This window comes from Pantoea sp. y20 (assembly GCF_054903455.1).
In genome coordinates this window covers 1-230,686 of the sequence record NZ_CM142816.1, presented here as the reverse complement: position 1 = coordinate 230,686, position 230,686 = coordinate 1, and the positions used below count along the sequence as shown (strand labels likewise).

Here is a 230,686-nt window from a genome sequence, read left to right as displayed (position 1 = left end):
GCACTGGCGAACGTGTTTGTATACCTGCTGCGTTACGGCATTCTCGACTGGTCGCCGACCTACCTGAAAGAGGTGAAGCACTTCACGCTGGATAAATCCTCGTGGGCCTACTTCTTTTACGAATATGCCGGTATTCCCGGCACGCTGCTGTGCGGCTGGATGTCGGACAAAGTGTTCCGCGGCAACCGTGGCGCAACCGGCGTGTTCTTTATGACACTGGTGACCATCGCCACCGTGGTGTACTGGCTGAATCCTCCAGGCAATCCAGGCATCGACATGCTGTGCATGATTGTGATCGGCTTCCTGATTTACGGTCCTGTGATGCTGATTGGCCTGCACGCGCTGGAACTGGCACCGAAAAAAGCGGCCGGAACGGCAGCGGGCTTTACCGGGCTGTTTGGCTATCTCGGCGGATCGGTCGCGGCGAGTGCGATTGTCGGTTACACCGTGGATTATTTCGGCTGGGACGGCGGATTCATTGTGATGATTGGCGGATCGGTGCTGGCAGTGATTCTGCTGCTGCTCACCATGGTCAGTGAGCACAAGCACAAGAAACAGCTGGCATAACGAAAAAGGGCCGGTGGTGACCGGCCCTTTTTTCTAGGCGAGGAACAGTTTACGCAGCGTGTGCGGCACGGCGTCATCCGCGTTGCTGCCAATCACTTCCAGCGTCGGCAAGGTATCTTTCAAACGCTGCTGCGCATTGCGCATGATGCAGCCTTTGCCCGACATGCTGAGCATCTCCACATCATTCATGCCGTCGCCGAAGGCGATGCACGCTTTCAGCGAGTGGCCGAGCTGTTTCGCTACCGCTTCCAGCGCGTGGCCTTTGGAAACGCCGCCCGCCATCACTTCCAGACACGTTGGCAGCGAGAAGCTGACATTCACGCGATCGCCCCAGCGCGCTTCAATCGCCTGCTCCATGGGAATTAAACGCTCCGGATCTTCGCAGGTGAAGAACACTTTGCTGATGCCATCAGTCGGCAGCATGCCCGGCTGGTAAACCTGATAGTTAAACACCGATTCACGGAAATAGTCCTGCTCATCCGGACGATGACGGCTCATGAACCACTCATCGTCGCGATAGACGTGCGTCAGGATATGCTCGTCATGATATTGCAGGCCATACAGATCGCTGGCGATGTCGGCGTCAAGATTGTGGCTGAACACCAGTTCACCTGCGGCGTTGTGCACGCGTGCGCCATTAGACGTGATCATGTAAGCCGGAATGCCGAGCTTATCGCGCATCTGTCCGACGTCGATATAGTGACGGCCGGTGGCAAAGACAAAGTGGATATCACGCGCCACCAGTTCCTGCAGCGTGGTGCGCGCGAACGGCGTCAGGCGATGGTCCGGAGAGAGCAGCGTGCCATCCAGGTCGGATGCGACGATGTGATACATGTAAACCTCGGGTGTTGATATCGGAAAGTAAAATTGATTAAGCGTGGCGTTCAAAGAAATCGACCACCGCGTTTAGCGCTTCGGCACGCATCGCGTCTGTTTCAAACAAGATCTCATGACGCGCTCCTTTGATCACATACGGCGCGTTGCCCGCGCAGGGATGTCCTGCTGCGGCCATCGCCGTACAAAATAGATTTTGTGAGCGGTTATCCACCACATCATCTTCACTGGCCTGCAGCAGCAAGGTCGGCGTGGTGATGTTCGCTACCTGATTGAAGATGTCCCGCCCGGCCTGCACGCCTTCGCGCACCCAGTGATAAGTGGGGCCACCGACGCGAATTGCCGGATCGTCGGCGTAAAAACGCAGGTTACGGCGATAGCGTTCGCGGCTATGCGTCAGGCGGTTGATGCCAAACGGATTGGCGCGCCAGCGCCCGGTGCCCAGCGCGTAACCTTCACGCAGCGCCGGCAGTTTCTCGGTCCAGTCCAGAATACGGTGCGCCATCCAGTCGGGCAGCGGCAGCACAATGCCAAACATCGGCGCGGAGAACACCGCAGCATGAAACGCCTGCGGCTGACGCGCGAGAAACAGCGCTAAAATCGCGCCGCCCATCGAGTGGGCCAGCACGTAGCGCTGCTGATAATGTGGACTCACGATCTCTTTCAGATACAGCGTTTCCAGGTCGTCAACGTAGTCGCCAAATTCCACCACATGGCCGCGATGCGAATCTTCCAGCAGACGTTCAGAGCGTCCCTGACCGCGATGGTCGAGAATCACCACATCGTAGCCGCACATGAACAGGTCGTAAGCCAGTTCGGGATACTTGATGTAGCTCTCAATGCGGCCAGGCACGACCAGAATGACACGGCGATGTTGCGGTGAGGTGAAACGGACGTAGCGAATCTTCAGGTTGCCGACGCCGGTAAATTCACACTCTTCACGGCGACGCCAGAAGTCGAGCAGCGGACCGGTGGCAAAGGCCGAAAAGCCTCGCTCACGTCCGAGCCAACTCTGTTTATGCTGCTGCATCCGTCCCCCTGAAAAAAACGTGATTTGCGCGCCTGTGCTGCGTAGCGTGCGGCGATTTTCTGTCGTATTGTGTCACACTTCGCTAACTTCAGGGAATGTCACACATGACCATTGAATGGTGGTTAACCTATCTGCTGACCACAACCATCCTCAGCCTTTCACCCGGCTCCGGCGCGATCAACACCATGAGCACCGGCATCAGTCACGGCTATCGCGGCGCAGCGGCATCGATTACCGGCTTGCAGCTGGGTCTGGCCATTCATATTGTGCTGGTCGGCGCCGGTTTAGGTGCGCTGTTTTCCCAATCGATTCTGGCGTTTGAAGTCCTGAAGTGGGCCGGTGCAGCCTATCTGGTATGGCTGGGCATTCAGCAGTGGCGCTCGGCGGGTGGCATCGACCTCGACGCCGTTGCCAAAGCCATGCCGCGTCGCCGCCTGTTTAAGCGTGCCGTGTTGGTAAACCTCACCAACCCGAAAAGCATCGTGTTTCTCGCTGCGCTGTTCCCGCAGTTTATTCAGCCGCACCAGCCGCAGCTCATGCAATATCTGGTGCTGGGCGTGACCACCATTGTGGTCGATATCATCGTAATGATTGGTTACGCCACGCTGGCAACGCGTATCGCCGGCTGGATTAAAGGCCCGAAGCAGATGAAGCTGCTGAACCGCACCTTTGGTGGATTGTTTATGGCAGTAGGCGCGCTGCTAGCCAGCGCACGCAGAATGGCGTAAAAGAAAATCGCACCCACTTCAAAGCCGTTGGTGGCGCAGCCAGTTCGGTGCCGGCCAGCGCGCAGCCCCCGGAGCGTACACGTCGTACGTGAGGAGGGCGAGCACTGCCCGGTACCGAAATGGCAAGTAAACCAGGCTTAACGTGAAATGATGAGGTGAATGCCAAAACCGGCGAACAACACGCCCGCCATACCATCCACCCACTTCGCCATTCGCTGATACTTATCACGCATCCACGGCATAGCGAAAATCGCCGCCACCAGCGTAAACCACGCGAACGTCTCTCCGATAATCAGCAGGAACAACCCCCAGCGCTCCATCGCGCCAACGTCGTTGCCAACAAACAATGAGAATACGCTACCGAAGTAGATGATCGCTTTTGGGTTCGACAGGTTAGTCAGGAAACCTTTCAGGAAGCTCATGCCCTTTTTCGGCAGCTCAACCACTGGCGCTTCCGATTGTGGCTGCTTATGACGTTGACGCGCTGAGCGCATCAGCTGCCAGCCCATCCACAGCAGATACAATCCGCCGCCGACCATAATGATTTCATGCAGCCAGGCCATTTTTTCCAGGATCAGATGCAGGCCCATCAGCGCCACACCGGCCCAGATCACAATGCCCAACGTAATGCCCAGAACGCCCATCATCGCCTCTTTGCGCGAGCGGCTTGCCGCCGTTTGCGACACAAAGAAGAAGTCCGGGCCGGGACTCATCAGCGCAACCAGATGCACCAGCGCGACAGTGGCGAATAACATCAGCATGAATTTTTTCCTTTAACCTTCATCAACATGTTCTTTGATCATCACCAGGAACGGCTTACCAAAACGCTCCAGTTTGCGATGACCGACGCCGTTCACGCTGAGCATTTCTGACGCGCTAATCGGCATTTGTTCTGCCATTTCAATCAGCGTGGCATCGTTAAACACCACGTACGGCGGAATATTCTCTTCATCGGCAATTGCTTTGCGCAGCTTACGCAGCTTGGCAAACAGCTGGCGATCATAATTGCCGCTGTGCACTTTCGGCGAACTGCTGCCGCGCGTTTTCACCGTCACGATACGCGGCACCGCCAGCATCAGCGGCACTTCCGCACGTAATACCGGACGCGCCGCTTCGGTGAGTTGCAGCGCCGAATGCATGGCGATGTTTTGCGTTACCATCCCGAGGTGAATCAGCTGACGCAGCACGCTGATCCAGTGTTCGTGGCTGTGCTCGCGGCCCAGGCCGTACACCGGCAGTTTGTCGTGGCCGTTGTCGCGAATGCGCTGATTGCTGGCGCCGCGCAAAACTTCAACAATATAGCCCATTCCAAAGCGTTGGCCGGTACGATAGATGCTCGACAGCGCCTTTTGCGCCTCCAGCAAACCGTCGTAGCGACGCGGCGGATCGAGGCAGATATCGCAGTTATCGCACTGCTGCTGGCGACCTTCGCCGAAATAGTTCAGCAACACCAGACGACGACAGGTTTGCGCTTCAGCAAACGCGCCCATCGCATTGAGTTTGTGGCGTTCTATATCCTGCAACGGGCCGGGCACTTTCTCTTCCAGACATTTACGCAGCCACGCCATGTCGGCCGGATCGTAAAGCATCATCGCTTCGGCAGGCAGGCCATCGCGCCCGGCGCGGCCGGTTTCCTGATAATAGGATTCGATGTTGCGCGGAATATCGAAGTGCACCACAAAGCGCACGTTGGGTTTGTTAATGCCCATCCCGAACGCCACGGTGGCGACCACGATTTGCAGATCGTCACGCTGAAAAGCTTCCTGCACGCTGGCACGCTGCGCGCTATCAATGCCGGCGTGATACGCGCCAACGCTCAAACCACGGCTCTGCAGGCGCGCGGCGGTGTCTTCCACTTTGGCGCGGCTGTTACAGTAAATGATGCCGCTTTTGCCGCGCTGATCCTGCACATAACGCAGAAGTTGCTCAGTGGGTTTGAATTTCTCCACCAGCGTGTAGCGAATATTGGGGCGGTCAAAGCTGCTGATTTGAATCAGCGGATCGTCCATCTGCAGCAGATGGACGATATCGTTACGCGTGGTTTCATCGGCGGTGGCGGTCAATGCCATGACCGGCAAATCAGGGAAGTGCTGACGCAGCTGGCCGATCGAGCCATATTCCGGACGGAAATCGTGGCCCCACTGCGAAATACAGTGCGCTTCATCCACCGCCAGCATCACCGGATTCCACTGGTGCAGGCTGTCGAGGAAATTGTCCATCATCAGACGTTCAGGCGCGATATACAGCAGCTTGAGCTTGCCGGTACGACAATCCGCAAACACCTGCTGCTGCTGCTCACGCGTCTGCGTCGAGTTGAGGCACGCTGCAGCCACGCCGTTGGCCAGCAGCTGATCGACCTGATCTTTCATCAGTGAAATCAGCGGTGAAACCACCAGCGTCAGCCCTTCGCGCACCAGCGCCGGGATTTGATAGCACAGCGATTTGCCGCCGCCAGTCGGCATCACCACCAGACAATCGCGTCCTGACAGGGCGGTTTCGATGATGTTTTGCTGACCTGGGCGGAACTGCTGATAGCCGAAGGTATCTTGTAATACCTGCTGCGCCAGCATTTCCTGATTAAGCACTGCCGATGTTGCCACGGTAATCCTGTCTTTGTTGCGGGTTAGAACAGATCGTTGAGCGTCACGCCCACGCCGAAGCGCGTCTGGCGATGGTTATAGTCGATCAATGATTCACCATAACCGCTGAAGACCTGCGTGTAAAAGCGCACGTGTTCAGAGATCGGGTAGCTCCAGGCGAAGGTTGCACCGCCAAAGCCGCTGTTCCAGTTGTAGTTACCTTCCACGCTGAAAATGTTCTCGCCCATCATGTAGCCGAGCTTGGCGCGGTAGTAACCCATGTATTTGGTGATGTCCGGGTTATCGTCATTGCTTTCACTTTCAGGCAGACGATACCAGGGTTTGATCTCTGCGAGCAGATTGCCGTTCTGCGCCATGAAGCGCGCGTAAACGCGGTTCCAGCTGCGTGAGGTCGGCTCGCTGCGGCCGTTCGACTGATGCACTAAGCCGGTTTCCACATCGCGTAAGGTCCAGCCTGCGAAAGTGTAATCGGTGGCCCAGCCGAGGAAAATTTGTGGCTCATAATCGGTTTCACGGAACGGTGATGACGCACCCCGGTTCGAGAGCTGCCACCACGAGCGCTGAGTATAAGACGCCGCCAGCACCGAGTTATCGCCTAAAATGCCGCGCCACAGCGGAAACGCCAGGCTGAGCTGGAATTTTACTTCATCATTTTTAGCTTTGTCTGCCCAGTTGTACGAAGAGATCGCCTCTTTGTTCATGTCAGTGGTGTAGGTGTAGAGCAGATAGTTGTTTTCATAAGGATAAAGCACGAACGGGTTATCGTGTTTCTCCAGCAGGTTAGCGATAATGCTGCCCTTCACTGCCGGTGCATCATGAACCTCTTTTATCGTGGCTTCTTCAGCCTGCGCCAGGCCAGGAAGGATCAGCGCCGCGGCCAGCAAGGCGTAATGCTTACGCATAGAATTCTCCAGAGAACTGCGTGTCGTAATCGTCAAGTGACGGTTCAAAAAGCAGGCCATTCTACACGCAAAACCTGCGGTTGATCAGCGCCGATTTCCGAAACTGGAAAGCGGCTCGAACGCGGCATAATATACACAACTCGTTAACATTTTAAGGCAGGCATTATGTCATCCCCGTTGCTGACACAGCAGGAAGCGCGTCGTCTGATTGGCGAAATCTTTGTTTATCACATGCCCTTCAATCAGGCGCTCGGATTAGAGCTGGATCGACTGGAAGCGGATTATGCCGAACTCGGCTTCGCCAATAAAACCATGCTGGTCGGCAACGCAGCGCAGCAGATTCTGCACGGCGGCGTGATCGCTTCAGTGCTCGATGTCGCGGCCGGGCTGGTGTGTGTCAGCTATGCGCTGACGCGTCAGGAGAGCATTACCGAGGAAGAGCTGCGTCAGCGCCTGTCGCGCATGGGCACCATCGATATGCGCGTGGATTATCTGCGCCCTGGCCGTGGCGAGCGCTTTGTCGCCACCAGCAGCCTGCTGCGCGGCGGCAACAAAGTTGCTGTGGCGCGCGTGGAGTTACATAACCAGCAAGGCGATTACATCGCCACCGCTACCGCCACCTACATGATTGGCTAATCAGTACTTTTGGAATGACATGATGGATTCGCAACAAACTCGCCAGGGTATTGGCTACGCGCTCGGCGCTTACTTCATTTGGGGCATCGCCCCCGCCTACTTCAAGCTGGTCAAAGAGGTACCCGCCACCGAGATCATGACGCATCGCGTGATTTGGTCCGCACTGTTTATGCTGCTGTTGATCACTTTGACGCGCAGCTGGGCGCAGGTACGTAGCGTACTGGCTCAGCCGAAAAAGGTGCTGCTGCTGGCGCTGACCGCCATCACCATTGGCGGCAACTGGCTGCTGTTTATCTGGGCAGTGAACAATCAGCACATGCTGGAAGCCAGCCTCGGCTACTTTATCAACCCGCTGATTAATGTGGTGTTTGGCATGCTGTTCCTGCGCGAACGCTTCCGCCGCTTGCAGTGGCTGGCGGTACTGCTGGCGACCACCGGCGTGCTGGTGCAGCTGTGGCAGTTTGGATCGCTGCCGATTATCGGGCTTGGCCTGGCGTTGAGTTTTGCTTTGTACGGATTGGTGCGCAAAAAAATTCAGGTCGATGCGCAAAGTGGCATGTTGATCGAAACGCTGTGGCTATTCCCGCTGGCGGCGATTTACCTGTTTGGTTTTGCCGATAGCGCCACCAGCCATCTCAGCGCCAACGCCATGAGCCTCAATCTCAAGCTGGTCGCGGCGGGCATTATCACCACCATTCCGCTGATGTTTTTTGCAGCCGCCTGCGCGCGTCTGCGCTTATCGACCGTCGGTTTCTTCCAGTATCTGGGTCCGACGCTGATGTTCCTGCTGGCGGTGCTGTTCTACGGCGAGCGCCTGACGCCGGATAAAATGGTGACCTTCGGCTTTATCTGGCTGGCGCTCGCCGTGTTCATTATTGATGCGGTTGCGTTCTCAGCTCGGGCGCGCATGCGCGTAGCGTGAGATAAAACGCGCCAGCGCCGGGCCGGTAAGCAAAATGGTGAACAGACGCAGCGTCTGCAGCGCCATGACAAAAGCCATATCGACCCGCGTGCCGGCCGCAATAATCGCCACGGTATCCAGCCCGCCCGGGCTGGTTGCCAGATAGGCGGTCATCAGATCAACGTGTAGCGCGCGCGTTAGCATCCAGGCTAATCCGCCACACAACAGCATTAAACCAAAAATCGACAGCAACATTTGCGGCAGCGTTCGCAGCGCAAGTTTGAAAATCGGCCGTGTGAAACGCAATCCCACGCTCCAGCCAATCAGTGCATAGGCTAGCGCCAGCAGCCATTCCGGAACCTGCAAAGTCGCCACATCGGTGCCGTGCAATATCGCACCGATCAGCGCGGGTAGCAGCAAGGCACCAGAGGGAATTCGCAGCCTCTGGCCGAGCCACGCACCAGCGACCATCACCAGCAGCGTCAGCAGAAAGCTGCTGTGCAGCGCAGGAAACCACACCAGTTCAGCTGCACCGCCGTGGGTGCCGAGGCCAATGCGCGCCACCACCGCCGCAGCGGTGGCGACAAACAGCACGCGCAGATACTGCATAAACGCCACCAGCCGCACATCCGCCCCGAAATCACCGGCCATCGCCACCATCGCCGAAGCGCCGCCAGGCGACGATCCCCATGCGCCGGTTGGGCCGGGCAAACTACTGAAGCGTACCAGGAGAAAACCGGACAAGCCGCTGGCCGCCAACGTCAGCACCAGCACCGCCAACACCACCGGCCAATCCTGAATCAGCGGTGTGAGAATGCCCGGCGATAAGCTCTGGCCAATCATGCAGCCAAGCACCGCTTGTGCCAGCACGAAGAAACGTTTATCGATGCGAACAGTCGCGCCGGACAAGCCCATAAAGGTGCCGACGATCATCGGGCCAAGCAGCAAGGCCGCAGGAAGATGGAACAGCTGGAGGATAATCCCCAGCACTAACGAAGCAATCAGCAGCAGTGTCCACTGAAGTCGCAATGAGAAGCGCGCCATAGGGTGGAAATCATTGATTTAAGAAGAGAGCCAACAGATTACGCTCCCCTCGTCATAATTCAAGTCGCAGCTACGTTGGCTGCCTTTATTCACCCCAGTCACTTACTTTAGTAAGCTCCTGGGATTCACAAACTTGCCGCCTTGCTGCAACTCGAATTGTTTAGAGGGGAGTAAGAAGGGTTAAAGCCAGTTCTTGCGTTTGAAATAGAGGTACGGCGCCAGGCCAGCGAGAATCATCAGGCTAATCGCGCCCGGATAACCAAAGCTCCATTTCAACTCCGGCATAAACTCGAAGTTCATGCCGTAGCTGGATGCCACCAGCGTGGGCGGCAGGAATACCACCGAAACCACCGAGAAGATCTTGATGATGCGGTTCTGCTCAATATTGATGAAGCCCATTGCCGCCTGCATCAGGAAGTTGACCTTCTGGAACAGCGATTCGTTATGCGGCAACAGCGATTCGATATCGCGCAGGATTTCACGCGCCTGCTCCAGCTGGTTGCCCGGCAGACGCGCTTTACGCACCAGGAAGTTGAGGGCACGCTGGGTATCCATCAGACATAACCGCACTTTCCAGCCGATATCTTCCAGCTCCGCCAGACGTGACAGCGCCTGATCGTACTCTTCGCCCTGCTGGCCTTCCATGATCACGCGGCTGAGTTTCTCCAGCGCGCTATAGATGTTCTCGATCTCATCCGCCAGCTGTTCGATTTTGGTCTCAAACAAATCCAGCAGCAGCTCATAGGCGTTGCCATCGGTCAGCATCTGATTGCGCGCACGCATGCGATAGAGACGGAAAGCTGGCAGTTCGCGTTCGCGCAGCGTATACAGGCGATCTTCGCGGATGGTGAATGCCACGGTGGAGTTGCCAGCGTGGTCTTCGGCATCTTCAAAGAAGAAGAAGGAGTGAATGTGCAGGCCGTCTTCGTCTTCGAAGAAACGCGCCGAGGCTTCGATGTCTTCCAGCTCCGGACGCGTCGCCAGGCTCTGGCCGAGCTCGCATTGCACGCGATCGCGTTCGCTGTCGTCAGGTTCGATCAGATCGACCCAAACAGACGTGTTGAGTTTGTCGTTATCTTCTTCCAGCTCGATGCGCGTCAGGCGATTACGATCGAGTTTAAATGCGCTCAGCATAGCAATAACTCCCCATTTTTTCGGAATGGGACAAGGCGGTGACCACTGTAAATTACGGGCACGGCGAAGCCTGAACACGGAAACTTTCGCTTCAAGGGTAAATCAGTGCTAACTCACGCGACGAGAGTAAAAAAGGGAGGTCGCTGTTAACCGCTAAGGCTACCAGCTAAAAGAGGTAACCTTAGGAGTTCCTGTTAAACAGGTGATTGAGCCAGCATCGACTGGGCGCGTCCAAGGCATTGTCCTCTCATGATAATAGTGCGCGCATGTTACGCTGAGACGAAAAAGTCGTCAAGGTAGCGCAACCGCGCTACACCGTTTCCAGACGGGCGTAAGCCGCCACCAGCCACTTGATGCCCTGGCCCTGAAACGCCACTTGCAAACGGCTGTGTTCACCGCTGCCTTCGAGGTTGATGATGGTGCCTTCACCGAACTTGGCATGACGCACGCGCTGGCCGAGCGTGAAGCCGCTGTCATTTTGCGCGATGGGCGTGCCCATGCGCTGATGGCTCACCGGACGGCTGACGCTGGCGCGCAAACGCACCTCTTCCACGCACTCTTCCGGCAGCTCACCGATGAAGCGTGATGGACGGTGATACACTTCCTTACCATAAAGACGACGGCTTTCAGCATAGGTGAGCGTCAGCTTGACCATGGCACGCGTCACGCCAACGTAAGCCAGACGGCGCTCCTCTTCCAGACGACCGCCTTCATCCAGCGACATCTGGCTCGGGAACATGCCCTCTTCCATGCCGACGATAAATACCTGGCTGAACTCCAGCCCTTTCGCCGAGTGCATGGTCATCAGCTGCACCGCGTCCTGCCATTTGTCGGCCTGGCCTTCGCCTGCCTCCAGCGCCGCATGCGACAAGAACGCCTGCAGCGGCATCAAATCTTCGTCTTCGTCCTGATAGCTGAACTGGCGCGTTGCCGTGACCAGTTCCTCAAGGTTTTCTATACGCGCCTGGCCTTTCTCACCCTTCTCCTGCTCGTACATCACCCATAAACCGGAGTCTTTAATTACGCGATCGGTTTGCACATGCAGCGGCATCTCGGCGGTTTCGCTGGCCAGTGAATCGACCAACTCGCAGAAGCGTTGTAACGCCGACGCGGCGCGTCCGGCTAAGGCTTTGTTCTGCAACAGCTCGCGCGTGGCCTGCCACAAGGTGAGTTGCTGATCGCGCGCGGTCTGGCGCACCACATCGAGGGTACGATCGCCGACGCCGCGCACCGGCGTGTTCACCACACGCTCAAAGGCTGCATCGTCGTTGCGATTGGCCATTAAACGCAGATAGGCCAGCGCATCTTTAATCTCCTGACGCTCGAAGAAGCGCATGCCGCCATAAATGCGATACGGCATGCTGCCTTGCAACAGCGCCTCTTCCAGCACGCGCGATTGGGCGTTGCTGCGGTAGAGAATGGCGCAATCCTGCAGCGCATTGCCGTTCTCGTGCCAGCTTTTGATGCGATTGACCACAAAGCGCGCTTCATCCAGCTCGTTGAATGCGCAGTAGAGTGAGATCTTTTCACCATCGCTGCCGTCGGTCCACAGCTCTTTACCGAGGCGGCCATTGTTGTTGGCGATCAGCGTGTTCGCCGCTTTCAGAATGTTGTTGGTCGAGCGATAGTTCTGCTCCAGGCGAATGGTTTCCGCGCCGGGAAAATCCTGCAGGAAGCGCTGGATGTTCTCCACCTGCGCACCGCGCCAGCCGTAAATCGACTGATCGTCATCGCCGACGATAATCACGCGGCCGCTATCACCCGCCAGCATGCGAATCCATGCGTACTGAATATTGTTGGTATCCTGGAATTCATCCACCAGCACGTTGCTGAAACGCTCGCGGTAATGATTCAGGATATGCGGCTTGTTCAGCCACAGTTCGTGGGCGCGCAGCAGCAGCTCGGCGAAATCCACTAATCCGGCGCGATCGCAGGCTTCCTGATACGCCTGATAGATGCGCAGCCAGGTTTGCTCAACCGGATTGCCGTAGCTTTCGATGTGTTTTGGCCTCAGGCCTTCATCTTTTTTGCCGTTGATGTACCACATGCCCTGACGCGCAGGCCACTGTTTCTCATCAAGGTTCATCGCTTTGATCAGGCGCTTCAGCAGACGCAGCTGATCGTCGCTGTCGAGGATCTGGAAATCCTGCGGCAAGCCGGCATCAAGGTGATGCGCGCGCAGTAAACGGTGCGCCAGGCCGTGGAAAGTGCCAATCCACATGCCGCCCTGGCTGGTGCCGATCAGCTGATCGATACGATGGCGCATTTCCGCCGCCGCTTTGTTGGTAAAGGTCACCGCCATAATTGAATACGGCGAGCAGTTCTCTACCGACAGCAGCCAGGCGATGCGATGCACCAGCACACGGGTTTTGCCACTGCCTGCTCCGGCCAGCACCAGCAGGTTGCTGCGCGGTGCGGCGACCGCCTCGCGCTGTTTGTCATTCAAGCCGTCAAGCAGATCAGAAACGTCCATAAGCACCGTTCGCGAAAGAAAATGAACTCAAATCCACACTGCTGCGGATAGAGCTGTATATATTTACATGTGTGGATTATAGCAGCGAGGTCAGAGATGCCAACCGATCAATTTCAACATGCGGCAGCAAACGCGCATCGTCAATCTTCATCAGATTGCCTTCACGTAGATTGATCCAGCAGGCTTGCATGCCGGCACGCAGCGAACCGGCCACATCGGTGGTGAGATCGTCGCCGACGTGCAGAATGTGCTGCGGTGCGATGTTCAAACGCTCAGCGGCCAGATGATACATATCCTGCCACGGCTTGGCGCGACCGTGCGGACCGGCACGCAGCGCGAACTGGAAGTGGTGATGGATGCCGAGCTTTTCCGGACAGGCATTGCCGTTAGTGATCGCCACCAGCGGCACGCGCTCGCTCAGCCACGTCAGCGTTTGATGCGTCTCTTCCGGCATATCGACTTCACTACGCCACTGATGGAAGACGCTCATCACGTCGCTGGCACCGGCGGTGGCTTCCGCTTTGGATAAGCCGACATTGAGCAGCGCCAGCTCCACCGAGCGACGACGCCATTCAGACACGTCGTGATAAATTTCCGGCTCGCGCGCCAGCAACTCATTGCGCAGCGCCTGATAATCCGCCGGGGTGAATTCTCGCAGCGCCGGATGATACGCCTGCAGCGCAGCGTGCGATTCGGCAGTGGTTTTGCGGATGACGGGATGGTTGTCATACAGCGTGTCGTCGAGATCAAAGGTGATTGCTTTGATTGGGCCGAGCGGACGATAAAACTTCATTAAGACTTTCCTCGTTTGGCACGCGGATGGGCCGCATCGTAAACCGTCGCCAGATGCTGGAAATCCAGATGGGTGTAGATTTGCGTGGTCGCCAGATTGGCGTGACCGAGCAGTTCCTGTACCGCGCGCAGATCGCCGCTCGATTCCAGCAAATGCGTGGCAAAAGAGTGGCGCAGTTTATGCGGATGAATATGGCTGGCAACGCCTTGCTTGATGCCCCATTCGGCAAAACGCTTCTGCACGTTGCGCGTCGAAATCCGGCTGCCGCGGCTGGAGACAAACACCGCATCATCCTGCGGCGCAAAGCTAGCACGCAGCGGTAACCAGTGCTGAATCCAGGTAACCGCCGTGCCGCCAATCGGTACGCGGCGCTCTTTGCTGCCTTTACCCAGCACCCGCACTTCACCCGCCTCCAAATCCATGTGGCGACAATCCATATTCACCAGCTCAGACAGACGCAAACCGCCGCCGTACATGGTTTCCAGCATCGCGCGGTCGCGTACCGCCAGCGGATCGTTGAGATCGATCTCCAGCAGTTGGTTAACTTCGTCGACATCCATGTTTTTCGGCAGATGGCGCGCATTACGCGGCGTGGAGATGCCTTTAGCGGGATTGGCGCTCAACATGCCCTGATGCACTTGCCAGTCGAGAAAACTGCGCAGCGCCGACATGCGCAGCGCCAGACTGCTGGCGCCTAAACCGCCCCGCCGGCTGCGTGCCGCCAGGCTGCGCACCTGCGCCGGTTCCAGCTGCGACCAGCTCGTCAGCTTCATCTCATCGGCCATTGCCATAATCGCCTGCAATTGCCGTTGGTAATTCTTTTGCGTCAGCGGACTCAGCTGGCGCTCGACCTTGAGATAACGCAGAAAGTCATCCACGGCCGGCAGCAGCGGACTGACGTGACTCATGCGCGTTCAATCCAGCGTGACAGCAGATCCGGCAACATTTGCGCCAGATGCTGCAGCAGCAGCGTGCCCATGCCCGCCTGATAATGCTGATTATCGCGGCTGGTGAACATTAATATGCCCAGCTCGCCGCGTTCGCCCATCAGCGACATCGCTACCGAGCCAATCGCTTTGGCCTGCGGCAACAGCAGTAGCAATTCCGGACCGTTCAGGCTGCCGAGATAGTGATGTTCATTGCCGAAGCGCTGAATGCGCAGCGGTTCGAATGCCTGACGTGACAAGCCGAGCTGGGTGAAATCAGAGGGTGCGCCGATGTGCCACTTGTCATTGAACACGCGTACGTGTGCGCCGGCCAGACCCAGTTCGCGCGCCCAGCGGTGCAGACGCGTTAGCATCTCTTGCAAGCTGTCGGCGGCGGCGAGATGACCTTGTAGCGCCAGCAGGCGATCAAACAGCTGATGGTTGGCGGTAGCCTGCTCCATCAGCAGCGTGATCTCCTCTTCTAACTGCTGGATGTGGTTGCGCTGCCGCGCCATATGCCACTCCACCAGCGAAACGCTGCCGCGTACCGGATGCGGCACCATCATCTGTTCAACCTGGCGCGCATTGCGAATAAAAAAATCGGGGTTTTGACGCAGAAATGCGCTTACCGATTGATCGTCCAGCAAAACCTCGCTTTCGGTTTGCTCTTCGACATTTTTCATAGATGAATAAACCCATCGTAGACGTGTGTGGCTGGACCGGTCATAAACAGCGGCTGCCCTTCCCCTTTCCAGGCAATGTGCAGCGTTCCGCCCGGCAAATCGACGCGGACATTTTCCGCCAGAATGCCCTGCTGAACGCCGCAGGCGACCGCCGCGCAGGCGCCGCTGCCGCATGCCTGGGTTTCGCCTGCACCACGTTCATACACGCGCAGACGGATGTGTTCACGATTGACCACTTCCATAAAGCCGACATTGACGCGCTCCGGGAATCGCTCGTGGCTTTCCAGCTCTGGGCCCAGCGTTTCCACCGGCGCGGTTTTCACGCTTTCTACCTGAATCACGCAGTGCGGATTACCCATCGATACCGCACCAAACATCACGGTTTGCTCGGCCACCCGCTGCAAATAAAGGTTCTCTGCTTTATTCGCGCGGAGCGGCACGCTTTGCGGTTCGAAGTTGGGTTGACCCATATTGACGCGCACCAGCTCATCATTGGTAACGCTGAGCACCATGCGGCCGGTTTGCGTGCTGACACGAATGTCGCTTTTATTGGTCAAACCTTTCAGACGCACAAAGCGGGCAAAGCAGCGTGCGCCGTTGCCGCACTGCGCGACTTCGCTGCCATCAGCGTTGAAAATGCGGTAATGGAAATCGAGATCCGGATCGTAAGGCGGTTCAACGATCAGTAGCTGATCAAAACCGATCCCCAGATTTCTGTCCGCCAGGCGGCGAATCAGTTCCGGCGAAAAAAAGACGTTTTGCGTCACAGCATCCACAACCATAAAGTCGTTGCCGAGACCGTGCATTTTTGAGAACTGCATTTTCTGCTCCGCCGGATTACTCATAGAGTTTAGTTGGCCTGCGAACCAGGCTTGCTGGTGACCAAACCACCGACATCAGCATCCTGAGCCGCTTTTTGCTGCTGCGCGGTGACCTGCTGTTTCGGCTTGTTTGGCTGATCTTTCGGCGGGAAATACAGCGGTCCTTTTAGGCCACAGCCTACCAGGCTGACCAGTGCCAGCGCCATACCCAGCTGACTCATCACTCGTATCATTCTGTCTGCTCTTCTGTCCTAAAGCCATGGTTGCTTATCATCGCAGTTGACGTTGTAAAAGCAACAGGAAATAGCCGCATTTCCTGCGGCAGGTCAGAGTAACAGCGCATCCCGCCGCGCGAACGCGGGCGGGATCAATGCATTTGATAGCGCGGCTGGAAGTCGCCGTTGTCGTTGTCAGGCTGGGTAGCGCAGAGCTGCGTCAGCGTTTGGCTGCGGAAAGGAATCACCTGGAAACGTTCGCCAGTGTTCACAATCTGGTAGAACTGCGGCAGGTTAAAGTTGATAAAGCTGGAGCCGTAAGTAAAACGGTCATGCGACGAGGAATAGAATCGACTCACGTCGCGCACCAGCTCCTCTTTACTGCCTTCGCAATGGTGATAAACCTCAACGCGATTGGTTTCGTCGAGGATATAGATGTTGAAGCCGCGATCGTCATTAGTATCTTCAAAGAAGAACTGAATGATGCCTTCGCTGGCGTAGCCGTTCACCACCGGCGGCAACGGCGTCTGGTTCGATTCCACTTTAATCGACAAACCATGCAGCTTGTTGTTAGAAATCGCGCCATAAAATTCCACGGCGTTTTCCAGCTTCTGCACCGACACGCTCATGCGTTCGAAGAATAAGCCCCAGGTTTGGCCCGCCATGCGTAACGCTTTAAAGCGGCCCGGTTCCTGACGCGTGCTCGACAGACGCAGCTCAATGCATTCCGAAACCAGCTGCTGCACGCGAGTACGAATTAAACCGCGCAGATGCTGGCTGTAGCAGAATACTTCCACCGTATCCGGCGGCGCAGCATCCTGATGCATTTTGCCGAGAATGGTTTTCAGCGCCTCAATCATCGCCTGCTCGCCATTGAAGTGCAGCGTACGCACTTCATTCCACGAGTTGCGATAGAGCAGATCGATGCTGCCAATCAAACATTGCTGCTGCTGACCGAAGCTGAACACATCCAGCTTACGGAAATCAAAATGCACCACCTGATTGCGGAATGCGGAGGTAGGATCGTGTTCCAGGTTAACGATAATCGCTAAGTGACGAATTTCGCACGGGCTGTAGAGCGCTTTCGGCGTCGGTGCTGGCACGCGCAGCGGGAAGTGGCTCGACACATCGTTAACCAGTTCCTGCAGACGCGGCAGATCGCACAGATCGTTGCCCTTCATATGCAGACGCGTTTTGCTGGTCAGCAAACCGTTAAACCACGCCCACGCCACCAGCTTGTTCAGATAGCGATTATATTCCAGCGGCTGATGGCTGATGATAGAACTCATGTCTGGCGATTGGTTATACAGATACCAACCGGCGCGATTAGCGCGGCCCGCCGGGACATGAATAAAGGTAAGATTCTCTTCCGAGAGATCGGGCGAAATCTGTGGGTTCACTAAAGTGACTTTACCCGGCAGCGCCTCGAACGCGGCATACAGTTTACGCGTCAGCACGCCGATATCCTGCGGGCTGGCGCTGACGCTTAAATTGTTGCGACGCGCAAAGCGAATCAGGTTGCGATAGCTCTGCATCATCGCATCCAGCAGCTCGTTGTGCGCTTCGCGTACCCGTTCGATTTTCCACTGCGCGCGGTTATCCAGTACCGCTAACTTCTCTTCATCCCAGCCCCACTCTTTAACCAGCTGCGATAAGATCTCGCGCCGCCAGCCGGTGCGCTGATGATGGTGATCTTCGCTCGAGAGCTTTTCACACACTTTTAAATAGAAACATCGACGCACTAAATCGAGGCGCGCCATGTCATCAACGCTGGTGAGATAGCGCGTCACGCGCTCCAGCATCATGCAGTAAGGATCGAGACCGAAGGAGACAATTTCGCCGTCGTGCAGGCGCTGCTTGATGTCCATCGACAAGAGCTGCGTGTCGGGATATTCCCAGCTGTAGGCTTCCAGCAGCAGGGTTTTCAGCACCGCTTTATACGGCGAGTCGATACTTTTATACAGCTGCCACAAGCTGGCACCGAAGTACTCTTCCGCCGACAGCGTGCCAAGGCCGCCGAGATCCAGCCACTCATTCGGCGTCAGTACGCCTTGTGAATAGAGCGACATGACGTAATCGTCGTAATGATGCTCCTCTTCGCCAGGCACCATATTCCACAGGATGCGTTTACCCGCCATACGCACGGCGGTACGGTAGAACTCATCCAGCAGCAAAATATGTTGGGTAGAACCGCAGTCTTCACCGCCGAGGCTACCGCTTTCGTTATGGCGGAAACGGTTCTCGTCAATCAGGAAGAAGCTGACTTCCACACCCATCGACACACACCATTTCTGCAACAGCGTACACTTACGCTGCAGATTAAGGCGCTCTTCATTATCCAGCCACGATTGGTGGCATACCCAGATGTCGAGGTCGGAAATGCTGTTTTGCCCAACCGACGAGGTGCTGCCCATTGAGTAAATGCCGGTAATTGGACGTTCGCCCGCGACGGCGGCGGTGAGATCGAGCGGTTGTCCGCCCGCTAGGTTCTGCAGCAGCTGGAATTGATTTTCATCGGGCGTGTAAAGGCAGACGCCATGCGGAACGCTACCTTCGAGGTAGCCCGGCATCAGCGGATGATGGTAATGCAATAATGTTGGCAGCAGACTGTAGACTTGCTGGAAAGCAGGCCCCATGGCAGCCAGTGCGCGATCTACACGCAGCTGGTTAATCGCATCCAGTCTCTGTTTCAGTGTCTCAATGTAGAGGTACAAGACGTTTCGCCTGATTGTCCCAGTGTTAAGCACCCTGTTTCCGCATTCTGCCGCTTAATAATAAAGATATCGGGCAAATAATTGCTGGAAACGTGATCAATCTAACACCCGGAGGATTGACCGTAAAGAAAGTTGCGCTACTTAACAGTTTAGCATGTTCCGACCGTAGCCCTGCTTTTTTCAGACTTCGACACAAAACTGCGACCCGCAAGATCCAGGCGCAGTCTGACATCGCGGCCTTTTCAATCCGTTGAAACTGACAGCATTCCCCTATCAATGATAGGATATTCGATGAACGATCAAAATGGTTAACAGCATGTTAAACAAAATTTTCAGAATTGCTACCAGACAAAGTCCCCTTGCTTTGTGGCAGGCACAATATGTCCAACAGCGTCTGATGGCGGCTCATCCGGGTCTGCAAGTTGAGTTGCTGCCGATGGTCACCAAAGGTGATGTCATCCTTGATACGCCATTGGCAAAGGTTGGCGGCAAAGGGCTATTCGTTAAAGAGCTTGAGCTGGCAATGCTGGAAGGCCGCGCCGATCTCGCCGTGCACTCAATGAAAGATGTGCCGATCGATTTTCCACAAGGCCTCGGTCTGGTGACCATTTGCGAGCGTGAAGATCCGCGCGATGCTTTCGTCTCCAATCGTTACAACAGTGTTGATGAGCTGCCACAAGGCGCGGTTGTTGGGACGTCCAGCCTGCGTCGCCAGTGCCAGCTTAGCGCCCGTCGTCCGGATTTAGTGATTCGCTCACTGCGCGGCAACGTCGGCACGCGTCTTGGCAAACTTGATGCCGGTGAATATGACGCCATCATTCTGGCGGCGGCCGGTTTGAAGCGTTTAGGTCTGGAAGATCGCATCCGTCAGGCAATGCCTGCCGAGATTTCCCTGCCCGCCGTGGGTCAGGGCGCCGTCGGCATTGAATGCCGCGCAGATGATGAGCAATTGATTACGCTGCTACAGGCGTTGAATCACGACGATACCGCCGTGTGCGTGCGCGCCGAACGCGCAATGAACACGCGGCTGGAAGGCGGTTGTCAGGTGCCTATCGGCAGCTTCGCGGTGCTGGAAGACGATCAGCTGTGGCTGCGCGGATTAGTTGGCTCACCGGACGGCAGTCAAATGGTGGTCGGCGAGCGTCGCGGTCCACGCGATCACGCCGAAAGAATGGGGGTTTCGCTGGCCGAAGAGCTGTTGGATGGCGGCGCGCGCGACATTCTGCGTGAAGTGTATCAAGGTCAACCGCCAGTATGACCATCCTCGTGACCCGCCCGGAACCGGCCGCCACTGAACTGGTCTCGCGTTTGCGCAGCCTGGGCAAGCTGGCATGGGGCTTCCCGCTGATTGAATTTACGCCGGGTCGCGATCTTATCCATTTGCCAAGCCAACTTGCGGCGTTACAGCCAGGCGATCTGGTGTTTTTACTGTCGCAGCAGGTCGTTACTTTCGCCGAGCCCGCTTTACAGCAAAGCGCGACAACATGGCCTGAAGCCCTCAACTATTATGCTATTGGTCGCAGCACCGCTTTAGCCCTGCATACCGTCAGTAATCTCAAAGTAGACTATCCTCATGCGCGGGAGACCAGCGAAGAGCTGGTGCGCCTGAACCGTCTGCAGCAGGTTAGTGGCAAACGCGCGCTGATTCTGCGCGGCAGTCCGGGGCGCGAGTTGCTGGCAGAAACGCTGATTGAACGCGGCGTTGAGGTGCAATACTGCGAGTGTTATCAGCGCTGTGAAAAGCACTACAACGGCGCGACTGAAGGCCGCCGCTGGCGCGATCGCGGCATTACAACGCTGGTGGTAACCAGCGGCGAAATGTTACAACAACTCTTTTCTCTGTTTCCGCCAATTGATCGTCGGGAATGGTTACTGCACTGTCGGCTTGTGGTCGTCAGTGAACGTTTGGCTACGCAAGCCGCTGAATTAGGCTGGCAGGACATTGATGTAGCCGATGGTGCCGATAACGATGCGCTGCTGCGCGCGTTACGCTGAACTTAACAATGGGATGAGCCATAATGACGGAACAAAAAGCCTCCTCCGCCATGGTTGAAGAAACCACCCCAGCGGACAATTCTCCCTCGCCAGCAACCAAACCACCTCGCGATAAAAAAGGCGATGGCAAGGTGCTGAGTGCCGTGGCGATTGTGATTGCGCTGGCGATTGGGGCGGGACTTTATCTTAATGGGAAACACCAGGCCGATTTACAGGCTCAAACTAACCAGAATCTCAGTGAGCAGCTGAGCGCCTTGCAGCAGCAACTGGGCAGCGACAAACAGCAGCTGACGCAACAGCTGGATAGCGCCAACAGCGCCTTGCAGCAGGCGCGCACGCAGCAGGATAACAGCGCAAAAGAGCTGGAAACCCTGCGCGATAAAGTCGCTAACATCTCTGGAAACGACACGCGTACCTGGCTACTGGCGCAAGCGGATTACCTCGTCAAACTGGCGGGCCGCAAACTGTGGAGCGATCAGGATGTCACCACCGCGGCAGCGTTATTGAAAAGTGCTGATTCCAGCCTGGCCGACATGAACGATCCGAGTGTGATGAACGTGCGTCGCGCCTTAACGCAGGACATCAGTTCACTCTCCGCCGTCAGCCAGGTTGATTATGACGGCACCATCCTCAAGCTTAATCAGCTGTCGAACGGCGTCGATAATCTACGCCTGGCCGACAACGACAGCGATGATTCGCCTATGGACGCTGATGGCGGTGAACTCTCCAGTTCGCTGCACGAGTGGCGTCAAAATCTGGTGAAAAGCTGGCATAACTTTATGGATGATTTCATCACCATCCGCCGCCGCGACAACACCGCACAGCCGCTGCTGGCACCGAATCAGGATGTTTACCTGCGCGAAAACATTCGTTCGCGCCTGCTGATTGCGGCTCAGGCCGTACCGCGTCATCAGGATGAGATCTACAAACAGTCTATCGATGCGGTATCAACCTGGGTTCGCGCCTGGTATGACACCAACGATGCCGCCACCAAAGCCTTCCTTGCACAGCTGGATGAATTGAGCCAGCAAAGCATTTCAATGGATGTGCCGGATACGCTGGAAAGCCAGCCGCTGCTGGAAAAACTGATGCAAACCCGCGTACGTAATTTGCTGGCTCAGCCATCGGTTGCTGCTGATCAACAAGGAGGCTAACCATGCTGAAAGTATTGGTGCTTTTCCTGCTGCTGATTGCGGGCATTGTGGTTGGACCGATGGTAGCCGGCCATCAGGGCTACGTGCTGATCCAAACCGACAACTGGAACATTGAAACCAGCGTAACCGGCCTGGCGATCATCTTGATCCTCAGCCTGCTGGTGATTTTATTGGTGGAATGGATTCTGCGTCGCCTGTTCCGTACCGGCGCACGCACACGCGGCTGGTTCACCGGCCGCAAGCGCCGTAGCGCGCAGCGCCACACGCAAAGCGCGCTGATGAAACTGGCTGAAGGTGACTTTAAACAGGCCGAAAAACTGCTGTCGAAAAATGCCGACCACGCCGATCAGCCAGTAGCAAACTACTTGCTGGCTGCCGAAGCGGCACAGCAACGCGGTGACGAAATCCGTGCTAATCAGCATCTGGAGCGCGCTTCTGAGTTATCGGTGAACGACACGATTCCGGTTGAAATCACACGCGTACGTCTGCAACTGGCGCGCAACGAAGATCATGCTGCACGCCATGGCGTTGATCGCCTGCTGGAAGTCGCACCGCGCCATCCGGAAGTGTTGCGTCTGGCAGAACAAGCCTATATTCGTACCGGCGCATGGGGCGCATTGCTCGACATTCTGCCTGCGATGCAGAAAGTGCAGATCAATGATGAAGCACAGCGCGATGCCTTGCAGCAGCAAGCCTGGCTGGGCCTGATGAACCAGGCGATGGCCGATCAAGGCAGCGACGGTTTGAAGAAATGGTGGCAAAACCAGAGCCGCAAAACGCGTCAGGAAACCGCCTTGCAGGTGGCTATGGCAGAACATTTGATTGAGTGTGACGATCCGGATACCGCACAGAGCATCGTGCTGGAAGGTCTGAAACGCCAATATGACGATCGTCTGGTATTGCTGATGCCGCGTATTAAAAGTGGCGATCCGCAATCTCTGGAAAAAGCGCTGCGTCAGCAGATTAAACAGCATGGCGCCACGCCGCTGCTGCACAGCACGCTGGGGCAGCTGCTGATGCGTCATGGGGAATGGCAGCAGGCAGCAGAAGCGTTCCAGCAAGCGCTGGCGCAGCGTCCGGATGCGTTTGATTATGCCTGGCTGGCCGATGTTTACGACCGCCTGCATCGTCCGGAAGACGCTGCCAAAATGCGTCGTGAAGGCCTGCTACTTACGCTGAAGACCAATACCAGCATCTGATTTTACGATTGTTACTTTTGTGCACGCCGGGCTTGTCCCGGCTTTTTTTTGCCTGCAATTTATCGCTAATCAATATCCTGATCTGTTTCGATCATTACCGTGTGGGTCTGATGAAATTTTACACAGCAACATTAATTTGTTATGATCGGGTCATAAGTATATGGATGATGAAGACTACGGATTAAATACGCTGATCGACATGGATGGATATCGATTTACTTATGAGAGCGGATATTGGTGGAAAATTGAGGTTCGTAAAGAAGCACCGTCGAAGTTCAGGCCGCATGGCATAAGGTACAATCTTACCTTCCATAACAATTACAACACCCGCATCTTCGGCATAGATAACGCTCATGCCATTAAGCCGCCGAAGAGAGGTTTTTCAGGTAAATGGACGGTTTATGACCATCTGCATAAAACCTCTGTTGATTCTGGGCAGCCCTATTTCTTTGTTTCGGCCAGCCAACTGCTCGAAGACTTTCTGGAAAATGTAGACAAAATCATTGGTGAAAAAGAGGGTAAATCATGAAAGCGCTCATCGGCATTATTTCTCCAGAGAATATGCGTAATCGAATAATGAGCATTGCGAGTGGGCAGTACAAACCTGAGGCTGATGAACCCAAAGTTTGGTTTGCGTCCGTTAACGCGATTGCGCAGGTGCTTAGCAATGAGAACATCCTACTTCTCAAGCTTATGCACGAGCGCAAACCTCAGACCGTTACAGAGCTGGCGGAGCTTTCGGGACGTCGAGTCAGTAATCTGTCTGCGACGCTGAAAACGTTGGAAGGTCACGGCTTTGTGAGCCTGAAAAAGATAGGCAAAAAAAAAATTCCTACCGCACTTTTCACTGAGTTCGATATACGCGTGACCAGTGAACTCATCGCAAAACCCGAAGCGGCTTAACTGAACCTTGCGTTCCGAAGCCGAATCTACCCTTCGCCATATTACAGACAAAAAAACACCTGCCATAAGCAGGTGTAAGATCAGGTCGTTAAGACAACTGATGGCATCCGACTCAACGTAATGTCCTTCTTACTGCAGTAAAGCGTGCGCAAATACTGCCAGGCTGGACAACGGATGCCGTAAGGGGCTCTGCATCATTCCCAGGTTTATGTAGCATCAGCAAACATAAGAGGTGGAATGAGCATCTACAGGTAGATTATTGCACAAGACGTGCCAAAGTTGCAGCACGTGCAATAAGCTAATTAATATCAACAGGATATAGTCCCTGCCACAATCCCGGTGTTAGCCACTGTCGGTAAAACGCGACGATCATTCAATAAGCTGTCTCCGCAGAACGACAAGCTATGCAAGGAATTGTCATGCCCATATAAATCAATGATTTATATGTATCTAAATAGCGACAATGTGCGGAATTACGCTCAAAGGAAATGATGGGAAAAGTTGAGAATATGAATGGCGGATACAAACGAAAAAAGCCTGCTTTTTCAAGCAGGCTTTTCGAATATGGTCGGCGAGAGAGGATTCGAACCTCCGACCCACTGGTCCCAAACCAGTTGCGCTACCAAGCTGCGCTACTCGCCGATTTTTTACTTCTTTAACGCTACAGCGTAATTTTGCCTGGTGCGAAGGGAGGGACTTGAACCCTCACGTCCGTAAGAACACTAACACCTGAAGCTAGCGCGTCTACCAATTCCGCCACCATCGCGTGACCGAGCAAAATCTGGGGTGGCTAATGGGACTCGAACCCACGACAACTGGAATCACAATCCAGGGCTCTACCAACTGAGCTATAGCCACCATAATTCTGGTGCGTAAGCGTGTTTCGCTTACTAATTCACTGCATAACGCGGTCTAACCAACCACCGAAGCTCTTGCGCACAAACTAAATGGCGCGCCCGACAGGATTCGAACCTGAGACCTCTGCCTCCGGAGGGCAGCGCTCTATCCAGCTGAGCTACGGGCGCGTAGCGCCGTTGCGGATGGGCATACTACGGGCTTGACCTCATACTGTCCAGCCCTTTTTTAGAAAAAAAACGCGTTTGATTACGCTTTGTGCATTCCATCGATAATTACAGCAGTTTGAGGCGCTTACCCTCTCATTTTCGCTGGAAAAACCAGCAATTTCAGAGGTCGCCCCGCCAGTGGTAGCGTAAGTATTTCAGCAGCTTTAATTGGCGACGCAGACGCGAAGGCTGACGAATAAGGCGATAAAGCCATTCCAGTCCGGACTTTTGCCACCAAACGGGCGCGCGCTTAACGTGCCCGGTAAACACATCGTAAGTGCCACCAACGCCCATATAGAGCGCATGCGGCCAATGGGCGCGGCAATCACGCATCAACAGCTCCTGGCGCGGAGAACCTTGCGCCACCGTGACAATCTGCGCACCACTCGCGGCGATGCGGGCAAACAGCGCGTCGCGCGCTTCAGGCGCAAAGTAACCATCCTGACTGCCAACGATATTCACATTCCACTGTCGTCGCAGCTTGTCGCAGGTTTCCTGCAGCACCGCCTGACGTCCACCAATCAGAAACACCGGAATGCCGCTACGCCCTGCACTCTCCATCAACGCTTCCCATAAATCCGCGCCTGCAATGCGGTTCGCCTGCAGCTGAGGATACTTCTTACGTAGCGAACGGACGATGCTGATGCCATCCGGATATTTGAACTCAGCCTCAGCGATCAGTGCGCGTAGCTGCGCATCTTCTTCCAGCGTGAGCATTTTCTCGGCATTCATCGCCACCAGCGTGCCGCAACGCGGTTTACCCTCGGGCAGCAGAAAGCGCAGAAAGCTCGCCATATCGTTGAAGGCGTGAAGATCGACTCCGCGCAGGCTATAGCGCGGCTTATCGGTTTCCATGGTATGAATTTCCCGTTGTGCCCAAAGGTTAAGAAGGGCTGTGTAAAACCGGCTCGCTGCGCGGACGAATCAACCCCGCGCGCGCCAACAGCCAGTAAAGCAATTTAGCCGCCCACATACAGGCCGCAAAAATCAGACAAAAGAACACCACGCGCGAGCCGAAAGCATCCAGCCCTTCACGCGCCAGCACGATCATATTAAACACCGCGCCGAAGCAGAAACTCTGCAAAATCGCCCCGCTGTAACGATTGCTGGTATCGCGGCCATAAAGATAAAGGTTATCAAAGCCTTTAATCAGCAGGCCGACAGCCACCGCACCGATTGGGATAAACCACACGCCGCCCATCACCACCAGCGAACCCAATAGCGTGGGCGAGATCGCCAAGCCGGAATGGTTGTTCAGCACTTCCCAGGTAAAGTAGTTAGCGCTGTTGAGAATGGCTGTTGGACGTCCCGGCCACATCCAGCTGGGAATGAACACGTAGAAATCGCGCCAAATCGGTGCCAGCCCCTGAAAATCGATCTTGTCGTAGTTTTGCAGTAACAGCGCCAGATTTTCCCACGGCGAGAAGGTGTCGCGTGTTAGATAAAGGAAGGTGTAAAACGCTTCATCGCCCACTACGTCGAGGTTATAGCGACGCAACGCCAGCCAGAACATACCGCCAATCGCCATCACACCGGCGCCAACCAGCATCCACAGCGTGATCCAGCCGCGCGTAATGCCAATAAACAAGAACAGCGCGAACGCGATAATGATATTGGCGCGCGTGCCGCCCACCAGCGCGTAGGTCAGCAAGCCAAATGCCACCGACACCAGCAAAAACCACAGCCACTGACGCTGGGTTGGCTTGAGGAAGTAGCGAATCAGCATCGCCGGAATAAAGAAGTAGAAGAAGCGTTTAAGCGCCACGCCGGACACTTCGCTGGAGAAGATCTGGTTGTAAGCCGAAAGCCGGAAAAGCAGCAGGCCGTTGTGCATAAAGAACACCGTCACGGTGCCAATCGCCACCAGCGCCAGCAGCAGACAGGTCAGATGGGTTTCAACCCGGTTCATCTGCAGCCAGGGTTTGCGCGCAGGCGCATTGGCCGGCCGCAGCCGCACCTTATAGCTAACGTAATAGATGGCATAAAAGCTGGTAGCGGCCAGCAGCGCCTGCAGCAGATATTCCGGCGGCACCACCGCCACGTTAAAGCGGAATACCAGCACGCTGGTCAGCGGGAAGCCGAAATAGAAGGTCAGTAAAAACAAAATGGTGAAGAACAGGTGGAAGTTGAAGCGCACCCGTTTAAATTCCCGCCAGGTTAGGGTCAGAATGAAACCCAGCGAACACAGATAAACCACCAGCAGACCACTAAACTGCATCAGGCTCATGTTCTCTCCCTTTCACTCAGGGTTAGCGCATCGCGCCAGCCTGCCAGATAGCCGGGGGCAAAAAAGGCGATCGAAGAGTGATCGCACTGCGCTAATTGCCGTTGCGCTTCGGCCACGCTGGCGCTATCCAGCGCATCTTCGCTAAACAGCACCGGCAAACCTTGCTCGCTGAGATCGCGCCAGAACGGATTTTTGCGGTTCAGCACAAACGGAATATTGGCCTGAATCAGTAAGCAAAGCGTACCAATGCCTTGCTGGCGCTCGAACATAAAATAGCCGAGCTGGCAGCGGCTAAGCAATGTCAGATAGGCATCAAAGTCGATCTTGTCGCGCAGCAGCGTCACCTGCCCCGCCGGGAACAAGCGCTGTGCGGCGGCGGCAATCTCATCGATGTAAGCGTGATTGTTCTGCGGGTAACCGAGCGGCACGACGATTTTCACCTGTTCACCAAACTGGGCTCGAATCGCCTCTAAACCGGCAATGTGACGATTACTGCGATCGCCGGAGTTACCGAGCAGAATAGTGAAATCGGGGCTTTCCATTGGCGCAGGCAGCGCCACATCCGGCATGCGCGTCGGGAAATAGAGCAGCGAGGCGGGAACGCGCGGATGACGCTGCTGGAAATGGTGCAAATCACCGCGCGTCGCAAACACGCGCGCCACGCGCCCTTGCGCCATTCTGCGCAGCAGATAAAACAGCTGATACTTAAGACCGCGCCCTTCTTCGTAGAGATCCGCGCCCCATACATGCCAGAACGCCTGCTGACGACGCAGTTTGCCGCTCAGCAAGGCCAACCAAATGCTGGGATTAAACTGGCCGTGAAAGAAGAAGCGCTGCGAGCGATCGGCAGCACGCGTCACCACCGCTTGCGCCAGCGCATGCTTGCTGGCAAAGGTTTCAATCTGCAATGAAGCATACGCTTGCAGCGTTTCGGGCGCGCTGGATACTACCATAAACTGACGCGGGGCAGCGCCTGGCAGCTCGGCGCTCATTACGTCATTAAAGAAGCGCAGCACCGTATGATTGTGATGCGGGATATCCGATCCCAATACGTGAAAAGTCGTCATTTTTTCCGGCAATAAATCATGAAGGCGCCACAACAAAGGGCGAAATAGAGAACGTAGGTTGCCATGTAAGCCTGCGCGGCCCCGGCGGTCCCGTGCAGCGGAATCAGCCAATGGGAAAAACCGGTCAGCAGGGCAAACTGGCTGATTTCCGTCAGAATATAGAAGCGCAGTGACGCTTTGGCGATCACCAGATATCCGAAAACATAGGCGCCGACTTTAAACACATCACCGCACAACTGCCAGACGAAAAGGTCACGCATCGCGCTGAACTGCGGCGAAAACAGCAGCCAGATAGCGACATCGCGCAGCAGCCATACGCAGAAACTGGCCGCTGCGACGGCAGGTAACACAAAGCGCAGCGCACGCCCAATCTCACGGGCGATTTGCGGTTTCTGCTCCAGCCGCGCCAGCGTGGGCAACAGCCAGACGCTAAAGGTGGCGGTGATAAACTGCAGGTAGGCATCGGAAATACTGGTCACGCCCTGCCATAAACCAACCTGCGCCCAGCCTTGCTGCTCGGCCAGCAGATTTCGCATCATCACCCACGCCACCGGCAAGGTGAATGAGGTGATCAGCGCCATCAGCGTAAACTTCGCCAGATTGCGCGCCAGGTCAGGATGCCAGCCTGGCATCAGCCAGCTCAGCGGCAGCCGATCGCGATGGCGACGTAGCATCAGCAACGCCGGAAACACCAGCAGCGCCGGCACCAGCGCCAATCCCACTAACGCACCAGCATAGCCGCCCAGCCACCAGCACAGCACATAACCCAGCACGCCGACGATACTTCCGGCAATTAGCGCCAGCGCATTGCCGCGCGCATCGCGGAAGCCCTTCAGCAACGCCAGCGTCAGATTGGCCCAGGCAATACCGAGCTGTAGAAAGGCAACAATGCGCACCACGTTGGCATATTCAGCATGACCAAACAGCGCCGTGCTGATGGGCGTTGCCGCCAGCAAAAACACCAGCGCCAGCAGCGTTGAAAAACCGAGCACAATCGCCGAAGCCGTGCCGGTCACCGCGCGCAGTTGTTGTGGCTGTTGCTGATGTTGCGCGACTAACGTAGTGACGCCGTTAAAGATGCCCGCGCCCGCCAATACGCCGAGTACAGTAATCAACTGGCGGAAGTTACCGGCTTGCCCGATCCCTTCGGGTCCGAAGCTTATCGCTAACAGTTTCACCACCAGCAGGCCAGCAACGATTTTTACCAGCGTGGAAGACGCGGTCCAGACTGATGCTTTTGCTAATGACATCAGGCAAAGAAACTCAGCAGCGAACTGATCACCGTACGCTGGTTGTTATCCGATAAGTTGTAGAACAGCGGCAGGCGCAGCAGGCGCTCGCTTTCACGCGTGGTAAAGGCATCATCACCGTGGAAGCGGCCAAAACGTTCACCCGCTGGCGACGAGTGCAGCGGGATGTAATGGAACACCGTGAGGATTTCCGCCTCTTTCATCCAGTTGATCAGCGCCTGACGATCGTCGCTGTCGCGCAGCTTGATGTAGAACATATGTGCATTGTGGCGGCAATTTTTCGGCACCACCGGCAGCTCAATACGGCCGGCAGCAGCTAGCGGCCGCAGCGCATCGTAGTAGCGTTGCCACAAACGCAAACGCTGCTGATTAATTTGCTCCGCCGCTTCCAGCTGCGCCCACAAATAGGCCGCCTGCAAATCCGCCATCAAATAGCTGGAGCCAATATCGCGCCAGGTATATTTATCTACCTGACCACGGAAAAACTGGCTGCGGTTGGTGCCTTTTTCACGAATGATCTCGGCACGATCCACCAGCTTCGCGTCATTGATCAGCGTTGCGCCACCTTCACCGCCGGCGGTGTAATTTTTAGTTTCGTGAAAGCTAAAGCAGCCAATGTGACCAATGGTGCCGAGCGCGCGTCCTTTGTACTGCGACATCACGCCTTGCGCGGCATCCTCGATAACATAGAGTTTATGCTTCGCCGCCAGCGCCATGATGCTGTCCATCTCGCAGGCCACGCCCGCGTAATGCACTGGCACGATGGCGCGGGTTTTCGGCGTGATCGCCGCTTCAATCAGCGTTTCATCGATATTTAGCGTATCGGGGCGCACATCGACAAACACAATGGTCGCGCCGCGCAGCACAAAGGCGTTGGCGGTGGAGACGAAGGTGTAGCTCGGCATGATCACCTCATCGCCAGGCTGCAGGTCAATCAGCAGCGCCGCCATCTCCAGCGATGCGGTGCAGGATGGCGTCAGCAGCACTTTTTTGCTGCCGAAATGCTGTTCCATCCACTGCTGGCAGCGGCGAGTAAAGCCGCCATCGCCGCACAGCTTGCCGCTGGCCATCGCCGACTGCATATATTCAACTTCGCTGCCGACAATCGGCGGCGCATTAAATGGGATCATGAGGCTTTCCTGTAGAACCAGTAAGCGGTGCTTTCCAGCCGCGCACCGCTGCGTAAATAGAGGCGCAACGCCGTGAGATTGCTGAGCTGGGTCGCCACGCGCAGATGCGTTAGCTGACGCACACGGCCCCAGTCGGCGGCGGCGAGCAGCAGGCGCTGGCCGACGCCGCAACCTTGTGCGGCGGGCAATACCGCCAGCAGACCGATGCGCATGTCGCCGTCCACTTCGCGCATCGAGACGAAACCTTGCAGCGCGCCCTGCTCATCGCAGGCCACCAGACATTGATTATCAAAGGTGCCGCGCACCGCATTTTCAATCCACTGCGCGTAGAAACGTCCGCTGTCTGCTGCAGCAAACCACGGCGCGCGGAAGCGACTTTGGCTAAACGCCTGCGCAGCCGCTTCACGCAGTGCCGGGATTTGTGCTTCCCGCGCAATGCGCACGCCAACTTGCCGCTCGGTATGTTTGATGCTGAGGGAAAGGTCAGCTTCGCCTTCCACTAACTGAAAACCATGCTGGCTCAGCGCATCGATGGCATCAACGCGTTCAGCGGGCACCTTCACTTGCCACAGCGCATACGGCTGCTGAAGGGCCTCGGCCAGCGTCAAATCGCCATCCAGCGATAAGCGCGCGCTGTTCTGACCGAAGAACTCATTTTCCCACGTAAGGGAATCAATATTGACGCGGACGGGCATTGTGAACATCCAGCAGATACTGGCCGTAGCCGGTTTTGGTTAGCGCCTGAGCCGCGGCTAAAAGCTGGGCATCGCTCAGCCAGCCGTTACGCCATGCAATCTCTTCCAGGCAGGCAATTTTAAAGCCCTGCCGTTTTTCCACCGTCTGCACAAACATACTCGCCTCAATCAGGCTGTCGTGCGTGCCGGTATCCAGCCAGGCAAATCCGCGCCCCAGCAACTCCACCGCAAGCTCGCCCTGATCGAGATACATCTGGTTGATGGCGGTGATTTCCAGCTCACCGCGCTCGGAAGGTTTCACCTGTTTGGCGAACTCCACCACGCGGTTGTCGTAAAAATAGAGGCCGGTGACCGCCCAGCGCGATTTCGGCTGCTGCGGTTTTTCCTCAATGGAGAGCGCGTTAAAGTCGTCATCAAACTCCACCACGCCAAAACGCTCCGGATCCATCACCTGATAAGCAAAGACGGTCGCGCCGCTGCTGCGCGCGGCCACTTTCTTCAGCTTGGGGCTGAAACCCTGGCCGAAATAGAGATTGTCGCCCAGCACCAGACAACAGTGATCGTCACCAATAAAACTTTCGCCAATAATAAATGCCTGCGCCAGCCCATCAGGACTGGGTTGTTCTGCATAGGTTAGCTGAATCCCAAATTCACTGCCGTCGCCCAGTAAGCGTTCAAAATGGGCGCGATCTTCTGGCGTGGTGATGATCAAAATTTCGCGAATCCCTGCCAGCATCAGTACCGACAGCGGATAGTAAATCATGGGTTTGTCATATACCGGCAACAGCTGTTTCGAGATGGCGCGGGTAATCGGATGCAAACGCGTGCCCGAACCTCCGGCTAAAATAATGCCTTTCATCGCTGCTCCTTCTGAAGTGCGTTTAACGCGGCGTGGCTAATCCCAGACGCTCACCGCGATAGCTGCCGTTAAGAATCGCCTGCCACCATTGCGGGTTTGCCAGATACCATTGCACGGTTTTACGAATGCCGCTCTCAAAGGTTTCCTGCGGCGTCCAACCCAGCTCACGCTCAATTTTACTGGCGTCGATGGCGTAGCGCTGGTCGTGGCCGGGACGATCGCTAACAAAGGTAATCAGGTCACGGTAGTGGCTCAGGTGCGGTGCACGCTGCTGCGGCGCCAACTCATCCAGCAGATCGCACAGCGTTTCCACCACTTCAAGATTACGTCGCTCGTTATGACCACCAATATTGTAGGTTTCCCCTACTTTGCCGCTGCTCACCACGCTATACAGCGCCCGCGCGTGATCCTCTACATATAGCCAGTCGCGTATCTGGCTGCCGTTGCCATACACTGGCAGCGGTTTGCCCGCCAGCGCATTAATGATGGTGAGTGGGATCAGCTTCTCCGGGAAATGATACGGTCCGTAATTGTTGGAGCAGTTAGTGATGATGACCGGCAAACCGTAGGTGCGCAGCCAGGCGCGCACCAGATGATCGCTGCTGGCTTTGGTCGCCGAATAGGGGCTGCTCGGCGCATACGGCGTGGTTTCGGTAAAGAAGTCGTCGCTACCGTGCAGGTCACCAAACACTTCATCAGTGGAGATATGGTGCAGAATGAAGCCTTTTTTACGTTCATCTGCCATGCCATTCCAGTAATGACGCGCCGCTTCCAGCAGCTGATAGGTGCCGACAATATTGGTTTCGACGAAGGCGATAGGTCCATCGATCGAGCGGTCAACATGACTTTCTGCCGCCAGATGCATAATGCAATCCGGTTGATAGTGCGCCATGACGCGATCCAGCTCAGCGCGATGGCAAATATCCACCTGTTCGAAGGCGAAACGTGCATTCTGTTGCACCGGCGCCAGCGACGCCAGATTGCCGGCATAGCTCAGCTTATCGACCACCACCACGCGGTGTTCGGTGTTTTCAAGCAGAAAACGTACCAGCGCAGAACCGATAAATCCTGCCCCGCCGGTCACCAAAAACTGTTTCATCGCCACACGCCTTTGGTATCAACAATCCACGGCTGGGCAAGCTGGGCCGCATCAATCGCGCGGAACTGTGCGTGATCAACCAGCATCACCAGAATATCCGCCTGCTGCAGCGCTACATCCGTAGCAACCAGCGTGGCTTCGTGCGCCAGACGTTGCGGAATGTCTTCCACATGCGGTTCAACCACCCAGGTTGCGCCGCTGTGCCACTCGGCAATACGATGGGCGACGCTCATCGCCGGACTTTCGCGCAAATCGTCAATATTCGGTTTGAAGGCCAGACCAAAGCAGGCAATGGTGACATCGCTGGCGCGTTTGCCGCTGGCGGTGAGGCACTCTGCTAACGCCTGCTTTACCTGATCCAGCACCCAGCCCGGTTTGGCATCATTCACTTCACGTGCGGTGCGAATCAGTCGCGCCTGTTCTGGATTCTGCGCCACGATAAACCACGGATCGACGGCGATACAGTGCCCGCCGACGCCCGGTCCGGGTTGCAGGATGTTGACGCGCGGATGGCGATTCGCGAGCGCAATCAGTTCCCACACGTTGATGCCCTGCTCGGCGCAAATCAGCGAAAGCTCATTGGCAAAGGCGATATTCACATCGCGGAAGCTGTTTTCTGTCAATTTGCACATCTCGGCGGTACGCGCATTGGTTTCCACACACGCGCCGCGCAGGAAAATGCGGTACAGCTCGCTGGCGCGTGCGGAACAGGCTGGCGTCATGCCACCAATGACGCGATCGTTTTCCAGCAGTTCAACCATCACTTTGCCGGGTAACACGCGCTCCGGGCAGTAAGCGATAAACACATCGCACGCATCACCGTGCTGCGGGAAACGCAAATCGGGACGCGCCGCCGCCAGCCATTCCGCCATTTGCTCGGTGGCGCCCACCGGCGACGTCGATTCGAGGATCACCAGATCGCCCGCTTTTAACACGGGTGCAATCGACAGCGCCGCGGCCTGCACATAGCTGAGATCCGGCTGATGGTCGCCGATAAACGGCGTGGGCACGGCGATCAGGAATGCATCGGCGGCTTCGGCCTGTGTAGTCGCACGTAGATGACCGGCACGCACCGCTTCGCGCACCACATCACCCAACTCGGGTTCCACGATATGGATATCGCCACGATTGATGGTTTCAACGGCGCGGACATTAATATCCACCCCAACGACTTTCTTTCCCTTTGAGGCAAAAACGGCTGCCGTTGGCAGCCCAATGTAGCCCAGTCCGATAACGGAAATGGTTTCAAAACGCATGGTTACACTCTGTGTTGTTTTAGGGCCTGCAAGATGCGCGCGCAGGCATGGCCATCGCCATACGGATTGTGCGCGCGACTCATTGCCTGCCAGGCTTCATCGTCCTGCAACAGCAGGCTGACTTCAGCGACAATTTTACTGATATCGGTGCCGACCAGTTTCACCGTGCCTGCGTCCACCGCTTCCGGACGCTCGGTGGTATCGCGCATCACCAGCACCGGTTTGCCTAATGACGGCGCTTCTTCCTGAATGCCACCGGAGTCGGTGAGAATCAGCCATGAGCGATTCATCAGCCAGACAAACGGCAGATACTCTTGCGGCTCAATCAGGATGATATTCTCGATGCCGCTGAGAATGCGGTTAACCGGCTCGCTGACGTTGGGATTGAGGTGCACGGGATAGACAATTTGCACCTGCGGATGCTGGCGCGCGATTTGCGCCAGCGCACTGCAAATGCGTTCAAAGCCGTCGCCAAAACTTTCGCGGCGATGACCCGTAACCAGAATGAGTTTTTTGTCAGCGTCGAGGAACGGATAGCGCGCGGCGAGGCGGGCATTGAGATCGGCATCGTCCAGCACGCGATCACGCACCCACAGCAGCGCATCAATCACCGTGTTGCCCGTCACGAAAATGCGCGCATCCGGCAGATTCTCGCGCAGCAGATTTTGTCGCGAATTTTGCGTGGGCGTGAAGTGATAACTGGCGAGATGGCCGGTGAGCGTGCGATTGGCCTCTTCCGGCCACGGCGACATCAGGTTGCCGGTACGCAATCCCGCTTCTACGTGACCCACCGGAATCTGGTGATAAAACGCCGCCAGGCTGGCCGCAAACGTGGTGGTGGTATCGCCGTGCACTAACACCACATCCGGCTGGAAATCAGCGAGTACGGTTTTCATGCCCTGCAGTATGCGGCTGGTGATCTCCGTCAGCCCTTGCTCCGGGCGCATGATATTCAGATCATAATCAGGCTGCAGCTGGAACAAACGCAGCACCTGGTCGAGCATTTCACGATGTTGTGCGGTGACGCATAGGCGTGACTCGAACGCAGCATCCTGCGCCAGCGCCTGCACCAGCGGAGCCATTTTGATCGCTTCAGGACGCGTGCCAAATACCGTCAGAACTTTCACGTGGCTTCTCTTAATGGCTCGTTGCTAACGTTGAACGCGGACGACGCACCAGCGCCACTCCCGCACCGACCAGCGCGCCAATCACGCCCCACATGATCATCATAAACAGGCGGCGCGGACTATCGCGCGACACCGGCTCTTCCGGGGTGCGCAAATAGCGGTAAGTCTGAAATTGTTTATCCAGACGCGGACCGGCCTGCAGCGTACTCAGCATCGCTTTGTTTTGATCATAGCTTAAATCGTAAGCAGGCCCGCTGGCTTGTAAAGTGTCGAGTTGCGCCTGCAGCATTTGCTGACCCAGCAGGAAACGATCGCTGTCTGGCAGCGCCTCGCCGGTTGCCGGCGCGCGATTCTCTTTAATCCCCTGCTCGCTCGCCACTTTCAGCGCCTGTTCGATGCGCTGACGTTGACGTTCAAATACCGTCTGCGCCACTTCCTGCTGGCGGTTAACCTGCGACGCCAGCTGCACGCTGCGCGCCTGCCAGGCGCCTTTCAGCTCCGCATTAAGATGACGCGCCGCACGCTCGCTGGCGTAGGCAATATATTGACGCAGCAGATTGTTAGCATCGCTGGCGGTTTCGGCCACCAGCTTAATGTTATCTAAGATATTGCGCGCCGGGTCGGCAGCGGTGAACTGAATGTTGGTGATCAGGTCGTCGAGCAGCGCCGCATCGTTGTGCGCGTTACCGCTTTTGCGGCTTTTGAAGTATTCGGTCTGCTGCCAGAAATCACGGCGCGTATCCCATGATGCCAGCTGCATGGTGAACTCCTGATAAACCTCATCCATCACGGTCGGCGCTGGCGAACTGAGATTGAGCGTATTGGTGCGCACATCCAGATTATTGAGGAATTGCTGCTGTACGAAGAAATCACCCAGCATATTGACCGTTGGACGATCGGTCACCGCCGTGGTGCTCCACGCCTGCTTCATTAACATCGATGCTAACCAGGCAACCAGCGCAAACAGCAGCGCCAGACCGATAATCCAGCGTTTACCACGCCAGAGTGTGCAGCCAAGGCCACGTATATCCAGTTCGTTCTCCACAACGACAGAGGTCATAACAAAATCCTTATCAGGGTACTTTCTGGGTAATTTATTTTTTATCTTCGCTGCTTTGCCAGCGACGTTTAATGCGACGGATTTTGCGCGCCACGCGCCATGCGTGTTTCAGGCAATAGCCATAAAGGAGGAATGCCATCATGAACAGCACCAGCATCACCCATTCCGGGATGAAAGCCAGATACTCGCCGAGCACACCAATACCCGCCAGAAGCGCGGCGGCGACGGTAATCAGCAGGAACGCCTGACGTGACGTGAATCCGGCGCGCATAATTAAATGGTGGATGTGCTGGCGGTCAGCGGAAAACGGGCTCATGCCTTTGCGCAAACGGCGATACATAATCGCCACCATATCCATCAGCGGAATCGCGATCAGCCACAGCGCGGTGACAGGCGTGATCGGATGGCTCAGGCCTTGGGTGGTTTCCAGCAGAATCCAGATGATGGTGAAACCGATCATGGTGCTACCGGCATCGCCCATAAACACTTTGTAGCGACGGCCAATCAAGCCGAGATTAAGCAGGATATAAGGAATGGTGGCGGCGATCATCGCGAAGCACCACATGGCGAGGCTGGTCTGGCCGTCGAAATAGAGAATGATGCCGATGGCGGCGAAAGTGACGCTGGAGAGGCCGCCAAGCAGGCCATCAATCCCATCCACCATATTGAACGCATTGATGGCGGCCCATACGGCGAATAGCGTCAATACGTAGCCAAAGGGACCGACAATTAATTCAACCGGCCCGATAATAAAGCCCAGACTGAGCAAATAGAGTTTGGCACCGACCATCATCACGATGGCAACCGCCGCCTGCACCAGCGCACGAATTTTAACGCTGATATCGAAGCGATCGTCCAGTGCGCCAACCAGCACCAATACGCCCGCGCAACTCAGATACAGCATCGCGTGCGGCAAATAATAATTTGAGATGGCAAAAGCGAAGCAGATCCCCGCGTACACGGAAATGCCGCCAACTAACGGAATGGCGCCATGGTGCCTTTTTCTGGAGTTTGGTGTGTCCACAAGCCCAATTTTTTTAGCTGCTTTGCGAGCAAAAAACAGGAACACTAAAGTAAAAAGAAAAACTAAACCAAGCTCAGTACTCATAGTGAGTAAATTCACGTTAATGCTCTCAGCTAAAATCGTGGACAACAATATGCAAAACACCCGCCATTGCCGTATATCCCTATTCCGAATTCTGCTACAGAAAAGTCTGATTGCTGAAAAAACAAACGAATCTCTGTCACAGTCAATATAAAAGCTTCCTGACTGCGCTAATCCTAATGCCCATAAATAAAAAACGCCACGTTAAGACGTGGCGTTAGCAATATTTCCTGGCAAATTGTGCGAATCACCGCTTGGCTTAGCGACTCGCCGATCGCAACTTAGGAACGCTTCATCATATCGAAGAATTCGTCGTTGGTTTTCGTCATGGCCAGTTTGTTGATGAGGAACTCCATCGCGTCGATTTCACCCATTGGATGGATGATTTTGCGCAGAATCCACATCTTCTGCAGCTCTTCCTGCGTAGTGAGCAGCTCTTCTTTACGGGTACCGGAACGATTGTAGTCAATCGCTGGGAATACACGCTTCTCGGCGATTTTGCGCGAGAGGTGCAATTCCATGTTACCTGTACCTTTAAACTCTTCGTAAATCACTTCGTCCATCTTCGAACCGGTATCAACCAGCGCGGTCGCGATGATGGTCAGGCTGCCGCCCTCTTCCACATTACGTGCCGCACCGAAGAAACGCTTCGGACGATGCAGGGCGTTAGCATCCACACCACCGGTCAGCACTTTACCTGATGCTGGAACCACGGTGTTGTAGGCACGCGCTAGACGCGTGATAGAGTCAAGCAGGATGATCACATCTTTCTTGTGCTCAACCAGGCGCTTGGCCTTCTCGATCACCATCTCAGCAACCTGCACGTGACGTGACGCTGGCTCATCAAAGGTCGAAGCGATCACTTCACCTTTAACCAGACGCTGCATCTCGGTCACTTCTTCCGGACGTTCGTCAATCAGCAGCACCATCAGCAGGCAATCTGGATAGTTGTAGGCGATGCTCTGCGCGATGTTCTGCAGCAGCATGGTTTTACCCGCTTTCGGCGGCGCCACAATCAGACCACGCTGACCACGACCAATCGGAGAAGCCAGATCCAGCACGCGTGCGGTCAGATCTTCAGTCGAGCCATTACCGCGTTCCATACGCATACGCTTGCTGGCGTGCAGCGGCGTAAGGTTTTCGAACAGAATCTTGTTACGCGCGTTTTCCGGCTTGTCATAGTTAACTTCATTAACTTTCAACAGCGCAAAGTAGCGTTCACCCTCTTTTGGCGGGCGAATCTTGCCAGAAATGGTGTCACCAGTGCGGAGGTTGAAGCGGCGGATTTGGCTGGGAGAGACGTAGATATCATCGGGACCGGCGAGGTAGGAGCTATCTCCAGAACGAAGGAAACCAAATCCATCCTGTAATATCTCCAGCACACCATCACCAAAGATGTCTTCGCCGCTTTTTGCGTGCTGTTTCAGGATAGAGAAAATAATATCCTGCTTGCGCATACGCGCCTGGTTTTCCAGCCCCATATTTTCGCCGAGGGTAATCAGCTCAGAAACCGGCGTATTCTTTAATTCGGTAAGATTCATAGTGATGGGTTCTTAAACTCGGGGTAATTCTCGAAATGATTGTCGTGAGTGGTATGGCAAAAATTCCATGCCTGTTAATGGCTCTTTTTCAACTCAGCTCGACGATTATCGTCAGATGTGGCGATAGGAAACGAGGAGACAGTCGAAAGATGATGCCGAATGTGCTAGTCATCAGATTGCCAAACCACGATAACGTTCATTGCGAGTAGGGTCTGACAAGGGAAAACTTAGATGCAAACTACAAGGTAAGAGCGTAATGCAGTGAAATTAACTTAACACGCTTAAAGTGAGACGTCCAGCAGTGGCGAAAAAATTCACCACTGCCGAACAAACACCGCGCCGGGCTTAGGCCAGGTTGGCGTTCAGGAACTCTTTCAACTGTCCTTTAGACAGTGCGCCAACCTTGGTTGCCGCCACTTCGCCGTTCTTGAACAGCAGCAGAGTTGGGATACCGCGGATGCCATATTTTGGCGCTGTACCCGGGTTGTCATCAATGTTCAACTTAGCGATGGTAAGTTTACCTTCGTACTCTTCTGCGACTTCGTCGAGAATTGGGGCGATCATTTTGCAAGGACCACACCATTCAGCCCAGAAATCTACCAGAGTGACACCGTCTGCTTTCAGTACGTCTGTGTCGAAACTGTCATCGGTCAAGTGAACGATCTTATCGCTGCTCATGTTTAACTCCAAAAGATTGCGCCTGGCGAATTGGCGGAAATGATACCAACGTAGGTTGACTTTATTTCATCGGATACGCTTTCGTAAAGCGCTAGTAAGCTGATATTCTACCACACTATGAGCAAAACACACTTAACTGAACAGAAGTTTTCCGACTTCGCCCTGCACCCTCAGGTGGTAGAAGCCCTTGATACCAAAGGCTTTTCTAACTGCACGCCTATCCAGGCGCTCGCATTGCCTTTTACGCTTTCAGGGCGTGATGTTGCGGGTCAGGCGCAAACCGGTACCGGCAAAACGATGGCGTTCCTGACGTCAACGTTTCATTATCTTCTTTCTCATCCTGCCGCAGAAGGTCGCCAGATCAATCAGCCACGTGCGCTGATCATGGCCCCGACGCGTGAGCTCGCCGTACAAATTCATGCCGATGCAGAACCGTTAGCCAAGGTCACTGGCTTAAAGCTGGGCCTGGCTTATGGTGGCGACGGCTACGATAAACAGCTGAAAGTGCTGGCTGATGGTGTCGATATTCTGGTGGGCACCACCGGACGTCTGATTGACTACGCCAAGCAGAACCATGTCAACCTGGGCGCGATTCAGGTTGTTGTGCTGGATGAAGCCGATCGCATGTTCGATCTCGGTTTTATTAAAGACATTCGTTGGCTGTTCCGCCGCATGCCGCCGGCCACCCAACGCCTGAGTATGCTGTTCTCTGCAACCTTGTCTTACCGCGTGCGTGAACTGGCGTTTGAGCACATGAACAACGCCGAATACGTGGAAGTTGAACCCGAGCAGAAAACCGGCCACCGTATTAAAGAAGAGCTTTTCTACCCTTCAAATGAAGAGAAAATGCGCTTGCTGCAGACGCTGGTAGAAGAAGAGTGGCCAGATCGCGCCATTATCTTTGCGAACACCAAGCACCGCTGTGAAGACATTTGGGGCCATCTGGCTGCCGATGGTCATCGCGTGGGTCTGCTGACCGGTGATGTAGCGCAGAAAAAACGTCTGCGTATCCTCGATGACTTCACCAAAGGCGATGTGGATATCCTGGTTGCCACCGACGTCGCGGCACGGGGTTTGCACATTCCTGCCGTCACGCATGTGTTCAACTACGATCTGCCTGACGATCGTGAAGACTACGTTCACCGTATTGGTCGTACTGGCCGCGCGGGTGCCAGCGGTCACTCCATCAGCCTGGCGTGCGAAGAGTACGCGCTGAACCTGCCGGCAATCGAAGAGTATATTGGTCACGGTATTCCGGTCAGCAAGTACAACAGCGATGCGCTGATGAGCGAACTGCCACCGCCGAAACGTCTGCAACGCAGCCGCTCGGGTAACGGCCCACGCCGTGGCGGAAACAACAGTAACCGTCGGAGCGGCGCGCCGCGCAATAGCAACCGTAAACGTTCGGGTTAAGCACACCATGCTAAGCGCATCGTCACTTTATGCAGCGATTGATTTAGGTTCTAACAGCTTTCATATGTTGGTGGTGCGCGAGGTGTCTGGCAGCATTCAGACCGTCGCGCGGATAAAGCGCAAAGTGCGTCTGGCGGCTGGCCTCGACAAAGCGAATCACCTCTCCGCTGAGGCGATGCAACGCGGCTGGCAGTGCCTGAAGTTGTTCTCCGAACAGCTGCAGGATATTCCTCCGGAACAAATCCGCGTGGTGGCAACCGCCACGCTGCGCCTTGCCGAAAATGCGCAGGATTTCCTCACAACGGCTGAACACATTCTTGGCTGCGCGGTGAATGTCATCAGCGGCGAAGAGGAAGCACGCCTGATTTATCAGGGCGTAGCGCATACCACCGGCGGTTCCGATCAGCGTTTAGTGGTCGATATCGGCGGTGGCAGCACCGAACTGGTGACTGGCGAAGGTTCACATGCCACCACGCTGTTCAGCTTGTCGATGGGTTGCGTAACCTGGCTTGAACGCTACTTCAGCGACCGTCATCTGGCCAAAGAGAATTTCGAGCAGGCCGAACTGGCCGCGCGCGAGATGATCCGTCCGGTGGCCGCTGCGCTGCGCGAAAAAGGCTGGCAAATCTGCGTCGGAGCGTCGGGCACCGTACAAGCGTTGCAGGAAATTATGATGGCGCAGGGCATGGATGAGCGCATCACCTTAAGCAAACTGCAACAGCTGAAACAGCGCGCGATTCAGTGCGGCAAGTTGGAAGAGCTGGAAATTGAAGGATTGACGCTGGAGCGCGCCTTAGTGTTCCCGAGCGGTTTATCGATTCTCATCGCTATCTTCCAGGAACTCAGCATTGAAGGTATGACGCTGGCCGGCGGCGCACTGCGCGAAGGTTTAGTGTATGGCATGCTGCATCTGCCGGTGGATCGTGATATCCGCAGCCGCACATTGCAGAACGTGCAGCGTCGTTTTGCCATTGATATTGACCAGGCCGGTCGCGTACGTCAGTTGGCGGAAAGTTTCTTCCGTCAGGTGAGCAGCCGTTGGAAGCTGGATAACCGATGTCGCGATCTACTCCTTAGCGCCTGTTCTATCCACGAAATTGGCCTGAGCGTCGATTTCCGCCAGGCACCGCAACACGCCGCTTACCTGATTCGTCATCTCGATCTTCCTGGCTTCACTCCCGCGCAGAAAAAAATGCTGGCTTGCCTGCTGCAGAACCAAAGCGGCAGCATCGATTTAGCCTTGCTGACCCAGCAAAACGCCGTACCGCCGCGCATGGCGGAGCGTTTAAGTCGTTTGCTACGCTTAGCGATTATCTTCTCAAGTCGTCGTCGCGATGACACTTTGCCTGCCGTGCGTTTACAGGCGGATGATGATGCACTGCATTTGACGTTGCCGGCCGGTTGGCGCGAAGCGCATCCGCTGCGTTCTGAGCTGTTAGAGCAGGAGAGTCATTATCAGTCCTACGTGCACTGGTTACTGACGATTTCCTGATTGGGATTGCGCTGGCTGTCCTCCATCCCGACCTTCCCCCGCCCGCGGGGGAAGGAGATGCTGCCACATGCATTTTCCGACTCACATATAGCAGCATCTTCCTCCCCCATTCATGGGGGAGGACCGAGGAGGGGGACTGCGAGCACGGACCGAGGAGGGGGACTGCGAGCACGGACCGGGAACTCAACCCTTCTTCGCATTCTCCAGCATCGCTCTCAATCCAGCGACGCGCGTCTGCCCGGTCTTCACGCGCTCTTCGGCGCTCACCACTTTTTTCTCGCGTTCCCACACCACATCGTCCTGCGGCAACTCCAGCAGGAAGCGACTCGGTTCCGGGCGCATCAGCTCGCCGTACTGGCGGCGTTCCCGGCACAACGTAAAGGTCAGCTCTTTCTGCGCTCGCGTAATCCCCACGTAAGCCAGACGCCGCTCTTCCTCGATGTTGTTCTCATCGATACTGCTCTGGTGCGGCAATAACCCCTCTTCCATGCCAACCAGATAGACATACGGGAACTCCAGACCTTTCGAGGCGTGCAACGTCATCAGCTGCACCTGATCGAGCTCTTCGTCGCTCTCACCGCGCTCCATCATGTCGCGCAGCGTAAAGCGCGTCACCACCTGCGCCAGCGTCATCGGCTCGTTCAGCTCATCGCCTTCCAGCATCTCGGTCATCCACTGGAACAGCAGGTTAACGTTCTTCATGCGCATCTCAGCGGCTTTCGGGCTGGGCGAGGTTTCAAACAGCCAGCTTTCGTAGTCGATGCCGCGAATCAGGTCGCGCACCGCATTCACTGGCTCGCGTTCGGTCAGTTGGACGATTTCACTCAGCCAGTGCGTAAAGCGCTGCAGATGCTCCAGCCCGCGCCCGCTCAGCGTTTGCTCCAGCCCCATATCGAAGCTGGCGTTATACAGGCTTTTATTGCGCAGGTTGGCCCATTCGCCCAGCTTCTGCAGCGTTGCCGGACCAATCTCCCGGCGCGGCGTATTCACGATACGCAGAAACGCGCTGTCATCTTCCTGATTGGTCAGCACGCGCAGATAAGCCAGCAAATCTTTGATTTCCGGACGAGAAAAGAACGACGTGCCGCCCGAGATACGATACGGAATACGGTTCTGCATCAGCTGCTTCTCGAACACGCGTGACTGATGATTGCCGCGATAAAGAATGGCGTAATCTTTATAGGCGGTTTTGTTGATGAAGTGATGCGCGATCAATTCGCCCGCCACGCGTTCCGCTTCGTGGTCTTCGTTATTCGCGCTCAGCACCTTCAGCTCGCTGCCCTGCCCCAACTCTGAGAACAGGCGCTTCTCAAATACGTGCGGATTGTTGGCGATAAGGATGTTGGCCGATTTCAGGATGCGCTGCGTCGAGCGATAATTTTGCTCCAGCTTCACCACTTCCAGCGCCGGGAAATCCTGCTGCAGCAGCACCAGGTTTTGCGGACGCGCGCCACGCCACGAGTAAATTGACTGATCGTCATCGCCCACCACGGTAAAGCGCGCGCGCGCACCCACCAGCAGCTTCACCAGCTCATATTGGCTGGTGTTGGTGTCCTGATACTCATCCACCAGCAGATAGCGAATGCGCTGCTGCCAGCGTTCGCGCACTTCCTGATTGCGCTGCAGCAGCAGCGTGGGCAGCGCGATTAAGTCGTCGAAATCCAGCACGTTGCAGGACTTCAGGTGTTGGTCATACAGCTGATAACAGTGAGCAAAAATCTGGTCACGCTGCGATTGCGCCAAACCCGCTGCGCCCTGCGGATCGACCAGATCGTTCTTCCAGTTGGAGATGGTGGAAATCAGCTGCTGTAACAGCGTCTTGTCCTCTTCCAACCACTGTTTGGTCAGGTCTTTAAGCAAGGCCAGCTGATCCTGATCGTCGAACAGCGAGAAGCTGGCTTTCATTCCCAGCGCCTTGTATTCGCGTTTAATGATCTCCAGTCCCAGCGTATGAAAGGTGGAAATCATTAGGCCGCGTGCCTCTTTACGCCCCAACGTCTGCGCCACGCGCTCTTTCATCTCGCGCGAGGCTTTATTGGTAAAGGTTACGGCGGCGATATGGCGCGCCTGATAGCCACATTCGCGGATCAGGTGGGCGATTTTGTTGGTGATCACGCGGGTTTTACCCGAGCCAGCACCGGCCAGCACCAGACAAGGACCGGTGACAAATTCGACAGCTCGTTGTTGGCCGGGGTTTAAACGCATAACGGAATTCGCTCAGTTGAATCAAAAGAAAGGAGGTTATAATGGCCGGATTATACACATTAGGACTTCATCATGGCGAAAACCGCGGCGGCTTTACATATCCTCGTGAAAGAGGAAGCGCAGGCCAAATCCCTGCTGGCGCAACTTGCGAAAGGGGCGAACTTCCAGCAGCTGGCAAAGAAACACTCTACCTGCCCATCCGGACGCAACGGCGGTGATTTGGGTGAGTTCCGTAAAGGACAAATGGTACCGGCATTTGATAAGGCGGTCTTCTCCTGTCCGCTGCTACAGCCTTACGGACCGGTGAAAACCGCCTTTGGTTACCACATCATCAAAGTGCTGTGGCGTAACTGATCACTTCTGATTCTTCATCTGCTGCAGCACATTACTGCACTGATTGTCGTCAGTATCGCTAGGCGAAATCAGTGCGATCAACGCAGCGGCGGGAGCAACCACCGCACCGAGCGCCACCGCTGCGGCACCGCGTGCAATCAGCGGTCCGGCTTTCACTCCGGCATCCGGATTTTTAAAGGTGCCGCGCACATACAGCGGCGAACGCAGCGTGATGATGCGAATCCCTTTACTCTCCGGATTGATCGACAGGTCCATGCGTTCATTCGCGAAATTAACGTTGCCGGTCACGTTGATCACCGCGTTCTCGGTATCCAGCAGGAACAGTTTCGGCGTCGCTAAGCCCTGACGAATATTCATATCGGTCGCCGCGCAGTTGATCTTCACTTCATCATCGCCGAACAGCTTACCCACCACATAGTTACCGACGTTCAGTCCGGCAATCTCCATCAGGCTGCGACTGATCAGGCCATCATTCATCAATAGCTTCAGTTCGCCATTGCTGGTGCCGAGCAGATCCGCCACCGAATTGCCGGTGCCGCTCAGCGAGGCATCGCCGTTGAGCTGGCCCAAACTGTTCTGCATCGCCGTGACATCCGGGAACAGCTGACGCAGACGCAGCTTACGCGCGTGCAAATCGGCGCGTCCGCGCATCGGGCTGCGATCGCCTTCCAGATGAATGGTGGAGTTGATGCTGCCGCCGGCCATACCGAAGCGCAACGGATCGAGCAGCAGGTCGCCGTTTTTTAGCTGCAGATGCGTATAGAGATCGCTGAGCGGCAGCTTGCTGCTGTGTTCGATGCGTTTGCCGCTGAACTTCACATCCGCATCCATCACGTCCCAGCTCTTGGTATCAAACTTGTCGTGTGGCAACACGCGGTCGGCGGGCTGCGATGAGGCTTCGCCGCGCTGCGCTTTGGCCTGCTGCGTTTTCTCGCTGCCTTTGCCGGAGTTGACGCCAATCAGCGGCCCCAAATCTTCCATCCGCAGCTGGTTCGAGGTCAATTCACCGGTCAGCGTTGGACGCGGTTTGCCCTGACGATAGGTGAGCGAGCCGTGAATATCGCTGTCGCCGATGTGGCCGTTAAACTTCTCGTAGCGGAATAGCGGCCCTTTCGCCTCATTGAAACGCGCAATCAAATGGCCGTCAGTTTCATAGGGCGGCGTATCGGGCAGCAGCACGCCGGTCAGGCCATACAGATTGGCCAGCGTATCGCCCGCGAAGCGCAGACGCACATCAAGTCCGCCAAGATTAAGCGGATCCTGCAAGGTACCGTCAATACGTACACGCGTGGTGCCATTACGCACATCCACCTGCAGCGGGAACGGCGTGGTTTTACTGCGCAGCGATAGCATGCCGCCAATTTTGCCGTCGCCATCCAGCTTCTGATTGTTGTAGGTGCCGTTCGCCTGCCAGCCAAAGACAAAATCACCCGCGCCTTTCTGCTGATCGTCACCGCCCGCCACTTGGGCGTACGGCACCGGTTTGCCCAGCGGATTGATGGTCACTGTGACATCGGCTTTATTGACGGCGTCGCGATAGCGCACTTGTCCCTGATCGAACAGGATGTTGTCGAGGCGGAAGGACCAGGCAGAAGGCGCGGCGTTAGCATCGCTGTTCTGGCTGCTGGCGAGATCAAAGGTCCAGTTATTCTTTTTGTCTGCGGTTTGCACCAGCCGCGCATCCGGCTTTTGCATCTTGATCCACGGCAGGTAGATCTGCTGATGCAGCATCGCCAGCGGCGCAATGGTGGCTTCAACCCGCTGCAGATGCACCATGGTGACATCAGGAATAGAGGGCGGATTGCCGAGCATCACATCATCGGCATGCACCTGCGGCCACGGCACCCAACTTCGCCAGCCAGGTTCTTCACGGTTGCGAACCCAGGCCACGCCGAGATCGCCGCGAATCGCGAAAGGTCGGTTCAGTTCGGCTGAAACTTTTTGATTAATCGTTGGTTTCAAGCGGTTCCAGTCAAAGGTGGCGATGAGCACCACAATCACTACAACCAATAACAAAAAAATCCCGAACACCCAGCTCAGGATCTTTCGAGTACGTGACATATTGCTTCCTCCTTGCCCTTCCACGTCTGACTAAGGATAGTCGAGACGCCGCGGAACGGGATCAGGGAAGCTCAAGTGCCATACGTTCCAGCTCGCTGAATGGCACCGGACGCGAGAAGAAGTAGCCCTGCGCCGCCATCGCTGGCGAGCTACGCACCTGTTGCCACTCCTCTTCGGTTTCCACGCCTTCAACGATGACGCCGTTGCAGTAACGGTTAATCAACGCCAGCAGCATCGAGAACATCGAGCGGCCTTCATCGCTGGCGCGCAGCAGCATAAACAGCTCGCGCGAGAGTTTGATGTAGTCGTAACGCAGCTCGGTCAGCGCGGAGAAGTTCGCCATGCCAGAGCCAAAATCATCCAGCCACAGCGGCCCGAGTTCCGGCATCTTCGCCACCATCTCTTCCTGCGGCAGCGCATGATGCTCCGTTAGCTCGAAGCGCACCCACGGCAGCTGCGCAATCAGCGTGCGAATCGACTCATGCTTCTCAATCTCCATCAGCGTTGGACCGTCGATATTAACCGACGCCACCAGCTGACGCTGATTGAAAAACGCTGACCATGTGATCAGCAGCTCGAGTTGTTCCTGGACGACACCAAGCCGCTGCGCGATAGTCAGTGCTTCAAAATAGTCTTCGGGCGACAGCCTTTTTTCTGGCGCGGAGGGATGGGTAACCGCCGTCAGTAATTCAATAGCCAGCATGCGGCCTGAGACCTGGTAAATCGGCTGGAAAGTATAGAATCGTTGGCACTGTTGCCAGAAGAGACGCGTTTCCTGTTGTTGCTCCAATTCATTTGAAACAGGCAGCCGATGACTCAAATTCTTCATCACCATGGTTTTTTCCTGGTTGGTGTTGAGTGCCTGCAAATAGCATCTCAGCGGCAAGTATCGGCGATCGCCGGGATAACTTTATCAATCTCGTTAGTCCCATGAAGAGTTGAGTGTAACAGCGTGCTTCGCACTTAATCGGCAAAACAAAACGCGCTTTGGCCGCTAAATCACCGTGGCGCAGGCGGTTTGCTGCCTTAAGCTAAATCAAAACATCGTTTTAAAAACCATTGACGACTGCCATACCAGACGCGAGACTAAGGCAGAATTCACTACAGGCTGAAGACCATGACGCAGAAGAAAATCGCCATTATTGGCGAATGCATGATTGAGCTGTCCGAGAAAGGTGAGAACATCAAACGCGGTTTTGGCGGCGATACGCTGAACACGGCGGTGTATCTGGCGCGTCAGTCAGATAAACAGCTGCGTGTCGATTATGTCACCGCACTCGGCACCGACAGTTTCAGTGACCAGATGATCGCCGCCTGGCAGCAGGAAAAGGTCGAAACCGCGCTGGTTCAGCGCCTCGACAATAAAATGCCGGGTTTGTACTTCATCGAAACCGACGACCACGGCGAGCGGACCTTCTGGTACTGGCGCAACGACGCCGCCGCCCGTTTCTGGCTGGACAGCGCGCAAGCGGACGCGATTTGCCAGCAGCTGGCGCACTATGATTATCTCTATTTGAGCGGCATCAGCCTGGCGATTCTGCCTGCGACCAGTCGCGAAAAACTGATGACGCTGCTTAGCGCCTGTCGTCAGAACGGTGGCAAGGTGATTTTCGATAACAACTATCGTCCGCGTCTGTGGGCCGATAAAGCCAGCGCTCAGCAGGCGTATGCCGAGATGCTGCGTCATACCGACATGGCATTTCTGACGCTCGACGACGAAGATTTGCTGTGGGGCGAGCAGCCGCTGGATGCGGTGATTGCTCGCACACGCGCTGCGGGCGTGCAGGAAATTGCCATCAAACGCGGTGCGGACTCCTGTCTGGTGGCGGTTGGCGATGAGCCGCTGCGCGAGGTCGCCGCCATCAAGCTGGCGAAAGAGAAAGTGATCGATACCACCGCGGCTGGCGACTCCTTCAGCGCTGGTTATCTGGCGGTGCGTTTAGCCGGAGGAAGCGCCGAAGATGCCGCCGCACGCGGTCATCTCACCGCCAGTACGGTGATCCAGTATCGCGGGGCGATTATCCCGCTCAGCGCGATGCCGAAATGACTTAACCACCTGCACCAACCGTAGCGGCGCAATTGATTGCGCGATGAATCGCGCCGCTACAAATCTCTGCGCCATTCATTACCTGTGCTAACCAACCCGCCCGCGCAGTTTGCCTTAACGCAGCATTTTTCCCTGCCAATTTCCGCTAACGACCTGACTCATCCACTTCTGTAACAAAAACGGTATTACTTCTTCACTCGCGCTAATCAGATCGATTTAAATTCAATGTGTTATGGCAGGAAATCTGGCCGCCAGGCATAGTCCGAAACTGGCGAAATCGGCGGTTTTCGGCTGGACGCCAGCAGCAAAAAAGACCATGTTTTAATCAACAACAGCAGGACGCTGTTACTCCGGCCGCGAAAAAAATAACGACAACATAACTCGCTCAGGACTGACTTATGCACACAGAAATCATCAATATCTGGCCACACGGTGATGCGCCAGGCGCGAGCGATTCGCGCGCTCAGCCGCAGATCGTCGATCTCGCCAAAGAGTATGAACCTTATGACCGCGCCGCCACCGGCGTGCGCTGCCCGGAGATTGCCATCTGGCATCCGGAAACCTCGAACGGCATCACGCTGCTGGTCGCACCGGGCGGCGGTTATCAGCGGGTGTTGATCGACCGCGAAGGCAGCGCGCTTGCCACTTTCTTCACGTCAATGGGCTACACGCTGGCGGTGATGACGTATCGCCTGCCGTATGACGGTCACCATGAAGGTCCAGACGCGCCGCTGGCCGATGCGCAGCGTGCGGTGCGCGTGCTGCGTGAACGTGCGCAGCGCGGGCTGAACGGCAAATATATCGTGATGATGGGCTTCTCGGCGGGTGGACACGTTGCCGCCAGCCTCGGCACCCGCTTTGGCGAGAAACTCTATCCGGTGCAGGATCAAGCCGACAGCTTCACACCGCGCCCGGATGCGATGGTGCTGCTCTATCCGGTGATCAGCATGCGTGAAGGTCTGGCGCATGAAGGTGCACGCACCCGCTTGCTCGGCGCATGGCCGGATCAGAAGATGGTTGATGCTTATTCGCTGGAGACGCGCGTGCACGCACACACGCCACCGACGCTGCTGATTCACGCGTCCGATGATGAATCGGTTTCGGTGAACAACAGCATGGTGTTCTTCAGCGCGCTGCGTGAGCACAAAGTGCCGGTGGAGATTCACTTCTACCAGAAAGGCGGCCACGGATTTGGTATCCGTGGCGTGGCAGATTTACCGCTCGCCAGTTGGCCGATGCTGGTAACCGAATGGCTACGTGCTAAGACCTAATGTTTAGGATGATGGCGCGGTCTGATCCGCCGCGCCTGCGCTGTTATCCGGTTTCACTTCTTCCGGACTCGCGGGTACCGCTGGCGGTTCGGGTAGCTTCATCACTTTATCCCAGCTTTCCTGCAGCATCTTCACGTTGGTCTCGGCTTCACCCTGCGGCTGAATCAGCACCATGGTCAGCTCCTGCGACAGTTGCTGGCGCAGTTCCTGATTTAGCTGATCGCGCGTCATCTCGCTGAGGAAGGTTTGACGCAGCTTCTGATACTGCTCAGGCGCAATGTCCACCACCGCGTTTTGCTGCGAGCGCAGACGCTGGCCCATCAGAATATCGGTGTCGGTGCGGGCGTATGTGGCAAACAACTTGTTGAGCTCCAGCAGCTTCTGCGCCATCAGCGCATCAAACTCCTCCTGCGGTAACCCTTTGTCGCGCACCGCCGCCAGCTCTTTTGCCACCTGATTCATATTCTGCGGCAAAGAGGCATTCGGGCTGTCCATGTTGATCGAGCACTGCGCACGTTGATAGAGCACGCGGCAATCGAAGCCAACCTGCACGCTTTGCGCTTTGCTGTCAGCCAGCGCGCGCTGCACATGCCAGAACAGCGCTTCACGCGCTAAATCGCTCTGCCAGTAGCGCTGCAAATTTTGCGAATCACGAATTGGCTGCCATGCGGTGTCCCACACCAGCGACAGGCGATCCTGATTCATGCCGCCATTCACCAGATTCACCGGCTGATGCGGCAGCGGTGACAGCGTCGGTAGCGCGGCAGGTGCGACACGCTTACCTTTCAGCGGCGCAAAAGCTTTGTTGATTTGCTCCGCCATGCTGCGGCTATCGACGTTACCTACCACATAGAGCGTCATGCCGTCGGGCGTGTACCACTGCTGATAGAAGCTGTTGAGCTGTGCGATATCCACCGGCGCGCGCGGTTGCTCGCCGGGATCGTGCGCCAGCATCGCCGAGCCTTTCAGGCGATAGCGCCACCACACATCCTGCGTATTGGCAGGCCAGGTGGCAATCGGATCGGTCGCCATTAATGCGGTAGAAACCACCTGCTCATTAATCGTCATTTTCCCGGCGGTCGCCGCCAGCCAGCTGAGCGCTTCTTTCAGCAAATCAGGGCGGTTGTTCGGCAAGCTCAGGTTGTATTGGGTGTAATCGTACGACGAAATAGCGGGTGGCAGCGGACGTTGCGGATCCATGGCTTGCTGCCACAGCGCACGTTGCTGATTGGTGTCCAGCGTGGCGTTATGCACCATCGCTAAACGCGGTAAAAGATGGCTATAGCCGGTTTGTTGCGCACTCTCCACCAGCGAACCGGTGTTAACAATCAGGCGCAGCTCAATACGATCGCTTGGACGTTGTGGTGTGGTTAGCAGCTGCCAGCTAAAACCATTGTCCAGTTTGCCTTCCTGCCAGGCGGGATCGGGTTGGAGCGTCTCGGCGTGCACGCCAAAACCGGACGCTGCCAGTAGCAATCCGCCAACCAAAAGCCGAATTCTGGTGCCCTGCATGTGAACCCCTACTCAAACAGATCAACGCTCGTTAGCGCGGCATGTTCGGTCACATCTGGGGTGACCGGCGCGGCATTGTGCCGCCACGTTTATTTAATAACAGACTCTTTGACCACGAGAAGGTCAGGATGTCGCGCAACGAGGCAAAAAATCGGGAAAAAAATCAATGGGGTTTATTATGCAAATGCCCGCTGTCAGGGCAAGCGACAGCGGGCATTTCTCGGCAAATTAACGCAAATAGCAGGTTATGCGGCGGTTTCTGGTGCGTTATTCACCTTTTTCCCGGCAGAAAGCGTCGCATTCAGTTGTTTCTCATCCAGCTGGCCGACCCACTTCGCCACCACGATGGTCGCCACGCCGTTGCCTACCAGATTGGTCAGCGCACGCGCTTCGGACATAAAGCGGTCGATACCGAGAATCAGCGCCAGACCCGCAACCGGTAAATGTCCCACCGCTGACAAGGTCGCCGCCAGCACGATAAAGCCACTGCCGGTTACACCCGCTGCGCCTTTTGAGGAGAGCAGCAGCACCACTAACAGCGTGATTTGGTGGAACACATCCATATGCGCGTTGGTCGCCTGAGCAATAAACACCGCCGCCATGGTGAGGTAAATCGAGGTGCCATCCAGGTTGAAGGAGTAGCCGGTTGGAATCACCAGCCCCACCACCGATTTCTTACAGCCCAGCTTCTCCATCTTATCCAGCATGCGCGGCAGCGCAGACTCGGAAGATGACGTGCCCAGCACAATCAGCAGCTCTTCTTTGATGTAGGCGACAAATTTAAAGATGTTGAAGCCAGCGAAGCGTGCAATCAGCCCCAACACCACCACCACGAACAGCACGCAGGTGATATAGAAGCAGATGATCAGCTGCCCCAACTGCACCAGCGAGCCGACGCCATATTTACCGATGGTGAAGGCCATCGCCCCGAAGGCACCGATTGGCGCGAGACGCATAATCATGTTGATCACGCCGAAGATCACTTTCGAGAAGCTCTCAATGACGTTGAACATCACGGTGCCGGCGCTGCCCAGGCGATGCAGAGCGAAGCCGAACAGGATAGCGAACAGCAGCACTTGCAGAATGTTGCCGCTGGCAAAGGCACCAATGACGCTATTCGGGATCACATCCAGCAGGAAGGCGACCACACCTTGCTGCTCCGCCTGCTGCGCGTATACCGCGACTGCTTTAGCATCCAGCGTGGCTGGATCAACGTTCATGCCCACTCCAGGCTGCACCACGTTAACCACCACCAAACCGATGATCAGCGCGATGGTGCTGACCACTTCAAAGTACAGCAGCGCCACTGCGCCCGTACGTCCAACGGCTTTCATGCTCTCCATGCCGGCAATACCGGTCACCACCGTACAGAAAATCACGGGGGCGATGATCATCTTGATCAACTTAACGAAACCATCGCCAAGCGGCTTCATTTGCGCGCCTAACTCAGGATAGAAGTGGCCCAACAGGACGCCGATGCCGATGGCAACCAGTACCTGAAAATAGAGGCTTTTTAAGATTTTCATAACAGGTGTCCAGTAAGACGGTTCGCACCGCCATTGTTGTGGAGAACGCATGCGGCAAGCCGCCAGAAGCGTAAAACCTTACCGATGGCGAGGAAAATAACACCCTGTTAACAAGATTAATATCCCCTACTATTCCTTACAAAAGTTACAAAACTCTAACTATGAACTGAAACGCTTCAGCACAGCGCTTCGCTACAATTTTGTAAGGAAAATCAATAACCAAGGTGATTATTCTGGGAGTTGCGAGCTATTGAGCCAGCGTTGGTTAAAGACGTGGAGCGGCAGCGCTTCAGCGTATAAGTAGCCTTGCCCTATAGTAATTCCGCGCGCCAGCAGCCAGTCGCGCTGCTCGGCGGTTTCCACACCTTCGGCGATGACGTCGAGGTGAATGATGTCGGCAATCGCCGCCACGATGCGCACCATGGTGTCGTCATCCGGCAGCGCGGCGACGAAGCTGCGATCCATTTTCAGCTTATTTACCGGCAGCGCTTTGAACTGATGAAGATAGTTGAGGTTGGAGTAGCCCATCCCGAAATCATCGAGCGCTACCGCCACGCCGGTTTGCTGCAGCAAGCGCAGCAGCGCAATCGCCTGTTCGGCATCGCCAATCTGCGCGGTTTCGGTGATTTCCAATACGAAGTTGCCCGGCGCGATGCGATGGCGCTCCAGCAAGCCCTGCAAATGGCTGACCATGCTGGCATCACGCAGCTGCACCGCCGAGATATTGACGCTGAGCGGGATGTTAATGCCCTGCTTCTGCCAGCCGGCCAGAATGCGGCAGGCTTCTTCAAACACCCAGCGGCCAATGGCCGAGATCACGCCAATCTCTTCGGCGCTGGCAATAAACTCTTCCGATAATCCGTAGCTGCCATCCGGCATGCGCATGCGCAGCAGCGCTTCGGCACCGGCCAGCTCGCCGGTTTCCATATTGATTTGCGGCTGGAGATAAAGAGCAAACTGCTCGTCCTGCAGACCTTGCAAGATGTCGTGTTCCTGCGTTAAACGCTTTTGCGCCCGCTCGGTGAGCGCCGGATCGAAGAACAGAATCTGGTTTTTGCCCTGATGCCGCGCCGACATCATCGCCGAGGTGGCGCGATCGAGCTGTTCGCTGGCCGAGATGCTGCTCTCTTCGTGCAGCGCCAGGCCAATGCTGGCGTTCGGACGCAGCTGCAGCTGTTGCAGGTTCACCGGCTGATTAATGCGAATCATCAGGTTGCGCGCCAGACGCATGGCGCGGAACGGATTGTGCGCGCGCTTCATCAGCAAGGCGAAGTCGCTGGGCCCGGTTTGCGCCAGCAGTGAGTGATCGTCAACGGTGCTGCGAATCTTCTCCACCAGCGTCAGCATCAGCGTATCGCGCTGCTCATCGCTCAGCACGCCGTTGGCTTCCTGCAACGTTTCAATGCGAATCACCATCAAGCCCCACGCCTGACGATTGTGGCGATGACTGATGTGCTGTTCGAGCAGCGCAAGGAACAGCGCGCGATTGGGCAGATCCGTAACGGCAAAATGCGTGGTCATGCGGCTCATTTCGTCGTGAATCGACTCCAGCACCTGCTGGTTGCGGTTGTAGCTGCGGATCAGCATGCCGATTTCATCATCGCGATGATTATTCGGCAGCTTCATTTTGTGGGTCAGAATCGCCTGCGGCGGCAGCTCCTGTAAATCACGCGAAATATCGCGCAGCGGATGCACAATCAAGCGGTTGATACACCAGCTAATGGCGATCGAGAGAATCAGCGCCAGCAGCAGATAGGTGGTGATCATGGTGGATAACGTGCTGAGCAGGAACTGATAGACGCGGGAGGAATCAGCCTGTAGCACCAGATAGGCAATCGGCTTCGGCAAACCGGAACGCTCCACAGAATAGAGCGGCAGCGTGATTTGTACCGGCAGCTCAAACAGGCGTGCGACCCAGCGCGGCACCGGTTTTTCCGGCGCAAAATCGGCGTGCAGCGCCTGGAAGGCATTTGGCAACACCACATCGGCGCGCGATAAAATACCGGCCGGTTTCAGGGTATTAAGGATGCGTTCGGCTTGCGGAATATCGGCTTTGAGCACCGCTTCGGAGAGTGGCTGACGCACGGTGTGCGCCACATTTTCCATTTGCTGGGCGTAGTCAATCCTGCGCTGCTGCACAAAGTGAAAGAGCTGGATGACAATAAAGATGCAGATGGTCACCATCGCCACGGCGGAAACCGTCGCCATCTGCTTTATCGTTAGAGAACGACTGACGCGCAACAAAACTTCTCCAGGCCACCAAAGGCGTGTAATGAGATGAAATTCGCAGCGAGTATATCCCAGGTCACGCGTTTTTTTCGCCGGGATAAAGGCGAAAAATAAGCAAGTTTGGTTATTTATGAAGTGATTCGGAATTATGCAGGTTTGAGTGCACATTCAAGCTCACCTGCAAGGTCACCATTTATGACGTAATGCCTGTCAAAAAAAACATTTTGCTATAAACCGGGTACGGGCGCTGACACGTCTGCTGCGTCACGGGCCGTCCTCGCGCCGCTAGCGCGGTGCCTTCGGCTTCCACGTCGTGCCGACGGACCGTTCGGGGATCGGCCGTCCTGGCCGCCCCGAACTGCCTCACGCATCCCTGCGTGAGGCTCCTGGCCCAACGTAAAAGCCTCAGCGCTGCGAATAGCCCTTTTGCCGCAGCAGACGCGCCAGCGCCTCCAGCCAATGAGCCCTTTTCAACAACATTCACTGAAGGTTCGGAGCAGGCCGGGGCCACTTTTGGGCAGGCAATCCGCAGCGCTGAACGAAGCGAGGAAGCCAGGAGAGCCCGCAGGACGCGGGCGAAAGGCGGAGCCGGGACAGGGAGGTCCCGTCTCCGCCGGTCCGACAGGCAGACGAGCGAAGTGAAGGTACCGCGTAAGCGGCGCGAGGACCGCCGGACCAAAAGTGGCTCCGGCCAGCGTACTCGTCGTAGTCTTAACAAACATTAGGCCATTAATTGCGACCTACTGCGGATATGGCACCCAATCGCCGCCGTTCAGGCGGATCCACGGTTTACCCTGATACATCATCACCACCGCGTTATCGTTCTCAGACACCACCGGCGTCTGCGGCAAATTATCGGTCAGCACCGACATATTAACGTTCGGCGCGTTAAATACCTGGCCATCCACCACGCGCGACACGATTTCCGAGATCGCCATCAGGCTGGTAGGCGTCTCCACGCTAAGCGGCTGGCCCTGATGCGGTGCTTTCATGCCAACAAACTTAATGCCGACCGGCACATGGGTAATATCCGGACTGGGGATATCACGCAATCCTGACATCTGCATCTTGTCGCCCTGCAGCGCCGCGCCGTGTTCCGGCACCACCAGCACCATCACGCGACGGCCCGACTTCTCCAGATTGGTCAGGAAGGCATCGAGCTGATCAAACAGCACTTTGGCGCGCGGCTGCCAGTCTGCGCTGCGCGTGCTGCCCAACTCGCGCGTACCGTCATGCAGCGGAATCAGGTTATAGAAGGTCGCGGAGCGCGCATCGCTGCTCTTGGTGCGATCGTCGAGCCAGCGCTGCATCAGCTGCGCGTCATTAAATACCGGCGAGCCATCAAATGACGTCACCTCCGGCGAGATGCCCGCCTGCGACATCAGCGGCGCCTGCAGATTGCCCTCTTCACGCAGTTCCTTGAGATAGTTACCAAACACGCCGGTGTGATCCATCATCAATTGCTGTTTAAAGCCCAGCTTCGCCAAATTATCAAATAGATAGCAACGCTGATCGGTGGCTTTGTACAGATCGCTGTGCGAGCTCTGGCCGCAGCTGGCGCGCAGCAGACGAATCCCCGCCGGGCCGCTGTAACCGGTGGCAGAGTTGTAGTTGTTAAGCAGAATATCGAAGTGCTGCCACAGCGGATGATTACGCAGCTGCGCGACGTTCAAATCAGACCACGACAGCGAACAGATGTTGATCACCAGAATATCGAACGGCTGCGAATCAGCTGGCAAGGCGTCCGGGAAATGGGTCGCACGCTGGCGCTCGGCGTCGTAAAAACGGTTGAGCCACGCGGTGAGGTTGGCGCTGGTTGGCGGCGCGGATTGATCGAGGCCATCTGGCGCTTTCGCCGCTGGCGTATCGCTGAGCTTCACCGTCGGCGTGGCGGCGCTGTTCGGCAGTAAATTCATTGCCGGTCCGGCGATCGTCAGCACGTTGAGCCAGATCAGCATCAGCGACACCAGCACGGTGACGCGAATCCACTGCGCGATAAACAGATACAGCACCAGCAGTACAAAGCCCGCGCCAATCATCTCCCAGTTGATAAAGCGATTAGCAAGATCGAGCAGATAGCTGGGCGAGAAGCCTGCAAGCTGGCTGCCCTGGCTCATAATCGAATGGATTCCCGGCAGCCAGGTATCGTGCCAGAACAGCGCCACGCCAATTGGCAGCGAAATCCACTGACGCAAGCGATGCAGCCGCGCGCCCGGCAGTGGGAACAGCAGCCACGCCAGAAACACCAGGTTACTTAGCGCGTGAAAATTAAGGTAGCCGTACCACAGCAGCGCAAATTTGATCAGGAAGTAAAAGTTCCAGCCACCGAGGCCGCGCCACCACGAGCCGTGCATCGTGAATCTGTTATTCATGTTTATCCGTTTTATGGGTTTTGCGTTGCCACTGTCCTTCTGATTTCAGTGCGCGCGTCGGTAACAAACGCAGCAGCGGATTAGAGCCGCTGCGCGCTCGTCCGCGCCCAAACAGTGATGTCAGGAACAGCAAAATCAATAACAGCAGGATCGCCACCTGCACCCAATCCATCAGCGTCATTGGTGGCTTACTCCATCGAGGTTGAGGGTAATCGGCTGCGGCGTTTGTGCCCCGCGCTCAGGCGCGGCGGTTTGCGTGCTGACTGGCGCAGCGGCCAGCGGCGTGGCCTGCCGGTCGCGCTGTGCCACCGGCGTCAGCTGACGAATTTTGTCCGCCTCCGACACGATCTGATTGTCTTCAAACCAGACGATACGATTGCTAAACAGCTCGTCGTGCGGCAGCGAGAAGATCGACTTCAGCGCGATATCCAAATCATTGAATCGGCATGAAGAGAGGAACAGATAAATGCGGTCGTTCACCAGCGTCACGAGATCGCCGAAGCGGCGCGGTTTACACAGCGTCAGAATCTGTTCGGGTTTCAGCTGCGGCACCGCGCGCAGCGCCACCATCAAGCCTTTGTCATTTTCCGGCAGCAGCGTATTGCTCATCAACTGCTGCACCGCCGCGCAAAAGGCATCCAGCGGTAAAAAGCCTTTCTGCTGTAGCGGCTGCAGCGCCTGCATCAGGGCATGGAGATTGGCAGGCACATGGCGCGAGAACTGCTGCCCCTGAATCCCTTCCAGCGTGGTAAGAAAGCGCGACAGGCTGGCCACGGTCGGTACAATGGCATTCACGCCGCAGGCCAGCAGCAAACGCTCATCACTGTAGCGCAGCGTGGTACTGATTTCGCGCACCACAATCTTAAGCGCACTACCGCGTGAACGACGCAAACTATGGACCATCGTTGCTAAAGAATTAATGTCTTGATTATGAACCAGACTAAAGATGACCGTGGCGGCGTTCGCCTGCTGCGCACGCGAGAACACGCTTTCGTTATCGCTAAACAATTGCCACTGCGCTGAAAGCGGCGGCGCGCCTTCCAGCACACCTTCCTGAGCCAGGAATTGGTTTTCATCATTGCGGCTTAAGGGAATATTTTGTCCCGCTTGATTAACGGCAATAAATTGATTATCGACATAACTCAAACGGATAGCGCGGTCGGCCAGTAATTTATCTGCCGCATACCACCAGTTAATTCGATAATGCCAACTGTCCTGCTGAAACTCCAAATGTGCGAGACCATCAAGCTGGCGAAAATAACCTTGCAGATGATTACGCAGGTGAATTATTGACGTACCGGAGGTGATCATTAACAACGTAATTTGTTTTTTAGATAACAAACGGCGCATGCGCTTAAGCCAGAAGGTTAACTCATCGGGCGATAATTTTCCCCACAGCGCGGCATTACTATAAAAAATCACCAGGCCACTGCGACTATTAAGCACACGGGAAAAATCACTTTCAAGCTGCTTTAGGCTGCGTTTATTAGCCGGCAGTGAAAATAACGGCATACGCGCTGGACCGCCGATGGGATCGGGCGTCAAAAGCGCCTGCGGTTTCTCATCCGCACTGATGAGCGTAGCCGCCTTTTGTTGGCTAACTACCTGACGCAGCAGCGTTCGCGCATCATCCTGACGCTGGCTGGTAATCCAGTAAAACCCAGGATTCTGCAGAGTATTTAATTCCTGCTGAATCTGCTGCAGGCCAAGCGCATAATGTTTTTTCATATTTGATTCGCGATCGATACAATCCAGGCTAGTTTAATCGAGACAGCCGCAATTGGAACGGGTGAAATAAAAAATAGCGTATTAGCGCAAATCATATTGATCTGTGGATAGCATTTGTCTTTACTTCAGGTTTAAACTTTACAAAAAATAAAACCACAATTCATCCGTTGTCGATTTTTTGGTGGCAAAAAAATAATGAAAACAGAGAATGCATTTTCGCTGAATGCGACTAGCAGCGAAGAGCACGATGACATTACTGCCTTAAGTGATGCCTTTTCCCTTAAGGCATTTCGCTACATTGATATTGCCCGCGAAGCGCGACTGAATACCATTATGACGCGCTGGCCATTGCTGCGTGAAATAAGCGCCGCACAGGAGTCAGAACGTTAATGCCTGTTATTGCATTACAAGGATTGCGTGGCGGTTGTGGCGCTACCTCGCTGAGCGCCGCACTCGGCTGGGCGTTTAACGCGCTGCAGCAATCGGTGCTGGTTATCGATTTTTCCCCGGTAAATCAGCTAGCTGTCCACTTTAATATGCCGCTCGACCGCGCTCAGGGCTGGGCGCCCGCGCTGCTCGAACAGCAAGCGTGGCAGCAGTGCGCTCAGCGCTATCAGGCAGGGCTGGATTTTCTGCCGTTTGGCGCACTCACGTCGCAACAGTACGCCAGCATCAGCGCTATCAACGCAGAATTTGCCGCACCGCTGCTACACGCGCTACCGGCCCTGAAATCGCACTACAACTGGATTATTTTCGACATGCCAGCGGATCTGTTGCCGTGGCAGCGATCCCTGGTTACCGCGGCCGATCGTCTGCTGCAGGTGCTAACGCTGGATGCCAACTGTCAGTTGCGTCTGCATCACGCGCGTTTTCCTGCGCACACGCTGTTTCTGATCAACCAGTTCAACGCCAACAGCCAGCTACAGCAGGATCTGCATCAGCTGTGGATCAACTCACTGAAAAACCTGATTCCCCAAGTGATTCACCGCGATGAAGCGCTGGCGGAAGCGCTGATGATGAAACAGCCGGTGGGCGAATATCGGCCGCATGCGCTGGCCAGCGAAGAGATCAACACCCTGGCTAACTGGCTGCTGCTGCATGTGCCGGGAGGCGCGGCGTGAATCCATTACGCTGGCTGCTGATGCCGCAAGCATGGCAGGCGCTGCAACGCCGCGCTCAGCTGGCGCATCAGCACGGCGCGGGCCGTTTCACCATCGCGCTGCATTTAATGTGGTGCATACTCGCGTGGTCGCTGTTGCGGCTGGAAACCCCCGGTTGGCAGCGCATCCTGCAACATCGTCAACGTTACTACCCGCAAATTTCGCCGCTGCGCCCACGTCCGCTTGACCCGCTGCGCTATGCACTGCAAAGCCTGTGGCTGATGCTGGTATTGCCGCTGGATAAACGCACGCGTAAAAGTTTCAGCGTCAAACCGCTGTTCCGCTGGCGCGAGCCGCTCTATCAGTGGCTCGGTGCGCTGCCGGCACGGCTGGAACGAAACCGGTTCGCCCAGCGCAGCGAACAACGTATTCAGGCGCTGCCCGCGTGGTTGCGGCAGCTGCTGTTTATCGTGGCAGCGATTGTCGCCAGCCTGCTGGCGCTGCTGTGCATCTCGCAGCCCTTCGGCATCACTACGCAGTTTGTCTTCGTGCTGCTGTTATGGGGATTGGCGATGCTGGTGCGTCGCGTGCCGGGCCGCTTGTCCACCATCATGCTGATCGTGTTATCGCTGACGATTTCCTGCCGTTATCTGTGGTGGCGCTACACCGAAACCCTCAACTGGGACGACCCGATCAGCCTGACATTTGGTCTGCTGCTGATAGGTGCAGAAACCTATGCGTGGGCCGTATTAGTGCTGGGTTATTTCCAGACGCTGTGGCCACTCAATCGTCAGCCGGTCTCGATGCCGCCGGAAATCACCTCGTGGCCGAGCGTCGATATTCTGGTGCCGACCTACAACGAACCGCTGAGCGTCGTGAAACCGACCCTCTACGCGGCGATGGGCATCGACTGGCCGCAGGACAAGCTCAATATATACCTGCTGGACGACGGCACGCGCGAAGAGTTCCGCGAGTTTGCCGCCAGCATCGGCGTCAATTACGTGGTGCGTCCCACCCACGAACACGCCAAAGCGGGCAACATCAACCATGCTTTGAAAGCCGTGTGCCGCAGCGAATATGTTGCCATTTTTGACTGCGACCATGTGCCGACGCGCTCGTTCCTGCAGCTGACGATGGGCTGGTTCCTGAAAGATCATCGGCTGGCGATGCTGCAAACGCCGCACCACTTCTTCTCACCCGATCCGTTTGAACGTAACCTCGGTCGCTTCCGCCAGACGCCTAACGAAGGCTCGCTGTTTTACGGTTTGGTGCAGGATGGCAACGATACCTGGGATGCGGCGTTCTTCTGCGGCTCTTGCGCCATATTGCGCCGAACTGCGCTGGATCAGATCGGCGGCATTGCGGTAGAAACCGTCACCGAAGATGCGCACACCTCGCTGCGTCTGCATCGCCAGGGTTACACCTCGGCATATATTCGTATTCCGCAGGCTGCGGGTCTGGCCACCGAGAGTTTGTCCGCGCATATCGGTCAGCGTATCCGCTGGGCGCGCGGTATGGTGCAGATTTTCCGCCTCGATAACCCGCTGTTCGGTAAAGGATTAAAGCTGGTGCAGCGCCTGTGTTACGCCAACGCCATGCTGCACTTTCTCGCCGGGATTCCGCGTCTGATCTTCCTGCTGGCACCGCTGGCGTTTCTGCTGTTCCACGCCTACATCATCTACGCGCCCGCGCTGGCGATCGCCATCTACGTGTTGCCGCACATGCTGCACACCAGTTTAACCAACTCGCGCATTCAGGGCCGCTGGCGACATTCGTTCTGGAGCGAAGTGTATGAAACTGTGCTGGCGTGGTACATCGCGCGGCCAACCACGGTGGCGCTGTTTAATCCGCACAAAGGCAAATTCAACGTTACCGCCAAAGGTGGTTTGGTGGCCGAACGTCATCTCGATTGGGTGATTACCAAGCCGTACATGATGCTGGTGCTGCTGAATATCGCCGGTATCGGCATGGCCTTCTGGCGCATGGCGTACGGTCCGGCCAACGAAATGCTCACCATTTGGGTCAGTTTGGTGTGGGTGATTTACAACATGATTATCCTCGGCGGCGCGGTGGCGGTATCGGTTGAAGCGCGTCAGATCCGCGAAGCGCATCGTGTGGAAATCGCCATGCCTGCCGCCATCGCACGTGAAGATGGACACATGGTGCCGTGCACCCTGCGTGACTATTCCGACGGCGGCGTGGGCGTTGAGCTGCGCGAAGCCGATGCGCTGAAAGAGGACGAAACCGTGTCGCTGCTGCTGCGCCGTGGTCAGCAAGAGTTCAGCTTCCCGTGTCAGGTGCAGCGCGTGTTTGGCCGTCGCGCCGGGATTCGCCTGCATCAACTCACGACGCGCCAACACATTGAATTTATTCAGTGCACCTTCGCTCGCGCCGATACCTGGGCGCTGTGGCAGGATGGCTTCCCGGAAGATAAACCGGTGCAAAGTCTGGCCGACATTATGGTGCTGGGTTTTAAAGGCTATCTGCGTCTGGCCGAGTATGGACCTGCGCCGCTGCGCCGCTTATTCCGTGGCCTCACCGCGTTGGTGAGTTGGCTGGCGACACTGCTACCGCAGCGTATTGACCGCCAGCCTGCGACGATCAAAACCGATTTTACTTAAGTTGATGATATGACCATGACGAAAAAACTGAGTTGGTTCACCGCCCTGCTGCTGGGCTGCGTCTCTGTGGTGCAGGCCGCGCCGCTGACTTCTGGCGCCATGACTGCGCCGCAGCCGTTACCGGAGGTGAATGCGCGGGTCGACGCCAACGCGCCGCTGCGTGACAGCCAGCTGGTGTTTAATCAGGTCGCTCCGCCGCCCGGCAGCATGACGCTGCGCGGTACCGAACCGAGCAGCCAGATTGAGTTCGGCGTGCGCAGCGATGAAGTGGTGACGCGCGCGCTGCTGAATCTGAGCTATCGTCCCTCGCCGGCGCTGATTCCGACGCTGTCGCAGCTCAAAGTCTATCTCAACGATGAACTGGTGGGATTGGTGACGGTCACCGCCGAGCAGCTCGGCAAAGAGAACCAAACGCAAATCCCTATCGATCCGCGCTTTATCAGCGACTTCAACCGCGTGCGGCTTGAGCTGGTAGGTCACTATGCCAACGTATGTGAAAACCCGGCCAACAGCACCATCTGGCTGGATATCGGCAAAGCCAGCAAACTCGATTTGACGCTGCAGAAGCTGCCGCTGAAGAACGATCTGTCGCATTTCCCGGAGCCGTTCTTAGATACGCGCGACAGCCGTCCGTTGCAGCTGCCGATGGTTTTCAACGCCCCGCCGAATCTGCTGCAACAGCGTGCGGCCGGGATTCTGGCTTCCTGGTTTGGCAGCAAAGCGCAGTGGCGCGGACAATCTTTCCCGGTGCTGTATAACCAGCTGCCCAAAGAGCAGCATGCGGTGGTGTTTGCCACCAACGATCATCGCCCCGACTTCCTGAAAGATCTGCCGCCGGTGGAGAAACCGACGGTGGAGATGGTGAATCAGCCGGACAATCCTTACGAGAAGATGCTGCTGATCCTCGGCCGTGACGATAATGACCTGCTGACCGCCGTCGAAGGCATTGCGCAAGGCGAGCTGCTGCTGCGCGGCGACAGCTCAACCATCGACAACGTAAAACGGCTGGCGCCGCGTCAGCCGTACGACGCGCCGAACTGGGTGCGCACCGATCGCCGCACCACCTTTGCCGAGCTGACGCAGTATCAAAACCAGCTACAGGGCAACGGTTTGCAGCCGAATCCGATCAGCCTGACGCTGAATCTGCCACCGGATCTGTTCCTGGTGCGCGCACGCGGCATCGATATGGATCTGCGCTACCGCTACACCTCGCCGATTCAGCAGGATGGCTCGCGTCTCGCGGTGCATCTCAACAATCAGTTCATGCAGGATTATCCGCTGACGCAGAAAGATACCGCCGGTCAGCAGCTGATGCGCATCCCGCTGATGCAGGGTTTGCAGGACAGCAATCGCCAGTTGACCATTCCGGCGCTGCGCCTCGGCGTGGTGAATCAGCTGCGTTTTAACTTTGATTACGCCAACACCTTTATTGGCGGTACCGCCGATGGCCGCTGCGAAACCGTCACCGCCGTCGGACATCACGTGGTGATTGACGATACCTCGAGCATCGATTTCTCCGGCTATCGTCACTACATCGAAATGCCGTCGCTGGGCGCCTTCGCCAACGCCGGTTTCCCGTACAGCCGCTACGCCGATCTGGCGCAAACGCTGGTGCTGGTGCCATCCAGGCCGAGCAATGACGAAGTCAGCACGCTGCTGAATGCGCTCGGCAGCATCGGCGCACAAACCGGTTATCCGGCGCTGCGCGTGCAGATGAGCGATGACTGGAGCAAAGCGAAATCGGCGGATGTGGATATGTTGATGATCGGCGGCATTCCGCAGGATCTGCAGGACGACACGAAGATCCCGCTGCTGGCCGATGCCGCCCGCAGCTGGATCAGCATGCCTGCACGCAGCAACGCAGCAGCTAACGTACCGATTTCTGACAGTGAACGCGCGGTAGAAAGCCAAACCACCATTAGCTCACGCGGGCCGATGGGCGCGATTGTCGGGTTCCAGTCACCGTTTAACGATCAACGCAGCGTCGTGGCATTGCTGGCCGACAGCCCACGCGGCTGGGAGCTGCTGAATAACGCGCTGCTCGACAGCGGCAAACGCGCGGCAGTGTTCGGTACCGCCACGGTGATCCGTGAATCGGGCGTTAACAGCATCCGCGTCGGCGATACTTATTACGTCGGTCACCTGCCGTGGTGGGAACGCCTGTGGAATCTGCTGGCCACCCATCCGGTGTGGCTGGCGATTTGCGCGGTGGTGGTCGTGGTTCTGTTTGCGCTGATGGCGTGGCGTTTAATGCGCATGGTCAGCCGTCGCCGTCTGGCCGAGCTGGATGACGATGAATAAGCTGCAGCTTGGATTGCTGATCAGTAGCACGCTCGGGGTGTTGGCCGGCGCGACTGCCGCCCCGATCGGTCCCCAGGTTTCGCCGGTTGAGTGGCTGCTGATGCAGATTCGTACCGGCGAATCGACCAACAAAATCGATCTGGTACAGCAATCGCTCTATCGACTGGAAAAAATCGATCCCGATAATCCGCAGGTGCTGGCGGCGCAAATCCGCATGGCGCTGCGCCAGGGCGACCAGGCCAAAGCGCAAAAACTGCTGGATGAACTGAAGCGCGTGGCACCGAATGCCGCCGCCACGCGTGAATCAGCAGCCGGCTTGCGTCTGGTGACTGCGGAAGGGCGTCAGCAGCTGCAGCAGGCGCGACTGCTGGCCACTGCCGGGCACGTCGTAGAAGCCAAAGCCGCGTGGGACGCGCTGTTCCACGGCGTGTTCCCTGATGTGAATACCGAGCTAGAGTATTGGCGGCTGGTGGTGCGTTTACCCGGCCAGCAGCCACAAGCGTATCAACAGCTGCAGGCGCTGGAGCAGCGCTATCCCGGCAACATCGGCGTAGAACTGCAGCTGGCGCGCATGGCGTTTGATAACAATCAGCCGGGCGAAGCCTTTACCCAGCTGCGTCGTCTCGCCAACCGCAACGGCGGACGCGATGCCGCTTCCGAGCTGTGGCTGCAGCAGATCCAGAATCAGCCGGTGAGCGAAAGCAGCGTCGCCAGCCTGCAGCAATATCTGCAAACCTTTACCGAGGGCGATGCCCAGCAGCGCGGTCAGCAAGAGCTGGCGCGTCAGCAACAACTGCTCGCCGATCCGGCGTATCGCCAGCGGATGCGTGGCTTAGCGCTGGTGGATGCCGGTGGCGGCGCCAATGCGATTGCCGCGCTCAATGCCGCGCTAACCGCCAATCCCAACGATGCTGAATTGATGGGCGCGATGGGCCAGGCGCAGGCGCGAGCCAACAATCGCGCCGCCGCCATTCGCTGGCTGGAGAAAGCGATACAGGCTGGTCAGGCCAGCACGCAGATCGGCAAATGGCAGTCGCTGCTGCAAACCAACCGTTACTGGTTGGCGATCAACAACGGTGATGCGGCGCTGAAAAAAGGCGATATCGCCGCGGCGGAAGGGTATTACCGCAGCGCGCAAGGGTTGGATAATCGCGATAGCTGGGCGCTGATTGGCTTGGGTGATGCCGCGCTGGCGGGTAAAAATTCTGCGCAGGCAGAGCGTTATTGGCAGCAGGCGCTGCGCTTAGATCGCAGCAATAGCACGGCGAAACGTCGTCTGCTACAGCTGCGCACCGATGTGCTGATGGCCGAAGCCGATGCGTTGGCGCAGCAAGGCCAATGGCATCAGGCGGCGGAGAAGTATCGCCAGGTAGCGCAGGCGAATCCTGATGATATCTGGCTGGTTTATCGACTGGCCGGCGCGCTGCGCAACGGCGGCGAAGAAACTCAGGGCGCGCAGGTGATGGACGCGATGGTGCGCCAGCATCCACAGGAACCCACAGCGCTGTATGCATCGGCGCTGTGGCTGGCTTCCGGCGACCGCGATGACGCGGCGCTGGCCACCTTGCATCGCCTGCCCGCTGCGCGCTGGGACAGCAACATGCATGAGCTGGCCGATCGTCTCGAGCAGGACAAAGTGTTTACCCGCGCCAGTGATTTACGCACGCGCGGCGATGAAACGGCGGCAATTGCGCTACTACAACAGCAACCCGCTTCTATCCGCCGCGATATCACGCTGGCCGATTGGGCGCTGGAGCGCGGCGACGCCCGCAGTGCGCTGGCGAGCTATCAACAGGTGCAACAGCAAGACCGTAAAAACGGCGATGCGGCGCTGGGTCGTATCGAAGCCTTGATCGCCTTAAAACGCCCTGCTGAAACGCAACGCGCGTTACAAGCCTTGCCGCCAGGCGTGGCGCAGCAAAGTGTGAACAGCGGTCGGCGCGTGGCGCTCGCCTGGCAGAACAGTGGCGATGCGGTTCGTGCTCAACAGATTTTTGCTGAGCTGAAAACCCGCGCGGCGCAACAGGCCGCGTCACAGGAAAAAGCGTTGGTGTTTCGCGATGCGGCGCGGCTGGAAACGCAACTGCAACAACCCGCACCAGCGCAGCAGGATTATCAACGGGCGATGGCCGCGAGCGGCATCAGCCCGGATGTGCCACAGGATAACGATCGTTATACGCAATTAACCCGCAATCAGGCGCAGGATGACTGGCTGAAACGCAGCATCCGCAGCGACGCCGCCGATCTTTATCGTCAGCAGGACACCACGTTCACGCTGGAGCAGGATTACTCGCGCAACAAAGGCAACGGTGGCACTTCCGATTTCACCGCCCATACCACCATGATGCAGGCGGAAACGCCGCTGGCCGATGGCCACAGCTTTGTGCGTGTCGATCATGTGCGGGTTTCAGCCGGCACTTTCTCCACCAGCAACGGCAGCCACAGCGAGCAGTTCGGCAGCTGTAACGATGACAATTCCGGCGGATGCAGCCGCGACTTTACTCAGCGCGATGAAGGTACCGCGCTAGGCGTGGGCTGGCATAACGATCGCTGGTCGGCAGACTTCGGCACCACGCCGCTCGGCTTCGAGACCCGCAACTGGGTCGGCGGCGTCAGTTGGAAAACCGACGTCAAAGACATTGGCCTGACGTTCACCGCATCACGCCGACCGATCTCCAGCTCGCTGCTGGCGTACGCAGGCGCGCGCGATCCCGCGGCAAACGGCGGCAAAACCTGGGGCGGCGTGGTGGCAACCGGCGGCTCGCTCGGACTGAGTTATGATCAGGGCGGCGCGCATGGCGTGTGGGGCGATATCAGTGCGCATCAACTCAGCGGTGATAACGTGGCGGATAACAGCCGCGAGCGCCTGATGGCGGGCTATTACTACAAGCTGATTAATGAAAATAATCGCCGCGCCACCGTGGGCCTGAACAGCATGCTGTGGCATTACCAGAAGGATCTCAGCGACTACACCTTCGGTCAGGGCGGCTATTACAGCCCGCAGCAATATTTCTCGCTGTCGCTGCCGGTGACCTATCGCCAGCGCACAGAGAACTGGTCGTTTGATCTCGGCGGCTCGGTTTCCTGGTCGCAATCGCATACCGACGGGCAGCAGCGCTATCCGGTCAATCCTGGCTTTACGCTGGCGTCGAATCCCACCTCAGACAGCAGTTCGGGTAGAGGTTTTGGCTACACGCTGCAGGCGCTGGTGGAGCGACGCATTACGCCGCATTGGTCGGTGGGCCTGGCGATGGATATACAGCAAGCGAAAGATTACACCCCAAGCCACGGTTTGATTTTCATGCGCTACTCAATGTCCGGCTGGAATGGCGATATGGATATGCCGCCACAACCGCTGACGCCGTATGCGGATTTTGAATAGCGGCGGCTTGTTAAGCCGCCCGGGCACTATTTGCTTTCTAATTCGCGCAGCATCGCCGCGCGCAAAATGGCGTTCAAACGCGTCTGGTACCCTTTACCCGGCGCTTTCAGCCACTCAAGCACATCCGCGTCAATTCTGACTGAAGCCTGTGTTTTAATCGGACGATAAAATCGCCCGCTGGAAGCACTGTTCCAGAAACGTTCATTTAACGGGGCGATTTCACCGCAATCAATCTCGCTATCCGGCTTTTGACTCAGCGCGTCCAGTTCAGATTGCAGGCTATCCGAAAGCGGCGGTAATTCGCTGCGTTTAAACCTAACCTTGCTCATAGCGTCTCCTCTCATTGCGCGTGGCAGGACGTGCACTAATGATGCGAATAATCTCAGTGCCCTGCTCGAAACGTACCGTGTGGGCCACCAAAATAATAATATGGCCCATAACATTACCTATTGATTGCCAGCGATATTCGCCATTCTCACAACGATCCTGGCTAGACAGATGAAAAGGATCATCAAACACGCGCACGGCAATTTCGAAGCGGATGCCATGCTTGCGGTGATTAGACTCTGCTTTGCTAAGGTCCCACTCAAATTCCAGTTCCGTTTGCATTTTACCATACACTTTTGTCTATACATTTTAGCATGACAAATTTGCATGTGTGTCAGTGCTGCCATTTTGATCGCGTTCAAGAAATCAAAGATAAGCAGCACAATGAAATGAGATTCAGACAAGGCTGGAAAATATGGCCTGGCCGCCATTTATGTCGACCAGGCCAAAAATGAGATTTAGCGCTTTTCCTGATATGCCAGCCAGGTCAGCAGCTGCAGGCTGGCGGAAAAGTAGTTTTGATCCGCTGCCAGCGTGTCATTGAGATACTGAGTTTGGCCCAGGGTTAAATCGCGCACCGCAATCAATCCCCCCTCCATGTTGTACGGCGCTGGCGTGTTGCCCAACACATCATACCAGGCGGGCGTGGTCATGCGCGCCGAACCTTGCCAGACACGCTGGAACGGCACCAGACGCAGGCTTTGCGGGTCGTACCACCAGATATTTAGCGGAATACGGATCGCGTCATAGCTGAAGCGATTGGAATAGCCGACCGCCGGTGCCACAGAACCATCAGCATTCAGCGCCACCCAATCGAGCGGCAGGCCGGTTTTGCCGAAGTGCATCTCACCCAGCAAATCCATGCCGTCATCAATCAGCTCATTCCAGATACGCAGATGGCTGTGTTCCGCGAATTCGCGCCAGGCCTCAAACAGGAAATAGGAGGGATTAAGCACCACGTAGCTGGTTTTGTTGAAGCCCTGCGCGCCCGGCAGCATCACTTTATGTCCGCCGTAGCTGATCACATTCAGCTTCACGATCGCACGCTGAATGCGCTCGGAGGCCTGCTGATAATCGCCGCCCCACTTCTGTGCCGCACGTTGCAGCGCCCAGGCAATCAGGACATCACCATCGGAAGCGTTATTTTTGTCGGCAATCGGATCGGCGGCGCCTGGCGTGTAGCGCCAGTAGAACAGATCGTTTTGCGGATTACGCAGATGGCTGCGCGTCCACTGCCACAGCAGATCGAAAGTGGCGCGATCGTCATGCGCCACCGCCAGCAACATGCCGTAGCCTTGCCCTTCGGTATGGCTAACGTTATTGTTGGCCGTATCGCTAATTCGGCCATCGCTGCCCATAAAACGGCTTTTATAGGTACTCCAGCCATCTGCGGCCGCCTGAGCGCTAAAAAACATCACCATGAAACACAGCATCCATTGACGCCAGAACCGCATCACTCTCATTACAGCATCCTATTGATATCGATAGTGCAGCGTGCCGCCGTCGTTGTTCTCCAGCATCACCGGCACCGCCGCGCTGCCGCCTTGTGCCTGCAGCCATTGTGCATACACGCCCGCCAGCACCGCGCTCAACGCCAGCTGCCAACGTTCAACACCGACGTTGCTGTCGCCCTGCGGCAGCGCGTGGTGCTGAATCAGAATGGCATTCTCCTGCGGCTGTAACTGCACAAAGCCCCAGTTAAATCGCGCCAGCTGCAAATTCATTTCACGCTCCAGATCCTGCACGGTGCGCGCATCGGGTAAAGGATAGCGTGTTGCCAGCGATACGCCGACGCCATTGAGAAAGCCTTCCGCTTCCTCGCCCGCGTTGTCCAGCATGCTCTCAATCATCGCGCTCACCAAATCAAACCAGCCCGGCTGATGCGGATGGCTGACGCGTGCGGTTACTTGCTCACTCATTAGTAATCTCCGAACATGTAACGGAAGTACAGATTGGCGGTGCTCTCGTTGTAATCGCCAAAGGTGTCGTAGCCGAGCTGACCGCCCACGGTGACATCTTTGTTGATCTTATAATCCGCACCGGCATGCAGGTTGTAGCCAATGCCGTTTTTGCTGTCGCCGCTGTAGAACGCATCCTTCACGTAGCCTTGATCGGCCAGACTTTGCAGCTGCGCCTGCAACGACGGATTATTCGGGAAGTAGGCGCTCTTATCCTGACTGTAGGATTGATAACCCACCGAACCGCCGACGTTCACTTTCAGATCGTCAAACTTGCGGCTGAATTCGATAGGGAACGACACCGACGCATAGTTCTGCGGGCTGAAGTAACCGCCCTGACCGTAGCTGAAGTAGCTGAGGTTTTTCGAGTAATCCATCCACGACAAGCTCATGCCGACTTTCAGCTCGCGATCGTCGAGGTGATACGGACGCACATACGCGCCTGCGGTCGCCTGCACGCTATTGTTGCTCGCCACGTTTTCGCCGATGTAGCTGTACGCGCCGCCGCCGACATAAAAACCGGCATCGCCGTTGTCGTAACTCAGCAAGGCGTTACCGCCGTTTTTAGTCACGCGGCCCCAGCGTTTACCGCTGGTTTTGTCTTCGACGCCGACATACGACAGCAAGCTGTCGGTCATCGCGCGGCGTTCACCGGTAAGGATCAGCGTCAGGAAGTCGGTCAGCTTCGGCGACCACTGCACGCCGCCAACCAGCGTACTCAAGTCCTGACCCAGCGGCGTGCTGCCGAGGTCAATCTTGTAGCTGTCGCCCTTCAGCGCCATGTTCAGCTCCACGCCGGTCGCGGATTGCGAATCGGTGGTGGAGTTGGGCGTATCATCAATTTTCGCCGCACCGGTGGCAACCACATTGCCCTGCACCAGCGCGTTGGTGCCGAATCGACGCCATGCGTCGCCACCGGCGCTGCCGGCGGTGAGGGAAACCGGCGTCATGGTGAAGTCGAAGCGCGACTCGCCAAACGGCACGGTGGAGAAGGTGAGCGGCGCTTTGGCTTCGGTGAGTTTGCTCAAACCTGATTCGCCATCACGACCGCGTACCTGCATTTCACCCTGCACCCAGGTGCCGGTTTTCTCTTGCAGGTCATCCATCATGTTGTCGATTTGGCGCAGCGTCTGGCTCTGCTGAACCGCCGGTGTGTTGCTCGCCAGCGTCACGCCTTCAGCGCTGCTGGTGGCCGCCGGTGCCGACTGCCACGGCATCACCGCGCCATAGCTGGAAGGCGTACGCCCCACCGGCGAGGTGCCGCGATTGATAAACGGATTGTCGGCCAGCGCCAGACCACCTACGCTTGGCACGCTGCCGGTTTCTGCGCCCTGCAGACCAATCAGCTGACCGCGCGCGGTGCGCAGGTAGCTCATCGCCTGGCTGTGTTCGCCGTTGGCTTCGGCCACGCGGGCTAACAGCAGCAAGCGATCCGGCGACTGCTCGTTGCGCAGGCCGCGCGTTAAGGTATTGGCTTTGTTGACGTCATTCTGCGCCAGCGCCACGTTGATGGCGCCGGTGCGCGCGTCTTGCGTTGGCGTATCCTGCGTCATCAGGTAGTCGTACACCACGCCCGCTTCTTTATTCATCTTGCCGGACTGGTAGAGTCGCGCCATGGCGAACATCAGATCGCGGTTCTGCGGATCGTGCTGCAGCGCGCCCACCAGCTTGTCGTAAGCGGCGGCGTACTGTTTCTGCTCGCGCAGACGATCCACTTCGTTGATCACGTAGCCGTTGCGGATGCCCGCCAGCTGGGTTGGCGTGCTGCGTGCCTGCAGTTCCGGGCTGCTGAGGAAGCTCTGCGCTTCGGTATTCAGCCCGGCCTGATTCAGCACCGCCACCTGCGCGGCGTAATCACCGGCATTGCCCTGAATGCCGCGCTGCATATTGCTGCGCACCACCGACACCGCGCTGGTGAGATCGCCGGCTTTCGCCAGCTTCTGCGCCAGGTTACCGGCATCCACCGGATTGGCGGGCGGCGTAGAGGCCAGCGCGCGCAGGGTGTTGGCCGCTGCCGCGTTCGAGCCCTGCGCCAGATACTGATCGGCGGTAGCCATCTGCAGGTTGAAGTTGACGCGCTGCGCCAGCTCGCGCATATCGCTGTTTTTGCTGCTGTTGGGAATGCGAGACAGCAACTGACTCGCCTGCTGCCACGCGCTGCTTTCGCTGGCGTTTAACGCACCTGCATAGAGTTCGGTGGTGCTGGCGCCGCTGCGCATAGTGGGCTGCATGATATTGGCCGCCATCATGTTATTGCCCTGCGCGCGATAGAGACGTGCCAGATCGAGACGCAGCCAGCCATCGTTGGGATAGCGCTGAATACCCGAGGTCAAGGTGGCGATGGCGGCGCTGTTATTGCCCGCCGCCACTTCACGTTTGGCCTGGGCACGAATTGGATCGGTGCTGCTGCCGCGCGGTGCCACGCTTTGACGCACGCTGTCGGGCAGTGATGCCAGCAGCGTGTTGGCTTCTGCGCCCCGGTTCTGCTGACGCAGCACATAAAACAAGCCTTCTTTGGCGTTGCGGTTATTGGCATCGCTTTGCAGGATGGCGCGATAGGTTTGCTCCGCTTGATCGAGCTGATTGCTGCGACGCTGCACATCGGCGCGGAACAGTTTGGCGGAGACGCCTTTCTCACCGTCGGCCTGCGCCAGCGGTTCGCTCAGCGCCAACGCCTGCACGCTGTCGCCATTTTTCAGCGCCTGCTGCGCGGAGGCCAGCTGCGCGTAGAAACGTGCATCGGCGGCCTGCTTCTGGCGCGTGTCGCTCTGATCGCCACCCATCTGCGCCGCGCGCGTCAGGTAATCCGCCGCTTCGGCATAACGTCCGGCGCGCTGAGCCACGTAGCCCATACCGGCCAGCGCATCCGCATCTTGCGGATTAGCTTGCAGTACTTTCTCAAAGTTGTTCTGCGCGTTGCTGACGTCGCCGCTGTTCAGCGCGGTAAAGCCCGCGCCCTTCTCCGCGCCGCCGACGTTTTTACGGTAGTAATCCAGCACCGCGTTGTCTTGCGGATGGCGCTGCTGCCAGGTTTGATACAGCGACGCATCGGACGCCTGCGGACCCAGCCACAACAGCGCCTGACGCAGCGAACGGTCCGCTTCTTTATTGCCGTCTGCCAGGCTGCCGAGCACATCGATACCCTGACGACGTGTTGCTTCCTGATAGGTCAGCGCTTTACCCAGCGCCAGCTTGGCACCGGTATCCTGCGGATGATCGGCGGAGAACTGACGCAGCGCTTCAACCGCCTGCGGCAGCAGCGAACGATCGCCCGCCATGGTCAGATAATATTCGGCTGCCACGCTCGGCGGCGGTTCGTTGCCGCTGAAGGTGTTACGCCAGGTTTGCAGCGACGCCGCGATGTTGCCGCTGCGTGCCTGCTGGCGCGCTAACTGCAGCTGCGCCTGCGGAATGGTTTGCAGCTGGCGGGCGTTATCCAGCTCGGTGAGATGCGGATCGTTCGGCGAGGCCGCGCTCAGGCGCGCACGCCACTGCGCCGCCTCCGCCGTGCCGCCGCTCTGCTGTGAATAGAGCGCCAGCAGATAGAGCGCTTGCGTGTTGTTGGGCTCAACCATCAGCACTTTCTGCAGCGAGGCTTTGGCCAAATCGTCATGCGCTTTCTGGTGCCAATAAGCCGCCTGATCGAACAGCGCCTGTAACGCAGGATTACTGCTCTTCGCCGCCAGCAGCGGCTGAGAGAGCGTCAGCGCGCCACCCAGAATCAAGGCATGGCGAATACCGGCACTCAACAGATGTTTTTTCATTGTTTTTATCCTTACTTCTTGCCGGACTTGCTATCAACTTTTGGGTTGAGACGACGCCACGCATGACGTTTCAGCATCACCCACGCACCGCCGCCGACCAACGCTGAAAGCAGCAGCGCCGCCAGCGCCATCAGCACCGAGTGCTGGTTGGCATACCACACCACCATCATGTACCACGGCATTTCGCCGCTCGGGAATTGCGGGCCGACGCGGAAGCTGCGAATGCCGTTCTCATCGGTGATGATGGCGGTATCGCCGCGAATCCCGGCGTTGATGCGTGCAGAATTCAGGTCTTCATGCAGGCGCAGCAGTTGCTGATCGCTGGTCGCCACCGTCATCACCACTAAGCGATCCGGGTTCCACGGCGAGCGATAGCTGACAAAGCCGCGCCACGCTTCGTTGGAGGAGAAGTAACGATCGGCATCCAGCGGCTGGCGATACCAGTCGCCGGTCAGCCAGCCACGCAGTTTGTCCCAGGTGGTGGGCTCTTTCACGCCCAGCGTGTTGCCGCTGGTATCGAACGGCGTGTTGGCCAGCATTGCCTGGTTGAAGTCGTTGTTCTGCGTGGTGCTCACCGCCAGCAGATCGCTCTGCTGCAGGCGCGTCATGTTGGTGCCGCCGTTTGGCAGGCCAAACAGCACCTGATTTTGCAGCAGCGGTACGCCGGTAGCGTTACCGGCGCGTGAGGCCATATCCAGCAGCGTGGCGATCTCCGCATCGCTTGGTTGTTCCGGCAACAGCAGCGTGGTCTGCGAGAAGTCCGCCAGACGCGAGAACGGGAACGAAGCGCCAACAAAGTAAGAGAGATTTGGCAGCATGGTGAAGTGGCGCGTATGGCTCAGATCGATCCACGAATCCTCTTCAATGCGGCTCTTAATGTTGTTGTTCAGCAGCACGCCGCACGGCGCATCCGCTTTCGGCTTGATGTTGAAGTAGAGCGCCAGCTGATTGTCACCGTAAATCAGGTACGGTTCGAGCTTCAGGGTGTAATGCTCCTGACGCGCGTCGCCGCCCAGCCGATGCCAGGCGCTCTCCAGCAAGCCGACTTTATTCACCGTAAGATTGCGCAGGAAGGTGCCATTAATCATGACGTTGAGGAACGAGTTGTCCTCATCAATCCAGCTTTCGGATGGGAAGCGATAGTGCAGCTCCACCGGAATGGTGTCGCCATCCCACAGGAACAGGTCTGGCGCCGCGCGGAAGTTGACGCTCAGCGCATCGTGCCAAATGCCGGTGGTGGTCAGGCTCTGATCTTTGCGCAGCAGTTCGCTCAGACGCACCGGGCGCGTGGTGTTGATCCAGCGCGGCGCATCGTACGGCTTACGTTCACCTATCGGCTGCGGCTGCACGTTAAGGCTGCTGGCATCGGTCGCCAACGGCTGAGTGGTTAAACGGTTAGCGGCCTGACGCAGCTGATCGTCATTTGCGCCCACCACCAGCAGCAGTTTGTAGACCGGATTGTTCGGATTATCGATCACCTGCAGCAGCGGACCACTGGTGGCTGGCAAGGTTACGGTACCAATTTTGTCGCCCGGATGGCCGACCAGAATGCCGTTGTGTTCAGGCAAATCGCCGCGCACCACCGGGAAACGGATGCCACGATAATCCGACTGAATGCCCATCCACGATGCCACCAGCGCAGCGGCGCTGATGCTGTCCGGCGCGACATTGGCGGCAAAGCCAAAGGTGACGCTGGCGGGCGTCATGCGCTGCGCATCAATAAACGGACGCGGGAAGTTACGCAGGCTGGTGCCGATGTTCAGCTGCTGGCCTTCGAGGCTCAGCGTGGTTTTCGGCAAAATCGATACCTGATACTGCTGCGCGCTCTCTTTCTCGCACAGCAGCTTGTCGGCATCGTTAATCTTGAAGCTAAGGTTGTTGCTGGAGACCACCATCGCCGCCGGAATATCCAGCTGGTAATCGCTGACATCGCTGTCGCTGGCGCCCAAAGGCAAGGTACCCAGCGGCTGACCGTTCAGCATCAGCTGCAGCGAGGTGTTACGCGCGGCCAGCGCCGCCGAGACGCGCAGCGACAGATTAAGACGCGCGTTGGTGATCACTTCATCGCTGGGCAGCGTGAACATGATACCGGATTGCAGCTGGCCGCCGGTCAACGTAATGCCGCGTGGCTGGCCCATTTGTGCCACCGAAACGGTGCTGCTGATTGGCTGGTTAAGCGTCACGGAAGACGTTTCTGGCATCATCGCCGGTGCGGTTGGCGCTACCGTTGGCAGCACCATTTCTGGTGCGGCAGCAGGTTCGCTGGGCGCAGGTTCAGCAGGCGCGTTGTTTTCCGTTGTCGATGCGGCTTCCGGTGCGGTTTCGGGAGCAGTTTGCTGTGCGGTTTCCGCTGGCGCATAAGGTGCGGCGCCCGCTGCCTGTTGCAGCTGCGGATCGGCAGCGCTTTCGATGCCTTGCGGCGGCGGCACGTCTGAAAGTGCAGCGCTATCCTGAGTGACTGGCGGGGTTTCGGCCCACGCTGGCGCGAGCAGCAGCGCCGTTGCCAGCGAGCTTGCCAGCAACGTTTGCGTCAAATTCTTCATGCAGCGCTGTCCTCTTTTACTGCGGGCTGGTTGCCACGCTTACGCTTCTCACGGCGATCTTTCCAGGTCAGCCAGAACAGCTCAAAGACGGTACGAATAATGGTGCCAAGCGAAACCAGTGGATTGTCTTGCTTATACTCTGGCTGAATCCACGCATCGGCACGCGCCAGTACCACGCGCACCAGCTCACGGCGGCGCGACAGCGGCATATCGCCAAAGCGCAGACGGATGCTCTCCTCATCGCCGGAGATTTTGTTCACCGGAATGGTGATGGTGCCCGACTTCAGCAGCAGATCGATCTCTTCAATTTCATCGTGCTCGTGACGATTGTCCGGCGCATCCAACTGCGCGCCGCCCATCGACAGATCGCTGGTTTTCGTGCGTGACGAGATGCCGCTGGCGTAGTGAATCACCGCCGGAATCTGCACTTCAATACGGATGGTTTTACGCACCTGCTTGGTTTCGCGCGCCACGGCAATCGCCGCCATCAGGATAACCAAACTGAAGACCGCCCAGCCGACGTTGAGCGCAATAACGTAAGGATCAACGCCAAAGTAGTCATGCGCGGTGGCGCGCACCACGCCCGCGATGATGCCGATCGACAGCAGCACCGCGACAATCACATGTGGACGCACGATGTGGAAGTCGAAGAAGCCCTGATCGAGCAGGCCGCCTTTATCCGTTACGTTAAACTTACCGCGCTTCGGTGCCAGCATGGTGAGCAGCGTTGGGATGACGAGGTGGAAGCACATCACGGTTTCGTAGATTTCGCCCCAGAAGGTGTAACGGAACTTGCCGTTCATTCGCGAGTTGACGTAGAGGGACATCACCAGATGCGGCAGGACGTAGGCGAAAATCAGTGAGGCTGACGAGTGAATGATATTCAGGTTGAACAGCAGGTAGGCCAGCGGTGCCGTCAGGAACGCCACGCGCGGCAAGCCAAACTGGAAGTGCAGCATGGCGTTGAGGTAGCACAGACGCTGCTGCCACTTCAATCCACGGCCAAACAGCGGATTATCAACGCGGAAGATCTGCGTCATGCCACGCGCCCAGCGGTTACGCTGCACGACGTGCAGGCCAAGACGCTCGGTCGCCAGACCGGCCGCCAGCGGAATCGCCAAAAAGGCCGATCCCCAACCGCGACGCTGCATTTTCAGCGCGGTATGCGCATCTTCGGTCACGGTTTCCACCGCAAAACCACCGATCTCTTCCAGCGCGCTACGGCGAATCACCGCACAAGAACCGCAGAAGAAGGTGGCGTTCCAGTTATCGTTACCCTGCTGCACCGGGCCGTAGAACAGTGAACCTTCGTTCGGGATGCTGCGCGCCGCGCGCAGGTTACGCTCGAACGGATCCGGTGAATAGAAGTAGTGCGGGGTTTGCAGCAGCGCCAGCTTTGGATCTTTCAGGAACGGACCGACCGTTGCCTGCAGGAAGGTGCGCGTGGCCACGTGATCGCAGTCGAAGATGCAAATCAGCTCACCTTTGGTGATCTTCATCGCGTGGTTGAGGTTACCGGCTTTAGCGTGATTATTGTCGTCACGGGTGATGTAACCCACGCCTACATCGGCGGCAAATACCGCAAACTCACTGCGCTTACCGTCATCCAGCAAATAGACCTTCAGCTTGTCGCGCGGGTAATCAATACACTGCGCCGCCAGCACGGTATCACGCACCACATCGAGGCTTTCGTTGTAGGTCGGAACATAGACATCCACCGTCGGCCACAGGCTGGTATCATCCGGCAAAGGTTCGATGGTGCGTTTTAATGGCCAGGTGGTTTGCAGGAAGCCGAGAATTAAGATCAGCCAGACATACAGTTCGGCCAGATATAAGCCGATACCGAGAATGGCTTCAATCTCAGAATTAAATTGCAGCGTCTCCGTAGTACGCCACCAGATATATCGGGTCGACATCAGCGCGGATAAGATAACCATAACGATGGTTATTTTGCGGCTTTTGCTGAAGCCCAGTAAAAACATCATCCCGATGCTGATTAAGCCAAATATATATTGCTTCTGGCTGTCCATAGGCGTGATGACGATTACCGCCGCCACCGGTGCAAGCACCAGCAGCAGCAGGTAAAACCCGAGTTTACTCATGATTCACCCTGAAGAAGCTGTGTTGTTATTATGTGGCCGGAGTCGGCCTCATTATTAATAGTGGCTGCGAAAAGGTGCCTGAACTTCGCCGTTACCCACGGTGATATCCAGTATATTGGCTACGCGTTTTGCCACTAATTCGATATCAAACGCAGCTGCAGACGCTGGGCTGAAATCATAAACCGATTGTTGCGAGGCATTGGCTTCCGCGACGCTTTCATCACGATGTACCACGCCTAATAAGTTCTCACCCAGGCGCTGCTGCATAAAAGCGGTGACTTCACGGCTAATATTGCGGCGGTTATCGCTCTGGTTAAGGACAAAATAGTGACCGCGTTTATTATTCAGCGGTCGACCGATCATGCGGTCATTTTCTATTTGCGGCAGCAACGAGACCGATGCGGTATCCGCTAACATCACCACTAAATGCATATCGGCAAGTGCCTGCATTGCTTTAAGCGCCGGACCCGGACCGGGGGGAAAATCGGCGATAATCACCAGCCCCGGATAATTCAGCACCGTATCCAGCCCGCGTTTAAGGAAATGGGGATCTTTTACCAGGTTTTCTTCAAAGCGTTCACGCTGCTCTTCGCTCACCTCGCCATACGGCATGACGAAAATATTGCCGCCGGTGGTCAGAATCGATTGGCTCCAGTCAGCCTGATCTTCAGAGCGTGCCACAAAGCCGCGACCATCATTCAGCGGTACACCGAAATGCAGGCGCAAGGCGTTCTGAACATCGAAATCGATTGCCAATACCTTGCTGCCAGCGCGAGCCAGACTCCACGCAAGGTTGGCCGCCATGGTGGTTTTCCCTACTCCCCCTTTTGGCGAGCACACACAAACTAACGGCATAGCGCAATCTTCTCCAGTAGCGGTTTTAACGGTGTTTCTTTTGACAGGTTAGCCGGCTCGGCTGGACGCGAGCGGAACAGCGCACCAAAGCGAGACGGGGCCGGCGCAGCCGGACGTGCCGGTTCAACCGCAGCGGCCAGGGTTGGCGCAGGCACTGGCGCGATTGGCGCGGGAGCTGCCGGTGCGGCAACAGCAGCAGGCTGAGCGACTGGCGCGACGGCAGGTTTTGCTGGTGGAAACAGTGAGGTTGTCGCCTGGCGCTCGACCAGCGTGGCTTTCGGCGCTAATGGCGTCGCAGAGGAGAGCGGCTTAACCGACGGCGCGGGCGGAAACAGTGATGAGCCGCTCTCCGGTTGCGCGGCGGCAGGTGCGTTCAGGCTATCGAGAATCGATGCGCGCGCCGGGCTGGCTGATGCAGCCTGAGCCGGTTCCGGCGGTGCGCTGAATTCATCCCCGCGAATCGGCTGTGGTTGCGGCATATCGATGCGCTGACCGCTGCCTAATTCAGGCTCTTGTTCGGTGGTCAATTGACGCAGTAACGCCCACTGACTTTGATCGGCTTCCTGCGATTGACCGGACATATCCTTAAAAGCGATGTCAAGCGTCTGCGTTTTCTCTCTAAAACGCTGCAGATCGTCGTAATTCTTCATGATCAGAGCCTGTAAAAGCGGGAGGGAATTTTCCGCGAATATATCACACACATTAAAAGACGGTGAGACAAATCTGATTACTAAAACAGCGCATTCAATAAAAGAATTCTATCTTTAAGATTGAAAAAGCGGAAATGCAAAAAGCATGCAGTTATTTATGGACGGAGATTAATTAGTATCAATTAACAGAAATAATCACGCAGGGGATTTTAACCTAAGCTACTGAAAAACCTCTACTGCGCTGCAAGTTATGGATTTTATTCTGCAGTGACATTGCTCACACAATGATGATGAAAATAGGAATTTGCCTTTACGCTATATATCTTAATCAGGACCAATTGTTCACAGATGCAGTGGCGTAATGCTTTTGTCAGGGCTTTAGCAGTAACCCTTTTTGTCGTTAATTTATCTCATGTATTAATCAGCAAAAAGAAAGGCTCCCGCAGGAGCCTTGATTCATTTATGGCAGTAATTTATGACACGCCTACCGGCTGATTTTCATCCTGATCAACCGCGAAGCAGGCGATTTGCTGATCGCCATATTGCTTCAGTTTTGGCTGCAGCTGAACGCAGGTGCCAAAACGACGACGGCAGCGCGCGTTAAACGCACAGCCCGGCGGCGGATTGAGCGGGCTTGGCAACTCGCCCGTCAGTTTGATGCGCTCGCGGCGATCGTCCGGGTTGAGGCGTGGTGTCGCCGACAGCAGTGCCTGCGTGTAAGGATGACGCGGATTGCTGAAGATCGCCTCTTTGCTGCCCTTCTCAACGCAGCGGCCGAGATACATCACCATCACCTCATCGGCGATGTGTTCCACCACGGAGAGATCGTGCGAGATGAAGACGTAGGACAAGCCTAAATCCTGCTGCAAATCCATCATCAGATTCAGCACCTGCGCTCGCACCGACACGTCGAGCGCGGAGACCGGCTCATCGGCGATCAGCACATCAGGATCGAGCATCAAACCACGCGCAATAGCGATACGCTGACGCTGGCCGCCCGAGAACATGTGCGGATAGCGATCGTAATGCTCGGTTTTCAGGCCAACCTTCGCCATCATCTCCAGCGTTTTTTCCTTGCGCTCCGCTTTGGTCAGCGAGGTGTTGATCACCAGCGGCTCTTCCAGAATCTGGCTGATTTTCTTACGCGGATTGAGCGAGCCATACGGGTTCTGGAACACGATCTGAATTTTCTGGCGACGCAGTTTCTGCGCTTGCGGATCGTGTTTCAACAGATCCTGACCGTGCCAGAACAGCTGGCCTTCGGTCGGGGTTTCAATCATCGTCAGCAAGCGGCCCAGCGTGGATTTACCACAGCCGGATTCACCGACCACCGCCAGCGTTTTGCCGCGTTCGAGGTTGAACGAGACGCCATCCAGCGCTTTGACCAGACGTTCCTGGCCAAACAGACCTTTCTTCACCGGGTAGTGTTTTTTCAGGTCAATCGCCTGCAGCAGGTAATCCTGCTTATCGTTATCAAGACTCATAAGTCGGTCTCCCGGCATCATCCAGTGGGAAGTGACATTTGGCCTGGCGGCCAGGAATGTCGCGCAGCTCCGGCTCTTCGCGGCGGCAGCGATCGGTCACATACGGGCAGCGCGGATTTAACAGGCAGCCGGTTGGGCGATCGTATTTACCCGGCACTACGCCAGGCAGCGAGGCCAGACGCGCTTTGTCCGCAGCAAACTCCGGCAGCGCGCGCAGTAAGGCTTGCGTGTAGGGATGACGCGGCGCTTTGAAGATATCCACCGCTTTACCGCTCTCCACCACTTGTCCGGCATACATCACGATAATGTGCTGAGCCGCTTCGGCCACCAGCGCCAGATCGTGGGTAATCAGGATCAGCGCCATGTTCTCCTGCTTCTGCAACTCCAGCAGCAGTTCGATGATTTGCGCCTGAATGGTCACGTCGAGCGCGGTGGTCGGCTCATCGGCGATCAGCAGCTTCGGTTTGCAGGCAATCGCCATCGCGATCATCACGCGCTGGCTCATCCCGCCCGACAGTTGATGCGGATAGACATCCAGGCGCGATGCCGGGTCGGGAATGCCCACCTGATCGAGCAGATCAATCGCACGCTGACGACGGGTACGTTTGCTGCCGCCCTGATGCACTTTCAGCGCTTCCATGATCTGGAAACCCACGGTGTAGCAAGGGTTGAGGCTGGTCATCGGGTCCTGGAAGATCATCGCTACTTCGGCGCCCACCAACTGGCGGCGCTCTTTTTCGGAGATTTTCTGCAGGTCGCGCTGATTGAATTCCAGTTTCTCGGCCATCACGCGGCCGGGATAATCGATCAGGCCCATAATCGCCAGCGAACTGACCGATTTACCGGAACCGGATTCCCCGACGATGCCGACTACCTGGCCTTGCTCGACCTGATAGCTGATGCGGTCAACCGCACGGAACGGTGTTTTTTCGTCGCCGAAATGCACCGATAATTTGTCTACATTTAATAACGCCATCTCGGTGCCTCTTTACTGCTTGAGTTTCGGGTCGAGTGCATCACGCAAACCATCGCCCATGAGGTTGAATGCCAGAACCGTTAGCAGAATGGTCACTCCAGGGAATGTCACCACCCACCAGGCACTTTGCGCATACTGCAACACGTCGGAGAGCATGGTGCCCCACTCCGGCGTTGGCGGCTGCGCCCCCATACCGAGAAAGCCCAACGCCGCCATATCGAGGATGGCGTTGGAGAAACCTAATGATGCCTGCACGATCAGCGGTGCCAGGCAGTTAGGCAGAATATTGATGAACATCTGGCGCAGCGTACCGGCACCCGCCACGCTTGAGGCGGTAACGTAGTCGCGGTTAACTTCAACCAGCACCGCAGCACGCGTCAGACGGATATAGTGCGGCAAGGCGACGAAGGTAATCGCCAGCGAGGCATTAACGATCGACGGACCGAAGATCGCCACCAGCACCAATGCCAGCAGCAGGCTTGGCAGCGCCAGCATGATATCGACCACACGCATAATGATGGCGTCAACCACGCCGCCAAGGTAGCCAGCCATCAGGCCAAATATCACGCCGAGAATCAGCGACAGCACGACGACCATGCAGCCAACCAGCAGCGACAGACGCGCGCCGTACATCAGGCGCGACAGCACATCGCGGCCCACGTCATCGGTACCGAGGATGTAGCTCCAGCTGCCGCCTTCCTGCCAAACCGGCGGATGCAGCAAGGCATCACGGAATTGCTCAGCCGGTGCGTGCGGTGCCAGCACATCAGCAAAGATAGCGATTAACAGCATCAGAACGATGTAAACCAGGCCGATAACCGCCCCTTTGTTACGCCTGAAGTAGTGCCAGAATTCCTGCAACGGGGTCATCGGCTTGGGTGCAGCAGTTACGCTTGCGGGATCAACAGCAGACATGATTCCCCCTTATTTCTTATGACGGATACGTGGATTGACCACGCCGTACAACAGATCAACCAGCAGGTTGACCACGATGATCAGAATCGCCACCAGCAACACGCCGCCCTGCACCACCGGATAATCACGGCGTTGCAGCGCTTCGATCAGCCAGCGACCGAGTCCCGGCCACGAGAAGATGGTTTCGGTCAGAATCGCACCGGCCAGCAGCGTACCAACCTGCAAACCAATCACGGTGACGACCGGCAGCATGGCGTTACGCAGCGCATGCACCACAATCACACGCATACGCGTCAGCCCTTTGGCGCGAGCGGTGCGGATGTAATCTTCACCCAGCACTTCCAGCATCGAGGAGCGCGTCATACGCACGATCACCGCCAGCGGAATGGTGCCGAGCACGATGGCCGGCAGAATCATGTGCATCACCGCATCTTTAAAATCGCCCTCTTCGCCCCACAGCAGCGTATCAATCAGCATAAAGCCGGTGAGCGGATGACTGTCGTCGAGGAAGATGATGTCGCTGACGCGCCCGGAGACCGGCGTGAGGTTCAACTGCACCGAGACCAGCATGATCAGCATGATGCCCCACCAGAAAATCGGCATCGAGTAACCGGTGAGCGAGATGCCCACGGCGGTGTGATCGAAGATCGAGCCGCGTTTTACCGCGGCCAGCACGCCAACAGGAATGCCGACAGCGACCGCGAACAACATGGCGCAGATGCCCAGTTCCAGCGTAGCTTTGAAGCGTGGTACGAATTCGTCCCAAACCGGGATACGGCTTTTCAGCGAGATGCCGAGGTCACCGTGTAAGACGCCGTTGATGTAGGTGATGTATTGCTTCCACATCGGCTGATCGAGGCCAAACTGCGCCATCAATTGCGCGTGACGTTCAGGAGAGATACCGCGTTCGCCGGCCATGATCAGTACCGGATCGCCGGGGATCAAGTGGACAAACGCGAAGGTCAATAACGTGATACCGATGAACGTTGGGATGACAAGGCCCAAACGTCGGAGTATGAATTGCAGCATAAGCCTGGTTCTCTGACATTTCCCACAGCGTTACCGCCGGGGACAACATTGCTCAACACTCGCAGCCAGCCGAAGGCGGACGCGACGCAAGAAGCGCTTCATTAGTAGAATTTGCCGGAAAAAAAGAGCGGAATACGGGCGGCGAAGGTGCCGCCCGAGGGCCAGCAATGCTGGCCCTGACCGCGATAATCCGAAAGGTTATTCCTGGATATCGACGTTTTCGAAGTGATGTTTACCTAATGGATCAACCACATAACCAGAGACTTTCTTACTCACTGGCTCGTAGACGGTTGAGTGAGCGATGATCAGCGCTGGAGCCTGGTCATGCATCACTACCTGAGCCTGTTTGTACAGTTCAATACGTTTGTTGTGATCGGCTTCAGCACGGGCTGGCTGAATCAGATCTTCAAACGGCTTGTAGCACCAACGTGAGTAGTTAGAACCGTCTTTCGCCGCTGCACAGCTGAACAGCGTGGCGAAGAAGTTATCCGGATCCCCATTATCACCGGTCCAGCCCATCATTACGGTCTGGTGTTCACCGGCTTTCGCGCGTTTCAGGTACTCGCCCCATTCGAAGGTGACGATTTTGGCTTTCACGCCAATTTTCGCCCAGTCAGCCTGAACCATTTCCGCCATGCGACGTGCGTTCGGGTTGTATGGACGCTGAACCGGCATTGCCCACAGGTCGATGGAGAAACCATCAGCCATACCTGCTTCTTTCAGCAGCGCTTTGGCTTTCTCAGGATCGTAAGCGTAATCTTTGATGTCGTCGTTGTAGCCCCACATGGTGGGTGGGATCAGGTTTTTCGCGGCCTGGCCAGCGCCCTGATAAACGGCATCAATGATGGCTTGTTTGTTCACCGCCATGGTCAGTGCCTGACGCACCTTCACGTTATCCAGCGGCTTTTTCTCGGTGTTGAACGACAGGTAACCGACGTTCAAACCAGGCTGTTCCATCAGGTTAATTTTGTCGTCTTTCTTCATGCTGGCGATGTCGGCCGGGTTCGGGTACGGCATGACCTGGCACTCGCCTTTCTGCAGTTTCGCATAACGCACAGAGGCGTCTGGCGTGATGGAGAACACTAAGCGATCAATCTTCGGCTTAGTGCCCCAGAAGTCTGGGTTAGCTTTATACAGAATGCGCGAGTCTTTCTGATACTGCTGCAGTACGAACGGACCGGTGCCCACTGGATTGAGGTCCAGCTTCTCAGGCGTGCCCGCTTTCAGCATGTTGTCGGCATATTCTTTAGAAATGATTGAGGCGAAGTCCATGCCGAGGTCAGCAATGAACGGCGCTTCTGGACGCGTCAGCGTGAAGCGTACGGTGTAATCGTCAACTTTTTCGATTTTGGCGATCAGCTTAGGCATGTCCATGCCTTCGAAGTATTCGTAGCTGCCGCCAGAAACACCGTGATATTTGTTGTTTTTGTCGAGCTGACGCTCGAAGGAGAACACGACGTCATCGGCATTGAAGGTGCGGGTTGGCTTGAAGTCTTTGGTGGTTTGCCACTTCACGCCCTGACGCAGGTGGAAGGTATAAGTTTTACCGTCCGCGCTGACATCCCATTTTTCTGCCAGACCTGGCTGCAGCTCGGTGGTACCGGTTTTGAACTCAACCAGACGGTTGTAGATCGGTACCGAGCTTGCGTCGTAGGTGGTGCCCGATGTGAAGAGCTGCGGGTTGAAGCCTTCCGGCGAACCTTCTGAACAATAAACGAGGGTTTTCGCCTGGACACCAGCGGCAACGGTCATAGCAATCAGGCTGAGACCGACCTTCAGCATCCTGGATTTAGCCAGGGAGTTGATCATGTTTTGCTCCATTGTGATGTGATGTTGTGTGCGTCGCCCGACCTCTGATTTTTTTATGCGGTTCGGGCAGGTCAATTAAGAGTAAGCAAAATGTGAGCGGTTATTTTTTTGTGCTGGCACCGTGGAATCTGTCAGACACGTCCTTCTCTACATTTTATTGACGCATCAATTTGTCAACAGTTGCAATGAACGTCAATACAGTGTGGGGTTATTTACATAGAGTGTGACTAAGTGCAAGCAACGATAAAAAACACCCTTCTCAGCCTAAGCCAAAATTAAAAAAGGTGATAAAGCGCTCAATGCCGCGTGATTATCTGGCTATGTAGTCAAATAGCAGTGATTATCACCGCTAAAAAACACACAAAACTTATTGGTAAATGTTGAATATCTGAACGATTCTGCGTGCGTTATGACGTTCAGGCAGCGGAATGTGCTAGGGAAATGGCATAAGAAATCAGCATGATGCATAAACCGGTCATAAGAAGAATGTTTCGCGAATTAAGCGCGCGGGTTCGATTTGGCGTGGGGTACGCGGGAGTTAGTGGAGATAATGGTGAGTATTGCTGGTTTAGGGGATGGAATGGGTATATTTAGGGGTTTTGCTATTCGCTCGGTGCGTTGCTCAGGAAAGGCGGCTCGAACGCAAAGTCGGCGTGAATACGTCCCTGTAGCCTCGACCGCCGCATCCCTGCGGCGGACGCTTTGCTAAACGAGCCGCCTTCCCATCGCCAGGTTGGCTTCTGTTTTGCTGTTAAAAAAATGCAGAGGAGTTTGAAGAAGGATGGAATACAGGGCCGCGGAGTAAAGCTTCCGGCGCAGGGATGCGCCGGCAGAGCCCACAGGGATGTGTCCACGGCGACTTTACGGAGCGGCCCTGTATTTCAGCCTGATCGGCACAAGACCCAACAAATTACAGACGAAAAAAAACCTGCTTATAAAAGCAGGTTTCTTCAAAGATGGTCGGCGAGAGAGGATTCGAACCTCCGACCCACTGGTCCCAAACCAGTTGCGCTACCAAGCTGCGCTACTCGCCGATGGGGGCGCATATTACTGCGCTGCTAAAAAAGCGTCAATGCCTTTTACTGAAAACCCAACTGATCGCCTGGAAAGCAAGCAGCGGTCAACAACCCCAAAAAAATCACAGCGCTTTAGCAGGCGCGGCCGCTGGTGCTGAACACCAATTATTTGCGTCTTTAATTCCGCCGTCCGGCGAGGTGTAGCCGAGGCAACCCATGATGGTGTCGAACAGCTCAACATGGCGATGGGTTTTACCCACGCGCTGCTGCGCCTGTAAACGTTCGAAGTTGCTGCGGTTGGTTGGATCTGCAAGATACTTATCAGAAGCCCACACCATCATCGGTACACGGAACTGCTCCGGTGGCGCCATCTCGCGCGGCGTACCGTGCAAGTGCATATTCTCGCTGATTGATTCACCGTGATCGGAGGCGTAGAACACAATCGCCTTCTTATCACGCAGCTGATCGAGCACGCTATCCAGCATGGTATCCACGTACAAAATCGAGTTGTCATAGGCGTTAATCAACTGCGCTTTACTGCACTTCTCATCAACGCCCATGCATTCCGGCTGATAGCGCGCGAAATCACGCGGGTAACGCTGAGAATAAAGGTAGTGCGAGCCTTTGGTGTGCAGAATCACCACGTGCTTGCCTTTCGGGAAGCGCTGTAACGATGCCTGTAACTCCGGCACTAACAGCATGTCATCGACCGCTTTGCCCTGATTACGCTTCTCTGAACCAATCTGCTCGCGGAACGAGAAGTTATTGGTGTCAGCGTTATCGTAGAACCACACTTCGCTCTGCATCGCGAACAGCTCAGACGTGAAGCCCAGCTCTTTCAACACGGCGAAAACATTTTGTTCTTTCAACGTGCGGCCCGGATTATCCATGGTGCCGCCTTCGCGCACGAACATGCAGCGCAGCGACAGCTTGGTGGCGGTATCACAAGATTCACCACGGAACGCGACCAGGTTCTTCTCTTTCGACAGCTTCGGCGTGGTATCACGATCGTAGCCGAGCATGCCCATGTGATCCCAGCGCGTGGTTTCGCCAATCACAAACACCATATAGGTATCGTCGATGCCCGCAGGCGCGACGTAAGTAAACTCTTTTGCCGGATCGAGTAACTTCTGGCCATCCCACTCTTCATCAACTTTGGTCCAGGCGAACAGGCCCAGCGCGGCAATCCAGTTGGATGGCAGATACGAGTGCGCCACCACGCCGCCATAGCTCGGCAAATCGATGTTGGTGATCTCTTCATTCACCTTCTGCAACTTGTCGAAATAGCGAATCGGCAGCCAGACCAGCGCCACGCTCAGCAGCATAACGGCTACCGGCTTAAGACGTTGGCCAGGCGTTTTAAGTTGTTCAATCAGTGTCTGGCTAAGCTTATTGCGCCAGATAAGCAGCAGCGGCAGCGCACTCACCAGCACCATCCACAGCACGAAATGCAGACCAATCACTTCTTTAGAGAGATCGATATCGGTGGTCATCACCGAGGCGATAATGCCGTAGCCAATCACCACGTTGAAGAACGCCATGTAATAGGCGGCGGCAACAGAGATGATCACGGTGAGTGTGGCGAGAATGCGGTAAACCCATTTGCCGCCCAGCGACAGCAAGCGCATCAGGAAGAAAGTCAGCAGTACCGCTGCCATAACTTCCGCCGCTGCAGAGAGCCAGTTAGAGATATTGGATTTCGATAAGAAGCCGTCAAAGCGGCGATAAAATATCGGTAAATTCAGTAAGATACCGAGATATAACGCAAGCAGCAGAGACAGCTTTTGCTGCGTTAAACTTTTAATATAATTCATGAAAATTTTCTATTCCCGACCTGGTGTCGTTGTATCAACCGTTATGTGACTGTTTAAAGACAGCAGAGTTCGCTAAACCGCAGTAAAAGCGTGACGCAAGATGCAGGATCGGGACGATTCCGACTGGCGAAAGGGCGATGGCGCGAAGCCGAGCAGTAGAACATTTAACCAATGGTAAGACCAGATAAATTTTCTAATCGAACCGGTTAGCGTTTTATTCAGATGTGAAAAAGGCTCCCGCAGGAGCCTGTTATCGTGAACAACATCAATTAGTTGATGATGTTCAGCGTCACGTCGATATTGCCACGCGTTGCGTTTGAGTATGGGCAAACGATGTGTGCCGCATCTACCAGCTTCTGCGCTTCAGCTGCATCCATCTCTGGCAGATGAATATTCAGTTTGGCTTCAATACCGAAACCGTTCGGGATTGGGCCAATGCCAACTTCGCCTTCAATCCACGCATCTTTCGGCATCGAAATCTTGTCGCGGCCAGCCACAAACTTCATCGCACCGAGGAAACACGCTGAATAACCTGCAGCAAACAGCTGCTCTGGGTTAGTCACTTCACCGCCTGCGCCGCCCATCTCTTTTGGCACGCCCAGTTTTACATCCAGTACGTTGTCGGAAGAAGTAGCACGACCATCACGACCGCCGGTAGCTTTAGCTTTTGCAGTGTAAACAACTTTTTCTAAAGACATAATAACCTCATTAATTCGCTATATAATCGCGCACTACTTATTATGCGCAAACCTGAACGTCATCTTTTGGGTTGTCGGACAGCGACTTCCCCTGTTTATTAATTGGCGCGGTAAAGGCTATCGCGCAACTCGTCTAACTGAGCTTTCAGAGATGCCATCACCTGATCATCGCAGGCTGTTGCGCACTGAATGGCTTCCGGAATACTTTCTGCTTTGTCACGCAACGCACGACCTTCATCGGTCAGCGTTACCACAACCTGACGCTCATCCTGACGGGAACGCTGGCGATGCAATAAACCCGCGCTCTCCAGACGTTTCAACAGCGGCGTCAGCGTGGCTGAATCAAGAAACAGCTGCTCGCCAATCTCAGAGACCGTCACATCGTCCTGACTCCACAGCACCAGCATCACCAGATATTGCGGATAGGTAATCTCCAGCTTTGATAGCAGCTGGCGATAGACTTTGTGCATCGCGAGATTCGCCGAATACAGTGCAAAGCAGAGCTGCTGATCTAACTGAAGTGGCGCCTGCTTCACTTTTTTGTCATCTTGATTACTGTTCATGGGTTTCAATATAAATAGCGCGCTAGATAATTGCAAGCGACTTTTCTCTGGGAGAGTGAAATATGCGAGATTCACTGGAAGAGCAAGCGCGCCGTTATGCCACTGAGGCGCATGCCGCTGCGGGTCAACGTCGCAAATACACTGACGAGCCTTACATTGTGCATCCGGCTGCCGTCGCCGAATTAGTGCGTAGCGTTACCGATGATGAACAGATGATTGCCGCCGCCTGGTTGCATGACACGGTAGAAGACACGCCCAGCACCATTGACGATATCGAACGCCATTTCGGCCCGCGCGTGGCGGAACTGGTGGACCAGCTCACCGACAGCGCGCAGCCTGCGGCAAAAAACCGCGCCGCGCGCAAGCTGGCGCATTTCCGTCATACCGCCGATGCCTCGCCCGAAGCGCAAACCATCAAGCTGGCCGACATCATCGACAACACACGCGCCATCGTGCAGTACGATGCCGACTTTGCGCGCGTCTATCTGGTGGAAAAGCAAATTCAGATTCAGCTGTTACGCCAGGGCGATAGCCATCTTTGGCGGCAGGCAGAGCAGACCATCAAACAAGGGCTTGCGCAGTTAGCGCAACCGCCGTACAGCGTGCCGGAGAGCTGGTTCGTTAAACAGGCAGCAAAGTATGGCGCCATAAATTAAAAAACCCGCCATCAAGGCGGGTTGGATCATCCCCAAAAAGGGATTACTCCAGCAGCTGGCGCCCTAAATAAGGGTTGGCCTGCAACAACTTCATCAATTTACGCGCCGTAGCGGAAGGACGTGTACGTTGCGCCTCCCAGCTTTTCACTGACGAAACGCTAACACCCATCACACGGGCAAATTCGTCAACCTGCATGCCGGTCATCTCGCGCAAACGCTGCGGCTCGGGAACTGTAGTCTGATTGATTGAAATTTCTGATACGGATGGCTTCGCGTCACGTGTCAAAACAATCTGCTCAAGGCTGCTGAGCAACTCGACCATGGGATCTTTTAATTCCATAGAGAACTCCTTAAAAACTCACTATGAAGCACGTGAAAGTAGAGAGGTAAGCGCCACCAGGCGCTGAAACCGGACGATCAGGCTGTATCCCGAAGCGGTTTCGCATAGTTATTATCAAACCGATGCGGGACACAGCCTGTTGAGCACTGCAAAAGATGTCAGGGCAATGCAACAATAGTTCGGGTTTCTAAGTATGGGACATATCCCCGACTTTGCTGCCAGATTCCTGATTATTTTTTATTCTTTCTTATGCCACTTTTGGGTCGATCACCATAAGCAATTGACCTGCCTGCACTTGCTGCCCAGACTGCCGCGTCAGACTATGGATTTTTCCACTGACGGGCGCGACGATCGGGATTTCCATCTTCATTGATTCGAGAATGCCGACCGTGGCCCCCGCACTGATTTCACTGCCTTCCTCCACCAGCCATTGCCACACGCTGCCCGCCACCTGGCTCTCAACGGGATGACAACCGGCTGGCACCACACTCTCTTCGCTGCTCTGCGCTTGCAGCTGGCTATCGAAGGTAAACTGCCCTTCCGCTCGCCAGCGCGCCAACTCCTCATCAAACGCCTGCTGGCGCTGCTGCTGGAAGGCATCAATCTCCTGCGCGTGCTGCGTCAGCATCGCCTGATACTCGGCGAGGCGGAATTCACCCTGTTCCACGCGTAGCGGATAATCGCCCCACGGGAAACGCTCACGAATCTGCAGCAACTCGTCGGCATCTACCGGATAAAAGCGAATTTGATCGAAGAAGCGCAGTAACCACGGCTGGGTAAACGCAGCTGTGGGTCGATCGCGGTTCCACATCTGCATAGTGCGTCCAACAAACTGATAGCCGCCCGGCCCTTCCATGCCATACACGCACATATAAGCGCCGCCGATACCGACCGAATTTTCCGCCGTCCAGGTGCGCGCCGGATTGTATTTGGTGGTCACCAGGCGATGGCGCGGATCGAGTGGCGTAGCCACCGGCGCACCGAGATAGACATCGCCCAATCCCATTACCAAATAAGAGGCGCTAAATACGATCTCTTTTACCGACTCAATGCTATCCAGCCCATTGATGCGGCGAATAAATTCAATATTGCTTGGGCACCACGGCGCATTCGGTCTGACGGATTGGTCGTAGCGCACAATCGCTTCACGACAGGCCGCATCATCCCAGCTAAGTGGCAGCCAGACGGTGCGCGTAGGCACGGCCGCATCGGCCAGGCTACCCAATGCTAAATCAGCGTGCAATATTTGCGCCACTCGCTCACTTCTGGCACACATTTGTGCGTCATAATGAATTTGTAGTGAGCGGATGCCAGGCGTCAATTCCAGTTGCCCCGGCAGCGGGTGCGCTTCCAACCATTGCATCAGCGCATGCACGCGAAAACGCAACGCGATATCCAGTTGTAAATCGCCATATTCCACCAGCAGAAAACGGTCGCCCGCCGCCCGAATACTGAGCGAAGGACGTTGCTCCGTTGCCGCATGATGGTGCAGCACCGGATCAATTAAGGGCAGCGCCGCGTTCACTGTAATCGGTTGAGATTGCAGTTTGATGATCTCGTCACGCTGCGCCTGCGCCAGTTGATCGGCGGTGGCAAGTTCGATCGGCTGGAACTGGACGCGATCGCCAGCTTTCAGCTGCCCCAGCTTCCACAGATCGGCTTCGATCACCGTTGCCGGACAAACAAATCCTCCCAGCGATGGGCCATCCGGGCCGAGGATCACCGGCATATCGCCGGTAAAATCCACGGTGCCGAAGGCGTACGCATTGTCGTGGATGTTCGAGGGATGCATGCCCGCTTCGCCGCCATCGCTGCGTGCCCAGGTCGGTTTGGGGCCGATCAGGCGAATGCCGGTGCGGCTGGAGTTGTAGTGCACTTGCCACTCAGCGGCAAAAAATTCCGCGATGTCATCATCGGTGAAGAAGGTTGGCGCGCCATGCGGACCGTAAATCACCCGCAGCTGCCAGCTGCCGTTCAATGACGGCAGCAAATTATCCGGCAAGCTGGCCGCTGTCAGCACCTGCGGCGCGGCGAGATGCAGCACATCACCGGCGCGCAGCGCGCGTCCGGCATGACCACCAAATTTGCCGAGGGTGAAAGTGCTGCGGCTACCCAGATAGCGCGGCGTATCGAGGCCACCGGCCAGCAGCAGATAGCTGCGGCTGCCATCTCGTACTTCGCCCAGCGTCAGCGTTTGCCCGGCCTGCGCCGTCAGCCGCTGATGCATCGGTATCGTTTGTTGATCAAGCTGCGCGGCAATCGGCGCGCCGGTCAGGACAAAACTGCAGGCCTGGTTGAAGCGCAGCGTCGGGCCACGCAAGGTGATCTCCAGCCCGGCGGCCTGCGCATCATTGTCTAACAGACGATTACCCAGCTGGAACGCGCGGCTGTCGAATGGACCGGAAGGCGGCACGCCAACATGCCAATAACCGATGCGGCCCGGCGCATCTTGCACTGTGGTTAAGGTGCCGCCGCTGAGAATATCCAGCGTTGGCGGCTGCCACTGCAGGGTGCCGAGCGTGGCGGTGATGATGCGTCCCTGCTGCACGTCCGGCAGCGTGCACAGCTGGCGCAGCCATAGCAAATTGGTTTCGATGCCGTACAGTTCGGTGGCGGATAGCGCCTGCGCCATGCTGCCTAGCGCGCTGGCACGGTCTGCGGCATGTACAATAAGTTTCGCCAGCATCGGATCGTAAAATGGCGAAACCTCCATGCCGCTCTCCACGCTGCTGTCGATGCGCAGCGTAGCGCCCTCAATCGTAGTCGGGAACTGCACATGGCTGAGCAATCCCGCGCTGGGCTGGAACTGCTTAGCCGGATCTTCGGCGTAAAGCCGTACCTGAATGGCGTGACCTTGCGCGACCGGCTGCAAATCGGCCAGCGGCGGCAATTTTTGCTGCGCCAGTTCTATCATCCAGCACACCAAATCAACGCCATACACCATTTCGGTGACGCCATGTTCCACCTGCAAGCGCGTGTTCACTTCGAGGAACCAGAACTGCTGGCTGGCATCGTCATAAACATATTCCACCGTGCCCGCGCTGCGATAGTTCACCGCCCGCGCCAGCCTTACGGCGGTGGCCTGCAACTGCGCGCGCACCGCAGCGCTCAAGCCCGGTGCGGGCGTCTCTTCCAGCACCTTTTGATTGCGGCGCTGGGCCGAGCAATCACGCTCGCCGAGCGCGATGACTTCACCTGCGCCGTCGCCAAAAATCTGCACTTCGATATGGCGTGCACGCGCAATAAACTTCTCTAAAAACACGCCATCGTCGGCGAAGTTGTTGCCTGCCAGGCGCTTCACGCGGGTGAATGCGGCGTCTAGCTGTTCGGCATCGTCACAGCGCTGCATGCCAATGCCGCCGCCGCCCGCGGTGCTTTTCAACATGACCGGATAGCCAATCTGCGCCGCCATCTGCTGCGCCTCGGCCAGCGAAGCCAGTAAGCCGCTGCCCGGCAGCAGCGGCACGTTATTCTGTTCAGCCAGCGCACGCGCGCTATGTTTCAGGCCAAAGGCCGCCATATGCTCGGCGCTCGGCCCAAGAAAATGCACGCCCGCCGCTTCGCAGCGCGTGACAAACTCCGGATTTTCACTGAGAAAACCGTAACCGGGATGCAGCGCCTGCGCGCCACTCTGCGCGGCTATCGCCAGTAATTTATCCTGATTGAGATAAGTGTCTCGCACCTGACCTTCACCGAGCGACCAGGCTTCATCCGCCAGACGCACATGGCGCGCATGACGGTCGGCTTCGGCGTATACGGCAATCGCCCGGATATTCATGGCTTGCAGGGTTCGAATAATGCGCACGGCAATCGCGCCACGGTTGGCAATTAATACGCGATCAATCATGACTGAATACTCTCGTTGCGGCAGGTCGTCCTGCGTAGCATTGACGGCAGAAAACGGGTCGTCCCGTTGCGTCAGAGAATCACCACACGCTGACTAAAATCGGCGTTGGGTTGTAACCGTTGCAGGGATTGTTGAGCTGCGGGCAATTGGAGATCAGCACCAGCACGTTGATGTGCACCAGCATCTCGACATATTTGCCCGGCGCAGAAATGCCGTCGGCAAAGGTCAATCCGCCATCCTGCGTCACCGGCACGTTCATGAAAAAGTTGATGTTGTGGGTGATGTCGCGGCGCGTCAGGCCAAACTCCGGCTGTTCCGCCACCGCCAGCATCCAGCTATCGCGGCACGAATGCATATGGCGCTTCTCCAGGTCATAGCGCACCGTGTTGCTCTCGCACGAACAAGCGCCGCCGAGCGTGTCGTGACGGCCGCAGGTATCGGCAGTGATGGTCAGCATTGGGCGATCAAAGTTCGAGCGCAGCACGCTGCCGGCCGTCAGAAACACATTGTTCTGCCCGCGCAGCGTGTCGCTCATGCTGTAGCGTTCGGCGGTGTCCTCAGCATTGAAAAACAGCGTATCGGCGGCTTGATTGCCTTCAAGATCGGTGATGCGTAGCGTTTGGCCCGCCTCGATGCGCTGCAGCCAGTAATCACCGGCATCAATTTGCTGCTGGAAGCGCGCTTCGACTGGATTGCGCTGACTTTCAATGATCATCACATTTCTCCTTGCAGTTGATACAGCGCGTTATTGCGCAGACCGCGCTGATTCTCGTCGCGCTCGAGACACATCGCCGGCAGCGGCGCGTGTTGCGCATCCAGTTCGATCTGCACCGGCTGGCGCGGATAATCCTGCGATGCGCTGAGCGGATGCGGGCAAGTGTGCAGCAGCACCAGCGTGTCCATCGCGAAACGTAAACGCACGCTGGCACCCGCCGCGCCCTGACGTTCCAGCTGCAAAGTGCCACTGTCGTCGGCGCGCACCTGCGCAAACAGATTGAGGCAGGACGCCATATCGCGCTGGCCGAGCCCATATTTGGCCAGCTCGACAAGAAAACTGTCGTAGCCATTTTGATGGCGCAGATTGCGCGCCTGCTGATAGGTGCTGGCACCAAAACGCGCGGCAGTTTGTGCGGCATTCAGCGTGCCGCACACGCTTTCGTGCCAGCCGAAGCTGTCGTGTTCGATGCCGCAGAAAATCCGTCCCATATCGGAATAGAGACAATGACCGGCGGTGAGGCGGAAAGTGTGCTGGCACTTCAGGGTGTCGGGCGCGTTATAGCGCTCCAGCAGGTTTTCCGGGTTGTAAAACAGCAGGCCGACGTTGGCGCCACCTTCGACATCGGTGAGGGTCAGCGCGCTGCCGCTGCGCATCACCAGCGACCAGTGTGCGCCGCTCGGCAACAAGGTTTGGTAAGGCTTCATGGTTTTCTCCTTTAGGCGACCTGCGGTTCGGATGGCTGTGCGCGATCCAGCGGCAGATCGTAAGTGATGGTCGCGCCCCAGGCTTCAGGCGCGTGCGGATCGTGGCGCAGCTTGTCGAACACCAGCAGACGCGATGCAAGGCTAAATCCCTCTTTCAAATCGTGGGTGATCATGAAAATGGTCAGGTTATGCTGCTGCCACAAACGGGTGATCAGTTGGTGCATCTCGCTACGGATGCCGGGATCGAGTGCGCCGAAGGGTTCATCGAGCAGCAAAATGCGCGGCTGCTTCATCAGCGCCTGCGCCAGCGCCAGACGCTGCTGCATGCCGCCCGACAGCTGATACGGATATTTATTCTGTGCCTGTTCAAGCCCGACCTGCGCCAGCATGGCCTGCGCGCGCTGGCGAATCGCCTGGCGTTTCTTTCCCCACACGCGGCCCAGCCATCGCGCACTGCTGAACTCGTCGCCCAGCATCACGTTGCCCAGCACCGTCAGATGCGGAAACACCGAATAACGCTGAAACACCACGCCGCGATGCGCATCCGGTTCGTCGGGGATAGGTTCGCCATCCAGCAACAGCTGGCCTTTGCTGGGCGCTTCAGTGCCGAGCAGCATATTCAGGAAGGTGGTTTTGCCGCAGCCGGACGCACCGACAATCGCCACAAACTCGCCCTCTTCAACCTCGATGTTGAGGCGCTCCAGCACCACTTGCTGGCCGTAATGTTTCTCAAGGTTTTTCAGTTGCAGTAACGGCATCGCTCGCCCCTTATTTCGCGTGATACCACGGCCAGCAGCGACGGCTAATCAGCCGCAGCAACAGGTCGAGCAGAAAGGCCAGCAGCGCGATCCACGCCACGTAGGGCAGAATCACATCCATTGCCAGATAACGCCGCATCAGGAAGATGCGATACCCCAGGCCTTCCGTGGCGGCGATGGCTTCGGCGGCAATCAGAAATAGCCACGCCGACGCCAGCGACAGCCGTACCGCATCCAACAGGCGCGGCATCAGCTGCGGCAGGATCACGCGCCATAAAATCTGTGCGCTGTGCGCGCCGAGCGTCTGCGCTTTCACCAGCTGCTCGCGTGGGATCTTCTGCACCTGCAGTTGCAAATCGCGGGCAATCAGCGGCGTAATGCCGATGACAATCAGCACCACTTTCGATACTTCGCCGAGACCAAAACAGATAAACAGAATCGGCAGAATCGCCAGCGGCGGCACCAACGCAAACAGCGTCACCAGCGGCGCCAGCACCGCACGCACCACCGGCAGCGCGCCGGTGAACAGACCCAGCGCCAGCGCCAATAGCGCGCTGATCGCCACACCACACAGCAAACGCAGCAAACTGGCGGCGGTATCGCTCCACAACAGATATTCGCCGGTGCGCGGGCTGGGCTGAAACGCCATGCGGCTGATGGCGTCGCCCATGGCGTTAAAGCCCGGCAACAGCTTGTCTGCCGCATTCAGACTGAGACGCGCATCCGACGCGAACAGATACACCAGCAGCAGCGCCAGCAGCGGCAGAATGCCCAGCAGCAAGCGCCCCAGCGGCAGCGGTTGGTAGTTGATCAACTTACGCATCGGCATCGCCTCGCTTACAGCTGCCCGGCGGCGGCCATTTTGGTGTACTCATCGGTGAAGCGCAGTTTGAGGTTACCCGCATCGCCCCAATTGCCCGCAGGCGTTGCCACGCCAACCACATCGGCGCTCGGCGCGCCCTCGCCCAGCAAACCGTGCTTAAACGAGAACTCGGCGACCATCTGCATGGTGGCTTTGAGCTGTGGGCTTTGGACGAAGTCGAGGGTGGTTTTGGCATCGCTAAACAGATGCGTGGCGGCCAGCTGCTGGTCAAAGCCCGCCAGATCGGTGCCGGAAGCCTGCGCCATTTGTGTACGTGCCGCTTTAGCGCTGTCGGTTGGGCCGGACATGGTTTTCAACGTTTCATACCATGCGCCGGTCAGCGCTTTGCCGAGCTGCGGATACTTCTGCAACGTGGCGCTGTTGACCACCAGCAGATCGAGTATTTCGCCCGGAATTTGCGCGGAAGAGAAAATCAGATGGCTGTTCGGCTGCTTCTCCGCTTCGGCGAGCAGCGGATTCCAGGTAACGATAGCGTTGACGTCGGCGGTGCCAAACGCCGCCACCAAATCGGCATCGGCGGTGTTCACCACTTTGACGTCTTTCTCGCTCATGCCGGATTTCTCCAGCGCCCGCGCCAGCAGGTAATGCGAAACCGAGAGTTCGACCAGATTGATTGGCTTGCCTTTCAGCGCTGAAAGGTTGCCCGCGCCTTTCAGCAGAATGCCGTCGTTACCGTTGGAGTAATCGCCAACGATCAGCGCCGTGCTATCCACGCCGCCGGTGGCCGGAATGGTCAGTGCATCCATGTTGGTCATGGTGCAACCAGCAAAACCCCCGGCGGTGTATTGATTCACCGACTCGATGTAGTCGTTAACCTGCACAAACTGGATATCGATGCCGTATTTGTCGGCCCATTTTTTGACGATACCGCTCTGCTGCGCGTAATCCCACGGCATCCAGCCCGCGTAGATCGACCAGCAAATCTTAAAGGAGGGTTTGTCGGCGGCCAGCGTGTTGACGCTGAACAGCGTGATGGTGCAAAGCAACAGCAGGCGAAGGCAGGCTTTGATCATGATGGTTCCTCTGGCGTTAACGGACGAAAAAAAAGCAGGAGGCGGCGAGCAACGTTCTCGCTTTCCTCCCGGGCTTTTTTCCCGCCGTGTAACCGTCAGAGGACGGTCGGTCACTCTCGGACCAGCATCTTTCGACCGGAACCCTAGTGACCCATTGCAAATTGTCTGGCGACCTCGGTTGCCCGCTATCGCTCCTGCATCTGCGTTAACACATACAAAATAGATGCCAAGGTTATATCCCGCTGAAAACCATCGGTTATTCACCCACCGCGCGTCGCCGCACTGCTGGCATTGCACAGATAAGCAGCGTGCGCGCACCACCGTGAAGCAGCATGCCGGTGAGGACGTTGACGCTTATCGCAATTCTCAACCGGCACTGAAAAAACTTTTACTTTGCGATCATGTGGTTATTACACATTGATGACACGCCAATCCGAACCAATTAAATATTGGTTCACTTCTTGCCTACGCTAAGAAAGCTGCCGAATTCGCCTTTCATCAGTAAAAGTGCTGGATACGCGGCGATTACCGATCTTTTTCTGATGCATAAGCAGGCGAACCAATTATGAATGACACGCCAGAAACCAGCCGTAACTCCAGCACCGCACTTGAGCAACTGCGCCAGCTGATTCAGCAGCAGGAGCACACGCCCGATCGCGCGCTGCCCACCGAACGTGAGTTAGCCGAGCGGTTTGGCATCGGTCGTCGTGAAATTCGCCGGGCATTAGATGTGCTGGAAGAAGAGGGCCGCATCTGGCGTAAACAGGGCAAAGGCACCTTTGTTGGGCCCTCCGCGCCAGTGCAACCGCTGGTGCTACAGGATCTGCCGCAACAATCGAATCTGCTTGAAGTGATGGAAGCGCGTTTGCAGCTGGAGCCGGGGCTGGCAAGTCTTGCCGCCCTGCGCGCCACCAAAGAACAAATCGCCTTAATGAAACGCCTGCTGGAGCGCATGCACGCCATCACGCCGCCTGAAGATGGCGATCAGCATGAACTGTGGGACAGCGCCTTCCATCGCGCCATCGCCGAAGCGGCGGGCAATCGCCTGATGCTCGGGCTGTTTGATGCCGTCGATGCGGTGCGCCGCGATCCCGGCTGGCAGCATTTGCGGGTGCAGGCGCGTACCCCGGCACGCCTGGATAACTATGACACCCATCATCAGCGGCTGGTGATGCACATCGCCCAGCGCCAGCCCCATGAAGCGGCAGCGGCGATGCGTGAGCATCTGCTTGCGCTGCAACAGGCGCTGATGGAAACGCTCTATTCCCGTCAGGAGGAAGCGCCATGACCGCACATCCCGTTTTATCGCTGCGCAATCTGCGCGTGCAGTTTCGCGGCTCGCCGGTCACGGTACTGGATGATATTTCTCTGGAGCTACAGGCGGGAGAAACGCTGGCGCTGGTCGGTGAATCGGGCTGCGGCAAAAGCATCACCTCACTCACGTTGATGGGTTTGCAGCCTGACAGTGCGCAAATCTTGCAGGGCGACATGCTGTTTGATGGCCGCGATCTGCGCCAACTCAGCAGCAGTGAATACGCCAGCCTGCGTGGCAACCAGTTGGCGATGATTTTTCAGGAACCGATGACCTCGCTTAATCCAGCCTTCACGCTTGGCGATCAGCTGAGCGAAGCGGTGATGCGCCATCGCAAAGTGAGTAAGCGCCAGGCAATGGACGCGGCGCTGGCGATTCTGCAAAAAGTGCAAATTCCAGCAGCGGAACAGCGGCTGAAAGCCTATCCGCATCAGCTCTCCGGCGGCATGCGCCAGCGCGTGATGATTGCCATGGCGCTGATCAACCAGCCAAAACTGTTGATTGCCGATGAACCCACTACCGCGCTCGACGTCACCATTCAGGCGCAAATTCTGGCGCTGTTGAACACCCTAAAACAGGACACTGGCACCGCAGTATTGATGATCACGCATGACCTCGGCGTGGTAGCGGAAGTGGCGCAGCGCGTGGCGGTGATGTATGCCGGTCAGGTGGTGGAGAGCGGCAGCGGGGAGCGTATTTTCAACGATCCGCAGCATCCGTACACCATTGGCCTGATGGGCTCAATTCCCAGCCTGAGCGCGCGTGAAGGTGCGCTGGCCACCATTCCCGGCCAGGTGCCGTTGCCGGAAAACATGCCGGCTGGCTGCCGCTTTGCCACGCGCTGCCCCTTCGCCGAAATACGCTGCCACCAGCATCGTCCGGCGTTGCGCGCACTGGCGAACGATCATCATGTGGCCTGTTTCCGCGCTCCGTTAGAGCAACACGTCACGCTGGGAGAAAGTGCATGAAGCCGATTTTAGAGTGCCGCGATTTAAGCAAAACCTTCTCCACCGGCAACCGGCTGTTTTCACGCAATCGCGGCGTGACGGCGGTCGATCGCGTTGCGCTACAGGTGATGCCGGGCGAAACGCTGGCGATTGTCGGCGAATCCGGTTCCGGTAAATCGACGCTGGGACGTTTGCTGCTGCGTTTATTAGCCGCCAGCGCCGGCGACGTGTTCTATCAGGGCGAAAGCATCACCGATGCCAGCGGCGCGCGACTCAATCAGCTGCGTCGCGAATTGCAGATTATCTTTCAGGATCCGTTTGCCTCGCTCAATCCGCGCATGACGGTGCAGCAGATTGTTGGCGAACCTTTGTGGCTGCATGAAAAGATGAGCCGCGATCAGCGCCACGCGCGCGTCGCCGAACTGCTGCGCACCGTTGGTCTGCCTGCGGCCTGGGCCGAACGTTACCCGCACGAGTTTTCAGGCGGCCAGCGCCAGCGCATTGGTATTGCCCGCGCGCTGGCCTCACAGCCGAAATTACTGCTCGGCGATGAGCCGGTTTCAGCGCTGGATGTGTCCGTGCAGGCGCAGGTGGTGAATCTGCTTGAGAGCCTGAAACAGCAGTTTGGCCTGACGATGCTGATCGTGGCGCACGGTTTGGCGGTAATCCGCCATATGAGCGATCGCGTGGCGGTGATGTATCTCGGTCAGATTGTCGAACTGGCCAGCGTCGATGAGATTTTTGATGCGCCGCTCCATCCTTATACGCAAGCGTTGATTGCCTCCGCGCCACAAATGCAGCCGGGCGTCAGTCGCACCATCCCAATGCTGCAGGGTGATTTGCCCAACCCTGCAGATCCCCCGAGCGGCTGCCGTTTTCATACCCGTTGTCCCTATGCCACAGCGGAATGTCGCCAGTTTGAACCGATTAATCAGGTGCTGAGCGGCGGCCGTCAAATTGCCTGTCACCGCTGGCAGGAGATTAATCGCGATCGCAGCGTCATCACCCTTGCGCCACCTTCCGCCGCTTTTTTACGTCGCCGCGCCCTGTTTGAGCAGGCGGTGAATCAGCAAGCCTAACCTCTGGAGATACACCGTGAAGCAAGCTCGTCATACGTTATTAACCGCCCTCAGCGGTCTGTTACTGCTCGGGGCTAGCGCCCACAGCCAGGCTGACAGCGTGATTCGCATCGGCCTGGGCGCCGATCCCGACATGCTCGATCCGCATCTGGCGCGCACCTATTACGGCCGTTTTGTGTTTGCGGCCATGTGCGATCGTTTGGTCGATGTTGACCAAAACCTCAAAGTGGTACCGGGTCTGGCGACCGATTGGGCGTGGAGCGAGGACGGCAAAACGCTGACCATGAATCTGCGCAGCGGCGTGACCTTCCACGATGGCGAAAAATTTGATGCGCAAGCGGTGAAATTCAACATCGAACGTGCGCAAACGCTACCGGGTTCGCTGCGTAAAAGTGAAATCTCCTCGATTGAAAGCGTGGAAGTGAGCGGCCCGATGCAGGTGAAGTTCCACCTGAAAAACCCGGATGCGGCGCTGCTGAGCCAACTGACCGACCGCGCCGGAGCCATGCTGGCACCGGAAGCGGCGAAAAAGCCCGATTTCGCCGCTCATCCGGTCTGCTCTGGCCCGTATCAGTTCGACAGCCGTGTTCAGCAGGATCGCATCGTGCTGAAGCGCTATGACAATTACTGGAATAAAGGCGCCTATCACTTCGATAAGGTGATTTTCCTGCCGATCCCGGATGCTTCAGTGCGCCTCGCGAACCTGCGTGCGGGCGATTTGGATCTCACCGAAGGCGTGGCCGCCAGCGATGTGAAAACCGTTGAAGCCGATAGCAAACTGGCGCTGGCAAAAGTCACAGGTCTTGGTTATCAGGGCATCACTTTCAATATCAAAAACGGCAAAGTCGATGCTAATAGTCCGCTGAAAGATGCGCGGGTGCGTGAAGCGTTCTCACTGGCGATTGACCGTGATGCGCTGAATCAGGTGGCGTTTGAAGGCTTATATACGCCAGCCAATCAGGCGTTTTCACCGGTCAGCGCGTATCACGTCAAAACACCGATCGCACCGCGCGATGTTGAGAAAGCCAAAGCACTGCTGAAGGCTGCGGGTGTTACCACACCGCTGAATCTGACGCTGCTGGTCAGCAATAACCCGACCGCGCAGCAGGTGGGCCAGGTGATTCAGGCGATGGTCGGTGAAGCCGGTTTCAACCTCAATCTGCAAATGAGTGAGTTCGCCACGCTGTTGGATCGCCAGCAGCGCGGGGATTATCAGCTTAGCCTGTCGGGTTGGTCTGGTCGTCCGGATCCGGACGGCAGCATCTATTCGTTTATTAACAGCAAAGGCACGCTCAATGACGGACGCTACAGCAATGCGCAGGTCGATGAGTGGCTGAATGCCGCGCGTCTCACCAACGACCAGGCACAGCGTCAGGCGCTCTACACCCAGGTGGTGAACCAACTGCAAAGCGATATGCCGATTGCTTACCTCTACTTTGAGCCACGCATTTTTGGCATGTCGAAAAAACTGCAGGGCTTCAAAGCCTGGCCGGACGGATTGGTACGTTTGGCTGGCGTAAGTCTGGCGCAGTAAACCGCTAAGGAGCGAGGATGCTGGAACTGATTGTAAAACGGCTATTGCTGGCCATTCCGACGCTGCTGCTGGTGAGCATTATGGTGTTCGCACTGCAAAAGCTGCTGCCGGGCGATCCGGTGCTGGCGATGGCGGGCGAAGAGCGCGATCCAGCGGTTATCGCCCAGCTGCGGGCGGAATATCATCTGGACGATCCGATTCCCGCGCAATATTTCGCCTGGATGGGTAATGCGCTAACCGGCGATTTGGGCATGTCGCTGCGCACCAAAGAGCCGGTGACGGCGCTGATCGCCAGCAAATTGCCGGTCACGCTGGAATTGTCATTGCTGGCGATGATTATCGCGCTGGTGATTGGCATCAGCATGGGCATCATCGCCGCGATGCGCAAAGACAGTTGGGTCGATCACACCACCAACTTTGTCGCGCTTTCCGGGATTTCAGTGCCTCACTTCTGGCTCGGTATTCTGCTGATTCTGCTGTTCTCAGTACACCTGCAATGGCTGCCGGCATCGGGTTTTGTGCCGGTTAGCGAAGATGTGGCGCAGAACCTGAAAACGCTGCTGCTGCCGGCGCTGGTGCTTGGCACCGGACTGGCCGCCACGTTAATGCGCCACACTCGCGCTTCAATGATCGCCGTGCTGAAAGCGGATTACATTCGCACCGCACGCGCCAAAGGGCTGCTGGCAAAGAAAGTGGTGCTCAAGCATGCGTTGCGTAATGCGCTGATGCCGATAGTTACTCTCACCACGCTGCTGTTTGGCGAGTTGCTGGGTGGCGCGGTGCTGACCGAGCAGGTCTTCACGCTGCCCGGCTTTGGCAAGATGATTGTCGATGCGGTATTCAACCGTGATTACGCCGTGGTGCAAGGCGTGGTGCTGGTGGTGGCGATTGGCTTCTTGCTGCTCAATCTGCTGGCTGATGTGCTCTATCTGATCATTAACCCGAAAATGCGAGGCTGACCATGAGCGAGGTATTAACCGCTGGCGCACTGCCTGCAGTGGCAAAGCCGAATCGTCGGGTGCTGAAAAAGTTCCTGCGTAATAAAAGTGCGCTGATTGGTGCGGTGATTGTGCTGCTGTTTGTCGCCGTGGCGCTGCTGGCACCGTGGCTGGCACCGTTTGATCCCATCAAAGCCAATTTCCTTGCGGTGCGTAAAGCACCTACGGTGCTGCACTGGTTTGGCACCGATGAGCTGGGGCGCGATATTTTGTCTCGCCTGGTGTGGGGCGCCCGTACTTCGCTGCTGGCGGGCTGCATTTCGGTGCTGATCGCCATTCTGATTGGTGTGCCGCTTGGGTTGATTGCCGGTTACTGGCAAGGCTGGTGCGACGGCATTATTTCGCGCTTTATCGAAGCGCTGCTGGCATGCCCGTTTCTGATTCTGGCAATCGCGCTGGGAGCGTTTCTCGGCCCGAGCTTATCAAATGCAATGATTGCCATCGGTTTATCTGCGATGCCGATTTTCGCGCGCTTGACGCGCGGCCAGGTGATCGCCATTCGCCACGAAGAGTACATTGACGGCGCGCGAGCGATTGGCCTGCCCGATCGCTGGATCATCCTGCGTTACGTGCTGCCCAATGTGCTATCGCCAATTCTGGTGCAGGCCACGCTGGCGATTGCTTCGGCGATTATTACCGAAGCCAGCCTCTCATTCCTTGGCCTCGGCCAGCAACCGCCCTCGCCTTCATGGGGTGCGATGCTGAATACCGCCAAAGGCTTTCTCGAACAGGCGCCGTGGATGTCGATTTTCCCCGGCCTGGCTATTTTTCTCACTGTGCAGGGCTTCAACCTGCTGGGCGACGGTTTGCGCGACGCGCTCGACCCACGTGATGACTCACACTAAGGAACGATCATGAGTGAACTGGATTTTAACGTCAGCTATGCCTCACACCGCGTACCGATGATGGGACGCAACGCGGTTGCCACTTCGCAGCCGCTGGCGGCGCAGGCCGGGATGCGTATGTTGCAACAGGGCGGCAATGCGGTAGATGCGGCGATTGCCAGTGCAATGGCGTTGACCGTGCTGGAGCCTAGCGGCAACGGACTCGGCAGTGACGCCTTTGCGATTATCTGGGATGGCAAACAGCTGCACGGTTTGAATGCCTCGGGCCGCTCGCCCGCCGCATGGAACCCGGAACGCTTTGCCGGGCGCGATGCCATGCCGGAAATTGGCTGGGAAGCGGTCACCGTGCCGGGCGCGGTTTCGGCGTGGGTGGAGCTGGCCGAACGCTTTGCCAAGCTACCACTCACCACGTTAGCGCAACCGGCCATTGAATACGCGCGCGATGGTTTCCCGGTTTCACCGCTGATTGGTCATCTGTGGCAGCGCGCCTACCACAAGCTGAAAGATCAGCCCGGCTTCGTCGAGTGCTTTGCGCCCGATGGACGACCGCCGCGTGCCGGCGAGCTGTTCCGTAATCCGGCGCAAGCCGAAACGCTGCAAAAAATCGCCGAAACGCGCGGTGAGGCCTTCTATCGTGGCGAGCTGGCTGAAAAGATAGTGGCGTTTGCTGAGCAGCATGGTGCGGCGCTGAGCCTTGATGATCTGAAAAATCATCGCGCCGACTGGGTAGAATTGTTATCGCGCCCGTTTGCGGGCGGATCGGTGCAGGAACTGCCGCCGAACGGTCAGGGCATTGCCACCCTGATTGCGCTGGGCATTCTTGAGCAGTGGGATATTGGTCGCTATGAACCGGATTCGGTGCCGTGGCTGCATCTGTCGATTGAAGCGATGAAGCTGGCGCTGGCCGATCTGGATCGCTATGTCAGCGATTACGATCACCTCGAGTTTCCGGCAGAATTGCTTCTCAGTGATGAGTATTTAAAACAGCGCGCGCAGTTGATTAATCCCGATCGGGCCGGAGATTTTACCTTTGGCTCCCCGCAGCAGAGCGGCACGGTTTATCTTTCTACCGCGGATGCCAGCGGCATGATGGTGTCCTTTATACAGTCAAACTACATGGGCTTCGGTTCTGGCGTAGTGGTGCCGGGCACCGGCATTAGCCTGCAAAATCGTGGCTGCGGTTTCTCACTCGATCCGCAGCATCCCAATGTGGTCGCCGGCGGCAAACGTCCGTTCCACACCATCATTCCGGCATTTGCCCTCGACGGTGACGGCCAGCCGCTGATGTCGTTTGGCGTGATGGGCGGCCCGATGCAGGCGCAAGGTCATTTGCAGATGGCGCTGCGTATCATGCAGCATAAGCAAAACCCGCAGGCAGCGATTGATGCACCGCGCTGGCGCGTTGAGCAAGGACGTGCGGTGGTGGTTGAACCCGGCATCGACCGTAACGTGCTGGCGAAGCTGCGCGAGATGGGGCACCAGATCACGCTGGAAGATCCTTTGCTTGGCTATAACTTCGGCGGTGCGCAGGCGATTGTGCGCGATCCGCAAGGCTTCTATATCGCCGCCACTGAAAGCCGTAAGGATGGGCAGGCGCTGGTGTTTTGATTTAACGTGTTAAAACGGTCACCATTATCGGTGACCCTGGAATTCCGCCATTTCCTTATCGGGTGCGCATTTATGCGCACCAGGCAAACGCCGCCCGTTGTACCCGTCAGGCCATTGCACTATTCTTTAGGACCATTCCCATCGAATCGAATTAGCCATAACAGGAGTTCATCATGGCGTCAGGAATTTCTCGCATCTGGATGCGTACCGGCATGCTGATGGTCAGCGCGTTAGTGGTGCTGCAACTCACAGCCTGCGGTGACAAAGAGGGCGATCAGCGTAAAGCGTTCAGTGACTTCCTTCAGAACACGGTGATGCGCAGTGGCGAACATCTGCCAAGCCTGAGTGAAAACCAAAAGCAAACCTTCGGCAACTACGCCAGCGACTACGCCATCCTTTATGGCTTCTCGCAGCAGACCAATCAGGCGATTGAGCAAGGCATGCGCCCGGTGGTTGATGAGTTAGCGGCGATTCGTGTACCGCAGGATTACCTCACGCGTCGCGATAGCTTGCGCCAGGCCAGCGGCAATCTGAGCGTGCTGACCCAGCAGATTCAGAGCGCCAAAATGCAGGCGGACAGCAGCAAAGCCACCCTGAAGCAGCCGGATGATCTGAAGAAAGTGTATGACGCGGCCTACGTCAAAGTCGTGACGCAGCCAGCGAGCACGCTGATTCCGCTGCTGCCACAGCTGCAGGCGCTGAGCCAGGCAGCCGTGCAAACCGGCGACTATCTGCAATCGCAAGGCACGCGCGTAACCTTCAACGATGGCGGTGTACAGTTCCCAACCCAGGATCAGGCAACGCAATACAACACGCTGATGAGCAATCTCTCCAGCAACGCGCAAGCGCTGACGCAAGCGCAAAATGCGGTGCAAGGCGGGTTGTAACAGCCGAACTATTTTAGTGGTCGCCATCAATGGCGACCCTGAAAGTCTGTTATCCCTTTTCAGAATTTCGTCACTTCCTTACAGCTCACTTATCTGCTGCAGCATATTGTGATCTGGCGCATTTTCGACCACAAATAGTTTGTGACATTGATCACACTTACACAATAAAGCGCCCACTTCAAAAGGTGACTTAAGTCACATTCATCGCCTTGTTTTGCTTAATTTTTCGGCACCGTTGCTTTCTTACAGCGCCTTTTTGTGATCGATGTCACCTTATTGCCCCCCAATCACCCCAGCTTAGCGTGATCTGCATCACACTTAGGTGCAGCTCTACGCAGCGTAATAAACTAGTGCTAGAGTCCGCGTGCATACAGTAATGCCACGGCCCCCGCCGTAACGTTCAAACAAAAACAAACGCGCTCTCTTATTGCAGCGCGTCTCAATAAGGGGTGGGTTTATGTCCTCATCAGTAAAGGTCAAGGTTCAGAGCTTTGGTCGCTTTCTGAGTAATATGGTGATGCCTAACATCGGTGCGTTTATCGCATGGGGTATCATCACTGCGCTGTTCATCCCAACCGGATGGATTCCAAACGAAACGCTGGCGAAACTCGTCGGCCCAATGATCACCTACCTGCTGCCACTGCTGATTGGTTTCACCGGTGGCCGTCTGGTTGGCGGCGATCGCGGTGGCGTGGTCGGTGCGATCACCACCATGGGCGTGATCGTCGGTGCCGATATGCCGATGTTCCTCGGCTCCATGATTGCCGGTCCGCTGGGCGGCTGGGCAATCAAATCCTTTGACCGCGTTGTTGATGGCAAGATCAAAAGCGGCTTCGAGATGCTGGTTAACAACTTCTCGGCCGGTATCATCGGTATGCTGCTGGCGCTGCTGGCGTTTGTCGCTATCGGTCCACTGGTTGAAGGCCTGTCACACATTCTCGCCGCGGGCGTGAATCTGATGGTGCAGAACAACCTGCTGCCGCTGACCTCAATCTTTGTTGAACCGGCGAAAATCCTGTTCCTCAATAACGCCATCAACCACGGTATCTTCTCTCCGCTGGGTATCCAGCAGGCGAGCGAGGCGGGCAAATCAATCTTCTTCCTGATTGAAGCCAACCCTGGTCCGGGTATGGGCGTGCTGGTTGCCTACATGGTATTTGGCCGCGGTAGCGCCAAACAATCTGCAGGCGGTGCAGCGATCATCCACTTCCTTGGTGGTATCCACGAAATTTACTTCCCATACGTGCTGATGGCGCCGCGTCTGTTGCTGGCGGTTATTCTCGGCGGTATGACTGGCGTATTCACCCTGACACTGCTGAACGGCGGCCTGGTCTCTCCGGCTTCTCCAGGTTCCATACTGGCGGTGCTGGCGATGACGCCAAAAGGCGCTTACTTCGCGAATATCGCTGCCATTATCGCTGCGTTTGCCGTCTCCTTTGTGGTCTCAGCTATCCTGCTGAAAACCAGCAAAGTGAAAGAAGATGACGATATCGAAGCGGCGACACAGCGCATGCAGGATATGAAAGCGCAGTCAAAAGGTCAGGCTGTTGCCGGTTCGCCAGTTGCTGGCGATGCGATGAGCGTTGACCTGAACCACGTGCGTAAAATCATCGTAGCCTGTGACGCCGGTATGGGTTCAAGTGCGATGGGTGCGGGCGTGCTGCGTAAGAAAGTGCAGGACGCAGGTCTGAGCAATATCTCCGTCACCAACACGGCGATTAACTCGCTGCCGGGCGACGTCGATCTGGTGATTACCCACCGCGATCTGACCGAACGTGCGATGCGTCAGGCACCGCAGGCGCAGCACATTTCGCTGAACAACTTCCTTGATAGCGCGCTGTACAGCAACCTGACCGAACGTCTGGTGGCCGCTAACCGCAGCGAAGCGCGTCGTGAAACCGTGCAGACCACGCTGGCTGACAGCTACGACGAAGGCAACGCGCACCTGTTCAAACTGGGTGCAGACAACGTGTTCCTCGGTTTGAGTGCCACCCATAAAGAGCAGGCGATTCGCTTTGCGGGTGAGCAGCTGGTGAAAGGCGGCTACGTGCAGCCGGAATATGTTGATGCGATGCTGGAACGCGAAAAGCTGACGCCAACTTACCTCGGTGAATCCATTGCTGTACCTCACGGAACCGTAGAAGCGAAAGACCGCGTGCTGAAAACCGGCGTGGTGTTCTGTCAGTATCCGGCGGGCGTACAGTTTGGTGATGAGCCAGAAGACGTGGCGCGTTTGGTGATTGGTATCGCCGCTCGCAATAACGAGCACATTCAGGTGATTACCAGCCTGACCAACGCGCTGGATGATGACAGCGTGATTGAGAAGCTGGCCAATACCACCAGCGTGCAGGACGTGTTGGATCTGCTCTCGGGCAGCACCGTCAAAGCGTAATACCCCGTTTTACCTTCCCTGGGGCGGGTAAGCCCGTCCCACATTTCCGGGGCGGACTTGCCCGCCCTTTCGTCATTTGATATGGGTCAAATTTATGAAAGCGTTACATTTTGGAGCAGGTAACATCGGTCGCGGTTTTATCGGTAAGTTACTGGCAGATGCCGGCATCGAGCTGGTGTTTGCTGACGTCAATCAGGTGGTACTTGATGCCCTTAACGCCCGTCATGAGTATCCGGTTCATGTGGTTGGCGAACAGGCAAAAGTCGAAATCGTAACAGGCGTGAGCGCCGTTAACAGCACCAGCGATGACATCGTTACGCTGATTGCTGAGGTTGATATCGTGACCACGGCGGTTGGTCCGCAGATTCTGGAGCGCATCGCCGGTGGCGTCGCGAAAGGTCTGGCCAAACGCAGCGACAGCGGTAATGTGCGTCCACTCAACATCATCGCCTGTGAAAACATGGTGCGCGGTACCAGCCAGCTGAAACAGCACGTGCTAAAAGCGCTGCCAGAGCAGTATCACGCATGGGTTGAAACGCATGTTGGCTTCGTGGATTCCGCGGTAGACCGCATCGTGCCGCCGTCCGAAGCGGGCACCACCGATCCGCTGGAAGTGACAGTTGAAACCTTCAGCGAGTGGATTGTTGATAAAACCCAGTTCAAAGGGGAATTGCCGAACATTCCTGGCATGGAATTGACCGACAACCTGATGGCATTCGTTGAGCGCAAGCTGTTCACTCTCAATACCGGTCACGCCATCACCGCGTATCTCGGCCAGCTGGCTGGTCACGCTACCATTCGTGACGCGATTCTCGATGAGAACGTGCGTGCGGTAGTGCAAGGCGCGATGCAGGAGAGCGGCGCCGTGCTGATCAAGCGTTATGGTTTTGAAGCCGATAAACATGCTGCCTATATCCAGAAAATCCTCACCCGCTTCGAAAACCCGTACCTGAAAGATGACGTTGAGCGCGTCGGTCGTCAGCCGCTGCGTAAACTCAGCGCGGGCGATCGCCTGATCAAGCCAACGCTGGGCACGCTGGAGTATCAGCTGCCGCACGATAATCTGGTTCAGGGCATTGCCGCCGCGATGCACTATCGCAGCGAAGCCGATCCGCAGGCGCAGGAACTGGTCGCGCTGCTGGCAGAAAAAGGCCCGCAAGCCGCGCTGGCGGAAATTTCTGGCCTGGATGCCAACAGCGAAGTGGTCACCTCAGTGGTGAGCGCTTACAACGCTATGGCATAATGCGCGCCCTTTAGTGGTTAACTCGGGCGCGCTTGCGTGCCCGCTGGCGGTAGCTGAACGATGCAGGCAATGATGGAAGAGAAGCAGGCTTTTGAAAACCGGGTGCTTGAGCGCCTGAACGCCGGTCGTTCGGTGAGAAGCTTCCTGATCGCCGCCGTTGAGCTGCTGACCGAAGCGGTTAACCTGCTGGTGCTGCAAGTGTTTCGCAAGGACGATTACGCGGTTAAATACGCGGTAGAACCGCTGCTGCTGGGTGATGGTCCGCTGGGCGAACTCTCGGTTCGCCTCAAGCTGATTTACGGCCTGGGCGTGATCAACCGGCATGAGTACGAAGATTGTGAACTGCTGCTGGCGCTGCGTGAGGAGCTGAATCACGACATCAGCGATTATCGTTTTACCGATGATGAGATCCTCGGCCCGTTTGGCGAACTGCACTGCGTGGCCGCCTGGCCATCGCAGCCAGACTTCAACCGTGACGACGACCAACTGCGCTCCATGCAGCAACAGCGCTATCTGCAGATGGTGCGTTCAACCATGGTGCTGTCGCTCACCGAGCTGATTTCACGGATTTCGCATAAGCAGGTGTTTAAAAAGCCTGCGCTGTAGTTTTTGTATGAACAAGCGCGCTGAAGCGTGCCGCTGCGGATAAATGCGCGTGAGGCATCTACGTCTTAAATCAGCACGCATTGTCGCAGCGCGATTTATCGCGCGAAGTCATGCGCTGCAAAGTTGCCTGAATTTGATGTATCCTTTGCCTGTTTTCCTTAACGAGTTTTCCCCCAATGAAAGAACAAGAAAAAGCCGAGATCAAACTTCTGAGCGATCAGCTCGATGCGCTCAACCGCAAAGAAGCCCCGCTGTTAGCCTCTGGCGATGCCGAAAAGCTCGGTGAACTGCTGCGTGAAAAAGAGAAGCTGGAGCTGGAAATTGAGCGCCTGCGCGGTGTGCGCACCGAGAAGCTGAGCAAAGAAGCGCAACAGCTGCAGAAGCTGGGCTTTAGCCGCGAAATCACCAAAAAAGAACAAGCCAACATGGGCGCATTCAAGAAAAGCGTGCGCGGCCTGGTGGTGGTACACCCAATGACCGCGCTCGGACGTGAGATGGGACTGAAAGTGATGACCGGCTACGCGAAGCAGCCGTTCTAATCTTGACTTACGCGGCGTGTGAAACGTCGCGTAGGATGCCCGCCGCCTGATGAACTTGTTCATTCAGACTGTCCAGCAAGGCATAACGACGGCGATACTCGGCGCGCTTCTTGCTGGCAATCTCTTCCAAATCTTTACGCTCCGCGCGTAACGGCAACGTAAATAGCTCATCGCCACGCGCCACGCCACCCAACGACAACCAAAACTCGCTGTAGCTGGCAAAGAACTTATCACCTTTACTGTGACGGTAGCGCAGGCTGCGAAACACGTGCGTGGTATCGCCAACGGCGGTGATCGCCTCAACGCCACACTGTTCCGCCAGATTAAATACTACTTCCATCAGCAGGCGTTTTGGGAATACGCCGTGCGCCGCTTTGGTGGCATCGCGAATCACATCGTTAGAAATATGCTTACGCGGCCCCTGCAATCCACCAATTAATAACGTGCGCTTCTGCTGTTCGCGAATAATTGAGAAAGAGAGCGACGCAATTAACTGCGTTTCATAGCGCAATTCCAAAGTAATTTCACCTTCACGGTCAAAGCGGCCCGGACAGCAGTGAATCACATACGTCTCATCATTTTTGCCGCTCAGGGTGGCCAGTAAATTATCACCCGGACTCTGCAACAGCTGACGCAGCGCCGCATTATCTAACTGATCCATCAACGTATAGTGATCGATGATCGCCTGTGCGCGCTGCGCCACGCTGAATCCCGCACGCAGATAAGGACGATGTGGCTTCGCCGGCAGCAAACCCTGCATGGTCAGCAGCTGTGGTAACGCAGATAATTGCGCCAACTGGTGCAGGTAATTAAAGGTAGTTACAGGAAAGACCAGCGATCTTAAGGCAAATTTCGCGCGAAATCTTCCGCTATTCCATAATTTATTTGGCCTGAACTTTCCGCTTATTAACGGCAAAAATAGCGGTGCTGACGAATCATTATTCGTCACAGAAGTTGTGATAGTAGACATGATTATTTAGGCTTGGCGAGACAAATTATCGCCACTATATGCCCCAAATTATCAACGGCAGGTTAATAGCTTTCGCAGCGGAATAGTCGTGTGCGGGAATATTCAGGTCGTTTAGCAAGGGTTTATAAAGGCGAAAAAAAACCGGTGAAGAGATCACCGGTTTAGTGCGTTGCGGCTATCGCCTGAACTTACTTCGCAGCAGCGAAACGTGCTGCAGCTTCATCCCAGTTCACTACGTTCCAGAATGCTTTGATGTAATCAGGACGTTTGTTCTGATACTTCAGGTAGTAAGCGTGTTCCCACACGTCCAGACCGATGATCGGCGTGCCTGAAACGCCAGCAACGGCTTCACCCATCAGCGGGCTATCCTGGTTTGCGGTTGAAACCACAGCCAGTTTGTCGCCTTTTTTCACCAGCCACGCCCAGCCTGAACCGAAGCGAGTAGTCGCAGCTTTCTCAAACTCAGCCTGGAAAGCTTCAACGCTACCGAAATCTTTTTCGATGGCGGCTTTCAGGTCGCCCTGCAGCGAGGTGCCCAGCTTCAGACCTTTCCAGAAGAAGCTGTGGTTAGCGTGGCCGCCTGCGTTGTTACGCAGTGGACCTTTTTTGTCTGCTGGCAGCTGATCCAGTTTGGTGATCAGCTCTTCTACCGGCAGGTCAGCGAATTCGGTACCTTCCAGCGCAGCGTTAGCGTTGTTAACGTAGGTCTGGTGGTGTTTAGTGTGATGGATTTCCATCGTCTGCTTGTCGAAGTGCGGTTCCAGTGCGTCGTACGCATACGGCAGGGATGGCAGTGAATAACTCATGTTCTTCCTCTCCATTTTAGTGTTTTGCAGCACCACCTCACTGGGTGTGCCGCGTAAGCAGTCGGATCATTATAGTTAAAAACATGATCCGTAAAAGGGTTATCAATGCCTTAGAATTGATAAGGATTTGATGAATCTGGGAAAAGGTGCGCACGCACGGCTACACCTTGTGGCTGCTGGCGCGCAGTTTAAGCTGCACCGGCAGTTCATTGATGGCTGGCGGCTCATCACCTTTGAGCGCCGCCAGCAGACGTTTACCCGCCATGCGCCCCATCTCTTCATACGGCAGCACAATGCTGGTGAGCGGCGGCGAACATACGGCCGCTAGCGGACCGCCGCCGATGCTGGCAATCGCCAACTGGCTGGGAATCGCAATCCCCGCCGCATGGCACGCCATGATAGCGCCGCAGGCCACTTCGTCGCTGGTGCAAATCAGCACATCCAGCTCCGGCCAGGTCAGGCGAATTTCCGCCAGCAAGCTGTGCCCGGCGGCAAAGGTCGGCATTTTCGGCGAGGTCACCACGCGATGCGGCGCCTGATTCATCGCCAGCATGCCGCTGTGCCAGCCATTCAGCAGCTGGCGGAAGATGGTGTTATTACTCTGCGTGCACAGCAAACCGAGATTGCGATAGCCGCGCTCGACCAGACTTTGCACCAGTTGGCGAATCGCTTTGGCGTAATCGACACCAATGCTGATCCCCGCCGAATCCTGATGCACGCCGCCAATATCCATGACCGGCAGCCCGGAATTGCTCAGCAGACGATGCGCTTCGGCGGCGTTATCGAAATTGAAATGCACCATCGCCGCCGGATTATAGGAGAGCAACATTTCGATCAGCTCGCTCTCTTCTGCCGCCGAATGGTTGGCTTCAGCCAGCATCATGTTATAGCCCTGCGGCCGCAGCACTTCCTGTAGCGCTTCGGACACAATTGCGCTGCCCGGCGTGGCAAACGATGGCACCACCATGGTGATCAGGCGTGATGTGGCCGATGCCAGATTGCTCGCCTGCACATTCGGCACATAGGAGAGCTCAATCACTGCCGCATCGATTTTGGCGCGAATTTCAGGCGACACTTTCTCCGGCATGCGTAGCGCGCGCGACGCTGTCATGGTGCTTACGCCCACCAAACGGGCAACATCGGCTAAAGTGCTTTTACCGGTACCGCGCCGTTTTTTTTCTGTCATGCGATCTCCTGCATTACTCGCTACTTTTTTGCCAGGACGCAGCTTAAAACCAAATCTGTTAACGCGCCATGTGAAAAACCACAGTTTCGGGCATGCCTCACCCAGCGATCTTTTCAGAATGATTGAGCATGTCAGGTGCTTGCAACCAAGACAAACGCACAGCAAGGAAATGTTAGCGATAACATGTTTTTTAACAATAACGGTGTTAGCGCTAACTTTTGCGACAATCATCACAGAAAACCGCTGAGAAAATAACCTACATTGCACTCCATCGACGAATAAACAGGAATGACTGATGCTCACTCAATGGCTAACGCCGCAACATATTCGGGTAGTCGAGCAGGTTAGCGACTGGCAGGAAGCAGTGCGATTATCTGCCGAACCGCTGCTGGCCGCTGGGGCGATCAGCCCGGCTTATCTCGATGCTATCTTCACTTCGCATGCCGAACTCGGCCCTTACTACGTGCTGGCTCCGGGCCTGGCGATGCCGCATGCCCGCCCGGAACAAGGCGCGCGCAAAAACGGCCTGTCGTTGCTGCATGTGAAAAATGGCGTGAATTTTCAGGCCGATGAAAACGATCCGGTTTATGTGGTCATCATGCTGTGCGCGGTATCTGGTGACGATCACATTCAGATGATCACCGCCTTAGCGGACGTGTTCAGCGACGAATCCCGCCTGCAGCAGTTGCTGTCGGCTTCTACCCTGTCAGCGATTGAAGCTGTCATTGAAAATAAATAACCAGAGAACCCTATGATGAAAAAAGTCCTGATTGTGTGTGGAAATGGTTTAGGTAGCAGCTTTATTGTTGAAATGAACGTGAAGAAGATTGTGGCGGAATTAGGCAAAGAGGCAGAAGTGGGCCACACCGATTTAACCTCTGCGAAATCTGAACAGGCTGATTTAATCATTGCCGCAAAAGATATTGCCGACCAATTAGCCGGGCACAGCGCGAAAGTCGTTGGTCTGACAAACCTGCTGGATAATGCAAAGATTAAAGAAATTCTGGCTGAAAATATCTAATAACAGTTTATCCCGAAAAACTTTACTCACTATGGAGTAAGTTATGCTGCAGTTTATAATTAAGGATGTTCTTGGAACACCCGCTATACTTGTCGGCCTTTTTTCCCTGTTTGGTTTATTACTGCAAAAGAAACCGGTTTCTGATGTTATTTCCGGTACGCTTAAAACCATCATGGGTTTTGTTATTCTCATCGCCGGGGCCAATTTAATTGCGGCCACGCTGACCATCTTCAGTCAGCTGTTTGAGCACTCTTTTAATATTCAGGGCGTAGTGCCAAATACGGATGCAATGGCCGCGCTGGCGCAGAAAAGTTACGGCACCGAAACCGCCATGATCATGGTGTTTGGTATGCTGGTGAACATCTTGCTGGCGCGCATTACCCCGTTGAAATACATATTCCTGACTGGTCACCACACGCTGTATATGTCGGCGATGCTGGCGGTAATTCTGTCGGTAGGCGGCATTCACGGCTTCTGGCTGGTGCTGATTGGTTCGTTGATTCTCGGCACCATGATGGTGGTTTGCCCGGCGATTCTGCAGCCGTTCACCCGCAAAATCACCAACTCGGACGATCTGGCGCTCGGCCACTTTGGCTCAACCGGCTATCTGCTCTCCGCGTTAGTGGGCAAAATGGTCGGTAAAGGCAGCCCGTCGATTGAAGAGCTGAAGGTGCCGAAAACCCTCAACTTCCTGCGCGACTCATCGGTAGCGATTTCGCTGACCATGATGATTCTGTTTATCGCGCTGGTTCTGGTTGCCGGTAAAGAATTCACCGAAAGCATCAGTGGCGGCCAGAACTACATTGTGTTCGCCATCATTCAGTCGATCACCTTTGCTGCGGGCGTCTATATCATCCTTGCCGGTGTGCGCATGGTGATTGCCGAAATCGTGCCGGCCTTTAAAGGTATCGCCGATAAGTTGGTACCCAACGCCAAACCGGCGCTGGATTGCCCAACCGTGTTCCCGTTCGCGCCGAACGCGGTGATCATCGGCTTCCTGTCGAGCTTCTCCGCCGGCTTGATCAGCATGTTCCTGTGTCCGCTGTTTGGTCTGAGCGTTATCGTTCCGGGTCTGGTACCGCATTTCTTCTGCGGTGCGACCGCTGGCGTCTACGGCAATATCACCGGCGGACGTCGCGGCGCTGTGATCGGCGCCTTTGTGCAAGGCTTGCTGATCTCCTTCCTGCCAGCGATTCTGCTGCCGCTGATGGGCGACCTCGGCTTCGCTTCCACCACCTTCGGTGATGCCGACTTCGGCATTGTTGGTATCGTGCTCGGCCACATTATTTCGTTCTTCCATTGATGTCATCAACAGCGCCTGCGGGCGCTGTTGTTGTAATGAGGAAATAAGTTATGCAAGCCAAATTCTCCCCCTCCTTAATGTGCATGGATCTCACGCGTTTTCGCGAGCAGGTTGAAGCGATGAATAGCACCGCTGCCTTTTATCATGTCGATATTATGGATGGCAGCTATGTGAAGAATATTACGCTGTCGCCGTTCTTTATTGAGAACCTGCGTAAAATTACTGATGTACCAATTGATGTGCATTTAATGGTAAATCATCCGGAAGATATTATCCCAATGTGCATTGAGGCCGGCGCCGATATTATTAGCTTCCACCCGGAAACCGCTAATAACAAAATTTTCCGCCTGCTGACGCAAATTAAAGACGCAGGCCGTCGCTGCGGCGTGGTGTTAAATCCGGCCACACCGGCAGAAACTATTCGTGAATATGCGCACCTGCTGGATAAAGTCACGGTGATGTCAGTGGATCCGGGTTTCGCCGGGCAGACATTTATCCCGCAAACGCTGAATAAGATTCGCCAGTTAATCGCCATGCGCGAAGAGCACGGTTATCACTATCTGACCGAAATTGATGGTTCATGCAATGCGCGCACCTTCCGGCAGATTGCTGCTTCAGGCGTGGATGTGTTTATTGTGGGCACGTCAGGTTTGTTTAATCTGGATGACGATGTCGCGCAGGCGTGGCAGAAGATGGAGAGCATTTTCGCCGAGGAAACCGCAGCTGCGTAAACCTGCACATATCGTAGCGGCGCAATTTATTGCGCGATAAATCGCGCCGCGACAAAATGTGCACAATCAATGATCTGTTAACGCCCCAGCTCACTCAGCGATTTATCCAGCGCGCCCACCAGCCAATCGATATCCGCTTCCTGGAACGCCAACGGCGGACGCAACTTCAGCACGTTGCCGTAAGGTCCCGCCACTGACGTCAACACGCGGTGTTCGCGCAGTTTCTCGATCAAATCCAGCGCCAGCGCTTTATCCGGCGTTTTACTGGCGCGATCCTGCACCAGTTCGAAACCAATAAACAGGCCCGCACCGCGCACGTCGCCGATCGACTCGTGACGATCCATTAGTTTCTGCAGTTCACTCAACAGCCTGGCGCCCACCACGCGGCTGTGCTCCTGCAAGCCCTCTTCTTTAATTACCGTCAGCACCGCTTGCGCGGCGGCCATCGCCACCGGATTACCGCCAAAGGTGTTGAAGTAAGGAATCTCGTCACTAAATGCCGCTAGCACATCGCTTTTCGCCAGCAAACCTGAAACCGGAATGCCGTTGCCCATTGGCTTGCCGGTGGTGATCACATCAGGCACCACGCCGTGACGCGCAAAGCCCCAGAACGCATCGCCGGTACGACCAAAGCCCGGCTGCACTTCATCGGCAATGAAAATCCCGCCGTTGGCATGCACCACATCGACCGCTTTTTGCAGGAAGCCGCGCGGGTTCGGCAATACGCCATCGGATGAGAAGATTGAGTCAGCGAGGAAGCCGGCAAACTTGATGCCGTGCGCTTTCATATCGTCAATCTGCTGCTGGATTTCATTGGCAAACCACTCGCCGAGATCGGGCGCATTCACGCGATAGGCATCCGGCGGTGAAACCAGACGCGTGGTTGCCGCCAACGGCTGTCCGCTGCCGAGGGCGGGCGACACACCTGACGTGAGATCGCTGGTGCCGTGATACGCCTCCTGCGACACGATAATGCCGGTGCCGCCGCTGAAAGCCCGCGCCACGCGGATCGCCAAATCGTTGGCTTCCGAACCGGTACACATGTACATGGCGCGATCGATGGCATCTGGCGTGGTCGCCAGCAACTCTTCGGTGTAATCGAGAATGCGTTCGTGCAGATAGCGCGTGTGGGTGTTCAGCATCTTCATCTGCTGATTCACCGCCTCAATCACCGCCGGATGGCAGTGACCAATGCTCGCCACGTTGTTATACACATCAAGATATTTATCACCGGCGGCATCCCACACATACTGCCCTTCGCCGCGCACTAAATGCACTGGCTTGCGGTAAAACAGGCGATACGACTCGCCCAACACTTTGCTGCGCTTGTCGGTTAGCTTGCGGGTTGCCGCATCCAGTCCGTCGGCGTGCTCAGCACGAAAACTGTTGGTATCCATGATGGTAGAACGTGTAGCCATGGTAACTCCCGTTGCGAAGGTGAGAGGGGTGCATGCGAAATCGCCGTTTGCCAATATCATGCCTGCTTTGGCGACAAATGCAACCAAATACACAAATACAACAAAATACACATGACGGCGCAATGACACTCAGGTAAGCTTAGGCCCAGGTTGAACACGCCACAGGGAAAAGTCATGCTGCAGGAAACCCGCTTACACCGCATTCGCGCGCTGCTGACCACGCAACATCAGCTCAGCACCGAACGCATCATCAATGAGCTTGGCATCTCGCGCGAAACCGCGCGGCGCGACATTATTGAGCTGGAAGCGCAGGGATTGGCGCGGCGGGTGCATGGCGGTTTGGTCGCCGTCGATAGCCAGCCAGAGCCGCCGCTGCAGGTGCGCCGTAACGCGCAGGCGAAAGAGAAACGCGCAATTGCGGTTGCTGCCGCGCAACATCTCCAGCCCGGCCAAACGCTGTTCCTTGATGCCGGCACCACCACCACCATGCTGGCCGAACAACTGCGCACCATGTCAGGTTTAACCATCATCACTAACAGCCTGCAGGCCGCGCTGGCGCTGAGCGCAGCGGAAGAGCATGAGACGCTGAATAATCAGGTGATTTTAATTGGCGGCATGATGATGGCAGGCGCGCAGCAAACGCGCGGGGAGATGACGATTGGGGAAATTTATCGTTATCGCGCCGATGTGGCGCTGCTTTCGCCGGTCGGCATCGACGCTAAAAACGGTGCCAGCAGTTTTCATCCCCACGAAGCGGCGATTGCCCGCGCCATGGTGCAGCAGGCGAACCGCACCATTTTACTGGCGGATCACAGCAAACTCGGCGTGATGAGCCGCACCGTTTATGCAGCGATTGCGGAAATCGATCTGCTGATCTGCGACAGCGGCGCGGTAAAACCCGGCGCGCTGACGGCGCTGCAACAGGCGCTGCCGCAGGTGCAGGTGGTTTAACCGATGAGAAAGTAGCGGTAAGCAAACTCATGTAACGATGTTTCATCGCCCATTGCATGCCAGACGCGAAACTGGCGTAAACGTTCTTTTTTGCGCACCGGTAAATTAAGTCCATAAATTTCAAGCGTAACTGCGGCGGCCTTTTGGAACTCAGCTGAACATTCCGGTGCTACCTCAATTTCACCATTGTCATAATTACAGATGAAGTAATCTTCAAATTGATAATCAGGACGATCAGGTTTAATTAAAACTTCATCAAATTTTTCACGCTTTTGGCTCTGACACATATCGCAGCATGGAAACAAATTTTCCCAATGAAATGCCAAAGCCGGATACTGGCTTTTCGGTCTGAAATGCTCCAGTGTTTCCCGGCTTTCACTACCAATGAAACCATCACAAAATGCACAATGGTGATGCGTCATTACTAATAACTCTCGACGCACTGCTTGATAACAAGTGATAGAAAACCAGCGGAATGTTGCTGCCGGATTCCCCTCACGCGCTGAAATATAGCGATCGGTCCACTCAGGATAATGCATTTTAAGACATGGCGGCCATGGTCCTCGATATGATTTGAACATTCCCTGTTCTCCTTACTTTTTTGAACGGCGTGCTATTTGTCGTAACTCCATCTCAATAATGGTTTCTAATTCTTCACCGCGCTCACGTATAGTTTGCGCCAAATCCATTAATTCACTGTCATCAGTAGGATTCTGCAAATAGCGATTACGAACCTTTTTGAATGATTTCAAGAGTTGTTCAGTTTCGACATCGAAACGTTCGTCGACATCAAAAATCTCTTCAAGAATAAGTTGAATACTTTTTCCTGCTCCGGATTCAGTAGGTACGATCTGATCCTGCATAGAAGCATCCCGCATCACATTGCGCTGTGGATCAGGCAGACGATAAACCCACGCATCCTCTACCGAACCAACGACAAAAGGCGAATGCGTTGATACAAAAACCTGGGAGTTGGGTAACAACTTTTGGATTGCGGGTAAAATGCGACGTTGCCATTTAGGGTGTAAATGAATATCTATTTCGTCGAGAAATAGTATTAGAGGCTGAGAGAATATGTCTTTTTTTTCTTCGAATTTAAGATATTCTAATCTTATAGCCAAATCACATACCCAACCAATAATTGATTTTAGTCCCTCAGGCAAAGAATCAAAAGCCATACATTTATCATCAATATTGAAAACAATCGACAATGGACTTCTACTTAGCTTAAAATCAATTTTAATGCCACTCAAGTTAAATATAAAAGCCTTTATCTTCCCAAGAGACTCTTGATATTTATTTGCCTCTTCATCTTCTTGTTCTATTTTAGCCAATGCATATTTAGTTAAGTTATTAGCAATCCATTGAGCAATAACATCCGAACGGATTGTTTTGTAAAATGATAAAGCATTTTCAAAAGGAGAATAATCAATTTCCTTAATTGAATCAAAAACGAATTCATCTTGATGGCTGGTATTTCCAGAGTAAGCAAATGCAGCAAATTGGAAATCTGTATCATTGAGCATTCTTTCTATATCAAAATAGTATGCATAGTTTTTTATTAAATCTCTAAAATTTTTGTCTCCATAATAATGTGTTTTCCCAACAGGATTAATTAAATAGTCTTGATCAATAAACAAACTTGTATCAATTTTGTTCACACAATAAAACCCATGACCGTTTCCAAATTTAAAATCTACTAAGCTGTAACCATTTAAAAACCTTTTAGATATGGGATGTTTATTGCTAAAGGGATCAAATATCGCAGCTAATGCATATAAAACCGTACTTTTCCCACAGCCATTCGGCCCGGTAAAAATGTGGATCTCGGCTTTTTCTCCGTCACGCAGTTCACTTTGAATCGGCGGAAAATCAAAATGCGTGTGCTCAAACACTCCGATGTCTTTGAGTGTGACACTTTCAATGCGATAAGGCTGGCGCATGATTACTTCCTTGTGCTGAAGGAAAAAATTAAAACAAACGCCGCGAGTGGCTGTAAACCGTGGCGCGTCCCGGCTTACTAAACCCGATTAGAGTTAAATTGCAACGTTCGGCTACCTCAACTGCGAGCTGTGTCGCAGCCGATACCGCGAACAGAATCTCCACGCCGCACATGGCGGATTTCTGCACCATCTCATAGCTGGCGCGACTGGAAACCAGCACCGCGCCCTGCTGCCACGGCTGCTGGCTGCGATTCCCCAGCAGTTTATCCAGCGCCACATGGCGACCGACATCTTCATACCCGCCCTGCAATTCGCCTTGCGGTGACATCCACGCCGCCGCGTGCGTGCAGCCGGTGAGGTTGCCGATCGGCTGGTAGTCGCGCAGCTGCGCCAGGCCTTTATCCAGATTGGCTAAATCAAAGGTTTGGCTGAACGGCAGCGGCTGTAATGGCTTACCGATTTGATCAAGTTGCTCCACGCCACACACGCCGCAGCCGGTGCGGCCAGCCATGGCGCGGCGCTGCTCTTTCAGCGCCATAAAGCGGCGGCTGGAGAGTTCAATCTGTACTTCAATGCCATTACAGCCCGAAACCACATCGATACCGTAGATTTCATCCGGGCGCGCAATAATGCCTTCCGAGAGCGAGAAACCTATCGCAAAAGCTTCCAAATCATTGGGTGTCGCCATCATCACAACGTGCGAAATGCCGTTATAGACCAGCGCTACCGGTACTTCCTGCGCCAGCCAGTCTGTTTCCGCAAGGCTGATATCACGCCGCTGATGCACCTGCGCCTGCACCGCACCTGAGATCTTATTCACATTAATGTGACTTTCCTGCTCATTCTCTGTCACTTTTTTCGCCTCACATAACAACCTTACTAAAGTAGTGGTAATATTAGGTCGCTATTGCCGCAATATTCGTCGGGTTATTGTGACGCCCGATTCACTGCACTGCAAAAGTAAAAAATCATTCATGTTGAAAGGATAATCCATGAACGTCAGCCGAAGAAAATTCTTCAAGGTCTGTGCTGGCGGTATGGCAGGGACAACGGCAGCACTGCTTGGCTTTGCGCCAGAGGTAGCGCTGGCGGAAACGCGACAGTATAAACTGCTGCGCGCACGCGAAACCCGTAACACCTGCACTTACTGCTCAGTTGGCTGTGGCTTGTTAATGTACAGCCTCGGTGACGGCGCGAAAAACGCCAAAGAGACCATTTTCCATATCGAAGGGGATCCGGATCATCCGGTGAGCCGCGGCGCATTGTGCCCGAAAGGCGCAGGCCTGCTCGACTTCATCCACAGTGAAAGTCGCCTGCAATACCCGGAATACCGCGCGCCAGGCTCCGATAAATGGCAGCGCATTAGCTGGGACGATGCCTTTGATCGCATCGCCAGGCTAATGAAAGCGGACCGCGACGCTAACTTCGTGGCGCAAAACGCTGCGGGCGTGACGGTAAACCGTTGGCTCTCCACCGGCATGCTGTGTGCTTCCGCATCCAGCAACGAAACCGGCTATTTAACCCAGAAATTTACCCGATCGCTCGGCATGTTAGCGGTCGACAACCAGGCACGCGTATGACACGGACCAACGGTAGCAAGTCTTGCTCCAACATTTGGTCGCGGTGCGATGACCAATCACTGGGTCGACATCCGTAATGCCAATCTGATCGTTGTGATGGGCGGGAACGCCGCTGAAGCGCATCCGGTGGGATTCCGCTGGGCGATGGAAGCCAAGATTCACAACAAAGCCAAACTGATTGTTATCGATCCGCGCTTCACGCGAACCGCATCGGTAGCCGATTTCTATACGCCGATTCGTTCGGGCACCGACATCACTTTCCTGTCGGGCGTACTGCTGTGGCTGCTGCAAAACGACAAAATCCAGCATGAATATGTGCAGGCGTACACCAATGCCAGCCTGATCGTGCGCGAGGATTATCATTTTGAAGATGGCCTGTTCAGCGGCTACGACGAAGAGAATCGCAAATACGACAAAACCAGCTGGAACTACGAACTGGACGCCGACGGCTTCGCCAAACGCGACGCCACGCTCACGCATCCGCGCTGCGTATGGAACCTGCTGAAGCAGCACGTTAGCCGTTACACGCCAGAAATTGTTGAACGCATCTGCGGCACGCCAAAAGCGGACTTCTTGCACGTGTGTGAACTGATTGGCGAAACCAGCGCGCGCGATCGCACCACTTCGTTCCTGTATGCGCTCGGCTGGACGCAGCACTCGGTCGGTGCGCAGAATATCCGCACCATGGCGATGATTCAGCTGCTGCTCGGCAACATGGGCATGATTGGCGGCGGCATCAATGCGCTGCGCGGCCACTCGAATATTCAGGGGCTGACCGATCTCGGTTTGCTGTCGCAAAGTTTGCCGGGTTACATGACTTTGCCGTCGGAAAAACACACCGATCTGCAGAGTTATCTTGCTGCCAACACGCCGAAAGCGCTGCTGCCGGGCCAGGTAAACTACTGGAGCAACTACCCGAAATTCTTTGTCAGCCAGATGAAAGCCTTCTTCGGCGACAAAGCCCAGGCGGAAAACAGCTGGGGCTTCGACTGGTTGCCGAAGTGGGATAAAGGTTACGACGTGCTGCAGTACTTCGAGATGATGTCGCAAGGCAAGGTCAACGGCTATCTGTGCCAGGGCTTCAACCCGGTGGCATCGTTCCCGAACAAGCGCAAAGTGATTGATTCACTGTCGAAGCTGAAGTTCCTTGTCACCATCGACCCGCTCAACACCGAAACTGCCACCTTCTGGGAGAATCACGACGAGTTTAACGATGTTGATCCATCAAAAATTCAGACCGAAGTGTTCCGTTTGCCCTCCACCTGTTTCGCCGAAGAGAACGGTTCAATCGTTAACTCCGGCCGCTGGCTGCAGTGGCACTGGAAAGGTCAGGATGCACCGGGCGAAGCGCTGAATGACGGCGAGATTCTTTCCGGCATCTATTCACGCCTGCGCAAAATGTACGCCAGTGAGGGCGGCGCATTGCCTGAGCAAGTGCTGAACATGAGCTGGAACTACCTGACGCCAGAAAATCCTGCGCCGGAAGAAGTGGCGATGGAGAACAACGGCAAAGCGCTGGCGGATGTATACGATGACAAAGGCACGCTGCTGGTGAAAAAAGGCCAACAGCTCAGTACCTTTGCCCATCTGAAAGATGACGGCAGCACCAGCAGCGGATGCTGGATTTTCGCCGGCAGCTGGACGCCGGACGGCAACCAGATGGCGCGCCGCGACAACACCGATCCTACCGGTTTGGGCAATACGCTGAACTGGAGCTGGGCGTGGCCGCTCAACCGCCGCATTCTCTACAACCGCGCCTCGGCTGATCCGCAAGGCAATCCGTGGGATCCGAAACGTCAGATCCTGAAGTGGGATGGCAGCAAATGGGGGGGCATGGATGTGCCGGACTACAGCGCCGCCGCACCCGGCAGCGATGTCGGGCCGTTCATCATGCAGCCGGAAGGCATGGGCCGCCTGTTTGCGCTCGATAAAATGGCCGAAGGTCCGTTCCCGGAACACTACGAGCCGTTTGAAACGCCAATCGGCACCAACCCGCTGCATCCGAACGTGGTATCCAACCCGGCGGCGCGCGTGTTCAAGGACGATTTGGCATCGATGGGCCAGGCGGAGCAGTTCCCGTATGTCGGCACCACTTATCGTCTCACCGAGCATTTCCATTACTGGACCAAACACGCGCGGCTCAATGCCATCGCGCAGCCGGAACAGTTCGTTGAAATCGGAGAGACACTGGCAGATGAGTTAGGGATTCGACAAGGCGACACGGTTGAAGTCACCTCAAACCGCGGCTACATCAAAGCTAAAGCCGTAGTCACTAAGCGTATTCGACGACTGAATGTTGACGGTAAATCTGTTGATACTATCGGTATTCCGATTCACTGGGGGTATCAGGGCGTGGCAAAAAAAGGCTTCATTGCCAATACATTGACGCCATTTGTCGGTGACGCCAATACGCAAACGCCGGAGTTCAAAGCATTCCTGGTCAACATCGTGAAAGTGTTCGATGAGGTGTAACGGAGAACGAATATGACTTATCAATCTCAAGACATTATCCGCCGCTCCGCCACCAATGGACTCACGCCTGCCCCGCAGGCGCGTAACCATCAGCAGGAAGTGGCGAAACTGATCGACGTGACCACCTGCATCGGCTGCAAAGCGTGTCAGGTGGCGTGCTCGGAGTGGAACGATATCCGCGATGAAGTGGGACATAACGTTGGGGTGTACGACAATCCCGCCGATTTGACCGCCAAATCCTGGACGGTGATGCGCTTCTCAGAAGTGGAGGAGAACGGCAAGTTAGAGTGGCTGATCCGCAAGGATGGCTGCATGCACTGCGCCGATCCCGGCTGCCTGAAAGCCTGCCCATCTGAAGGCGCGATTATTCAGTACGCTAACGGCATCGTCGATTTTCAGTCAGAACAGTGCATTGGCTGCGGCTACTGCATTGCGGGCTGTCCGTTCGATGTGCCGCGTCTGAATAAAGAGGACAACCGCGTGTACAAATGCACGCTGTGCGTCGATCGTGTCAATGTCGGTCAGGAACCGGCGTGCGTGAAAACCTGCCCGACCGGCGCGATTCACTTCGGCAGCAAAAGCGATATGCAGGCGCTGGCCGGTGAACGCGTGGCCGAGCTCAACACGCGCGGCTATGCCAACGCCGGCTTGTACGATCCGGAAGGCGTCGGCGGCACGCACGTGATGTATGTGCTGCACCACGCCAACAAACCGCAGCTCTATCACGGTTTGCCGGATAATCCGAGCATCAGTCCGGCGGTAACGTTCTGGAAAGGGATCTGGAAACCGCTGGCGGCGATCGGTTTTGCCGCCACCTTCGCCGCGTCGGTGTTCCACTACGTTGGCGTAGGGCCAAACCGCGTGGAAGAGGATGAGGACGAGAATCTGCACGAAAAAGAGGAGCGCGAATAATGAAAAAACGCGATCGTCTGGTGCGCTACAGCGCACCGGAACGCATCAATCACTGGATTGTGGCGTTCTGTTTTGTGCTCGCCGCGCTGAGCGGACTGGGTTTCTTTTTCCCGTCGTTTAACTGGCTGATGCACGTGCTCGGCACGCCGCAGTTGGCGCGTATCCTGCATCCGTTTGTTGGCACGGTGATGTTTGCCGCCTTTATCATCATGTTCTTACGCTATTGGAAACATAATCTGATCAATCGCGAAGACCTGGTTTGGGCGAAAAACATCCACAAAATCGTGCAAAACGAAGAGGTCGGCGATACCGGCAAATACAACTTCGGGCAGAAGTGTGTGTTCTGGGCTGCTATCATCAGCTTAGTCTTGCTGCTGGTGAGCGGAATTGTTATCTGGCGCCCGTACTTTGCCGGTGCCTTTACTATTCCGCTGATTCGCATCGCGCTAGTGGTGCATTCGGTCTCAGCTGTGGCGCTGATCGTGGTGATTATGGTGCACATTTACGCCGCGTTGTGGGTAAAAGGCACCATTACCGCCATGGTTGAGGGCTGGGTTCCGGCCGCGTGGGCGAAGAAACATCACCCACGCTGGTATCGCGAGCAGCGCCAACGCCAAACACAACAGGAAAAACGTCCCTGATGAGTATTCGCATCATCCCGCAGGACCAGCTGGAGAAAAGCGAAAAGCGCACGGCGGAGCACGTTCCGCCGTTACTTTTCCCCCGGCTGAAAAATCTGTATAGCCGCCGTGCGGCACGTTTGCGCGACCTGGCCGCGAAGAATCCGCTGGGTGATTACCTGCGCTTTGCTGCGGTGATCGCCGAGGCGCAGGAGATCGTGCTGTATGACCATCCGCTACAGCTTGATCTGCAGCAGCGGCTGACGCAGAGCGCCGAGCAGGGCAAACCGCCGCTCGATATCCACACCTATCCGCGCGATGCGCACTGGCAGCGTTTGCTGCATTCGCTGATCGCCGAGCTGAAGCCGGAGATGAGCGGCCAGGCGCTGGCGGTGCTGGAGAATCTGGAAAAATCCTCCACTAGCGAACTGGAAAATCTGGCGCATGCGCTGCTGGAAGGCGATTTCGCGCAGGTGAGCAGCGACAAATCGCCGTTCATCTGGGCGGCGTTGTCGATTTACTGGGCGCAGATGGCGGCATTAATTCCCGGTAAAGCGCGCGCCGAATACGGTGAGCATCGCCAGTTCTGCCCGGTATGCGCCAGCGTGCCGGTCACCAGCGTGGTGCACATGAGCGTAGGCCAGCAAGGTCTGCGCTATCTGCACTGCAATCTGTGTGAAAGCGAATGGTATGTGGTGCGCAGCAAGTGCTCCAACTGTGAACAAACCGGCGATCTGCATTACTGGTCGCTGGACAGCGAAAAAGCGGCGGTGAAAGCAGAGAGTTGCGGCGATTGCGGTACCTACCTGAAGATGTTGTATCAGGAGAAGGATCCCGCCGTAGAGCCGGTGGCCGATGATTTGGCCTCGCTGGTGCTGGATGCCCGCATGGAGCAGGAAGGATTCGCCCGCAGCAGTCTGAATCCGTTTATGTTCCCCGGCGATTAGCTTTTTCCATGTTTCTACGGTCCGTAGCGGCGCGATTTATCGCGCATTGTGCCAGCGCGCCGCCAGGGATATGTGCGGTTTGTTATCGCGTATTTTCATTCAACACGGAGGCGCACGATGAAACTGATTGGCAGCTACACCAGCCCTTTTGTCCGCAAAATATCAGTGATATTGCTGGAAAAAGGCCTGGTTTTCGAATTCGTTAATCACTCTCCGTGGATCGATGACAGCGATGTACCGCAGTACAATCCGCTGGGCAAAGTACCGGCGCTGATTGACGACAACCAGCTCACCTGGTTCGACTCTTCGATCATCGCGCAAGTCATTGAACTGCGCGGCGATGCGCCTGCGCTGCTGCCCGATGATGCGCTGCATGCGTTGCACATCCGTCAGCTGGAAAAACTGGCCGACGGCATCAACGATGCGGCGGTGATGATCGTGCGCGAGCAGATGCGTCCCGGCGATCAGCAATCTGAAGAGGTGCTGCTGCGCAACCGTGACAAAATCCAACGCGGCCTCGATGCGCTAGAAACCGCCGCCGCCCAAGGCGAATGGCTCAATAGCGGCACGCTCAATCTGGCCGATATCGCCACCGGCTGCATGATTGGATACCTCAACTTCCGCCGCGTGCTGCCAAACTGGTGCGTAAATCGCCCGGCGCTGGTGAAGCTGGCCGAAAACCTGTTTGCGCGCGAAAGCTTTGCCCGCACCGTTCCGCCCTCTCTGTAAGTCACCCGATGAAAACCCTGTACAGCCAATTACCTGCTATCGACAGCCTGCTGCGCGATCCCGCGCTGCAGCCGCTGCTTGCCGATCACGGAACCGCCTTCGCTACGCGCCAGCTGCGCAGCATGCAGCAGGAAGCGCGCGACCACATTCAGCAGCACCAAACCTTGCCAGAGTGGCACCTGAACTGGCCGGATGAAGCGCTGCGCCGTATCCAGCAACAGCAGCAAAGTGCGCTGCGTCCGGTGTTCAATCTCACCGGCACCGTGCTGCACACCAATCTTGGCCGCGCACAGCTGAGCGATCGCGCTATCGACGCGGTGGTGAATTGCCTGCGTCAGCCGGTCACGCTGGAATACGCGCTGGATGAAGCGGCGCGTGGCCACCGCGATCGTGCGGTTAGCGCGCTGCTGTGCGAGTTAACCGGCGCGGAAGCGGCCTGTATCGTTAACAACAATGCCGCCGCCGTGTTATTGATGTTGGCCGCGTTAGCGCCGGGGCGCGAAGTGATTGTCTCGCGCGGCGAGCTGGTGGAAATTGGCGGCGCCTTCCGCATTCCTGACGTGATGCGCCAGGCGGGCTGCAAACTGGTGGAAGTAGGCACCACCAACCGCACGCACCTGAAAGATTATCGCGCCGCCATCGCGGAAAACAGCGGCCTGCTGATGAAGGTGCACACCAGCAATTATCAGATTCAGGGCTTTACCCATGCGGTAACGGAAGCAGAGCTGGTTGCGCTGGGTGACGCTTATCAATTGCCGGTGATCACCGACCTTGGCAGCGGATCGCTGATCGATATGACCGAATTTGGTCTACCGGCTGAACCGATGCCGCAGCAGCTGATCGCCGCAGGCGTCAGTCTGGTAAGTTTCTCCGGCGACAAACTGCTCGGCGGTCCGCAGGCGGGGATTATCGTCGGCAAGCAGACGCTGATTGATCAGCTCCAGTCGCATCCGCTGAAACGCGCGCTGCGCGTCGACAAAATGACGCTCGCGGCGCTGGAAGCCACGCTACAGCTCTATCGTCAGCCGGAAACGCTGCGTGAAGCCCTGCCGACGCTGCGGCTGCTCACCCGTCCAGCGCAGGATATTCAGCAACAAGCTGAACGATTACTGCCCGCGTTACAACAGATTTATCGAGATGATTTTTCGCTAGCGATTGCGCCCTGTTCATCCCAAATCGGCAGCGGATCGCTACCAGTTGAACGTATTCCCAGTTTCGCTATCACCTTTGCGCCGAGCGATGGGCGCGGTAGCCAGCTCGTCAATTTGTCACAGCATTGGCGCAGCTTAGCGCGCCCGGTGATTGGCCGCATCCAGGAAGGCAAACTGTGGCTGGATCTGCGCTGCCTTGATGATGAAAGCGCGCTGATTCAGGCCTTAGCGTCATGATTATTGCCACCGCTGGACACGTCGATCACGGCAAAACCGCGCTGCTACAGGCATTGACCGGCGTGGATGCCGATCGCCTGCCGGAAGAGAAACGGCGCGGCATGACCATCGATCTCGGCTACGCGTACTGGCCGCAGCCGGATGGTCGCGTGCTCGGCTTTATTGATGTGCCAGGCCACGAGAAATTTCTCGCCAATATGCTGGCGGGCATTGGCGGCATTCATCATGCGCTGCTGGTGGTGGCCTGCGACGATGGCGTGATGCCGCAAACCCGCGAACATTTGCAATTGCTGAGCCTGGCCGGACAGCCGCCGCTCAGCGTGGCGCTGACCAAAGCCGATCGCGTGGATGAAACGCGCATCGCGGAAGTCCAGCGGCAGGTGGCGCAGCTCACGCAGCAACTCGGCTGGCCGGCGGTGCCGCAATTTGTTACCAGCAGCCACACCCAGCAAGGCATCGACGCGCTGCGCCAGCATCTCAGCACGCTGGCGGAACCGGCCTTCGACTCTCGTTACCGTTTCCGTCTCGCTATCGATCGCGCCTTCACGCTGAAAGGCAGCGGATTGGTGGTCACCGGCACCGCACTGTCGGGCGAAGTGAACGTCGGCGATACTCTTTGGCTTAGCAGCCTGAATCTGCCGCTGCGCGTGCGCGCGCTGCATGCGCAGAACCAATCGGTGACGCGCGCGCAAGCCGGTGAACGTATCGCATTGAATATCGTCGGCGATGTGGAAAAAGCGCAGATCGCGCGCGGCGACTGGCTGCTGTCACAGGCCAGAGCGGAAGGCACCACGCGCTTAACCGTGGCGCTGCGCTTGCTGCAGCCGCTGAAGAGCGCGTCGCAGCCGATTCATCTCCACCACGCCGCCAGCCACGTCACTGGACGCATTACGCTGCTGGCGGATGATGTCGCGGAACTGGTGCTGAACCAACCGCTGTGGCTGGCCGAGAACGATCGGCTGATTATCCGCGACAGCAACGCACAGCACACGCTGGGCGGCGCGCGCGTGCTGCTGCTCAACAGTAAAAAGCGCGGCAAACGTCAGGCGGAGTATCTTGCCTGGCTGCAGCAGCTGGCCGCCGCACAAGATGATGACGCCAGCCTGCAGGCGCATCTGGCCTATCAACCGACAGAACGGCGTGACCTGGCGTGGGCGCGCCAGCTTACCGAGCCCGCGCTGGATGCACTGATCGAGCATGCAGCACCGGTGCAGCTTGATAACGCGCTGATGAGTGCCGCGCAGGCAGCACAATGGCGGCAAAAGCTGCTGGAATCACTGGCGCATTTTCATCAGCAGCATCCCGAGATGCCGGGCATCGGCCACGATCGTTTGCGTCGTGTGGCAATGCCGCATCAGCCTGCGGAATGGGTGTTAGCGCTGATTGATCAACTGCTGGCGCAAGGTCAGCTACAACAGCGACAAGGCTGGCTGCATCTGCCCGACTTCGAACCGCGCTTTAATCCGCAGGAAGAAGCTCTTTGGCAGCAGGTCGGCCCGCTGTTTGGCGATCAGCCGCTGTGGGTGCGCGATATCGCGCTGGCGCTGCAGCAGGATGAACAGGCGATTCGCTCGCTGCTGCTCACTGCTGCGCGGCTCGGACATATCACCGCGATCGTACGCGATCGCTACTATCGCAGCGACCAGATCCAGATCTTCGCCGATCTGATTCGGAGCCGTGCCGCGCAAGAGGGCAGCACCAGCGCCGCCGACTTCCGCAACCAGCTTGGCACCGGGCGCAAAGTGGCGATACAGATTCTGGAATTCTTCGACCGCAGCGGCTTCACCCGCCGCCGTGGTAACGATCATCTGTTGCGCGACGACCGCCTGTTTCCCGTCTCATCTGCCTAAAATCTCTCGCGTTGCCTCGCAGTTCAGCCTGTAACTGCGCTGTAACGCGCATTCCCTGTTGCGCAAAAAAGTGCCAGAATGTAAGAAATACTCTTACACGGGATGACGATGATGGCACGTACCATGACGATCGATTTAGGCGATGAACTGCGCGAGTTTGTTGAATCTCTGGTTGAATCCGGCGACTACCGTACGCAAAGCGAAGTGGTGCGCGACTCGCTGCGCTTGCTGCGTGAGAAGCAGGCGGAATCAAAGCTGGAAAAGCTCAGAGAGTTGGTCAGAGAGGGCTTTGAAAGCGGCCCGGGAAAAGAGTGGGATCATGAAGATTTTCTAAGACGAGTAAAAGCCAGGGTAGGCATTTATGAAAAGGACCATCACGATAAAACCGGAAGCTGATGCAGATCTAATGAAGATCTGGATTTATGGCTACTGGAATTATGGAGAGCAGTTAGCTGATGACTATAGCGCCAGATTCGCTCAGCTCTTCGACAAACTCGCCATGTTTGATTTAGGTCGTAAACGACCGGATTTAGGTCAGCAGATCTATTCGCTGCCTTTCGAACAGCATATTGTGATCTACCGCGCTGAAGTGGATGAAATTTTCATCGGGCGTATCTTGCACCACTCGCAGGACGTTAGCGCCGAGTTTTGAAAACAAAAAAGGGACGATCTCTCGTCCCCTTTATTTTGTAGCATCGCCATTCATGGCGACCACGCCAATTACTGCAGCAGTGAAATATCCGCCACCTGCAGGAACAGCTGGCGCAGCTGTGCCAGCAGCGTCAGACGGTTAATACGCACCGCCTGATCGTCAGCGTTCACCATCACTTTATCGAAGAAGTTATCTACCGCTTCGCGCAGCTGCGCCAGTTCAACCAGCGCATCCTGATAGCGACCTTCTGCAAAGTACGGCTGCAGCTTGTCGCCCAGCGCGGTCACGAAGGTCGCCAGTTGGATCTCTTCGTTCTCTTTCAGCAGGGAAGCCTGCACGCTGTCGTTCAGGGTTTCGGTCGATTTCGCCAGGATGTTCGACACACGTTTGTTGGCAGCAGCCAGCGTGGCGGCCGCTTCCAGCGTACGGAAGTGCGAAACCGCCTTCATGCGCGCATCGAAATCAGCCGGACGGGTTGGACGACGCGCCAGCACCGCCTGAATGGTGTCAACGCTGTGGCCCTCTTCCTGATACCAGGTACGGAAACGGCCCAGCATAAAGTCGATCACCTCATCGACCACTTTGGCGTTGCTCAGCTTGCTGCCGTACAAACGCACCGCTTCTTCGGTCAGCGTTTGCAGATCGAGCGGCAGATTTTTCTCCACGATGATACGCAGCACGCCCAGCGCAGCACGGCGCAGTGCGAACGGATCTTTGTCGCCTTTCGGATGCTGACCGATACCGAAGATACCCGCGAGGGTGTCCATTTTGTCGGCAATCGCCACGGCGCAGGCCACAGGATTTGACGGCAGATCGTCACCGGCAAAGCGCGGCTGATACTGCTCATTCAGCGCAACCGCCACATCTTCCGCTTCGCCATCGTGGCGCGCGTAGTGCATGCCCATCACGCCCTGCGTGTCGGTGAACTCGAAGACCATGTTGGTCATCAGGTCACATTTCGACAGCAAGCCCGCGCGGGTAGCGTGATTCACATCAGCGCCAATCTGCGCGGCAATCCAGCCAGCCAGCGCCTGAATGCGATCGGTTTTATCACGCAGCGTACCCAGCTCTTTCTGGAACAGTACGGTTTCCAGACGCGGCAGATTATCTTCCAGACGCTTTTTGCGGTCGGTGTTGAAGAAGAACTCGGCATCCGCCAGACGCGGGCGCACCACCTTCTCGTTACCGGCGATGATCTGCTGTGGATCTTTGGATTCGATGTTGGTGACGAAGATGAAATTCGGCAGCAGCTTGCCCGCCGCGTCGTACACCGGGAAGTACTTCTGGTCACCTTTCATGGTGTAAACCAGCGCTTCAGCTGGCACCGCGAGGAACTTCTCTTCGAATTTCGCCGTCAGCACCACCGGCCACTCCACCAGCGAGGTTACTTCTTCCAGCAGGCTTTCGCTCAAATCGGCGATGCCGCCAATTTTCTGCGCTGCCGCTTCCGCATCCGCCTTGATTTTGGCTTTACGCGCGGCGTAATCCGCCACCACTTTACCGCGCTCCAGCAGCAGCTGCGGATACTGATCGGCGTTGTCGATGGTGAATTCTGGCTCGCCCATAAAGCGATGACCGCGAATCACGCGATCGGACTCAATACCGAGAATCTTCGCGGGAATCAGCTCATCGCCGAGCAGCAGCGTAACGGTGTGCACCGGACGCACAAACTGCACGTCGCTCGCGCCCCAGCGCATCAGCTTAGGAATTGGCAGCTTGCTCAGCGCGGTAGCCACCATAGCGGGCAGCAGCGCCTGCGCGCTTTCGCCGGTGATGGCTGCGCGATGCACCAGCCATTCACCTTTATCCGTGCTCAGACGTTCAGCCTGCGCCACGGTGATGCCGTTACCACGCGCCCAACCTTCGGCCGCTTTGGTGGCGTTGCCATCGGCATCAAACGCGGCGGCGATAGCCGGGCCACGTTTTTCAACTTCGCGATCCGGCTGCGCGGCAGCCAGCTGGGCCACTTTCAGCGCCAGACGGCGCGGAGCAGCAAACCAGCTCACTTCGCCGTGCGCCAGACCGGCGCTATCAAGTTCAGCAGTGAAATGCGCAGCAAAGGCTTCCGCCAGACTGCGCAGCGCTTTCGGAGGCAACTCTTCGGTGCCAATTTCCACCAGGAAAGTTTTATCGGTCATGGCTGCCTCTTACTTGTTTTTATTGCACATCGGGAAGCCAAGCGCCTCACGGGACGCATAATAGGCTTCCGCCACGGCTTTCGTCAGGGTGCGGATACGCAGGATATAACGCTGGCGTTCGGTAACCGAAATCGCTTTGCGGGCATCCAGCAGGTTAAAGCTGTGCGCCGCTTTCAGAATGCGCTCATAAGCCGGCAGCGGCAGCGGTTTTTCCAGCGCCAGCAGCTGCTGCGCTTCTTTCTCATACTGCTCGAAGCAGGTGAAAAGGAAGTCAACGTCAGCGTATTCGAAGTTATAGGTCGACTGCTCCACTTCGTTCTGATGGAACACTTCGCCGTAGGTGGTTTTACCGAACGGACCGTCGCTCCACACCAGATCGTAAACGCTGTCTACGCCCTGAATGTACATCGCCAGGCGCTCTAAGCCGTAGGTGATCTCGCCGGTTACTGGCTTACACTCGAGGCCGCCAACCTGCTGGAAGTAAGTGAACTGCGTCACTTCCATGCCGTTCAGCCACACTTCCCAACCGAGTCCCCACGCGCCCAGCGTTGGGTTTTCCCAGTTGTCTTCGACAAAGCGAATGTCGTGGATGGTGGGATCCATACCCAGCTCTTTCAGCGACCCAAGGTACAGCTCCTGAAGGTTGTCCGGGTTGGGCTTAATCACCACCTGGAACTGGTAATAGTGCTGTAAACGGTTCGGGTTTTCACCGTAACGTCCATCGGTCGGACGACGAGATGGCTGCACGTAAGCGGTCGCCATCGGCTCTGGGCCTAAGGCACGCAGACAGGTCATCGGGTGTGAGGTGCCGGCGCCCACTTCCATGTCCAACGGTTGGACAATGGTGCAGCCTTGACGCGCCCAGTAATCCTGCAAGGTCAGGATCAGGCCCTGAAAGGTCTTGGTATCAAACTTTTGCATGTTGAATTCGCACGCGATACGGATCGGTTAAAAAAAGAGTGCGCCAGTATACCCTTTGACCGCGGATTGTGCAGCCGGAAATCCAGGCCAGTGCGCAAGCGATTACGGCAAGGTTTAACGGGCAAAAACAGAACAATAAGAAAATCGTATACGATTCACACTCATCGCGAGCACTCAACATAAAATTTTCATTAAAATCTTACATATCATAATCTTGATCGATATATCAGCAAATCCTATTACGTGATGAATATCACCTTTTTGACCCAATGGTTAAAAATAGCGCGTTGACACTCGTATAATCGTATACGAAATTGCGGTGAAACAGTTTTGCTTGAGATTTCACCATGAAGATTGCGTTGAGTTATCCCGGCATGAACGCCAGCGACCGCCCAATGGGGCCTGCGCCGCTCTCCGCCGCCGTGCTACATGAACCGATGTTGTTCATTTCCGGCCAGGTGGCGATTGATCCCTACAGCGGCGAGATTATGGGCAACGACATCACCAGCCAGACGCGTCAGGTGTTGAAAAACGTCGGCGATCTGCTGAGCGAAGCGAACATGACCTTCGACAACGTGGTCCGCGTCACTGTTTACCTGACCGATCTCAGCACGTTCAGCGTGATGAATGCCGCTTACAGTGAATTCTTCCGGTTCCCCTTCCCGGCGCGCGCCACCGTGGGCATTCAACTCAACCATCCTGACCTGCTGGTCGAGATGGAAGTGACGGCGATGCGCTGATGCATATTCACATCGAGAACGACGCCAGCGCACCGCGCGCACTCCATCTCTCTGTTGAGCAGCTGCAACTGCAGCTCGACGTGCATCCGCCGTTGCGCAGCCACTTCACGCTGAGCGAAAACCGCGATCCGGCGCAGACCGCCGACTTTCTCGCCCGCTGCGACATTCTGTGGAGCGGACGTAAGCTGGCGCTCGATCAGTTCAGCACGCCGCGTCTGGGTTGGGTGCAGGTGATGTCCGCTGGCGTTGAGCAGTGGCTGGCGCACTGGCCGCAAGGCGTGACGCTCACCAATGCTTCTGGCGTACACGGCGATAAAGGTGCCGAGTTCATTTTGATGGCGGCGCTGATGTTCAACTTCGGCATTCCCGGTTTTCTGCAGGATCAGGCGCAGCGTGTGTGGCGTCCGACCTTTGGCGGCTGCGCACGCGGTAAAATCGTGCTGCTGCTGGGCGTGGGCGGCATTGGCGCCGCGGCGGCAACTCTGCTGACGGCACAAGGCTATCGCGTGATTGGCGTGACGCGCAGCGGCCAGTGCGATGCCAACGTGGCGCGCTGCATCCGCATTGATGCGCTAGACGAGGTGTTGCCGCAGGTGGATGTGGTGGTGTCGACGCTGCCGCTGACGCCACAAACCCGCAATCTGTTCGATCGCCGCCGTCTCGATCTGCTGCCCGCACGCGCTGGCATCGTGATTGTTGGCCGCGCTGATGTATTTGATTACAGCGCGATGCGCGAAAAACTCATCGCAGGCGAATTGGCCGGCGCGGTGCTGGATGTCTATCCGCAAGAGCCGCTACCGGCCGACGACCCGCTGTGGCACACGCCCGGCGTGGTGATGACACCGCACTGCAGCCTTGACGATCACAGCGCCTACCTCGCCGGTTGCCTTGACGTGTTTATCGATAACCTGGCGCGCTTCCGCCACGGACAACCGCTGCGTAATCAGGTTGATCCGGCACGAGGTTATTAACCCCCGATATTTCCGTAGGGCCGCCATTCATGGCGACCACCTAAAAAAGCACCAAAGACGTTCATAAATCACAAGGTCATCGCTTTCTCATTCACCAGCATCAGGGGAACCTTATTATGAAATTCGCACGCACTGCTTTATTAATCTCTGGTCTCAGCGGCAGCTTACTGGCGGGCCTCTCCAGCGCCCACGCAGCCAGCACCGATCCCATCACGCCTGCCGCCAGTGACTTCGCGGCGATGGCGCAGTGCAAAGCACTGCAAACCAAATATCCCTCGCTGAAAGGCAAAGATCTGGTCATCGGCCTCGGCGGCTACACCAAAGGCTTTGAAGCGCCATCGGAAAAAGATCCCAGCATCATTGAAGGTCTCGATCCTTCCCTGTTCGAACGCATCAGCAGCTGCCTCGGCGCGAAACACAGTTACCAAAGTGGCTCGTTCAACGTGCTGCTCACCTCGATCGCCAGCGGACGCGCGGATATCGGTCCGATGCTGTACGTCACCGAAGAACGCATGAAGCAGATCGCCTTCGTCGCCTCGATGCAGGTGCAGGATGGTTCGGTGCTGGCACAGGGCAACCCGAAGAAAATCAACAGCGTCGATGATCTGTGCGGCAAAACCGTCGCCGCCGCTGCGGGTTCGTACGAAGCCAACAAACTGGTGCCGGAACAAAGCGCCAAATGCAGCGCCGCCGGTAAGCCCGAAGTCAGCATGTTGATGGTGCAGAACACCGACAACAGCATTCAGGCGGTGAAAAGCGGTCGCGCGGACGTCTATCTGACCGAAGCCGGTTCCGCCGTTGCCATCGCCAAAGCGGACAAATCGCTGCAAAGCGGCTTCACCTTGGATCTGCCGATCATGGTGGGCTTCCCGATCGCCAAAGACAACGCCACGCTGCGCGCGGCGGTGCTGGACGCGATGAAGGTGATTCAGGCGAGCGGCGCACAGAAAAAACTGCTGGATTACTGGGGCCAGGGCAGCGCTGCCGAGCGTCCAGTGGTTGCGCGTGGTTAATGCATAAACTCAGCCGCCTCGGTGACTAATCCGAGGCGTTGAGGAGGATAACGCCTTGGATGATTTTCTTAAGTACCTGACTTTCCCCTACTTGTGGGAAGGCGCTGTTATCGCCGTGCAGCTGCTGATTGGCGCGCTGGCGGGCGGCATTGTGATTGGCTTTTTCCTGGCGTTAGCCAGCAGCTCAAAGCACGGGTTTATTCGCGTGCCGGTGAAAATCTACATCTATACGCTGCGCGGCACGCCGGTGCTGCTGCAGCTGATTTTGCTGTACAACGTGCTGCCGGAATTTGGTCTGCGTTTGAGCCCGTTCACCAGCGCGCTTATCGCCCTGATGATCAACGAAACCGCCTTCTGCGCCGAAATCATTCGCGGCGGCATTATGGCGACCGATCGCGATCAAAGCATGGCGGCGCAGGCGTTCGGTTATTCGCGCAGCAAAGAGATGATTCACGTGGTGATCCCGCAGGCGCTGCGCGCCATTCTGCCCACCATGGGCAATGAAACCGTCGGGCTGCTGAAATCCACCTCGCTGGCTTCGGTGGTGGGCGTCAATGAGCTGACGATGCGCGGCCAGGCGATTGTGTCGCAAAACTTCCTGTTTATTCCGGTGCTGGTCGCGTCGGGCGGCATCTACCTGATTCTTTCCACGCTGCTGGCGGGCGGTCAGTGGTGGTTGGAGAAGTTCTACAACCTTGATGAACGTGCGCGACGGGCACGCGCGCGCCTGGCGAAACTGCCGCCGGAAGCAGACGTGATGCCGATGCAGCTACCAAAACGGCGCTGGGATACGCAAACCGCTGCGCCGGTGCTGGAAGTGAATCAGCTGTGCGTCGACTACGCCGGTAAAGCGGTACTGAAATCGCTGTCGTTAACCGTCCGTCGCGGCGAAGTGGTGGTGCTGCTTGGTCGCTCCGGTTCGGGCAAAAGTACGCTGCTGAAATCGATTCTGGCACTGACGCCACGCAGCAGCGGCACCATTCAGACTGAAGGCCACTTCATGGGCAGCGACGAAAACGGTCGCGCGCTGGCGCAGCGACATCTGCCGGTGAACCGCGCTAAGTCGGGCATTGGCATCGTGTTCCAGCACTTCGCGTTGTTTGATCATCTTACCGCGCTGGAAAACGTGATGAGCATTCTGCTGCGCGTGCAGGGCGCACAGCCGGAAATCGCGCGCGGCAAAGCGATGCGCGCGTTGAAAATGGTAGGACTCGGTGATTTCGCCGCCTCGCTGCCGCACGAACTCTCTGGCGGACAGAAACAGCGCGTCGGCATTGCGCGCGCGCTGGCGGCAGAACCGCAAATCCTGCTGTTTGATGAACCGACTTCCGCGCTCGATCCCGAACTGGTGCGCGAAGTGAACCAAACCATGCGCAGTCTGGCGCAGACCGGCATCACCATGATCATCAGCACCCACGACATCGCGTTTGCGGCGGGCGTGGCCGATCGCGTGGTGTTCCTGCAGGATGGCGCGCTGATTGAAGAAGGTCCGCCGACGATTCTGCAAAATCCGCAAACGCCGGCTTTTGCCACCTTCCTTGAACATGAAAATGCTGCGGAGGCGCCACATGCCAACGCGCTTTGAACTCACGGCACGCGAGCGCCTCGGCGATGCGCTGTTCCGCTATATGCAGGGCCAACCGGCCGATGCGCTAGGTAATGAACCCGATGCCAATCAGCAGGCGCTACGCCGCTTTCGTCTGTTACCGCGCGTGCTGCAGGGCAATGAAAGCATCGACACGCAGATTTTCCTGCACCAGCAAAACTGGTCCGCGCCGATTGGCGTCGGCGCGTTTGCCGGTGACCGTATTTTCCATGAAGAAGGGGTGCTGCCGATTGCGCGCGCCTGCAAACGTCTGCAACTGCCGCTGGTGATCTCCGAAGAGAGCGTCACAACGCTGGAGCAGATTGGCGCCGAGTACGATCGCTGCTGGCTGCAACTGCGCGCGGCGGGCGATGTCGGCCGCATCAACGCCTTGATCGACCAGGCCGCGCAGGCCGGATTCAAAAATATCGTGCTCACGGTGCTGGCGCCGGTGCATCCGGTGGCCGGGTTACAGCCCGGCGGCTTCTCTATCGGCGACGCCCTGAAACAGCGCGGCTGGCACACCATCGGCGGCACGCAGCCGGGTGTTGCGCCGCTGCCGGCTTTTCCGGTGTGGCGCTGGCAGGAAATTGACGAGGTAGCGGCGCACTGCGCTAATCATCAACTGCCGCTGTGGCTGAAAGGCATTCTGCATCATGACGATGCGGCGCAGGCCGCGCAGCACGGCGTCAGCGGAGTGATTGCCTCAAACATCGGCCTGCGCCAGAGCGCGCGCTGGGCTACGCCGGTCGATCAGCTGCCCGATTTGCAGGCGGTGACGCGATTGCCGCTGCTGCTGGATGGCGGCGTACGCTGCGGCAGCGATGCGGTGGTGGCGCGCTGTCTTGGCGCGTCGCTGTCGCTCAGCGTGCGCCCGATCATCAGTGCTTTAGTCGCCGGTGGCGAGAGTGCGGTGTTCGATCTGCTTTCCGGCTGGATCAATGAAGTTACGGCCATTAGTCATTGGTGCGGCGTCAGCGATATGGCGGCACTCAACGGCAGCTTTATCACCGAGGAGCGCCACTGATGCAGACACTGATTTTCAACCAAGGCGATGCCAGCGAATCCCGCATCTATTACTGCGCGCACTATCTGGCGCACAGCCTCGGCCTGTTCGCCGCACAGCAGCTGCAGGTGATCTTCACCACCAGTGAATCAGGCGGGCATACGGTACAAGGCGGCCAGGTTCCCGCAGTGCTGAATCGCGACGCCGATCTCACGCTGGGCGGCCCGATGGTGGTGATGAAGCATTTTCAGCAGCACGGCGCAGAGTTGCAGTGTTTCTGCGCCTCGGTGGCGGCCAATCCGTGGTTTCTTGCGGCGGCGCAGGCGCAGCCCGATTTTCAGCTCAGCGATCTGCGCGGCAAACGTGTGCTGGATGTCGGCAATGTCGGCACCGCCACGCTGACGTTCCGCTGGCTGCTGGCGCGTCACGGTTTGCAGGATGACGTTGAGCTGATCGCTGGCAGCGGCGATCAGGCGCGGGATTTCACCGCCGTGGCCCAAGGTGCAGCCGATTATGCGCTGCACGCCATGCATATGCTGGCGCCCGCCATCGCCGCCGGACAACTCCACAACATCAGCAGCCTCGCCAGCGTGTGCGGCCACGTACCCTGGAGCGCCTACATCGCCCGCACCGATGTATTGCAGGAGAAAGCCACCGCTTTCGCCGCCTTCTCCCGCGCCATTGCCCAGGCGCTGACGTTGATCGCCAACCATGACGCCACTGCGCTGGCGCAACAGGTGCAGGCGTTTTACCCCGATTATCCGCGCGAGGCGCTGGTGCGCGGCCTCGCGGCTTATCAACAGGCCGGTGTCTTTGCGCCAGATGGCGTCATTCCGCGCGCCGAATTTGCGCATTTTAGCCAGCTGCTAAGTGCTATCGGCTGGCTCGATCCGTCACAGCCGGTGCCGTACGCGGCGCTGGTGACGCAGGCAGGAGCAGAATGATGAAACAGCTGATTATTAATGGTTTGGTGGTGACAGAAACCCGCGCTGAACTGGCCGGTCTGCTGATCGAAAACGGCAAGATCAGTGGCGTGTTATCGCCTAACGCCATCACGCACGGCGTTGACGAGGTGATCGATGCACGTGGCTTGATCATCGTGCCCGGCGCGATTGACGTGCATACCCATTTCACCGGCTCGCACGATTTTCCCGAACAGGAGCTGCGTGAAGGCACACGCGGTGCGGCGGCGCACGGCGTTACCACCATCGTCGAGATGCCGCATTCTCTGCCACCGGCCACATCGCTGGCTAACTTCAGCGCCAAAAAAAGCTGGCTGGCAGACAACTGCTCGGTGGATTACGCCCTGTGGGCTGGGTTAGATGGAAATAACGTGCATGAACTGGCGGCGCTGAATCAGGCCGGTGCGCTGGCCTTCAAAGCTTTCCTGTGCAGCGGCGCACCCAACGGCGACGCCACCGACGAGAAAGGTTTGCCGCGTCTCGACGATTACGGCCTGCTGCGCGCCATGCGCGAGCTGTCCACGTTCGACGGGCTGATTGGCGTGCACGCTGAGAATCACGAGATTTTGATCGGTGCCGGCAGCGAACAGCGCCGCGCCGGACGCAAAGATGCGCGCGCACATGCGCTGGCGGGGCCGGAAATCGCCGAGATCGAAGCGGTGGGACGCGTGTTAGCGATTGCCGAAGAGACCGGCGCGCGCTGCCATATCGTGCACGTCAGCTCGGCGCGCGCGGCGGAAACCATTGTCGCCGCTAAAACCCGCGTACGCGCCAGCTTCGAAACCTGTCCGCACTATTTACTGCTCGACGAAGACGATCTGGTGCGCATCGGCCCCAACGCGCGCTGCGGCCCGCCAATCCGCCCGCGTCCGGTGGTGGATGCGCTGTGGCAGGTGCTGCTGCGCGGCGATATCGACATGATCGCCTCTGACCATTGTCCGTACACGCCCGCACAAAAACAGGCGGGTGAAGCCAGCATCTGGGAGGCGGGCATGGGCCTGACCGGCGTGGAAACCCTCAGCCCGATGTTCTTCAGCGCGGCCCATATTGAACGTGGCGTGGCGCTCAGCGAGTTTGCGCGCATGACCGCCAGCAGCCCGGCCAAAGCCTTCCAGCTGTGGGGCAAAAAAGGGGCGATTGCGCCCGGCTTCGACGCCGATTTGGTGTTCTACGACGCCAGCCAAAGCTGGACGGTGCGCGGCGCCAATTTTCAGGGACTCGGCAAGTGGAGCGCATTTGAAGGGATGCGCTGTCAGGGTAGAGTGGTGCGCACATTGATTCGTGGCGTCACGGTATTCCAGGATGACCAGATGCAGGTTGAACCCGGCTTCGGTCAATTCGTGACCCGACAGGTCTAAACAGGATAAACAACATGGCAGGAAAACCCTCTACCGCTCGTCGTAAAAACAGCGCCCCGCTGGCGCAGGACGCGGCCACCGATAACAGCTGGAATAGCGCGCGTCCGCGCACGCTGGTCGATCACGCCGTGGATGCCATTCTCAGCGCCGCCTCGCGCGGCCTGATCCTGCCCGGCGACCGCATCGCAGAACCCGAGCTGGTGGCGAAACTCGGTATGAGCCGCGTGCCGATCCGCGAAGCGCTGCGCATTCTGGAGAGCCAGGGCATTGTCACCAGCGAGCCGTATAAAGGTATCCGCCTGATGGAGATTTCGCATCAGCGGCTGGAGCAGATTATTGATGTGCGCATCCCGCTGGAGACGCTGGCCTGTCGCCGGGCAATTGAGGCCGGACGCAACAGCGCTGAGCAGCTTAATCAGCTCTATCAGGGCGTGGCGCAGATGCAGGCGATGATGCAAAGCGATAACGTTTACGGTTTTGCCTCCGCCGATACCGATTTCCACCGCACGCTGTGCAGCTTCGCGCACAACCCGGTGCTGAGCAATTTGTGGGAGTCGATTGCCCGTCAGCTGACGGTGATTTTCGGTCTCTCCACCATGGGCAAATCGATGAGCGACATCATTGAGGAGCATCAGCGGCTGATTAATGTCTTTGCCGATGGCGACATCGCCAAAATGACCGACGAGGTTGAGAACCACATCCGCATTCAGGCGCTGGACGTGGATTACGAAACCCTGATAACACAGCGCCGACAGCACCGTTCCGCTCTCGGCTAATTTCGGCTTGCCTTTACACCAGGGAAAACACCATGAAAATCATTAACGTTGAGGCGTTTTACCTGCGCCTGCCAGTGATTGAGCAGCGCACCGACAGCTCTCAGGATGCGCTGCTGATCAAAATCACCACCGATGCCGGCATCACCGGCTGGGGCGAAGTGGATGGCAGTCCGTATGTCACCAAAGCCATCATCGAAGCGCCCTATTCGCACACCATGGTCACCGGCCTGAAGTCGCTGTTAATCGGCGAAAACCCGCTGGAAACCGGCCGTTTATGGAAGAAGATGCACAAAGCCACACTCTATTACGGCCGCAGCGGCGCGGTACTACAGGCGATGGCCGGCATCGACATCGCCTTGTGGGACATCAAAGGTAAAGCACTCGGCAAGCCGATTGTTGAACTGCTGGGCGGCGCCATGCGCGATAAAATGCGCGTTTACTCCTCCAACATGTTCCAGTTCAGCGTGGAAGAGACGGTCGCGCGCGCGCAGCATGCGATGGATACCGGCCATAGCGGCGTGAAGTTTGGCTGGGAGCCGTTTGGCACTGACGAAGTGCTGGATCTGCGCTATCTCGACGCCCTGCGTAAAGCGATGGGCGACGATGTGGATCTGATGCTGGATGTCGGCCACGTGTGGGATGCCAAAACCACCATCCGCCGCAGCCAGCGCTATGAACACCTCAATCTGTTCTGGATTGAAGAGCCGCTGCATCCCGATAACTACGCGGGTTACGGCCAGGTTTCCGCCGCCTGCCAGCAGCATATCGCCGCTGGTGAGCAAGAGTGTTCGGTAACGGGTTTCCAGCGTCTGATAGATGAAGGCGGCATCGATATCGTGCAGATCGACCTGACGCGCACCGGCTTTACGCAGGCAATGGAGATCGCCAGCTACGCGCACAGCCGTGGACGCAAAGTGTGCAACCACAACTTCACCACCGACATTAATACCGCCGCCTCGCTGCATTTCCTGTGCGCGATTGAGAATGCGCTGGTGATGGAGTATTGCGTCGAGCCGGGCGAAATCAGCCGCTCGCTGGCGAAGAATCCGGTGCGCATCGCCGACGGTTACGCGTGGCTGCCGAGCGAGCCGGGCCTCGGCGTTGAACCCGACGAAGCGGTGATCGAGACGTTTTTGGTGCGTGATTAACCAGGTCGCCATTTATGGCGACCTGGTAACAGAGTGATCTGAATTACAACGCAAAAGGTTGTTGGCGCGCGGCTCACTGGCTACCCTTCTTCGCAGCCAATGCAAGAGGGTGCCATGCAGCAAAAAATTTACTGGATCGACAACTTACGTGCGGTTGCCTGCCTGATGGTGATCGTCATTCACACCACAACCTGGTACATCACCGGACCGATGGCGGTGACAGGCCTGAGCTGGGATGTGGCGAACCTGCTTAACTCAGCGTCACGCGTCTGTGTGCCGCTGTTCTTTATGATTTCAGGCTATCTGTTTTTCGGCGAACGCAGTGCACAAGGGCGGCATCTGCTGCGCATCGTGCTGTGCCTGCTGTTCTACAGCGCGGTGGCGCTGGCCTATATCACCTGGCTGACGCCGATCAGCGAAGGTCGATCGCTGCTCAAACTGCTGCAAAGACCGGTGTTCTATCACCTGTGGTTCTTCTTCGCCATTATCGGCATTTACCTGTTATCCCCGCTGATTCAGGTGAAAAGCGTGGCACCGCGCTATGTCGCGATACTGGTGATCGTGCTGGCGGTGCTGGCGAATCCGAATACCGTGAGCCAATCGCTGGGACCGTTCCACTGGCTGCCGGTGAATCTGTATGTCAGCGGCGACAGCATTTACTACCTGCTGTATGCGCTGCTCGGGCGCGCGATTGGCTGTATGGAGACCGACAAGCGCAGCATCAGCTGGCTGGCGGGATTGGGCTTTGTGGCCTGCGTGATTGGCATTGCACTCGGCACTAAACAGATGCTGAAAATCAACGGCGCGTTCAACGATACCTGGTATCTCTATTGTGGGCCGCTGGTGTTTATTGCTGCCATCAGCCTGTTGATTCTGTTCAAAAACACCCTGAATCAGCGCGCGCTGCCGGGGCTCGCCACCCTCTCGCGCTATTCCCTGCCGATCTATGGTTTTCACGCGCTGTTTATCCACTTTCTGCGTACTCATCACTACGACGACATGTCGCGCCCGTGGCTCGATTTGCCGTGGGTGATGGGCACGACGCTGATCGGTAGCCTGCTGCTGGCGATGGGATTACAACGCGTGGATAAGCGTCATCTGGTGAGCTGATCGTCCCAGCGCTGGTGCGCGCGGCGCAGCTGGCGGGCCGAGGAGAATCCGGCGGCCAGCGCCGCTTTCTCCGCCGCTTCGCCCTGCTGCTGACGTTGCCGCGCAATCACCAAGCGCAGCTGTTCGTGGTACTCGCGCACGCTGATGCCAAGATGCTGGCGAAACAGTCGCGTAAGATGGCGCTCGCTGACGTGCGCCCGTTCGGCCAGCGCGGTAAGCGACCAATCATGTTCGGGATGGGCAATCATCACATCCTGCGCGCGATGAATCGCCGGATGCATGTGATTGCGATAGCGCAGCCACGGCGACAGTTGCGGATCGTCGCCGGAACGGCGGAACCACACCACCATTTCGCGCGCCACTTTCAATGCCTGCGGCGCGCCGCACAGCCGATTGATGAGATGCAGCGCCAGATCGATACCCGCAGTAATGCCCGCGCTGGTCCAGATGCCACCATCTTCGACGAAAACCCGGTTATCTTTTACTAACGCCGCCGGTGCTGCCACTTTCAGGCGCGGTAACACATCATGATGCGTGGTGCATTGGATGCCATCCAGCAATCCCGCCTGCGCCGAGAGCAATGCGCCGGAACAGATGCACACCAGCGTGATGCGCCGATCGGTAATCGCTGTCTGCTGCTGGCGCAGCCAGTCACGCGCCATCGCTGCAGGTGCGGTGTCGAAGCAGACGCGAGAATCGTGCACGCCAGGCACCACCAGCAGGCTGTTATCCGGCAGTTGTGCGGGCAAGGGCGCGATGTCGGCGAGGGTCATGCCGGTGGAGCACAGCACGCTCGGCTGCGGGCCGATGTAGTGCAGCGCGAAGTGGCCGTCGGCCAGCTGCAGGGTTTCAGCGGGGCCAGTGAGATCCAGCGCCATCACGCCGGGAAGCACGAGAAAGAAGACGGACTGCGGCATGGTGAGCTCCGGTTGGGTTTGGTGTGTTTTTCCCTCACCCCAACCCTCTCCCGTAAACGGGCGAGGGAGCTGATCGTGCGTATACTCTCGATCGATTCCCTCTCCTGCTTGCGGGAGAGGGCTAGGGTGAGGGCAAATCAGGCCACTACATTCAACACAAAACCCCAATCATACCCGATAAAAACTCCAACACCCTGCCAAATCCAGCCATCACTCTCCCACATCAAGACATCAACGGCTGCAACTGCTGATACAAGCGCGCAAACACCTCGCGCTGTGGCTGATACGCCTGATGCCGCGCCGCATCCGGTTGATGCCGCTGCGCCAGTTCCAGCGACGGCCATTCGCTCGCCGGATCAACCGCCAGCTGCGCCAGCCGCGCTGCGCCCAGCGCCGGACCGACTTCGCCGCCGTGACAATAATCCAGCGTTTGCCCGCTGATATCCGCCAGCATCTGACGCCAGTACGCACTTCGCGCGCCGCCGCCAATCAGCATCACGGTTTTCGGCTGCACGCCACACTCATGCACCGCATCCATGCCTTCGGCCAGCGCGAAGCCCACGCCCTCCAGCACCGCGCGCGCCAGTTCTGGCCGGCCATGCTGATGCGTTAAACCAAAGAATGCGCCCTGCGCCTGCGGATTGTTATGCGGCGTGCGCTCGCCAGAAAGATAGGGCAGGAACCACACTGGCGGCACATCGCTGCGCGCTTTTTCCGCCTCACTCAGCAGTTGCGGCACATCGGCGCAGCCGGTTAGCGCCGCCGCCCAATCGAGGCAGGAAGCCGCGCTGAGAATCACCGACATCAGATGCCAGCGCTGCGGCAGCGCGTGGCAAAAGCTGTGCACCGCACGCTGTGGATTGCTGAGATAGCCGTCGCTCACCAGGAAATAGACGCCCGACGTACCGAGCGACAGCATGCCTTGTCCCGGCTCAATCATGCCGACACCCACCGCGCCCGCCGCGTTATCGCCACCGCCCGCCACCAGCGGCACACTTTGCATGCCCCAACGCGCGGCGACATCTGGCAACAAGGTGCCGGTGATCTGATTGCCTTCAAACAGTTGCGGCATCTGGCTACGCTGCAAATCGCAGGCGTTGAGCATCTCATCGCTCCAGTCGCGCTGCGCCACATCCAGCCACATCGTTCCCGCCGCGTCCGACATGTCGCTGGCGAACTCACCGCTCATGCGCAAGCGCAGATAATCCTTTGGCAGCAGCACTTTAGCCACCTGAGCAAAAACCTGCGGCTCATGCTGTTTTACCCACAGCAGCTTAGGTGCGGTAAAGCCGGGCATCATCAGATTGCCTGTGATGCGACGCGAATCCGGCACGCGCTTCTCCAGTTCCTGACACTGCTCGCCGCTGCGCCCGTCATTCCACAAAATCGCCGGACGCAGCACCCGATTCTCGCTATCCAGCAAGGTGGCACCGTGCATCTGCCCGCTCAGGCCAATCGCCTTCACGCCACTAAGATCGTGCTGCTGCGCCAGCGCCTGCATGGCACGATCGGTCGCCCGCCACCAGCTTTCGGCATCTTGCTCGCTCCATAACGGCTGCGGCCGCGACACCTCCAGCGGCGCACTTTCCACTGCAATCACTTTGCCGTGCGCATCCAGCAATACCACTTTCACGCCGGAGGTGCCTAAATCGATGCCGATAACCATGCTGCGCTCCTGAAAAGTTAAAAATCAAACAAGTAGTGATTCACCAGATTCTCCAGCTGTTCCTGGCGTCCACTACGATGCTGTGGATTAAATTGCTGTTGCTGCGCCTGTTCCGCCAGCGCGGCAAGGGAAAATTCTCCCTTCAGGATCTGCTGTCCGAACTCGCCGTTCCAGCCGCTGTAGCGCTGCGCCACACGCTTATCCAGCTCGCCATCCGCCACCATGCGTGCCGCGACTTTCAACGCCAGCGCCATGGTATCCATTGCGCCAATATGGCCGTAGAACAGATCGTATTTATCAGTGCTCTGGCGGCGGACTTTGGCATCAAAGTTTAAGCCGCCGGTGGTGAATCCGCCCGCTTTGATGATTTCGTACAGCACCAGCGCATTCTCTTCCACGCTGACCGGGAACTGGTCGGTATCCCAGCCACACTGCATATCGCCACGGTTAGCATCCACCGAGCCAAAAATGCCCAGCGCAATGGCCGTTGCGATCTCATGATGGAATGAGTGCCCCGCCAGCGTCGCGTGGTTGGCTTCCACATTCACTTTGATCTCTTTCTCCAGCCCGAACTGCTTCAGGAAGCCATAAACTGTCGCGACATCATAGTCATACTGATGTTTCGTCGGCTCCTGTGGCTTGGGTTCAATCAGCAACATGCCGTGGAAACCGATCTTATGTTTGTGCTCCACCACCATCTGCATAAAGCGGCCAATCTGCTCGCGCTCCTGACGCAGGTCGGTATTCAGCAGGGTTTCATACCCTTCACGCCCGCCCCACAGCACATAGTTCTCGCCGCCCAGAGTTTGCGTGGCCTGCATGGCGCTGCACACCTGGCTGGCGGCCCAGGCAAAAATTTCCGGATCCGGATTGGTCGCCGCACCCGCACCGTAACGCGGATGGGTAAAGCAGTTGGCGGTTCCCCACAGCAGTTTCACGCCGGTTTCCTGCTGTTTTTCCAGTAATTTATCGGTCATCACCGCGAAGTTTTCACGATAGCTTTTCAGCGAATCGCCTTCCGGTGAGACATCCACATCGTGGAAGCAGTAATAAGGCACATTCAGTTTATGGAAGAACTCAAAGGCGACATCGGCCTTTTGCTTCGCCAGCTCAAGCGCATCACCCGGCTTCTGCCACGGACGATCAAACGCGCCAACGCCAAACATATCCGCGCCGTTCCAGCAGAAGGTATGCCAGTAACAGGCTGCAAAGCGCAGATGCTCCGCCATGGTTTTACCGAGAATCACCTCGTCCGGGTTGTAATGACGAAACGCCAGAGGATTGCGGGTATTACTCCCTTCATAACGAACGCGATCAAGCTGGTCGAAATAGGCGTGCATAGTTAGCTCCTTAGCATGAGGACCCGAATGGTCAGCTTTGAGCGGTTATTGTGATGATGTAATTTACTGCTGCTCAATTACGATATTTAACACTCAACGTAAGATAATTATTATTTGTGCGCCAGCTCGCAAAATAATGTCGTTATTTTCATTCAGCCTCTCTCACGTCATTTTTTCTGAAAGCGTTGAAATATCGATCGCGCTCATAAAATCGCAAATAAACCAAAAAACGTAATAGCCGGATAAAAATCAGTAATTGATGTCATCTGAAACTCAGGGCAACAATTCATCGGCCTGGTTATCAGCCTTACAACGACAACAGCCTCAACCTACAGGATTAATACCATGAACATGAAAAAATCACTGTTGGCCGCCTGCGCGGCTCTGGCCCTGTTTAGTCACGCGGGTAGCGCTAAAGAAGTCAAAATCGGTATGGCTATTGATGATTTACGTCTGGAACGCTGGCAAAAAGATCGCGATATCTTTGTTAAACAAGCCGAATCACTGGGCGCCAAAGTGTTTGTGCAATCGGCCAACGGCAACGAAGAAACGCAGATGTCGCAAATTGAAAATATGATCAATCGCGGCGTCGATGTATTGGTCATCATTCCTTATAACGGCCAGGTTTTAAGTAACGTGGTGGCGGAAGCGAAACGTGAAGGCATTAAAGTGCTGGCGTATGACCGCATGATAAATAACGCCGATATTGATTTTTATATCTCATTCGATAATGAGAAAGTGGGCGAATTACAGGCCGAAAGTATTGTGAAGCAAGTACCAAAAGGTAATTACTTCCTGATGGGTGGCTCGCCGGTGGATAATAACGCGCGCCTGTTCCGTGCCGGTCAGATGAAAGTGTTAAAACCTTATATTGATAATGGCAGCATTAAAGTGGTCGGCGATCAGTGGGTTGATGCGTGGCTGCCGGAAAATGCGCTGAAAATAATGGAGAACGCCTTAACCGCAAACAGCAACCACATTGATGCCGTTGTGGCGTCGAATGATGCCACCGCAGGCGGTGCGATTCAGGCATTAAGCGCGCAGGGACTTTCCGGCAAAGTCGCGATCTCCGGCCAGGATGCCGATCTCGCCGCCATCAAACGCATTATGAACGGCACGCAAACCATGACGGTTTACAAACCCATCACCGAACTGGCGACTGAAGCAGCCAAAATCGCGGTGGAACTCGGTGACGACAAACAACCCGCCAGCAACAGCAAGCTGAATAATGGCCTGAAAGATGTGCCATCGCGCCTGCTGAATCCTATTCCGGTGAACAAAGACAACATTGAAAGCACGGTAGTTAAAGACGGCTTCCACAAGCAGAGCGAACTCTGAGGCGCGAGCCCGTAAAGGAGAGAGGCCGATGTTGCTGGAAATGAACCATATCACCAAGCGTTTCGGCGCGGTGAAAGCCCTGGATGACGTGAGCCTGCAGCTGGAAGCCGGTGAAGTGATGTCGCTGTGCGGCGAAAACGGCTCGGGGAAATCGACCCTGATGAAGATCCTGTGCGGGCTGTATCCGCACGGTGACTTTGAAGGCAGTATCCATTTTGCGGGCGACGAGATTCAGGCGCAGACCATTCGTGATACCGAACGCAAAGGGATCGTGATCATCCATCAAGAGCTGGCGCTGGTGCGGCAGCTGACGGTGATGGAGAACATTTTCCTCGGCGCAGAGCTGGGACGTTTCGGCATGGTGGATGACGAAACCATGACGTTGCGTTGCCAGCAGCTGCTGGAGCGGGTCAAGCTGCAGGTATCGCCGGATACGCGCGTCGGCGAACTGGGATTAGGCCAGCAACAGCTGGTGGAGATTGCACGCGCCTTGAATAAACAGGTGCGCCTGCTGATCCTCGACGAACCGACCTCTTCGCTCACCGAACAGGAAACGGAGGTGCTGCTTAGCATCATCAAAAACCTGCGCGAACATGGCATCGCCTGCATCTACATTTCGCACAAACTCAACGAGGTAAAAGCGATTTCGGACACCGTCTGCGTGATCCGCGACGGTCAGCATATCGCGACCCGCGCGGCCGCCGGGCTGAGTGAGGATGACATCATCACCATGATGGTCGGGCGCGAGCTGACGGCGCTCTATCCGCATAGCCCACACGAGATTGGCGAAACCCTGTTGCAGGTAGAGAACCTCACGGCGTGGCATCCCATCAACCGCCATATCCGCCGGGTGGATAACGTCTCTTTTAGCCTGAAGCGCGGCGAAATTCTTGGCATTGCCGGGCTGGTTGGTGCCGGGCGAACCGAAACCGTGCAGTGTCTGTTTGGCGTTTGGCCGGGACGCTGGCAGGGCGATATTCATATCAACGGCAAGAAAGTCCGTATCAAGGACTGCCGCGCCGCCATCGCGCACGGCATCGCGATGGTGCCGGAAGATCGCAAAAAGGATGGCATCGTGCCGCTAATGGGCGTGGGCAAAAACATTACGCTGGCCGCGCTGGACCAATTTAGCCCCCGGCTTTCGCTGCTGGATGACGCGCAGGAACAACAGGCAATTAATCAGGCCATTACGCGATTGCGGGTGAAAACCTCGTCGGCGGAACTGCCGATTGGTCGCCTGAGCGGCGGCAATCAACAGAAAGCGATCCTCGCTAAATGCCTGCTGCTCAATCCAAAAATCTTAATTCTTGATGAGCCTACACGCGGCATTGATGTGGGCGCGCGCCAGGAAATCTATCTGCTGATCAATTCGCTAGTGCAGCAAGGGATTGCCGTGATTGTCATTTCGTCTGAGCTGCCCGAAGTGCTGGGCCTGAGCGATCGGGTTTTGGTGATGCATGAAGGCAAAATCAAAGCCGATCTGATTAACGATAACCTGACTCAGGAGCAGGTGATGGAAGCCGCCCTGCGGAGTGAACACTATGTTTAAGACCGAAAGTACGCAACGCGGCCTCACTACGCCGGGTAAAGGTGCGCCAGGTAAATTCTCGCTGCCAAATCTGCAGGTGCTGGTGATGCTGGGTGCGATTGTGCTAATCGCCCTGTTCTTCACCTGGACCACCGACGGTGCCTGGCTCAGCGCACGTAATGTTTCCAACCTGCTGCGCCAGACCGCCATCACCGGCATTCTTGCGGTCGGCATGGTGTTCGTCATTATCTCTGCGGAGATCGATCTCTCGGTGGGTTCGATGATGGGGTTGCTCGGCGGTGCTGCAGCTATCTTTGACGTCTGGCTCGGTTGGCCGCTGCCGCTCACCATCGTCGTGACTTTGGTGATGGGTTTGCTGCTCGGCACCTGGAACGGCTGGTGGGTGGCTTATCGCAAAGTTCCGTCGTTTATTGTCACGCTGGCGGGGATGCTGGCGTTTCGCGGCATTCTGGTCGGCATCACCGATGGCACCACGGTAGCGCCTACCAGCCCGGCGATGTCGCAGATTGGCCAAAGCTATCTGCCTGGCGGGATCGGATTTGGCTTCGGCTTTGCTGGCCTGGCGCTGTTTATCCTCTGGCAATGGCGCTTGCGTCTGCGTCGCCAACAGCTTGGTCTGGCGCAAACTTCCGTCAGCGGTGCGCTGGTGCGACAGGTTGTCACCGCTGTTCTGGTGTTAGGCGCGATCTGGCTGCTCAACGATTATCGCGGCGTGCCAACGCCGGTCTTGCTGCTGGCGCTGCTGCTGCTCGGCGGCATGTTTATGGCGACGCGCACGGCCTTTGGTCGCCGGATTTATGCCATCGGTGGCAACCTGGATGCCGCGCGCCTTTCCGGCATTAATGTGGCCCGCACCAAGCTGGCGGTTTTCGCCATCAATGGCGTGATGGTGGCGATTGCTGGCCTGATCCTGAGCTCACGCCTTGGCGCGGGTTCGCCTTCGGCAGGCAACATTGCCGAGCTGGATGCTATCGCCGCCTGTGTGATTGGCGGCACCAGCCTGGCGGGCGGCGTTGGCTCGGTGGCGGGCGCGGTCATCGGCGCATTTATCATGGCGTCGCTGGATAACGGCATGAGCATGATGGATGTCCCGACCTTTTGGCAGTACATCGTCAAGGGCGCCATTCTGCTACTGGCGGTGTGGATGGATACTGCGACGCGCCGACGGGTGTAATCGCGTGGGGGATCACAATGTGGTGCAAATTCTTTCTGCTGTCCGTCGTGCCATGCTATGCAAGGTGCTGTCGATTTAGGAGAGTGCGCCACGATGCATGAGAAACGCTTTCGCATTACGTTGCTGTTCAACGCCAATAAGGTCTATGACCGCCAGGTGGTTGAGGGCGTCGGTGAGTATTTACAGGCATCACAAACGGATTGGGACATTTTCATTGAAGAGGATTTTCGTTGCCGCATCGACAATATCCGTGAATGGCTGGGCGACGGGGTTATCGCCGATTACGACGATCCCTCGATTGAAAAACTGCTGGCAAACGTGTCGGTGCCGATTGTCGGCGTCGGCGGATCGTACCATCAGCCGCAGGACTATCCGCCGGTGCATTACATCGCCACCGACAACGCCGCGCTGGTCGAGAGCGCCTTTTTGCATTTGAAAGAGAAAGGCGTGAACCGCTTTGCATTCTATGGCTTGCCCGCAGCCAGCGGCAAACGCTGGGCGCAAGAGCGTGAACATGCGTTTCGCCAGCTGGTGGCGCGCGAGCGTTATCAGGGCGTGGTTTATCAGGGCATGGAAACGGCACCAGAAAACTGGCAGCACGCTCAGAACCGCCTGGCTGACTGGCTACAAACCCTGCCGCAGCAAACCGGCATCATCGCCGTCACCGATGCCCGCGCGCGCCATCTGCTGCAGGCCTGTGAATATCTCAAAATCCCGGTGCCGGAAAAGCTCACGGTAATCGGGATTGATAACGAGGAACTGACGCGTTATCTGTCGCGCGTGGCGCTCTCGTCCGTGGCGCAGGGTTCACGCCAGATGGGTTATCAGGCGGCAAAACTGCTGCATCGCCTGCTGGATAATCAGCCTCTGCAACTGCAACGAATTCTGGTTCCACCGGTAAAAGTGATTGCGCGCCGCTCCACCGATTTCCGCTCCTTGCACGATCCTGCGGTGATTCAGGCGATGCATTACATCCGCTTTAACGCCTGCAAAGGCATTAAAGTTGAACAAGTGCTGGATGCCATCGGCATCTCACGATCGAATCTGGAAAAACGCTTCCGTGATGAAACCGGCGACACCATTCACGCCATGATTCACCGCGAAAAACTGGAGAAAGCACGCGAGCTGCTGGCGTGTTCTTCGCTGAGCATCAATGAGATCTCACAAATGTGTGGTTACCCGTCGCTGCAATATTTCTATTCGGTGTTTAAAAAGAGTTACGCCAATACGCCGAAGGAGTATCGGCAACTTCACGGTGAAAACGTGCTGTGACGCACGGCTGAGATCAAGAATTCCGCCGCGATTGTCGCTATACTCCTGCGGCATCTTCAAAGGAAGATCGTCGTCTCCGGTGAGGCGGCCGGATTTCAAATCCGGTTGGGGCCGCCAGCGGTCCTGGGCAGGTTCGACTCCTGTGATCTTCCGCCACTCTCTTTCTTTTCACGTCAATACTCGTTAATCAAAACTATTAAAATCTGCAAGTTAGGTTGAAACCTTACTCTTCTGATGTCACTCTACGTCTACTCAAATCTACCCCCATTATGGGGTATTTAAGGGGGTTTAAAACTACCCCTAAGAATTGATACCCCCAAAAGGAGACGGGATGCCCCTAACCGACGTCAAGGTGCGCACAGCAAAGCCCCAGGATAAACCTTACAAGCTCGCGGACGGCGGCGGCCTGTATTTGCTGGTCAATCCCAACGGTTCCCGATACTGGCGAATGAAGTACCGAGTTTTAGGACGTGAGAAGTTACTATCTATCGGTGTTTATCCTGACGTGCCGCTTGCTTTAGCACGCCAGAAACGAGATGAAGCCAGACGCAGCCTTGCTGCCGGAGATGATCCTGGCGCGATTAAGAAGGCACAAAAACAAGCCAAAAAAATCGCTACCGCAAACACTTTCGAGGCAATTGCGCGAGAGTGGCACAAAGCTAAGGCTGACCGTTGGTCACTACGTTATCGCGAAGAGATTCTTGATACCTTTGAAAAGGATATTTTTCCCTACATAGGGATCAAGCCCATTGCTGAGATTAAGCCGCTAGAACTACTTGAAACACTCAAAAGAATGGAAAAACGCGGCGCTCTAGAGAAGATGCGCAAAGTGCGTCAGCGGTGTGGGGAAGTTTTCCGCTATGCGATCATTACGGGACGTGCTGAATATAATCCTGCGCCCGACTTAGCAAGCGCTTTAGCAGTACATAAAAAGCAGCATTTACCTTTTCTAAATGTACTGGAGCTGCCTGCATTTTTAAGAGATTTAGCAGGATATACGGGAAGCATAATCACCAAAACAGCGACTTATTTAATTATGTATACCGGCGTTAGAACTCAAGAACTACGCTTCGCCCGCTGGCAAGATATTGACCTCGAAAATGCAATTTGGGAGGTGCCAGCGGAACACATGAAAATGCGCCGCCCTCATAAAGTACCTCTCTCAAGACAAGCTGTATCGATTTTAAAACAATTGCAGCCAATAACGGGGCAATATCCGCTTGTATTCATCGGAAGAAATGACCAGAAGAAGCCAATTAGCAAAGAAAGCATCAATCAAGTAATTGAGCTTTTAGGGTACAAAGGTAGGCTTACTGGACATGGCTTTAGGCATACCATGAGTACGATTTTGCATGAGAAGGGGTTTAATTCTGCTTGGATTGAAATGCAACTGGCTCACGTTGACCGTAATGCAATTAGGGGCACTTACAATCACGCGCAATATTTAGATGGTCGCAGAGAGATGTTGCAATGGTATGCGGATTATTTAAACCAGATTGGAGAGGTTTGATATGGATTTCCTTAAAATAAAGAATACAGAATCTCTTTTACGCGACCAGTATCAATTATCAGAAGCAGCCAAAATTATTGGCTGTGACGTAAAAGATATACTCTGGTTTGCATTCAACAAAGGGATTGAACTTTGCATGGAGTTTCATGATGACGATCTTGATGTTTCATGCTCATTAACGGCACATGTTGAAAACGACTTACTAATTAAAAGTTTAGAATGCTTACCAAGAGACGAAAAAGGATATTATTGTTTATCTGAAAGTAGTTCTATACGCATCGATGATGTTGATAAAAAGTGTGATCAGAATGGATTTATAAAATGCTATATGAAAGGGCTTTTTTGTATAGATAATGACTACAAAGATGCTTTGGTTAAATATGAAGGGCAGCCAAATGAATGGCCATCTTATTTCACCCCATCGGAAGGAAGTAATTTTAAATTCCCAATAGTTATATATGTGAACTATGATGAGAGGAATAACTATTATTTATCAGATACTCTATGGATTACGAAAAATCAAATTTCAAAATTCTTAGATGCTATTCGAGATGAAAAAAAACCAAAGAAACCGTTGAATAATTACAAAGCGCAGTCTGATGCGCAAAAGCAAAAACATGCAATTCCCAGAGTTGAAGTTCTGATGGCTGTAGTTTCGCTCTATCACCGAGATATGAAACTCAGACGGGAAAGTCCAGCAGCCATTACTGAACACCTCTTCCATCATGCTAAAGAATTTTGGCCTGAAAATGGCGAGCCACCACTTAGCTTTGACACTATCGTCAGTCTACTCAGAAGCTGCATTAAGAAAGATGGATTAACATTCTGATAACAAAAATAGTGACTAATGCGATTGTATTTTCTTTGCTTTAGTCACATTTCCCTGCCCTAATTTCGATGCTTAAATTTTCCGTATTGAAGCGAGTAGACATGAACATACGGAGAATGAACTATGACCCCTTCCACCAATATCGTGACTGCACAGCGCCCTTCTATGGATGCTTTGATCGATATGAAATTTATCACCGCTGACTGCATGTTAAGTGACAAATGGATTTATCGCCTTATCTCACAAGACCGCTTTCCCCGTCCCATCAAAATTGGCCGTATGTCGCGCTGGCGTGCAGCCGATTATTACGGGTGGCGTGATCAGCATGAAACATGTTCCATCGAGAAATTCGAGGACATGAGAAGACAAGCTAAGAAACTGCAGCGGGCAAGTAATTAAGCGGCTTGAGAGAAAGCCGCGAAAGGAAAAATCTTTATCAAGATCGATTTTGCGCGTACTTGCGATCATTAACCATTAGGATCAATTCCGCGTGATTGCAGCTCTTTACGCAATACGCGTTTTATCCATGCAGCCAGAGCAGTATCACCATCTTTACGCATTTCTGTTTCGAGCTGCTGCCGAAATTCATCTGTTAAACGCATCTGAAATGGAGGAGAACGTTTTTCTTGTGGTGTTGACATGGTAATTACCCTAACTTATGATGACCTACATGGTAATTACCATTGTAGTTATCATAATCCTAAAAAACAATGCCCGCTTGTGCTGCAACACATAACGGGCATCTAACCAAACATGCTAGGAGCAATATTATGGCTAAACCAAAGTCTACCTGGATATTTGCGGCAATCAACCGTTCTCAGTTGTCCTGTCGCCCGGTAATGCTGCGTGTTACCGCCAGTGACGAATACAGCGCGCGACGCCGTCTGGCGGCTGACTACATCCTGCTCTTTGCGGGCCGTCTGCCCTGCCGTGGAGGCGTTCATGCGTGAATATCCGCAGCGCGGCGAAATCTGGCAGCACAGTCAGGGCTGGACGGTCACCATCATCCGCTTTACCTCCCTGCCCGTATCTGCCTTTACGGCCACGCCTGAATTCAGTCAGGAAGTGCTCTATCGCTATGACAGCGACGGTCAGGTGACGTCTGCTCCGCTGGCGTGGTTTGAAGAAAGCTACACGCGAGTCAGCGAACCGCCACGGCGCAATGCTGAAATTGCCGGTGGACAGGGCGGCTTCAGCCCGCTTGCCCTGCACCCGTCCGTGCAGTTTGAGCGCTGGCGCGAGCGGGTTGTACAGCAGCCCGCCGAACCGGACGCCAGCCACTACTCAAACTACCTCTGACACACAGCCAGCTTTAACGGAGTAAACCATGACAGTTTCATTCGGGCACAACGGTGCTCAGGGCATCCCCTTGCCTGAAAACGGTAATTTTTCCGCCTTTGTCTACGGCCTGCCGGAAGACGCATTTGAGAAGCTGACCCGCGCAAAGGAGGCCTGTGACCTGCTCCAGCTCCTGTTTTCCGAACATCCCTGCTCGGGTTCATTCACCACGCACAGCGTGCCCGGCGTTGCCGCGCTGATGGAGTACCTGCGCGCCGACCTGAACGACGTCACGCGCTGCTGCGCACTGATTGAGGAGGTCCGCGCATGAAGAAGCCACAGGTATCCGTGTTCCCGCCGGAGCTGACCACGGCGCTTTATCGTCGCGCCATCGCCTCCGCATGGCGGGCTAAGCATCTGGCCGACACCGGCAGCGAAATGCGCGGCCCGCACCGCATGACGGTGGAGCGCATCGAGATGGCCATCGCGCTGCACGTTGAGAGCGCGATGGTGAATGAGTACGGCGAAGCGCGCGGCGCGGCTGCGGCGCTGGCGCTCCTTACCGACATGGTGGAGCCGACACTGCTGACCGCGCCGCCGGCACTGACTAAGCGCGGTTGCGAGGTCATGACCGAACTGTACCGCACGCTTCCGGCGGCTTTTGAAAAGTTCTGCGACACCGGCGCGTCGCTTTACCGGCATTAAGGAGGGGTTATGACAGTACAGTCAGTATCAGACATTACTGCCGCCGCGCGCGGCCGCTGGCCGGTCATTCTTCAGATGCTCGGCGTGAGCGTGCCCGACGGCGGCAGACACGGCCCCTGCCCTAAGTGTGAAGGTAAAGACCGTTTCCGCCTGGATGACCTTGAAGGCCGGGGTACGTGGATTTGCAGCCACTGCGGCCACGGTGACGGCCTTGACCTGGTGAAGCTGGTGACGGGCAAGGGCGTAAAGCAGGCCGCGCAGGAGGTGGCGCAGGTGCTGGACGTGCGTGACGTGCAGGACATGCCGGTTAAGCCTGCCAGAGAAAAAGCCTCTAAACGCGATATGGCCGCCGCCGTCGGCGCGCTGGTGAAAGCCAGCCACAGCGGTGAAAGCGCCTACCTCGCGGCCAAAGGTTTTGCCGGTTATCCGGCCTGCCTCACCGGGAGCACGCAGCGCATCAGCGGCACGGCCTTCCCGCCGGGTTCGCTGCTGCTGCCGCTGACCACATCAGACGGTGCGGTGACCGGCGCACAACTGATTGCCCCCCCGGGTGAAAAGAGCCTGCTGCCCGGCAGCACCATGAAGGGTGCGTTTGTGGCGCTCAGCCCGTTGCCGCCTGAGCCGCCGGTGCAGCTGGTCATCACCGAAGGCTATGCCACCGCACTGACGGTGAGCCAGCTGACCGCCGGGTGCGTCGTGGCCGCAATCTCGGCGGGGAACCTGCCGAACGTGGCGCAGGCGCTGCGGGCGCGCTGGCCGGAGGTGAAAATTGTCATCGCCGGTGACAACGACTTTCAGGATGCGGGTGAGAACCCCGGCAAAGCGTTTGCGGAGAAGGCAGCAAAAGCCGTCAGTGGCTGGGTGAGCCTGCCGCCGGGCGAAATTAAAGCCGACTGGAACGACTTTCACCGGGAGCACGGCGTGACCCGCGCCCGTGAAGCGTTCCGTAACGGTCTGGTGTTGTGCGGTGAGGGACGCACGCAGCTGCCGCACGGGTTCCGGCTGACGCAGGAGTATCTCTGGTACGAAAAGCAGGTGCAGCGCAACGGCGAAACGGAAATCCAGAACGTCAAAATCTGCAACCCGCTGCGCGTCACGGCCATCACCTGCGACGCCGACGGCGGCAACTTTGGCCGCCTGCTGGAATGGGAGGACACCTGGGGAGAGCGCCGCCGGTGGGCCATGCCGATGGAGATGCTGAGCGGCAGTGGCGAGGAGCTGCGCCGCGTGCTTCTGGTCAACGGCCTGTCTTACATCAGCACCACCGGCGAGGCCCGCGCCCGCCTGATGGAATACATCTCGCTGTGCAAGCCGGAGCGCCGCGTGACCTGCGTAAGCCGCACCGGCTGGCACGGTCAGGTTTACGTCCTTCAGGACGAGGTGAGCGGAGAAGGTGCAGACGGCGTCATTCTCCAGACCACCTCCGTGCAGGGGCGGGACTTCCGCGTGTCAGGCTCCGTTGATGAGTGGCGCGAGCACGTTTCCCGCTTCTGCACCGGTAACTCACGCGTGGCGTTCGCGGTCAGCCTCGCCTTTGCCGCCCCGCTGCTGCGGCTGGTCGGCATGGACGGCGGCGGCTATCACCTCAAGGGAGAATCGACGGACGGCAAGACCACCACCATGAAGGCGGCCACCTCCGTGTGCGGCGGGCCGGACTACTGGCAGACGTGGCGCGCGACCGGCAACGCGCTCGAGGGCTGCGCCAGCCGCCGCAACGACGCGGCCATGATGCTCGACGAAATCCGCGAGGTGGACGGGCGCGAGGCGGGCAACATCGCCTACATGCTGGCAAACGGTCAGGGTAAGGGCCGCGCCGGTACGGATGGCGAGCTGCGCACCCGCAAGCAGTGGCGCCTGCTGTTCTTCTCCACCGGGGAGCTGTCCCTGACCGAGCACGCCGCAAAAGCCGGTGAGCGCACCTTTGCCGGGATGGAGGTGAGGATGATCCAGATACCCAGCGATTCCGGGAAGTTTGGCGTGTTTGAGGAGCTGCACGGCTTTGAGAGCGGAAAGGCGCTGGCCGAGCATCTGGAATGGGCCACGGCCAGCTACTACGGCGCGCCGTTCCGCGAGTGGCTGAAGGCGCTGACCGCAGACCTGAACGGGCTGACGGCGCAGGCTAAAACCCTGCTGAAGGAGTACACCGCCGCCCTGACCCCGCAGGACGCGGGCAATCAGGTGGGCCGCGCGGTTAACCGTTTTGCCCTGGTGGCAATGGCCGGAGAGCTGGCGACCCGCCTTGGCATCACCGGCTGGCAGGAAGGTGAAGCGCTGCGGGCAACCCGCGTTTGCCTGAATGCCTGGCTTAAAGACCGCGGGCATACCGCCAACCAGGAAGACATTGCCGCGCTGGAGCAGGTACGCAGCTTCTTTACCGCGAACCAGTACAGTCGCTTTGCCGACTGGCACGACGAGCGCAACCGTCCCGGCAACATGGTGGGCTGGCGCAGGGTGGATAAGGGCAACACCGCGCAGGGCACCGAGGCGGTGACGACGTTCTACGTCATGCCGTCCGGGTGGAAGGAAATATGCAGGGGGTTTGACCCGCGCAAGGTGGCGCGCCTCTGCGCGGACCGGGGTTATCTGCTGGCCTCTGCCGACGGCAAGCTACAGACCAGCATCCGCCCGCCAGAGATGAACGTGCGCAGGCTCTACGTTTTTAACAGCGAGGTGCCGGGCTGACGTGAAGGGCTTTGCGTGAGTCTTATTTTTAAAGGGTAACAGGTGTAACTGGTGTAACAGCGGCATCCGGTAAGGGCTGAGGCTGTTACACCTGACAAAAAGATGAGGTGTAACGGGTGTAACAGTACCCGTCCCCTGCTGTTACACCCTGTTACCCATCGTGTTACACCGCAGAATTTATGAAAAAGCTATTTAATTCAGTGATGTAACACCTGTTACCCGTGTTACACCGGAAAAAGAAGGACAGTGGCGTATAGCGACATAAAGCCTCTTTTTCTGGCAGGCCGGTTATCAGACGCAGCGATTTTGCCACCCGGCGTTGTACCAGCCACCACACACAGCCCGCAGATAGATGCACTGTGCCAGCCACGACACAATTGACTCAACTAAATGAACCCGTACGGAGCCAATATGAATGTACTGAATACTCCTTCACGAAAAACCGAAGAAGAAAACATCATCCAAACCGTTACCGCCGGGGCAGACATAAGCCTGAACGACAGCCCGAAGGAGCAACGGCAAGCCGTTGAGTCTGAGTTGAAGGACCTGCGCAGCAACCGTAAAAAATGGCAGGCGGCCCGCGAGGCGCAGGACAAAGCCGAAAAGATTATCCGCCCCATCCATCTGCGGCTTGAAGAAACGCAGGCGCAGGCCAAAGAGATGACGGAAAAATTTCACGCTCTGTTTGAAGAAACCAATGGGGAATTAACGGCAGCGCTGAAAAAGGTGCGCAGCGAAGGCATGCTCGCTAAAGACACTGTCATTGAGTACGACGCACTGCTGACACGGCGTGAGGATGAGTTTACCACTGTGCCATGGGCAACCGGTCGCGCCGCGCACGACTACATTCAGACTCACAAGGCTGTACTGAAAAAACACGCGCACCAGACGTTCCGCCGCTTTCTGGATAATCATGGCCCGGAGCTGTTTCAGGCGCTGGCCCTGGTCCGTCTCGCCTGCAGAAATGATGAGGCAGGTATGCCAGATAACAGCACCGGCGTGTACAGCGGTGTCAACGATGCTGAAAGCGAGTTTCGCCGCTTTCTTGATGCATCGATTATCGCGCCTGCAAAATCTGCACGTCCTGAAGTGGGTGATGATGAGGTGCTGAAGGAAACAGGTGTTTATCCTGAGGCTGAAGCTCAGGCAGATGCCCGCCTGCGACCGAGTCCAATGGATGCTCACAGCCACTACGTGCGCAAGCAGGAATATGCCCAAAAAGCAGCACAGCAGAAGGGAAGGAACTGATGGCAATGAAATGTCCTGAGTGTGGCATGACTGCACACACCCGAACCAGCGAGTATCAGACAGGCACGCTTAAAAAGACCTGGTATCAGTGCCGAAATATTGACTGCTCCTGCACGTTCACAACGATGGAGAGCCTGGACACAATAATTATGAAGCCGCAGAAAGTTGCAGAAGAACCTGAACCAGTGCAGGCAGTTCAGCAGCGTCTGCCGCAGACCCTGAATCGCTATGGCTCGGCCAGCAGGCTTTCGAACCGCCAGAAAGCCCCCGTCTGAGGTTCACAAGCGACATCTCCCCCGGCCATCGCGCCGGGTTTTTTGGATCTCTTTTTCCTTGTGAGTATTTAGATTCACTTGACTACCCGTTTGCATTTTACTTGACCTTCGCCAACAAAATGCAACTAGGTTGACAGGCAGCTTAGAGCGAAAAGCGGAAGTTGGCGATTGTTCTCAGAACTGATGCTGGCGATACATAAATCACGGTGTGTTAATCGATAGGGAGCAGGCATGAAGGACTTTCAAAAAAAAAGAGTATTATTAACTAAGCTTCCAGACTGAAAATAATGGTGTGTTTCTTTTTAAGCAGGAGAAAAACGAAGATACTATGGTATTTGTGGTAGAAGGGCGAATTATTTTATAAAAGTGGGTACAATGTCAGCGTGGTATTCTGGCAAATACTACCCATCTTGCTAATAGGGCTGTTACAATAATTTATAATAAAGGTCAATTAGTTCCAGTGTCACCACTCTTTACTTTTTCAATTATGTGCCTAACATCGCTAATACTTTTCATCTGCTCGGCTTTACCAAAAAAATGAAGGAGCTCAATCCATAAGTTCCTGTAAGGGATGGATTTAATTAACCAAACTATATTAAGCATTGTAATAATCCAGAACATTGCTTCCCATACAGATGCACTAAGGATAAAGGCCTTGAAATTTGTTGTGAGCATAGTTACTGCGAGCGTAACCAAGATACCAAGCGGAGTAGCCCATTGGTTTAATCTTGTTATATTTCCAAGGCAATTTGTCAGTATTACATGCAACTTATCGTCGCTAATAACTATAACTCCAACCTTGGTTTGTCTAACTATTTTATTAGTGAAATCTCCGTCCTCGTTAATAATAACTTGGGAGGGTGTTACTGCAGGGGATTTTTCACCTTGAGCCTTAGAATTAAAAGTGCTAGCCTCCATCTTCTTCAACCTTTGGTAATAGTTCAAGAATGCCCAAAGAATGAGAAGTTAAGGCTCCACAGTTTTCACAAAAAACGTGTAATAAAGGAAGGGAGGGCCCTCCAACCATTACACTACCAATCATATTTGAATCATTTACTAGTGAATAGGAGGTCACCCCATCAACAATTCCAAACGACTTGTGCCCGCATCTATGACACGGTAATAAAGCATTTTTTCTGTTAGTTTTCTTATGGCCTGCTGCTTGTCAAAAACTGACATTATTTCCACCATTCTTGATCGTGAACAGGGAGCCCCGGCTTGAGTCATTTACGCCGGAGTGCGGGAACCGGCAGACTGGACAATGGAAACCTGCGCCAGCTTTATTGCGGCGGTGGGCCGGATGAACGTGGATGAGCTTCAGCTTGGCACGGAGAGGGGTACCAGAAAATCGGCTCGCTCCGGCGAGCCCATGATGCCGCATTCAAGGGCGCATTTTATCTATTCACTGCGTCATTTTATGATTGATTATGAAAACTGGGGCTGGGGCCGGCTTCGCTTCAGCCCTTCCCGTCATTTTTCCACGTCCGCCCCCCCTGTTCCGCCGTGGGGTCAATCCACGGGTGATCGACGATCCGGTCTGGCTTAAACTCATCTGGGCAAGCCTCAATCTGCGTCAGGAAGACCTGCTCACTGAAATACTTTATCCGCTGGCCATGCTGCAGGCGATGGCCGTTATCTGGACCCATGCAGGGCTGCGGAAAAACGAGTTGCTCCGTCTGACGACAGGATGCATCACGCCGCAGGCGGATGAAATTGTGAAGGAGGACGGCAGCATTATCCCGGCCGGAACGCTGTGCTACCTGCATATCCCTGCCGGGAAAACCTCAAAAGCCTTTGTTAAGCCGGTAGCAGCCGTGGTGAAAAAATACGTCGTTCTCTGGCTGAATGAGCGCCCTGCAGAAAAGGCAATGCTGGCCGACGATCGGACCGGTGAGAAAGTCCGGCTTCTGTTTCAGTACCGCGGTAAACCTGCCGGCGGCACTATTCTCAATGACACGGTAATACCGATGTTGTGCGCACGAGCGGGCGTACCCTCAGAAGACAGCGGTGGAACCATAACCAGCCACCGGGGCCAGGCCTCCGCAGTGACCGCGCTGGCAAGCGTACCGCAGGGCATCTCGCTGTACGAACTTATGCAGTGGACCGGGCACTCAACGCCCCAGTCCACCTTGCATTATATCCGCATCCGCCCGACTCAGCTGGCCGCCTCGTTTGTAAAAGCAGACAGGATTGCTCACATGATAAGCGTGCTAATTGACCACGATCCGGAAGCCGCCAGCCTGACCGGCCCCGCGACGTACAATGATTTGGGTGACTCATACTGCACAAATCCCTTCTGGAGCAGCTGCCCGCACCGGATGGCCTGTATCGGCTGTGATTTTAATCTGCTTAAGGACAGCGCGCGCGGGCTGATACTGGAGAGTAAAGCATCCATCCGGCGTTACCTCGAAGAGGTTCCGCTCACTCCCGATGAGAGAGCCATACTGGAGCAGGATGCTGAAAAGGTTGAGCATGCTCTCCCAAGACTGGGTCCACAATCCTGACGGATTAGATGCCTACAATGTCCGGCCTGAGGGTATCGGTGCAGAATCAGTACAGACGACCGAACGTCGTATTGATATAAATCTGATTATAGTGGGCGTGATGCCGTAACTGATGGAGCAGCAGATGAGAAAACAGAAGCGATGTATGGGGTATGTGGCTGTCGTGGTCGATGACTACGATCGTGCAATTGAGTATTACACCGATAAGCTGGGCTTTACCCTGATTGAGGATACGCCGCAGCCGGGTAAGCGCTGGGTCGTGGTGACGCCGGACCCTGACAGCGACTGCGCTATTCTTCTTGCCCGCGCGTCGAACGATCGGCAGGAAGGCTTTATCGGCAATCAGTGCGGCGGACGGGTTTTTCTGTTCCTGCAGACCGACAACTTCTGGCGCGACTACAATGCTATGAAGGCAAAAGGCGTCCACTTCTGTCAGGAGCCGCGGGAGGAAGAATACGGAATGGTTGTCGTGTTTGAGGACATCTATGGCAATCGCTGGGACCTTTACCAGAACAGTCAGACCTGAAGCTCTGTCACGACAGTGCCCGGATTTACGGGAAGCATTACAGGCGTAAATCCTTTCGGGTCAGGCCCGCAGAGAGCGCTTCTGAACAATATACTGAACTGTCTGACCTCAGTGCAGCGGTCGCTGCACTGAGGTCTCCCCTGGATAGAGGCCGTGCGGTCCGGGTTAACCACACAGCGTCATGATATAAAATCCGGCCGCCGTCATGGCCAGCGAACCCAGCACGTGTATCAGCACCGAGGCGGCTGCCCAGGCATAGCTGCCTGACTGCAGCAAGGCAAAGACCTCAGCCGAGAACGTGGAGAATGTCGTCATTCCGCCACATAGCCCGGTGGTAATGAGCAGCCGCCAGGCCGGATCGAGGCCGGGATGGCGCAGAAAATACGCCAGCGCCGCCCCGATGATAAATCCACCCAGCAGGTTGACCAGCAGCGTCCCCGGCGGCAGGTCCGGAAAAAGCGCGTTCAGGCGCGCACCCAGCTGCCAGCGGATAACACACCCCATGGCACCGCCGGTGATGACGGCAAAAAGCTGATTCACATTCACTCCTTTTATTTTTTCACATTCAGAACATAACGCGACACGACCTGTGCGGCCGCATCCATTTCATATACGGCAGGCACGCCGGTCGGGATGTGCAGCTGTGCCACGCTGTCGTGGGGAATGCCGTCCAGAAAGGCGGTCAGGGCGCGCAGCGTGTTGCCGTGCGCCACGACCAGAACGGTACTTCCGCAGAGTATCTGCGGCATCAGGGCGTGCTGCCAGTAGGGCATGACGCGACGCAGCGTCATTTCCAGGCTTTCCGTCGCAGGCAGGTCGGCCAGCGCAACGCGGCGGTAGCGCGGGTCCCGACGCAGCTGCGCCGGAGCCTCTGCGTCCGCGGGTGGAATGCCGCTGAAGCTTTTGCGCCAGAGCCGGACGGTCTCTGCACCCATCATCCGGGCAGCCGCTTCCTTGTTCAGCCCCTGCAGCGCACCGTAGTGCCGCTCGTTCAGCCGCCAGTGTTTGTCCACGGGCGTCCAGCTGCGGTCAAGACGGTCCAGCACCCGCCAGACCGTGTGAACACAGCGCGTCATCACCGAGGTGAAGACCCGATCGGGCAGCAGCCCCGCTTCCCGCAGCACGTCACCGGCCCGGTCAGCCTCCTGCCGCCCCCGGTCCGTCAGCGGCACGTCTGTCCATCCGGTAAAACGGTTTTCCCGATTCCACTGGCTTTCGCCATGGCGCAGGAGGATCAGCGTTGCAGGGGCCACAGGCATTCCTTCTTTGCCGGACGGGGACCGTCCGGCGGATGTGTTAGGTGCGGCGCACAAACGCATGAAGCCCTGCATAGTGTGCGTCCTCACCCAGCGCCTGCTCAATGCGCATCAGCTGGTTGTACTTTTCCACGCGTTCGCCGCGGCACGGCGCACCGGTTTTCAGGTGTCCCGCGCGCAGGGCCACCGTCAGGTCGGCAAGGAACGTGTCCGTCGTTTCCCCGCTGCGGTGGGACATGAACGCGCCCCACCCGTGACGCTGGCAGAGCGCCACGGCGTCCAGCGTTTCGCTGAGCGAGCCTATCTGATTGAGTTTAATCAGTGCGGCGCTGGCGAGGTTTTCGTCAATGCCGCGCTGGATATACTTCACGTTGGTGACAAACAGGTCGTCACCTACCAGCTCGGCCCTGCCCGCAAGCTGCTGGTGCAGATGCTTCCAGCCCGCCCAGTCATCTTCTGCCAGGCCGTCTTCCAGCAGGATGACGGGAAACTGGTCCATCAGCTCGCCGTAGTACGCCGTCATTTCCGCCGCGCTCAGCGCACTGCCCTCCGTGCGCAGATGATATTTGCCGTCTGCGAAAAACTCACTTGAGGCGGGGTCCATGCAGATGCTGATGTCTTCTCCGGGCCGGTACCCCGCCTTCTCAATCGCCTGTACGATAAACGCCAGCGGGTCGCGGTTCGACGATACGGCGGGCGCAAAACCGCCTTCGTCGCCGACTGCCGCGGACAGGTTCTTGTCCAGAAGGATCTGGCGCAGCGCCTGGTAGACCTCGCTGCCCTGACGCACGGCCTCGCGCAGCGTGGGTGCCCCGTGTGGCGCTATCATGAACTCCTGAAAGTCCGCGCCCTGACCGCGGGCGTGCACGCCGCCATTGATAATGTTCATGCACGGTACGGGCAGCAGGTTCGCCTGCAGGCCCCCCAGGTAGCGCCAGAGCGGCTCATGCGAGGCCTGTGCCGCCAGCCGGGCAACCGCCAGCGACACGCCCAGAATGGCATTGGCACCCAGGCGACTCTTGCTCTCCGTACCGTCCAGCGCCAGCATGATGTTATCCAGCTGACGCTGCTCGCGCACGTCCCTGCCGCGCAAGGCTTCGCAGATTTCCGTATCAACCGCCCTGACGGCATCCAGTACGCCTTTGCCGCCAAAACGGTGTGCGTCACCGTCGCGGCGCTCTGCGGCCTCGCGCGAGCCGGTACTGGCCCCGGAAGGCACCGAGGCGCGCGCCATCATCCCGTCCGCGGTCCGGGCTTCAACTTCAACGGTGGGGTTGCCGCGCGAGTCAAGAATTTCACGGGCGGTCACGTTATCCAGTGTAAAACGCATGGTGTTTCTCCCGGTTCAGTCATTCAGGTGAGTGATAAGCACATCCACCGTGAGGTGGTTGATGTATTCCGCCGAGCGGGACGTCAGCATTCCCATAAAGCGATTGCGGTGCCCGGCAAGCACGAGGTCCACGCCCAGCTCCGCGATGCACTTCTCCACGTCCTCAAAGCGACGCATGGTCACCAGCTCCCGCGTATCGACCGCCTCAGGCACGGAGGCCGCCAGCTCGCTCATAAACGCTTTGGCTTTCAGCACCTCTTCCGACACGACGTCGTCCATCAGGCTGTCGGACACGTAGTTCATCTCCCGGTAGTCGTCGCTGATGTGCGCCAGGGTGATTTTCATGCCGAGCGGCTGCGCCAGCGCGACCGCGCGTTTCAGCAGGAGGGTGCCGTCGTGTTTATCGTTCACAAGAATCAGTGCGTGGGTGTAGCAGGTCATAATGAACTCCCGTTCTGGTTAAGGCGGGACTCAAGCCACGGCAGAAGCTGCTTTTTGCGGCTGAGCATGCCCGGTATTGAGCAGGAGGCGGCGTTAACGCTCTCCCGCCCGGCGAAGTAAAGCGTTGAAAACCCGGCGCGAATGTCGGTCAGCATCAGTACCGCCAGGCCAGCCCCCGACTGGTCTGCCAGATACGCCAGGGCTGCGAGCAGGTCGTCCATCACGGGGGCAACCTGTGTCGTTGAGCTGACCTCAATCTGGGCAATGCGTACGTCGGTACCGGCAATGACGAAGGCCTTGAGGTCCCTGTCCAGCAGCAGCTGTGCGCTGAGGCCGCTGACGTCTGTTTTTGCGGTGAGGAGGTCACGAGCGAAGGCTTTGCGGTTTACGCCGGACAGCACGCCGAGCTCGGTGGCCGAACGGATATCGTCCTCGGTGGTGGTCGGCGAGCGAAGGTTAACGGTGTCACTCAGGAGTGCGCCCAGCAGAAGCACGGCGAGCGTCGGGGGCAGCGTACGGCGCGCTTCAGCGTCCATCAGCAGCCAGAGCAGCGTGGCGCTGCTGCCAACCGGGCGGATATGCACCTCCGGCGGCAGTTGCGTTATCAGCCCGCCCAGCCGGTGGTGGTCAGTGATGCCCACGACGTTGCTCCGGAGCAGGTCGTCAGGCCCCTGCGCCGGCTCGGTGAAATCAACCAGCCAGACCCGTTCATCCTTTAGCGGAAAAGCGAGCAGCGGCGGCAGCGTGAGGCCGGCGGCGTCAAAGATAAAACGGGTTTCGCGGTTAGCCTCGCCAAGACGCCATGCGCAGGCGTCCATGCCGCGCCCGGTCAGCCAGTGCGCGGTGACGACGGCCGTACAGACAGCATCGCTGTCAGGATTGATGTGGCCAAAAACGTGTATCAAGGGTCTCTCCCCGTAAAGGGAAGTACGCAGGCCGGGCGGAAAGTAAGGACGGCCTGACGCACCTCCTGAAAATCAAGAGTCACATCAGGCGTCATCAGCTCCGGAACGGAGCGGTTGGGAAGGGTGGAACGCCATCACCCTGTAATCTGAGTATAGAGCCGGTTGCAAAACCTGTCAGTATTATTCCGACGGCGGTCTCAGCCCGTCAGCACAGCCCGTGCTTCGCGCAGTACCCGGCGGATGTTTTCCGGCACCGCCGGGCTTGTGCAGAGCGAAAGCGGACTGGGGTGCGGCATCACCAGCACCGTGACGCCGGGGCGCAGGTAACTGACCGTCCCGCGGGCCTGCGCCGCTACGGCACCGGCCAGCACCACCACGCGCAGCGCGGGCAGATGCGCCAGCACGTCCTCAAGCCAGGCGCAGCCGCTACGGATATCCGCCGCTGAGGGCCGTTTCTGCGGCCCGTCACTGACCCAGGGCACCATATTCCACAGCACGCTGTCCCGGCGCGCAATACCGGCTTCCGCCAGAAACCGCCCCAGATTCTGCTGGGCTGGCCCCGGGTTATCTCGCGACACGAACCGGGGTGACGGGCTGCTGCGCGCCGGCGACTGCAGCAGGACGAGCAGTCCGGCCCCGGTCCCACCGTCGGCCGGATCAAACCACGGCAGCTCCACGCCGGCCTGACGCTGCCCGCTGACCCAGCGATTCAGCGCGTCCACGTGCGGCGCGGTAACCGCCGCGAGGCGTTCCTCGCGTAAAAACGGGTCCAGCAGCGACGTGCCGGTTTTGTTCAAGGCTTCCGGTCCAGGCCTGCCAGGCAGGGGGAAACAAAGAGTTTCCCGCTCCATGCCCCGCGCACCGTCTTCACCGCGACCAGCAGCCACATGGCGGCCAGCATGACGACAAGAAGCGCACCGAAGCCTTTAAAGAACGCCAGGTCAATCAGGGTGGACAGCTTGAGCGTGGCGACGGTGTACACGCCCAGTGGGAAGGTAAAGCCCCACCATCCCAGGTTGAATGGGATGCCTTCACGGAAGTATCGCACGGTTATCAGCGTGGCCAGCAGCATCCACCACAGGCCGCAGCCCCAGAAGAGAATGCCGGCAACGAACCCCACGCCCTGCGCGATGTGACCGATTTCCGGCATGCCCGCCGCGGCAAACACCCCGGGCGCATCGCCACCGATGACCAGCATACCGAGCGAACCGGTGCCAATCGGCCCCAGGGCCAGCCAGCTTGAGGCCGCCATACTCTCGTGTGGCAGCTTGTGCAGGGCCATACGCAGCAGAAGGATGGCAAGGATGCTCAGCGCCACCGGCACGGAGTACGCCCACAACACGTAGCTGGTAATAATGATGCCGAGCTGCGCGTGGGTGTCGGCAATGTGCGGCGCCAGCAGGCCGCCGCTGACCGCCGCGACCTCGGCAGCTACAACCGGCAGTAACCAGACGGCCGTCATCTGGTCAATGCTGTGCTGCTGCCGGGTAAACATCATGTAAGGAATACACACGCCGCACAGCAGCGACATCGCCACGTCCAGCCACCACAGGGCGTGCGCCACCGGAATGACGTCTGCGCCCCAGCGCGGAAGACCGAACGCCAGCAGGCCGTTGATGATGGTCGCCATGCCCATCGGGATGGTGCCGAAGAACATGGACACGGTTGAATGGCCGAAGATGCGCTTTGCCTCACCGAAGTACATGACCCAGCGGGCCAGATACATCACGGCAAAGACGCTGAACAGCAGGATGTTAAACATCCAGAGCCCCTCGGCAACGAGGCGTAATCCCGGAACCGGCCAGGGGAACTGCGCCAGAGACAGCGACAGGATGCCGGTTCCCATGGTCGCGGCGAACCAGTTAGGCGTGAACTGACGTATGGCCTCTTTCGGGCTGCTCAGCGCGCTCAGCGGGCGCGCTCCATTATGCAGGGTAAATATTTTATCGTTCATGCCGGAATCTCCTGTGTAAACAGAGACAGTATAGGTATGCAGACGTAAATCTTTAAAACAGGTTATTCAGCTAAAATAAATCTGTAAAAGTGGTTTACCCTCCCCCACCCTGCGAAAGACTGTTACTGCACCGGAGTGAGGGAGGGACTGAATCAGGCCTTCGGTGGGCTTTTAATCGTGGCCGTGACGCGGTTCTGTTTCAGGTCAACCACCGAAATACTGAGGTCTTTATTCAGCACCCACGCGCGGGCACCGTCTTTACTGAAAACGATGGCCTGACGGGGCGCATCCAGTCCGGTGACGGTAGCGACCACCTTACCAGCGGCGATATCAATAACGGAGAGGCTGTTGTCACCCAGGTTGCCGCTGTAAACATAGCGGTTATCTGGTGTCAGGGCGGCACCGTAAGGGTCCTGCCCCACGGGAATGGTTGCCGTAATGGCGCGCTTCTGCGTGTCAACCACGGCGATGGTGTTGCTCCCGCTGTTAGCCGCGTAAAGCGTGCGGCCGTCGGCGCTGACAGAAATGGCGCGCAGCTTGCTGAAGCCGGTTATCTCGCCGCGAATCTCACCCGTTACGGCGTCAACGAGGGTGATTTTATCGCCCTTAAAGTTGGTGACGTAGACGGTTTTGCCGTCCGGGCTGATTTTGATGCCCTGACGGGGCTGAGCAAAACCCGTCACAACCGAAACGGGCCGGTTGTGGGTCAGGTCATACACCGAGAGTGTGCTGGCTGCTTCGTTATTCACATACAGGCGCTGACCGTCACGGCTGATAGCTGTACCGAATGCCCCGGGACCCAGCGGCAGCGAGGTCTCCACGTCAAGCGTCCCGGAGCTGATTTTTCTGACCACGCCCAGACTGCTGTCAGAAAGAAATATGGCCTTACCGTCCGGAGTAAAAAGCGCATTACGGGGGGTGACGTATCCCTTCAGCACCTTCTTGACCTTACCGATGGCAAGGTCGTAGACCACCACGTCAGGGCGCTCACTGTAGGACGCCACCGCCGTTTTTTCATCGGGACTGACAGCAAGAGAATTGTTGTGGATATCGCCGTCAAACGTCCATCGCGCCTCTGCGGCACCGGCGAGGGTGCTGATGAGAAGAAGCGCCACCGCGGTGAGTCCCGGGATCCTGTATTTTTTTATCATCATTTTTCCTGCATAGGGGTGGTAAGGGATAAGACTCATTGCCCGCTTAAGGGCTTCAGAAGAAGCGTGGCAGATAAACCCCGCTCAGGGAAATCGATTTTCCGGCTATGCCTTACCAGCCACCATAACCGTAAGAACGGCACAGTTTTTAATGAACATAAAAAGCCTGATGATTCAGGAGTCTGGTGCATAACTATCAGCTCCCTCCCCCCGACCCGCTTCATCAGACCTGTCCTGACGCCCACTTTTGCCGATACTTCCCCTGTCACTTAACACTCAGGGCTACCCAATGAAAATATCAACCCGTCTGGCCGCAGGTTTTGGCCTGCTTATTCTGCTGTTCATCTTCTGCACCGGACTTTCGTTAAAGGCGCTTTCCGGCGCCCGCGAAGGAATGGATGACGTGATTAATGTCAAAATGAAAAAATATCAGATCGTTCTGGACATGCGGGGCGCATTACGCGACATGGCCATTGCGGCCCGAAATCTGGCCCTGCTGTCCGATCCGAAAGCCATGCAGCCCGAGTGGGAGCGCCTTGAGGCACAGAAAACCTTATATATACGCAGCCGGGAAGCACTGGAGTCCATGCTGGCAGATGACGCCTCATCCGCGGGAAACGCTGCCTTCACCAGAGTCCGTGAAAATGAAGCCGCCGTTCTGTCAGGCCTGGAACAGGCCGGTCAGTTCGGACTGCAGAACCGTCCACAGGAAGCCACAGCGTATCTGATGAATACGGTCAGGCCGGTGCAACGTACTCTTCTGGATAATCTGAATGAAATGACAAATATCCAGATGCACAGCAGCCAGAACGCCGTTCGTGATAACAGTCGTAACGTGAGCCGGGCCTCTCTTACGCTGATCATTCTGGCCGTAATCTCGGTTATCGTTTCCATTTTTACGGGTGTCATTATCGTCCGCGTGCTGATGCGGCAGCTGGGTGGTGAACCTCAGCAGGCACAGGTACTGGCGGCCGCCATTGCAGCAGGCGACCTGACATCACCGGTGCCACTTCGCCGCAATGATAAAACAAGTCTGCTGGCATCGCTCGCCGGCATGCAGAGCCAGCTGCGCGATTTGGTATCAAAGATCAAAGAAACCGCATCCGGTGTGGCGCTGGCGGCAGACGAGATCGCTCAGGGAAATACAGAGCTTTCATCACGCACTGAGCAACAGGCGGCCGCATTGCAGGAAACGGCCGCCAGCATGGAACAACTCACGGCAACAGTGAAAAGTAATACGGCCGGCGCACAGCAGACGGCAGCTTCAGCGCGAGAAACGGCGGTGCTCGCGCGATCAGGAGAGACGGATGTCCGCCGCATGTCAGAAACCATGAATGACATATCCCTGAGTGCTAAAAAGATCCGCGACATTACCGGCGTCATCGAGGGCATTGCCTTTCAGACCAACATTCTTGCACTGAATGCAGCTGTTGAAGCCGCCCGGGCAGGCGAGGATGGCAGAGGATTTGCTGTTGTTGCCGGTGAGGTTCGTACACTTGCACAGCGAAGTGCAACTGCAGCAAAAGAAATAAAGTCGCTTATTGAGCAGGCTGTAGAACAGGTTGAAAGTGGTGTGAGCGTGGCATCAGGTACCGGACAGAGCATACTCAATATTGTGGGTATGGTCGGGGAACTGGCGGAATCAATGGACATTATTTCGCTGGCATCCTCTGAGCAGATGCAGGGTATCTCGCAGGTCAGCATTGCGGTCAGTCAGATGGACGGTGTCACGCAGAATAACGCTGCTCTCGTCGAGGAGTCGTCATCGGCCTCCCGATCGCTTTCTGAACAGGCGCACTCCCTTCGTGGCATGGTCGAGACGTTTCGGGTCTGACGTAAGAATCAACTGAACTAACTCTCCACTTACAAGCCCTTCAACTACAAAATGAAGGGCTTGCTCCGGTCACGAGGACTATAGTGCAATGATTGCATTCCAGGTTCTCTTCAGAGCGCCTGACGGGCGCGCTCAAAGTGGTCTTCCCACTTCCAGATGTATGCTGGACGGAAAACACAGTCTGTCATTCATTTAATCCATGAGCACATTTGCATTCCTTTCGACACACCCCATCAGGATAAACGCGAAACTCCAACGATAAGCGCCCCGCCATTAAACAGCCTTTCGTGCCACTTATCCGATTGATTGTCTCGTCCCGATATCAACTTTCGAGAATAACTTGCTAATTATTTGCACAAATTGCATTCCACATAAACTCAACAAATTCATAATTTGTAAATTATGATGAGCATAGTTAATAACACTTTTATCACTGCCGAGGGCCTCATTATACTCTTGTAGCACTGCAAATTGCATGTTGTAGCACTAATGCACTTTTAGCATGGTTGCAAGCACTGGCCAAACTCCGAGCGGCCCTCATGGATAGCACAGTATGCCGATTTAAGCGTTTCATCAAACAGGAACAGTTCCGGCCTAGACTCATGCGGCTAAGATTTCTTTATCATTCGCAGCGTTAGATCGGGATGTTGTGAGTTGCTCCCCATCGTGTAAGAAAATCTCAATTAGAACTTCCGCTTCTGGCACACAGCTGCCGGTCACGCAATGCCATGTCTACCCCCTCAGCATCAGTGACGATTTTTAGTTGGCGAAGGTCAATTAAAATGCAAACGGGTAGTAAAGTCGCATGCGATTACGCACCTGGCTGGCGCCCTCTGCATAAGTGCATGGCTATGCTGCATGAAAACGCATGAATAATTGCACCCTGAATTTACCCGGCCAACCCAGCAGCGGCGCGGCCTGAAGTCAGTCATGCAGCCGCATGAAAACCACTCGATTAAGCGGGCAGGCGTGGCGGGGGTACGAGCGCGCGCTACGAGCTGAAGTTTTAAGCCCGGCAACTACAGCGCGCTATTTGAAGCATGAATGGGACGGGTGTCCAAAAAGAAAGGTTAGGATTAAAAAATTTTGTTTTGGGCAGTCACATGCGTCACAAATTTTTGATACGACCCTAAAGATTTTCTAAATGGTGGCGAGTATAAATAAGTGTGTATGCATAGGTCGCATGGAATCACATGCACACTTTAGCAACCCGTGCCCCTTGTAGCAGCCAAACTGGCGCGGCCTGAGTACCACCCTGCACCTGCATGAAAAACGATGCACAAGGCTGCCTGGCAGGTGTGGCGGGGATAGCATTGCACTCTATGTCTTTAAAAAAGATACAATTACAGAATGAAATGATAATGTTCAAATCAGTGTAGAAGGCAAAAAATATACTTTTAATATGGAACTCATATGTTTGCAGAACGGTTATCTAAATGGTTATCTAAACCTATAGCTAGTAAAGGGCAAAATCAGCCTGATAATCTTAATGTGGTTTTAAGTACTGACATAGGACTTAGACGTAAAGAGAACCAAGATCGCGTTGTAGCGATGCGTGTCAACACTCCCTTTTCAAGTGGGCGCCATTTCTTTGTAATCGCCCTAGCTGATGGGATGGGGGGAATGAAGGATGGTGCACAATGTGCATCATTAACACTGTCTACATTCTTGTACTCATTGATTCGCTATAGAGCGTTACCACCGGAAGAGCGACTAATACAGTCAGCTTTAGATTCAAATAAATCTGTGCATGATTTTTCGCAAGGAAATGGTGGAGCAACCTTATCTGCAATTATTATTGAGCCTGGTTCAAACCCATGCACTCTTAATATAGGTGACAGCCGAATATACACCTATAAAAAGAAGATTAAAAAAAGCCTTAAAAGGTTAACCATTGATGATTCATTAGAAGAAGTTTTTGGCGGAGATGACAAATCTCTACTGCAATTTGTTGGAATGGGACAGGGCATAAAGCCTCACACACAATACTTGAATCATGAAGGTGACTATTATTGCCTCACCTCAGATGGCATTCATTTTATTGATGAATCTGTATTTGATGATATTTTATTTCACTCTCAAGAATTAAATCAGGCAGCAATCAGATTAGGCCAATATGTTAGATGGTGTGGCGCACATGATAACGCATCCATAGCTCTAGTTGACTGTGACAACATAATGCAATCCCTAAATAATTACAATGACATAGGGATTGAGGTATGGGACCCGTTCAGTCAATTACATATCTTATGGATGAAAAATGATTCTAATTCTGCCGGATACTTTGAACAAAACACCCTGGATAAAGAAAGCTTTAACAAAGAAGCGTCAGATTACGAGAATGAAAGAGAATATGAAAAACCAAGAAATTTAGATGCAAACCAATCTTATCAGGATGGAAATGTTTTAAGCCCAGAAAATAATAATGAACCTGACAACTCGAAAAGAAATATAAATACTAAATTAGTAAATGAGTCGTCATCACAACCTGAGCTTGCAAGCAAGCTAGAAAAGGCAGACAGAGAAAGCAAAGAATTATTACAGCCTGAGTTATTTGAACGCGATGGCACTCAGAATGAGAATATGAAAACTCACTCTGAAGACTCAAAAACAAACAAGAAAAAAACCATGTATTACAAAAAACAAAGAAAAACCAATAATAAAAAAGAATCGGACGAAAACCAAGCTAGCATAAGAGTTGTTGGAGATAATGATAATGAACAGAATTGAATTACCACCGCGCTACATTGCTATTAATTTTGGAATGGGTGGAGGGATGGGGGATGTCTTCAAATGTCAAGACACTCATCTCGACAGAATTGTTATATTAAAAGTTCTAAAAGAAGGCGGGGAAGAACGACGCCTGATAGATGAACAAATGGCATTGATAAAATTACGATCAAAGCATGTCGTACAATTATTCGACTTTACAGAAATAAAGGTAGATGGTACATCTAGAGATGCTTTGGTATTAGAATTTATCTCAGGTGAAGAAATTTGCCATGATGCGTCTTATACCTCTTCTTACATAATGAAGTTATTATGGCAAGTTGCTTGTGGCCTCGCTGACATACATAGCGCCTCAATAATTCATAGAGATATCAAACCTAACAATATATTAATTGATGAAAATGGGGTGGTTAAAATACTGGATTTTGGGCTTGCCAGAAACGAAGGTGATGATGCTTTAACAAAATCTATTATCGGTACACCTGGCTACATGGCCCCCGAGTTATTTAGAAGTGGACAAATAAGCTTTGACAATAAAATCGATGTTTATGCATTTGGAGTATTGGCAATTGATTTATTAGGGCTGAATCGTCCTGATGAATTGAACTATTTTCCTCCGAGTGAAGTTATGACATTCCCCGCATTATATGGTGCATTACCCAGAACGATTGCTGACATTATAATGGCATGTATATCTAGTGATAAAGACCAAAGACCATCAATGCACGATGTAAAAAAATCCTTAGAAAAAATATTACTACAGGATAAGCACAATGCCTTGGTCGTTATGCTAGGACAACAACACAAAATAAGTTCGAACTCGAGAAAGGCAAATATTACTTGGGGTGGAAGTTCATCAATGACTATAAATTATGATGGCTTCAATTTCCTTATCGAATCAATAAATGGCTTAGCAAAAGTCAACAATATTAGAATCGTACCTGGTAAGTTGCTGGAAGGGTGTAGCGTAATTACATTGGAAAGAACAGACTCAACAACAAGAACATTTGTAACTTTCGACATTTCAAATCCCGAGGTGATGTCATGATACGCGAAGGAACTGTTATTTCCGATAGATACCAAATTATTGGTCATGCAGGTAAAGGTGGCATGCAGGATGTTTACCTTGCCAAGGACTTAAAATTGGATATTCATATTGCACTTAAAACTCCTCTTCCTGGGTTAGAAACAAAAAGATTTTCATCTAGTGCCAAAATATCTGCAAAAGTTAACCACCATAATGTAGCTAAAACTTTAGATTACTTCGAATTTGATGACCAGATTTTTTTAGTTGAAGAATTTGTGCATGGTGAAACTCTTGAAGATAAACTAAATCATTTTGGTATATTAGATCCTCACTTTAGTGCATGTGTATTACACAACCTATCTAAAGGAATTATGGCATCACATCAAGCTGGCGTTGTTCATCGTGACTTGAAACCCAGCAATATAATGATTTCAAATGGGGTTGCATTTGAACAACTTAAAATTACTGATTTTGGAATCGCATCATTAACTAACGAGTTTTTCGCAGAAGCTGCTGAAAATGGAGATTTAACTCTCTCTACATCTGGAACGATTAGAGGAGCACTTCCGTTTATGGCTCCAGAGATGATGTTCAGAAAGAAGGGAGATATTATCAAGTCTTCGGCAGATATCTGGTCCCTAGGTGCAATGATGTTTAGACTGATGACCGGTATATATCCATTTGGAGTTTATTTAGAAGCTGCAGTGAATGTGAAAAGTAAAAATAGAGAGCCTTGGCCAGCATTCATGACAGCAAACAAACAGTTCAGTACATTATCGACGGAATTACAGAAAATCGTAGATAGCTGTTTAGAATATGAACCCGAGAAAAGGCCGAAGGCAAAGGATCTAGTTAACATATGTGAAGAGCTATGTTATTTATCTACACCACGTGAGCTAGGTAATGTGACAAACTTTATCCAGAATGGATTTAGCGGGTTCATTAATGGGGCTGGAGGAACAGCATTCTTCAGTATTGAAAGTGTTTATGGGCCAATAAAACCAGACACGTCACATAATTCAAGTGTGTGTTTCTCAAAATTTCCGGGCAGCCCGCGAGATAGAGCACATCCAGTTACACTTTGGAAAAATTAACTAGCAATAGCCTCAGAATCTGGAATGTGAAAACTCGGATTCTGAGGATTATCTCTTTTTTGTATGTATCAACTGTTGTCAGCGGAGTGAGTTTTAACCGTAATTGTAGCTCTTTCAGTAATCTGTACCGATTTTATGACATCAAACAACGTCAATTTGGATAGACGTTGACTAAAGGGGGTACTTATGGGGGTACTTACAATACACAAAATAAATTTATCCAAAATTATCATATAAATATGAAATTATCCCACTCCTGTGATCTTCCGCCACTCTCGTTGTATTCACGCCAACACTGGTTAATCAAAACCATCAAAATATGCAAGTTAGGTTGAATCCTCACTCTTCGGATGTCACTCTACATCTACTGAAATTTACCTCCATTAATGGGTATCTAAAGGATTTTAAAACTAACTTACAAAATCACACCTCCAATAGGAGACGGGATACCTATAAATGACGTCAAGGTGCGCGCAGCAACCCCACTGGATAAATGATACAAACTCGAAGATGGTGGTGGCATGTACTTACTGGTCAACTTCAACGGTTTCCTCTACTGGCGAATGAAGTACCTTATTTTGTGTCGTGAGAAATTTCGTTCTATAAGCGTTTATCCTTACGTCCCACTTGATGTAGCTCGTCAGAAAAGAGATGAGGCTAGCTATAAATTAAGTCTTAACCATTTCGAAAAAAAACGTAGCTATAAAATAGCCAATTATAATTTTTTCAATCCCATAAAAACATCAACCCTCTAATTATTAAGGATTCAATGATGATTAAATTTGATTTAGAAACTTCTTTTTTAGAAGCTGTAAATAATATTGCCAAAGAAAAGAAATTGAATGCAGAAGATGTAATTGGATTGATTGGAAATGAAAAAATAAACAAAACCTTAGATGAAGTTGCTAAAGTTATAGACAAAAAACTGGAGGAAGATAAGGATGAATATCTTAAAGAACATCTCTTAGATGTACGTAGCTTTGAGGAGAGACTTTATTTAACATGGTCTAAGCCACTTATCAGACTTGAAATGATCATTGTAATGTGCCGAGAATTGGGCAGTGAAATATACAAATGGCATATTGCGAATTCTTGTGAAAATATTAAATTAGATGTTATTGCAAAGTTACATGCACATTCCATACAAATTTCTTGTGAGATCTTACAACTGCTTAAATCTGGCTTTGCAGATGGAGCAATGGCACGCTGGAGGTCCTTACACGAATGCGCTGTAATTGCGCGAATACTTTCACATGGTGATGAAGAACTTGCAGAAAAATATGAGGAACACAAATACATTGACGACTACAAATTTTCAAAGAGTTATGCCGAGCACAGTGAGGTGCTTCTTTTTGAAAAGCTAGATGATTTGAGTATAACCTCAATTAAAAACAAATATGACTCTTTAATTAAAAAATATGGTGAATCGTTTAGCAAAGAAAATGGTTGGAGTTATAAATTATTTAATAAAAAGAAAATATCCTTTTATGATTTAGAGAGCTTTTCTGGACTTGATTTCTTAAGGCCGTTTTATAAATTTTCTAGCGTGAGGGTTCATGTGAACTCGAAAAGTGTGACCTATAAGCTAAGTCTTTCGCTATCTTATAAGCATCGCAATGAAGAAATCCTTCTTAGTGGGCCTTCAAATGAAGGGTTAGTGGATCCCTTACAATGTACTTCAATGTCGTTAATAGACACAACTAAATCACTACTATCATTAAATCCTAACATTGATTCTTTAGTAAGCAGCAAAATATTATCACTCTGGGATGATAAATTAAAATCAGAATTAATTGAAGCTAGTGAAAGCCTTGAAAGAAAAGGAAGTATTAAATAAACTATTTTTCGTAAGGACGTCCTCAATCGATATAAAATGATGCTAACTTACAATTAAATTAATACCCTTTTTAAAATTTTTCTTCGATACATTACATGGGGTTACTTTGTGGATTCATAGTATTATACCATTATAAAAAAAATCACATAAAAAATGGATTTCTGTAATCTCCCGCCACATCCACTATTATTCCCAGCTAACTTAACAACCCCGCCCCCACATTCACCGATAATCCCAAAATCGCCAGATTGAATATGAACGAAATCACCGACTGTAACAGAGCGATTTGCCGCATATCCGTGGTGCCCGTTGCCACATCGGCGGTTTGCGAAGCTACCGCGATAGTGAAAGAGAAGTAGAGAAAATCCCAGTATTCCGGCTGTTCGGGCTTTTCAGGAAAGATCATCGGCGTGACATCCTTGCTGCGCCGCAGATAGTGATGATGCGCGTAATGCATGGCGAATGACGTCGGAAGCAGCGCCCAGGAAACCACCAAGGTTGCCGCGGTCAGCAGCAGATGCAGCACGCGTGGCGTTCCCGTTAGGCTCTTCAGCGTGGTGAGTTCCATCAGAATCGCCAGAATGCTGACCAGGCAGGTGAGCGTCACCATACTCAACACCAGCGTCGCGCTTTCATCCTCGATTTTCGCAATATGCGGAATGTCTTTGGCCTCGGTGCCTAACATGCGCAGCCACAGAAATGCGAGATAGAGCCATGCCAGCACGTTCCAGCCAATCAGCAGACGCTGCAACATGCCCAGGTGCGCAGGCAGGAAGAAATAACAGGCCACGCCAGCCACAATCGAAATCAGCAAACGCAGACGCGCGCGAAGGTAATGCATCAGGGAAAGGCTCATGGTGTCAGAGGCTTAGTGAAGGGAGGTGGATAAGTTAACTGTAGACGCTGATAAAGAGGTTGTAATTGCGGAGCACCCCAACCGTTTACCAAATCTGCTGCGCTGCAGTTGATAAAATAATCGCCAATCGACTAATGAGCTTCATTGCGTCTCTCTGGCATACTGTGCACCAGATCCTAAAAGAGCGGAGGCGACATGTCAGAGGAGCAATCCACACCATCACCAGCAGGCGAATTTGTCATGTTTGCGAGCGGCGATGGGAAAGTGCGGGTTGAATGTCGCTTTGAAAACGAAACTCTGTGGCTTTCTCAGGCCATGATATGTGAGCTGTTTGATAAAGCGAAAGCGACCATCAGTGGGCATATCAAAAACATCTTCGAAGAGGGTGAATTGCTGGAAAATTCAGTTGTTCGGTTTTACCGAACAACTGCCAGCGATGGAAAAAATTATCAGGTTCAATACTTTAGCCTGCCAATGATTCTCGCCATAGGTTATCGCGTCCGCTCTGCACGCGGTACTCAGTTCCGCCAATGGGCAACGCAAACCCTGCAAGAATATTTGGTCAAGGGCTTCGTGATGGACGACGAGCGGCTGAGAAATCCGCCGGTTGGTTCATCCGCAGTACCTGACTATTTCGATGAGATGCTGGAGCGTATTCGCGACATTCGCGCCAGTGAGCGTCGGATGTATTTACGCGTTCGCGAGATTTTTGCCTTAGCGGCTGACTATCAACCTTCCCTCAAAGAGACCACGCAGTTTTTTCAAACCATTCAGAACAAATTGCACTTTGCCTGTACCGGTTATACCGCTGCCGAGCTGATTCATTTGCGCGCCAACGCCAGCCAACCTCATATGGGTTTGACCAGTTTCAAAGGTGAAGAGGTGCGCAGAAGCGATGTCTCCGTGGCTAAAAATTATCTGGTTAAGGACGAAGTGAGCGAGCTTAATCGCGTGGTCACGATGTGGCTGGATTTCGCAGAAGATCAAGCGCGCCGCCGCCAGCAGGTTTTTCTTCGCGATTGGCAGAGCAAACTCGATCAATTTTTGCAGTTTAACGATCGCGATGTGCTGCAAGGTGCAGGTTCAATCAGTAAGAAAATGGCCGATGAAAAAGCGCAGGCTGAATACGGTCAATTCGCCGAGCAACAGCGTCGTTTAAAAGAGGCAGAAGGTGAAAACAACATTGCCGGTCTGCTGCAGTGGCAGACAATCCCTAAGAAATCGAAATGATCGCCGCTGGGCCGCATCCCGCCCTTTCACTCCTCAACTTATACACACCCACGCTTTACTTCCCCACCTATCTCCGCCACTTTGCTCCTTCATCGCATTGTGGAGCCTGGCATGTTAATCCATCCAACCGATACTCTGACTTTTTCCGGCAATCCGCGTCAGGCTGAGCTGCGTCAGCGCCTGCTGCAGCCGGATGCGCCGAAAGTGATTGCCGCTGCGTTAGCGAAGCAGCTGGACCGTGAAACCTTCACCCATCGCCACGCTGCCGGGCAACTCTTCTGTTTGAAGCAGGGATTGATGACGGTAAAAACGCCGTCGGGTATTTTCGCCAATCCGCCGCGACTGGTTGGCTGGATTCCGCCCTACTTTGAACATGCAATCATCGGGCCGGGCCCGGTGCTTGGCTGGACGGTATTGGTGGACGATGCGCTGGCCGCGCCATTGCCGGATCATCCCGTCCTGCTTTCCTGCCCGTCGGTGCTGGAGCCGCTGGCGGAAAGACTGGCAATCTTGTCGCCCGATCACTGGGGCAGCGCGCGCTACCATCGCCTGTGCGAGGTGTTCCTGGATGAGTTATATGAATCGACCGAACATCCGCTGACGTTACCGCTGCCGGCGGAACCGCGCTTGCTGCAGATTGCACGCCTGTTAATGGACGACCCCGCCGATACGCGTACCGGGCCCGAACTGGCGCGCTGGGCGGGACTCAGCCCGCGCAGCCTGAGCCGTCATTGGGCCAGCGCGGTCGGCATGAGCTTGACGCGCTATCGCCAGGTTTCACGTTTACTCAAATCACTGGAAGGATTGGCGGCGGGCAAAAGTGTGCAGCAAGTGGCGTGGCAGGTCGGATTCGACAGCGTTAGCAGCTATATCAGCGCTTTTCGCAGCGCGTTTGGCTCAACACCCGGCAAATACTTTACGCCGCCAGTCGACTCTGCGGATGCAAAAACAGCAAACTAGCGGGCCCGTCAATGTCCGGCAAACTGTGCTGATATTTGCGACGGAACGCGCCTGGCGGCAGGTCGAACATGCGGCGGAAGGTGCGGCAGTAAGTTTGCTGCGAGTCGAAGCCATATTTGATGGCGATATCCATCAGCGGCATATTGCTGTTCAACAGCGCAATCACCGAAGCCGTTAACTTGCGCTCGCGAATGTAGGTGCCCAGCGCGACGCCGGTGTAACTGCGAAACAGCCGCTGCAGGTGCCACTGCGAATAGCCGGCGCGGCGCGCCACGGTTTCCAGAATGAGTTTCTGCTCAATGTTGTCCTCAATCCAGAGCATCAGTTGCTGCATAAAGGCGGCGTGCATATCCATCTTTCCTCCTGATGTCGAAATGAATACCGTGATACCGATAAATCGTCGCACATCCCGTAGCGGCGCGATTTATCGCGCAATAAATTGCGCCGCTACGATCAGTGCGCTCTGAAATTTCGGTGTCAGCGATTAACTGATAAGCATTATAAGAAGACGCTCACTGGCTATGTGATGGTCAAAAGCCAATAAATAACGATAACTCGCCAATTTATGGCTGTTCCTACAGCTAGGACTCTTCGGCATCTTGTAGCCAAATGCATCATGTAATATTGTTAGTTACATGAAATGATACTTTGAGATGAAAAGGAGAATGTATGAGCAGCTTAATAATATCGAACCTGTCAATATGTCTGGCGATCGCACTGGCATCGGCCAGTATTTCCATGACAATTACCCAAACTGAGCTATTCGCGGGATTACGCGCATGGACCGCTAAAAAGAACGCATTATTGGGTCACTTGTTTCATTGCTTCTATTGCATGAGCCACTGGGTGGTATTTTTCGGCATGGTGGTTTATCACCCTGATTTATTACATAGCGGAATGGCAATTGCTGACTGGCTGATGACAGCATTTATCACCCTCACGCTAACAACCTTTATTAATGGTTTGATGTTTAAGGTTTTCCAGGCGGCCATTACTACGCACGTCATGAAGCATGAAGCACAAATCACCTTACAAAAACAGGATTAACCGATGTGATGAATAACCGGGAAAAATCGGTTATTCACTGCATTTAGGGAAGGTATTGGACGGGAGGCCAAGTTTAGCCATTTTACTCAGATAATCGTCGCTAATATCGGCAACAGTAATTTGGCTAAAGCGCTTCAACAACAGCGCTTCCGCTTCGCTAAGGGTTTGATCGAGTTGCGCATCAACGGCATGCTCAACCAGACAAGGCGAGGGCTCCGCAGCCGGACCAATGCTAAACAGTGCTGGTGCGCCGATTGCCTGATAAACATCCAGCAGGGATATTTCCGTTAACGCCACACGCAGCTCCCATCCACCACCGTGCCCTTTTTCTGACACCACATACCCTTTATCACGCAGGCCGGACATCATCCTGCGCACCACCACCGCATTAGTGCCCAACATTTTAGCCATCGTTTCTGAAGTGGCGCGTTTAACGTGCCGATCCAGATGTATCAGTGCGTGCAACGAGCGGGACAAGCGATTATCGCGCGGCATAAATCATTCCTCTAAAATTCACCACACTCTAACAAAGGAGTGAAGTGGCAACAATTTATCGCGCTATCATCGAGTCAAAAGCTTAATCATCAGCGTTTACGGATATGACACGAAAATATCAAGGAGAACACCATGAAAGGAATTTACCCCGCTCAGAGGAGCGATTTCGAGGCGATAACCACGTTATGGGAAGCCTCGGTGCGGGCGACGCATCATTTCCTGCAAGATGCGGATATCCGCGCTCTGCGCCCGTTGGTGCGCGAGCAATATTTGCCGATGGTTGAGCTGCGTGTTTATCGCGATGAACAACAGAACATCGTCGGTTTTCTCGGCGTGGCGGATAATCGGCTGGAGATGCTGTTTGTCGCGCCGCAAGTGTTTGGTCTCGGCATAGGCAAACAGCTACTGCGCTTCGCCATCGAACAAATGAATGTCACCGAACTGGATGTGAACGAGCAGAATCCGCAGGCGCTAGGTTTCTATCAGCATCAGGGATTTGTTATCACCGGCCGCTCGCCGCTGGATGGTCAGGGAAATCCTTTTCCGCTGCTTCATCTGCGCTATGCGCCGTGATTTAAATGGTCGCGCCCATTGAAAGGCGATAATGCAGGTCGACCTGCTCGATGGTGGGCTGCTGGTTGACCTTTTTCAGGATGATCTCCGTCGCCACTTTTCCCATCTCAAAGCGCGGCGTGATCACGCTAGCTAAGCGTGGCGTGGTTGCCTGACCAATTTCCAGCCCGTGAAAACCGGCAATCGCCATCGCTTGTGGCACGGCAATGCGCGCCGCCTGACACTCCTGCAGTACGCCAACCGCCAGATCGTCATTGGTACAAAGAATCGCATCCATCTCCGGATAGAGCTGGCGCGCCAGCGTCATCATGCCGGTGCCAATCGATACCGAAGAGACCTTGTTCGGCACAATCCGGCCCGCAGGCAACCCGGCCGCTTCAACCGCATCGCGATAACCGGCGTAGCGTTGCTCATCACGGCGATCGGACATCGAACCAAAATAGATAACGCGCTGTTTGCCGCTGGCCAGCAGCATCGCCGTCATGTCGTAGCCGGCGCGATAGTTGTCGAAACCCACATTGATGCGTCCACGCGCCTCGGTCAGCCCCATCACTTCCGCCACCGGAATGTTGGCGGCGTTTAGGTATTTTTCTGCGCGCACAGTGTGCACAGATTCGGTCAGGATCAGCCCTTTGATGTTAAAGGCCAGCACCGTGGCGATCTGCTCCTCTTCACGCTGGGCGTTGTAGTCGTAATTGACCACCAGCGTTTGATAACCGTGCGCGCTGGTCACCGATTCAATACCCGCCAGCAAGTCGGCAAAGATTTGATTATTAAAAGAAGGAATTAACACGCCGATGCGCGGTGGGTTCTGTTTGGTCGCTGAGACATTTTCGCTATCCGCGACGTAGCCAATTTCGGCAATCACGCTGGCGATTTTCTCCGCCGTTTCCGTTTTGACCTTTTCCGGCGTGCGCAGATAGCGACTTACCGTCATTTTGGTGACGCCCGCCAGGGTAGCAATATCGTCCAGAGTGATGCGCTGCGTTTTCATTACGGCGTCCGCAAAGAGGGGCTGATAATCAACGTATTATGCCCGTTGCCTGTTAAAAAATGAAACGCACCCGTGCGCTCCGTCGGGTGAAATAAACCCGGCAAACCCACGTATTCAACAGAATGAAAATTCCAATAAAAAGCAAATTGTGCAATGCCCTTACTGAGTGAGTTGATGAAAAACCTATCATTTCATTGGGCTATAAGCATACTCCTGACGACTTATTCGGCAATTTTCGCCACCCCCTTCACACTTTTCGGAAAAAATGATCCAAATACCATCATTTAGAACATATATTCCAACACGAAGACCTCGCGTGAATAAAAGTTGAACATCGAAACCTACACCACCCTCTTTCTGGACAAGTAACGTTCAGGCCGTAGAGACAAGGGGCTATAACAATGGATACCAGGCAAAAACGCTACAACATGAAGTATGTCATTCTCTGCTGTACTGTCGCGGCATTCGGCGGTCTGCTGATGGGATATGACTCTTCCATTATCTCCGGTGCAATCGAACCCTTAAGTGAATATTTCCAGTTAACGCCCGCTGAAACCGGCTGGGCCGTTTCCAATATCCTGCTCGGCAGTTTGATCGGCTGCTTTATGGCACCGCGCCTCAGTGACAAGCTGGGACGTAAAAAATCCCTCGCCATCACCGCCCTGCTGTTTACCGTTTCGGTAATCGGCACGGCGCTGGCGCATAACTTCACCGTGTTCGTCATCTTCCGCATGATTGGCGGATTAGCGATTGGCCTGGCGTCGGTAATTTCGCCTATCTATCTGGCCGAGCTGTCGCCTTCGAAGTTTCGTGGCCGTACCACCGCGCTCTATGCGGTGTGCTGCGTCGGCGGACAATCGGTAGTGTTGCTGACCAACTACTTCATCACCAAATCCACCTTGCCGGATGTGATGATCAACATGGGCTGGCGCTACATCCTCGCCACCGCGCTGGTGCCGTGCGCGCTGTTTATTTTGTTCATCGCCTTTATCCCGGAATCACCGCGCTGGAACGTGCTGAAAGGCAAGTACGATGAAGCGCTGGATACGCTGACCAAAATCTCTAACCGCGAACATGCCGAGAGCGTGTTCAACGAAATCAAACATTCGTTTTCTGATAAAACCGCGCAGCAGCACAAATCGCGTCTGCGTCTGGATAAAACCACCATTCCATTGCTGATTGTCGGCATCGGTTTGGCGGTGGGTAACCAGATCAGCGGTATCAACGTCATTCAGTACTTTGGGCCAACCTTGCTGAAAAACGTCGCGGGCAGCACTGACTCAGCGCTGCTGCAAACCTTCTGGCTGTCGATTTGTCAGTTTATTGGCGTGCTGGCGGGGATGATGCTGATCGATAAAGTCGGTCGTCGTAAGCTGCTGCTGCTGGGCGCAATCACCTCTTGCGTGTGCCTGACCTACTCCTTCATCGCCTTCTATTACCACTTGCCGGGTATGCTGGCGGTTATTGGCCTGTTCGCTTACATGATTTTCTTCGGTATGACGTGGGGGCAGATCGTCTGGACGGTACTGGGCGAAGTGTTCCCAACCGAGATTCGTTCGATTTGCGTGGGGATTTCCATCTGCGCGATGTCGATGGCTAACTTTGTTATCAGCAGCACCTTCCCGATCATGAACAGCAGCCCGATGCTGCTGGATATGTTCCACGGTGGCTTCCCGCTGTTGCTGTTCGCAATCTTCTCGCTGGGTATGTACTTCTTCACCTTCCGCTATCTGCCAGAAACGGCCGGCGTGTCGCTTGAGAAGATTCATGCGCTGGTGCTGCGTAAATTTAACGTCGAAGCAGAGTTGCCGGAGACGACGTCCACCGTGAAGGCGAGCGAATCATTTGATATTCCACGGCATTAATCGGTAAGGATAGGGATCTGCAGGGCGCCCTTTATGGCGCCCTTGTTAACTCAGGCGTTCGTACTGCTCAATCACCGCCAGCGCTAAGCCGTTGGCCGGATCGATACGCAGCGGCAGGAAATGCAGCGCGGTATGGGCGAAGGTAAAGGCCAGCGCACCGGCCTGCGCCGCCTGCTGCACCGCCTGCACAAACGCTGGCTGCGCATTCCACGGCCCATCAATAATGATGCTGGCCGGATTCACCAGCTGCATCACCTGACTCAACGCGTTGCCCAAGTGGGTGCCCGCCTGCGTCATCACCTCTTTCAGGATTTCCGGTTCGCTCTCGCCATTCTGCCAGCGCAGGCCCGGTTTGCGTTTTGCCAGCTGCTGCTGAATGGCCGGTTTGCTCACCAGCGTTTCCAGACAACCTAAGCGACCGCAGCTACAGCGTTCGCCGTTGGGTTGCACGATAAGATGGCCGATCTCGCCCGCCGTCCAGCTGCTGCCGGTAAACACTTCGCCGTGTTCCACCAGCGCGCCGCCTAATCCTTCAGAAATTCGCAGATAGAAATGGCTTTGCGACTTATTCAGTTCGAGTTGCTGCACCGAAAGCAGCGCCGCCGCTTTGACGTTATTCATGATGCGCAGCGGCAGCGGCATCTCGTGGCTGAGGATGGTCATCACATCCACATCCTGCCAGCCCAGATGCGCGGAAAAATGCACCCAGCCGCGATGCGGATCGATGATGCCAGGGAAACCAATCGCCACGCCGAGCAGCTCGGGATGCGCCGCGTGCAAGGTCTGGCACACTTCCACCAGCTCATGCAGCAACTGCTCAGGATCGCTGGTTTCGGTGCGCCAGGTTTGCTCGGCAATCACCTGCGAGAAATAGTCGCATACGCGCCAGTGAATCGCCTGGCGCTCCACCATGATGCCCGCGCTTTTCAGCTTTTCGGCGCGCAGCGAGATTTCGATTTTCGGCCGGCCCGCTGACGCCACGCTAACCGGGCCGAGCTCATTGATCAGCCCGGCTTCCAGCAAATCATCGACAATCAGTGAAACGGTGTTTTTGCTCAGCTCGAGCGCTAAAGCCAGATCCTGGCGGGAGGTGATGCGGGTGGTGCGCAGTTGCATCATCACCCGCTTCAGGTTGTTCAGGCGAAGTAGTGCTGGACCTTTACCGGCTGCTTTCATAGCACTCCTCAATACTCATCACCGCGCACACGGCTGCGATAACTTTCCCAGTCAAAGCGCACCCACAAGCTGTTGCCGAGGCGCATACGGTCCATCACGCGTTCACCCAGCAGCGAATTCATGCCGGCGGGATCGAGGTTCGATAACATGCCCGTTGGGCGTTTCGACGATGAGCGGCGATCAACAATCTGATTGATGATCACTTTTTCATAGCGCGATTCACTCTGCATGCCGATCTCATCGATCACCAGCAGATCCACATGGCTGAGATCGTGCAGCAGGCGCTCTTCAGTTAAATCGCTGCCGCCGCTGAAAGTGCCTTTCATGCTCGACATCAAGTCGGCCACGGTCACAATCAGCACGCTTTTACCGCGAATAATCAGATCGTTACCAATCGCCGCGGCAAGGTGGTTTTTACCGGTGCCGGGACGACCGGAAAAAACAAAACTGGAGATGCTGTTTTCAAATCCGGCGGCGTATTCGCGCGCCATGGCCAGCGCTTTGCGCTGCCCATCATTTTCCACGCGATAGTTGTCGAACGAGCAGTTCATGTGCAGCTCGCGGATGCCCGAGCGCCCCATGATGCGCTGCATTTTCATCGCGCGGTTTTCTCGCACAATCGCTTCCGAGCGCAAGCGGCCCTGTTCCTGGTTCCAGGCCAGCAGCTCCGCGCCGCTTTTGAATTTCGGCTGCACTTCGGACGGCATCATCTTTTTCAGGCGACTAAAAAGATCGTTCGGCGTTTTCATTACTCACCTCGGAATCCATCGGGAATATCGTAATCAGTATTGCTGATTTGCGTGAGATCGCGCTTTGGCTGTCCGCCATTGGCGGCGCGATTCATCTGCACGCTGCGCGCTAGCTTCTGCTGCCACTGCACATGATGGAACAAACGGCCTTCCGCCTGCCAGTACGCCACAAACGTGGCCAGCTCGGCGGCGGTAACCGGTTCACTCAACGCCACGCCCCAGATGGCGGCCTGACGCTGAAAATCGCTATCGGGCTGCCAGCCTTCATACATTGCGAACTTGCCCACCGGCGTGGCGATGGGCGCGCTTTCGGTCTGAAACAGACTCTCATCCAGCGTGACATCATTGGGCTGCTGCGCGGCGGCTTCTAGCGCCAGCAGCTGCGCCAGACGCTGCGGCGTGAGCGCATAAAACGCCGGCGTATTGTTATGCAGCACCGCCAGCGTGCCGTTATCGGCCTGCTGCAGCACGGCGAGCGGGTCATGGCAGAAGCCATCCAGCCCCACCAACGTTGAAGATAAGATTTTGACTGACATGAAGAAACCTGACGTTAACCAGCATGGTGCGCCGGGCGGCAAATTCAGCCCGGCGTTATGCGGTAAGTGTACCTGTTTTAGGACAAGTGATCGTCAAAAAGGTCGCAGCGATTAGCGTGGCATCGTCAGCGGTTCGGCGCGATCCACATGGCGTGACGCGTGCGGCACCCGAGCCGCGACAGGCTGCGGCCGGGTTTGCCAAAGATAGCGAGCCGATGCGATCAGGCACAGGCTGTAGCCAAACATCTCGCTGCCCTCTTCCGCCATGTTTTTTACCACGCGGTTATAGCCATCGAGCATCAGATGTTCCCACAGCTGATGCATGCCAAACAGGCGCGAAAACACCAAAATAGCCAGTAAACCTGCGGCCATCATCTGCCAGCTGCGATGCTGAACCAGCGACGCCAGGCCGGGCAGGATCTGGCGCGGCTGGCGGAAGGCCATCGCCAGACAGGCCGCCGTCGTCGCCAGCGCAAACCACAGCCAGGCGCCGTGCCTGATGAAATCGAACAGGAAGTCCATCTCACGAATCAGCATGCAGCTGTAAAAACCGCCGACCAGGATCAGCACGCTGCGTTGTGATGGCCGCTGCCAGGCCGAGAGGAAATAGAAGGTGGCGATGAGCAAGAGCATCAGCTCCTGGGTGATTTCGGTGAAGGAGGTTTCGTGCAGGGCATCGTTCATCCAGTTGACGTCGATGTAGACCATCGCCATACATAAAACGAGCACCAATCCACTGATGAGAAAGGCCGTAACTTCACGGCTGATAAGAATAATATTGTTGCGCATATTGTGACCAAAGTAATGATTAGCGCGCTTAGTATATGGACCTCAGGTTTTGTCACTTCTCTTTTTATGCCGATTAGAAGCTGGCGCTAACGCCCAGGCTATAAATAAACTGCTCGCCGCTGGTCACTGCGCCGGTTTGCGCAAAAGAAGCAAAGGCCGCCATATTTTGCCCCAGCGGCATATTTGCGCCGACGCTGACATCCACCCAATTGCTTTCCCGTCCGTTGATATCCTCGGCTCGTTCGCGGGTGGGCGATGGCAACTCTTCATTTACCAGATGGCTGTAACTCACCTGCGCCCACGGCGATATCCCACTAAGGCTGGAATCCACGCGCCAGCCAACGGAGGCAATGTGCTCGGCGTTGTTGCTATCCACTCCTGCGCACTTCGGACAGCTCAAAGTCGAATCATCTACCGCAAACTGCGCCACCGGCCCGGTGCTCACCGCTTTACTCATCGGCATCGACCAGCCGGCAGAGTAGCGATTAACAAAAGGCGTAGCGCCGACGCTGGCGGTTTCACTGTGTATCACCAGCGCGTAGTCATTCGGCGAGTTAAGCGCGGCGTCAAACAGGTTGGCATTGGGGTTTTCTGTCAACATCAGGTGATTACTGGAAATTTTTTCAGCAAGTATGGCGTTGTAATCGGGTGCGCTATTCTGGCTCGATTGATCAAAGGCATAGGTATTCCCGGCCAGAAAAAATAGCCATACACTGCCAAAAGCCAGCGCGATTATATGCTGGCCTGTCCGCTGACTTTTCTGCAACATGAAGGACTCCTGACGAGCCGGGAAGAGATGGGCGTTTAGGTTTTATAAGATCTATATCGGCGCCCCTTGTATAACTATTAATCGCTTTTGCCATTCGTCAAGGGAACTATCGCTATTTCATAGGCTAAGGGAGTGATGCAATGCAACGTTGTGGCTGGGTAACTGAGGATCCGCTGTATTTGGCGTACCACGATAAAGAGTGGGGCGTGCCGCAAACCAATAAGCGAGTCTTATTTGAAATGGTCTGTCTTGAAGGCCAACAGGCAGGACTTTCATGGATTACGGTACTGAAAAAACGCGAAAACTACCGCCGCGCATTCCATGAATTTGATCCCGATGCCGTGGCGTTGATGGATGAAAGCGACATGGCACGGTTGATGCAAAATGCGGGACTGATTCGCCATCGCGGCAAGCTGGAAGCGATCATCAACAATGCGCGTGCCTTGCTGGCGCTGGAAGCTACCGGAGAGGAGTTTTCACGCTTTATCTGGTCTTTTGTCGACCATACGCCGATTTTGCACCGTTACGCGAATTACAAAGACGCGCCAACGACCTCCGAGCCCGCCATTGCGCTGTCGAAAGCACTTAAGAAGCGTGGTTTTAAATTCGTCGGGCCCACAACTTGCCACTCATTTTTACAGGCCTGCGGCTTAATTAACGATCATCAAACCAGCTGTTTCTGCCATCCTGATAATCTTTAAAGCAAAAGTTTACAAATTAAGACTGACCCTCACGCATTTCCCCATAATTGAACGGCATAATAGTGCCGTTTTGGGGCTTTTCCCCGTTTAAATCTGTGAGGGATTTTTCATGAATAAGCGTATTTTGGCGCTGACCTTGTTACTGAGCGGCAGCCTCGCGCTGTCGGGTTGTACCACCAATCCCTATACCGGCGAATCGCAGGCGGGCAAGTCGGGTATCGGCGCCGGTTTAGGCGCGGTGCTGGGTGCGGGCGTGGGCGTGCTGTCATCGTCGAAGAAAGATCGCGGTAAAGGTGCACTGATTGGTGCAGCATCCGGTGCCGCACTGGGCGGCGGCGCGGGTTATTACATGGATGTGCAGGAAGCGAAACTGCGCGACAAAATGCGCGGCACCGGCGTCAGCGTGACGCGTCAGGGCGACAACATCGTGCTCAACATGCCAAATAACGTCACCTTTGACTCCAACAGCAGCAACCTGAAACCGGCGGGCGCCAACACCCTGACCGGCGTGGCGATGGTGCTGAAAGAGTATCCAAAAACCGCCGTGAATGTGGTGGGCTACACCGACAGCACCGGCACGCGCGCGCTGAATATGCGCCTGTCACAGCAGCGCGCCGACAGCGTGGCCAGCGGTCTGATTCTGCAAGGTGTGGCACAAAATCGTCTGCGCACCCAGGGTTTAGGCCCGGATAATCCGGTTGCCAGCAACAGCACCGAAGACGGTAAAGCACAGAACCGTCGCGTTGAGATCACCCTCAGCCCACTGGGCTAAAAGTAAAGAGCCGATCTGCACGAACAGATCGGCTTTTGTCACATTTTTCCGCCTCTTTTGACGCCATCTTTGTTAGAAAAAGCTAAAAAATTCGTAACCGATAGAGCCGCCTTTTCCTTTATGCTAGCGTGATCAAAAATTGATCAGTGGGACGCTATCATGTCACTCAAAGCCATCGCCGCTACCCTTGGCCTCTCTGTTACTACCGTGAGCCGGGCGCTAAATGGCTATGACGATGTAGCGGCCGTCACGCGTAAACGCATTGAAGACGAAGCGAATGCGCGCGGCTATCGCCCCAACGACGCTGCCCGCCGCCTGAAAACCGGGCGCGCCAATGCGGTCGGTCTACTCTTTCCCATCAGCCACGCCTCGCTCAATGACAGCTATTACAGCCAAATGCTGCTGATGCTGGATCAACGCCTCGCCCAGCACGATATTGATTTGCTGTTGCTGCCTGACAAACCGCAAGGGCAACAGCGTAAGCTGATCCGCATGCTGCGCAGCGGCGCCATCGATGCGCTGATTTTAACCCACACCCTGCCGCAGGATGCGCGACTGCAACGCTTGCAGCAGAAGGGTTTCCGCTTCCTGACGCTCGGCCGCAGCGAGCTGCCGCTGCCATACGCATGGATTGATTACGATAATCACGCCGGTACCTTTCTGGCGGCAGAACACTGCCTGCAACAAGGGTGGCCGCGTCTGGCCTATCTCGGCAGTAACGAAACGGCAACGTACATCCTCGATCGCCGCCAGGGATTTATTGATGCGCTGATTCGGCATCAGGCGCCGGTCGATCAATCCCTGATGGCCGCACTACCCGCCACACGCCGCTCCGGCTATCAGCAAACCAATGCCTGGCTGGCGCAAGGCGACGCGCCGCAGGCGATCATCACCGATTGCAGCACGCTGGGTGAAGGTGCCGCGATTGCGCTGCAGCAGGCGGCCCGCCTGAAGGGCGCGCAGGCGATTCCGCTGTATGTGTATGATGGATTGCCGCCCGATTCGATTGTCGATCAGCCGGTGAACACCATTCTGCAATCATCGCAGCAGCACATTGGCGAGCGCATCGCCGAAATGGTGCTGCAACTGCTCGATGATGTGCCGCCAGGCGATCTGCAAACGCTCTGGCAGCCGGTGCTGCGACTCACTTCTGACGCGCAATGATTGCGCCTGGCGCGAGCTGTGTTAGTCTTCGCCTGTTTCTTTTCAGCAGGTGTAAGCAATGAAAACCAGGCCGCCACGAGCCACAATCAGTGACGTTGCCCGTACGGCAAAAACCGGTAAAACCAGCGTTTCCCGCTATCTGAATGGCGAAGTGAATCTGCTCTCGCCCGATCTCAAAGCCCGTATCGAACAGGCCATCGCCGAACTCAACTATCGTCCCAGCCAGATGGCGCGCGGACTGAAACGCGGCCGCACGCGTTTGATTGGCCTGATCATTGCCGACATCACCAATCCTTACTCGGTTGACGTGCTGAGCGGCATTGAAGCGGCGTGTCGTGCGCAGGGCTTTACCCTGCTGATGTGTAACACCAACAATGAAGTCGATCTCGAACAACATTACCTGCAACTGCTCAGCAGCTATCAGGTGGAAGGCATTGTGGTTAATGCCGTGGGCATGCATGAAGAAGTGCTCAATCGCCTGCAACAGTCGATGCTGCCGATGGTATTGATTGACCGGAAAATCCCTGATTTCGCCTGCGATATGGTGGGGCTCAACAACGTTGAAGCCTCCACGGTTGCGACCCAACATTTGCTGGATAACGGCTATCAAGCCCTGCTCTTCCTTAGTGAGCCGCTCGGCAGCGTTAATACGCGCCGTGAACGTCTGCGCGCCTTCTACGACACGGTAAAAAACGCGCCAGAGATTGCGGCAGAGAATGCCGAGGTAGCGCTGCATCAGCCCGACGCGCTGGAAAAACAGCTGCGGGAATTCCACCAGCGCCATCCCGACAAACGCTGTGCGGTGATCGCCGCCAACGGCGCGCTGACCTTGCAAGTGGCGCGCGCGCTGCAGCGCCTTGCGCTGCGCTGGGGCGAAGCGATTGGCCTGCTGGGCTTTGACGAACTGGAATGGGCGGCGCTGGCGGGCGTCGGCATCACCACCTTGAAACAGCCCACCTGGCAGATTGGTTACGCCGCGCTGGAGCAGGTTATCGCGCGCATTGAGGGCAGCGAGCAACCGGTCAGCGAACAGCTCTTCTCCGGCGAACTGATCGTACGCGGCTCCAGCCAGCCGCTGCGCTAAGCCGGCCTTTTATGGCTCACTTCGTGAGCATGATCATAATTTCACGGTCTGCGCCTTTCCTTTGGAACCGGTTCCATTTAGGTTTTTTATAACGAATGGGATGTGGTCATGCCCGGAGAAACGTGATGAAACCAGAAATTATTGTTGTAACTGCCGCATACGGCGCGCAGAAAGTAGCGGAGTTGGGTGGCCAGGCCGCGCTGTTGCCGCTTATCAAACAGGCTGGCGCAGATGGCGTCGAAATTCGTCGCGAGCTGTTCAACGAAAATGAACTCTGCCTGCTGCATGCGCTGGGCAATGCGATTTCCCAGCATCAGCTGAGCGCCAGCTATTCCGTGCCGGAAGCGTTGTGGCTGGATGATGGTGCGCTGAATCCGCGTCTGGCGCAGTTCCTGCAGGAAGCCGAACAAATCGGCGCTCAGCGCTTGAAAGTGGCGCTTGGCCATTTCGTTGAACTTGATGCGCGCGCGCTGCTCGATGTACTTAAAGCATCAACGGTGACGCTGGTGGTTGAGAACGATCAAACGCCAGACAGCAAACTGGCGCCGATGCTGCGCTTCTTCCATCAGGCTTGCGATGCCGCATTGCCGCTGGATATGACCTTCGATATGGGCAACTGGCAGTGGACCGGCGAAGACGGTTTGCAGGCCGCCGCGCAACTCAGTCGCTACGTTAGCTACATCCACGTTAAAGCGGCGGTGCCACACGGCGCTACTTTCCGCGCGATCGCGCTGGATCAGGCCGACGATAGCTGGCGCACGCTGCTGAACGCGCTGCCAACCGACGCACCGCGCGGCATCGAATTCCCGCTGGAAGGCGCGGATTTGCTGGCGGTCACGCGCCATTATGTTGATCTGCTGCGTGCAGCGTAAGGAGCCGATGATGACGCAAAAAACGCTGGATGTGGTGACGATTGGTGAAGCGATGGCGATGTTTATCGCCCAGCAAACCGGCGATCTCGCCGCAGCAGAAGGCTTCGTCAAACGCATTGCTGGGGCCGAACTCAACGTGGCGATTGGCCTGGCGCGCCTCGGTTTGCAGGTCGGTTGGGTGAGCCGCGTCGGCGACGACAGTTTTGGTCGCTTCACACTGCAACAGCTGGAAAAAGAGGGCGTCGATCACTGCTGCGTCACCACGGACGCGCGCTATCGCACCGGCTTCCAGCTCAAATCCCGCGTCGATGACGGCTCCGATCCGGAAGTCGAATATTTCCGCAAAGGCTCCGCCGCCAGCCATCTGTCGCCCGACGATTTCAACGACGACTACTTTGGCAGCGCGCGCCATCTGCATTTAAGCGGCGTGGCGGCGGCAATCTCTGACAGCTCGCTTGCCCTGGCGCAACACGCGGCAAAAGAGATGCGCGCGCGGGGCAAAACCATCTCCTTCGATCCCAATCTGCGTCCGGTGTTATGGCGCAGCGAAGAGGAGATGCGCAAGCAACTCAATCATCTGGCGGAATACGCTGATTGGGTGCTACCGGGCGAGAAAGAGGGTTTGATTCTCACCGGCTACCGCCAGCCGGAAGCCATCGCCGATTTCTACCTCGATAAAGGGGTGAAAGCGGTGGTGATCAAAACCGGTGGCGACGGCGCCTGGTACAAAACCGCCGACGGCCAGCAAGGCCAGGTCGCACCGATTCGCGTCGAGAATGTGGTCGATACCGTGGGTGCCGGCGACGGCTTTGCGGTTGGGCTGATCAGCGCTCTGCTGGAAGGAAAATCCCTGCCGCAGGCGATTCTGCGTGGCAACAAGATCGGTTCGCTGGCGATTCAGGTCGCTGGCGACAGCGAAGGCCTGCCGACGCGCGCGGCATTGGGCGATTACTGATAACAGCACAATCCCGTAGCGGCGCGATGCATCGCGCGCTTTTCGCAGCGGCTTCGCTGTCATAAATTGCGCCGCTACGGGTCCGTACGAAACCCAATAGCTGTACCCACTACAACAATATCGCGAGACGCATCCACTGAATGCGTCCACCTCAACCAGAGGAGTCACCCATGAAATCGCAGACAATCGCGCCAAAACGCTGGTGGTTTATCATGCCCATCGTGTTTATCACCTACAGTCTGGCGTATCTGGACCGGGCGAACTTTAGCTTCGCCTCTGCCGCAGGGATAAATGACGATCTCGGCATCACCAAAGGCATGTCATCGCTGCTGGGCGCCCTGTTCTTCCTCGGCTACTTCTTCTTCCAGATCCCCGGCGCGCTGTACGCCGAACGTCGCAGCGTGAAGAAGCTGATTTTCTGGTGCCTGATTTTATGGGGCGGCTGCGCCTCGCTGACCGGCGTGGTCAGCAACATTCCGATGCTGGCGGCGATCCGCTTTGTGCTCGGCGTGGTGGAAGCGGCGGTGATGCCGGCGATGCTGATCTATATCAGCAACTGGTTTACCAAATCCGAACGTTCGCGCGCCAATACCTTCCTGATCCTCGGTAATCCGGTGACGGTGCTGTGGATGTCGGTGGTTTCCGGCTATCTGATTGAGTCCTTTGGCTGGCGCGAGATGTTTATCATTGAAGGCATCCCGGCAGTGATCTGGGCGGTGGCCTGGTGGTTCCTGGTGCAGGACAAACCTGCCCAGGCCAAATGGATGAGCGAAAGCGAGAAAGCCGCGCTGCAGGCGCAGCTGCAAAAAGAGCAGGAAGGGATTAAAGCGGTACGTAACTACGGTGAAGCGTTCCGTAATCGCAACGTGATCCTGCTGTGCCTGCAATATTTTGCCTGGAGCATCGGCGTTTACGGTTTCGTGCTGTGGCTGCCGTCCATTCTGCGTAACGGTTCGCAGATGGGCATGGTGGAAGCCGGTTGGCTGTCTGCGGTGCCGTATCTGGTGGCGACCATTGCGATGATCGTGGTGTCGTGGGCGTCAGATAAAACCCAGAACCGTAAACTGTTTGTCTGGCCGCTGCTGCTGATTGGCGCGCTGGCGTTCCTCGGTTCGTATCTGGTGGGTTCCAGCAACTTCTGGCTGTCGTATACGCTGCTGGTAATTGCCGGTGGGGCGATGTATGCGCCTTATGGTCCGTTCTTCGCCATCATTCCGGAGATGTTGCCGCGCAACGTCGCCGGTGGTGCGATGGCATTAATCAACAGCATGGGCGCACTGGGTTCCTTCGTCGGATCGTGGATTGTAGGCTATCTTAATGGCGCGACCGGTTCGCCTGCCGCCTCCTACATTTTCATGGGTGCTGCGCTGCTGGCTTCGGTTTGGCTGACGTTGATCGTCAAACCAGCCCAGAACAAAACGCCGCCGCCCGTTCACGGGGCGAAGCACGCGTAATCGATTCGGGAGGCATTAAAGCCTCCCCTACATTTTAAAGGGAGCAAAAGATGAAACCTGCTGTGATTCTTTATAAGAGCCTGCCAGATGACCTGCGCACCAAACTGGATGCCCATTTCACCGTCACTGAAGTGCACGACATTTCCCCGGAAACTATCGAGAAACACGCGGCACAGTTCGAACAGGCGCAAGGTTTGCTCGGCTCTGGCGGCAAAGTGGATGGCGAGTTGCTGGCTAAAATGCCCGCACTGCGCGCCTGCTCCACCGTGTCGGTGGGTTACGATAATTTCAACGTTGATGCGCTGAATCAACGCAAAGTGCTGCTGATGCACACACCAACCGTGCTGACCGAAACCGTCGCCGACACCATGATGGCGCTGGTTCTGAGCACCGCGCGGCGCGTGACCGAGCTGGATAAGTGGGTCAAAAACGGCGAGTGGAAAAAGAGCATCGGACCGGATCATTTCGGCATTGATGTGCATCACAAAACCCTCGGCATTCTCGGCATGGGCCGCATCGGCCTCGCGCTGGCGCAGCGTGCGCACTTTGGCTTCGGCATGAACATTCTCTATAACGCGCGTCGTCAGCATGAAGAGGCGGAAACCCGCTTTGGTGCGCGTGCCTGCGATCTGGAAACCTTGCTGAAAGAGAGTGATTTTGTCTGCATCAGCCTGCCGCTGACCGAACAGACGCACCATATGATTGGCGCGGCGCAGCTCAAGTTGATGAAGCCAAGCGCAATTCTGATCAACGCCGGTCGCGGTCCGGTGGTGGATGAGCAGGCGCTGACGGCGGCGCTGAAAGACGGCACTATCCACGCCGCCGGTCTGGATGTGTTCGAAGTTGAACCGGTGCCTGCCGATGCCGAAATTTTGACGCTGCCGAACGTGGTCGCGCTGCCGCACATCGGTTCCGCCACCCATGAAACCCGTTACGGCATGGCGCGCGACGCGGTAGATAACCTGATCGCCGCCCTGAGCGGCAAAGTCGAGAAAAACTGCGTTAACCCGCAGATCCAAGGCTAAGCTTGCCTTTTACCCATTGCGCCTGCCAGCGGCGGGCGCTATGGTGGTTCCCCATTCGATTTCACAACGTTTTAACTTCCTATGTCCTTTTCTCAGTTCGGCGACAAATTTACTCAACACTCCGGCATCTCACGTCTGATGGAAGACATGGGTGAAGGCCTGCGCACGCCCGGCACCATCATGCTTGGTGGCGGTAATCCGGCGCAGATCCCGGCGATGAATGACTATTTCAACCAGTTGCTGATGCAGATGCATCAGGACGGCCAGCTGAGCGAAGCGCTGTGCAACTACGATGGTCCGCGCGGCAAAGCGCTGCTGCTGGATGCGCTGGCGAAGATGCTGCGTGAGGAACTTGGCTGGCCATTAACCGCGCAAAACATCGCGCTGACCAACGGCAGCCAGAGTGCGTTTTTCTATCTCTTCAACTTGTTCGCCGGACGTCGCGCCGACGGCAGCAAAAAGCGCGTGCTGTTCCCGCTGGCACCGGAATATCTCGGCTACGCCGATGCCGGCCTGGAAGAGGATCTGTTTGTCTCCGCCAAGCCAAACATTGAGCTGCTGCCGGAAGGCCAGTTCAAATATCACGTTGATTTCGACCATTTGCCGCTGAATGACGATGTCGGCCTAATCTGCGTTTCGCGCCCGACCAACCCAACCGGCAACGTGATCACTGATGATGAACTGCTGCAGCTGGATGCGCTGGCGCAGCAGCACGGCGTACCGCTGCTGATTGATAACGCGTACGGCGTGCCGTTCCCCGGCATCATTTTTAGCGAAGCGCGCCCGCTGTGGAATCCCAATACCATTCTGTGCATGAGCCTGTCGAAACTTGGCCTCCCCGGCGCACGTTGCGGCATTATCGTCGCCGATGAGAGCACTATCACCGCCATTGGCAACATGAACGGCATTATTAGCCTGGCGCCGGGCAGCATCGGCCCAGCGATTGCTAATGAGATGATCGTACGCGGGGATTTGCTGCGGCTGTCGCAAGAGGTGATTAAGCCGTTCTATCAGGCCAAAGTCAGCGAGACGATTGCGATTCTGCGCCGCTATTTGCCGGAAGATCGCTGCCTGATTCATAAACCCGAAGGCGCGATTTTCCTCTGGCTGTGGTTCCGCGATCTGCCGATCAGCACCGAAACGCTGTATCAGCGCCTGAAAGCGCGTGGCGTGCTGATGGTGCCCGGCCACTTCTTCTTCCCCGGTTTGGAGCACGAATGGCCGCACACCCATCAATGCATGCGCATGAACTATGTGCCGGATGCAGAGAAGATTGAGCGCGCGGTGCAGATATTGGCGGAAGAGCTGGAAGCCGCGTTTAGGGATTAAAACATCTCAATCGCGCCGCTACGATTGTGCACATTCCGTAGCGGCGCACTCTATTGCGCTATCCCTGCGTTATAGATAGCTGGCACCACTGCGCCAGCTGCTGAATCGCCTGCTCCACTTCGGCATTCCAGCCAAAACCGGCATTGAGTCGAAAACAGTGATCGTAGCGGTGATCGGTAGCGAAAATGTGGCCCGGCGCGATACCGATACCCGCGTTGCGCGCCTTGAGAAACAGCGCGCGCACATTCAGCGCACCGATCGGCATTTCCACCCATAACACATAGCCGCCTTCAGGATCAGACACCCGCGTGCCCGGCGGGAAGTAGCGCAGCACCGCCTGACGCATATGCTGGATTTGATTCTTCAACTCGCGCCGTAGCTTACGCAGATGCGCATCATAGCCGCCGCTGCGCAGCAGTTCGGCAATCGCTGCTTGCGACAACACCGACGTGCCCATGCTGGTGGTGTATTTCAGCGAGGCGATTTTGCGCATGTAGTTGCTGCTGTGCACCCAGCCAATGCGAATGCCCGGCGCAACCGTTTTCGAGAAGCCGCTGCACAAAATAGCGTTCGGGCTGAAGGCACGCATTGGAAACGGACGGCGCTCACCGAATGCGGTATCACCGAAGATATCATCCTCAATGATCACCACATCGTTCTCGTCGGCCTGACGTGCGATATAGGCTTTCTGCTCGTTGGGAATGCTTTTGCCGAGCGGATTATTGATGTTGTTGATGGTGAGATACGCCTGCACCGCTTTGCGCTGGAACAGTGAAGTAAGTTTCTCCACATTAACGTAACCTTCCGGCCCCGCTTCCACCTCAATCACCCGCAGATTGAGGTTATGCAGCATCTGCAGCAACACGAAATAGCACGGCGATTCCACCGCGACGATATCGCCTGGCCGCGTGGTGGCGCGTAGCGCCAGCGAAATCGCTTCGATGCAGCCGTTGGTGATCAGGATGTCATCCGCATTGATATTGCAGCCATAATCCACCGCGCGGCGTGCAATTTCATTTTTCAGCGGCGCGTAGCCGGTGCCTTTTACGGTATTCCCCAGCAGCGCCGGTTTGCTGTAACCCATCTGGCGCATCAGCAAACCAATCTTCTTCACCGGATAGAGTGAGAGGTCGCCGTTGGCCAGATCCAGCCGCACGCGGCAGTCTGAACCGAGCATCGCCAGATGCAGCTCGGTCTGCTCGTCGAGCGGCGCCACTTCGCGCGCTTGCTCGTTAATGAGCGTGGGAAAGGTTTTATTAACAGGCCGCGGTGCGACAAAAAAACCGGACTTGGGACGCGCCACTGCGTAGTGCTCATCCTCAAGCGTGCGTAATGTTTTCAGCGCGGTGGTCATGCTGACGCTGTACTGCGTCGCCAACGTGCGCACCGACGGTAAACGGCTGTCGGGCGGCAGCGAGCCGCTGTGAATGGCTTGTTTTATCTGCTCTGCGATTTGACGGTAACGACTGCCCTGTTCCGTTTCACCCGCCATCTGTTCCACCCTATTTCGTCCGGATCTGTGCGTTTTCACCAGATTACATTCAAAGTACTTTAGGCTGCATTAGTTAATTGATAACCCGCGCAATCGTCTTTAAGGCATTCATTCCGTAGCACCTTCGTGGCCCATTTCCCGTCTGATGCCGCCAGCACGGCAGCAGCGACTTTTTAGCCAAAGGATGAAGTGAAAATGAATAATCTGTCCACCCTGATGCGAGAGATTAGTGGATATCTCACCCCCACGATTATTGATTCCGCGCAACACTGTTCACGCCGTTTACTCGCCGCGCTCCCGGATGCCACTCACCCGGAGAATAACCGCGTGCTGCTGGCCTACGGCGGCGGCAAAGACAGCAGCTATATGGTGGCGTACGTGCGCTACATTCAGGGGCTGATCTGGCAGCAACATGGCAGCACCTTTCAGCTGCGCATTAGCACCAACCGCCATGCGGCAATGAACGACAGCGTAATGGACAATATCGATCGCGTGTATCGCGCGTTGCACATCCACGATGATGACTTTACCGAATGTCTGGTGACTGACGGCCTGCAAATCCGCCACTTCGATCGCCATTTACCGATGCCAGACAGCGTGCGCCAGCAGAATCGCAACGATGTGCTGATGAATGGCCATCGCTTCCGCGCCGATGCGCGCTCGACGTTTTGTAACGCCTGTAATCTCAGCATGGTGAACTCGTTTGGCCTGGCGGCGCATTACGACGGCGGCGTTGATGTGATCATCACCGGCGATTCGCCGCAGGAACAAACCGCTTATCTGGCGTGGGCGCGCCATCTTTCGCGGCTGTTTGCTGCGCCGGTGGCGGATAAGTCGCGCGGCTTTAGCGGCTTCCTGCAAACGCTGGATGGCGTGGCCGAGCGCTATTTCGCCGATATCTACGGTGCCGATCAGGTGACGCCCGCGCACCGCATTACCTGGCAGCTGGAACGCGATCCGCTGTTCTTCAATATCTATCAGGACACCGCCTATGAAGCGGGCGCGCACTGGGCGCTGCTGACTGAATTTATGCATTTCCGCTTTGATGAACTGATGTTCAGCTTTTCCGAATCGGACTGCGGTAACCCGACGTTAATGGCACATATTCGCGGTCTGCGTGCGGAGACGCTGTTGCAGCGCAGCTACGCCGAAGGCATTCGCGAATATGTGCGCTTTGCGCTCGGGCTGATGGTGAAAAAAGATTTCCCGCCGCAGCTGATTGATGAGATGGCGGCACGTTATCAGGACGATGAGGCGATTAAGCGCGCCCGCCAGCGCGCCGCGCAGTTCGCCGAACAGGCATTTGGCCTCAATGAAACCCAACTGGTTTGCATGATCTATTCGCCGTTTATCGCCGAAGGCAATCAGCTGAAAAGCTGGTTGCAGCAGTTGGTCGATGCGCCGGACGAAGCGGCGGTGCGCGCCTTGCTGCGCGGCGAAAGCGACGACCTGGTGCTGGCGCAGCAGCTGGAGCAACACTCTGGTTTGACCGTGGCGCAGATGCGTCACTGCTGGCGTAGCAAGCAGGTGAGTTCACTGCTGGACGAACAGCGCGGCGATGCGCTTTCGCGCGTGCTGCGTTTTGACCCGCACAAAGCAGTGATTCAGGTGAATAACGGGGTCATGCACGACGTCGTCACTGAAGTGATCTCCGGGCGTTAACCCGGTAAGGCAACGCGATGAGAAAGATTTTCCTGCAGATTGGTGCCACCCGCGACGGACAAAATCCTTACTGCGCGGTGGCCAAACGCGACGGCTACTTTACCGTGCTGGCGGAGATGGGCGATTTCGTCGATTACCAATCGCTGAGCATCCCGTTGCCGTTCGATCTGATTGTGCGGCTCGATCGCCCGGAAAATCCGTGGGATGTACTGCAAGCCTGTTTGCATGCCGGGTTGATGGAGCATCCTCACGTGGTGCTGGCGGGCTTTGAAGCTTACAACGCCAGCGCCGGTCGCGTACGCGAACTGCTGGCGGGGCCCGACGCCGGTGCCAGCTTTATTCCGCCGGATAAGTACGCGCAGCGTATGGCGTTGCGCAAAGCCTGGCAGCGCTTTCCGCAGCCGGAGTTTCGCTTTTTTGCCTCGCCGCTCAGCATTCGGGATGCGCGAGACGCGTTGCTCTATCCCTGCGTGATCAAGCCGGTTGACGGCGGCGGCGGTCTTGGCGTCTGGCTGGTGAAACAGGCCAGCCAGCTTGATGCGGTGATCGGCAAGCTGGTCGACACCATGAATTACGGCGGGCGCGGCTTCAGCGGTTTTATCGTGGAGAGCTGGCTGGCGGGCGATGAGTATTCGCTGCAAGGCGTGGTGGCGGACGGCCATGCGGTGGCGCTGACCTGCTGCCAAAAGGTGATCGAACACCATAGCGATGCAGACGGCTGCGTTAGTTTTTACGAATCCGGCCATGTGGCAGTCGCCGCGCAGCAGCTGCCCGCCAGCTTTAGCAGCCTGATGAGCTTCTGCTGCGAAACCTTCGGCTATCGTCAGGGCGCATTTCACATCGACTTCATTTTGGTCAACGGCGAACCGCATTTCCTTGAAATGGGCTTCCGCCTTTCCGGCATGGGCGTGGTGAATCTGGTGCAGGAAGTCACCGGCATCAACTGGGCGGAAGTGGCGTTCCACATCGAAGCCGGTCATGGCATGCCGCCGCTGCATTTTCCGGCGCAGCCGCAGGCGGTGGGCCGCGTGCGTTTGCGTCAGCGCCTGCAGTATGACGCGGCTGAGCGCTGGATCGCACAGCACCAGCGCGGTCAGCTGTTGCCGCCGCTCAATCTGCCCGCGCTGGCAGTTTCGCCACGCTCTTCGCTGTATGCCGATTTAACCCGCCACGCCGGCATTCTCGCCACCTTGCGTCTCGCAGCGACCAGCCGCGACGACATTCTGGCGGTGTTCCATCAGATCCTTGAGGCCTCATCGCTCACCACTCGGAGAGATTTACTATGTGCAGAATGATTGTGGCGCACGGCCAATTCGATGCCGCCGCAGTGCTGGACGCCGCGCGTGCCATGAGCTGCGGCGAAACCGCCACGCACGAAGGTCCGATTAAACAGCATCCCAACGGTTGGGGCTGTTTATGGCTGGAGCAAGGGCACATTCGCACGCTGCACGGCACCGGCACGTTCGCCGATGCGCTGCCGACCATTGATGTTGATCGCCTGCGCGGCCGCTTTCTGGCGGTGCATGTGCGCCACGCCACGCTGAGCAAAAATCACGGTATCGAATTTTCTCATCCGCTGTGGCGCACCAGCGGCGACACGCAGTGGTACATGATGCATAACGGTTTTTTGCCCACCGTTTATCAGCAATTGGGCATGGCGGAGTCGCGCTTTGATTCCGCGGAGTATCTCGAATATATGGTGGATCGCGCCACGCCCGCCGATTTCACCCGCGATTATCTGCGCGACAAGATGGCGCAGGTCGCGCCGGGCGGCAGTTCGGCCAACGCCATTTTTGTCACCCGCGATAAAGCCTGGGCGTGGCAATGGCATCCCGACGACACGCCCTATCCCAACTATTTCACGCTGCACCGCTTACAGAAAAACGACACCACTTTCATCTCTTCTGAACCTATTTCAGCACTGGGCACGGCGTCTGAATGGCGTCGTATGAACAACCATGAACTTCATGAATTTCCAATTGGGGAGTGATCAACATGGCGATTTTCAATCAGATCCGCGTTATTCATCCAAACATGTTTGTGGAGAGCACCTGGCTGGATGACATCGTGACGGCGCGCGTGCCGCTGCTGGTGTTACGTAACTTCCTCAAGCCGGACGTGCGCGCAGCGGTGGTGGAGGATTTGCAGCAGTGCCGCGAACAGGTGCGGGTATCGCACTATCCAAACGGCGCGCTGACCACGCTCGGCCCTTATCTGGCGAAGCACACCGCCGCGCCGGAAAACTACTTCACCGAGCTGCGCGATATTCAGGCGGCGCTGCCGTCGTCGCTGCACTGCCTGCGCGATCAGATCTACAACTGGGTGCAGCACGCGCTGCGCCTGGAAAGCCTGCAAACCGCTAATGAACCCGAGCTGGGCGATTACGCCGGTTCGATTGTGCGCTTCCACGCTGACGGCGTCGCCAATCCCCTGCATAACGACAACATCGTGCGCGATGCCGCCGGCAGCGGATTGGCGGTGACCCGCATCTTGCACCAGCTGAGTTGCGTGGTTTGTTTGCAGGAGTGCAACGCCGGCGGCGCGCTGCGCATCTTCAATAAGAAGTGGCAGCCGGTAGATGAATGGTACAAAACGCCGGGCGAACTGGGTTATCAAACCGGCGTCATCGAACACAGCGAGGTATGCGAGTTCTCACCGCGCAGTGGCGATATCTATCTGTTTAATCCGGCGTTTTATCACGAAATTGATCGCGTGGAAGGCGACACGCGCATCACCATGGGCTTCTTCTTTGGCCTGACCGACAAAAAAATGAAACACGCCATCGCCTGGAGTTAACGCCAGGTTTTCGACGAGGAGACGAACATGAATACCTATGAAAAAGTAGCGGCCCTGCTGGATCATCATCAGGCGCGTTATCGCGTGGTGGAGCATGAAGCCATCGGCCAGACTGACCTGATTAGCGAGATTCGCGGTAACGATCTCAATCAGGCGGCCAAAGCGATGGTGCTGGAAGTGACGATGCCGGATGGCGCGGATGCGCGCTATCTGCTGGCGATTGTGCCGGGCGACTGCAAGATCAACTTCAAAAGCGCCGCACGCGCCATTGGCGGCAAGAAGTCGAGCTTTGCGGCGCCAGAGAAAGCGCAGGAGTTAACCCAGTGCGTGATGGGCGCGGTGCCGCCGTTTAGTTTTGATGACCGGCTGGCGCTGCGCGTCGATGTGCGCCTGCGCGACGTCGGCACGCTGTGGTTTAACGCCGGGGCACTGGATCGCTCCGTGGCTTTACAGGTGGATGATTTCTTTAAGGTTGTCGGTGATGAATGTTGTGCCGAGATCGCAACACCGGTGACGGCAACCGCCTGATCGCGGCAGTAAGGACTGTGTATGTCAGTGAAAGATATGTTGTTAGCCCTGCTGGTTGTGGTGGCGTGGGGCGTGAATTTTGTGGTGATTAAGCTGGGCCTGCAGGATATGCCGCCTTTTTTACTGGCGGGATTGCGGTTTAGCCTGGTGGCGTTTCCGGCGATCTTGTTTGTGAAGCGTCCGGCGATTCCGCTGCGCTGGCTGATCGTCTACGGCATGACCATCAGCTTCGGCCAGTTCGCCTTTCTGTTCCTCGCGATCAAGCTGGGCATGCCGGCAGGATTGGCGTCGCTGGTGTTACAGGCGCAGGCCTTCTTCACGCTGCTGTTGGGGGCGCTGTTCCTGGCGGAGAAGTTACGCTGGAATCATATCGTCGGCATTTTGGTGGCGACACTCGGCATGTTTATGCTGGCAACCGCAGGCATGGCAGGCCAAACCACAGCGGGCATTACGCTCACTACCATGATGCTGACGCTGGCTGCGGCGCTGTCGTGGGGCCTCGGCAATATCACCAACAAAATCATTTTGCGTAACCGCAAAGTGCCGGTGATGTCGCTGGTGGTGTGGAGTGCGCTGGTACCGATCGTGCCGTTCTTTGCCTGCTCATGGCTGTTCGATGGCGAAGCGGCGATTATCACCAGCCTGCTGCACATTTCACTGCAAACGGTGTTGGCGCTGATCTATCTCGCCTTTATCGCCACCATTGTCGGCTACGCGATATGGGGTAATTTGCTGAGCCGCTATGAAACCTGGCGCGTGGCACCGCTGTCGCTGCTGGTGCCGGTGGTGGGGATTCTCAGCGCGGCGCTGATCCTCGGTGAAACCTTGTCGATTCAGCAGATGATCGGCGTTTCAGTGATCATCCTCGGCCTGCTGGTGAATGTGTTTGGCGGCATGGTGAGTCAGCGATTATTGGTGCGCACCTAAACAAAAACGCCGCTTTTCAGCGGCGTTTTTTTAACTCACATCCTGATTACAGAATTTCGATACGACGCGGTTTCGCCTCTTCCGGGACAATGCGAATCAGATCGATGCTCAGCAGACCATTTTCCAGACGCGCATCGCGCACCGTGATGTGATCGGCCAGCTGGAATTTGCGCTCGAAGTTGCGCTCGGCGATACCCTGATACAGGTATTTACGCTCCGGCTGCTCTTCAGGATGTGCGCCGCGCACCACCAGCACGTTGTCATGCGAGGTGATATCTAACTCGCTCTGGGCAAAGCCCGCCACGGCAATGGTGATACGGTAGAAATTCTCATCCACCAGCTCAACGTTATACGGAGGGTAGCCACCATTGGCCTGGTTTTGGTTGGACTCAAGCAGGTTAAACAGGCGATCGAAACCAATGGCAGAGCGATAAAGTGGGGTGAGATCAAAGTTACGCATAATAAGACTCCTGATATTCAGCAAGTTTAGGCAACCTTCCACCATGGACAGGTTGTGCAGTCCGTTGCTGTCCCTTCCGGCAACAGCAACAAGACCGTTCCTTAAAAGTGGGTGCAGCCTGGTCGCTTTCAAGGGCTGATGCGTATTTTTTTACAGCAAATCTGACGATATGACATACACTCAGGGGACCAATCGCCTGAGATCCAAGACGCAGCCACAGAGCTTTGCTTAACGTCAGGTGACACACTCCAGCCAGGGCCATGCCATGACTGAAGGGATGATGATGATGAATATGATGAAACGCTTTCCGCTCACAGCTGTGCTGGTTTGCAGTACCTTTATTACTTCAGGTTGCTCCAGCGTTATGTCTCACACTGGCGCCAGTCAGGGCTACTATCCCGGCACGCGCGCCAGCGCAGAGATGATCACTGACGACAACACCAGCTGGGCGATCAAGCCGCTGGCGCTGATCGATCTCCCGTTCTCAGCGGTGATGGACACCGTGCTGTTGCCGTGGGATTACTTCCGTTCTGGCGACGATAAAAGTAAGGATTCGATTCACGAGCGCGTGATGCAGAGCGAAAAAATGGCCGGCACGCAAGCCAGCCTGGCGACCGCCGCGTCTATGCCCGCGCAGCCGCACTGACGCAAAACAGCTGCCGCCAGCCGTCCACTTCCCGCATATAAGCGATCTTTTCTCCATCCGGCGACCAGACCACTGCATCACCGGATGGCGCATGATCGCTGCGTGGCGTTAAGCGCGTACAGGCTCCCGTCGCCATTTCACAGCGCATCACACTGTTATCACAGATAAAGCATATCGCGCCGCCTTGTGGATGCCAGCTAAAGGCCGACTGAATGCTACTCGCCAGCTGCGTCACCTGGCGTGGCTGGCCGCCATTCGGTGAAACCGTCCACAGTTGAATCACGCCCTGTTCGTCCGCCAGCAAAAAGGCGATGGCGCTGCCATCCGCGGAGGCGCGCAGCCAGTGGCGCGGTTGCAGTGCCAGGCCATGGGTGTGCGTGATGCGTCGCTGCTGCACGCCAGCTGGCGGCGCAGGCAATTTATCCGCCGTGCCCTGTAAGGGCGAAGCGCCCGCTTTGGCGTAATCGGCTAACGCGGCGGGCAGATCCACCACAAACACTTCCGGCACTTTGTCGCCGTTGGCGGCGCGCGTATCGCCGATAAAGGCGATAGCCCAGCGCTGCCAGCTGCCATCCGCTTTCTGATAGCCTTGATTCCCGATCCAGCACTCTTCATAGGCGCGGTCAATCTGATCGCTGCCCGGCTGAGGATCACGCTGCGTCTGGCTGACCAGCACGCAATAATGGCTGCCCTCATATTCACGCGGATGCTGTTTAGGCGGACACACCGGATGCAGCGGCACGGCCACGCCGACGTTACGCAGGTCTTCGCCGGCATCCTTTTCATGCATCACATGATCGTTGTAGGTAAAGCTCAGGCGCGAACCATCCGGGCTGAAGACGTGGACATGCGAGCCACCGCGCAGCGCGCCAGGCGTGTAAGGCGCGGTGATATCGCAGGCATCAAGGTTCTCGGCGATGCCTTGCTGCACGATCACGCCGCGTCGGTGATGAAAATCGTAGCGCCAGTGCGCATCCGGATGTTCCGGACCATGAATGCAAACGTAACGCGGCGGCAGATCCGGACTGACGGTGACCACGCCAACGTGCGCGCCATCGCGAGCCTGATACAACACTTCAACGGCACCGCTCGCCACGTTGACGCGCTCGATAGTCAGGCTGGTAAAAGAGGCGCCGGAAGGTCGCACATCAAATGCCAGCCACTGGCTGTCGCCGGTCCAGACGTTGATGTTGGTAAGTTGATGATGACGCGCGGCAAAGGTGATTTGTTTTTCTGACATGAGGCAACCTTCCATCTAACAGTTGCCGGATAAATTACGTGATTCTGCAGTGAGAAGCAGCAATTTCGCCGCGGTTGATTGCGCAATGAACGGCGCCGCTACGGATTGTGCCCGTATTTGTAGCGGCGCGATTCATCGCGCGAATTTATTCACCTACGCGTTTTACATCACCGACCAGCAGGATGTAGGAGAGCGCGCCAATCAGCGCCACCGCCGAGATATACACCAGCGCCGGTGCAAAGCCGTAGTCCTGCGCCAGATAACCCACCACCAGCGGCACGGTGATGCCACCCAGGCCGCCAACAAAGTTGAACATGCCGCCGGTCAAACCAATCAGGCGCACCGGTGCCAGCGAGGAGACCAGCGACCAGGTAATTGAGGCGAAACCGTTGCCGAAGAAGGCGATCGCCATCAGCGTCATAATCCATATTGGATCGTTGGTGTAGTTCGCGCCCATGATGCAGGTGGAGATCAGCAGACCGCAGATGATCGGCGTTTTGCGCGCAAAGCCCAGCGAACGGCCACTGCGCACCAGACGATCGGCGACGATACCCGAGAGAATCACGCCAACGAATGCCGCGAGGAAGGGCACGGTGGTCATGAAGCCCGCGGTGAGCGCCGCGATGTGTTTTTCCTGCGTCAGATAGTTCGGGAACCAGGTCAGGAAGAACCACAGCGTGGATGTGACGGCGAACTGGCCAAGATAGACGCCGCACAACTTGCGGTGGAACACCAGTTTCCAGTCGGCGGCGGTAAGTTTGGTGCGGGCTTTCTTTTCGCTCGGCGCATCACCATCCACCATCGCGCCACCTTCACGGATGTAATCCAGCTCGGCTTTATTGATGCCTTTGCTTTGGCTGGGTGCCTGATAGAACTTAATCCAGATGAACGACCAGATGATGCCGATGCCGCCGGTAATAATGAAGACCCAATGCCAGCTCAGCAGTTCCTGAATCCAGATCAGCAAGGGCGTGAGGAACGCCAGACCAACAAACTGACCGGACGTGTAGAAGCCGACGGCGGAAGCGCGCTCTTGCTCCGGGAACCAGCTGGTCACCAGCCGGTTATTGGTCGGGAAAGCCGGCGCTTCAAATATGCCGGTAATCGCACGCAGACCAATTAATGATAATAAGCCGGTGGCAAAACCCTGCAATAACGTCGCAACCGACCAGCCAAAGATGGCAATAAAATAGGTTAAGCGTGAACCCACGCGATCGAGGAACCAGCCGCCGGGAATCTGGCATAACGTATATAACCAGGCGAAGGCCGAAAATACATAACCCATTTGCGCTTTAGTAATACCGAACTCTTCCTGAATATGCGCGGAAGCGACGGCTAAATTAGCGCGATCGACATAACAAATGACCACCGTAATAAATATCATCAGCAGCGTGATATAACGACGGCGCGTCGGTTTGGCGTGAACAGCAGAGAGATCCATGGTGTTTCTCCGTAATCGGTTTTGCCGTTTGGGCGCGACAGAGCACGCCCCGGCAAATGTAGGGTAGCGATATCAAAGGTAAAACCGCGTCAGCGGTAAATAAGCTGTGCCGGGAAACAGGCTGAACGCAGCCCTATGCCTTATTTCACCGGCATATAATTATCGAGATTTAATAAAATTTAATACCCTAAAGAATTCGAGTTGCAGAAAGGCGGCAAGCGAATGAATCCCCCGGAGCTTACACTAGTAAGTGACTGGGGTGAATGAGCGCAGCCAACGCATCTGCAGCTTGAATTATGACGGGTATTTACCATTCAGCGACTGAACCGTCCGGGAATCGCCATAATGGATTACGCCAGTCAGGGGCATTTTTACTGCGATCGATCACCAGCTCTTCGTTAATTTCCACGCCGAGGCCCGGTTTATTTAACGGATAGAAATGACCATCATCCATTTTAAAATCGTCTTTATTGATCACGTAATCGAGCAGTTCGGCGCCCTGATTATAGTGAATCCCCATGCTTTGCTCCTGGAACACCGCATTGCGTGACACGAAGTCAACGTGCAGGCACGCAGCCAGCGCAATTGGGCCGAGCGGACAGTGAGGCGCCAGCGCCACATCGTAAGATTCGGCCATCGCGGCAATTTTGTAGCACTCGGTGATACCGCCCGCGTGTGACAAATCCGGTTGCAGAATCGCCAGTCCACCCGCTTCCAGCACGCGTTTGAACTCGAAGCGCGAGAACATGCGTTCGCCAGCGGCGATCGGAATATGAGTCTGCGCCGCCAGACGCGGATAATATTCCGCCTGCTCCGCCAGCACCGGCTCTTCGATAAACAGCGGGCGATACGGCTCCAGCTCTTTGATCAGCACTTTTGCCATTGGCGCGCTGACGCGGCCGTGGAAATCGAGGCCAAATTCAATCTCTTTACCGAAGGCTTCACGAATTTGCGCTACGGTATTCACCGCGTCATCGACTTTGCGCGCGTTATCGATAATGCCCATTTCTTCGCAGCCGTTGAGTTTGAAGGTATCAAAACCGATGGTGCGCAGTTTCTTGATGCCATCAATCACATCGGCTGGACGATCGCCGCCCACCCAGCTGTAGGCTTTGATGCTGTCACGCACTAATCCGCCAAGCAGTTGATAAACCGGCACGCCGAGCGCTTTGCCTTTGATATCCCACAACGCCTGATCGATACCGGCGATGGCGCTCATCAGAATCGGGCCGCCGCGATAGAAGCCGCCGCGATACATCACCTGCCATAAGTCGTTGATGCGCGCCGGATCCTGACCAATCAGGTATTCCGATAGCTCATGCACCGCCGCTTCCACGCTGCGCGCGCGGCCTTCAATCACCGGTTCGCCCCAGCCAACGATGCCTTCGTCAGTTTCGATTTTCAGGAACATCCAGCGCGGCGGCAGGCGATAAGTGGTCAGTTTGGTAATTTTCATCGTACAGCGTCCTTATATGCAGCAATAAATGCGCGAGCTTGTTCCACAGTGCGTGACAGCGGTTGACCGGCGCGATAGAGATCGCTGCCTAAGCCCACGCCAATGCAGCCTGCGGCCATAAATTCATGCAGGTTTTCCGGCGTCACGCCGCCCACGGCAAACACCGGCACCTCTGGCGGCAGCACCGCTTTCAGCGCTTTGATGTAGCCCGGGCCAAAGGCTGACGATGGGAAAATTTTCAGCGCCTGCGCACCGGCCTGTAAGGCGGTGAACGCTTCCGTCGCGGTAGCGCAACCGGCGGCAACGATCATCCCTTTGGCGACCGCCTGGCGGATCACCGCAGCATCGGTATTCGGCGTGACGACCAATTTGCTGTTCAGCGTCGCCAGCTCATCGACCTGCGCCGGATTCAGCACCGTACCGGCGCCAATCAGCGCTTTATCACCGAAGGTTTTCACCATCGCGCCGATGCTTTTCGCCCACTCCGGTGAGTTGAGCGGGATTTCAATCGCATCGAAACCCGCTTCAATCAGCGCACCAACGTGCGCTTCGGCTTCATCCGGCGTGATGCCGCGCAGAATGGCGATCAGCGGGACTTTAGTTTGCCAGGACATTCGCAATACTCCTTATTCCGTGCTGGAAAGCACGATCGCCTTCCAGCGTGACTGAATCCATGCCGATAAACTGCAGCGCCTGCTGATAACGTTGCGCCAGCGCGCTACCGGCAATAATGGTGATCGGTTGGCTTGCGGCGTCGGCCTGTTGCGTCATCAGCGCCACTTCGTGACCAATCAGCAAGCCTGAAAGAAAGTCGCTGATATGGCGGCGATCGCGCGCGCCGAGTACGTGTGAAGCACGCACTTCAAACAGGCGCGACAGAATCGAGGCATCGTTGCTACCGACTTGCACACCTGCGCGGAAAGCCGCCGCGTTCTCTTGCTGTTCGGGTAAACCTGCGCCAACCAGCGACTGTTTGAGCAGCAGATGATGCAGTTCGCCGGTCATCACGGTGCGGAAATCCAGCACGCGATCCTGTTCCATCTGCACCCATTTGGCGTGCGTGCCTGGCATCACATAGAGCGGCGCAGGCTGCAGTTCCAGCGCGCCAAGCAGCTGCGTCTCTTCACCGCGCATCACGTTGTAGTTGTCGGCACGTTCGACGCTCAATCCCGGCACGATCCACGCTTTATCCTCGACGCGCGTCAGGCGGCTAGCGATGTCGCCCAGCGCCACCGGACAGGAGAGATAGGGCACCGACAGCCAGCCAGCATTGCTGCCTACCATGCCCGCCATCACCACCGGCACGTCATTGACTGGCCAACCTGCGGTGACGCTGGCAAACACTTCGGCTGGCGTGCGATCGCCCAGGCGCGTGACGCCGGCTTCCGAACGACGCTCATCGATGCAAACGCCGGCTTGATAATGCCAGGCGCGCAGGTTGGTTGAGCCCCAATCAATCGCGATATAGTTGATCACATAATCTCCTTGAGTCGCGCCGTTGAGCTGGCAATCATCGCTTTCGCCGCCTGCTCGGCAGCATCGCCATCCTGATGACGAATGGCATCAAACAGCGCTTTATGTTCGGCGAGCGTACGCGGCATGTTGCCTTCGTCCGCCATGTAGGTTTGCGCGAACACCGCTTTTTGCAGCTGGCTGATCGCCACGTTGAGTTGCTGCAGCACCGGATTGTGTACCGAATTCAGCACCGCTTCGTGATAGCGGATATCCGCTTCATTAAAGGCATCACGATTGAGATGGTTGGCCACCATGTCGTTGTACGCCAGTTCAATCGCAGCCAGATCGCTTGAGGTGGCGCGCTCGGCAGACCAGCGTGCAATCTGCGGCTCGACCAGCACACGCACTTCGTTCATGGCGGCAATCAGACGCGGGTCCTGATCGTGCGCCAGCGCCCACTGCAATACGTCGCTATCCAGATAGTTCCAGTGATTGCGCGGCGTGACGAACGCGCCACGATAGCGTTTCATCTCCATCAAGCGTTTCGCCATCAGCGAGCGAAACACTTCGCGGATGATATTGCGCGAGGTGCCGAAGCGTTCACACAGCTCAGCTTCCGCGGGTAACGCCGCGCCCGGCACAAACTTGCCGGCCACAATCTCTTCACCCAGCGTCAGGATGATGCGCTCTGTTTTGCTTAGTTGTTCTTGCGTCATGATGTTCCATTCAGTGAAAGGCAGGTACGCATCAGATTACTGCTTTCGCCTGGCGAAGCCTAACGGCCGCCCTGACCTGCGTTGTCGATTGTAGTACCATTAATCCAAGTTGTACTACAATGTGGATCACAAAATAGACAAGTCATGTGTCATAACGCGATAAGGTCGCCATAAATGGCGACCTTATGAAGGCTTGGTGAGATTTGAAGTGTCGCCATGTATGGCGACCTAAAAACAGCGTGACGAGGAATAACGAGGGTTTACAGCACCAGCTCTTCAATGGCGTGCGCTACGCCGTGTTCCATGTTGGTTTTGGTAATGAACTGCGCGATTTTCTTCACGGAATCAATCGCATTGCCCATTGCTACGCCGGTTCCTGCATACTCAATCATCGCCAGATCGTTTTCCTGATCGCCAATCGCCATCACCTCTTCACGCGCCAGGCCGAGCTTCTCAGCCAGCATTTTCACGCCTTGCCCTTTATTCACGCGGGCATCGAGGATTTCGAGATAATAAGGTGCGCTTTTGAGGATGGTGTAGTTGTCACGCGCCTGCTGCGGCAAGCGCTGAATGGCAGAATCCAGCAGATCGGGCTTATCGATCATCATCAGCTTAGGGAAACGCGTAGCGCGATCCATCTCTTCCACAGAACGATAGCGCACCGGAATGCCGGTCAGGCTCGCTTCGTGGATGGTGAACTCACTGATGTCTTTGTTCGGCGTATAAAGGAAAGATTTATCGAAGGCCTGGAAGTGGACGCCAAGATCGCGCGCCAGCTGTTCGATATACAGATAGTCGTCGAAACCCAAGGTGATTTCCGCGACGCACTCGCCATCATTAGCGCGATGCACCAGCGCACCGTTATAGCTGATGCAATATTGGCCTTCATCAACCAGATTCAGCTCCATCAGATAGCGCTGAATACCGACAAACGGACGGCCGGTGGTGAGCACCACCATCACACCTTTTTTATGCGCGCGTTCAATGGCCGATTTAACGGCAGGCGTGATCTCGTGCTGCGGATTGAGCAGCGTGCCGTCCATATCGATTGCAACCAGTTTTATAGCCATAACGTCCTCATTGAGTCAGGGTTTTGATCAATGCTAGCGCGATTCAGCTCACATTGACCAGTTTCGCTCCCCATTCAGATTTTTTACCGCAGCGGGCTTTGCGCGTTTTGCCGGGCGGAAAACAAAAAACCCTTCCACCAGGGAAGGGTTTTTACGTGTTGCCGTGTCGATCAGATATCGATGTTGGCGGCTTTCAGCGCATTCTCTTCGATGAAGGCGCGGCGCGGTTCTACCGCATCGCCCATCAAGGTGGTGAACAGCTGATCGGCAGCAATCGCATCCTTGATGGTCACGCGCAACATGCGGCGGCTATCGGGATCCATGGTGGTTTCCCACAGCTGCTCTGGGTTCATCTCACCCAAACCTTTATAACGCTGGACTGACAGACCGCGACGCGACTCTTTCACCAGCCACTCAATCGCCTGCTCGAAGCTGGTGACCGGCTGACGACGTTCGCCACGTTCGATATAGGCATCTTCTTCGATCAGGCCGCGCAGCTGCTCGCCCAGCGCACAGATTTTGCGGTATTCCGGTCCATCGATAAATTCGCTATCCAGCGGATAATCGGTATCAACGCCGTGCGTGCGCACACGCAGCACCGGTTCAAACTTCTGCTCATGGTTGGCGCGGACATGGGCCAGATAGCTGCTGCCGTGCGCTTCACGCTCAGTCAGATACGCCACTAAACCGTCGATCCAGCCTTTCACAGCGGCTTCATCGCTGAGGTCGCTCAAGGTTGGATGGTAGATCAGGCCGCGCAGCAGAGCCGTAGGGAAACGGCGCTCCATACGTTTGATCATGCGCTGCGTGCCGTTGAAATCCGCCACCAGCGTTTCCAGCGGCTGGCCACCTAACGCCGGTGCGCTGGCGTTGGTGTGCAGCGTTGCGCCGTCGAGGGCGATGGAAATCTGATACTGATCCATCGCTTCGTCGTCTTTAATATACTGTTCTTGCTTGCCTTTCTTCACTTTGTACAGCGGCGGCTGCGCAATATAGACGTGACCACGTTCGACGATTTCTGGCATCTGACGGTAGAAGAAGGTCAACAGCAGCGTACGAATGTGCGAGCCGTCGACGTCCGCATCGGTCATGATGATGATGCTGTGATAACGCAGTTTGTCCGGATTGTATTCATCACGGCCGATACCACAGCCCAGCGCGGTGATCAGCGTGGCTACTTCCTGCGAAGCCAGCATCTTGTCGAAACGCGCTTTCTCCACGTTCAGGATTTTACCCTTCAGCGGCAGAATCGCCTGATTCTTACGGTTACGACCCTGTTTAGCGGATCCGCCTGCAGAGTCACCCTCCACCAGGTAGATTTCAGACAGCGCCGGATCGCGCTCCTGACAGTCGGCCAGTTTGCCCGGCAGACCGGCCAAATCCAGCGCGCCTTTGCGGCGCGTCATCTCACGAGCACGGCGGGCAGCTTCACGCGCACGCGCTGCATCGATGATTTTGCCAACCACGATTTTCGCGTCAGACGGGTTTTCCAGCAGGTATTCCGCCAGCAGTTCGTTCATCTGCTGCTCAACCGCCGATTTCACTTCAGAAGAGACCAGCTTATCTTTGGTCTGAGAAGAGAATTTCGGATCCGGCACTTTCACGGATACCACCGCAATCAGGCCTTCACGCGCATCGTCACCGGTCGCACTGACTTTGGCTTTTTTGCTGTAGCCTTCTTTATCCATGTAGGCATTCAGCGTACGCGTCATTGCCGCACGGAAGCCCGCCAGGTGCGTACCGCCGTCGCGCTGTGGAATGTTGTTGGTGAAGCAGTAGATGTTTTCCTGGAAACCATCGTTCCACTGCAGCGCCACTTCCACGCCAATGCCATCTTTCTCCGTCGAGAAGTAGAACACCGTTGGGTGAATCGGGGTTTTGTTCTTGTTGAGATACTCTACGAACGCCTTGATGCCGCCTTCGTAGTGGAAATGATCGTTCTTGCCGTCGCGTTTGTCTTCCAGACGAATCGAAACGCCAGAGTTCAGGAACGACAGTTCACGCAGGCGTTTCGCCAGGATTTCGTACTCAAACTCAATCACATTGGTGAAGGTTTCGTAGCTCGGCCAGAAACGCACGCGAGTACCGGTTGCATCGGTATCACCGGACACCGCCAGCGGTGCCTGCGGCACGCCGTGCTGATAAACCTGCTGATGCACTTTGCCTTCACGGCGAATGGTCAGCTCCAGCTTCTGTGACAGGGCATTTACGACTGAAACGCCAACGCCATGCAGACCACCGGAAACTTTATATGAGTTATCATCAAATTTACCGCCTGCGTGCAGGACGGTCATGATCACTTCAGCAGCAGAGACGCCCTCTTCCGGGTGAATGCCGGTTGGAATACCACGACCATCATCTTGCACCGAGACAGAGTTATCTGCATGAATAGTAACGGTAATGTCACTACAGTGACCGGCGAGCGCTTCGTCGATTGCGTTATCCACGACTTCGAATACCATGTGATGCAGACCGGTGCCGTCATCCGTATCGCCGATGTACATACCCGGGCGTTTGCGTACCGCATCAAGCCCTTTCAGGACTTTGATACTTGAGGAGTCATAAGAATTCGACATCAACGTTTCTCGCTCATTTAATCTTCAGGTTGAACCACTATTTTACCCTGTTCCACGCGGAACATCTTGCCCTTTTCATCACTCATGTCGATTACATGCTCGACACCAATGGCGCTGACAAATACTTGAGCCTGCGTGGCTTTTAGGCGTTCAGCTAACAGCCGACGACGGGTGTCATCCAGCTCTGAGGCAAAGTCATCAATCAAATACAAACAGCGTTGTCCGCTGCTGCGCGTCAGGTATTCGCCCTGCGCTAAGCGCAGCGCGCACATCAGCAGTTTTAACTGGCCGCGTGAGAGTAAATCTTCCACCGGCGTGCCCTCGGCACGAATGCGAAAATCGGCTTTATGCGGGCCGCTGGCGGTATACGTGAGCGCACGGTCGCGCTCGAAATTGCGTTCCAGCAGTTCGGCGTAGTCGCTCTCTTTATCCCAGCCGCGCTGGAAAGAGAACGTCAACGCAAACTCCGGTAAAAACTGACCGCAGGTGGCGATGATCTCGCGGGAAATCGCCGCGCTGTATTCGGCGCGCCAGGCGCTGATCTGTTCGGCCAGCGGCACCAGTTCCTGATCCCAGGGACGAATCTGGCTGTAGCGCGAAACCTGACGCAGCGCCGCATTGCGCTGTTTCAGCAGGCGACGCAAATTGCTCCAGGCATGGAAAAAACCAGGCGAGGCGTGAAAGCAGCCCCAATCGATGTAGGCACGACGATATTTTGGACCGCCATTGAGCAGGGTAAATCCTTCCGGCGTAATCAGCTGCATCGGTAGCAGCTGCGCCAACTCGGCGACTTTGTGACCATCGCTGCCATCAATACGCACTTTGCTGTCGCCAGCGCGATTCTTGGTCAGACCGACCGACATTTCACGTTCGCTGCCTTCAATGCGGCCGTGCAGCACAAAGGCGTCCTGATCGTGACGAATCACGCGGCCCGCTTGCAAACTGCGAAATGCGCGACCGTGCCCCAGCGTGTAAATCGCCTCCAGCACGCTGGTTTTACCGCTGCCGTTGGCACCGACAAGGAAATTAAATCCCGGCGCCAAAGCCAGATCGGCCTGCTCGATGTTGCGAAAATCTTTAATCAGGAGGCGGGTTAAAGCCATGAAAAGTCCGGGTCGAAGTGGTTTTCACCTCCCCCGCTTGCGGGGGAGGCTGGGTGGGGGAAAGACAGCGAAATAGGTTATCTGCTCGCTGTCCCTCCCCCTAGCCCCCTCCCACAAGTGGGAGGGGGAATTGCGTGATCACAAGCGCATTGGCATCACGACGTAGGCTGCAGCCGGACTGGCCACATCCTCAATCTGCACGCTCGATACGCCATCGGTCAGCAGCAAACGCACGTTCTCGCACTTGAGCGCATTCAACACATCCAGCACGTAACTGACGTTGAAGCCAATCTCCAGATCGGTGCCGTTGTAAGAGACATCCAGCATCTCTTCCGCTTCTTCCTGCTCTGGGTTATTCGCCGTGATCTTGAGCTGATTTTCGGTGATGTAGATGCGAACACCGCGGAATTTCTCATTCGAGAGAATAGCCGCACGCGCAAACGCCTGTTTTAAAATATCACAGCCGGCTTCCAGCGCTTTGTCGGGATTCTTCGGCAATACGCGGCGATAATCCGGGAAACGGCCGTCAACCAGCTTCGACGTAAAGATAAAGTCGCCAACGTGTGCGCGGATGTTGCTGCTGCCGATTTGCACCTGCAGCGGCGTTTCGCCACCGTCGAGCAAACGCATCAACTCAATCACCCCTTTACGCGGCACGATCACCGAATGGTTCGGCAGCGCCTGACCAATCGGCATGGAGCACACTGCAAGGCGGTGACCATCGGTGGCGACGGTACGCAACTCTTCGCCTTCGGTTTCGAACAGCATACCGTTGAGGTAATAACGCACATCCTGATGCGCCATTGAGAACTGCGTGGCTTCAATCAGGCGTTTTAGCGTCGCCTGCGGCAAGGTGAATTCCACCTCGCTCTGCCAGTCATCCAGATTCGGGAAGTCGCTGGCGGGCAGCGTTGACAGCGAGAAACGGCTGCGGCCAGAACGCACCAGCATTCTGTCGCCTTCCAGCGTCAGGCTGATTTCAGCGCCTTCCGGCAAACCGCGGCAAATATCGAGGAATTTACGCGCAGGAACCGTGGTGGCGCCCGGCTCGTGCGGCTGCGTCAGCGCAACACGGGCTACCATTTCCATTTCCAGATCGGTGCCGGTCAAGCGCAGCGAGCCTTCGCTAACCTGCAGCAGTAAATTTCCGAGGATCGGCAGCGTCGGGCGTCCGCCAAGTGGACCGCTAACCTGTTGCAGTGGCTTCAGTAACTGCTCACGTTCTACAATAAATTTCATATGCGTCAGGAAGATAGTGTTCGAATGAGGTTAGAGAAATCTTCTTTGATGTCGTGGCTCTCTTCACGCAGTTGCTCGATTTTACGGCAAGCGTGAAGCACGGTGGTATGGTCGCGGCCACCAAACGCATCGCCAATCTCCGGCAAGCTGTGGTTGGTGAGCTCTTTCGCCATCGCCATCGCCATCTGGCGCGGACGCGCTACCGAACGCGAACGGCGTTTCGACAGCAAATCCGCCACTTTAATTTTGTAATACTCGGCCACCGTTTTCTGAATATTATCGATGGTGACCAGCTTTTCCTGCAGCGCCAGCAGATCGCGCAGCGCTTCGCGCACGAAATCGATGGTAATCGCGCGACCGGTAAAGTTCGCGTTGGCAATCACGCGGTTCAGCGCGCCTTCCAGCTCGCGGACATTGGAACGCAAACGCTTAGCAATAAAGAAGGCGACTTCACCCGGCAGGCGAATATCGTTTTCATCGGCTTTCTTCATCAGAATCGCGACGCGCGTTTCCAGTTCAGGCGGCTCGATCGCCACGGTTAATCCCCAACCAAAACGTGATTTCAGGCGATCTTCGACGCCGTTGATCTCTTTTGGATAGCGATCCGAGGTCAGGATGATCTGTTGATTGCCTTCCAGCAGCGCGTTGAAGGTATGGAAGAACTCTTCCTGCGAACGCTCTTTATTGGCAAAGAATTGAATGTCATCAATTAGCAGCGCATCAACCGAGCGGTAGTAACGCTTAAACTCTTCAATGGCGTTGTTCTGCAAGGCTTTAACCATGTCCTGCACAAAACGCTCAGAGTGCATGTACACCACTTTGGCATTGGGCTTGCGCGCAATAATGCCGTTACCCACCGCGTGCAACAGGTGAGTTTTACCCAAGCCGGTGCCGCCATAAAGGAACAATGGATTATAAGCGCCGCCAGGATTATCCGCCACCTGACGTGCCGCCGCGCGCGCCAGCTGGTTCGATTTACCTTCAACGAAGTTGTCGAAGTTATGACGGTTATTCACATTGGAGCGGTAAGTCACATCGGCCGGTGCGGGAACGGAATCCCAACTTGGACGCAAAATTTGCGCGGGTGCCGGACGATTTTCGATCGGCGCGGGCGCATTGTAACTGGCCATCGCCGGTTGGTTAGTGGTGACCTGCGCTGCAGGGCGCGTACCGACTTCGAAACGCAGTAACGGCACATTTGCACCGCAGAATTCATTCAGCAGCCCATTGATACTATTGAGATATTTATCTCTAACCCAGTCGAGTACAAACCGATTTGGTGCATACAAGGTCAGCGTATTGTCGTTCAATTCAGCTTGCAGCGGACGAATCCACATGCTGAATTCGGTGGCAGGAAGCTCATCCTGCAAACGGGCAAGACACTGTTGCCAAAGCGTAAGTGACACGGCGGACTCCACTCGTACAAAATCGATAAGAATTTTAGGCGCTAATAAATAGAAACGTAATTT

Annotated in this window: 203 protein-coding genes, 6 tRNA genes, 2 pseudogenes and 2 riboswitches (1 of these 213 cut by a window edge); of the genes and pseudogenes, 101 read left to right on the top strand and 110 right to left on the bottom strand. The window is 55.9% G+C overall.

Translation table 11 applies throughout. The features are described 5' to 3' along the window. Positions 1-567, top strand: the end of a protein-coding gene (gene glpT, locus ACYAC5_RS01055; RefSeq protein ID WP_110867929.1) for a glycerol-3-phosphate transporter. The gene continues 774 nt to the left of window position 1, outside the view; 567 of the gene's 1,341 nt are visible here — the last part of the coding sequence; its start codon lies off the left edge, out of view; the stop codon is at positions 565-567. Positions 568-600: 33 nt separating this feature from the next. On the opposite strand, the gene yigL is transcribed toward glpT, so the two are convergent. Continuing rightward, the gene (gene yigL / locus ACYAC5_RS01050; protein ID WP_101763744.1) at positions 601-1,401 is read right to left on the bottom strand and encodes a sugar/pyridoxal phosphate phosphatase YigL; all 801 of its coding nucleotides are present in this window, start codon (positions 1,399-1,401) and stop codon (positions 601-603) included. 37 nt (positions 1,402-1,438) lie between these two features. Then, on the bottom strand, positions 1,439-2,431 hold the full coding sequence (gene pldB / locus ACYAC5_RS01045; protein WP_101763745.1) for a lysophospholipase L2: 993 nt from the start codon (positions 2,429-2,431) through the stop codon (positions 1,439-1,441). 104 nt (positions 2,432-2,535) lie between these two features. On the opposite strand from pldB, the gene rhtB reads away from it, so the two are divergent. After that, a complete protein-coding gene (gene rhtB / locus ACYAC5_RS01040) occupies positions 2,536-3,159 on the top strand; it encodes a homoserine/homoserine lactone efflux protein (RefSeq protein ID WP_101763746.1) in 624 nt (207 codons plus the stop codon). Positions 3,160-3,296: 137 nt separating this feature from the next. Here the strand turns inward: rhtB and rhtC are convergent, their stop codons facing one another. From rhtC to pldA, 3 genes are read right to left on the bottom strand one after another with little or no spacing between them, the layout of a single operon-like run. Beyond that, positions 3,297-3,920: a threonine export protein RhtC gene (gene rhtC, locus ACYAC5_RS01035; RefSeq protein WP_110867926.1), complete on the bottom strand. Its 624-nt coding sequence runs from the start codon at positions 3,918-3,920 to the stop codon at positions 3,297-3,299. 12 nt (positions 3,921-3,932) lie between these two features. Further along, positions 3,933-5,759 (bottom strand): ATP-dependent DNA helicase RecQ, encoded by a 1,827-nt coding sequence (gene recQ / locus ACYAC5_RS01030; RefSeq protein WP_101763748.1) that lies wholly within the window; start codon positions 5,757-5,759, stop codon positions 3,933-3,935. Between the two features lie 23 nt (positions 5,760-5,782). Then, entirely contained in the window at positions 5,783-6,661 is an 879-nt protein-coding gene (pldA, locus tag ACYAC5_RS01025; RefSeq protein ID WP_008105781.1) for a phospholipase A, read from the bottom strand. 165 nt (positions 6,662-6,826) lie between these two features. On the opposite strand from pldA, the gene ACYAC5_RS01020 reads away from it, so the two are divergent. Both ACYAC5_RS01020 and rarD read left to right on the top strand, forming a co-directional pair. Next, on the top strand, positions 6,827-7,297 hold the full coding sequence (locus ACYAC5_RS01020; RefSeq protein WP_101763750.1) for a thioesterase family protein: 471 nt from the start codon (positions 6,827-6,829) through the stop codon (positions 7,295-7,297). 22 nt (positions 7,298-7,319) lie between these two features. Beyond that, complete coding sequence (gene rarD, locus ACYAC5_RS01015; protein ID WP_192236906.1) at positions 7,320-8,219, top strand: EamA family transporter RarD; 900 nt, start codon at positions 7,320-7,322, stop codon at positions 8,217-8,219. On the opposite strand, the gene ACYAC5_RS01010 is transcribed toward rarD, so the two are convergent. From ACYAC5_RS01010 to ACYAC5_RS00970, 9 genes are all read right to left on the bottom strand, one after another. Then, the gene (locus tag ACYAC5_RS01010; protein WP_462062263.1) at positions 8,190-9,242 is read right to left on the bottom strand and encodes an AbrB family transcriptional regulator; all 1,053 of its coding nucleotides are present in this window, start codon (positions 9,240-9,242) and stop codon (positions 8,190-8,192) included. The two genes, rarD and ACYAC5_RS01010, sit on opposite strands and share 30 nt — an antisense overlap. Positions 9,243-9,422: 180 nt before the next feature. Then, positions 9,423-10,376 (bottom strand): magnesium/cobalt transporter CorA, encoded by a 954-nt coding sequence (gene corA / locus ACYAC5_RS01005; RefSeq protein ID WP_008105777.1) that lies wholly within the window; start codon positions 10,374-10,376, stop codon positions 9,423-9,425. 310 nt (positions 10,377-10,686) lie between these two features. Further along, positions 10,687-12,849, bottom strand: a complete 2,163-nt coding sequence (gene uvrD, locus ACYAC5_RS01000; RefSeq protein WP_101763753.1) for a DNA helicase II — start codon at positions 12,847-12,849, stop codon at positions 10,687-10,689. Between the two features lie 76 nt (positions 12,850-12,925). Further along, a complete protein-coding gene (gene yigB, locus ACYAC5_RS00995; protein ID WP_462062261.1) occupies positions 12,926-13,642 on the bottom strand; it encodes a 5-amino-6-(5-phospho-D-ribitylamino)uracil phosphatase YigB in 717 nt (238 codons plus the stop codon). Further along, positions 13,642-14,550 carry a tyrosine recombinase XerC gene (gene xerC, locus ACYAC5_RS00990; RefSeq protein ID WP_222234955.1) on the bottom strand — a complete coding sequence of 303 codons (909 nt, stop codon included), beginning with the start codon at positions 14,548-14,550 and terminating at the stop codon, positions 13,642-13,644. The genes yigB and xerC overlap by 1 nt, the downstream gene beginning before the upstream one ends. After that, entirely contained in the window at positions 14,547-15,251 is a 705-nt protein-coding gene (locus ACYAC5_RS00985; protein WP_101763756.1) for a DUF484 domain-containing protein, read from the bottom strand. Before ACYAC5_RS00985 ends, xerC begins: the two co-directional genes overlap by 4 nt. Beyond that, a complete protein-coding gene (dapF, locus tag ACYAC5_RS00980) occupies positions 15,248-16,072 on the bottom strand; it encodes a diaminopimelate epimerase (RefSeq protein ID WP_110867946.1) in 825 nt (274 codons plus the stop codon). Before dapF ends, ACYAC5_RS00985 begins: the two co-directional genes overlap by 4 nt. A 29-nt stretch (positions 16,073-16,101) precedes the next feature. Next, a complete protein-coding gene (lptM, locus tag ACYAC5_RS00975; protein WP_101763757.1) occupies positions 16,102-16,305 on the bottom strand; it encodes an LPS translocon maturation chaperone LptM in 204 nt (67 codons plus the stop codon). Positions 16,306-16,439: 134 nt separating this feature from the next. Next, positions 16,440-19,001, bottom strand: a complete 2,562-nt coding sequence (locus tag ACYAC5_RS00970; RefSeq protein WP_101763758.1) for a class I adenylate cyclase — start codon at positions 18,999-19,001, stop codon at positions 16,440-16,442. A 316-nt stretch (positions 19,002-19,317) separates the two neighbouring features. Here ACYAC5_RS00970 and hemC point away from each other — a divergent pair, with 316 nt between their 5' ends. The 6 genes from hemC (at position 19,318) to ACYAC5_RS00940 (ending at position 24,252) form a co-directional block, all read left to right on the top strand. Next, positions 19,318-20,259 (top strand): hydroxymethylbilane synthase, encoded by a 942-nt coding sequence (hemC, locus tag ACYAC5_RS00965; RefSeq protein WP_101763931.1) that lies wholly within the window; start codon positions 19,318-19,320, stop codon positions 20,257-20,259. Next, positions 20,256-20,996, top strand: coding sequence for a uroporphyrinogen-III synthase (hemD, locus tag ACYAC5_RS00960; protein WP_101763759.1), 741 nt, complete (start codon positions 20,256-20,258; stop codon positions 20,994-20,996). The genes hemC and hemD overlap by 4 nt, the downstream gene beginning before the upstream one ends. Positions 20,997-21,019: 23 nt before the next feature. Beyond that, complete coding sequence (gene hemX / locus ACYAC5_RS00955) at positions 21,020-22,150, top strand: uroporphyrinogen-III C-methyltransferase (protein ID WP_462062260.1); 1,131 nt, start codon at positions 21,020-21,022, stop codon at positions 22,148-22,150. Between the two features lie 2 nt (positions 22,151-22,152). Further along, positions 22,153-23,349 (top strand): protoheme IX biogenesis protein HemY, encoded by a 1,197-nt coding sequence (hemY, locus tag ACYAC5_RS00950; protein ID WP_280172309.1) that lies wholly within the window; start codon positions 22,153-22,155, stop codon positions 23,347-23,349. A 160-nt stretch (positions 23,350-23,509) separates the two neighbouring features. Next, positions 23,510-23,878, top strand: coding sequence for a DUF6516 family protein (locus ACYAC5_RS00945; RefSeq protein ID WP_101763762.1), 369 nt, complete (start codon positions 23,510-23,512; stop codon positions 23,876-23,878). Then, entirely contained in the window at positions 23,875-24,252 is a 378-nt protein-coding gene (locus ACYAC5_RS00940; RefSeq protein WP_101763763.1) for an HVO_A0114 family putative DNA-binding protein, read from the top strand. The genes ACYAC5_RS00945 and ACYAC5_RS00940 overlap by 4 nt, the downstream gene beginning before the upstream one ends. Positions 24,253-24,817: 565 nt before the next feature. Here ACYAC5_RS00940 and ACYAC5_RS00935 read toward each other — a convergent pair. From ACYAC5_RS00935 to trxA, 18 genes are all read right to left on the bottom strand, one after another. Continuing rightward, a tRNA-Pro gene (locus tag ACYAC5_RS00935) sits at positions 24,818-24,894 on the bottom strand. Positions 24,895-24,931: 37 nt separating this feature from the next. After that, positions 24,932-25,018: transfer RNA gene (locus ACYAC5_RS00930), tRNA-Leu, on the bottom strand. Positions 25,019-25,034: 16 nt separating this feature from the next. Next, positions 25,035-25,110: transfer RNA gene (locus tag ACYAC5_RS00925), tRNA-His, on the bottom strand. A gap of 90 nt (positions 25,111-25,200) precedes the next feature. Beyond that, positions 25,201-25,277: transfer RNA gene (locus ACYAC5_RS00920), tRNA-Arg, on the bottom strand. Between the two features lie 159 nt (positions 25,278-25,436). Beyond that, positions 25,437-26,171, bottom strand: coding sequence for a lipopolysaccharide N-acetylmannosaminouronosyltransferase (gene wecG, locus ACYAC5_RS00915; protein ID WP_462062257.1), 735 nt, complete (start codon positions 26,169-26,171; stop codon positions 25,437-25,439). A gap of 28 nt (positions 26,172-26,199) precedes the next feature. Continuing rightward, positions 26,200-27,543 carry an ECA oligosaccharide polymerase gene (wzyE, locus tag ACYAC5_RS00910; RefSeq protein ID WP_462062255.1) on the bottom strand — a complete coding sequence of 448 codons (1,344 nt, stop codon included), beginning with the start codon at positions 27,541-27,543 and terminating at the stop codon, positions 26,200-26,202. Then, positions 27,540-28,610 (bottom strand): TDP-N-acetylfucosamine:lipid II N-acetylfucosaminyltransferase, encoded by a 1,071-nt coding sequence (gene wecF / locus ACYAC5_RS00905; RefSeq protein WP_210081006.1) that lies wholly within the window; start codon positions 28,608-28,610, stop codon positions 27,540-27,542. Before wecF ends, wzyE begins: the two co-directional genes overlap by 4 nt. Next, positions 28,607-29,860: a lipid III flippase WzxE gene (wzxE, locus tag ACYAC5_RS00900; protein WP_101763767.1), complete on the bottom strand. Its 1,254-nt coding sequence runs from the start codon at positions 29,858-29,860 to the stop codon at positions 28,607-28,609. Before wzxE ends, wecF begins: the two co-directional genes overlap by 4 nt. After that, complete coding sequence (rffA, locus tag ACYAC5_RS00895; protein ID WP_110867915.1) at positions 29,860-30,990, bottom strand: dTDP-4-amino-4,6-dideoxygalactose transaminase; 1,131 nt, start codon at positions 30,988-30,990, stop codon at positions 29,860-29,862. Before rffA ends, wzxE begins: the two co-directional genes overlap by 1 nt. Next, positions 30,987-31,685, bottom strand: a complete 699-nt coding sequence (gene rffC, locus ACYAC5_RS00890) for a dTDP-4-amino-4,6-dideoxy-D-galactose acyltransferase (protein WP_101763769.1) — start codon at positions 31,683-31,685, stop codon at positions 30,987-30,989. The genes rffA and rffC overlap by 4 nt, the downstream gene beginning before the upstream one ends. Further along, positions 31,663-32,544 (bottom strand): glucose-1-phosphate thymidylyltransferase RfbA, encoded by an 882-nt coding sequence (gene rfbA / locus ACYAC5_RS00885; RefSeq protein ID WP_137384905.1) that lies wholly within the window; start codon positions 32,542-32,544, stop codon positions 31,663-31,665. Before rfbA ends, rffC begins: the two co-directional genes overlap by 23 nt. 22 nt (positions 32,545-32,566) lie before the next feature. Next, a complete protein-coding gene (rfbB, locus tag ACYAC5_RS00880) occupies positions 32,567-33,643 on the bottom strand; it encodes a dTDP-glucose 4,6-dehydratase (RefSeq protein WP_192414402.1) in 1,077 nt (358 codons plus the stop codon). Beyond that, positions 33,640-34,899, bottom strand: coding sequence for a UDP-N-acetyl-D-mannosamine dehydrogenase (gene wecC, locus ACYAC5_RS00875; protein WP_192414400.1), 1,260 nt, complete (start codon positions 34,897-34,899; stop codon positions 33,640-33,642). The genes rfbB and wecC overlap by 4 nt, the downstream gene beginning before the upstream one ends. A gap of 2 nt (positions 34,900-34,901) precedes the next feature. Continuing rightward, entirely contained in the window at positions 34,902-36,026 is a 1,125-nt protein-coding gene (gene wecB / locus ACYAC5_RS00870; RefSeq protein WP_008105750.1) for a non-hydrolyzing UDP-N-acetylglucosamine 2-epimerase, read from the bottom strand. Between the two features lie 10 nt (positions 36,027-36,036). After that, positions 36,037-37,086, bottom strand: coding sequence for an ECA polysaccharide chain length modulation protein (gene wzzE, locus ACYAC5_RS00865; RefSeq protein WP_192414398.1), 1,050 nt, complete (start codon positions 37,084-37,086; stop codon positions 36,037-36,039). A 34-nt stretch (positions 37,087-37,120) separates the two neighbouring features. Next, entirely contained in the window at positions 37,121-38,194 is a 1,074-nt protein-coding gene (gene wecA / locus ACYAC5_RS00860; RefSeq protein WP_101763775.1) for a UDP-N-acetylglucosamine--undecaprenyl-phosphate N-acetylglucosaminephosphotransferase, read from the bottom strand. 278 nt (positions 38,195-38,472) lie between these two features. After that, positions 38,473-39,732 carry a transcription termination factor Rho gene (rho, locus tag ACYAC5_RS00855; RefSeq protein WP_008105744.1) on the bottom strand — a complete coding sequence of 420 codons (1,260 nt, stop codon included), beginning with the start codon at positions 39,730-39,732 and terminating at the stop codon, positions 38,473-38,475. A 345-nt stretch (positions 39,733-40,077) separates the two neighbouring features. Next, entirely contained in the window at positions 40,078-40,410 is a 333-nt protein-coding gene (gene trxA, locus ACYAC5_RS00850; RefSeq protein ID WP_008105741.1) for a thioredoxin TrxA, read from the bottom strand. Between the two features lie 117 nt (positions 40,411-40,527). Here trxA and rhlB point away from each other — a divergent pair, with 117 nt between their 5' ends. Together rhlB and gppA are read left to right on the top strand one after the other, a co-directional pair. Beyond that, positions 40,528-41,823, top strand: coding sequence for an ATP-dependent RNA helicase RhlB (rhlB, locus tag ACYAC5_RS00845; protein ID WP_110867909.1), 1,296 nt, complete (start codon positions 40,528-40,530; stop codon positions 41,821-41,823). Positions 41,824-41,830: 7 nt separating this feature from the next. Further along, positions 41,831-43,315: a guanosine-5'-triphosphate,3'-diphosphate diphosphatase gene (gene gppA / locus ACYAC5_RS00840; RefSeq protein ID WP_462062249.1), complete on the top strand. Its 1,485-nt coding sequence runs from the start codon at positions 41,831-41,833 to the stop codon at positions 43,313-43,315. Positions 43,316-43,498: 183 nt separating this feature from the next. Here the strand turns inward: gppA and rep are convergent, their stop codons facing one another. Continuing rightward, a complete protein-coding gene (gene rep, locus ACYAC5_RS00835; protein ID WP_137384900.1) occupies positions 43,499-45,520 on the bottom strand; it encodes a DNA helicase Rep in 2,022 nt (673 codons plus the stop codon). A 72-nt stretch (positions 45,521-45,592) separates the two neighbouring features. Here rep and ppiC point away from each other — a divergent pair, with 72 nt between their 5' ends. Continuing rightward, entirely contained in the window at positions 45,593-45,874 is a 282-nt protein-coding gene (gene ppiC, locus ACYAC5_RS00830; RefSeq protein WP_137384899.1) for a peptidylprolyl isomerase PpiC, read from the top strand. On the opposite strand, the gene ACYAC5_RS00825 is transcribed toward ppiC, so the two are convergent. Together ACYAC5_RS00825 and pdeH are read right to left on the bottom strand one after the other, a co-directional pair. Beyond that, positions 45,875-47,935, bottom strand: coding sequence for an AsmA family protein (locus ACYAC5_RS00825; RefSeq protein ID WP_462062247.1), 2,061 nt, complete (start codon positions 47,933-47,935; stop codon positions 45,875-45,877). Between the two features lie 61 nt (positions 47,936-47,996). After that, positions 47,997-48,770 carry a cyclic-guanylate-specific phosphodiesterase gene (pdeH, locus tag ACYAC5_RS00820; protein ID WP_101763780.1) on the bottom strand — a complete coding sequence of 258 codons (774 nt, stop codon included), beginning with the start codon at positions 48,768-48,770 and terminating at the stop codon, positions 47,997-47,999. Between the two features lie 282 nt (positions 48,771-49,052). On the opposite strand from pdeH, the gene kdgK reads away from it, so the two are divergent. Further along, a complete protein-coding gene (gene kdgK / locus ACYAC5_RS00815; protein ID WP_462062246.1) occupies positions 49,053-49,982 on the top strand; it encodes a 2-dehydro-3-deoxygluconokinase in 930 nt (309 codons plus the stop codon). Positions 49,983-50,380: 398 nt separating this feature from the next. After that, positions 50,381-51,253 carry an alpha/beta hydrolase gene (locus ACYAC5_RS00810; RefSeq protein WP_101763782.1) on the top strand — a complete coding sequence of 291 codons (873 nt, stop codon included), beginning with the start codon at positions 50,381-50,383 and terminating at the stop codon, positions 51,251-51,253. A 3-nt stretch (positions 51,254-51,256) separates the two neighbouring features. On the opposite strand, the gene ACYAC5_RS00805 is transcribed toward ACYAC5_RS00810, so the two are convergent. The 6 genes from ACYAC5_RS00805 to bcsE all read right to left on the bottom strand — a co-directional run bounded on the left by ACYAC5_RS00805 (position 51,257) and on the right by bcsE (position 60,620). Next, a complete protein-coding gene (locus ACYAC5_RS00805) occupies positions 51,257-52,765 on the bottom strand; it encodes a M16 family metallopeptidase (protein ID WP_101763783.1) in 1,509 nt (502 codons plus the stop codon). A 245-nt stretch (positions 52,766-53,010) separates the two neighbouring features. Next, positions 53,011-54,291 (bottom strand): dicarboxylate/amino acid:cation symporter, encoded by a 1,281-nt coding sequence (locus tag ACYAC5_RS00800; RefSeq protein WP_101763784.1) that lies wholly within the window; start codon positions 54,289-54,291, stop codon positions 53,011-53,013. Between the two features lie 228 nt (positions 54,292-54,519). Next, entirely contained in the window at positions 54,520-56,532 is a 2,013-nt protein-coding gene (gene hmsP / locus ACYAC5_RS00795; RefSeq protein ID WP_277974897.1) for a biofilm formation regulator HmsP, read from the bottom strand. 728 nt (positions 56,533-57,260) lie between these two features. Beyond that, positions 57,261-58,892, bottom strand: coding sequence for a cellulose biosynthesis protein BcsG (gene bcsG, locus ACYAC5_RS00790; RefSeq protein WP_192414392.1), 1,632 nt, complete (start codon positions 58,890-58,892; stop codon positions 57,261-57,263). Next, entirely contained in the window at positions 58,885-59,073 is a 189-nt protein-coding gene (locus ACYAC5_RS00785; protein ID WP_192414390.1) for a cellulose biosynthesis protein BcsF, read from the bottom strand. The genes bcsG and ACYAC5_RS00785 overlap by 8 nt, the downstream gene beginning before the upstream one ends. Further along, on the bottom strand, positions 59,070-60,620 hold the full coding sequence (bcsE, locus tag ACYAC5_RS00780) for a cellulose biosynthesis protein BcsE (RefSeq protein WP_192414387.1): 1,551 nt from the start codon (positions 60,618-60,620) through the stop codon (positions 59,070-59,072). The genes ACYAC5_RS00785 and bcsE overlap by 4 nt, the downstream gene beginning before the upstream one ends. A gap of 195 nt (positions 60,621-60,815) precedes the next feature. Here bcsE and bcsR point away from each other — a divergent pair, with 195 nt between their 5' ends. The 5 genes from bcsR to bcsC are packed head-to-tail and all read left to right on the top strand — an operon-like array spanning position 60,816 to position 70,024. Next, positions 60,816-61,010 carry a cellulose biosynthesis protein BcsR gene (gene bcsR, locus ACYAC5_RS00775; RefSeq protein ID WP_101763788.1) on the top strand — a complete coding sequence of 65 codons (195 nt, stop codon included), beginning with the start codon at positions 60,816-60,818 and terminating at the stop codon, positions 61,008-61,010. Further along, complete coding sequence (gene bcsQ, locus ACYAC5_RS00770) at positions 61,010-61,741, top strand: cellulose biosynthesis protein BcsQ (RefSeq protein ID WP_110867903.1); 732 nt, start codon at positions 61,010-61,012, stop codon at positions 61,739-61,741. Before bcsR ends, bcsQ (ACYAC5_RS00770) begins: the two co-directional genes overlap by 1 nt. Further along, positions 61,738-64,341 carry a UDP-forming cellulose synthase catalytic subunit gene (gene bcsA, locus ACYAC5_RS00765; RefSeq protein WP_462062245.1) on the top strand — a complete coding sequence of 868 codons (2,604 nt, stop codon included), beginning with the start codon at positions 61,738-61,740 and terminating at the stop codon, positions 64,339-64,341. The genes bcsQ (ACYAC5_RS00770) and bcsA (ACYAC5_RS00765) overlap by 4 nt, the downstream gene beginning before the upstream one ends. Before the next feature lie 15 nt (positions 64,342-64,356). Continuing rightward, positions 64,357-66,642, top strand: a complete 2,286-nt coding sequence (gene bcsB / locus ACYAC5_RS00760; RefSeq protein ID WP_462062244.1) for a cellulose biosynthesis cyclic di-GMP-binding regulatory protein BcsB — start codon at positions 64,357-64,359, stop codon at positions 66,640-66,642. Next, positions 66,635-70,024: a cellulose synthase complex outer membrane protein BcsC gene (gene bcsC, locus ACYAC5_RS00755; protein WP_462062243.1), complete on the top strand. Its 3,390-nt coding sequence runs from the start codon at positions 66,635-66,637 to the stop codon at positions 70,022-70,024. Before bcsB (ACYAC5_RS00760) ends, bcsC begins: the two co-directional genes overlap by 8 nt. 26 nt (positions 70,025-70,050) lie before the next feature. Here bcsC and ACYAC5_RS00750 read toward each other — a convergent pair whose 3' ends face one another. The 18 genes from ACYAC5_RS00750 to ACYAC5_RS00665 all read right to left on the bottom strand — a co-directional run bounded on the left by ACYAC5_RS00750 (position 70,051) and on the right by ACYAC5_RS00665 (position 92,527). Then, entirely contained in the window at positions 70,051-70,353 is a 303-nt protein-coding gene (locus ACYAC5_RS00750; RefSeq protein ID WP_192236869.1) for a BrnA antitoxin family protein, read from the bottom strand. Then, entirely contained in the window at positions 70,340-70,633 is a 294-nt protein-coding gene (locus tag ACYAC5_RS00745; RefSeq protein ID WP_110867898.1) for a BrnT family toxin, read from the bottom strand. Before ACYAC5_RS00745 ends, ACYAC5_RS00750 begins: the two co-directional genes overlap by 14 nt. 176 nt (positions 70,634-70,809) lie before the next feature. Continuing rightward, positions 70,810-71,814: a glycosyl hydrolase family 8 gene (locus tag ACYAC5_RS00740; RefSeq protein WP_462062242.1), complete on the bottom strand. Its 1,005-nt coding sequence runs from the start codon at positions 71,812-71,814 to the stop codon at positions 70,810-70,812. Between the two features lie 9 nt (positions 71,815-71,823). Continuing rightward, positions 71,824-72,270 (bottom strand): cellulose biosynthesis protein BcsD, encoded by a 447-nt coding sequence (bcsD, locus tag ACYAC5_RS00735; RefSeq protein WP_110867897.1) that lies wholly within the window; start codon positions 72,268-72,270, stop codon positions 71,824-71,826. Further along, a complete protein-coding gene (locus tag ACYAC5_RS00730; protein WP_462062241.1) occupies positions 72,270-76,073 on the bottom strand; it encodes a cellulose biosynthesis protein BcsC in 3,804 nt (1,267 codons plus the stop codon). Before ACYAC5_RS00730 ends, bcsD begins: the two co-directional genes overlap by 1 nt. Positions 76,074-76,084: 11 nt before the next feature. Then, on the bottom strand, positions 76,085-78,616 hold the full coding sequence (bcsB, locus tag ACYAC5_RS00725) for a cellulose biosynthesis cyclic di-GMP-binding regulatory protein BcsB (protein ID WP_462062240.1): 2,532 nt from the start codon (positions 78,614-78,616) through the stop codon (positions 76,085-76,087). Continuing rightward, positions 78,613-80,718 (bottom strand): UDP-forming cellulose synthase catalytic subunit, encoded by a 2,106-nt coding sequence (gene bcsA / locus ACYAC5_RS00720; RefSeq protein WP_462062239.1) that lies wholly within the window; start codon positions 80,716-80,718, stop codon positions 78,613-78,615. The genes bcsB (ACYAC5_RS00725) and bcsA (ACYAC5_RS00720) overlap by 4 nt, the downstream gene beginning before the upstream one ends. Before the next feature lie 54 nt (positions 80,719-80,772). After that, on the bottom strand, positions 80,773-81,573 hold the full coding sequence (bcsQ, locus tag ACYAC5_RS00715) for a cellulose biosynthesis protein BcsQ (protein WP_101763799.1): 801 nt from the start codon (positions 81,571-81,573) through the stop codon (positions 80,773-80,775). Beyond that, complete coding sequence (gene bcsO / locus ACYAC5_RS00710; RefSeq protein WP_462062238.1) at positions 81,564-82,223, bottom strand: cellulose biosynthesis protein BcsO; 660 nt, start codon at positions 82,221-82,223, stop codon at positions 81,564-81,566. Before bcsO ends, bcsQ (ACYAC5_RS00715) begins: the two co-directional genes overlap by 10 nt. 473 nt (positions 82,224-82,696) lie before the next feature. Further along, positions 82,697-83,707, bottom strand: coding sequence for a dipeptide ABC transporter ATP-binding subunit DppF (gene dppF / locus ACYAC5_RS00705; protein WP_137384884.1), 1,011 nt, complete (start codon positions 83,705-83,707; stop codon positions 82,697-82,699). Then, entirely contained in the window at positions 83,697-84,683 is a 987-nt protein-coding gene (dppD, locus tag ACYAC5_RS00700) for a dipeptide ABC transporter ATP-binding protein (RefSeq protein WP_008104610.1), read from the bottom strand. Before dppD ends, dppF begins: the two co-directional genes overlap by 11 nt. A 12-nt stretch (positions 84,684-84,695) precedes the next feature. Continuing rightward, a complete protein-coding gene (gene dppC / locus ACYAC5_RS00695; RefSeq protein WP_110867893.1) occupies positions 84,696-85,598 on the bottom strand; it encodes a dipeptide ABC transporter permease DppC in 903 nt (300 codons plus the stop codon). A gap of 9 nt (positions 85,599-85,607) precedes the next feature. Continuing rightward, the gene (dppB, locus tag ACYAC5_RS00690) at positions 85,608-86,627 is read right to left on the bottom strand and encodes a dipeptide ABC transporter permease DppB (RefSeq protein ID WP_192414368.1); all 1,020 of its coding nucleotides are present in this window, start codon (positions 86,625-86,627) and stop codon (positions 85,608-85,610) included. Positions 86,628-86,825: 198 nt separating this feature from the next. Next, complete coding sequence (dppA, locus tag ACYAC5_RS00685; RefSeq protein WP_101763804.1) at positions 86,826-88,436, bottom strand: dipeptide ABC transporter periplasmic-binding protein DppA; 1,611 nt, start codon at positions 88,434-88,436, stop codon at positions 86,826-86,828. Positions 88,437-89,393: 957 nt separating this feature from the next. Continuing rightward, a tRNA-Pro gene (locus ACYAC5_RS00680) sits at positions 89,394-89,470 on the bottom strand. A gap of 104 nt (positions 89,471-89,574) precedes the next feature. Then, positions 89,575-91,266, bottom strand: coding sequence for a kdo(2)-lipid A phosphoethanolamine 7''-transferase (eptB, locus tag ACYAC5_RS00675; RefSeq protein WP_462062237.1), 1,692 nt, complete (start codon positions 91,264-91,266; stop codon positions 89,575-89,577). A 269-nt stretch (positions 91,267-91,535) separates the two neighbouring features. After that, positions 91,536-91,964 (bottom strand): organic hydroperoxide resistance protein, encoded by a 429-nt coding sequence (locus tag ACYAC5_RS00670; RefSeq protein ID WP_101763806.1) that lies wholly within the window; start codon positions 91,962-91,964, stop codon positions 91,536-91,538. 98 nt (positions 91,965-92,062) lie between these two features. Beyond that, complete coding sequence (locus tag ACYAC5_RS00665; protein WP_101763807.1) at positions 92,063-92,527, bottom strand: MarR family winged helix-turn-helix transcriptional regulator; 465 nt, start codon at positions 92,525-92,527, stop codon at positions 92,063-92,065. A 62-nt stretch (positions 92,528-92,589) separates the two neighbouring features. Between ACYAC5_RS00665 and ACYAC5_RS00660 the strand changes: the two genes are divergently transcribed. Next, positions 92,590-93,183 (top strand): HD domain-containing protein, encoded by a 594-nt coding sequence (locus ACYAC5_RS00660; protein ID WP_101763808.1) that lies wholly within the window; start codon positions 92,590-92,592, stop codon positions 93,181-93,183. A 43-nt stretch (positions 93,184-93,226) separates the two neighbouring features. Here ACYAC5_RS00660 and ACYAC5_RS00655 read toward each other — a convergent pair whose 3' ends face one another. The 7 genes from ACYAC5_RS00655 to ACYAC5_RS00625 all read right to left on the bottom strand — a co-directional run bounded on the left by ACYAC5_RS00655 (position 93,227) and on the right by ACYAC5_RS00625 (position 101,446). Then, on the bottom strand, positions 93,227-93,523 hold the full coding sequence (locus tag ACYAC5_RS00655) for an HTH-type transcriptional regulator (protein WP_008104629.1): 297 nt from the start codon (positions 93,521-93,523) through the stop codon (positions 93,227-93,229). Positions 93,524-93,770: 247 nt separating this feature from the next. Beyond that, positions 93,771-97,370: an urea carboxylase gene (uca, locus tag ACYAC5_RS00650; protein ID WP_462062235.1), complete on the bottom strand. Its 3,600-nt coding sequence runs from the start codon at positions 97,368-97,370 to the stop codon at positions 93,771-93,773. 79 nt (positions 97,371-97,449) lie between these two features. Then, positions 97,450-98,085, bottom strand: a complete 636-nt coding sequence (locus ACYAC5_RS00645) for an urea amidolyase associated protein UAAP2 (protein WP_309836473.1) — start codon at positions 98,083-98,085, stop codon at positions 97,450-97,452. Continuing rightward, a complete protein-coding gene (locus tag ACYAC5_RS00640; RefSeq protein ID WP_192414359.1) occupies positions 98,085-98,792 on the bottom strand; it encodes an urea amidolyase associated protein UAAP1 in 708 nt (235 codons plus the stop codon). Before ACYAC5_RS00640 ends, ACYAC5_RS00645 begins: the two co-directional genes overlap by 1 nt. Positions 98,793-98,803: 11 nt before the next feature. Further along, positions 98,804-99,550 (bottom strand): ABC transporter ATP-binding protein, encoded by a 747-nt coding sequence (locus tag ACYAC5_RS00635; protein ID WP_462062234.1) that lies wholly within the window; start codon positions 99,548-99,550, stop codon positions 98,804-98,806. Between the two features lie 10 nt (positions 99,551-99,560). Next, the gene (locus ACYAC5_RS00630) at positions 99,561-100,373 is read right to left on the bottom strand and encodes an ABC transporter permease (protein ID WP_462062232.1); all 813 of its coding nucleotides are present in this window, start codon (positions 100,371-100,373) and stop codon (positions 99,561-99,563) included. 14 nt (positions 100,374-100,387) lie between these two features. Beyond that, complete coding sequence (locus ACYAC5_RS00625) at positions 100,388-101,446, bottom strand: putative urea ABC transporter substrate-binding protein (protein ID WP_061719325.1); 1,059 nt, start codon at positions 101,444-101,446, stop codon at positions 100,388-100,390. Positions 101,447-101,509: 63 nt separating this feature from the next. Continuing rightward, positions 101,510-101,604: riboswitch (guanidine-I (ykkC/yxkD leader) on the bottom strand. A 407-nt stretch (positions 101,605-102,011) separates the two neighbouring features. Between ACYAC5_RS00625 and ACYAC5_RS00620 the strand changes: the two genes are divergently transcribed. From ACYAC5_RS00620 to ACYAC5_RS00565, 12 genes are all read left to right on the top strand, one after another. Next, the gene (locus ACYAC5_RS00620) at positions 102,012-102,734 is read left to right on the top strand and encodes a FadR/GntR family transcriptional regulator (RefSeq protein WP_101763815.1); all 723 of its coding nucleotides are present in this window, start codon (positions 102,012-102,014) and stop codon (positions 102,732-102,734) included. After that, complete coding sequence (locus ACYAC5_RS00615; RefSeq protein ID WP_462062229.1) at positions 102,731-103,726, top strand: ABC transporter ATP-binding protein; 996 nt, start codon at positions 102,731-102,733, stop codon at positions 103,724-103,726. Before ACYAC5_RS00620 ends, ACYAC5_RS00615 begins: the two co-directional genes overlap by 4 nt. Next, positions 103,723-104,784 (top strand): ABC transporter ATP-binding protein, encoded by a 1,062-nt coding sequence (locus ACYAC5_RS00610; protein ID WP_462062228.1) that lies wholly within the window; start codon positions 103,723-103,725, stop codon positions 104,782-104,784. The genes ACYAC5_RS00615 and ACYAC5_RS00610 overlap by 4 nt, the downstream gene beginning before the upstream one ends. Before the next feature lie 16 nt (positions 104,785-104,800). Beyond that, entirely contained in the window at positions 104,801-106,318 is a 1,518-nt protein-coding gene (locus ACYAC5_RS00605) for an ABC transporter substrate-binding protein (protein ID WP_277974340.1), read from the top strand. A gap of 17 nt (positions 106,319-106,335) precedes the next feature. Further along, positions 106,336-107,277 (top strand): ABC transporter permease, encoded by a 942-nt coding sequence (locus ACYAC5_RS00600; protein ID WP_277974339.1) that lies wholly within the window; start codon positions 106,336-106,338, stop codon positions 107,275-107,277. 2 nt (positions 107,278-107,279) lie between these two features. After that, a complete protein-coding gene (locus tag ACYAC5_RS00595) occupies positions 107,280-108,161 on the top strand; it encodes an ABC transporter permease (protein WP_101763820.1) in 882 nt (293 codons plus the stop codon). Positions 108,162-108,170: 9 nt separating this feature from the next. Further along, positions 108,171-109,769 carry a gamma-glutamyltransferase family protein gene (locus ACYAC5_RS00590; protein ID WP_462062226.1) on the top strand — a complete coding sequence of 533 codons (1,599 nt, stop codon included), beginning with the start codon at positions 108,171-108,173 and terminating at the stop codon, positions 109,767-109,769. A gap of 173 nt (positions 109,770-109,942) precedes the next feature. Further along, positions 109,943-110,656, top strand: coding sequence for a DUF3053 domain-containing protein (locus ACYAC5_RS00585; RefSeq protein ID WP_110867877.1), 714 nt, complete (start codon positions 109,943-109,945; stop codon positions 110,654-110,656). A gap of 457 nt (positions 110,657-111,113) precedes the next feature. Further along, positions 111,114-113,048: a PTS mannitol transporter subunit IICBA gene (locus tag ACYAC5_RS00580; RefSeq protein ID WP_101763823.1), complete on the top strand. Its 1,935-nt coding sequence runs from the start codon at positions 111,114-111,116 to the stop codon at positions 113,046-113,048. 94 nt (positions 113,049-113,142) lie between these two features. After that, positions 113,143-114,291 (top strand): mannitol-1-phosphate 5-dehydrogenase, encoded by a 1,149-nt coding sequence (gene mtlD, locus ACYAC5_RS00575; protein WP_462062224.1) that lies wholly within the window; start codon positions 113,143-113,145, stop codon positions 114,289-114,291. 60 nt (positions 114,292-114,351) lie between these two features. Further along, positions 114,352-114,897: a mannitol operon repressor MtlR gene (gene mtlR / locus ACYAC5_RS00570; RefSeq protein WP_199559727.1), complete on the top strand. Its 546-nt coding sequence runs from the start codon at positions 114,352-114,354 to the stop codon at positions 114,895-114,897. Positions 114,898-115,073: 176 nt separating this feature from the next. Continuing rightward, the gene (locus tag ACYAC5_RS00565) at positions 115,074-115,436 is read left to right on the top strand and encodes a YibL family ribosome-associated protein (protein WP_007893377.1); all 363 of its coding nucleotides are present in this window, start codon (positions 115,074-115,076) and stop codon (positions 115,434-115,436) included. Positions 115,437-115,443: 7 nt separating this feature from the next. Here ACYAC5_RS00565 and ACYAC5_RS00560 read toward each other — a convergent pair whose 3' ends face one another. The 3 genes from ACYAC5_RS00560 to ACYAC5_RS00550 form a co-directional block, all read right to left on the bottom strand. Continuing rightward, positions 115,444-116,406 carry a VirK/YbjX family protein gene (locus ACYAC5_RS00560; RefSeq protein WP_462062222.1) on the bottom strand — a complete coding sequence of 321 codons (963 nt, stop codon included), beginning with the start codon at positions 116,404-116,406 and terminating at the stop codon, positions 115,444-115,446. A 188-nt stretch (positions 116,407-116,594) separates the two neighbouring features. Next, positions 116,595-117,212 carry a superoxide dismutase [Mn] gene (gene sodA, locus ACYAC5_RS00555; RefSeq protein WP_101763826.1) on the bottom strand — a complete coding sequence of 206 codons (618 nt, stop codon included), beginning with the start codon at positions 117,210-117,212 and terminating at the stop codon, positions 116,595-116,597. 160 nt (positions 117,213-117,372) lie between these two features. Further along, positions 117,373-118,398, bottom strand: a complete 1,026-nt coding sequence (locus tag ACYAC5_RS00550) for a LacI family DNA-binding transcriptional regulator (RefSeq protein ID WP_101763827.1) — start codon at positions 118,396-118,398, stop codon at positions 117,373-117,375. Positions 118,399-118,693: 295 nt separating this feature from the next. On the opposite strand from ACYAC5_RS00550, the gene ACYAC5_RS00545 reads away from it, so the two are divergent. The 4 genes from ACYAC5_RS00545 to alsE are packed head-to-tail and all read left to right on the top strand — an operon-like array spanning position 118,694 to position 121,453. Then, a complete protein-coding gene (locus tag ACYAC5_RS00545; protein ID WP_137384868.1) occupies positions 118,694-119,137 on the top strand; it encodes a PTS sugar transporter subunit IIA in 444 nt (147 codons plus the stop codon). A 15-nt stretch (positions 119,138-119,152) separates the two neighbouring features. Further along, a complete protein-coding gene (locus ACYAC5_RS00540; protein ID WP_101763934.1) occupies positions 119,153-119,419 on the top strand; it encodes a PTS sugar transporter subunit IIB in 267 nt (88 codons plus the stop codon). Between the two features lie 43 nt (positions 119,420-119,462). Then, positions 119,463-120,722, top strand: coding sequence for a PTS ascorbate transporter subunit IIC (locus ACYAC5_RS00535; RefSeq protein ID WP_110867875.1), 1,260 nt, complete (start codon positions 119,463-119,465; stop codon positions 120,720-120,722). Between the two features lie 50 nt (positions 120,723-120,772). Next, the gene (alsE, locus tag ACYAC5_RS00530) at positions 120,773-121,453 is read left to right on the top strand and encodes a D-allulose 6-phosphate 3-epimerase (RefSeq protein ID WP_101763830.1); all 681 of its coding nucleotides are present in this window, start codon (positions 120,773-120,775) and stop codon (positions 121,451-121,453) included. Positions 121,454-121,530: 77 nt separating this feature from the next. On the opposite strand, the gene ACYAC5_RS00525 is transcribed toward alsE, so the two are convergent. Further along, positions 121,531-122,871, bottom strand: coding sequence for an aspartate aminotransferase family protein (locus ACYAC5_RS00525; protein ID WP_110867874.1), 1,341 nt, complete (start codon positions 122,869-122,871; stop codon positions 121,531-121,533). 174 nt (positions 122,872-123,045) lie between these two features. Between ACYAC5_RS00525 and ACYAC5_RS00520 the strand changes: the two genes are divergently transcribed. After that, a complete protein-coding gene (locus tag ACYAC5_RS00520) occupies positions 123,046-123,822 on the top strand; it encodes a DeoR/GlpR family DNA-binding transcription regulator (protein WP_101763832.1) in 777 nt (258 codons plus the stop codon). Here the strand turns inward: ACYAC5_RS00520 and ACYAC5_RS00515 are convergent. Genes ACYAC5_RS00515 through fdhD form a run of 3 tightly spaced genes read right to left on the bottom strand, consistent with a single transcriptional unit; the run spans position 123,819 to position 126,585 of the window. Beyond that, the gene (locus ACYAC5_RS00515; protein WP_271460933.1) at positions 123,819-124,403 is read right to left on the bottom strand and encodes a retron system putative HNH endonuclease; all 585 of its coding nucleotides are present in this window, start codon (positions 124,401-124,403) and stop codon (positions 123,819-123,821) included. The genes ACYAC5_RS00520 and ACYAC5_RS00515 overlap by 4 nt on opposite strands. 12 nt (positions 124,404-124,415) lie before the next feature. Then, the gene (locus ACYAC5_RS00510) at positions 124,416-125,765 is read right to left on the bottom strand and encodes an AAA family ATPase (RefSeq protein ID WP_277974335.1); all 1,350 of its coding nucleotides are present in this window, start codon (positions 125,763-125,765) and stop codon (positions 124,416-124,418) included. Positions 125,766-125,793: 28 nt separating this feature from the next. Then, on the bottom strand, positions 125,794-126,585 hold the full coding sequence (gene fdhD, locus ACYAC5_RS00505; protein WP_462062218.1) for a formate dehydrogenase accessory sulfurtransferase FdhD: 792 nt from the start codon (positions 126,583-126,585) through the stop codon (positions 125,794-125,796). A gap of 172 nt (positions 126,586-126,757) precedes the next feature. Between fdhD and fdnG the strand changes: the two genes are divergently transcribed. The 9 genes from fdnG (at position 126,758) to ACYAC5_RS00460 (ending at position 136,915) form a co-directional block, all read left to right on the top strand. After that, complete coding sequence (fdnG, locus tag ACYAC5_RS00500; protein WP_462062216.1) at positions 126,758-129,817, top strand: formate dehydrogenase-N subunit alpha; 3,060 nt, start codon at positions 126,758-126,760, stop codon at positions 129,815-129,817. A gap of 12 nt (positions 129,818-129,829) precedes the next feature. Further along, complete coding sequence (fdxH, locus tag ACYAC5_RS00495; protein WP_309836500.1) at positions 129,830-130,729, top strand: formate dehydrogenase subunit beta; 900 nt, start codon at positions 129,830-129,832, stop codon at positions 130,727-130,729. Beyond that, the gene (gene fdoI / locus ACYAC5_RS00490; protein WP_101763837.1) at positions 130,729-131,370 is read left to right on the top strand and encodes a formate dehydrogenase cytochrome b556 subunit; all 642 of its coding nucleotides are present in this window, start codon (positions 130,729-130,731) and stop codon (positions 131,368-131,370) included. The genes fdxH and fdoI overlap by 1 nt, the downstream gene beginning before the upstream one ends. After that, entirely contained in the window at positions 131,370-132,296 is a 927-nt protein-coding gene (gene fdhE / locus ACYAC5_RS00485) for a formate dehydrogenase accessory protein FdhE (RefSeq protein ID WP_462062214.1), read from the top strand. Before fdoI ends, fdhE begins: the two co-directional genes overlap by 1 nt. 117 nt (positions 132,297-132,413) lie before the next feature. Then, entirely contained in the window at positions 132,414-133,025 is a 612-nt protein-coding gene (locus ACYAC5_RS00480; RefSeq protein WP_101763839.1) for a glutathione S-transferase, read from the top strand. A gap of 8 nt (positions 133,026-133,033) precedes the next feature. Next, on the top strand, positions 133,034-134,413 hold the full coding sequence (gene selA / locus ACYAC5_RS00475) for an L-seryl-tRNA(Sec) selenium transferase (RefSeq protein ID WP_462062212.1): 1,380 nt from the start codon (positions 133,034-133,036) through the stop codon (positions 134,411-134,413). Beyond that, a complete protein-coding gene (gene selB, locus ACYAC5_RS00470) occupies positions 134,410-136,263 on the top strand; it encodes a selenocysteine-specific translation elongation factor (protein ID WP_462062211.1) in 1,854 nt (617 codons plus the stop codon). The genes selA and selB overlap by 4 nt, the downstream gene beginning before the upstream one ends. Positions 136,264-136,374: 111 nt before the next feature. Beyond that, complete coding sequence (locus ACYAC5_RS00465; protein ID WP_462063002.1) at positions 136,375-136,659, top strand: type II toxin-antitoxin system ParD family antitoxin; 285 nt, start codon at positions 136,375-136,377, stop codon at positions 136,657-136,659. A 10-nt stretch (positions 136,660-136,669) separates the two neighbouring features. After that, complete coding sequence (locus ACYAC5_RS00460) at positions 136,670-136,915, top strand: type II toxin-antitoxin system RelE/ParE family toxin (RefSeq protein WP_233501802.1); 246 nt, start codon at positions 136,670-136,672, stop codon at positions 136,913-136,915. A gap of 68 nt (positions 136,916-136,983) precedes the next feature. Here ACYAC5_RS00460 and glyS read toward each other — a convergent pair whose 3' ends face one another. Both glyS and glyQ read right to left on the bottom strand, forming a co-directional pair. Then, complete coding sequence (glyS, locus tag ACYAC5_RS00455) at positions 136,984-139,053, bottom strand: glycine--tRNA ligase subunit beta (RefSeq protein WP_110867868.1); 2,070 nt, start codon at positions 139,051-139,053, stop codon at positions 136,984-136,986. Positions 139,054-139,062: 9 nt separating this feature from the next. Then, positions 139,063-139,974, bottom strand: coding sequence for a glycine--tRNA ligase subunit alpha (gene glyQ / locus ACYAC5_RS00450; RefSeq protein ID WP_008105242.1), 912 nt, complete (start codon positions 139,972-139,974; stop codon positions 139,063-139,065). A 347-nt stretch (positions 139,975-140,321) separates the two neighbouring features. On the opposite strand from glyQ, the gene ACYAC5_RS00445 reads away from it, so the two are divergent. The 10 genes from ACYAC5_RS00445 to ACYAC5_RS00400 all read left to right on the top strand — a co-directional run bounded on the left by ACYAC5_RS00445 (position 140,322) and on the right by ACYAC5_RS00400 (position 150,643). After that, positions 140,322-140,714 carry a RidA family protein gene (locus tag ACYAC5_RS00445; protein WP_462062208.1) on the top strand — a complete coding sequence of 131 codons (393 nt, stop codon included), beginning with the start codon at positions 140,322-140,324 and terminating at the stop codon, positions 140,712-140,714. Further along, positions 140,714-141,685 (top strand): D-2-hydroxyacid dehydrogenase, encoded by a 972-nt coding sequence (locus tag ACYAC5_RS00440; protein ID WP_462062207.1) that lies wholly within the window; start codon positions 140,714-140,716, stop codon positions 141,683-141,685. Before ACYAC5_RS00445 ends, ACYAC5_RS00440 begins: the two co-directional genes overlap by 1 nt. 116 nt (positions 141,686-141,801) lie before the next feature. After that, positions 141,802-142,698 (top strand): transporter substrate-binding domain-containing protein, encoded by an 897-nt coding sequence (locus ACYAC5_RS00435; RefSeq protein WP_462062206.1) that lies wholly within the window; start codon positions 141,802-141,804, stop codon positions 142,696-142,698. 55 nt (positions 142,699-142,753) lie between these two features. Next, the gene (locus tag ACYAC5_RS00430; RefSeq protein ID WP_110867864.1) at positions 142,754-144,283 is read left to right on the top strand and encodes an amino acid ABC transporter permease/ATP-binding protein; all 1,530 of its coding nucleotides are present in this window, start codon (positions 142,754-142,756) and stop codon (positions 144,281-144,283) included. Further along, positions 144,267-145,310 carry an alpha-hydroxy acid oxidase gene (locus ACYAC5_RS00425; RefSeq protein ID WP_192414333.1) on the top strand — a complete coding sequence of 348 codons (1,044 nt, stop codon included), beginning with the start codon at positions 144,267-144,269 and terminating at the stop codon, positions 145,308-145,310. The genes ACYAC5_RS00430 and ACYAC5_RS00425 overlap by 17 nt, the downstream gene beginning before the upstream one ends. Further along, on the top strand, positions 145,310-146,233 hold the full coding sequence (locus ACYAC5_RS00420; protein ID WP_192414331.1) for an ABC transporter substrate-binding protein: 924 nt from the start codon (positions 145,310-145,312) through the stop codon (positions 146,231-146,233). The genes ACYAC5_RS00425 and ACYAC5_RS00420 overlap by 1 nt, the downstream gene beginning before the upstream one ends. Continuing rightward, a complete protein-coding gene (locus ACYAC5_RS00415; protein WP_192414458.1) occupies positions 146,233-147,609 on the top strand; it encodes a dihydroorotase in 1,377 nt (458 codons plus the stop codon). Before ACYAC5_RS00420 ends, ACYAC5_RS00415 begins: the two co-directional genes overlap by 1 nt. A gap of 14 nt (positions 147,610-147,623) precedes the next feature. Next, positions 147,624-148,385, top strand: a complete 762-nt coding sequence (locus ACYAC5_RS00410) for a GntR family transcriptional regulator (RefSeq protein ID WP_101763851.1) — start codon at positions 147,624-147,626, stop codon at positions 148,383-148,385. Positions 148,386-148,417: 32 nt separating this feature from the next. Continuing rightward, entirely contained in the window at positions 148,418-149,533 is a 1,116-nt protein-coding gene (locus tag ACYAC5_RS00405) for a mandelate racemase/muconate lactonizing enzyme family protein (RefSeq protein WP_192414328.1), read from the top strand. Between the two features lie 114 nt (positions 149,534-149,647). Then, positions 149,648-150,643, top strand: a complete 996-nt coding sequence (locus ACYAC5_RS00400) for an acyltransferase (RefSeq protein WP_192414326.1) — start codon at positions 149,648-149,650, stop codon at positions 150,641-150,643. Here the strand turns inward: ACYAC5_RS00400 and ACYAC5_RS00395 are convergent. From ACYAC5_RS00395 to xylA, 3 genes are all read right to left on the bottom strand, one after another. Further along, positions 150,628-151,560, bottom strand: a complete 933-nt coding sequence (locus tag ACYAC5_RS00395) for a GlxA family transcriptional regulator (RefSeq protein ID WP_192414324.1) — start codon at positions 151,558-151,560, stop codon at positions 150,628-150,630. The genes ACYAC5_RS00400 and ACYAC5_RS00395 overlap by 16 nt on opposite strands. A 223-nt stretch (positions 151,561-151,783) precedes the next feature. Continuing rightward, complete coding sequence (xylB, locus tag ACYAC5_RS00390; protein ID WP_462062205.1) at positions 151,784-153,226, bottom strand: xylulokinase; 1,443 nt, start codon at positions 153,224-153,226, stop codon at positions 151,784-151,786. A 17-nt stretch (positions 153,227-153,243) separates the two neighbouring features. Then, positions 153,244-154,566: a xylose isomerase gene (gene xylA / locus ACYAC5_RS00385; RefSeq protein ID WP_061719300.1), complete on the bottom strand. Its 1,323-nt coding sequence runs from the start codon at positions 154,564-154,566 to the stop codon at positions 153,244-153,246. Positions 154,567-154,911: 345 nt separating this feature from the next. Here xylA and xylF point away from each other — a divergent pair, with 345 nt between their 5' ends. The 8 genes from xylF (at position 154,912) to ACYAC5_RS00345 (ending at position 162,637) form a co-directional block, all read left to right on the top strand. After that, the gene (gene xylF / locus ACYAC5_RS00380) at positions 154,912-155,904 is read left to right on the top strand and encodes a D-xylose ABC transporter substrate-binding protein (RefSeq protein ID WP_101763858.1); all 993 of its coding nucleotides are present in this window, start codon (positions 154,912-154,914) and stop codon (positions 155,902-155,904) included. Between the two features lie 28 nt (positions 155,905-155,932). Then, entirely contained in the window at positions 155,933-157,453 is a 1,521-nt protein-coding gene (locus ACYAC5_RS00375; protein ID WP_192236833.1) for a xylose ABC transporter ATP-binding protein, read from the top strand. After that, positions 157,446-158,627, top strand: a complete 1,182-nt coding sequence (xylH, locus tag ACYAC5_RS00370; protein ID WP_101763860.1) for a xylose ABC transporter permease XylH — start codon at positions 157,446-157,448, stop codon at positions 158,625-158,627. The genes ACYAC5_RS00375 and xylH overlap by 8 nt, the downstream gene beginning before the upstream one ends. A 93-nt stretch (positions 158,628-158,720) precedes the next feature. Then, on the top strand, positions 158,721-159,899 hold the full coding sequence (gene xylR / locus ACYAC5_RS00365) for a D-xylose utilization transcriptional activator XylR (RefSeq protein ID WP_061719296.1): 1,179 nt from the start codon (positions 158,721-158,723) through the stop codon (positions 159,897-159,899). A gap of 61 nt (positions 159,900-159,960) precedes the next feature. Then, a tRNA-Sec gene (locus ACYAC5_RS00360) sits at positions 159,961-160,055 on the top strand. Positions 160,056-160,230: 175 nt separating this feature from the next. Next, entirely contained in the window at positions 160,231-161,409 is a 1,179-nt protein-coding gene (locus tag ACYAC5_RS00355; protein ID WP_462062204.1) for a tyrosine-type recombinase/integrase, read from the top strand. A gap of 1 nt (position 161,410) precedes the next feature. Next, entirely contained in the window at positions 161,411-162,238 is an 828-nt protein-coding gene (locus ACYAC5_RS00350; protein WP_462062203.1) for a hypothetical protein, read from the top strand. Positions 162,239-162,361: 123 nt separating this feature from the next. Further along, positions 162,362-162,637 carry a helix-turn-helix transcriptional regulator gene (locus ACYAC5_RS00345; RefSeq protein WP_265301492.1) on the top strand — a complete coding sequence of 92 codons (276 nt, stop codon included), beginning with the start codon at positions 162,362-162,364 and terminating at the stop codon, positions 162,635-162,637. 68 nt (positions 162,638-162,705) lie between these two features. On the opposite strand, the gene ACYAC5_RS00340 is transcribed toward ACYAC5_RS00345, so the two are convergent. Next, positions 162,706-162,879 carry a hypothetical protein gene (locus tag ACYAC5_RS00340; protein ID WP_162873165.1) on the bottom strand — a complete coding sequence of 58 codons (174 nt, stop codon included), beginning with the start codon at positions 162,877-162,879 and terminating at the stop codon, positions 162,706-162,708. Between the two features lie 129 nt (positions 162,880-163,008). Between ACYAC5_RS00340 and ACYAC5_RS00335 the strand changes: the two genes are divergently transcribed. From ACYAC5_RS00335 to ACYAC5_RS00305, 7 genes are all read left to right on the top strand, one after another. Further along, positions 163,009-163,188: a host cell division inhibitor Icd-like protein gene (locus ACYAC5_RS00335; protein ID WP_265301487.1), complete on the top strand. Its 180-nt coding sequence runs from the start codon at positions 163,009-163,011 to the stop codon at positions 163,186-163,188. After that, complete coding sequence (locus tag ACYAC5_RS00330; RefSeq protein WP_265301486.1) at positions 163,181-163,537, top strand: hypothetical protein; 357 nt, start codon at positions 163,181-163,183, stop codon at positions 163,535-163,537. Before ACYAC5_RS00335 ends, ACYAC5_RS00330 begins: the two co-directional genes overlap by 8 nt. Positions 163,538-163,565: 28 nt before the next feature. Continuing rightward, positions 163,566-163,847: a hypothetical protein gene (locus ACYAC5_RS00325; RefSeq protein ID WP_462062202.1), complete on the top strand. Its 282-nt coding sequence runs from the start codon at positions 163,566-163,568 to the stop codon at positions 163,845-163,847. Next, a complete protein-coding gene (locus ACYAC5_RS00320; RefSeq protein WP_262264905.1) occupies positions 163,844-164,221 on the top strand; it encodes a DUF5375 domain-containing protein in 378 nt (125 codons plus the stop codon). The genes ACYAC5_RS00325 and ACYAC5_RS00320 overlap by 4 nt, the downstream gene beginning before the upstream one ends. Before the next feature lie 9 nt (positions 164,222-164,230). After that, entirely contained in the window at positions 164,231-166,903 is a 2,673-nt protein-coding gene (locus tag ACYAC5_RS00315) for a DUF927 domain-containing protein (protein WP_462062201.1), read from the top strand. Between the two features lie 411 nt (positions 166,904-167,314). After that, positions 167,315-168,151, top strand: coding sequence for a phage polarity suppression protein (locus tag ACYAC5_RS00310; protein ID WP_462062200.1), 837 nt, complete (start codon positions 167,315-167,317; stop codon positions 168,149-168,151). Next, complete coding sequence (locus ACYAC5_RS00305) at positions 168,151-168,426, top strand: ogr/Delta-like zinc finger family protein (RefSeq protein WP_400459281.1); 276 nt, start codon at positions 168,151-168,153, stop codon at positions 168,424-168,426. The genes ACYAC5_RS00310 and ACYAC5_RS00305 overlap by 1 nt, the downstream gene beginning before the upstream one ends. A 447-nt stretch (positions 168,427-168,873) precedes the next feature. Here the strand turns inward: ACYAC5_RS00305 and ACYAC5_RS00300 are convergent, their stop codons facing one another. After that, positions 168,874-169,344 (bottom strand): hypothetical protein, encoded by a 471-nt coding sequence (locus ACYAC5_RS00300; protein WP_462062199.1) that lies wholly within the window; start codon positions 169,342-169,344, stop codon positions 168,874-168,876. Positions 169,345-169,663: 319 nt separating this feature from the next. On the opposite strand from ACYAC5_RS00300, the pseudogene ACYAC5_RS00295 reads away from it, so the two are divergent. Both ACYAC5_RS00295 and ACYAC5_RS00290 read left to right on the top strand, forming a co-directional pair. Next, positions 169,664-170,930 (top strand): annotated as a pseudogene (locus ACYAC5_RS00295) (site-specific integrase); the annotation flags it as partial. Positions 170,931-171,054: 124 nt separating this feature from the next. After that, positions 171,055-171,456, top strand: coding sequence for a VOC family protein (locus ACYAC5_RS00290; RefSeq protein WP_462062197.1), 402 nt, complete (start codon positions 171,055-171,057; stop codon positions 171,454-171,456). Between the two features lie 165 nt (positions 171,457-171,621). On the opposite strand, the gene crcB is transcribed toward ACYAC5_RS00290, so the two are convergent. The 8 genes from crcB to ACYAC5_RS00250 form a co-directional block, all read right to left on the bottom strand. Continuing rightward, positions 171,622-171,996, bottom strand: coding sequence for a fluoride efflux transporter CrcB (crcB, locus tag ACYAC5_RS00285; protein ID WP_179291223.1), 375 nt, complete (start codon positions 171,994-171,996; stop codon positions 171,622-171,624). Between the two features lie 11 nt (positions 171,997-172,007). Beyond that, entirely contained in the window at positions 172,008-172,709 is a 702-nt protein-coding gene (locus ACYAC5_RS00280) for a 2,3-bisphosphoglycerate-dependent phosphoglycerate mutase (RefSeq protein WP_462062195.1), read from the bottom strand. 43 nt (positions 172,710-172,752) lie between these two features. After that, positions 172,753-174,042 (bottom strand): phosphopyruvate hydratase, encoded by a 1,290-nt coding sequence (eno, locus tag ACYAC5_RS00275; RefSeq protein ID WP_462062193.1) that lies wholly within the window; start codon positions 174,040-174,042, stop codon positions 172,753-172,755. A 15-nt stretch (positions 174,043-174,057) separates the two neighbouring features. After that, complete coding sequence (locus ACYAC5_RS00270; RefSeq protein WP_462062192.1) at positions 174,058-174,483, bottom strand: universal stress protein; 426 nt, start codon at positions 174,481-174,483, stop codon at positions 174,058-174,060. Further along, complete coding sequence (locus ACYAC5_RS00265; protein ID WP_462062191.1) at positions 174,480-175,388, bottom strand: DHHA2 domain-containing protein; 909 nt, start codon at positions 175,386-175,388, stop codon at positions 174,480-174,482. The genes ACYAC5_RS00270 and ACYAC5_RS00265 overlap by 4 nt, the downstream gene beginning before the upstream one ends. Positions 175,389-175,466: 78 nt before the next feature. Then, a riboswitch (Fluoride riboswitch) is annotated at positions 175,467-175,536 on the bottom strand. A 49-nt stretch (positions 175,537-175,585) separates the two neighbouring features. Further along, entirely contained in the window at positions 175,586-176,185 is a 600-nt protein-coding gene (locus ACYAC5_RS00260; protein WP_462062190.1) for a uracil-DNA glycosylase family protein, read from the bottom strand. Continuing rightward, the gene (locus ACYAC5_RS00255) at positions 176,182-177,342 is read right to left on the bottom strand and encodes a TDT family transporter (protein ID WP_462062189.1); all 1,161 of its coding nucleotides are present in this window, start codon (positions 177,340-177,342) and stop codon (positions 176,182-176,184) included. Before ACYAC5_RS00255 ends, ACYAC5_RS00260 begins: the two co-directional genes overlap by 4 nt. A gap of 152 nt (positions 177,343-177,494) precedes the next feature. After that, a complete protein-coding gene (locus ACYAC5_RS00250) occupies positions 177,495-178,493 on the bottom strand; it encodes a YncE family protein (RefSeq protein WP_462063000.1) in 999 nt (332 codons plus the stop codon). Between the two features lie 289 nt (positions 178,494-178,782). Here ACYAC5_RS00250 and ACYAC5_RS00245 point away from each other — a divergent pair, with 289 nt between their 5' ends. From ACYAC5_RS00245 to ACYAC5_RS00220, 6 genes and pseudogenes are all read left to right on the top strand, one after another. Then, a complete protein-coding gene (locus ACYAC5_RS00245; RefSeq protein ID WP_462062188.1) occupies positions 178,783-180,327 on the top strand; it encodes a methyl-accepting chemotaxis protein in 1,545 nt (514 codons plus the stop codon). 1,413 nt (positions 180,328-181,740) lie between these two features. Beyond that, a complete protein-coding gene (locus tag ACYAC5_RS00240; RefSeq protein WP_462062187.1) occupies positions 181,741-183,057 on the top strand; it encodes a PP2C family protein-serine/threonine phosphatase in 1,317 nt (438 codons plus the stop codon). Beyond that, the gene (locus ACYAC5_RS00235) at positions 183,044-184,105 is read left to right on the top strand and encodes a serine/threonine-protein kinase (protein WP_462062186.1); all 1,062 of its coding nucleotides are present in this window, start codon (positions 183,044-183,046) and stop codon (positions 184,103-184,105) included. Before ACYAC5_RS00240 ends, ACYAC5_RS00235 begins: the two co-directional genes overlap by 14 nt. Then, positions 184,102-185,178 carry a serine/threonine-protein kinase gene (locus tag ACYAC5_RS00230; protein WP_462062184.1) on the top strand — a complete coding sequence of 359 codons (1,077 nt, stop codon included), beginning with the start codon at positions 184,102-184,104 and terminating at the stop codon, positions 185,176-185,178. The genes ACYAC5_RS00235 and ACYAC5_RS00230 overlap by 4 nt, the downstream gene beginning before the upstream one ends. A 512-nt stretch (positions 185,179-185,690) precedes the next feature. Then, a pseudogene (locus tag ACYAC5_RS00225) lies at positions 185,691-185,933 on the top strand (Arm DNA-binding domain-containing protein); the annotation flags it as partial. A gap of 14 nt (positions 185,934-185,947) precedes the next feature. Further along, complete coding sequence (locus ACYAC5_RS00220; RefSeq protein WP_462062183.1) at positions 185,948-187,015, top strand: DUF5677 domain-containing protein; 1,068 nt, start codon at positions 185,948-185,950, stop codon at positions 187,013-187,015. A 196-nt stretch (positions 187,016-187,211) separates the two neighbouring features. Here the strand turns inward: ACYAC5_RS00220 and ACYAC5_RS00215 are convergent, their stop codons facing one another. Then, the gene (locus ACYAC5_RS00215) at positions 187,212-187,871 is read right to left on the bottom strand and encodes a DUF1345 domain-containing protein (RefSeq protein WP_336768771.1); all 660 of its coding nucleotides are present in this window, start codon (positions 187,869-187,871) and stop codon (positions 187,212-187,214) included. A 195-nt stretch (positions 187,872-188,066) separates the two neighbouring features. On the opposite strand from ACYAC5_RS00215, the gene ACYAC5_RS00210 reads away from it, so the two are divergent. Together ACYAC5_RS00210 and ACYAC5_RS00205 are read left to right on the top strand one after the other, a co-directional pair. Further along, positions 188,067-189,101: a virulence RhuM family protein gene (locus ACYAC5_RS00210; RefSeq protein ID WP_462062182.1), complete on the top strand. Its 1,035-nt coding sequence runs from the start codon at positions 188,067-188,069 to the stop codon at positions 189,099-189,101. 111 nt (positions 189,102-189,212) lie between these two features. Continuing rightward, positions 189,213-190,061 carry an AraC family transcriptional regulator gene (locus ACYAC5_RS00205; RefSeq protein ID WP_312462382.1) on the top strand — a complete coding sequence of 283 codons (849 nt, stop codon included), beginning with the start codon at positions 189,213-189,215 and terminating at the stop codon, positions 190,059-190,061. Here the strand turns inward: ACYAC5_RS00205 and ACYAC5_RS00200 are convergent. After that, positions 190,018-190,416, bottom strand: coding sequence for a helix-turn-helix domain-containing protein (locus ACYAC5_RS00200; RefSeq protein ID WP_101763864.1), 399 nt, complete (start codon positions 190,414-190,416; stop codon positions 190,018-190,020). The genes ACYAC5_RS00205 and ACYAC5_RS00200 overlap by 44 nt on opposite strands. A 314-nt stretch (positions 190,417-190,730) precedes the next feature. Here ACYAC5_RS00200 and ACYAC5_RS00195 point away from each other — a divergent pair, with 314 nt between their 5' ends. Then, positions 190,731-191,108 (top strand): DUF1360 domain-containing protein, encoded by a 378-nt coding sequence (locus tag ACYAC5_RS00195; protein ID WP_192414310.1) that lies wholly within the window; start codon positions 190,731-190,733, stop codon positions 191,106-191,108. A 30-nt stretch (positions 191,109-191,138) separates the two neighbouring features. On the opposite strand, the gene ACYAC5_RS00190 is transcribed toward ACYAC5_RS00195, so the two are convergent. Beyond that, on the bottom strand, positions 191,139-191,603 hold the full coding sequence (locus ACYAC5_RS00190; RefSeq protein ID WP_101763865.1) for an Rrf2 family transcriptional regulator: 465 nt from the start codon (positions 191,601-191,603) through the stop codon (positions 191,139-191,141). Positions 191,604-191,735: 132 nt separating this feature from the next. On the opposite strand from ACYAC5_RS00190, the gene ACYAC5_RS00185 reads away from it, so the two are divergent. Further along, on the top strand, positions 191,736-192,176 hold the full coding sequence (locus ACYAC5_RS00185; protein WP_192414308.1) for an acetyltransferase: 441 nt from the start codon (positions 191,736-191,738) through the stop codon (positions 192,174-192,176). 1 nt (position 192,177) lies between these two features. Here the strand turns inward: ACYAC5_RS00185 and ACYAC5_RS00180 are convergent, their stop codons facing one another. Beyond that, positions 192,178-193,170 (bottom strand): LacI family DNA-binding transcriptional regulator, encoded by a 993-nt coding sequence (locus ACYAC5_RS00180; protein ID WP_192414306.1) that lies wholly within the window; start codon positions 193,168-193,170, stop codon positions 192,178-192,180. A gap of 401 nt (positions 193,171-193,571) precedes the next feature. Between ACYAC5_RS00180 and ACYAC5_RS00175 the strand changes: the two genes are divergently transcribed. Further along, a complete protein-coding gene (locus ACYAC5_RS00175; protein ID WP_101763868.1) occupies positions 193,572-195,035 on the top strand; it encodes a sugar porter family MFS transporter in 1,464 nt (487 codons plus the stop codon). Between the two features lie 45 nt (positions 195,036-195,080). Here the strand turns inward: ACYAC5_RS00175 and ACYAC5_RS00170 are convergent, their stop codons facing one another. From ACYAC5_RS00170 to ACYAC5_RS00150, 5 genes are all read right to left on the bottom strand, one after another. Then, a complete protein-coding gene (locus ACYAC5_RS00170) occupies positions 195,081-196,211 on the bottom strand; it encodes an ROK family protein (protein ID WP_101763869.1) in 1,131 nt (376 codons plus the stop codon). A gap of 8 nt (positions 196,212-196,219) precedes the next feature. Next, positions 196,220-196,960, bottom strand: a complete 741-nt coding sequence (gene dnaC / locus ACYAC5_RS00165; RefSeq protein WP_110868257.1) for a DNA replication protein DnaC — start codon at positions 196,958-196,960, stop codon at positions 196,220-196,222. Continuing rightward, positions 196,960-197,496: a primosomal protein DnaT gene (dnaT, locus tag ACYAC5_RS00160; RefSeq protein ID WP_101763871.1), complete on the bottom strand. Its 537-nt coding sequence runs from the start codon at positions 197,494-197,496 to the stop codon at positions 196,960-196,962. Before dnaT ends, dnaC begins: the two co-directional genes overlap by 1 nt. A 111-nt stretch (positions 197,497-197,607) precedes the next feature. After that, a complete protein-coding gene (locus tag ACYAC5_RS00155) occupies positions 197,608-198,285 on the bottom strand; it encodes a hypothetical protein (RefSeq protein WP_462062178.1) in 678 nt (225 codons plus the stop codon). Between the two features lie 73 nt (positions 198,286-198,358). Further along, a complete protein-coding gene (locus ACYAC5_RS00150; protein ID WP_462062177.1) occupies positions 198,359-199,054 on the bottom strand; it encodes an autotransporter in 696 nt (231 codons plus the stop codon). Between the two features lie 140 nt (positions 199,055-199,194). Between ACYAC5_RS00150 and ACYAC5_RS00145 the strand changes: the two genes are divergently transcribed. The 9 genes from ACYAC5_RS00145 (at position 199,195) to ACYAC5_RS00105 (ending at position 208,410) form a co-directional block, all read left to right on the top strand. Next, complete coding sequence (locus ACYAC5_RS00145; RefSeq protein ID WP_462062175.1) at positions 199,195-199,755, top strand: DNA-3-methyladenine glycosylase I; 561 nt, start codon at positions 199,195-199,197, stop codon at positions 199,753-199,755. A 109-nt stretch (positions 199,756-199,864) separates the two neighbouring features. Next, a complete protein-coding gene (locus tag ACYAC5_RS00140; protein WP_101763875.1) occupies positions 199,865-200,527 on the top strand; it encodes an OmpA family lipoprotein in 663 nt (220 codons plus the stop codon). Between the two features lie 159 nt (positions 200,528-200,686). Then, positions 200,687-201,691 (top strand): LacI family DNA-binding transcriptional regulator, encoded by a 1,005-nt coding sequence (locus tag ACYAC5_RS00135; protein WP_277974318.1) that lies wholly within the window; start codon positions 200,687-200,689, stop codon positions 201,689-201,691. A gap of 58 nt (positions 201,692-201,749) precedes the next feature. Next, entirely contained in the window at positions 201,750-202,775 is a 1,026-nt protein-coding gene (locus ACYAC5_RS00130; RefSeq protein ID WP_137384837.1) for a LacI family DNA-binding transcriptional regulator, read from the top strand. Between the two features lie 125 nt (positions 202,776-202,900). After that, on the top strand, positions 202,901-203,647 hold the full coding sequence (locus ACYAC5_RS00125) for a sugar phosphate isomerase/epimerase family protein (RefSeq protein ID WP_192236812.1): 747 nt from the start codon (positions 202,901-202,903) through the stop codon (positions 203,645-203,647). A 10-nt stretch (positions 203,648-203,657) separates the two neighbouring features. Further along, complete coding sequence (locus ACYAC5_RS00120; protein WP_462062999.1) at positions 203,658-204,602, top strand: sugar kinase; 945 nt, start codon at positions 203,658-203,660, stop codon at positions 204,600-204,602. Between the two features lie 170 nt (positions 204,603-204,772). Next, complete coding sequence (locus ACYAC5_RS00115) at positions 204,773-206,056, top strand: MFS transporter (RefSeq protein WP_101763879.1); 1,284 nt, start codon at positions 204,773-204,775, stop codon at positions 206,054-206,056. A gap of 50 nt (positions 206,057-206,106) precedes the next feature. Continuing rightward, the gene (gene ghrB / locus ACYAC5_RS00110; protein WP_192236811.1) at positions 206,107-207,081 is read left to right on the top strand and encodes a glyoxylate/hydroxypyruvate reductase GhrB; all 975 of its coding nucleotides are present in this window, start codon (positions 206,107-206,109) and stop codon (positions 207,079-207,081) included. Positions 207,082-207,162: 81 nt separating this feature from the next. Beyond that, positions 207,163-208,410 (top strand): valine--pyruvate transaminase, encoded by a 1,248-nt coding sequence (locus tag ACYAC5_RS00105; RefSeq protein WP_192414293.1) that lies wholly within the window; start codon positions 207,163-207,165, stop codon positions 208,408-208,410. Between the two features lie 58 nt (positions 208,411-208,468). On the opposite strand, the gene ACYAC5_RS00100 is transcribed toward ACYAC5_RS00105, so the two are convergent. Continuing rightward, a complete protein-coding gene (locus ACYAC5_RS00100; RefSeq protein ID WP_101763882.1) occupies positions 208,469-209,902 on the bottom strand; it encodes an aminotransferase-like domain-containing protein in 1,434 nt (477 codons plus the stop codon). 195 nt (positions 209,903-210,097) lie between these two features. Here ACYAC5_RS00100 and ACYAC5_RS00095 point away from each other — a divergent pair, with 195 nt between their 5' ends. Genes ACYAC5_RS00095 through ACYAC5_RS00070 form a run of 6 tightly spaced genes read left to right on the top strand, consistent with a single transcriptional unit; the run spans position 210,098 to position 215,815 of the window. Further along, entirely contained in the window at positions 210,098-211,564 is a 1,467-nt protein-coding gene (locus ACYAC5_RS00095; RefSeq protein ID WP_192414291.1) for a hypothetical protein, read from the top strand. A 17-nt stretch (positions 211,565-211,581) separates the two neighbouring features. After that, the gene (locus tag ACYAC5_RS00090) at positions 211,582-212,859 is read left to right on the top strand and encodes an ATP-grasp domain-containing protein (RefSeq protein WP_192414289.1); all 1,278 of its coding nucleotides are present in this window, start codon (positions 211,582-211,584) and stop codon (positions 212,857-212,859) included. Beyond that, on the top strand, positions 212,847-213,554 hold the full coding sequence (locus ACYAC5_RS00085; protein ID WP_110868247.1) for a class II glutamine amidotransferase: 708 nt from the start codon (positions 212,847-212,849) through the stop codon (positions 213,552-213,554). The genes ACYAC5_RS00090 and ACYAC5_RS00085 overlap by 13 nt, the downstream gene beginning before the upstream one ends. 5 nt (positions 213,555-213,559) lie before the next feature. Further along, positions 213,560-214,360, top strand: a complete 801-nt coding sequence (locus ACYAC5_RS00080) for a 2OG-Fe(II)-dependent halogenase WelO5 family protein (protein WP_101763936.1) — start codon at positions 213,560-213,562, stop codon at positions 214,358-214,360. A gap of 27 nt (positions 214,361-214,387) precedes the next feature. Continuing rightward, a complete protein-coding gene (locus ACYAC5_RS00075; protein ID WP_101763886.1) occupies positions 214,388-214,888 on the top strand; it encodes a YbaK/EbsC family protein in 501 nt (166 codons plus the stop codon). Positions 214,889-214,909: 21 nt separating this feature from the next. Continuing rightward, the gene (locus ACYAC5_RS00070) at positions 214,910-215,815 is read left to right on the top strand and encodes an EamA family transporter (protein ID WP_110868246.1); all 906 of its coding nucleotides are present in this window, start codon (positions 214,910-214,912) and stop codon (positions 215,813-215,815) included. Between the two features lie 46 nt (positions 215,816-215,861). Here the strand turns inward: ACYAC5_RS00070 and ibpA are convergent, their stop codons facing one another. Then, positions 215,862-216,275 carry a small heat shock chaperone IbpA gene (gene ibpA, locus ACYAC5_RS00065; protein WP_101763888.1) on the bottom strand — a complete coding sequence of 138 codons (414 nt, stop codon included), beginning with the start codon at positions 216,273-216,275 and terminating at the stop codon, positions 215,862-215,864. A gap of 286 nt (positions 216,276-216,561) precedes the next feature. Here ibpA and ACYAC5_RS00060 point away from each other — a divergent pair, with 286 nt between their 5' ends. Further along, a complete protein-coding gene (locus ACYAC5_RS00060; protein ID WP_462062997.1) occupies positions 216,562-216,921 on the top strand; it encodes a YceK/YidQ family lipoprotein in 360 nt (119 codons plus the stop codon). Here ACYAC5_RS00060 and ACYAC5_RS00055 read toward each other — a convergent pair. The 11 genes from ACYAC5_RS00055 to dnaA form a co-directional block, all read right to left on the bottom strand. After that, on the bottom strand, positions 216,899-218,161 hold the full coding sequence (locus ACYAC5_RS00055) for a DUF3748 domain-containing protein (RefSeq protein ID WP_462062174.1): 1,263 nt from the start codon (positions 218,159-218,161) through the stop codon (positions 216,899-216,901). The genes ACYAC5_RS00060 and ACYAC5_RS00055 overlap by 23 nt on opposite strands. 145 nt (positions 218,162-218,306) lie before the next feature. Then, entirely contained in the window at positions 218,307-219,602 is a 1,296-nt protein-coding gene (locus ACYAC5_RS00050; RefSeq protein WP_101763891.1) for an MFS transporter, read from the bottom strand. Between the two features lie 307 nt (positions 219,603-219,909). Further along, complete coding sequence (gene dgoD, locus ACYAC5_RS00045) at positions 219,910-221,058, bottom strand: galactonate dehydratase (RefSeq protein WP_462062173.1); 1,149 nt, start codon at positions 221,056-221,058, stop codon at positions 219,910-219,912. After that, complete coding sequence (locus ACYAC5_RS00040; protein ID WP_462062172.1) at positions 221,055-221,672, bottom strand: 2-dehydro-3-deoxy-6-phosphogalactonate aldolase; 618 nt, start codon at positions 221,670-221,672, stop codon at positions 221,055-221,057. The genes dgoD and ACYAC5_RS00040 overlap by 4 nt, the downstream gene beginning before the upstream one ends. After that, positions 221,656-222,534: a 2-dehydro-3-deoxygalactonokinase gene (locus ACYAC5_RS00035; protein WP_280172265.1), complete on the bottom strand. Its 879-nt coding sequence runs from the start codon at positions 222,532-222,534 to the stop codon at positions 221,656-221,658. The genes ACYAC5_RS00040 and ACYAC5_RS00035 overlap by 17 nt, the downstream gene beginning before the upstream one ends. Further along, complete coding sequence (locus ACYAC5_RS00030; RefSeq protein ID WP_101763893.1) at positions 222,531-223,229, bottom strand: FadR/GntR family transcriptional regulator; 699 nt, start codon at positions 223,227-223,229, stop codon at positions 222,531-222,533. The genes ACYAC5_RS00035 and ACYAC5_RS00030 overlap by 4 nt, the downstream gene beginning before the upstream one ends. Positions 223,230-223,489: 260 nt before the next feature. Beyond that, positions 223,490-224,299, bottom strand: coding sequence for a sugar-phosphatase (gene yidA / locus ACYAC5_RS00025; protein ID WP_110868242.1), 810 nt, complete (start codon positions 224,297-224,299; stop codon positions 223,490-223,492). A 170-nt stretch (positions 224,300-224,469) separates the two neighbouring features. After that, complete coding sequence (gyrB, locus tag ACYAC5_RS00020; protein WP_101763895.1) at positions 224,470-226,875, bottom strand: DNA topoisomerase (ATP-hydrolyzing) subunit B; 2,406 nt, start codon at positions 226,873-226,875, stop codon at positions 224,470-224,472. A gap of 17 nt (positions 226,876-226,892) precedes the next feature. Then, the gene (gene recF / locus ACYAC5_RS00015; RefSeq protein WP_101763896.1) at positions 226,893-227,978 is read right to left on the bottom strand and encodes a DNA replication/repair protein RecF; all 1,086 of its coding nucleotides are present in this window, start codon (positions 227,976-227,978) and stop codon (positions 226,893-226,895) included. Between the two features lie 138 nt (positions 227,979-228,116). Then, positions 228,117-229,217 (bottom strand): DNA polymerase III subunit beta, encoded by a 1,101-nt coding sequence (dnaN, locus tag ACYAC5_RS00010; protein WP_008105300.1) that lies wholly within the window; start codon positions 229,215-229,217, stop codon positions 228,117-228,119. Positions 229,218-229,222: 5 nt separating this feature from the next. Further along, positions 229,223-230,623 carry a chromosomal replication initiator protein DnaA gene (dnaA, locus tag ACYAC5_RS00005; protein WP_101763897.1) on the bottom strand — a complete coding sequence of 467 codons (1,401 nt, stop codon included), beginning with the start codon at positions 230,621-230,623 and terminating at the stop codon, positions 229,223-229,225. Between the last annotated feature and the right edge of the window lie 63 nt (positions 230,624-230,686).

Bases quoted from the DNA above. Each gene is read 5' to 3' on its own strand.
- dnaC (WP_110868257.1), bottom strand. From the start codon at position 196,960: ATGAAAACGCCGAACGATCTTTTTAGTCGCCTGAAAAAGATGATGCCG.
- ACYAC5_RS00595 (WP_101763820.1), top strand. From the start codon at position 107,280: ATGAGCGAGGTATTAACCGCTGGCGCACTGCCTGCAGTGGCAAAGCCG.
- bcsD (WP_110867897.1), bottom strand. From the start codon at position 72,270: ATGAGTGAGCAAGTAACCGCACGCGTCAGCCATCCGCATCAGCCGGGC.
- wzyE (WP_462062255.1), bottom strand. From the start codon at position 27,543: ATGAGCCTGATGCAGTTTAGTGGTCTGCTGGTGGTTTATCTGTGTTCG.
- ACYAC5_RS00560 (WP_462062222.1), bottom strand. From the start codon at position 116,406: ATGTCTACTATCACAACTTCTGTGACGAATAATGATTCGTCAGCACCG.
- ACYAC5_RS00535 (WP_110867875.1), top strand. From the start codon at position 119,463: ATGCTGCAGTTTATAATTAAGGATGTTCTTGGAACACCCGCTATACTT.
- rho (WP_008105744.1), bottom strand. From the start codon at position 39,732: ATGAATCTTACCGAATTAAAGAATACGCCGGTTTCTGAGCTGATTACC.
- ACYAC5_RS00625 (WP_061719325.1), bottom strand. From the start codon at position 101,446: ATGATCAAAGCCTGCCTTCGCCTGCTGTTGCTTTGCACCATCACGCTG.
- pldA (WP_008105781.1), bottom strand. From the start codon at position 6,661: ATGCGTAAGCATTACGCCTTGCTGGCCGCGGCGCTGATCCTTCCTGGC.
- bcsG (WP_192414392.1), bottom strand. From the start codon at position 58,892: ATGAATAACAGATTCACGATGCACGGCTCGTGGTGGCGCGGCCTCGGT.
- xylR (WP_061719296.1), top strand. From the start codon at position 158,721: ATGCATGAGAAACGCTTTCGCATTACGTTGCTGTTCAACGCCAATAAG.
- dapF (WP_110867946.1), bottom strand. From the start codon at position 16,072: ATGCAGTTCTCAAAAATGCACGGTCTCGGCAACGACTTTATGGTTGTG.
- ACYAC5_RS00150 (WP_462062177.1), bottom strand. From the start codon at position 199,054: ATGTTGCAGAAAAGTCAGCGGACAGGCCAGCATATAATCGCGCTGGCT.
- ACYAC5_RS01010 (WP_462062263.1), bottom strand. From the start codon at position 9,242: ATGGCGCGCTTCTCATTGCGACTTCAGTGGACACTGCTGCTGATTGCT.
- ACYAC5_RS00310 (WP_462062200.1), top strand. From the start codon at position 167,315: ATGAATGTACTGAATACTCCTTCACGAAAAACCGAAGAAGAAAACATC.
- ACYAC5_RS00985 (WP_101763756.1), bottom strand. From the start codon at position 15,251: ATGAAAAATGTCGAAGAGCAAACCGAAAGCGAGGTTTTGCTGGACGAT.
- glyS (WP_110867868.1), bottom strand. From the start codon at position 139,053: ATGACCGATAAAACTTTCCTGGTGGAAATTGGCACCGAAGAGTTGCCT.
- dppA (WP_101763804.1), bottom strand. From the start codon at position 88,436: ATGATCAACTCCCTGGCTAAATCCAGGATGCTGAAGGTCGGTCTCAGC.
- ACYAC5_RS00180 (WP_192414306.1), bottom strand. From the start codon at position 193,170: ATGAAAACGCAGCGCATCACTCTGGACGATATTGCTACCCTGGCGGGC.
- ACYAC5_RS00185 (WP_192414308.1), top strand. From the start codon at position 191,736: ATGAAAGGAATTTACCCCGCTCAGAGGAGCGATTTCGAGGCGATAACC.
- rfbB (WP_192414402.1), bottom strand. From the start codon at position 33,643: ATGAAACAGTTTTTGGTGACCGGCGGGGCAGGATTTATCGGTTCTGCG.
- ghrB (WP_192236811.1), top strand. From the start codon at position 206,107: ATGAAACCTGCTGTGATTCTTTATAAGAGCCTGCCAGATGACCTGCGC.
- ppiC (WP_137384899.1), top strand. From the start codon at position 45,593: ATGGCGAAAACCGCGGCGGCTTTACATATCCTCGTGAAAGAGGAAGCG.
- rhtB (WP_101763746.1), top strand. From the start codon at position 2,536: ATGACCATTGAATGGTGGTTAACCTATCTGCTGACCACAACCATCCTC.
- ACYAC5_RS00125 (WP_192236812.1), top strand. From the start codon at position 202,901: ATGAAACCAGAAATTATTGTTGTAACTGCCGCATACGGCGCGCAGAAA.
- sodA (WP_101763826.1), bottom strand. From the start codon at position 117,212: ATGAGTTATTCACTGCCATCCCTGCCGTATGCGTACGACGCACTGGAA.
- ACYAC5_RS00410 (WP_101763851.1), top strand. From the start codon at position 147,624: ATGGCAGGAAAACCCTCTACCGCTCGTCGTAAAAACAGCGCCCCGCTG.
- yigB (WP_462062261.1), bottom strand. From the start codon at position 13,642: ATGAAGTTTTATCGTCCGCTCGGCCCAATCAAAGCAATCACCTTTGAT.
- ACYAC5_RS00255 (WP_462062189.1), bottom strand. From the start codon at position 177,342: ATGAACGATAAAATATTTACCCTGCATAATGGAGCGCGCCCGCTGAGC.
- ACYAC5_RS00400 (WP_192414326.1), top strand. From the start codon at position 149,648: ATGCAGCAAAAAATTTACTGGATCGACAACTTACGTGCGGTTGCCTGC.
- hemX (WP_462062260.1), top strand. From the start codon at position 21,020: ATGACGGAACAAAAAGCCTCCTCCGCCATGGTTGAAGAAACCACCCCA.
- ACYAC5_RS00155 (WP_462062178.1), bottom strand. From the start codon at position 198,285: ATGCGCAACAATATTATTCTTATCAGCCGTGAAGTTACGGCCTTTCTC.
- rffA (WP_110867915.1), bottom strand. From the start codon at position 30,990: ATGATCCCATTTAATGCGCCGCCGATTGTCGGCAGCGAAGTTGAATAT.
- bcsC (WP_462062243.1), top strand. From the start codon at position 66,635: ATGAATAAGCTGCAGCTTGGATTGCTGATCAGTAGCACGCTCGGGGTG.
- ACYAC5_RS00340 (WP_162873165.1), bottom strand. From the start codon at position 162,879: ATGTCAACACCACAAGAAAAACGTTCTCCTCCATTTCAGATGCGTTTA.
- ACYAC5_RS00325 (WP_462062202.1), top strand. From the start codon at position 163,566: ATGACAGTTTCATTCGGGCACAACGGTGCTCAGGGCATCCCCTTGCCT.
- lptM (WP_101763757.1), bottom strand. From the start codon at position 16,305: ATGATACGAGTGATGAGTCAGCTGGGTATGGCGCTGGCACTGGTCAGC.
- ACYAC5_RS00440 (WP_462062207.1), top strand. From the start codon at position 140,714: ATGCATATTCACATCGAGAACGACGCCAGCGCACCGCGCGCACTCCAT.
- bcsB (WP_462062240.1), bottom strand. From the start codon at position 78,616: ATGAAGAATTTGACGCAAACGTTGCTGGCAAGCTCGCTGGCAACGGCG.
- ACYAC5_RS00085 (WP_110868247.1), top strand. From the start codon at position 212,847: ATGTGCAGAATGATTGTGGCGCACGGCCAATTCGATGCCGCCGCAGTG.
- dgoD (WP_462062173.1), bottom strand. From the start codon at position 221,058: ATGAAAATTACCAAACTGACCACTTATCGCCTGCCGCCGCGCTGGATG.
- dppB (WP_192414368.1), bottom strand. From the start codon at position 86,627: ATGCTGCAATTCATACTCCGACGTTTGGGCCTTGTCATCCCAACGTTC.
- bcsO (WP_462062238.1), bottom strand. From the start codon at position 82,223: ATGAAGAATTACGACGATCTGCAGCGTTTTAGAGAGAAAACGCAGACG.
- wzxE (WP_101763767.1), bottom strand. From the start codon at position 29,860: ATGTCATTAGCAAAAGCATCAGTCTGGACCGCGTCTTCCACGCTGGTA.
- ACYAC5_RS00420 (WP_192414331.1), top strand. From the start codon at position 145,310: ATGCAGACACTGATTTTCAACCAAGGCGATGCCAGCGAATCCCGCATC.
- ACYAC5_RS00250 (WP_462063000.1), bottom strand. From the start codon at position 178,493: ATGATAAAAAAATACAGGATCCCGGGACTCACCGCGGTGGCGCTTCTT.
- yidA (WP_110868242.1), bottom strand. From the start codon at position 224,299: ATGGCTATAAAACTGGTTGCAATCGATATGGACGGCACGCTGCTCAAT.
- wecC (WP_192414400.1), bottom strand. From the start codon at position 34,899: ATGCGTTTTGAAACCATTTCCGTTATCGGACTGGGCTACATTGGGCTG.
- ACYAC5_RS00115 (WP_101763879.1), top strand. From the start codon at position 204,773: ATGAAATCGCAGACAATCGCGCCAAAACGCTGGTGGTTTATCATGCCC.
- ACYAC5_RS00030 (WP_101763893.1), bottom strand. From the start codon at position 223,229: ATGACGCAAGAACAACTAAGCAAAACAGAGCGCATCATCCTGACGCTG.
- ACYAC5_RS00615 (WP_462062229.1), top strand. From the start codon at position 102,731: ATGACCGCACATCCCGTTTTATCGCTGCGCAATCTGCGCGTGCAGTTT.
- bcsA (WP_462062239.1), bottom strand. From the start codon at position 80,718: ATGAGTAAACTCGGGTTTTACCTGCTGCTGCTGGTGCTTGCACCGGTG.
- kdgK (WP_462062246.1), top strand. From the start codon at position 49,053: ATGACGCAGAAGAAAATCGCCATTATTGGCGAATGCATGATTGAGCTG.
- ACYAC5_RS00135 (WP_277974318.1), top strand. From the start codon at position 200,687: ATGTCACTCAAAGCCATCGCCGCTACCCTTGGCCTCTCTGTTACTACC.
- rarD (WP_192236906.1), top strand. From the start codon at position 7,320: ATGGATTCGCAACAAACTCGCCAGGGTATTGGCTACGCGCTCGGCGCT.
- glyQ (WP_008105242.1), bottom strand. From the start codon at position 139,974: ATGCAAAAGTTTGATACCAAGACCTTTCAGGGCCTGATCCTGACCTTG.
- ACYAC5_RS00415 (WP_192414458.1), top strand. From the start codon at position 146,233: ATGAAACAGCTGATTATTAATGGTTTGGTGGTGACAGAAACCCGCGCT.
- gppA (WP_462062249.1), top strand. From the start codon at position 41,831: ATGCTAAGCGCATCGTCACTTTATGCAGCGATTGATTTAGGTTCTAAC.
- ACYAC5_RS00315 (WP_462062201.1), top strand. From the start codon at position 164,231: ATGACAGTACAGTCAGTATCAGACATTACTGCCGCCGCGCGCGGCCGC.
- wecF (WP_210081006.1), bottom strand. From the start codon at position 28,610: ATGACGACTTTTCACGTATTGGGATCGGATATCCCGCATCACAATCAT.
- dnaT (WP_101763871.1), bottom strand. From the start codon at position 197,496: ATGTCAGTCAAAATCTTATCTTCAACGTTGGTGGGGCTGGATGGCTTC.
- ACYAC5_RS00550 (WP_101763827.1), bottom strand. From the start codon at position 118,398: ATGACAGAAAAAAAACGGCGCGGTACCGGTAAAAGCACTTTAGCCGAT.
- ACYAC5_RS00785 (WP_192414390.1), bottom strand. From the start codon at position 59,073: ATGACGCTGATGGATTGGGTGCAGGTGGCGATCCTGCTGTTATTGATT.
- ACYAC5_RS00800 (WP_101763784.1), bottom strand. From the start codon at position 54,291: ATGAAAATCTTAAAAAGCCTCTATTTTCAGGTACTGGTTGCCATCGGC.
- ACYAC5_RS00350 (WP_462062203.1), top strand. From the start codon at position 161,411: ATGGATTTCCTTAAAATAAAGAATACAGAATCTCTTTTACGCGACCAG.
- ACYAC5_RS00730 (WP_462062241.1), bottom strand. From the start codon at position 76,073: ATGAAAAAACATCTGTTGAGTGCCGGTATTCGCCATGCCTTGATTCTG.
- ACYAC5_RS00745 (WP_110867898.1), bottom strand. From the start codon at position 70,633: ATGCAAACGGAACTGGAATTTGAGTGGGACCTTAGCAAAGCAGAGTCT.
- ACYAC5_RS00190 (WP_101763865.1), bottom strand. From the start codon at position 191,603: ATGCCGCGCGATAATCGCTTGTCCCGCTCGTTGCACGCACTGATACAT.
- wecA (WP_101763775.1), bottom strand. From the start codon at position 38,194: ATGAGTACTGAGCTTGGTTTAGTTTTTCTTTTTACTTTAGTGTTCCTG.
- ACYAC5_RS00175 (WP_101763868.1), top strand. From the start codon at position 193,572: ATGGATACCAGGCAAAAACGCTACAACATGAAGTATGTCATTCTCTGC.
- ACYAC5_RS00140 (WP_101763875.1), top strand. From the start codon at position 199,865: ATGAATAAGCGTATTTTGGCGCTGACCTTGTTACTGAGCGGCAGCCTC.
- ACYAC5_RS00355 (WP_462062204.1), top strand. From the start codon at position 160,231: ATGCCCCTAACCGACGTCAAGGTGCGCACAGCAAAGCCCCAGGATAAA.
- ACYAC5_RS00660 (WP_101763808.1), top strand. From the start codon at position 92,590: ATGCGAGATTCACTGGAAGAGCAAGCGCGCCGTTATGCCACTGAGGCG.
- rhtC (WP_110867926.1), bottom strand. From the start codon at position 3,920: ATGCTGATGTTATTCGCCACTGTCGCGCTGGTGCATCTGGTTGCGCTG.
- ACYAC5_RS00305 (WP_400459281.1), top strand. From the start codon at position 168,151: ATGGCAATGAAATGTCCTGAGTGTGGCATGACTGCACACACCCGAACC.
- ACYAC5_RS00465 (WP_462063002.1), top strand. From the start codon at position 136,375: ATGGCACGTACCATGACGATCGATTTAGGCGATGAACTGCGCGAGTTT.
- ACYAC5_RS00425 (WP_192414333.1), top strand. From the start codon at position 144,267: ATGCCAACGCGCTTTGAACTCACGGCACGCGAGCGCCTCGGCGATGCG.
- ACYAC5_RS00405 (WP_192414328.1), top strand. From the start codon at position 148,418: ATGAAAATCATTAACGTTGAGGCGTTTTACCTGCGCCTGCCAGTGATT.
- ACYAC5_RS00585 (WP_110867877.1), top strand. From the start codon at position 109,943: ATGGCGTCAGGAATTTCTCGCATCTGGATGCGTACCGGCATGCTGATG.
- ACYAC5_RS00395 (WP_192414324.1), bottom strand. From the start codon at position 151,560: ATGCCGCAGTCCGTCTTCTTTCTCGTGCTTCCCGGCGTGATGGCGCTG.
- recF (WP_101763896.1), bottom strand. From the start codon at position 227,978: ATGGCTTTAACCCGCCTCCTGATTAAAGATTTTCGCAACATCGAGCAG.
- ACYAC5_RS00545 (WP_137384868.1), top strand. From the start codon at position 118,694: ATGCTCACTCAATGGCTAACGCCGCAACATATTCGGGTAGTCGAGCAG.
- ACYAC5_RS00445 (WP_462062208.1), top strand. From the start codon at position 140,322: ATGAAGATTGCGTTGAGTTATCCCGGCATGAACGCCAGCGACCGCCCA.
- ACYAC5_RS00075 (WP_101763886.1), top strand. From the start codon at position 214,388: ATGAATACCTATGAAAAAGTAGCGGCCCTGCTGGATCATCATCAGGCG.
- rfbA (WP_137384905.1), bottom strand. From the start codon at position 32,544: ATGAAAGGCATTATTTTAGCCGGAGGTTCGGGCACGCGTTTGCATCCG.
- mtlR (WP_199559727.1), top strand. From the start codon at position 114,352: ATGCAGGCAATGATGGAAGAGAAGCAGGCTTTTGAAAACCGGGTGCTT.
- alsE (WP_101763830.1), top strand. From the start codon at position 120,773: ATGCAAGCCAAATTCTCCCCCTCCTTAATGTGCATGGATCTCACGCGT.
- ACYAC5_RS00510 (WP_277974335.1), bottom strand. From the start codon at position 125,765: ATGCGCCAGCCTTATCGCATTGAAAGTGTCACACTCAAAGACATCGGA.
- ACYAC5_RS00565 (WP_007893377.1), top strand. From the start codon at position 115,074: ATGAAAGAACAAGAAAAAGCCGAGATCAAACTTCTGAGCGATCAGCTC.
- ACYAC5_RS00460 (WP_233501802.1), top strand. From the start codon at position 136,670: ATGAAGATCTGGATTTATGGCTACTGGAATTATGGAGAGCAGTTAGCT.
- ACYAC5_RS00480 (WP_101763839.1), top strand. From the start codon at position 132,414: ATGAAACTGATTGGCAGCTACACCAGCCCTTTTGTCCGCAAAATATCA.
- ACYAC5_RS00170 (WP_101763869.1), bottom strand. From the start codon at position 196,211: ATGAAAGCAGCCGGTAAAGGTCCAGCACTACTTCGCCTGAACAACCTG.
- dppD (WP_008104610.1), bottom strand. From the start codon at position 84,683: ATGGCGTTATTAAATGTAGACAAATTATCGGTGCATTTCGGCGACGAA.
- pdeH (WP_101763780.1), bottom strand. From the start codon at position 48,770: ATGGTGATGAAGAATTTGAGTCATCGGCTGCCTGTTTCAAATGAATTG.
- ACYAC5_RS00580 (WP_101763823.1), top strand. From the start codon at position 111,114: ATGTCCTCATCAGTAAAGGTCAAGGTTCAGAGCTTTGGTCGCTTTCTG.
- ACYAC5_RS00665 (WP_101763807.1), bottom strand. From the start codon at position 92,527: ATGAACAGTAATCAAGATGACAAAAAAGTGAAGCAGGCGCCACTTCAG.
- ACYAC5_RS00640 (WP_192414359.1), bottom strand. From the start codon at position 98,792: ATGAAGCCTTACCAAACCTTGTTGCCGAGCGGCGCACACTGGTCGCTG.
- bcsQ (WP_110867903.1), top strand. From the start codon at position 61,010: ATGCCTGTTATTGCATTACAAGGATTGCGTGGCGGTTGTGGCGCTACC.
- ACYAC5_RS00080 (WP_101763936.1), top strand. From the start codon at position 213,560: ATGGCGATTTTCAATCAGATCCGCGTTATTCATCCAAACATGTTTGTG.
- ACYAC5_RS00520 (WP_101763832.1), top strand. From the start codon at position 123,046: ATGCTGCAGGAAACCCGCTTACACCGCATTCGCGCGCTGCTGACCACG.
- eptB (WP_462062237.1), bottom strand. From the start codon at position 91,266: ATGAATTATATTAAAAGTTTAACGCAGCAAAAGCTGTCTCTGCTGCTT.
- ACYAC5_RS00210 (WP_462062182.1), top strand. From the start codon at position 188,067: ATGTCAGAGGAGCAATCCACACCATCACCAGCAGGCGAATTTGTCATG.
- uvrD (WP_101763753.1), bottom strand. From the start codon at position 12,849: ATGGACGTTTCTGATCTGCTTGACGGCTTGAATGACAAACAGCGCGAG.
- ACYAC5_RS00050 (WP_101763891.1), bottom strand. From the start codon at position 219,602: ATGGATCTCTCTGCTGTTCACGCCAAACCGACGCGCCGTCGTTATATC.
- ACYAC5_RS00670 (WP_101763806.1), bottom strand. From the start codon at position 91,964: ATGTCTTTAGAAAAAGTTGTTTACACTGCAAAAGCTAAAGCTACCGGC.
- hemD (WP_101763759.1), top strand. From the start codon at position 20,256: ATGACCATCCTCGTGACCCGCCCGGAACCGGCCGCCACTGAACTGGTC.
- ACYAC5_RS00740 (WP_462062242.1), bottom strand. From the start codon at position 71,814: ATGAGAGTGATGCGGTTCTGGCGTCAATGGATGCTGTGTTTCATGGTG.
- ACYAC5_RS00195 (WP_192414310.1), top strand. From the start codon at position 190,731: ATGAGCAGCTTAATAATATCGAACCTGTCAATATGTCTGGCGATCGCA.
- gyrB (WP_101763895.1), bottom strand. From the start codon at position 226,875: ATGTCGAATTCTTATGACTCCTCAAGTATCAAAGTCCTGAAAGGGCTT.
- ACYAC5_RS00515 (WP_271460933.1), bottom strand. From the start codon at position 124,403: ATGTTCAAATCATATCGAGGACCATGGCCGCCATGTCTTAAAATGCAT.
- ACYAC5_RS00590 (WP_462062226.1), top strand. From the start codon at position 108,171: ATGAGTGAACTGGATTTTAACGTCAGCTATGCCTCACACCGCGTACCG.
- ACYAC5_RS00825 (WP_462062247.1), bottom strand. From the start codon at position 47,935: ATGTCACGTACTCGAAAGATCCTGAGCTGGGTGTTCGGGATTTTTTTG.
- ACYAC5_RS00525 (WP_110867874.1), bottom strand. From the start codon at position 122,871: ATGGCTACACGTTCTACCATCATGGATACCAACAGTTTTCGTGCTGAG.
- rep (WP_137384900.1), bottom strand. From the start codon at position 45,520: ATGCGTTTAAACCCCGGCCAACAACGAGCTGTCGAATTTGTCACCGGT.
- bcsB (WP_462062244.1), top strand. From the start codon at position 64,357: ATGACGAAAAAACTGAGTTGGTTCACCGCCCTGCTGCTGGGCTGCGTC.
- ACYAC5_RS00540 (WP_101763934.1), top strand. From the start codon at position 119,153: ATGAAAAAAGTCCTGATTGTGTGTGGAAATGGTTTAGGTAGCAGCTTT.
- wecG (WP_462062257.1), bottom strand. From the start codon at position 26,171: ATGGAAACCGATAAGCCGCGCTATAGCCTGCGCGGAGTCGATCTTCAC.
- pldB (WP_101763745.1), bottom strand. From the start codon at position 2,431: ATGCAGCAGCATAAACAGAGTTGGCTCGGACGTGAGCGAGGCTTTTCG.
- ACYAC5_RS00145 (WP_462062175.1), top strand. From the start codon at position 199,195: ATGCAACGTTGTGGCTGGGTAACTGAGGATCCGCTGTATTTGGCGTAC.
- ACYAC5_RS00940 (WP_101763763.1), top strand. From the start codon at position 23,875: ATGAAAGCGCTCATCGGCATTATTTCTCCAGAGAATATGCGTAATCGA.
- ACYAC5_RS00130 (WP_137384837.1), top strand. From the start codon at position 201,750: ATGAAAACCAGGCCGCCACGAGCCACAATCAGTGACGTTGCCCGTACG.
- ACYAC5_RS00200 (WP_101763864.1), bottom strand. From the start codon at position 190,416: ATGGATATGCACGCCGCCTTTATGCAGCAACTGATGCTCTGGATTGAG.
- dnaN (WP_008105300.1), bottom strand. From the start codon at position 229,217: ATGAAATTTATTGTAGAACGTGAGCAGTTACTGAAGCCACTGCAACAG.
- xylH (WP_101763860.1), top strand. From the start codon at position 157,446: ATGTTTAAGACCGAAAGTACGCAACGCGGCCTCACTACGCCGGGTAAA.
- selA (WP_462062212.1), top strand. From the start codon at position 133,034: ATGAAAACCCTGTACAGCCAATTACCTGCTATCGACAGCCTGCTGCGC.
- ACYAC5_RS00270 (WP_462062192.1), bottom strand. From the start codon at position 174,483: ATGACCTGCTACACCCACGCACTGATTCTTGTGAACGATAAACACGAC.
- uca (WP_462062235.1), bottom strand. From the start codon at position 97,370: ATGATTGATCGCGTATTAATTGCCAACCGTGGCGCGATTGCCGTGCGC.
- rhlB (WP_110867909.1), top strand. From the start codon at position 40,528: ATGAGCAAAACACACTTAACTGAACAGAAGTTTTCCGACTTCGCCCTG.
- ACYAC5_RS00945 (WP_101763762.1), top strand. From the start codon at position 23,510: ATGGATGATGAAGACTACGGATTAAATACGCTGATCGACATGGATGGA.
- ACYAC5_RS00335 (WP_265301487.1), top strand. From the start codon at position 163,009: ATGGCTAAACCAAAGTCTACCTGGATATTTGCGGCAATCAACCGTTCT.
- eno (WP_462062193.1), bottom strand. From the start codon at position 174,042: ATGCGTTTTACACTGGATAACGTGACCGCCCGTGAAATTCTTGACTCG.
- ACYAC5_RS00095 (WP_192414291.1), top strand. From the start codon at position 210,098: ATGAATAATCTGTCCACCCTGATGCGAGAGATTAGTGGATATCTCACC.
- xylF (WP_101763858.1), top strand. From the start codon at position 154,912: ATGAACATGAAAAAATCACTGTTGGCCGCCTGCGCGGCTCTGGCCCTG.
- ACYAC5_RS00235 (WP_462062186.1), top strand. From the start codon at position 183,044: ATGAACAGAATTGAATTACCACCGCGCTACATTGCTATTAATTTTGGA.
- ACYAC5_RS00215 (WP_336768771.1), bottom strand. From the start codon at position 187,871: ATGAGCCTTTCCCTGATGCATTACCTTCGCGCGCGTCTGCGTTTGCTG.
- dppF (WP_137384884.1), bottom strand. From the start codon at position 83,707: ATGAGTCTTGATAACGATAAGCAGGATTACCTGCTGCAGGCGATTGAC.
- ACYAC5_RS00435 (WP_462062206.1), top strand. From the start codon at position 141,802: ATGAAATTCGCACGCACTGCTTTATTAATCTCTGGTCTCAGCGGCAGC.
- ACYAC5_RS00330 (WP_265301486.1), top strand. From the start codon at position 163,181: ATGCGTGAATATCCGCAGCGCGGCGAAATCTGGCAGCACAGTCAGGGC.
- ACYAC5_RS00040 (WP_462062172.1), bottom strand. From the start codon at position 221,672: ATGTCCTGGCAAACTAAAGTCCCGCTGATCGCCATTCTGCGCGGCATC.
- ACYAC5_RS00635 (WP_462062234.1), bottom strand. From the start codon at position 99,550: ATGCCGTTACTGCAACTGAAAAACCTTGAGAAACATTACGGCCAGCAA.
- ACYAC5_RS00055 (WP_462062174.1), bottom strand. From the start codon at position 218,161: ATGTCAGAAAAACAAATCACCTTTGCCGCGCGTCATCATCAACTTACC.
- ACYAC5_RS00655 (WP_008104629.1), bottom strand. From the start codon at position 93,523: ATGGAATTAAAAGATCCCATGGTCGAGTTGCTCAGCAGCCTTGAGCAG.
- ACYAC5_RS00220 (WP_462062183.1), top strand. From the start codon at position 185,948: ATGATGATTAAATTTGATTTAGAAACTTCTTTTTTAGAAGCTGTAAAT.
- bcsR (WP_101763788.1), top strand. From the start codon at position 60,816: ATGAAAACAGAGAATGCATTTTCGCTGAATGCGACTAGCAGCGAAGAG.
- ACYAC5_RS00105 (WP_192414293.1), top strand. From the start codon at position 207,163: ATGTCCTTTTCTCAGTTCGGCGACAAATTTACTCAACACTCCGGCATC.
- rffC (WP_101763769.1), bottom strand. From the start codon at position 31,685: ATGCCCGTCCGCGTCAATATTGATTCCCTTACGTGGGAAAATGAGTTC.
- dppC (WP_110867893.1), bottom strand. From the start codon at position 85,598: ATGTCTGCTGTTGATCCCGCAAGCGTAACTGCTGCACCCAAGCCGATG.
- trxA (WP_008105741.1), bottom strand. From the start codon at position 40,410: ATGAGCAGCGATAAGATCGTTCACTTGACCGATGACAGTTTCGACACA.
- fdoI (WP_101763837.1), top strand. From the start codon at position 130,729: ATGAAAAAACGCGATCGTCTGGTGCGCTACAGCGCACCGGAACGCATC.
- ACYAC5_RS00070 (WP_110868246.1), top strand. From the start codon at position 214,910: ATGTCAGTGAAAGATATGTTGTTAGCCCTGCTGGTTGTGGTGGCGTGG.
- ACYAC5_RS00245 (WP_462062188.1), top strand. From the start codon at position 178,783: ATGAAAATATCAACCCGTCTGGCCGCAGGTTTTGGCCTGCTTATTCTG.
- xylB (WP_462062205.1), bottom strand. From the start codon at position 153,226: ATGGTTATCGGCATCGATTTAGGCACCTCCGGCGTGAAAGTGGTATTG.
- ACYAC5_RS00345 (WP_265301492.1), top strand. From the start codon at position 162,362: ATGACCCCTTCCACCAATATCGTGACTGCACAGCGCCCTTCTATGGAT.
- xerC (WP_222234955.1), bottom strand. From the start codon at position 14,550: ATGAGTCACGTCAGTCCGCTGCTGCCGGCCGTGGATGACTTTCTGCGT.
- ACYAC5_RS01020 (WP_101763750.1), top strand. From the start codon at position 6,827: ATGTCATCCCCGTTGCTGACACAGCAGGAAGCGCGTCGTCTGATTGGC.
- ACYAC5_RS00100 (WP_101763882.1), bottom strand. From the start codon at position 209,902: ATGGCGGGTGAAACGGAACAGGGCAGTCGTTACCGTCAAATCGCAGAG.
- ACYAC5_RS00300 (WP_462062199.1), bottom strand. From the start codon at position 169,344: ATGGAGGCTAGCACTTTTAATTCTAAGGCTCAAGGTGAAAAATCCCCT.
- ACYAC5_RS00810 (WP_101763782.1), top strand. From the start codon at position 50,381: ATGCACACAGAAATCATCAATATCTGGCCACACGGTGATGCGCCAGGC.
- ACYAC5_RS00620 (WP_101763815.1), top strand. From the start codon at position 102,012: ATGAATGACACGCCAGAAACCAGCCGTAACTCCAGCACCGCACTTGAG.
- ACYAC5_RS00645 (WP_309836473.1), bottom strand. From the start codon at position 98,085: ATGATCATTGAAAGTCAGCGCAATCCAGTCGAAGCGCGCTTCCAGCAG.
- ACYAC5_RS00630 (WP_462062232.1), bottom strand. From the start codon at position 100,373: ATGCGTAAGTTGATCAACTACCAACCGCTGCCGCTGGGGCGCTTGCTG.
- fdxH (WP_309836500.1), top strand. From the start codon at position 129,830: ATGACTTATCAATCTCAAGACATTATCCGCCGCTCCGCCACCAATGGA.
- bcsQ (WP_101763799.1), bottom strand. From the start codon at position 81,573: ATGCCGTTAGTTTGTGTGTGCTCGCCAAAAGGGGGAGTAGGGAAAACC.
- corA (WP_008105777.1), bottom strand. From the start codon at position 10,376: ATGCTGAGCGCATTTAAACTCGATCGTAATCGCCTGACGCGCATCGAG.
- ACYAC5_RS00290 (WP_462062197.1), top strand. From the start codon at position 171,055: ATGAGAAAACAGAAGCGATGTATGGGGTATGTGGCTGTCGTGGTCGAT.
- selB (WP_462062211.1), top strand. From the start codon at position 134,410: ATGATTATTGCCACCGCTGGACACGTCGATCACGGCAAAACCGCGCTG.
- ACYAC5_RS00805 (WP_101763783.1), bottom strand. From the start codon at position 52,765: ATGCAGGGCACCAGAATTCGGCTTTTGGTTGGCGGATTGCTACTGGCA.
- ibpA (WP_101763888.1), bottom strand. From the start codon at position 216,275: ATGCGTAACTTTGATCTCACCCCACTTTATCGCTCTGCCATTGGTTTC.
- mtlD (WP_462062224.1), top strand. From the start codon at position 113,143: ATGAAAGCGTTACATTTTGGAGCAGGTAACATCGGTCGCGGTTTTATC.
- ACYAC5_RS00375 (WP_192236833.1), top strand. From the start codon at position 155,933: ATGTTGCTGGAAATGAACCATATCACCAAGCGTTTCGGCGCGGTGAAA.
- hemY (WP_280172309.1), top strand. From the start codon at position 22,153: ATGCTGAAAGTATTGGTGCTTTTCCTGCTGCTGATTGCGGGCATTGTG.
- bcsE (WP_192414387.1), bottom strand. From the start codon at position 60,620: ATGAAAAAACATTATGCGCTTGGCCTGCAGCAGATTCAGCAGGAATTA.
- ACYAC5_RS00090 (WP_192414289.1), top strand. From the start codon at position 211,582: ATGAGAAAGATTTTCCTGCAGATTGGTGCCACCCGCGACGGACAAAAT.
- ACYAC5_RS00320 (WP_262264905.1), top strand. From the start codon at position 163,844: ATGAAGAAGCCACAGGTATCCGTGTTCCCGCCGGAGCTGACCACGGCG.
- ACYAC5_RS00205 (WP_312462382.1), top strand. From the start codon at position 189,213: ATGTTAATCCATCCAACCGATACTCTGACTTTTTCCGGCAATCCGCGT.
- ACYAC5_RS00120 (WP_462062999.1), top strand. From the start codon at position 203,658: ATGACGCAAAAAACGCTGGATGTGGTGACGATTGGTGAAGCGATGGCG.
- ACYAC5_RS00610 (WP_462062228.1), top strand. From the start codon at position 103,723: ATGAAGCCGATTTTAGAGTGCCGCGATTTAAGCAAAACCTTCTCCACC.
- ACYAC5_RS00750 (WP_192236869.1), bottom strand. From the start codon at position 70,353: ATGAGCAAGGTTAGGTTTAAACGCAGCGAATTACCGCCGCTTTCGGAT.
- xylA (WP_061719300.1), bottom strand. From the start codon at position 154,566: ATGCACGCCTATTTCGACCAGCTTGATCGCGTTCGTTATGAAGGGAGT.
- ACYAC5_RS00230 (WP_462062184.1), top strand. From the start codon at position 184,102: ATGATACGCGAAGGAACTGTTATTTCCGATAGATACCAAATTATTGGT.
- fdhE (WP_462062214.1), top strand. From the start codon at position 131,370: ATGAGTATTCGCATCATCCCGCAGGACCAGCTGGAGAAAAGCGAAAAG.
- ACYAC5_RS00600 (WP_277974339.1), top strand. From the start codon at position 106,336: ATGCTGGAACTGATTGTAAAACGGCTATTGCTGGCCATTCCGACGCTG.
- ACYAC5_RS00060 (WP_462062997.1), top strand. From the start codon at position 216,562: ATGAATATGATGAAACGCTTTCCGCTCACAGCTGTGCTGGTTTGCAGT.
- hemC (WP_101763931.1), top strand. From the start codon at position 19,318: ATGTTAAACAAAATTTTCAGAATTGCTACCAGACAAAGTCCCCTTGCT.
- ACYAC5_RS00240 (WP_462062187.1), top strand. From the start codon at position 181,741: ATGTTTGCAGAACGGTTATCTAAATGGTTATCTAAACCTATAGCTAGT.
- yigL (WP_101763744.1), bottom strand. From the start codon at position 1,401: ATGTATCACATCGTCGCATCCGACCTGGATGGCACGCTGCTCTCTCCG.
- wzzE (WP_192414398.1), bottom strand. From the start codon at position 37,086: ATGACCTCTGTCGTTGTGGAGAACGAACTGGATATACGTGGCCTTGGC.